Here is a 225503-nt window from a genome sequence, read left to right on the forward strand (position 1 = left end):
CGCCGGCCTCGGCGAGCGCGCGGGCCATGGCCCGGCCGATGCCGCGTCGGGCGCCGGTGACGACAGCGAGTCTGCCGGTCAGGTCGAACAGGTCGAAGGCGCTCATACGGCGGCTCCCTGTGCTTCGTCGGTGGCACCCCGTGCGTCGGAGCAGTCCACGAGGATCTTCATCACGTCACCGCCGCCCTCCAGGGCCTCGAAGGCGGCGGGCGCCTGTGTGAGCGGCACGACCTTGCTGATCAGTCGCTCAGCCGGAACGGTGCCGTCGGCGACCAGAGCCACCGCCTTCTCGAAGTCGGAGCGGTCGTACAACCGGGCGCCCACCAGGGTGAGTTCCCGCCAGAAGAACCGGTGCAGGTTCACCTCACGCGGCCGTGGGTGGATGGCGACGAGGCACAGGCGACCGCGCACGCCCAGCACCTCCACTGCCGTGTCCACCCCACCCGCCGCGCCGGACACCTCGAAGGCGACGTCCGCGCCGGCGTCGCCGGTCCACTGCCGGACCAACTCGGGCACGTCGTCGGCGGACGGGTCCCAGGCCGTCAGCCCCAATTCCTCGGCGAGCAGCCGCCGGTGAGCGCTCAACTCGACCACCCGGACGTCGGCTCCGGCTGCCTGAGTGACCAGTGCGATGAGGATGCCGACGGGCCCGCCGCCCACGACGACGACCTTCTCGCCGTCGCGCACCTTGGCCCGGCCCACGTCGTGGACCGCGACCGCGGTGGGCTCCACGAGGGCAGCCCGGTCCAGGGGAAGGGAGCCGGGCAGCCGGATCAGAGTGGAGGCGGGAACCGTCCAGCGCTGCTGCATCGCGCCGGGAGAGTCGATGCCGATGAAGTCCAGGTGCTGGCAAATGTGCTGGTGGCCGGCCCGGCAGGCAGGGCAGGTGCCGTCCCAGCGCAGCGGCATCACGGTGACCGCGTCACCGGGCGACCAGCCCTCCAGTCCGGGACCGACGCGCAGGATCCGGCCGGACATCTCGTGCCCGAGAACGGCGGGCGCGGCCACCCGGGCGTCCATGTCGCCGTGGAAGATGTGCAGGTCGGTGCCGCAGATACCGACGTAGGCCGGGGCCAGCTCCACCTCCCCAGGTCCGGGGGGTGAAGTCTCGGCAGGCGCGGTGTCCAGGGTGCGGGCGGCCAGGTAGCGGACTGCGAGTGTCATGGTGTTCTCAGGGTCCCTTCAGCGCGGACGCCTATGGTGAGCAGCAGGTTGGCGTAGGTGCGGATGTCGGCGGTGACGATGGCGAGGGCCAGGTCGGGCGAGCGGGCGGCGTCGTAGAACTCGTGGCGGCCGAGCGTCCCGACCGGCACGGGCGCCAGCATCGAGCGGTACTCGGCGATGGCAAGCGGCTCCGGCTCGCCCTCGGGCGGCACCATCACCTGCGCCGACTCGATGGGCAGAGCGCGCAGCAGGACGTCCAGCACGGTGGTGACATCCAGCTGACCCGGCGCCAGATTGAGATGGACGGTCTTGGCCCGCGTGCCGGTGGCCGTACTCGCCGGGTAGTGGCCATCGGCCAGCAGGACGCGGGATCCGTGACCGGCTTCGGCCAGGGCTGCGAGGATGCCGGGGTGCAGCAGTTCGGTCAGGAGCATGGAGTCATCTCCTCCTTTCAGCGGTATCGAGGCGGTAGAACTCGGTGGCCGTACCTGCGAGGACCGCCTCGGTCTCGGCGTCGGAACAGCCGTCCAGAAGTTGTTCGACGGTGGCGGCCCAGCGGTTCCAGCCGCCGGCGAGGACGCAGACCGGCCAGTCGGAGCCGAACATCAGCCGGCCAGGGCCGAAGGCGGCCAGCAGGACGTCCCACACCGGCCGGAGGTCGTCGATGGTCCACATCGCGTGGTCGGCCTCAGTGACCAGACCCGAGACCTTGCATCGCACCTGGGGATGAGCAGCCAGCCGCCGCACGTCCCGCCTCCAGTCGTCCAGGCTGCGATCGGCGAGGGGCGGCTTGCCGGCGTGGTCCAGGACCAGCGGCAGGTCCGGCAGGCGCTCGGCCAGCCGAATCGCCTGGGGGAACTGGTGGCTGCGGATGAGTATGTCGTAGCCGAGTCCGCGTTCCTGCACGGCTCTCAACCCCTTCTCCACAACCGGGCGTTGCAGCCACTCCGGGTCCGATTCGCCCTGGACGAGGTGACGTACGGCCCGAAGGCCGGGCCCACCGGGCCCCGACCGCAGTGCGTCGAGTACGTCGCCGATCGCTGGGGAGGTCAGATCCACCCAGCCGACGACCGCGCCGATGAGCGGGTCGGTGGCGGCGAGGGCGAGGAACTCGCGTGTCTCGGCTACCGACGGCACACATTGGACGAGCACCGTCCGGGTCAGCCTGCGTCCCGCGATCGCCTGGGTGGCTGAGGCACGCAGCTCCTCGGCGCCGAAGGTGCGGCGGATCGGCGTGTGGGTGGGCTCGTCCAGCCAGGGCTGGGGGCGATGGTCCAGGTTCCACAGGTGGTGGTGGGCGTCCACGAGACCCGGAGCGACGTCAGACACGGGCGGACCACACCGGACCGTCGGGATAGGCGTACTCCTTGAGGGAGTCCGGCTGCATCTGCGCGCTCAGCCCGGGCAGGGTGGGCGCGAGGTAGTGGCCGTCGACGATCCGCACCGGGTCGATGAAGTGCTCGTGCAGGTGGTCGACGTACTCGATGACCCGGTTCTCGACCGTGCCGGAGACGGCGACATAGTCGAACATGGACAGGTGCTGGACCATCTCGCACAGGCCCACCCCGCCGGCGTGCGGGCAGACGGGCACGCCGAACTTGGCGGCGAGCAGCAGGATCGCGATGTTCTCGTTGACGCCGCCGACCCGCGCGGAGTCGATCTGCACGATGTCCACCGCGCCGGCCTGGAGGAGCTGCTTGAAGACGACCCGGTTGGCGATGTGTTCACCGGTGGCGACCTTGATGGGGCTGACGGCCCTGCGCACGGCTGCGTGGCCGAGGATGTCGTCGGGTGAGGTGGGCTCCTCGATCCAGTACGGCTGATAGGGCGCCAGGGCGCTCATCCAGTCGATCGCGGCCTGAACATCCCATCTCTGATTGGCGTCGACTGCGATGCGGATGCCGTCGCCGACTGTCTCGCGGGCGGTGCGCATGCGCCGTACGTCGTCCTCCAGGTCCGCGCCGACCTTCAGTTTGATCTGGGTGAAGCCCTCGGCGACGGCCTCGCGGGCCAGGCGGGCCAGCTTCTCGTCGGAGTAGCCGAGCCAGCCCGGCGTAGTGGTGTAGGCGGGATAGCCCTGGTCGAGCAGGCGGCCGATGCGCTGCTCGCGGCCCGGCTCCGCGCGACGCAGAATCTCCAGCGCCTCCTCGGGGGTGAGCGCGTCGCTCAGCCAGCGGAAGTCGACCTGGGCGACCAGCTCCTCCGGCGACATCTCGCCGAGGAACCGCCAGACCGGCTTTCCGGCCCGCTTGGCGGCCAGGTCCCAGGCGGCGTTGACGACGGCTCCGGTGGCCATGTGCATGGCGCCCTTCTCCGGCCCCAGCCAGCGCAGTTGGGGATCGTGGACGAGGTTGCGGGAGAACCCTCCAAGGTCGGCGCAGACCTCGTCCACGGGCAGGCCGACCACATGCGGGGCGAGGGCCGCGATGGCGGCAGCCTGCACGTCGTTGCCGCGGCCGGTGGTGAAGGCCAGCGCGTGGCCCTCCAGTCCGTCCCCGGCGTCGGTGCGCAGGACGACGTAGGCGGCCGAGTAGTCAGGTTCGGGGTTCATCGCGTCCGAGCCGTCCAGATGCTCGGACGTCGGGAACCGTACGTCGAGGACGTCCAGGGCGGTGATGCGGGCGGATGCGGACACAGCGGAGGACATGGCAACTCCTGTGGGAGCAGGGGACACGCCCCTGCGACGAGAGAGGTAATCGGCGGAGGAGATCCCGGCGGCCGCTCGGTTGACGGTCGAACCTGCGGCGGCCGTCCGGTTCACTCCTGGACCTTGCCGCCCGTGATACGCGAAATGGTCAGGGCGACCAGGATGATCAGGCCGTTGAGGGCGCCGATCCACTGGGCGGGCACACCGGCCAGCGTGAGCACGTTCTGGATCATGAACAGCAGCAGGATGCCGCTGAAGGCCCCGAACATGGTGCCCTTGCCGCCGTTGAGGCTGATCCCTCCAATGACGGCGGCGGCGAAGACGGTGAAGATGTAGCCGTTGCCCTGGGCCGAGGCAACCGAGGCGAGGCGTCCGGACAGCAGCAGTCCGGCGACTGCGGCGAGCAGGCTGCCAGTGACGATGACGATCCACAGCACCCGGTCGGTACGGATGCCGGCGGCCTTCGCCGCGTCCACATTGCCGCCGATGGCGTACAGCGAGCGGCCGAAACTGGTCCAGCCGAGCACCACGATGGCTACCGCGAACAGCACCAGGCAGATCCAGATGGAAGCCGGCATCCCCAGCCACTCGGCGGTGCCCGGGTAGAGCATCGACTGCGGCAGCTGGAAGAAGGTCTGGCCGCCCGAGATGCCGGTGAGGATGCCGCGCAGCACGATCAGCATGCCAAGGGTGACGATGAAGCCGTTGAGGCCGAACCGGATGATCAGCAGAGCGTTGACCACGCCGACCAGCAGACCGACGGCGAGGGTCACGGGCACGGCCCAGGCGCCGGGCAGCAGTCCGAGTCCGTGTCCGGCGCCGGCCGGGACCACGAGCCAGGCCGCGACGCCGGGGGCGAGGCCCATGGTGGACTCCAGGGACAGGTCCATCTTCTTGACGATCAGGACCATCGCCTGGGCGAGGACCAGCAGGGCCATCTCGGACATGGTCTGCAGCACGTTGATGAGGTTGTCCGCCTGCAGGAAGACCGGGTTGACGATCTGGCCGACGATCGCGATGACCACGATCGCCGGGACGAGCGCGAGATCGCGCAGCCGGGCCACGGGCACCCGGCCGCCGAACAGCCCGGGCCGTCTGGCGGCGGGCTCTACGGCCTCGGATGCGGGCGCGTCGGCGAGGACGGTTTCAGGCATGGAGGTCCACTCCTTCCATCGCGGCCACGAGTTCGTGGTCGTGCCAGCCGCGGGCGATCTCTGAGGTCACACGGCCCTGGAACATCACCAGGACCCGGTCACACATGCGCAGGTCGTCGAGTTCGTCGGAGGCGATGAGCACCCCGGTGCCGGTCTGCGCGGTCTCCTCGACCTTGCCGAGGAGAAATTCCTTGGAGCGCACGTCCACGCCCGCGGTCGGGTTGATCAGCACCAGCAGGCGCGGATCGTCCGCCAGGGCGCGGGCCATGACGACCTTCTGCTGGTTGCCTCCGGACAGGGCGGAGACGGGCAGCTCGGGACCAGGCGTCTTGATCGCCAGGTTCTCGATCATGGTCTCGGCGAGACGGTCTCGGCGGCCACGGCTGAGGAATCCGTTGCTGCCGAGCCTGCGGGGAACGGACAGTGTGGCGTTGTCCGCGATCGACATGTCGGGGACGAAACCCTGATGGTGCCGGTCCTGCGGGACGAATCCAGCGCCCGCGGCGAGCGCTGCGGGCACGCTGCCCGACCGTGGCCGCTTCCCGGCGATCGTCACCTCGCCGGTGTCGGCCGCCCACAGGCCCACGACGGTCTCGGCGACCTCGGTACGACCGCTGCCGGCAGCCCCCGCGAGCCCGACGATCTCCCCGGCGCCCACCTGGAAGGTGACCTCGCCGTAGGTGTCGCCGCTGCCCAGCGCGTCCACGGACAGCGCGGGCATGGCGGTGCGATTCAGGGAGCTCGACCGCTCCTGTAGCCGGTCGGCCGCCGCCTCGCCGGTCATCGCCGCGACCAGCTCGGTGCGGGGCAGCTCCGCTACAGGAGCGGTCACGATGTGCTGGGCGTCCCGGAACACCGTCACCATGTCGCAGATCTCGTAGACCTCCTGAAGATGGTGGCTGATGAACAGGAAGGTCACGCCCTGACGCTGCAGGTCGCGGATCCGGCCGAAGAGCCGGTTGATGGCCGCACCGTCGAGCTGGGCGGTCGGCTCGTCGAGGATGATGAACCGCGCCCCGAAGGACAGCGCACGGGCGATCTCCACGAACTGCCGCTGCTCCACGCTCAGTTCACCGGCCGGGGTCTGCGGATCCACATCCACCGACCACGTCGACAGCAGCTCCTGTGCCCGGCGCCGCACTCCCTGCCAGCTGATCAGCCGACTGCGGCCGTGGTCGTGGCGGTTCAGGAAGAGGTTCTCGGCGACGGTCAGAGTGGGAATGATCGTCGACTTCTGGTAGACGCAGGCCACGCGCTGCCGCCAGGCGTCGCGGTCTGCAAGCCGCGGTGCGGGGCTGCCGCCGAAGGTGACCGTTCCTTCGTCCGGGGCCTGAAGCCCCGTCAGGACCGACACCAGCGTCGACTTGCCGGCTCCGTTGCGGCCGACGAGCGCGTGGGTCTCGCCGGGCCTGATGGTGATCCGGGCGCCGTTCAGGGCAACCGTCGAACCGAATAGTTTGACTATGCCCGTCGCCTCGACGACGGGCGGGCCCGCCGGGGCCCGTCCGTCGTCCGCCGGGGCGGGCGCGGGGGTGACTGTTCGCTCCCCGTCGCTCATCTCAACCGCCTTGCTCTCGTTCACTACCGGGTTCTCGGACGGCGGTGTCAGCCCAGGTTGTTGCCCCACAGCGACGTGTCGTCGCTCTTGACGCTGGGCACGCCGCCGTAGGTGCCGCCGTCGGCGGTGACGAGCGGGGCGGAGAGCTGGTCCTCGAGCAGACCGGGACGGACCTGGATGATCGTGCTGTCGTGGTCGGTCTTGCCGGGCTTGAACGTCTTCCCGTCGATCGCGGCCTTCAGGTAGTAGAGCGCGTACTTCGCGTAGAGGTCGGCCGGCTGGGAGACCGTGGCGTCGATCTTGCCCGCGGCGATGTTCTTGAGCTCCTCGGGGATGCCGTCGTTGGACACCACGAAGACGTGCTTCTTGTTCTTCGGGTCCACCAACAGGCCCTTCTGCTTGAGGACTTGGAGCGTGCCCGACAAGGCGAAGCTGGACTCCATGTAGACGCCCTTGATGTCCGGGTGCGCGGTCAGGTCCGTCTGCAGCTTCTGCGCGGCGACGGCGCCGTCCCAGTTGGTGGCCTCACCGAACACCTTGATGTCCGGGTAGTCCTTCTTCATGCACTCGTTGAACGCCTCGGTGCGGTCACGGCCGTTGATGGAGTCCAGACCGCCCTGCAGCATGACGACCTTGCCCTTGCCGCCCAGCTTGGTACCGAGGAACTGGCAGGCCTTCTCGCCGTAGGCGCGGTTGTCGGCCCGTACGACCATGTAGACCTTGCCCGTGTCGGGGCGGGTGTCCACGGTGACGACCGGGATCTTCTTCGCCTCCAGTTGTGCCAGCGTCGGCGCGATGGCGGCGGTGTCCTGCGGGGCCATCGCGAGGCCCTTGACGCCCTGGCTGATGAACGTCTGCGCGTTGGCCGTGAGCTTGGCGACGTCGTTCTGCGAGTTGGTGGTCTTCAGGTCCAAGCCCAGCTCCTTGGCGTACTGGGGCGTGTACTTGATGTAGGAGTTCCAGAAGTCGGTGTCGGAGCGCGGGTAGTCGACGCCGACCAGCGGCGTGTCGGTCGACGACGCGGCCGTGCTGGAGCCGCCGCCGCAGGCGCTGAGCAGCGCCAGTGCGGACAGGGCGGAGGCGGTGGAGCAGAGGACGGTTCTGAGTCTCATCGGTACTTCCTCGCGCTGGTCCCGTAGCGGGAGATGTTTCGCCTCGACGACATCTGTGTGTCGTCGCATCGGAGAGATGGGATGTATATATAGGCGCGCTTCGGGAGCGCTGTCTAGCCCCTACGGTGCCCACTTTGAAAATCGCAGTTCGCGGCCACCTTGGAGTTCAGGCGCTGGCGGGTTGGTGATCAAATCCATCCCATCAATCGTGTCCGTTCCGTGATGCGAATGAGCCACGTGACACTCAGCGGACATACCATGTCTGGGGGGTCACGATCTCCAACAAATTGGGATAAACAGTGCAGTCAAGTGGCACATTCATCCCTGCTCGCCCGTTGACATTCCGGGGACACATGGTTGACCTTCTTGCGTAACAGTCGGCGCCTCAGGCACCCGAGAGCTGCGCCGACCCCTCCCTTCCCCCTCGCCTTCCCCCCTCCCCTCCGCACCAGGGATGCCCCATGTCAAATTCGATCAACAGACGCCAGTTCCTGGCCGGTGCCACCGTCGTGGCCGCCGCAGCCGTCGCCGGAGGCGTGTTCGGCGCGGGCACCGCATACGCGGCGCCCAGCACCTACACGCCCGACTGGAGCTCGGTCAACCAGCACCCGCCGGCTCCCGAGTGGTTCAGGGACGCCAAGTTCGGCATCTACTTCCACTGGGGTGTCTTCAGCGTTCCGGCCTACGACAGCGAGTGGTACCCGCGCAACATGTACCAAAGTGGAAGCAACGCCAACAAACACCACGTCGCGACCTACGGCCAGCCGTCGGCGTGGCCGTACCACAACTTCATCAACGGGGCTCAGGACCTGGCGGGCAACACGGTGAAGTTCGCGCCGAAGCTGAAGTCGGCTGGCGGCAACTTCGACCCCGACGAGTGGGTACAGCTGTTCGTCGACGCCGGCGCGAAGTTCGCCGGCCCCGTCGCCGAACACCACGACGGCTTCTCCATGTGGGACAGCCAGGTCAACGAGTGGAACTCGGTCGACAAGGGCCCGGGGCTGGACCTGCTGCAGCTCTTCACCACGGCCATCCGCGCCAAGAACCTCAAGCTGCTGGTGGCCATGCACCACGCCTACAACTACAACGGTTTCTACGAGTACGCCCCCGCGCAGACCGACCCCAGCCTCAAGAAGCTCTACGGCCAGCTGGGTGCGACGGCGGAGAACCAGCTCTGGTACGACAAGCTCAAGGAGGTCATTGACCACTCCCAGCCCGACATCCTGTGGCAGGACTTCATGATGGACCAGGTCGACGAGACGCAGCGCCTGAACTTCCTGTCGTACTACTACAACCAGGCCAACACCTGGGGCCGCGAGGTCGTCGCCACCTACAAGGACGGCATGAACAACAAGGGGGAGGTCTTCGACTACGAGCGCGGCGGCCCGGCCGACCTCACCTCCCCGTACTGGCTGACGGACGACAGCATCTCCAGCAGCAGTTGGTGCTACACCCAGGGCATCGGCTACTACACCATCCAGCAGATGCTGCACTCGTTCCTCGACCGGGTCAGCAAGAACGGCAACATGCTGCTCAACATCGCGCCCATGGCCGACGGCACCATTCCGCAGGCACAGAAGGACATCCTGCTCGGCATCGGCGACTACCTGAAGCGCTTCGGGGAGTCGGTGTACTCGACCCGCGCCTGGACCGCGTACGGCGAGGGCCCGACGAAGATGGGCGGCGGCGCGTTCACCACCCCGCACGCCGGCACCGCGCAGGACATCCGCTTCACCCGCAACAAGACGAACAACGTCCTGTACGCCACCGTCCTGGGCTGGCCCGGAAGCTCACTGACGATCAAGACCTTGAACTCGGACCGGATCGACCTGTCGTCGCTGACCTCCGTCAAGCTCCTCGACAACACCGCCGGCACCTACATCGACCTGGCGAACCCGACCCAGACCGCCTCGGGCCTGACGGTCACCCTGCCGTCCTCGGCTCCCTACAGCGCCAACGCCTACGTCTTGAAGCTCGCCTTCTCCGGCACCATCCCGGGCCTGAGGCCATTGTCCGGTGCCGTCGCCTACTCCGACATCGGCTACGCCGGCGACGCCGCCGTGCTCGCCCTGGGCGACTACACCGCGGAGAAGCTGGAAGCGGCCGGACTGGGGTCGGACACCATCTCGTCCCTCCGACTGGCCCCCGGCCAGCAGGTCATCGGCTACTCGGGGGACAACTTCACCGGCACTGTCTGGACCTTCACCGCCGACAACTCCAACCTCTGGAACACCGGCAACAACGACGCGATCACCTCGCTGAAGGTCCAGTTCAACCCCTCGAAGTACTTCCGCCTCACGAACGTCACTGACGGACTGGCCCTGGACAGTGGCGGCAACGTCGCTTCCGGCTCCAATCTCAAGCAGTACACCTGGGACGGCAGCCAGAACCTGCAGTGGCAGGTCGTAGAGGTCGGAGGCGGCTACTACAAGCTGGTCAACCGCACCAACGGCATGGTCGCCGACGGTTGGGGGGCCACGGCCAACGGCTCCGCCGCCCGGCAGGCCGCCTGGAACGGCGGAAGCAACCAGCAGTGGACCATCACTCACCGGGGCGACGGCCGCTGCTCGATCGCCAACCGCACCACCGGCCTCGTCCTCGACGGCGGCGGCAACGTCGCATCGGGCTCCATCACCAAGCAGTGGGCCTACGGCAGCAGCACCAACCTTCTGTGGACCTTCACAGCCCTCTGATCCCAGCATCGGCATGACCGGCGGTCGCGGTGGTGCGATCCTCCCGCACCCCACGACCGCCCTTCGCCGAGGTGCCGTGCACGGCGAAGCGCAATCCCGAGAAGCGGTGGGCGTCCTCGGCGAGGTCCCAGGAATTCTGGCGGTCGACGTCGCAGAGCCGGCGGTGTAACGAGCGCCCGCGCCGGTCAGCTGACCAGCGCAGAACATTTCCCGGATGAATGGTGCAAACGGCGGACCATCACCCCGGCCAGTAGAGGGCCAATGACAGACGTCCTGATGAGTTCGGCCTCGGCGACTGGTTCTGGCGTCCTCGCCCGTCCCCGAGACATCCAATGGCAGGTACCTCCATGAGAAGAGCGCGGACATGAAGCCCAACCACCTACGGGTCGCTGCCGTGGCGGCCGGAACCGTACTGGTTGCGGGAGTCACCACGGGGTGCAACCGCGACAGCAGCACCGGGGGGCAGCCGACGATCGGCATCGACCTGCCGCATGACGACTCCGACTTCTGGAACTCCTACGCTCAGTACACCAGGCGGTACCTCTCCACCCTGGATGTCGATGCCCTGCCGATCACCCACTCCCAGGGCGACGCCGCCAAGTTGGCGGGCAACGTCCACGTCTTCGAGATCGTGGGCGCCGATGCCGTCGTCATGGCACCGCAGAACACCGCCGCCATCGCCTCCACACTCCGCCGACTTGCGAGCAAGCACATCCCGGTGGTGACCGTGGACACTCGGCCCGACAGCGGCAAGGTCTATATGGTGGTCCGGGCCGACAACAGGGCGTACGGCACCAAGGCCTGTGAGTTCCTCGGCAAGCAACTCGGCGGCAAGGGCAAGGTCGCCGAGCTCGCGGGTGCGCTGGACTCCATCAACGGGCGTGAACGCACTGAGGGGTTCGCCGCGTGCATGAAGAAGAACTTCCCCGACATCACCGTCTATCCGCTGGCCACCGACTGGGAGGGACCGGTCGCCTACAGCAAGCTGCAGGCCCTGCTCCGACAGCACCCGGACATCAGCGGCATCTACCTGCAGGCCGGCGGCGCCTTCCTGCAGCCGACCCTGACCCTGCTTGAGCAGAAGGGCTTGCTCAAGCCTGCTGGCTCCGCGGGGCATATCGTGATCGTCTCGAACGACGGCACACCACAGGAGTTCGCGGCGATCCGTAGAGGGCACATCGACGCCACCGTCTCACAGCCCGCCGACATCTACGCCAAGTACGCCCTGTACTACGCCGTGGCGGCAGCCTCGGGCAAGACGTTCAAGCCCGGTCCCACGGACCACGGTTCCACCATCGTCCAACTGCCCAACGGGTTGGAGGACCAACTGCCCGCGCCGCTGGTGACCAAGACCAACGTGGACGACAAGAACCTGTGGGGCAACAACATCTCCCACTGATCCGCGGTCCGCGGTCCGCCTCACCTGTGCGAGAGGAAGGTTCTCGGCGCCGTGGACGTAGGCGGCGGAAGCCAGGAAGACGGTGGCGACGGCCAGGTCGTCGGCGTGGCCCCAGCGTTCGGCCGGGATGCGGTCCAAGATTGCCCGGCTGCGAGGGTATCGGCAAAGCTCCCTGGCTCAGCCGGGTGCCATCCGCAGCGCCCCGTCCATGCGGATGACCTCGCCGTTGAGGTAGTCGTGCGCAATGACCGCAAGGGCGAGCTGGGCGAATTCTTCAGCACGGGCCGGCCGGCGCGGAAAGGGCACGGTGTCGGCGAGGGAGGCTCGTACCTGGTCCGAGAATGCCGCCATCATCGGGGTGTCCACGATGCCCGGCGCGATGGTGCAGACACGTATACCGTGCGAGGCCAGGTCACGCGCCGCCGGAAGGGTGAGTGCGGCGACGCCCCCTTTGGACGATGCGTAGGCCGCCTGGCCGATCTGGCCGTCGAATGCGGCGATGGACGCGGTGTTGATGACGACTCCGCGCTGTCCGCCGTCGTCGGCGTCGGTCTCGGCGATCGCCCGTGCGGCGAGTGACATGACATTGAAGGTGCCGACGAGGTTCACGTTGACGACGCGGGCATACAGAGCGAGATCGTGTACGCCGGCGCGGCCGAGGATCCGAGCCGAGGGAGCGACTCCTGCGCAGTTGACCACCGTCCGCAGTGGGCCGGTGCCGGCCGCGAGCGCGACGGCTCGCTCGACATCACCGACGTCGGTGATGTCAGCCGCCACGTAGGTGATTCCGTGTGCCGGCTGAGCCGTCTCCACGGCAGCGGAGAGGTCAAGGCCGAAGACCCGAACGCCCTCTGTGGCCAATGCCCGCGCGACGGCGTTCCCAAGTCCCGATGCCGCACCTGTGACGATCGCCGACGTGCTGTCAACCCGCATGACCAGGTCCTTTCTGCCCTCTGAACGCTGGGGCCTGCTCTCGTCCGGCTCACCGCTGCGACAGGCCGGCTATGTCGTCGTCGTTCATGCCTCTGAGGACGAAGCGCTGGATCTTGCCGCTCGGCGTCTTCGGAAGACGCTCGACGAAGTGCACTCTGCGCGGGTACGCGTGGACCCCGTACTGGCTGCGCACCAGCGCCTGGAGCCGCTCCACCAGGGGCATGCCGCCTTCTTCGCCCGAAGGGAGCACGATGAACGCCTCGACGACTTCGCCGCGGATCTCGTCGGGCCGCCCGACGACGGCCGCCTCGGCCACAGCAGGATCCGCGGTGAGGATGCTCTCGATGTCGAAGGGGCCTATCCGGTAGCCCGCGGCAAGGATGACGTCGTCGTCACGGGAGGCGAAGAAGAAGTCGCAGTCCTCCGCACGTCCCACGTCCCCGGTGAGGTACCAGCTGCCGTCGGCCACGAAGCGTTCCCGGGTGCGCTCGGGCGCGTTCACATATCCGGTGAACCACATCAGTGGGCTCCTGCGGGCCGAGATCGTGATCGCCTCGCCCACCGTGCCGGCCACGAATCCCGGCAGGGCCTGTCCCATCGAGCCCGGCCGTACCTCGCGCAGCAGCCTCGGATCCCAGGCGTTGACGATCACCATGCCCTGCTCGGTCTGGCCGAAGTGGTCCCGGACCTGTGTCCCGAGAGCATCCGGAGCCCAGGCGGTGACATCGGGAGTCAGCGGCTCGCCGACCGATGACGCGACACGCAGACGGTGACCGTCCGCCAGGACCACTCCCTGCTGCTTCAGCGCCCGGTAGACGGTCGGCGCCGCCGCGAAGTTGGTGACGCCGACCACGCTCAACACCCGTGCCGTGAGTTCCGCCGAGAACCCGCTGGAGAGCAGCACGTTGGGCCGCCCCAGGGCGAGAGGGCCGACCACACCGAAGTACAGCCCGTACGCCCATCCCGGGTCGGCGGCGTTCCACAGGACATCACTGTCGAGAAGATGAAAGCCGTAGCGCATGTAGGCGATGAATGCGGCAATGGCCCGTGCCGGTACTCCCACGCCCTTCGGGGAGCCTGTGGTTCCCGAGGTGTACAGCTCGATGAACAGACCGTCCGGCCCGACGGCCGTGCTGTCTTCGACCGGACGGTGCGAGGCGACGAGCCCGTCCAGCTCATCTCCCGCCTCGATCAGGTCCACCCCGAGCCCGTCGACCTTCTCACGCTGACTCGGCTCGGTGACGACCAGCTTCGCCCCCGCACCCCTTACACGCACAGCGATGGCCGGTGCGGCGAAAGCCGTGAAAAGAGGCACATGGACGGCACCGAGCCGCCACAGGGCGAGCAGGACGACGGGAAGCTCGCGCCGCTTGCCCATCAGCACCCCGACTCTGTCCCCCGGGCCGACCCCCCGCGCGCGCAGTGCGGCGGCGAGCCTGCGCGACTCGTCCGAGAGCTCGCCGAAGGTCAGGCGGCAGACATCGAGCTCGCCGTCGACGAGGATGAACGCCGTGTCCTCCCGGGGATGCTCGTCGCACAGGACTGAGGCCACGCAGAGATCGGGCTGATCGAATCGCCGGCGCAGGTTCTCGACCTCATCCACGACATCCGGCAGGTCGAGCCACGGTGCCGGGGCGGCCACGGGAGTTTCATGAGCACCTTCGGTGGCCGGGAGACCAGCCGTGGGGTCGGACACTTTGCCTCCATGGGTCTCGCCATGAACGTGGGCACAGCACCCACGCCCAGGGGAGGCCGGGTGACTGCAGGACCCACTGTCGCTGTGCCCGTCGGGAAAGCCACACCCTCCAAAGAGGGGGGACGGTCCGTTGCAACCATCTCAGGTCTACCTGGAGGATGGTTCTTCCTTCCCATCATCATGGAGTTCAGTCCGTGTCGTGGACACGCTGCTGGAGCCGCCGCCACTGCGGGCATGTACGACGAAGGGGATCAATGGTGATCGCCAACGACCTCGCTGAGCGACTTGACCGGACAGCCGAACGAGTCCGCAAGCAGACAGGTGTTTCCCTGGCCTTCGCGGGCTCCGTCACACCCGCCAAGGACCTGGCGCTCGGCCACTTCGCGGGACCGACCCTGGGGGTCCTGCCCGGAGTGGTTCTGCGCTACGACGAAGGACTGGGCGGCCGGGCGGTCGCGTCCCGCCGGCCGATCGCGGTGAACGACTACTTCTCCTGCGACCAGATCACCCACCGCTACGACCTCATCATCCGAGCCGAAGGCATCCGCTCCATCGCCGCCGTTCCCGTGGTCGTCGACCGCAGGCCCGTAGCACTCATCTACGCGGCATATCGCACCGACGAGATCGTGGGCGACCGGCTCCAGGACGGCCTCAAGGACGAAGCCCGCGCTCTGGAGCAGGAACTCGTCACTGTGCATGCCCTCCGCGGAAGCCACGACGAACTCCACGCGGATCTCGGGAGCATGCGAGGACGTGTTCGGGAGGCATACAACGAACTACGGACCCTCGGCCGACGCGTTTCGGACCCCGAAGTGGAACGCGCGATCCACCACATCGCGCAACGGCTCATCGAGCCCGGCGCAGATGCCCAGCCCCTGCGCAACCTGACTGGACGAGAGCTGGACGTGCTTGCTCTCGCGTCCTCCGGACTGCCCAACAAAACGATCGCCGACCGGCTTGGACTGACTCTGCACACCGTCAAGGGATACATGAAGTCCGCGATGTCCAAGTTTCACGCGACCACCCGCCTCGAAGCCGTCGTGATCGCCCGCCGCGCGGGGCTGCTGCCCTGACCCTTTCGATCGGCGCATCCAGTTCCGGCCGGAGAACACACCGGTCGATGCGTGGCCCAGGGCTTGTCCCGGCCCTGCAGAGCGAGGCCCCGCGCGTCCATGAGGACGGGCAGCTCACGTGGCGCCGGGACGGCTCACGAAAATACGGCCATTCACAGCGCGCCGCCGGTGACGATGCCCACGCGCTTGTAGGTCCGCAGCAGCACGGCTGTCTCCGCCCCTCTGAGACCTTCGAGTTCCGAGAAGACGCGGGCGGTGAAGGCGTAGAGGTCCTGAGTCGAGCGATGGCTGGAGTAGCCGAGGATGTCCGCCCGGCCGGTGGTGAGGACCAGGTGCCTGATGGCCGGTTCCTGAGCGAGGCGGCGAACGGCCGTGTCGAGTGAGCGGTGTTCGACGGTGAGCTGGAAGCGGGCCTCAACGGGAAAGCCGAGTGCCGCGGGCTCGATGTGCAGGCGCAGGTGGAGAATGTGCGACCGCATGAGGCGGGCAAGGCGGCGGCGTGCCGTGCTTTCGCCGACGCACAGTTCGCCGGCGAGTCCGGCCATCGGCATACGGGCATCGCGCTTGAGCAAAGCGACCAGCCGCCGATCCAGGTCGTCCACGACAAGCGGCGCGGGCAGGTCACCGCCTTCGACGAGCCGTCGGCGGACCGGGGTCGGTTCGTCATCGTAGGGTGCCCAGTCGTTGGCGGTGAGGAGCAGCCTCAGGACGACCGAGGAATGGATGTCGACGACCCCGGGGATGCGACCGATCGAGCCGTCGATGGTGGTCAGCAGGGCGTCGTGATCGGGCAGCAGGAACTCTGCGAAGACTTCGGGGGCGCCCGTGGAGATCTCTACCGAGCGAGTGTCGCCCCGGGCGGCGAGGGCGACCGCGGTGTCGTGCAGAGTGCCCGGTGCGCATCGCACGGCCAGTTCCACGGCGAGGCCCTCACTGAGGTACTCGGGCAGGAGCGTCGCGGTGAAGCGGACCTTGCCCGTCGCGACAAGTCGCTCCAGCCGCCGGGCGACCGTGCGTTCATGTACACCTACCTGGGCCGCAACGTCGGCGAAGGCTGCGCGGGGGTCGCGGGCCAGCACACGTACGAGGGCATGGTCGAGCGTGTCGAGGGAGCCGGGCGGCTCCTGCCGTGCGGCTGTGTCGGGTTTGGTCACCGTGGCCCTGCCTCCTGTCCGCGATCGGTGTTCTGGCGGTGCCCGCGGGATGCGGCCTGCCCAGGGGTCGCCGGCGTGCCCGTAAGCGCGACTCGGATCCGGCCAGATGCCTGATTCAGCCGCCCAGTCGTCGCTCTATGCGTCTTTCGCTTGACCTGGGCTCTCCGTATTGCCCGCGCCCCGTCATGAAGCGGAGATTCAGGTGTGTTTTCCGCCAAGGTTATCCATCCGTTCGCGGAGACTTCACCCACACAGAAGGCGCTGCCATGACCGAAACCAGTACGGCCGCCGCGACCGGCCCCAGAGCTCCGATCACCTCTCTCACCGTCGTGTTCGCCTCGGTGATCATGGTGGAGATGTCCAGCGGCATCATCCAGGGCTTCCTTTCTCCTCTGCTCAAAGGCCTCACCGACACCCTTCACGTCACCGCGGCCGATCTGAACTGGGTCAGCATCGCCGCCCTGCTCGCCAGTGTCGCCTTCACACCCGTGCTGTCCCGTATGGGAGACCTCTACGGCCACCGGCGGGTCCTGCGCTGGAACCTCGCCATCGTGTTGACCGGATCGGTCCTCGTCGGGCTGAGCCGCTCCTTCGAGATGCTGCTCGTCGGGCAGGTGCTGCAGGGCGCCCTCGCCGGGTTCTTCCCGCTGCTCGTGGGTATCCTGCGCCATCGCACGAGCGAGTCCCAGGCCCGGCGCGGTATCGGTGTCATGGTCGCCGGGCTCACCGGCGGCATCACCCTCGGTCTCATCGCCAGCGGTCTGGTGGCGGAGTACGTCGACAGTCCCACGGCCGCCCTGTGGGTGCCGGCCGTCGCCGTGAGTCTCGCGCTGATCATCACCTGGCGGCTCCTGCCGGAGAGCGACCACCGCCCCGGCGGTTCCGTGGACTGGCTCGGCGGTGCCCTGCTGTGCGTGGGCCTCGTCTCGGTTCTCCTGGGCCTGGGCCAGGGCGGTACACCTGGCTGGGAGTGGTCCTCGGCCCGGACGCTGGGCGCCATTGCCGGCGGCCTGCTCGTCACCGCTGTATGGGTGTTCGTTGAGCTGCGCACCGACGAGCCCATGATCGACGTGCGGATGTTCCGCCGCCGCAACGTCGTCGTGGTCTCGCTCGTCACGCTGACCTTCACCTTCTGCATGATCGGGTTGATCGTCGCCAACCCCGTCTTCCTCGGCACATCAGCGGCCCAGGACGGCTACGGCATGGGGCTGAACCCGCTGGAGACAGGGTTCGCTCTGTTGCCGTACTACCTCAGCCTCGCCCTCGGCGCGCTCGTGGCTCCCGGCGTCGCCGCCGCCATCTCGGACCGGCTCACCCTGGTGTCCGGCTCGCTGCTGATGGCGGCCGGTTACGGCGCTGCGGTGGCCTGGCACTCCACGCTCTGGCCGTTCCTCGCCGGGACCGTCCTGGCGGGCCTCGGCACCGGCTTCCTGCAGCACTCCACCAGGACCCTCGCCGTCGAATCCGTGCCCCACGACCGGACCTCGGTCGGCTCCGGAATCAACGAACTGCTGATCAACGTCGGCGGATCCCTGGGTGCGGCGGCCGTCCTCGCCGTCTTCGCCGCGCGCACTCAGGCGGGCCACGTGCTGCCCGAGGTGGGGGCCTACACCACTTCGTGGGCCGTGTGCGCCGTCGTGTCGGTGGCCGGGGCGCTGATCGCGCTCATGTACCGCACCAAGAGCGCCGACCGAACCAGCCTCTGACGCTCGCCGCCTACCCGCCACCGTCTCCTCCGCACGACAAGGAGCAGCCCGGCCATGAGCCGATCCACCCCGCCGACCGCCCCGGCCACGCACGCCTGGCGTGAACGCAGCCGGCGGCGCCTCACCGCCGCCCAGGAGCAGGTTCTCGCGCTGAGTCACAGCCTGCACGCGGAACCCGAGCTGGCGTACGAGGAGCACCGGTCGGCGAAGAAGATCGCCGATCTCATGGAGAGTGCCGGCTTCGACGTGGAGCGCGGTGTGTGCGGCCTTCCGACCGCGTTCACCGCGGCGACCGGTTCCGGGGACCTCGTCATCGGCATCTGCGCCGAGTACGACGCCCTTCCCGGTATCGGCCACGCCTGCGGGCACAACGTCAACGGCGCCGCCTCGGTCGCTGCGGCGCTGGCGCTCGCCGAGGTCGCCGACGACCTCGGCATCGGTGTCAGACTCCTCGGCACGCCCGCCGAGGAGTCCGGCGGCGGCAAGGCCGACATGCTCCGCGGCGGTGCCTTCGACGAGATCGCCGCCGCCATGATGGTGCATGCCGCGCCCAGCGATGCGATCGGCATGACCAGCCTGGCCATCAGCAGCTGGAAGATCACGTACACCGGGCGCACCGCCCACGCCGCGGCCATGCCGCATCATGGCGTCAACGCGGCCGACGCGATGATGGTCGCCCAGGTGGCCATCAGTGCCTACCGGCAGCAGATGCTGCCCGGTGGCATCGTGTCCGGAGTCGTCACCTCCGGAGGCGAGGCAGCCAACGTCATTCCCGGCCGGGTCACCGCGGAGTACGACTGCCGGGCCGAAAGCATGGAGGAACTGCAAGACCTCCAGACACGGGTGCGAGCCTGCTTCGAGGCCGGCGCGCTGGCCACCGGGGCCGAACTCGTCCTGGAGACCCTCGGCAACGACTACGCCGACCTGCGGCAGGACCTCGAGATGAGCGACCTCTACCGCGATGCGGCCGAAGCGCTCGGCCGACAGGTGCCCGCACGGGATCCGGCTCTGCGCGGCGGCTCGACCGACATGGGCAACGTCTCTCGGATACTGCCCTCCATTCACCCCATGATCGGCTACGACTGCGGCGAAGCCGTCATGCACAACCCTGAGTTCACCCGCTACGGCATCACCGCGGCAGCCGACCGCGCGGTCCTGGACGGCGGCCTGGCCATGGCCTGGACGGCGATCGGGCTCGCCGCGGACGACAAACACCGTGCCCGTCTGCTGGAACGCCTCTCGGCCCGGCACGGCATCTCCGACTCCGGTCCGACGCCGGCAGACGGCACTCCCGTCCCGCATCCCCCACAGACCCACGAGCCGCTCTCCACATTCGAGAACGCCCACCCCCGAAAGGACGACAGGTGACGGCACACCCACTCCCTGTTGCGTCACCCTGGTTCGAAGACCAGCAGGTCGACGACGGACTGTCCGTGCTCACGGAGCCGCACGTGCACTCGTTCCTGCGTGCGAACATCTGGCATCTGCGCGGCGCGAACCGTGATCTCGTGATCGACGCCGGCCTGGGGGTGGCGTCCCTCAAACTGGGTGTACCGCACCTCTTCGAACGCGACCCGATTCTTGTGGTCACCCACGCGCACCTGGACCACATGGGCGGGGCCCACGAATTCGACACCTGCTACATGCACACGGCCGAAGCAGCTTGGACACCGGCTGCCGGCACTCTGCGGGGCGAAGCACTGACGAGCGTGCTCGGCCTGCGCTCAGGCGCGTACGCCCGTCCGCTGCCCAACCTGCTGGTGGATGCCGCTCCCACTCCCGGCTTCGATCCCGACGCCTACGAACTGCGGGCCCCCGCAGCGCTTCTGCCGATCGACGACGGACACGTCATCGACCTCGGCGGCCGCACGCTGACCGCCCTCCACCTGCCAGGTCACAGCCCGGGCAGCATCGCCCTCTACGAGCCGGACACGGGCGCCCTGTTCTCCGGAGACACCGTCTACGACCTCCGGGACGGTGAGCAGCTCCTCGACGGGATCACCGGTGCGAACGTGGACGACTATGTCCACTCCCTCACCCGCCTGGCCGACCTGCCCGTCTCTGTCGTCTATCCCGGACACGGCCACCCCTTCGGCCGGAAACGCCTTCTGCAACTGATCCACGCCTACGTCAACGCACGCACCCGGAACGGTCGGCCCTGACCTCTTTGCCCACGGCTGCCGCCCGGGCGAGATGCGGGCTCATGACAGTGGGCGCCCGGCCCCCTACCATGGCGTCGGCCCCGGCCCGGCTCTCCACCGGCTTTCGGGCGACGAGGACCAGACAGCTGGCCGTACGCCCACCGCACTAGTACCGCGGTACTGGCCCCCGCCCGGATTCGGTCCCGTGGTGCCGGGGGAAGGCCGGGATCCGCTCATAGCTTGGGCGCAGGGCCGGGCCGAGAGCCGGGCCCATCTCTCGTACACAACCCTCTTCTCCTGGTGGGAGTACTTCCGTGGCCACCTTCCTGTACCGCCTGGGCCGGCTGGCCTTCCGGCGACGACGACTCTTCCTGATGGCGTGGATCATCGTCCTGGCCGCCGTTGGCATAGGCGCCGGCAGTGTCTCCGGCACCACGACCGACGACTTCACCCTGCCCGGCACCCAGTCCCAGAAGGCAATCGACCTGCTGGGGAAGGAGTTCCCGCAGGCGTCCGCAGGCGGAGCGACCGCGCGGGTCGTCTTCGAGGCACCCAAGGGCCAGAAACTGACCGACGCGGCCAACAAGAGCGAGGTCGGCACGCTCATCGGCGAGCTGAAGACCGCTCCCCAGGTGGCGAGCGTGTCCGAGCCCTTCTCCAGCGGACTGGTCAGCAAGGACGGCACCATCGCCTACACGCAGGTCACCTACAAGGTGCCCAAGGCCGACCTCACCGACGCCGCCTCCGGCGCCCTGGACAAGGTCGCCGACAAGGGCGAGAAGGCCGGGCTGAGCGTCAGCCTGGGCGGCAACGCCGTACAGGAGAAGAGCAGCAACAAGGCCGCGGAGCTGGTCGGGCTCGTCGTCGCCGCAGTGGTCCTCGTGATCACCTTCGGGTCGATGCTGGCGGCCGGGCTGCCACTGCTCACCGCGATCGCCGGGGTCGTGGGAGCAGTCTGCGGCATCACCATCGCGACCGAGTTCGTCTCCATGTCCTCCGCCTCCACGACGCTGGCGCTGATGCTGGGCCTCGCTGTGGCGATCGACTACGCGCTGTTCATCGTCTCCCGGTACCGCGGTGAGATCCGGGAGGGGCACGATCCGGAGGAGGCCGCGGGGCGGGCGCTGGGGACCGCCGGGTCCGCCGTCGTGTTCGCCGGCCTGACCGTGATCATCGCGCTGGCCGGGCTGAGCGTCATCGGCATCAAGATGCTCACCACGATGGGCCTGGCCGCCGCCTTCGCGGTCGCCGTCGCCGTCGTGATCGCCCTGACGCTGCTGCCCGCCATCCTCGGCTTCGCCGGGATGCGGATCATGAAGGGGAAACTCACCACCAAGCGGCACCGCGCCGAGGAGCGCGGCGAGCGCGAGACGATGGGCACGCGCTGGGGACGCTTCGTCACCCGCAACCCCGCCAAGATGCTCGTTGTCTCCGTCCTCGGCCTCGGCGTCCTCGCCCTTCCGGCCACCGACCTGCAGCTGACCATGCCCGACGACAGCATGAACGCCCCGGGCTCGACCCAGCGAATCGCCTACGACACCCTCAGCAAGGGCTTCGGACCCGGCTTCAACGGCCCGCTGACCGTCGTCGTCGACGCCCGCAGCAGCCACGACCCGAAGGCCGCCGCCGAGGACGCGCGCACCCTCATCGGCAAGCTCGACGATGTCGCCACCGTCAGCCCCGCCAACTTCAACCAAGCCGGCGACGTCGCCCTGATCGCCGCGATTCCCAAGAGCTCCCCCAGCAGCGAGGCCACCAAGGACCTCGTCACCACCATCCGTGACCACAGTGCCGAGTTGAAGAAGGACACCGGCGCCGACCTCATGGTCACCGGCACGACCGCAGTCAACATCGACGTGTCGCAGAAGCTGGGCGACGCCATGATCCCCTACCTGGCCATCGTCGTCGGGCTCGCCCTGCTGCTGCTGCTTCTGGTCTTCCGCTCCATCCTGGTCCCCCTCAAGGCTGCCCTCGGCTTCCTGCTCAGCGTGGTTGCTACCCTCGGTGTGGTGGTGGCGGTCTTCCAGTGGGGCTGGCTCAAGGACATCTTCGGCGTCGACCAGACCGCGCCGATCATCAGCATGCTGCCCATCCTGCTGATCGGCGTCGTCTTCGGCCTCGCCATGGACTACGAGGTCTTCCTCGTCACCCGCATGCGGGAGGAGTACGTCCACGGGGCAGAGCCCACCCCGGCGATCGTCTCCGGGTTCACGCACAACGCCCGGGTCGTCAGCGCCGCCGCCGTCATCATGATCTCCGTGTTCGCCGGGTTCCTCCTCGACGACGTGGCACTGATCAAGTCGATCGGACTGGGCCTGGCCACCGCGGTCCTCCTGGACGCGTTCGTGGTGCGGATGACCATCGTGCCGGCGGTGATGGCGCTGGTCGGCCGGAAGACCTGGGCGCTGCCGAAGTGGCTCGACCGGGTCATGCCTTCGGTGGACGTCGAGGGCGAGAAGCTCCGGCACGTCCTGGAGGCGCGGGAAGTGTCGAAGGAGCCGGCGCCCGCCACTGCGACACGGCAGGGCTGACCATCACCGGCCGCCGCGACAACCGCACGATCCACACCGCGGCGGCCCCCCAGCCACCGTCCGCCTCCCCCCGAGCCCCGTCCGCCGGTCCACTCCCCCGGGACCGGCGGACGGCCCCGCCTGCACCATGAAGGGCGCACACCGTGACCGCACCGTCCGCGCCGGCCGCCGGTCCCGACCGGCAGTCCCGGATCCTCGTGCCGCTGATCAGCGACCCCGAGCAACAGGTGATCGTCTCGATCATCGCCCGGCTGGCCCGCTGGCGGCTGGCCGACCAGGCCCACCCCTGGGTGCGCCGGTGGGGTGTTCCCGTCCTGTGCGCCACACTGGGCATCCCCTCCCTGTTCAACCCGGCCAACACCGCCCAATGGCCGATCCAGATGGCGCTGACCTTCGCCTTCACCGTGCCGATGCTGTGGCGCGAGCGCCGGCCCATGCTCGTCTTCATCGCCACCACCGCGGTGTCCGTGGCGGCCATCACCCTCAACGCCTTCAACGGTGCCGACGCGGCCCGCGCCGTGGCCCTGTACAACGTCGGCCGTCGCGGCAGCCCCCGCCAACTGGCCGTCGCCTACGGCATCACCTGCGCGCAACTCGTCGCCTGTGCCTCGGCCTACTGGACCGGTGGCCAGCGCCACTACGCCACCCGCCCCGAGGTGATCACCCTTCTGGCCATCGCCGCCATGGGCGCCTTCGCCGGACTCGGCCTGGCCGGACGACTGGTCAACACCGTCATCGCCGCCCTTGACAAGGACCGTAACCAGCAGGCCCACCTGGCCGCCGCCCAGGAACGCGCCCGCGTCTCCCGGGAGATGCACGACATCCTCGGCCACACCCTCGCCGTCATCGTCGGCCTCGCCGACGGCGCCGCCGCCCTGTCCGAGTCCAAACCGCAGCACGGCACCCACACCCTGCGCATCATCGCCGACAGCGGCCGCGACGCCCTCGGCGAGCTGCGCCGGCTGCTCACGGTGATCGGCACCGATGACGTCCCGCACGGGGAGGCACCGCTCGCCCCGCAGCCAGGGCTCGGCGACCTCGACGCTCTGCTGGAACGCTTCCGAGCCGCCGGCCCCAGCGTCGCCCTGCACACGCAGGGCGACCTGACCGGCCTCTCCCACGGCCTCCAGCTCGCCGTCTACCGCATCGTCCAGGAGTCCCTCACCAACACCCTGAAGCACGCGGCCCTCGACACCAGCGTCACCATCACCCTCACCGCAGACGCCGGCGCCATCCGTGTCACCGTCGACGACACCGGTCCGCCGCGCACCACTCGGACGAGCGGCGGGGGCAAGGGTCTGGTCGGCATGCGAGAACGCGCCGCCCTCTACCAGGGCCAAATCACCGCCGGCCACAACCAGCACGGAGGCTGGAGCGTCCGCGTCCGCCTAATCCCCACCACCCCCGCCCCGTCCCACGAGCAGCGGGAGAAGCCGGAGAATCCGCTCGCATGACCAGCGTCCTCATCGTCGACGACCAGACCCTGCAACGCCTCGGCTTCCGCATGCTGCTGGAGGCCCAGCCCGACATGTCGGTGGCCGGCGAGGCCACCAACGGCAGCGAAGCGGTCCGTATGGCCGCCGAACTGCGCCCCGACGTCGTCCTCATGGACGTCCGGATGCCCGGCATGGACGGCATCGAGGCCACCCGCCGCATCGCCGAGTCCGGCGGCCGCTCCCGCGTGCTGGTCCTGACCACCTTCGACCTCGACGAGTACGCCTACGAGGCGCTGCGCGCCGGAGCCAGCGGCTTCTTCCTCAAGGACGCCCGCCCCGACGAACTCGTCGTCGGCATCCGCGCCGTCGCCGCCGGCGACTCCGTCATCTCCCCCGGCATCACCCGCAAGCTCATCGACACCTACACTCAGCGCCTCACCGACAAACGGGGGACCGCGCACCAACACCGGCTCGCCCAGCTGACCGAACGCGAACGCGAGGTCCTCACCGCCCTCGCCGCCGGCGCCACCAACGCCGAGATCGCCGACCACCTCTACATCGCCGAATCCACGGTCAAATCCCACGTCAGCCGCATTCTCACCAAGATCGACGCACGCGACCGAGTCCAGGCCGTGATCTTCGCGTACGACGCCGGACTGGTCCGGCCTGCCTGACCAGGCGCACCCTCGCTCCCCAGCAGTCCCCACCGCTCATGTCCCGCAGCCGACCACTTCCCCCCACACAAGGACAGGACACAGCAATGGGACTCTTGGATCCCGCCGGCATGGCCGGAGCACTGCTCTTTGGCGTACTGCTCGTCGTCATCGCTGTCACAGAGCCCGGCGACGACAACGGTGATGGCGATAGCGATGGCACCTCGACGTTCCAGGACCCTCACGCGGCTCTGGGCGACTCTTGCGCTTCCGGCGCAGGCCTACCCGATCAGACCGGCAGGCCGACGGGCTACGACAACACCCCGGACTTCCGCGACGTGAGCCGCGGTGACGCGCACCCCGACAACGGCACCAGCCCCGCCCGGCTCTCGGCAGCCCCAGCCCTTGCCGAGGCAGCGGCCAACCTCGAGGGCATCTCCGCAACAGTGCCCCCGCACGAAGGGGTACGGGGACGAGGAGACAGCCCGGAGGATCAGCACCTCCGGCAACCGGATCTCCCGCACTGGGCGAACCCAAGCGCCAGGCGCCCCGGGCCAGGAAGCACGTCATCGATAACCAGGCAGTCCTCTGAAGGTCCCGGACATGACCGTGGTAGGTGAGAAAGCCACGGGCCCGGAGGCGGTCCACCTGTCGGCCCGACCGCGGTGTGACGCACTCGTCCGGCCGACTTTCCGGCCACTCTCGCCAATCCTGAGGTGAAACCCGTGCACATACTGCTGATCGAGGACGACCAGTCCACCGCCGATGTCGTGCGACGTGGCCTGGCCCGCTACGGCTACGACGTCACGTGGATGCCGACCGGGCAGGCCGCGCTCGCCGCGCCCGAGCCGGACATGGTCCTGCTGGATCTCGGCCTGCCGGACATCGACGGGCTGGACGTCTGCCGCGAGCTACGGGTGCGCAGCGATGTGCCGCTCATCATGATCAGTGGACGCGGCAGCGAGACCGAAAAAGTCGTCGGCCTCGAACTCGGCGCCGACGACTACCTGGTCAAACCGTTCCTGATGCGCGAGCTCATAGCCCGTATGAGGGCGGTCCAGCGCAGACGGCCACGCGTGCCTACCACCGCCGTGGCCGCGGGACTCCACGTTCGCGGGCGGATGACTGTCGACCGACGCGCGCAGCGTGTCTTCGTGGACGGGGCCGAAGTCGCATTGCGTCCCAAGGAATTCGCCCTACTGGTGTTCCTCACCGACCAGCTGGAGGTGTTGGTCCCCCCGGGAAGCAATCATGGCGGCCGTCTGGGACACCAACTGGTTCGGCTCGACCAGGACACTCGATGTGCATGTGGCCGCCTTACGCAGCAAACTCGGCGAGGCCTTGCGCATCGAGTGTGTACGCGGCGTCGGCTTCCGGACCACGGTCCGAACCCGGGCCGGCTGTCCTGACGAGGCGCCGGCGGACGACGGCGGATTCGTCGTTCCTAGGCGCGAGCCGCCAGCAGAGCCGCACGCAGGGCCTTCTTGTCGACCTTACCGATCGTGGTCAACGGAAGGGAGTCGCTGATCGAGTAGGAGACGGGTGTGTAGAGCTCCCCCAGCTCGTCGGTGATCTGGCGGGTCAGCTGCCCGAAGTCCGGTACGTCGGTGGGGTCCTGCGGCACCAGGACGACGTGCACGGTCTCCCTGTCATCGTCGCCGGGCAGGCCGATGGTGGCCGCGTCCTTGATGGTGGGGAGTGATGCGAGGAAGTCGTCCAGAAGGCGAGGGTAGGCGTTAACGGCTGCGCGGCCGGTCACAATGATGTCGCGCACACGGTCGACCAGGTACAGGTATCCGTTCTCGTCCTGGCGAGCGAGATCGCCGGTGCGGAACCAGCCGTCCTCGTCCAGCACCTCCGCTGTACGCTCCGGGTCCTTCCAGTAGCTCTCCATGACGCTCGCACTGCGTACGTACAGCTCGCCTACCTGTCCCGCCTTCACCGGCTTGCCGTCGTCGTCCCGCAGATCCAGCTCGACTCCCGGGCCTGGACGCCCGCAGCCGGTCAGGGACTCAGGCATCGCCAAGTCGTGTTCCTGTGCGGTGAGTTGGGTGACAATGCCGTTCTCGGTCGCCGCGTAGATCTGGTACAGGACGGGACCGAAACGCTCGATCGCCTGTCGGATTCGGGCCGGCGCGGTTGCCGAACCGCCGTAGTTCAGGGCCCTCAACGCCGGGAAACGATGAGCGCGGCAGTCCGGATGGTCGAGCAACTCGTACAGCATGGGCGTCACCAGGAGCACCCAGGTGATGCGCTCGCTGTCCATGACGGACAGGGCGGTGCCGGCACTGAACGTCCTCAGCAGCACGACGGTGTGACCACTCAGAAGGCCCACCAGAAGACCCATGTGACCGCTGATGTAGGTGATCTGCGTGCAGATCAGCATCTTGGGATCAGGCGAAACCCCGTCGGCGAAACGTGGCGCAACACGGAGGACGGCGCTGTAGTAGCCGCCACGGTGGGTGACCAGCTTGGGCACGCCGGTCGTACCGCCGGTGTAGAAGAGCGTCGCCACATGGCGTCCGGCCGCGGCATCGCGCAGGGAGAGACCGGTGCCGTCCGCGGCCGACTCCAGGAAGTCGGCCGCGATCGAGGAGGCACCGATGCTGAGGAGGCGGGGAGCGACGGTTCGGTCGGCGATCCGGCGGGTCCGTTCCTCGAAGACAGGATCGAACAAGAGCACCGTGACATCGGCACGCCGAATCAGTGCTTCGACCTCGCTGTCGCCGGGCCCGATCGGTACGAAGACCAACCGGCAGCCCACGAAGTGAACGGCCAGCTCCAGCAGCAGCGCCTCGGGCGAGTTCTCGACGAAGAGCGCCACACCGTCGCCCTCCCTCAGACCTGTGTTCCTCAGTGCCTCGGCAAACCGCAGGACCGTGTCGGCGGCCTCGGTACCGCTGATCCGCCGCTCCCCGGCGGCGATCGCATCACGGCTGCCTGCCTCCTGCAGGCGTTCCAGCACTTTGACGGTGTAGTTCTCGTCGGCACTTGTGTTGTCCATGGTCCTTCTTCGTTCGTGGGGGGCTGAAGCTGATGCTGCGCGTCAGGTGCGCACGCGATTGGCCGGCTGTCGCACCGGATCACCAGGTGACAGGGAGTTCGTGGACGCCGTAGACGGCGGCGTCGTGTTTGAAGGGGATGCGGTGCAGATCCGTGGCGAGTCGCAGAGTGGGGATTCGTTTGGCGAGGGCGCTGTAGGCAACCTGGAGTTCCATGCGTGCCAGGGGCTGACCGAGGCACTGGTGCACTCCAAAGCCGAAGGCCACATGGCGGCGGGCGTCGCGTCGGATGTCCAGCCGGTCGGGCTCGGTGAAGATGTCCGGATCACGGTTGCCGATGTTGTTGGCCATGATCAGGCCCTCACCTGCCCGGATGGTCAGGCCGTCGAACTCGATGTCCTCGGCGGCCACGCGGCGCCGTCCGTCCTGGATGATGCTCAGGTAGCGCAGCATCTCCTCCACCGCCGAGGCCACAAGCTTCGGGTCGTCGGTGTCGCGCAGCAGGGCGAGTTGGCCGGGGTGTTCCAGCAAGGCCAACGTGCCCAGGGCGATCATGTTGGCGGTCGTCTCGTGGCCGGCGATCAGCAGCAGCACACCGGTCATGGCCGCTTCCTTGCGGGACATCTCGCCGGTCTTGATCCGCTCGGTCAGCCCGGACAGCAGGTCGTCGCCCCGGGTGTCGAGCTTCTCCCCGACCAGGCGGTCCAGGTAATCGAGCAGCCGCCCGGTGGCCTCCTTCCGCTCATCGCCCGAGGTTTCGCGCATGATGAGGCTTTTGCTGTTCCGCTGGAAGAAATCGTGGTCGGTGTACGGCACCCCGAGCAGGCCGCAGATCACCAGCGAGGGCACGGGCAGGGCGAACGCCTCCACCAGGTCGACCGGTTTCGGTCCTGCCAGCATGTCGTCGATCAGCTTGTCGACGATCTCCTGCACGGCGGACCGCATTGCCTCGATCCGCTTGATCGCGAACGGCGCGGTCACCATGCGCCGTAACCGCGCGTGCTCGGGATCGTCCATCATCACGAACCCTGCCGCACTCGCCACGTTCGAGGTGATCGGAAAGGCGCTCGGGAAGCCGGGGCGGCGGGGATCGGCGCTGACCCGCGGATCGGCCAGCAACGCCCGCTGGTCGGCATGGCGGGTCACGATCCATGGAGTGCTGCCGTCCCACAGCCGGACCCGCGTCGGCGAACCCTCCTCCTGCAGGCCGTACAGACCCGGAGGCGGATCGAAGGGGCAGCCTTCCGCCCGCGGCATCGGAAACTCCGGAACTGCGGCTGCATCAATGGTGCTGGTCACTGTTTCCTCCTGGGCGGTCGGCCACCACGGAGGCCCGTGGCAACGGGATGTTCCGGCTGAGGGATGTTCGGCGCCGGCGTCGGAGGCCAGGAAGACGATCGCGGGACGTGCTGCTCCGGCGGCCGAGCATGTGTTCTTTCGGTGTCACCAGGCGACCGGAAACTCCCGGAGCCCGTAGATGGCGGTGTCGTGACGGAAGGTCAGCTCCTCCTGGGGCACCGCAGGCCGGAGGCCCGGCAGCCTGCGGAACAGGGTGGGCAGCGCGATTTGCAGTTCCACGCGCGCCAGGGACTGTCCCAGGCACTGGTGGACGCCGTAGCCGAAGGTGACGTGGCCGCGGGTGTTGCGGTCGAGGTCCAGGGTGTCGGGCCGGTCGAGGAAGGCGGTGTCACGGTTACCGGAAGGCAGGTCGAGGAACACGCCCTCTCCGGCGCGGATGAGCTGCCCGCCGACGGTCACGTCCTCGGTGGCCTGACGTACGACATTGTCGTTGACGACCGACAGATAGCGCAGCAGTTCCTCCACCGCCCGCGCGAGCACGGCCGGGTCGTCGGTGTCCCTGATCCGGGCCAGCTGGTCGGGGTTCTGCATCAGTGCCAGGCTGCCCAAGGCGATCGTGTTGGCGGTGGTCTCGTGGCCGGCGATCAGGAGGATGAGGCCGTTCATCGCCACCGCCTCACGGGTCAGCTCGCCCGTGGTGACCCGTTCGTTTATCAGGCGGCTGAGGAGGTCGTCCCCCGGCTCGTGCTCCTTGCGCGCCACCAAATCGAGCAGGTAGCCGAAGAGCGTGGCATGGGCCGCCCGCCTCTCCTCGTCCGAGGCGGTCCTCTCGTGCATCAGGAGGCTGTTGGTCTGGAAGAACTTGTGGTCGTCGTAGGGCACCCCGAGCAGCAGGGACATCACCAGCGACGGGATCGGCAGCGCGTAGTCGTGGACGAGGTCGGCCGGCTGCCCTTTGGTGATCATCTGCTCCAGAAAGTCGTCCGTGATCTTCTGGATGTCCGGGCGCATCCGCTCCACGCGTTTGATCGTGAAGTCCCCGGTGAGCATCATGCGCATCCGCGCGTGCTCGGGGTCGTCCATACGAGGGAAGGTCGGGGGCTCGTTCCCACCGAGCCTCATGCCGGGGAACCCGGGGCGCAGGTAGTCCGCACTGAAGCGATCGTCACCCAGGATCGCGCGGATGTCTTCGTGCCGGGACACCACCCACACCGGCCCGCCGTGCCACGTCGCCCGCTGCAAACCCTCCGCCCGGCGCCAGTCGGCGTACACGGGTGACGGGTCGAGGGGGCAGCGTGCTTCACGTGGGGCGGGGCAGTCGGGAAGGTCGGTGTGATCGCGGGTGAGGGGCGGGTTGGTCATGGATGCTCCTTAGGGGATCAAGGGAGACGCTGGGGGCGCCGTGAGCGTGCTCTGGAGAGCGGGTCCGGTCGCCCCCGCGTGTCCGGGAGTTCGAACCGCTATTCCGCGAGGTGGATGGCGGCGGCGGGGCAGACCATGGCCGACTCACGCACGGCCTCGTGAAGATCCGTCTGCGGTGTCTCGTCCAGGAGCACGACCATGCCGTCCTCGTCGCGCTGGTCGAAGACCTCGGGCGCGATCAGCACGCACTGCCCGGAGGCCACGCACTTGGGGACGTCGACTTCTACTTTCACGGAACTCTCCTTGCTCGGGTTGTTTCTGCGATGGGGCACGGGTGCCGACGCGGAGGCCGGCCGGGGGATGTCACCAGGTGACGGGCAGTTCGTGGAGGCCGTAGGTGACCATGTCGTGCCGGAACCTCAGCTCCTGAAGCGGCTTCGCCAGGCGGAGTGTTGGCAGCCTGCGCAGCAGCGTGGGCAGCGCGATCTGTAGTTCGACGCGGGCGAGATTCTGGCCCAGGCACTGGTGGACCCCGTGGCCGAAGGCCACGTGACCGCGGGCGTTGCGGTCCACGTCCAGAGTGTCGGGCCGGTCGATGAACGCCGTGTCACGGTTGCCGGAGGACAGGTTCAGCGACAGCCCCTCCCCCGCCCGGACGAGCTGCCCGCCGACGGTGACGTCCTCGACCGCGATGCGCCAGATGTGGTCCTGAGGGATCGTCAGGTAGCGCAGCAGCTCCTCGACCGCCGAGGCGATCACGGCGGGGTCGTCGCTGTCCCTGACCCGGGCCAGCTGATCGGGGTGCTCCAGCAGGGCCAGCGCGCTCAGGGCGATCATGTTGGATGTGGTCTCGTGCCCGGCGAACAGGATGATCATCCCGTTCATCGCCACCTCCTCACGCGAGAGCTCACCGGTGGTGATCCTCTCGGCGATCAGGCGGCTGATGAGGTCGTCACCGGGTTCACGCTCCTTACGCGCCACCAGTTGCATCAGATAGCCGAGGAGCGCGCCCTTGGCCGCCTGCTTCTCCTCCTCTCGGGCGTTGATGTCGTTCAGGGTGCCGCTGTGCTTCTGGAAGAACTCGTGGTCGTCGTAGGGCACGCCGAGCAGCAGCGAGATCACCAGCGAGGGGATGGGCAGTGCGTAGTCACGAACGAGGTCGGCCGACCGGCCCTTGGCGGTCATCTGGTCGATGAAGCCGTCCGCCATCTTCTGGATGTCCGGGCGCATCCGCTCCACACGCCTGACGGTGAAGTCCCCGGTGAGCATCCTGCGCAACCGCGCGTGCTCCGGGTCGTCCATACGCGGGAATCCCTGGGGGCCCGACCCGGCGGTTGGTCCGCCGGGAAAACCGGGACGTGTGTCGTCCGCGCTCATGCGCGAGTCGTTCAGAACGGCCCGTATGTCCTCGTGCCGGCTGACCACCCACAAGGGGGCTCCGTGCGACGTCGCCCGCTGCAGGCCCTCCGCCGCGCGCCAGTCGGCGTACTCCTTGGGCGGGTCGAGGGGGCAGCGTCCTTCACGCGTGCCGGGGAAGCGGGGAAGGTCGGTGTGGTCATCGGTGGGGGAAGAAGTAGTCATCGACGTTCCTGTGGGGGTGTGGGGGATGTGTTCGCACCGCCTTGGGAGAAGCGGTGTCCGTGCAGGTCGGGGTCAGGGGACGGCCAGGTCACCGACGGCCGGCTCCCAGGCGGTGCCGGCGGCGATGAGGGCACGCCAGGTGCGCAACAGCTTCGGCGGCATGCCGACGGCCAGTGCACCGACCAGCCGGTCGCCGGTGCGGTAGGCGACGAGAAGGCGGCGCCGTGCCGGGTCCCGCCCCACTACGAGCGCCTCGTCGTGCCCACGCAGGTGTCCGTATGCCTGGATCTTCATCCCGTACTGGTCGGACCAGAAGTACGGCACCGGTGCGAACGGCCGTCGCGCTTCCGGGTTGAGCAGGTTGCGGGCGACGGCCATGCCCTGCTCGGCGGCGTTGGTGCGGTGTTCGATGCGCATCGCCGTGCCGAAGAGCGGGTTGTACCAGCGCGCCACGTCACCGACCCCGTACACATCGCGTGCGGCGGCGCTGAATTCGTCGCAGACGAGACCGTTCTGCACGGTCAGCCCACTGCCGGTCAGCCACTCGGAGTTGGGCAGGGAGCCGATGGCGACCAGCACATCGTCCGCCGGCAGGACGGTTCCGTCGGCCAGGCCGACACCGGTGACTCTGCTGCCGTCGCCGTCGACGCCCGCGACGTTGGCCGAGGTGCGCAGCCGGACCCCCTCGTCGCGATGGATCCGGGCCAGGAACCGGCCGACGTGCTCCCCGACCGCCGGCGCCAGCGGGAGCGGGGCCGACTCCAGCACCGTCACCTCCATCCCGAGCCCTCGGGCGACCGCGGCCGCCTCGGCACCGATGAACCCACAGCCGACGATCACCAGTCGCCGCCCCGCAACCAGCCGTTCCTTCAGCGCCAGCGCGTCCTCGAGCGTGCGCAGCGTATGCACCCCGGCCAGGCCCTCGGTGCCCGGCAGGCGGCGGGGACGGACCCCGGTCGAGACGACCAGCCCGTCGTACGGCACCTCGGTGCCGTCTGCCAGGTTCACGGTCCTGGCGCCTGTGTCGAGTCCCGTCGCGGCCACGCCCAGACGCATGTCGAGCGCCAGGGCATCGATGTCCTCTTTGCGACGCAGCGGAAGCCTCTCCGGCTCCCACTCCGCGGTGAGGATCTGCTTCGACAGTGGCGGTCGGTCGTAGGGCGGGTGCCGCTCACTGCCGATGAGTGTGATGGTCGCTTGGTACCCCATCCGGCGCAGCGCCTCCGCGGTGGCCAGTCCGCCCGCCGAGGCACCGATGATCACGATCCTGTTCACGATGTGACCAGATCGAGGGCGACAGCCGTGCAGACCGTGGCCGACTCAGGGACGCCGTCCCGTAGACGCTCGCGCTGCCCGCAGGCCACACGTGTGGGAGCGTCGACTTCCACTTTCACCCAACTCTCCTTGCTGGAATCGCATCGAATGGCTCCGGAACCCCGCCCCGACGGGTGGCCCACCGAGTTCGCGTCTCTGTCACGAGGTTGATACGTCTCGGCTCCCACACGGCCGGGCCCCTCTCCGCACCACGTGCTGAGGGTCAGGCGAGGCCGAGGTGCTCGAGCCGCCCGGAGCGCAACGCGGCGGTGACCCCGCCGTCGACCGGCAGGTCGGTACCGGAGATGAAACCGGCGCCGGGACTGAGCAGGAAGTCGGTGGCCACGGCGATGTCGGCGGGGGTCGCGATGATGCCGGAGCTGACCGTGTTGACTCTGGCTCCCCGGGCTCCCCGGGGCGTACTGGCGGCCTGTACCCGCAGCAGGTTGGCCTGCTTGGCGAAGCCGTGGGCGTGGGTGGAGGCTGGGAAATTCTCGGGGGCGGTGATCGGCAGAGACAGCAGTTCGCCAGCCGGCGCGGTGGAAAGTTGCGGAGCCTCCGAGCCCTGGATGGGCGGGTAGCCGTGGGCAGCCAAGCTGGCGATCACCACCGCGGCCCCTCCTGGAGCGACGAGGGCCCCGAACTCTTCGAGCAGCCGACGGACCGGGCCGAGAGAGTCTGCCCGCCCGGCGAGGGCGTGCACCGATTCACGCGAGGCGACGTCGACCACCGCGGAGGTCACCTCATAGCCCTCATCACACAGCTGCCTGGTCACCGCATCCAGGGTCTCTTCATTGAAGTCCCCAAGGAGCAGATGGGTGCCGGGACCGATACGGCGGGCGATGGCCTGCCCCATCCCGCCCACGCCGATGACCACTGCGACGTCCTGCGACATGCCTGTTCCTTTCGCCGGGCACGCAGTGGAACGCGCACCCGATGCCGTCAGAGACCGGCCGCCCGTCAGACGTGCCGTCCCAGGACCGAAGCGGTGGTCCAGAGCAAACGGAGTGGGGGCGGGGGTGCCGCTGCCTCTCCGGCACGGGGGTTGAGGAGAGACAGCGGGGACTGACACGGGTTCGATTAATTGAACGCGTTTAATTAAACTAGCAGGGAGAAGCTGTCGATTCAAGCAAGATCGGCTCCACCACGAGGCGGAGAAGCGTGATGACCCGCCGCGCCGGGACAATCGCAGGTCATAGCCCGGCCGGCGTTGCGTAGGCTTCCCCCCGTTCACCCTCGCCGACCGGGCGGGGACCTGTGGCGGCCGTCGGGACCGGGCGCCACAGGCGGTGCGACGTCCCGCTGGGGGTGATGGCCGTGAGGCCCAGGATGAGCCGGGAGGAACAGGTCAGCGCGACGCGGGACGCACTCCTGACCGCGGCAGAGCGGCTGTTCGCCGAGCGCGGTGTGCACGCCGTCGCCAACAGCCAGATCAGCGAAGCCGCCGGGCAGCGCAACAACGCCGCGGTCGCGTACCACTTCGGCACGAAGGGCGACGTGATCCGCGCGATCGCCCGCATACACGCCGAGCAGATGGAGCGTAATCGGTCACGCATGATCGCCGCACTCGACGACTCGGCCGGGCTGCGGGACTGGGTCGCCTGCATGGTGCTGCCGGTCACCGATCACCTGGAATCCCTGAGCAGCCCCACCTGGTACGCACGGTTCATGGCCCAGGTCACGGCGGACCCAGCGCTCCACGCGATCTTGTTCGAGGAGTCCCTCGTCCGCTCCCCTTCACTGGACGAGCTGGCCGAGGGACTGAACCGCTGCACGCCCGGCATGCCGACGAGGGTGCAACTCGAACGCGCTCTGATGGCCCGTCACCTCATCGTGCAGATGAGCGTCGAACTGGAGCGGGCACTCGCCGACGGCACTCCCGCGTACCGGACCGACTGGAGCGACGCGGCCGCTGGCCTCATCGACGCGATCGTCGCGCTGTGGCAGGCACCGTTCGCGCGGGAGGCGTGACCCTCGGCGGACCGAACACGGTCTGCGGGATCGAGGACGGCCACCGGTTCGACGGGGTGTCGGCGACCGCACGGGAACAACGAACGACGGCCGGAAGCAGAGCGCCACGTCCGGGTCCGCTCCGCCGGTGAGCGGACCCCTTACGGCCGAGATCCATGCCGGCCCGCTCGGACCGACGCCATCGAGGGCAGGCCCGAACCATCCAGAGCGGACTGCCGGGTCATACCGGCTCAGCGGGAAGGCCTCCCGCATAGCCTGCCTGCTTTTCCGCGCCGGGCGCTTTCTCCTCTTCCGCATACCGCGCCCGAATCTCCGAGAGCACCCCGAACGCCGCGGCGGTCAGGGGTACGGCAAGGAGCATGCCGAGGATTCCGGCGACCGAGGCGCCGGCCGTGAGCGTGACCAGCACCACGGCCGGGTGCATGTGCACCGTGCGGCTCTGGATCATCGGCTGGAGCACGTTCCCCTCGATGAGTTGCACGACGAGTACGATGCCGAGGACCCACAGCGCGGTGCCGAGGCCTCCGTCCGCGAACGCGACGAGAACCGCGACCGCTCCCGACAGGAGAGCACCGAGGTAGGGGATGTACGCACCGATGAACACCAGCGCCGCGAGTCCGATGGCGTTGGGCACCTGAAGGATCACCAGGCCGACGGCCGTGCACGCGGCGTCGATGAAGGCCACGATCGTGGTGCCCCGCATGAAGCCCTCGATCGCCTGAAAGGCGCGACGGGCCATCGCCTCCAACGTCTGTCCCGAGCCGCGGGGAGCGAGCGCGTGCAACGAGGCGACGGCCTTGTCGGAGTCCCGCAGGAAGAAGAACAGCAGGAGGATCGCGAGGACCCCCGCCGTGATCATCTCGGTGACCAGGCTTACGCCGCTCATGACGCCGGACAGTGCGGTGCCGCCGAAGTCACCCAGCAGGTCCTTCGCGTACGTCACCAGGTCGTCCAGGGAGGTCCCGGCCACCTCGAATCTCTCACCGAGCGACTGCGCCGCGTCCTGCAACGACGAGAGGATCTGGTCCCCGGTGTCGATCAGGGCGGTGACCACGATGTACACGGCCCCGCCCATGACCAGGAACACCGCGGCGCAGGTCAGCCCGGCGGCGAGGGACTTGTTCAGCCGCATCGCCACCAGCCGCCGGTAGAGCGGCCCGAGCAGGGCTGCGCCGAGCAGCGCCAGCAGAATCGGCGTGACGACGGCCTGGAACGTGATGCAGATCCACACGATCAGGGAGACGACCCCGCTCAGCAGGAGCACCAGCGCGCTCCACGCGGCCATGCGGCGAGCCGGCTCGGGCAGAAGAGTGTGCGCGTAGCCCGCTCGGCCCGAGCCGGTGCTGCGAGGATCTCCCGTACGACTGCTCATCTGTTCCCGCTCCGCTCACACACGGCCGCTCAGCGGCCGTTACTCAACTGTGGATTCGTGACGTTGAGCCGGACCGGCGAGACGAGGCGCGGGCTGCGGAAGCCTGGTCAAGTGCCGGGTGGACTCCGAAGAATCGAACTGAGGCCGCCGTCATGTCATGGATCGCCGGCAGGCCGGATTCCGGTGCGACGACGCAGTGCCTTGAATGTCGTCCTTGCAGGAACAAGCCCGCGCCGACGATCGGCGTGGCTCAGCGTAGAGCTCCGTCGCAATCTTGCCAACTGGGAAATCTTGCAGACTTGGCAAAGAGCCTTGATAGTAGCCACCATGACGGTCGAGGTGAGCCTGCGGGAACGAAAGAAGCTGGCCACACGTGCGGCCTTGAGCCACGCGGCGTGGACATTGATGGTCGAGCAGGGGCTGGACGCAGCAACCCCGGAGGCCATCGCCGAGGCGGCAAACGTCTCGCCGCGGACCTTCCGCAACTACTTCGCCAGCCGTGAAGAAGCCATCCTCGCCGGACTGGTGCGGCAGGGCACCTCCCTCGTCGACACCATGCGGGCCAGGCCCTCGGACGAGCCGCTGTGGGACTCCCTGACCCAAGTACTCCCGTCCTTCGTCTCCGCGTTCATCGGCGAGCGCGACGACATCGCGGTACTGATGCGCGCCGTTGGCGACAACCCGGGGATGCGGGCCCAGCACCTCGTCACGTACGAGCGGGTCAACCAGCAGATCGCAGAGATCATCGCCGAGCGCACCGGCATGGACGCCGAAGGCGACATGACCCCCCGCCTGCTGGCCTCCGTCCTGGCGGCCGTGCTCCGAACATCCATCGAGATCTGGGCCAGCGACCAGACCGACCGCGCGCTGCCCGACCTGGTCCGTGACGGCCTGGCACAGGTTCGCGACGGCCTCCCGATCCCTGCGCCCCGCCCACCGCTCGACAGTTCCCGCCCTTGAGCTGAGCAGTCGACGTCTCGTACAGCCCTCCTTCCACGCGCCTCATGCAGCAGTTGAAGGCCCGCCTACGGTGCGGGCCTTCAAGCCACGGTTCGGAGGATGACCCGTTACCGCCCGAGCCACCTCATCGGCGGCACGGGGGAGGTCACTCGGAGCCGCCGCCGTCCTTGACGGTCACGACGCCGTCCGTGACGCCTTGGTAGAAGGTGCCACTGGGGCTCAGGCTGCCAGCCTGGTACATGTCGTTGTAACCGCCGCCGGCGCCGACACGCTTCTTCCACACCACTTCGCCGGTGCGGAAGTCGAGTGCCTCCACGTACCAGACGTAGGTTCCGTCCGCGGCCGCTTCGGCGTCCTGGCCATAGCCGTAGATCAGGCCGGTCTGGGTGGAGAGGACCGGGACGCTCTTGATCCTCTCAGGGGTGTTCCACTTGGTCTCGCACTTGCCGTCGGACGTGACGTCGATGCGCTGGACTCCCGGTGACATCCCGTTCATGTCGTTGTCAGGACCGTCGTCGGCGGGATAGTTGATCGGCGGCTCGTTGTAGGCGTTCTGAGCAACGAGGCTGGCCGTACCGTCGCCGACGTAACCGACCATGGAGATTTCGGTGGCGCTGGCGCCGGAGGAGAACAGAGGGGCGGTGCAGACGAGTTGGGGCTTGTCGCCGCTGGCCTGCTGGCGGTATACACGCACGTTGACCTGGTCGTTGGCACTGTCCGTGATCGCGACGTACTGGTCTCCGAGCAGGGTGGGCGTGGTGCCGGAGCCCCTGGCGAAGCCTCCGGGCTTCGAGGCGTCCCCTGCGTCATAGGTCTCGTCCCAGAGGATCTCGGGCGTCTCGTCGTTGCCAGGACCCAGTGCGTACATCTGTCCAGTGGCGTTCGCGTGGTCGTTCTCGCCGGCCGGACCGGTGACGACGTAGGCCGTGGTGCCGCTCACCGCTAGGCCGTTCTCCACCACCTGGTCGTCGAGGTGGAGTGCGCGGGCCTTGTCACTTTCGTCGACATAGCCGATGGTGGCGGAGGTCGCGCTGTCGCTGATGACGTCGCCGACGCGTCCCGTGGAGAACCAGATGTTCCCTTCCGAGTCGAAGGCACTGGTGAGCAACTGTTCTCCCTCGCCCAGGACTCCCTTGGCAGCGAGGTCGATGTCTCGCTTCACCGTGAACTTGGTCGTGCCGGAGTCGTCGTCCTCGCGCTGCAGGACGTCGATATGCCCCTCCCTGGAGCTGACGAGGATCTCCCCGTCGGTCTTCTGGTACATGTACGCGGCATTAAGGGTCTGCCCCTCGGGAGCCACCCAACTGGCGGTCGATGCCAGCGTCTTGGGATCCAGGGCGGTGATCGCGTACCGACCGGACTCGGAGTCCGCGGACACCCCGGTCAGCCGACCGTCAGGAAGCCACAGCAGCGGCGTAGGACCCATGGCCGCGCTCGTCACCTCCAGGTCCGATCCGAGCGGTCCGGGCCGGTCCAAGGCTTTGGTGTTGCCGCTGTCGCCGTGCAGATTCGAAACCTGCGGATCGAACACCGGCGGGGAAGCCAGCGGCTGGGCCTCGGCCGCGCTACCGACGAAGTCCGGTCCGGCAGACGGATCCTGGGTGCTCTCGATCGGAGACGGCGAGGCGGCGGGCGCCGCGACAGCCACTCCGGTGATTCCCATCAACGTCACAATGGCCGCGGGAACCAAGAGGGAAGCTCGACGCGAGGCCTTATGGGTGATTCCCGCCGTAGTCATTACAGACATGACACGATCTTTCTCTGCAGAAGATGATTCGTTGTCGAAGCTGGCAGCAAGGTCGGCACGTCCGCTGCCGACGGCACGGTGGGCTCGGCGAGGATCCGGCCCTTTACACGCTGGAGTTTCAGCTGGCGGAGTCGCCGTCCCGGAAGGTCACGACGCCGTCTTCGACCGTCTGGTAGAAGGTGCCGTCCGGGCCGAGGCTGCCGATCTGCCAGTTGTCGTTGTAGTGGCCACCCGCGCCGACGCGTTTCTTCCACACGGTCTCGCCGGTGCGGAAGTCGATGGCTTCGGCGTACCAGACGTACGTGCCGTCTGCCGCCAGGTCAGGCTCCTGCCCATAGCCGTAGACGAGCCCGGTCTCGGTGGACAGCACGGGGATGGCCTTCAGCTTGTCGGCGTTGTTCCACTTGATGCTGCACGTGCCGTCGTCGCTGATGTCGATGCGCTGCATTCCGCCCGGCATCGCGCTCATGTCGTTCCAGGAGCCGTCGATGTCGTCGTCGCCCTGATAGAAGGACGGGCCGCCGTAGGTGTTCTGGACCAGGAGACTGGAAGTGCCGCCGTCGACGTAGCCGACCATGGCGTTGTCGACGCCGCTGGGGTTCTCACCGCCCACGGGGACACTGCACACCCGCTGGGACTCGCCCTCCCCGGCGGGCTCCTGCCGGTACACCTCGACGTTGACCTGGTCGTCGGCGTTGTCCGTGATGGCGACGTACCTGTCGCCGAGCAGGGTGGGCGAGGTTCCTGAACCCCGGGAGAAGTGGGGAGGCTTGCTGTCGTCACCGGCGTCGTAGGTCTGCCGCCACAGGACCTCGGGCGACTCGCCGGTGCCGGCGGTCAGGGCGTAGAAGTAGCCCTCGGCGTCCGCGTGGTCGCTCGTTCCGGCGGGGCTGGTGTTCACGTAGACGGTGTTGCCCTGCACGGCCATGCCGTTCTCCACCCTCTGGCCTTCGACGTCGAGCGCATGAGCCTTGCCCTCGCCGTCGAGGTACCCGAGCTTGGTGGAGGTCACCGTGGACTGGTCGAGGTTGCCGACTCCTCCCAGGGTGAACCAGATGTTGCCCGTCTCGTCGAACGCCGTGGCGAGTAGCCCTTGGCCGTCTTCCAGAAGCCCCACGGCGGCCAGGTCGTAGGTCTTCTGCTCGGTAAAGGTGGTCTCGTCGGCGGTGTCCTCGCGCTTCAGGACGGTGATCTGCCCCTCCCGCGAGCTGGCCAGCACGGTCCCGTCGGCCCGCTGAGAGACGTACACGTTGAGCGTCTGCCCCTCCGGAGCCTCCCACCGCGCCTTTTCGGCCATGGTCTTGGGATCAAGGGCCGTCACAGCGGAGCCGGGCTTGCTGGACAGCAGAGGGGATTCGGTCCCGGTCAGGCGGCCGTCGGGGGACCACAGGAACACGGTGGGCTCCATCGACGCACTGGACACCTGGAGGTCCGAGCCGAGTGGTCCGGGTCCGTTGAACGCCTTGGTGTTTCCGCCGTCACCATGCAGCGTCCCCACCTCCGGCTGGATCGTCGGTGCTGGGTCCAGTGGCTGCGCCTCGGCCGGCGTTCCGACGAAATCCGGGCCGACGGACGGGTCCTGGGTGCTCTCGATGGGCGACGGTGTGGAGGCGGAAGGCGCCGCGAAAGCCGTTCCGGCCGTCGCCATCACCGTCGCGATGGCTATTGAGACAACGACAGGGGGAACTCGACGGCAAGTGCTCTGCCTGTCTCCCGCAGTGGTCGTGAACATACTTCACCCTTCATTCGACTAGAGGCTCACTTTCGAATCCAACGACCGAGACGGCGGTCGCCGGGTGGAAGAAGAGGCCGCCGAGAGTCGGTTCATCGCGGCCTTGCAATGTCGATGCAAGCGGCCCAAGTGGCCTACAGGCAAGCCCAGTTGGACATCAGCGCGGAATACACATCCCCCGCATGAACGCCGTCGGCACCGGAGTACCGTCGAATCCGAAATCCTTCACATCTTCATCACGAAAGGCACTCGGAGTGCCATACCGCAGTGGTTGTGGTCAGGCAGGAATTGTCACAGGTGCCTGATTGAAGGGCGGCCACGCCTGGGCACGTGGCGTATGAAAGGATCGGCCGGGTGAGCGCCACCACCGATATTCGCGTTCTTGTCGCCGATGACCAGGACCTGGTGCGTACGGGGTTCCGGCTGATCCTCGAGGCGCAGCCCGGTGTGCATGTGGTGGGGGAAGCCGCCGACGGTGCCGAATGCGTTGGTGCCGCCCGGCGGTTACGCCCGGACGTATGTCTGGTCGACATCCGAATGCCGAGGCTCGACGGAATCGAGGTGACCAGACTGCTGGCCGGCCCGGGGGTGGTCGATCCGCTCAAGGTGGTGTTGGTCACGACCTTCGACCAGGACGACTACGTCGCTTCCGCGCTGCGCAGCGGCGCCTGCGGTTTCCTCCTCAAGGACGCCTCTCCGGCCCTGCTGGTCGAGGCGGTACGGGCCGCCGCCCGTGGCGACGCACTCGTCTCGCCCGCGGTGACAGCGCGGCTGCTGAGAAGGCTGGAAGAACACGAGCGAACCGCCACGCCGCCGGGGCCGGTTCGGGGTGTGCTCAGCGGTCGGGAGCTGGACATCGTACGGCTGGTGGCAGTCGGACGTACCAACCAGGAGATCTGCGCCGAGTTGTTCCTGTCCCTGTCGTCGGTCAAGACGTATCTGGGCAGGATCCAGGGCAAGCTCGACGCCCGCAACCGCGTGGAGATTGCGGCCTGGGCCTGGGAGAACTGTGTCGTCCGCTCGGCAGCTGAGCCGACCTGACGGACCGCGCCTCAGAAGCGCTTCGCAGGCAGGTACTCGTTCGGCGATGGCGTTGCCGTGTCCTGAACGGCGGATACCAGTCGGAAGGTCGCCGTCGTCTGCCAGCCACCACCGGGCGTAGAGCCGACGGTCAGGGTCCCGTCGACGGCTTCGATCCGTTCACGCAGACCGACCAGACCGAGTCCGCCCCGGCCTCCGGCGGGAGGTGAGCAACGACGAGCAGGGGCCGTGTTCAGGGTGGAAACCCGCAGCCGAGTGTGGTCGGCGTCGAGGCGCACCGTCACGTCTGTTCCCGGAGCGTGACGACGTACGTTGGTGAGGGCCTCCTGCACCATGCGATGGACGGAGGTCTCCACCTCCGGGGGCAGTCGTAGCGCCCGGGCGGCAGCCGAGATGTCGAGCCGGACCTGCCCTGTTCTCGGCCCGGCGCCGGTCGAAGCCGCCGTCGCTGAGAAGTCCGAGACCAGTCGCCCCAGTTCGGTCACGAGCTCGCCCGGGCGTGGGCCTCCGCGTTCCTCTTCGCGCAGGACATGGATCAGCCGCCGCATGGACGTCAGTGTCTCCGAACCGGACCGGGCGATGTTGTTCAGGATCGGCTCGACCTTGTCCGGCGAGGTCTGGTACACCGCCAAAGCCGCGTTGGCTTGCACGATCATGCCGGTGACGTGGTGGGCGATGAAGTCGTGCAGATCCCGGGCCAGTTCCAGGCGCTCGCCCTGCCGTACCTCGACGATCGCGCGGGCCCGACGCGCCTGCAGCAGCCGCAGGTAGGCACCGAGGCTGGTGAAGGCCATGACACAGATGAGCAGTGCGAAGCAGGTACCCAGGGTCCGCGGGTCGCCGGAGACACGCAGCGGATGCAGAACCACCGAGATCCCGAGCGCCGCCCCCAGACCGAAGGCTCCACCCGGCCGTGCCACCCGCTGCACCGTGAACGTGATCAGCACGAGCAGGCCGAGGGTTTCCAGCGCCCCCCAGACAACGGGCCCTTGCCGGTACGGGACCGCGGGTGCCCAAACCGTCAGGGCCGTCGACAGCACGGCCGCAACGCCCGCGCGCCAGCCGATCGAAGGATGTCGGTCCATTCGCACAAGAGCGAGCGCGGCAAGCGGCCCGGAGACAAGCGTCGTCAGCCAGACAGTGACCGAGTCGATCGCGATCGGTCTGTACACCAGCCGCGACCAGTCCAGCAGCCAGACAGGGACGAATATGGCGCAGACGCCCGCGATGAGGAGGCGCTGGACCTTCGCGGAGAGGGGCGCATCGGGTTCCACATGGGGCAGCCTACGAAAGACGCACGACGGCTGATGTCGGCCGAACGGCCGACGCCCGGTGCCCATCTGGGACGAACGGCCGACGTGCACCGGTGGCCGGCCCGCCCAGGATGGCGGCAGCATCCCGCCTTCGAGCGGTCGGCAAGCCCCAGCCCGAAGGGCCGGATCAGGCCTTCGGACACCTCACACATTCCGGAGGACGCGCCCCGGCCCCCAGCCTCCCACTCACCCTCAGCCCACCCTCCATGGGAGACACACGGCATGACCAGCGTCCTCATCGCCGACAACCAGGCCCTGCAACGTCTCGTCCTCACCACACTCGTGGAGAGCGAGCCCGACATGACGGTCGCCGGCGAGGCCACCGACGGCGCCGATGCCGTCCACAAGACAGCCCGACTCAAACCTGACGTCGTCCTCATGGACATGCACATCCGCCCCGGGGACGGCGTGGACGCCATCGAGGCCATCCGCCGCATCGTCCACTCCGGCAACGGCTCCCGTGTCCTTGCTCTGACCACCTTCGACCTGGTCGAACACGCCCACGCCGCCTTACGCGCCGGAGTGGACGGCCTGCTCCTCAAGCACGTTCTGCCCGGCCGCCTCATCGCGAGTGTGCGCGCGGCGGCCGCCGGACACTCCGTTCTCACACCTGGCCTCGCTCACGAACTCGCCGACTCGTTCCTCGACGGCCGGATCCGCTTGTCCACGCAAGCCGCCCGGCTCGCGGCACTCAACCACCGCGAACGTGAGATCCTCACCGCCGTCGCCACCGGGCACACCAACATCGAGATCGCCGGCGACCTCAACTTGGCCGAATCCACCGTCAAGTCCCACGTGAGTCGACTCCTCGGCAAGGTAGGCGCCCGCGACCGTGTCCAGGCCGTCATCTTCGCCTACGACAGCGGGCTGGTCCGCCCGGGCCAGAGCGTGCTCGAAGGACAGAACCACCGGGTCCTGGATCCAGTCGGCGACGCAGTGGACCACGGTGGGGTAAGCGGGTCGGTGTCTCCGACCGTCCTAGGGGATTCAGCGGCACAACGGCCGCCTGCTGCTCCTGAGGAAATTGCCGTCAGTCCTGGAGAACCGGCGGTTGCGGTGGGCTTGTCCGCGTCGGCTGGTCGGTGAGCAGCCGGAGGACGACCCGGAAGGTGGCGCCCCGGCCGAGGACCGAGTCCACCTCGACGTGTCCCGCATGGGCGCTCACCAGGGAGTGCACGATGGACAGACCGAGGCCGGCGCCGCCGGTGGCGCGGTTGCGGGAGGCGTCCGCGCGGTAGAAGCGTTCGAAGATGCGGTTGCTCTGGCCGGGAGTGAGGCCCGGTCCCTCATCGGCGACCTCCAGGACGGCGTGCCCGTCGGCGATGCCCACGCCGATGCGGACGGGGGTCCCGGCCGGTGTGTGCGTGACGGCGTTGCCGACAAGGTTGGTGACGACCTGGCGCAGTCGGGCTTCGTCGGCGAGGGACGGGGCGGAGGCGGGTGGGCCGTGGCCGGCCGGGCCGGTGAGGGTGACGGTCCGGGCCGGGTCCAGAGCACGTACGTCGTGCAGGGCGTCCGCCGCGAGCGTGCGCAGGTCGGTGGGGGCGAGGTCGAGGTCCGGCGGGGAAGCCGGAGCGGGACGGACCGCGGGCTTTCCCGTGGCCTTGAGCGCCTGTTCGTCGAGGCGGGCCAGCAGGAGCATGTCCTCGACGAGACGGGTGAGACGTTCGGATTCGCGGGCGATGCGGGCCATCGTGGCGTCGACGTCCTCCCGTTCGGGCAGGGCGCCCATGCGGTACAGGTCGGTCAACCCCTTGATGCCGGCGAGCGGGGTGCGCAACTCGTGGCTGGCGTCGGCCACGAACCGGCTCATCCGGGCCTCGGACTCGGCACGGGCGGCGAACGCGGTCTCCAACTGCACCAGCATGCCGTTCAGTGCCCTGGCCAGTCGGCCCAACTCCGTGTTCGGACCAGCAAGTTCGGGCACCCGCCGGGAGAGGTCGCCGCCCGCGATCTCGGCGGCCGTCCGCTCGACACGGGAGAGCGGACCCAGCCCGGAGCGCACGGCGAACCAGCCCGCCACGGCCAGGACCGCGAGCAGAGCGAGCCCGGTGTTGCGATAGTTCTGCCACATGCGCCCCACCGTGCCGTCCACCTGCTCCATCGAAGTGGCCACGACCACGCTGCCGGGGTCGGCCACCGCGGTCGCCGTGGTTCCGGGCAGGAGGGCACGCGCCGCCCGGGGCACGGCGATCACCCGCCAGCGTGCGTCGCCCGTCGTGCCGTCGACGGTGAACGGGCGACCGCCGTGGGCGGCGACGGCGGCCGCGTCCAGTCGGGACAGGGCCGGCCCCTGCGCGTCCCGTGCCCGCTTCCCCCCGGCGAGCGAGTCGATGCTGCTCTCGACGGTGCCGTCCGCGGCGACATAGGTGATGACGGGATTGCCGAGAACGTCCGTGCTGAAATCGGCGAGCGCCGTCGGCGGCCTCCGCTCGGCGCCGGTTTCCGCCACAGTCGGCGGCAGCACGGCGAACACCTGGGCGGCAGCACGGAGTTGGGAGTCGACCCGGTCCTGCATGTAGCCACGCAGGGCGTTTCCCGTGACAAGTGCGAACGCCGTGAACCCGGCCGCCAGCAGAGCGACGGCCAACACCAGCACCCGGCTGCGCAGGGACGCGCGTGCCCACAGCGTACGGACACGACGGGGCCGGGTCATGACTTCGGCCCGCGCAGCACATATCCGACGCCGTGCACGGTGTGAATGAGCTTGGGGCCGCCGTTGTCGATCTTTCGGCGCAGATAGCTGATGTAGGTGTCGACGATGCCGGTGTCGCCGTTGAAGTCGTAGTCCCATACACGCTGGAGGATCTGCGGCTTCGAGACTGTGCGCCCGGCGTTGGTCATCAGGTAGCGCAGCAGCCTGAACTCCGTGGGCGACAGGCGGATCGGCTCGCCCGCACGGGCCACCTGGACGGCGTCAGGGTCGAGTTCCAGGTCGGCCACACGCAGCAGGGCGGTGGGATCCCCACTGGTGCGGCGCAGCACCGCCCGGATGCGGGCGATCAGCTCCTGGAGATCGAACGGCTTGGTCACATAGTCGTCGCCGCCCAGCACCAGGCCCTCGATCTTGTCCCGAGTGGCGTCACGGGCAGTGAGGAACACGACCGGGACGTGCCCGGTGTGGGGCGTGGCGGCCGGACGGTACTGCTCACGCAACCGCCGGATCACCTCGAAGCCGTCCAGGTCGGGAAGCAGCACGTCCAGCAGTACCAGATCCGGTGTGACCTCGCGCGCGCGGTCCAGGGCCTCCTGGCCCGTCCCTGCTGCCGTGACAGTGAAGCCGGCGTGCCGCAAGGCCGCGCACAGCAGTTCCCTCACGGTGGGCTCGTCCTCGACGATCAGCAGGTTCGCGCCGGTGGCTGCCCCCGCTCCGGGCTCGCTTGAGGCGCTCGTGCCAGGCAGGGCGGAGCGCTCGACAGGTATCAAGGGGGGCCTCCAGGCGACTGGTGACACGCTCCTGGCGCCACCGGAAACGGGGACTCGGCAGAAGACGAGCAGCCCGCGGCGGCCAGGGGTCTGCCGGGCAGCTTACGAAAGTAGGGTGTTCTCACTGCGTAAACCCACGGCCACCAGGGCTCGCGGTCACCGGGCCACCGCGGCCACCACGCGCCTCGGACATCACGCTTCCGGTGAATCCGGCGAGTCCGCCGATGAGCAGCCCAAGGGCGACCGTCCACAGCACACTGCCGCTCAACTCGGCCTGCATGCCCCCCATTTGGCTGCCGAACATGCTGACGCCGAAGTGCCCCGACGCCCCCACCAGCCAGGCACCCGCACCCAGGACGACGGCCGTGACGACGCCGAACCGCTCGGCCATGCCGAGGTGCCCGGCCAGTGGGCCTCGATAGGGAAGCAGCGGCAGTTTGTGGCCGGAGTGCGTGGTCCGGGCCGCACGGTAGGCACAGGCGAGCAGGATCAGGCCGGTCACGGTGAGGGCAGCGAGCCATAGCGGCCAGCCACCCGCCGACAGGGACCTCAGCTGTTCGGTACGGTCGGGTTGCTGGCTGCCGCCCATGCCACCCGAACCACCGCGCATGGCACCCATGAGCCCGGCCAGCGGGTTGCTGCCGCCGTCACTCTGCACCGGGTGGACAGCGGCTGTCCACGAGGACCCGACGCCGAGGGTCAGGAACACCGCCAGGGCGTTCGGGGCAAGCAGCAGAACACCACCCGCCACCGAGCCGGCCCGGTCACCGGCCGCCGCAGCGACGAACCCGATGGCCAGCAACGGTATGGCCGCCAGCGCGAGCACCGTGCGGACGACGACCGAGAGGCTCGGCCCCCAGACGCCGCGCAGCCGATCCAGGGCACCGCCCAGCGGCAGCCGCACCCGGCGGCTGATCAGGCATCCCGCGCCGATCACCACGCCAGCCCACACGAGCGCGCCGAGGCCCGCCGATCCCACGCCCACGTGGTACGCAATCGTCGGCTGGGCTCCCGTACCGCCACCTCCCATAAGGCCGCCAAGGCCACCGCCGCCCAGCAGACCGCCCAGACCACCGCCACCGCCACCGCCACCGCCACCGCCACCCAGCAGACCGCCAAGACCACCGCCGCCACCGAGCTCCCCCAGGCCGCCTCCGCCGCCGAAAAGATCAGCCAACCCACCCAGCCCGCCACCGGGACCTCCGGCGGACTGGTCGCCGCCACTTCCCCGCATCCCGGACATCGCCGACGCGGGCATGGTCGCCGACCCGTGTGCGAGGCCGGCCACGATCATGAGACTGACCAGGGCCGCGACGCCCGCTCCGGCCATCCGCACGGCCAGTTCACCGTTGGTGAAGCGCCGCTGCTGTCCCTGACGCAGCCGCCAGGAGAACGCGATCCACAGGACCACGGCGCCGATCAGCGTGATTCCCAGCGGCATCACATCGGCCGCACCGCTCATCGACGGTTTCATGCCACCACCGCCGCCGAACAGGGAAGCCAGGCCGCCCATCCCTCCGGTGTCCGAGGACGCAGCCGGGTCCGCGCTGACCGAGCCGCCGACGGCCATGGCCGTCACGGCCATCGTCAACGACCACAGTGATCCGTAGGACCCCGCGCCGAGCAGGGCCAGCGCCAGCGCGGACACGGCGGCCATGGCGACCACCGCGCACAGTACGGACGCCGCCCCTTCCACAGCGTTCTGCCAGGGACCGATCAGCTGTACGGGGGCCCTGCGAGGTTGGGACCGTGGACCGGAGCCGGGCCCGGGCTTGAGGTGGGTCGTGGTGACTGTCATTCGGGAAACACTCCGCTTCGCTCGCGTGAAAACGCGGCGCCGTATGGGGAGGGAGACCACGGCGCCACGTGCCAGTGGCCACGCACACACTCGCGGTCGCGGGTCCGACGTTCCCGAGAGGTTCTGGGAGGTCTCTGAGAGTCGGTGGCGGAGCGACGCAGGTCAGGGAGCGCGCACGACCGACGTGCCGACCCCTCTCTCAGAAAGTTCCCAGAACCGCAACGGGTACCCGGCGAGACGCGCCAGCCGTGTGCTACCTACGACACCAGCGAGGCGCGGACGGCGTCCCCGGTCCTGACTTGTGACGGTGTGCGGCGATCCGCCAGCCGCAGGGTTCGGGGGTGGGGAGCGCGTCCTGCCCCTCCCGAGACCTCCGACCCCGCAGCGGCGCCTGCCGGCGATCCGGCCCATCTACCGGGGATGGTATGGGCGGCTACCTCAAAGCGATGCCCCCACCGCCTGGTCGGGGTCGAGAACACGGCAACGCACTACGGACTCGGCCTCTCCGAGCACCATCTGGGTGCCGCACTGCGCCTGGCGCGGGCCTTGCAGAGGCTCAGCTCAGCGTCTTCATCGCCGCCGGATCGTACGCCGAAAGCTCCCCAAAGCGCCCGTCGAGCACCTTCGCCGCCCAGTCCGGGTCCTGGAGCAGTGCGCGGCCGACGGCGACGAGGTCGAACTCCTCAGCCTCCAGGCGGTCGAGGAGGTTGTCGAGGCTCTTCACCGGAGCGCCCTCCCCCAGGAAGCCGCGGATGAAGTCGCCGTCGAGGCCGACCGAGCCGACGGTGATGGCGGGCTTGCCGGTCAGCTTCTTGCTCCAGCCGGCCAGGTTCAGGCCGGAGCCGTCGAACTCCGGGACCCAGTAGCGGCGCGTGGAGGCGTGGAAGGCGTCCACACCGGCTGCGGCGAGCGGGGCGAGGACAGCCTCCAACTCCTCGGGAGTGTTGGCGAGACGGGCGTCGTAGTTGTGCCCCGACTTCCACTGCGAGTAGCGGAAGATGACGGGAAAGGAGGGGGACACCCTTTCGCGCACGGCGGCCACGATCTCGGCCGCGAACCTCGTACGGGCGCCCCGATCGCCGCCGTAGGCGTCCGTGCGGCGGTTGGTGCCGGCCCACAGGAACTGGTCGATGAGGTACCCGTGGGCGCCGTGCAGTTCGACTCCGTCGAAGCCGATCCGCTCGGCGGCGGCCGCGGCCTCCGCGAAGGCGCCGATGACATCGTCGAGGTCCTTCCGCGTCATCGCCTTGCCGGTGCCCTCGGTGCCGTCGAGGCGGAGGCCGGAAGGGCCGACGGCGGGGGCATCGGGATACGGCGGCGTGCCCTGCTGGCGCACCATCCCGACGTGGTGCAGCTGCGGCACGATCGTCCCGCCGGCCGCGTGGACGGCGTCAGCGACCTGCGCCCACCCCGCAAGTTGTTCCACGCCGTGGAACCGCGGGGCGCGGTCGCTCTCCCCCGCCGAGTGGTGGCCGACGTACGTGCCCTCGGCGACGATCAGTCCGACGCCCGCGGCCGCGCGACGGGCGTAGTACGACGCCACATCCGTACCGGGTATGCCGTCCGGGGAGAACAATCGGGTCATGGGCGCCATCACGATCCGGTTCGGGACGGTCAGGCCGTTGATCGTGATCGGGCGGGAAAGGACCTTGCCCGCGCGGGAGGCAGACGTGGTGACGGTCATGTGGGGGGCTCCTTGATGCGTGTGACGGACCGAGCCGGGGGCAGTTGACAAAGCAGGCGTCCCTGCTGGGAGCCAGCAAGGCGGCGGCCTGTGCGGCTGGCGACGAGTCCGGCCCGGCCCGGTGGGAGCTGTGCTGCACACCGGTGGCAGTCACCTGTCCCGTCACGGCTGCGGACTCGACTCCGCCAGGGGATCAGTCCCGGGTGCGGGTGGGGAGGATGATCGCGGACGGGTGAGCCGGGTCGTGGTGAACGGTCTGGTCGGCCGCCAGGAGCACGGTGGCGGTGGCGCGGGGCACTCCCGTGCCGGGGTTGCGGGCGTATCGGGGGAAGGCGCCGCTGGAGATCTGGACGCGGATGCGGTGGCCTCGCTTGAAGCGGTAGGCAGTGGGCCAGAGGTTGATGGTCGCGCACTGCGGGGCCCCGTCGGCGTCGGTCAGGCTGACCAGGCCGTCGCAGACGTTCCACGAGCGTCCGGCGGCGTCGACGTCGCAGAGCCGGACGAACACATCCGCGTAGGGCAGGCTGGAAGTGAACCAGATCTCGGCGCTGACCTCACCGATGACCTCGACGTCCTCGTCAAGGGCGGGTGTGGTGTAGGTGAGCACATCCGGGCGCGCTTCCAGCTTGGTGTTGTCGACGCGGCCCCTGTCCTTGGGCAGGCGTGCGCCGCCCGCTGCCGGCGTCGGGTCGGCCGGGTCGTAGCGGTAGCGGTCGGGCGCGGACTCGGCCGGGTCCTCACCGGCCAGGGCGCCGCCGGGCTGGAGATGGAAGCGCTGGGGCTCGTAGCCCTTGGGCGGCCAGGACTCGAAGTCGCGCCAGGTCTCCTCGCCCATGACGTACAACCGGACCGGCGGGCGCTGCGGCGGCTGCTCGCCGCGGGCGTACGCCAGCCCGAACTCCAGGGCCTCGGTGAAGGGGACCTCGGTCACCGTCATGTGGGTCCAGGGGCCGACGGTCAGCCGCGCGGGGCGCCCCGCGTCCTGCAGGATGCGGAAGTCGCGCAGCTGACCGGGCAGGAAGATGTCGTACCAGCCACCGATCGAGCTGACCGGCACGCTCACGTCGGCCACCCGGTGGCGATGGTCGAACCCCGTCCAGCGCGGGTTGTCCGCGTCATGGGCGAGGATGTCCTGGATGTACTGCGAGCGCTGCCCGAAGGCGGCCATATCGGCCTGATCGAGCGGGAGTGTCCGCAACGCCCGGTCGTTCTTCCTCTCCTGCATCGGCTTGCGCAGCAGCGCCAGCGGGCGTTCCTGGGTTCCGACCTGCACACCCCAGCCGAAGGGTGTCTCCAGCGACATGCCGTCCGCGCGGAGGAACTCCAGCGTGAGCGCCGACTCGGTCACCTGCGGAATCATCGCCTTGACCTGCGGCGGGAGCTGGTCGGCGACCGCCCACTGCACATGTCCCATGTAGCTCAGTCCCCACAGCACGATCGCGTCCCCGAACCAGGGCTGCTTGATCAGCCAGTCGAGGGTCGCCAGGCCGTCGGCGCGTTCCTGCCGCATCGGGTCGAAGGTACCGCCCGAGCCGAAACCGCCGCGCGCGCTCTGGATCAGCACCTGATACCCGCGCTCCGCCAGCGCCCTGCCCATGACCTCGCCGAAGAGCCCGCCACGGCCGTACGGGGTACGGATCAGCAGGGTCGGCAGGCCCTCGCCTCCGGTCCGCGGTGCCCATCGGTCCGCGAGCAGTTCGACCCCGTCGGGCATCGGCACCCGCAGGTCTCTGTCGGTCGTCACACCACGGCCGAGGGGCGGGGGCAGCTTGAGCAGACGCTGGACGACATGGCTCTTCACGTTCATGGTGCATCCTTCGGTTCGGGCTTACGGGGCAACCGGTCCACGGCGCCCATCAGGACGGACATCAAGTCCATCAGCCGGTCGGTGAACGCCTCGGGGTCGAGCGGATCGTCGCCCTCGACGACCCAGGTCGTGATGAAGGCGCTCCCGCCGCCTGCCACGAATGCCGCGAGATCGTCGGCGGCCTGCGGGGAGAGCCGGTCGCCGTAGAACTGCTGGATGCCCTGCAGGTTGACGGGCAGGAGCAGTCTGATCAGGCCACGGTCCAGCGCGAAGGCGCAGGAACCGGTCAGCAGCGCGCGATAGAACGGCCGGTGCTCCGCGAAGTGACGCACGACGGTGAGTGCCTTCTCCCGTGGCGCCGCCGGCGACCTGTCCCCGAGGTGGGGGAGCAACTCACGTCGGGCGAGGTCGAGGCCGGCTTCCAGCAGCAGTGTGTCGCGGTCGCCGAAGTGCTGGTACACGACCTTCCGGCTGACGTCCGCGGCCTCGGCGATGTCCGACAGCGCCACGGCAGACGTGCCGCGCTCCTCGACCAGGGCGATCGCGGCGGCCATGAGCGCCGCACGTGATCTGCGCACGCGGCGGTCCAGGCCGGGTTCGGGCGAGCTCAGCTCCATGCTCCGATGATGGACACTCGCCACTTAAGAAACAAGTGTTTCCTAACGTCGATCGAGTGAGTACCGTGAATCCACGATTCCGAACCGGGCGAGGAGGCGTACAGATGCGACCGTTTGCGGTGGCTGGACCCGCGCAGGCGAGCTTTGCGGAGCTGGCGGACCGGATCCGCCTGCAGGCGAAGGACGCGGCCGTGGACAACGACCGCGATCGACGGCTGGTGCCGGAGCTGGTCAAGACGCTGCGCGCGTCGGAGCTGATGCGGTGCGGGGTACCGCAGACTCTGAGCGGGTCGCAGACTCCGCCCGCCGTGTCCCTTGCATGCACCGAGACCATCGCCCGGGGCGACGCGGCCACCGGCTGGTGCGTCTCCATCGCCCTCACCAGCAGTCTGCTCGCCGCCTATCTGCCGCCCGAAGGCGCCTCCGAACTGCTGGGCGACCCGGAGTCGGTGGCGGCGGGTGTGTGGGCACCAAAGGCGACGGCCCGCCGTGTCGACGGCGGAGTCATGGTCTCCGGCCGCTGGTCGTACGCCAGCGGTATCAACCACGCCGACTCCTTCTTCGGCGGCTGCCTCCTCGAAGACACTCCCGGCGGCGACGGCAAGCCGGGCTTGCGGATCGTAGGCATTCCGGTCGAGCAGCTCCAGGTACTCGACACCTGGCACACCTCCGGCCTACGCGGGACGGGCAGCCACGACGTGGTGGCGAAGGACGTGTTCGTCCCCGCCCGGCACATCCTGTCCCTGACCGACCGCCCCGTCACTGACGCCCCGCTCTACCGGTTCCCGATCTTCGGGTACTTCGCCCTGGCCGTCGCCGCCGTCGCACTGGGCAACGCCCGAGGGGCCATCGAGGATCTCCTCGACCTCGCTGTCCACAAGGTCCCCACGGGCTCGCGACGCAGGCTGGCCGAACGGCCGGCGACACAGACCGCCGTCGCCCGGGCGGAAGCCGAACTGCGTGCCGCACGCGCGCTGTTCTACTCCGCGATCGACGACGCGTGGCGCGCCGCGGACACCGGCGACGAGGTCTCGGTGGACCTTCGCGCCGGCCTGCGTCTGGCCGCGAACCACGCCGCTCACACGTCCGCTTCGGTGGTCCGAGCCATGCACGACCTCGGCGGAGGATCAGCGATCTACGAGGACTCGCCCCTGCAGCGCCGGCTCCGCGACGCGAGCGCCATCACCGCCCACATCCAGGTCGCCCCGACCAAGTGGGAGATCACCGGCCGCCTCCTGCTCGACGTCCCGACCGACGTCGACGGCCTGTGACGGAGACGGTGCCGCGCCGACCGCATTGACACGATCGGAGCGGCACGGCGCCGTACGCCGCTCCGCCCACCCGCAGAACCCTCGACCGTGACCGAACAGCGGTCCACTGGACCGCGCGCCGCGCATACCCCGCCACCCGAACGCCATTCGAAATACCGAACACGCCGTGTAACGAGCCGCTCGGAGGCCCAAGTTGGAGCTCACCAGACGCACCTTCACCACCCTCGGCGCCATGACCGCAGCACATCTCTCGCTGCCCCCGGCCACCGCGGCCGCCGCCCCGGACACGCCCATACCGTCAGCCGACGGTGCCGAGCACGCTGTCTCCTTCGACAAGTACTCGATGCTGATCGACGGCCGCCGGGTCGTCCTGTGGTCCGGCGAGATCCACCCCTACCGGCTGCCGAGCCCGTCGCTGTGGCGGGACGTACTGCAGAAGCTGCGCGCCCACGGACACAACGCCGTCAGCATCTACGTCGCCTGGAACTACCACTCGCCCGCACCCGGCGTCTACGACTTCACCGGGGTACGTGACCTCGACCTGTTCCTGCGCATGGCAGCCGAGACCGGCCTGTACGTACTGGTGCGGCCCGGGCCCTACATCAACTCCGAGGTGGACGGGGGCGGCTTCCCGGGCTGGCTGACGGCCACGAAGGGGCGGGCCCGTACCGACGACCCCACATACCTAGCCCACGCGGACGAGTACCTGACGGCAGTCAACGAGATCGTGGCACGGCACCAGTACACGCGCGGTGCGGGCACCGTCGTGCTGTACCAGCTGGAGAACGAGTACGCCCCGCTCTTCGGCACCGCCACCGGAAGGGCCTACATGGCCCACCTGTATGCGAAGGTCCGCGCCGACGGCATAGACGTACCGCTGTTCCACAACGACTTCGACCGCAACGGGCGCTGGGTACCGGGCTCCTTCGACACCGGCGGCGAGTCCGGTCGCTACCTGTACGCCTTCGACGGCTACCCGGTCCCGACCGACCCTCCCCCGGACTGGGGCTACTTCGGTGTCGGCGGCCCGCAGGGCGGATCGACCGCGAGCCCCGACACCCCCGGTTTCATCGCCGAGTTCGGAGGCGGCTGGTTCGACGCGTGGGGCGGCGCCGGGTTCTCCGGCAAGGGCTACGAGGAGGTGCGCCGCTCCCGGGACGGGGCGTACCTGAGGCGCTTCGGCCTGACCAACCTCGCCAACGGCATCAAGATCTTCAACGTCTACATGGCCTTCGGCGGCACCTCGTGGGGCTGGCTCCCCGCGCCGATCGTCTACACGTCGTACGACTACGGGGCCGCGCTCGACGAGGCCCGCAACGTCACCTCGAAGATGGTTCCCATGCACCAGATCGGGCAGCTGCTGCAGAGCGTCCCCGACCTGGCGAAACTGGACCGGGCCACCGGCACGACGGCCGCGAATCCGGCGCTGAAGGTGTACCACCTGACCAACCCGGACACCGGCGCCCATGTGTACGTACTGCGCAACGACTCGGCGGAGCCGGTGAGTTCGGACGTACCCCTCGCTCTACCCGACGGCACGACCATGCCGGCCGAGGTCACCGTGGGCGCCGAGGACGCCAAGCTCATCGCCACGGGCATCCGGCTGGGGCGCGCGCGACTGGCGTACTCGACCGTCCAGCCGATGCTGGGGGTCAACGCCGGGCGCCTGGACGTCGCCGTCTTCGCCGGACGTACCGGCGAGGCGGCCGAGGCCGCCTTCGCCCTCGAGAGTAAACCGCGAACCAGAGTGCTCGACGGAAGGGCGAGCACCGCTTACGCGGATGGGCGGCTGACAGTACGGCCGGACAAACTCGGCGGCCTGACACGCGTGTTGATCGGCAGCTCGCTCCTCGTGCTGTTCGCCGACGACGACGCTTCGGCACGGCTGTGGCGCCACGACACCCCCTCCGGCCCGGTCCTGGTACGCGGCCCGGCGCTGCTGCGTACCGCGCGCCTGAACGGGGCGACCGTCCATCTGGCCGGCGACACCGTCGAGGACGCGGACCTGGAGGTGTGGGCGCCGCGGGGCGTGCAGCGCGTCACCTGGAACGGCGAGCCGGTGCGTGTGCGCGCCACCGACTCGGGCAGCCTCGCCGCCGTACGCACCCTGCCCGGCGTCGCCGAGGTCGCCCTTCCCACACTCACCGGCTGGCGTCACCGCCCCGAAAACCCGGAAGCAGAACCGGAGTTCGACGACTCCGAGTGGACCGTCGCCGACAGGACAACCTCCCACTCGACCACACCCGTGCCCGCCGGGCAGCCGGTATTGTTCGCCGACGACTACGGCTTCCACTACGGCGACGTCTGGTACCGCGGCTCCTTCGACGACGCCGGCGGCATCGCATCCGTGGCCCTCGACTACAGCACCGGCACCCAGGGCCTGCTCATGGCCTGGCTCGACGGCCACCCGCTCGGCACACACCGGATGCCCGTGCCCACCGCGTCCCAGTCTGGATGGGGCACCTGGACCGCCACGGCGACCTTCACCGTGCCGGACGAACTGCGCACGGAGGGCGGCCACGTGCTGTCCGTACTCGTGCGCCGCATGCAGCACGACCAGGACGGCTGGGCCGCCGACACCCACAAGGCCGCCCGCGGCCTGACCGCGGCGATGTTCACCGGCGCCGCCCCTGCTCTGACCTGGCGTATCCAGGGCGCGGCCACCAGCGACCCGGTCCGCGGACCGCTCAACACCGGAGGCCTGTACGGCGAACGGCACGGATGGCACCTGCCGGGCTTGAAGATCGCACAGGGCTGGCAGGAGACGAGCTTCCCGCGCTCGGTGCGACGGCAGGGCGTCGACTGGTACCGGACGACGTTCCGGCTGAACGTCGACCACGGCACCGACGCGTCGATCGGCATCACCTTCACCGACGACGCGAGCCGCGCCTACCGCCTCCAGCTCTGGGTCAACGGCTGGAACATGGGCCAGTACATCAACGACGTGGGCCCGCAACACACCTTCGTCGTACCCAACGGGGTGCTCCGCACCAGAGGCCGCAACACCCTGGCCCTGGCCGTACTGTCCGACGGCACGACCCCGGCAGGACCGGGCGACGTGACCCTCACGCTCCTGGGCAGTTCGGCAGGCGGTGTGACAGTGGTGCCGGTCGACTCCCCCAGCCTCTGAACACCGGCCACCCTGCTCATGGGCGTGCCAGAGACGGAGGGGTGATGTCGGCGATCCGGTCGGCACCGTGACAGTCGATTCCGACGCCGGCCTCTGTGACGGCTGAAGTGACCTTGCGCGCCGTCCAGTACGGGGGAGGTGACGGCACGCAAGCCAGACTGAACTGGCTTTTGCGCGGTGCTTCCTACGCACGAGCCGAAAGTAGGGCCGTACGCAGAGCCTTCTTGTCGGTCTTACCGATGGCGGTCCGGGGAAGGGAGTCGGTGACCGAGTAAGAGCCAGGAGCGTAAAGCTCACCGAGCACTTCGATGATCTGGGAGGTCAACTCGCCGAAGTCCGGGACCACAGCAGGCTCCTGTGGCACCAGGACCACATGCACCGTCTCCTTGTCGTCGTCACCTGGCAGGCCGATGGTGGCTGCCTCCTTGATGGCGGGGAGGGACGTGAGGAAGTCGTCGAGAAGGCGGGAGTAGACGTTGTCTGCCGTGCGTCCCGTCACGATGATGTCCCGTACGCGATCGACCACGTACAGATATCCGTTCTCGTCTTGACGGACCAGGTCGCCTGAGCGGAACCAACCGTGGTCGTCCAAGACCTCGGCGGTTCGCTCCGGGTCCTTCCAATAGCCCTGCATGACGGTTGGACTGCGCACGTACAACTCGCCCACCTGCCCCACCGGCACAGGCTTGCCGTTCTCGTCCCGTACCTCCACCTCGACCCCGGGGCTCGGACGCCCGCAACCGGCGAGCGATTCGGGCCGCGCCAGGTCGTGTTCCTGCGGGGTGAGCTGGGTGACGACGCCGTTCTCAGACGCCCCGTAGACCTGGTGCAGAACTGGTCCGAAACGCTCGATCGCCTGTCGCAGCCGGGCAGGTGCGGCAGACGCACCAGCGTAGTGGAGGGTCTTCAACGCCGGGAATCGCTGTGGGAGACAGTCCGGATGGTCGAGCAGCTCGTACAGCATGGGCGTCACCACGATCATCCTGGTGATGCGCTCGGTCTCCATCACGGAGAGGGCGGTCCCGGCGTCGAACGTCCTCAGCAGTACCACGGTGTGCCCCGTCAGGATGCCCACCAGGCTGCTCATATGGCCGCTGGAATGCGTCATCAGCGTACCTATCATCATCTTGGGATCGGCCGAGCCTGTGTCAGCGAAAGCCACCGTGGAACGAACGACAGTGCCGTAGTAGTCACTTCCGTGAGTGACCAGCTTGGGCAGTCCGGTGGTACCACCGGTGTAGAGCAAAGTCGCGAGACGGCGGCCCTCGGCAGCATCGCGCGGTGAGATGTCGGTGTCGTCCGGGACCGTATCCAGGAAGTCGGCCGCGATCGATGAGGTGCCGAGGCTGAAGAGATGGGGAACGAGGGCTCGGTCGGCGATCCGCCGGGTCCGCTCCTCGAAGACAGGGTCGAACAGGAGTACCTTGACCTCCGCGCGTCGGACCAGTGCTTCGAGTTCGTTGTCGCCGGGCTCGGGCGGTACGAAGACCAGCCGGCAGCCTGCGAAGTGAACAGCCAGCTTGAGCAGCAGGGCTTCGGGGCTGTTCTCGACGAAGAGCGCCACCCCGTCGCCCTCCTCGAGCCCAGTGTTCCTCAGGGCCGCGGCGAACCGCAGGACGCTGCTGACTGCCTCGGTACCGCTGATCCGCCGCTCCCCTGCGACTATCGCATCGCGGCTCCCGGTGGCCTCCAGTCGGTCCAGCACCTTAACGGTGTAGTTGTTGCTGCCACTTGCGTTGTCCACTGTGTCCTTTTCCTTCGTTGTGAGAACCCTGAAATTGGCGCTTGCTTCTGAAGCGTCAGAAACGTGCGGTACGGTCCGATTTCCACAGACGTGCCGCTCAGCGGCGCGTCGATGTGGCTTTCGTCTGACGGGGTCGGTCCTTCTCCGCGCCGACCATCCCCGGCGTAGGGCCGGTCGATTTCACAGGAGCCAACAGGCACGCGGTCCTTGGCGGCATGCCGTACGGTCTGGCAGTGGATGTCTTACAGGGCGACGCGGGGCTCGAACGGACATCACGGTGGCGGGCGTCTGCTGGGACAGCGCTCAGAAACGACGAAGGTGAGCGTGCTTTCGCGCAGGCTAGGGCGCTTGAGCAGCGCTGGCGGGTGTCATGGACACCGTTCCAGAGCAGCGGCACCGTTGGCTGGGCAAAGATGCGGCGTTTGGCAGGTGGGGTTTCAGCTGCTGTGGTCGCCGTCCCGGACGGTCACTGCATGAACATGGCCATCACCGTCGAGGTGTCTGAGGTTGGTAGAGGTCACCTTGGTCTCGTCGAGGTTGCCGCCTCTTCCCATCAGTCCCATGCCAGTCACGTCGAAGGTCTTCTGGACCGTGACTCTGCATCTCCGCAGAGGTGTCCTCGCACTTCAGGACGGTCATCTCACCCTTCCTCGAACTGGCCAGCACAGCCCCGTCGGCCCGCTGGGACATGTACGGGTTGAGCGTCTGCCCCTCCGGAGCCTCCCACTGCGCCTTCACCGTCATGGTCTTGGGATCCAGGGCCGTCACAACGAAGCCGGGCTTGCCGGACAGGTTCGGTGACTCGATCTCAGGCGGCCGTCGGGGTCCACAGAAACACCCTGGGCTTCATGGACGCGCTGGACACCTGAAGGTCCGCACCGAGCGGCCCCGGCCCGGGCCCGTTGAACGCCTTGATGTTTCCAACGTCGCCGAGCCATCACCGGCACGATGGCCATCGGAACAAGAATGAAGGAAACGCGACGCGAAGAGCTTCGCCTGGTTCCCACAGCGATCGTGAACATGCCGAACCCTTTCACCGGACGAGAGGTTCGCCGTCGAGAACCGAACGACCGAAACATGTGTCGTCGGCTGGTGGAAGAGGCCACCCGGGATCGCGCTCGCGTCCTTGCGAATCCGATGCAAGCAGCACAAGTCGCGTGCATGCAAGCAAAGTTGACTGCGAGTAGGGAAAATGCATCCCTGGTATGAAAGTCGACGGTACCGCGGTACCGTCGGCCCCTTTGTTCTTCACGTCTTCATCAAGAAATGTTCTCCCCTGGGAACGGTCCTTGTCGGCGCCTGCGACATGCTCGGTGCCGTTGAAGCCAAGGACCGTCATGAGGGCCGTCCCTCCAGGGGCCGGTGCGGTCATGGCGCCGCGGCTCCTCGTCGGGCAGGGCCCGGATCCGCGATCGCGCGCTGAGCAGGGACCGGCGTGTCACGTGTGCCGCGGTTCCTGGATTGGTCCGGCGAGCGGCTTCGACCAGACGGGGCTGGTAGGACCAGAGGTCCGAGTTTGGTGCGCGGTCGGCCGCGGTGGCTCCCAGGGCCTTGTAGGCGCGACACTGGTGCCGCAGGCTTCGGGTGAACCCCTTGACCACCGCGCCTTTGTGGGGCTCCCGTACAGCCAGCCGTTCCCTTCCAGACGGCGGATGGCCTGACGCACGGGCATGACGCTGGTTCCCATCTCGGCCGCGACGTCCCCCAACGGGACGGCTGTACGCGCGGTGTCGGACCACTCATCGGACGGTCCCGGGCAGGGCACGTCGGAGTGAGAATCGTGGATGCGCCTCAGCTCTGCCGAGCGCGAGATCCATGATCATCTCGCCCAGCAGGGGTGCGAATTTCGCTCCGTGACCGGAGCAAGGGGACGCGACGACGACGGGGCCATGGCGGTCGAGGATGAAGTCGTCGTCCTCGGTCATCGTGTACAGGCAGGTGCCCTCGGCCACCGGGTCGGGATCGAGCCCGGGCAGCCATGCACCGACGTAGTCCACGATGAGCTGACGACCAGCCGACTCGATGAGACCGCTGCGGGTACCAGCAGTGGTGGGCGTGCCGCCATCGTGCCGGGCGATCTTCATTGCCGGCTCGGAGCCTCCGTCGGCTCCGGAGGGAAGACCGAAGATCTGGTAGCGGTCCTTGTGCACCAGGACGGGGAACACCGCCTGCGGATCGCGCTGGCGGAAATGGAAGACCTGCTGCTGTGTCACCTGGACGGGCGGCAGCGGGATGCTGAGGTCGCAGGCACCGAGCAGTTCCGGCAGCCAGCCGCCGACAGCCAGGACCACGCGGCGCGCTCGTACCGCCTCCCCGGCGTGCACCAGGACGTGATCGTAGTGGACCTCGATCCTCTCCACGGGTGCGTGGGACACCAGGCGTGCCCCGCCCCGCCGTGCCATGGCGAGGAACGCCGCGATGCTCGCGTCCGCGTTGACGACGCCCGCGTCCGGCTGGAACAGAACCGGCCCGTCGAAGACCATCCCCGGCCATCGCTCCTGGGCCTCGGCGGGCGACAGCAGATCATGGGTGAGGTGCTGCTCGGCCGCGACGGCAGCGAGGGCCTGGGGGTCTCGGCGGCTTCCGTGGTCGATGCCGCCGCGCACCTCCAGCAGGCTCGCACCGCTGTCCGCCTCCAGCTTCCGCCAGCCTTCCAGCGCTCGGCCGGTCATCCGGACGTACAGGCCGTCAGGGTAGACGCGGCGGAAGATGCGGGAGGTGCCGTGAGAGCTGCCCTTGTCGTGCCCGAAGCCGTAAGCGTCGAACAGCACGACCGACTGGCCCGCGCGGCTCAGGGCCCAGGCGGTGGCGGCGCCGGTCAGACCGGCACCAATGATGACGACGTCGACCTCCGGCGCCATGTCAGCGGCCCACCACAGAACGCAGGAAGAACAGCAGGTTGGCCGGGCGCTCGGCCATCCGCCGCATGAGGTACGGGTACCACTGGGTGCCGAAGGGCACGTAGACCCGTACGCGGTAGCCCTCACGCACCAGCTGCCGCTGCACATCGCGCCTGACCCCGTACAGCATCTGGAACTCGAAGTCGCGCTTGCCGACCCCGGCGGCCACCGCGGCCTTCTTGACGTTCTCGATGCACACATCGTCGTGTGTGCCGAACGCTGGATACGGACAGTGGGCCAGGATCCAGTCGGTCAGGAACAGGTACTGAGCGGTGATCTCCTTGCGGTCGCGCAGCGCCCTGCTCAACGGCTCGGCGAAGGCACCCTTGACCAGCCGCAGGCGCGGCTTGATGTCGGTGAAGGACTCAAGGTCCTCGGGGGTGTGGCGCATGGCGGCCTGGATGGCCAAGCGGGTCTGCGGATGACGCGGCAGGGCATCCCGGAACGCCTCCAGGGTGGGCCGACCCACGGAGCTGTGCTCCATGTCGACCTCCACCAAGACACCGACGGCCGCGGAAGCCTCCAGCAGCCGGTCGAGGTTCTTGGCGCATGCCTGCGGATCCACGCCTATGCCCAGCTGGGACAGCTTCACCGACACCGTCGCCCCAGGCGCCCGCTCGGCGATCGTCTGCACGGTCTCGATGTACTGGTCGGTCGCTGCGGCGGACTCAGCGAGGTCCTCGACCGACTCGCCCAGCAGGTCGAGGCTTACATCAATGCCCTCGCTGTTCATCCGCTGCGCCACGCGAATGGCTTCCTGGAGGCTGACACCGGCGACAAAGCGGCGCACCGTGCCCCTGGTCAGCGCGTTGCCGCTGACCAGACTCTCCAGCTTCTTGTTCTGTGCTGCGCGCAGCAGCAGGTCACTGATCACATCGATCCCCTGATCACGTAGGGCCGGCACGAAGAGCCGGGGCGGGAAGGCACGGGGCGGGAGGAAGACACCAGCAACACATGAATGTGCGAATTTCCATAAGCAATCCAAGGCGCCCGTGGAACACTCAGGAGCAGACCGGCCGCCCCTCGATCTGCCATGGACGGCAGGTTGCAGCAGTCGACGCTTCGGGCCAGAGTACAACCGCTGAAATTTCAGTTCAATACTGAATCGGCGTCGGCGTGACCGCGCCTGCTGCTGATCTCGCGTGCGCTACAGCAGCGCACGCACCTCTGCGGAGAATCCCAGCAGGTGACCCTGGGCGGCCTTGCGCGCCGCCTCGGGCTTGCGTGCGCAGATCGCGGCGACGACCTCGTCCTGGGAGCAGGAGCGCGGCGTGCGTGCCCGCATCCGCTGAATGCCGTAGTGCCAGATGCGCAGCGCCAGGTTGGCGTACTGGTTCAGGCTGACTTCCAGGTAAGGATTGTGGGCCGCCGCGTAGATGGCCCGATGGATCTCGGTGTCGACGGAGATGTAGTCCATGGAGAGGTCCGAAGAGTCCTCCAGGGTGCTCGCGAGCGCGGTCAGTGCGGCGCACTCCTCGTCTGTCGCCCGCTCCGCGGCGAGTGCGGCGGCCAGCCCCTCCATTTCGATGCGCACCTCGGTCAGCCACCGCTCGTCGCTGATGTTGATGTCCGTGACGAACGTGCCCCGCCGGGGGTAGATGATCGCGAGCCGCTCCAAGGTCAGCCGCTTGAGCGCATCCCGCACGGGCGTCAGCCCCAGCCCGAGTTGCCGGCTCAGAGTCTTCTCGTCCAGCGGATCACCCGGCCGCAGCCGCACGGTGATGATGTCGTCCCGCAGCCGCAGATATGCCTGGTCGGCAAGCCGCAGCCCGCCCGCCGCCCGCTGCTTGCCCACGGCGGCTCCACCGGCAGCCTCGCCCAGTTCTGTCCCTTGACGCATGCCTTCAGTGTAAGTACGGTCACTCAGAAATTTCAGTTCAACTTCTAGCCATTTCAATCTGTGGCTCGGATCGATGATCCTCCGAACGACGACCGAGGAATGCAATGGCAAATCAAACTGCCGCCATCACAGGCAGCGTCCGTGTTCCCGCGCCCGCCAATGAGCCTGCGCGTGACTACGCGCCCGGTTCCCCGGAGGCGGTTCGACTCCGCACTGAGATCGACCGGATCCGGGGACAGGCGCGTGAGCTCCCCCACGTGATCAACGGCGAGCGTTTCTTCGCGGGGCAGCAGGCAGCGGTGGTCTCACCACACGAGCACGCACGCGTCCTGGGCTACATCACGCCCGCGGAGGACAAGCAGGTGCAGGCCGCGATCGACGCCTCGCTCACCGCGCGCGAAGACTGGTCGAGGACCCCCTGGTGGGAGCGGACGGCGATCTTCCTGCGCGCGGCCGACCTGGTGACCGGCAAGTATCGCGACGAGTTGCTGGCCACCACCATGCTGGGCCAGTCCAAGACGTTCCACCAGGCGGAGATCGACGCGGCGTGCGAACTCGCGGACTTCTTCCGCTACAACGCCCACTGCGCCGCCGCGATCTACGACCAGCAACCCACCTCGGACCCGGGTCAGTGGAACATCATGGACCACCGGGGCCTGGAGGGATTCGTCCTGGCGATCACCCCGTTCAACTTCACGGCCATCGCCGGCAATCTCCCCTCCACACCCGCCCTGATGGGCAACACGGTGTTCTGGAAGCCCTCCGAGAAGTCGGCGCTGAGCAGCGATGTCGTCGTGCGGGTCTTCGAGGAGGCCGGCCTGCCGCCGGGCGTCATCAACCTCGTCCATGGCGACGGACGGTCCATCGCCTCCCAGGCCCTGGCCAGCGAGCACCTCGCGGGAGTCAGCTTCACCGGTTCCACCGCCGTCTTCCGCGACCTGTGGAAGACCACGGCCCAGCACATGGACACGTATCGCAGCTACCCCCGCCTGGTCGGCGAAACTGGCGGCAAGAATGCGGTCATCGCCCACAGTTCGGCGGATCCCGAGGCTCTCCTGGTAGCCCTCGTCCGCAGCGCGTTCGAGTACCAGGGCCAGAAGTGCTCCGCGGCCTCCCGCGCCTATGTCCCCCGAAGCCTGTGGCAGCAGCTCGAGGGACCGCTGACGGACACCGTCGCGAACCTGCGGGTCGGAGACGTCACCGAACACGAGACGTTCGTCGGCGCGGTGATCGACGCAACGTCCGCCAAGCGCCTGGAACAGGCCATCGACCGGGCCAAGAACCTCGACAGCCACCGCCTGCTGGTCGGCGGGAGCGTCCGCCGCGAGACCGGCTGGTTCGTCGATCCGACGGTGTTCGTCACCGACGACCCCACGGCCTTCACCATGTCACAGGAGTTCTTCGGCCCGCTTCTGACCATCCACGTCTACGACGACGGGGACTGGACGTCGATCCTCACCCTCGCCGACACCACCAGCCCCTACGCCCTGACCTGCTCCGTCTTCGCCACCGAGCGGACCGCCATCTCCGAAGCCCTCAGCGTTCTGCGCGATGCCGCGGGGATGACGTACGTCAACGACAAGCCGACCGGTGCGCTCATGGGCCGGCAGTCCTTCGGCGGTGGCCGGGCGTCGGGCACCAACGACAAGACCGGCTCCCCGCTCGCCCTCCAGCGCTGGGTCAGCGGGCGCTACATCAAGGAGAACATGAACCCCGACCTGGACTGGACCTACCCGTACATGAGCCAGGCAGGGCACTGAGGCAACGGGCCCCCGGCGCCACCAACAGCACATCTCGCAGGCTCCGACCCGGTTCACGCGCCGTTGCCCGGGCCGGATCGGTCTGCGGGGCGCGTCCCACCCTGAGCAGCGCTCCCCGCAGGCCGGAGCAGACCAAGCGCCGGGCATTTGGAAAAGGCCCGTGGCCCAGCACGATCGGCGTCCTCATGGTGCAGACCGTCCCCACCTCGTCCTCACCCCGACACAGGCATCCCCAGAGAAGCGACTACGTTCCCCACCTGCCGGAGAAGCCCCATGACGACGTCCCTGCACACGAATCCCCCTCCTCTCAGCGAAGGGGAGCCACCGCGCACCGATCCCGTGATCCGAGCAGCGGGGCTCACCAAGGTGTTCGACATCTCCGGCGACTCCGGATCCGGTGGCCTGCCCTGGCGCCGACGCTCACGGGACAAGAAGTTCCTCGCCGTCAACGACGTGTCCTTCGACGTCGCACCCGGCGAACTCTTCGTGATCATGGGGCTGTCGGGATCCGGTAAGTCCACTCTGCTGCGGCTGTTGAACCGGCTGATCCCGCCTACGTCGGGTGAGCTGCTCGTCGGCGGTCGCAGCGTGTCGACGATGGGCGATGCCGAACTGCGCGAACTGCGTAACAAGAAGATCAACATGGTGTTCCAGCACTTCGCCCTCTTCCCCCACCGCACGCTTCGGGAGAACGCTGCCTACGGCTTGCAGGTCCGCGGCGTCCCCGAGTCCGAGCGCAGGGAACGCGCGGAATGGGCGCTGACAACGGTCGGCCTGGGCGACCGGGCGGACGCCTATCCGTCGGAGCTGTCCGGCGGCCAGCGGCAGCGCGTCGGACTGGCCCGCGCGCTGGCCACCGACGCCGAGATCCTGCTCATGGACGAGCCGTTCAGCGCCCTCGACCCGCTGATCCGCCGGGAGATGCAGGATCTGCTGATGACCCTCCAGCAGGACCTGCGGCGCACGATCGTCTTCGTCACCCACGACCTCAACGAGGCGATGAGGCTGGGCGACCGGATCATGGTCATGCGTGGCGGGCGCGTCGTCCAGCTCGGCACCGGGGAGGAGATCCTCGCCCGTCCGGCGAACGACTACGTCTCGGAGTTCGTCTCCGATGTCGACCGGTCCCGGGTGATCACCGCCGGTTCGGTGATGCGCAGGCCGGTCATCACCGCCCAGTTGAACGAGAGCCCCGCCGAGGTGCTCCATCGCCTGGCCGACGTCGAGGCCGCCGGGGTGTACGGCCTGGACAGCGACGGGGTGATCCTCGGCGCCGCCGGCAACGACGCGCTCAGTGCGGCCGTCCGCAGCGGCAAGACCGCCGTCCGGGACTGTCTGACCGACGACTTCCATTTCGTCTCGGCGGACACCCCGCTCATGGACTGCTGCGAGCTGGTCAGCAGGCACTCCGTCCCCCTCGCTGTCACCGACGACGACGGCAGGCTCCTGGGCGTCGTACCCAAGGCGGCGCTTCTCTCGGCACTCTCCAACCCCCGGAAGGCCAGCCATGATTGACATCGACCTGGGCACTCCGGTCTTGGAAGCGATCGACTGGCTCACGGAAAACCTTGGACCAGTCTTCGACGGAATCTCGAGCGTGATGCTCGACCTCACCAACGCGGTGCTGACGGTCCTCACGGCTCCGCACGCGTACGTGGTGACAGGCGTGTTCACGCTGCTCGCGCTCTCCACTCGGAAATGGGGCTTCGCGGCGTTCACGCTGCTCGCCTTCCTGCTCATCCAGGGCATGGGCCTGTGGACACCTGCCATGGAATCCCTCGCCGTCGTCATCGTCGCGTCCGCCATCGCGGTCGGCATCGGCGTCCCCGTCGGAATCTGGGCGGCCCGCAGCGGCCGTGCCAGCGGCGTGGTGCGGCCGATGCTCGACTTCATGCAGACGCTGCCGGTATTCGTCTACCTCATTCCCGCGGTCTTCTTCTTCGGTGTCGGTGCCGTACCCGGAGTGGTGGCTACCACGGTCTTCGCCATCCCTCCGGCGGTCCGGCTCACCGAGCTTGGCATCCGGCAGGTCGACAAGGAGGTCGTCGAAGCGGCCCTCGCCTTCGGCGCCAAGCCCCGCCAGCTGCTCAGGGACGTCCAGTTGCCGATGGCCATGCCGTCCATCATGGCCGGCCTCAACCAGGTGATCATGCTGGCGCTGTCCATGGTGGTGATCGCGGGCATGGTCGGAGCAGGCGGACTCGGTTCCATCGTCGTCCGCGGCATCAGCACCCTCGACATCGGCGCCGGGTTCGAGGGCGGCCTCGCCGTGGTCATCCTCGCCATCTTCCTCGACCGCTTCACCTCCGCGTTCGCCGCACCCCGCCGCCGCGGGCGACTGCGCGCCTCACTCGCGGCACGTCGCAGCCAGACCGCCCGTCCCTCCGCACTGTCCAGCGCGTCCTAGCCCTAGGAGTCACCGACATGATCAGTTACCTCCACCCCAAGAACAGAGTGGCCGTCGCCGCCGGCAGCGCCGGACTCCTGCTGCTGCTCGCCGCGTGCAGCGGGGAGACCGCCAGTGTGGGGTCGGGCGACGACTCCGGATCCGATTCCAAGAGCGTGAGCTTCGCGGTCGTGGACGGATGGGACGAGAACGTCGCCACCACCTACCTGTGGAAGGAGATGCTGGAGACGGAGGGCTACCAGGTCAAGGTCCAGTCGCTCGACGTGGCCAGCACCTTCACGGCCGTCGCCAACGGGCAGGTCGATGTCTACACCGACGCCTGGCTGCCCACCACGCACCAGGCGTACTGGGAACGCTACGGCGACAAGCTCGAAAGGATCTCCACCTGGTACGGCACCGCCGAGAACAACCTCGCCGTCCCGGAGTACATGAAGGACGTCAACACCATCGAGGACCTCAAGAACAAGCAGGGGGAGTTCGACAACCGGATCGTCGGAATCGAGGCGGGGGCCGGGCTCATGAAGCTGACCCGCACCTCCGTCATGCCCGACTACGGCCTGAGCGACTACAAGCTCGTCGAGGGCAGCACCGCGGCCATGCTGTCGGAACTGGACTCCTCCATCAAGAAAGAGAAGCCCGTCGTGGTCACCTTGTGGAAGCCGCACTGGGCATTCACCAAGTACCCGATCAAGGCCCTCAAGGATCCGAAGGGCGCCTTCGGCCCGCCGGACAAGGCAGAGACGATCACCAGCAAGGAGTACGCCAAGAACCACCCGGAACTGGTCAAGTGGATGGGCAGATTCAAGCTCAGCACCGACCAACTGGGCAGCCTGGAGCTGATGATCCAGGAAAAGGGCAAGGGCAAGGAACAGGAAGCCGCCAAGGAGTGGATCGCGAAGAACAAGTCCCTCGTCGACTCTTGGACGAAGTAGGCGGGACCAGGACCGGTTCAGTGGCTCTCTCGCATCGCACCAGGGCGAGAGAGCCACTCCGGCTTGTCCGCCGCAGAACGGCATCCGCCCGCCGTTGTACTGGAGCGGATGGGGTCCACTGGTCCTGCCGGGACTTGTTGAACGTGCCGTAGTACCGGGCGGTGACCAAGTGCCGGGCGTTGTTCGGGTGAGCACGGGTCGCCCACTTGTAGGTGAGCTTCCACATGTAGTCGTCCAGCGCGGTGAAGACCTCGCCGGCGACCACGCTCCGGTAGTAGGCCAAACCTCTCGGGAACCTCGTACCCGCGACCGCCAAGAGGCGGTTGCCGCGCTGTGCGCGGTGCTCGCCATGGCGGCGGTGTCCGCGCCGGCACTGGCTCTGCTCGACGTGGGGCCCTTCGGATCGCTGTGGTCGTTGACGATGGCTGTGACGGCCATGGCCGTCGGCGGCTCGATCAGCGCGCCAATGCCCTCATCATGGCCGGCCGCGGTGAGGTCCGAGGATCAGGCCTTGTCTGGTTGGCTGCATGCCGCGATGGTTTCTCGCAGCCAGCGGTGGGCCGGATCGTTCACCCGCCGAACGTGCCACGCCTGCTGGTACGAAAACCGGGGAAGGTCCAAAGGCGGCTTGAACTTCCGCAGCGCCCTGTGCCTCTGCATCGGCCCCACTGCTCGGCCCGCAACCGTCAGGATCAGGTCGGTACCCTCGAGCAAATCGACCGCCGCACTCCAGTGAGGCAAGGTCACGGCGAGATGCCGCCGTAGCCCCCGCGCGGCCAGAGCCGTCTCGATCTCGTCGTTCGCGTCAGGGCGCAGGGCCAGCATGATGTGCGGCCGTTCCAGCCATTCCTCCAGCGACAGACCTCCCTTTTCAGGCAGTACGGCCTTGTCCGCCAGGCTGACGAACCCTTCCTGAAAGAGGTTCTGGACTTCGATGTCCTCGGGTACGTGGGGAAAGATGCCCAGCGCCAGGTCGAGTTCGCCGTCCGTGAGCTGCGCCATCATCGCCTCCCGGCTGGCCTGGCTGATCGCCAGATCAAGACCGGGGGCCTTGCTGCGAACCTGCCGCACGAGCGAGGGCAGCACGATGCGCGACGCGTAGTCCGACAGCGAGAGCCGGAACCGCCGGCGCGTGAGCGACGGGTCGAAGTCGGACGCCCGCAGCAATTCGGCCAGGCTGGTCAACGCGTCCTCCAGCGGCTCCACCAGTGCCTGGGCACGCGCCGTCAGGACCATGCGGCCGCCCTGCCGCACCAGCAGAGGATCACCGAACTGCGTCCGCAGCTGCGCCAGCGCGTGGCTGACAGCCGGCTGGCTCTTGTTCAGCCGCCCAGCGGCTCGCGTGACGTGCTTCTCGGCCAGCAAGGCATGCAGCGTCAGGAGCTGATTGAGGTCGATCCGGCCAAGTTCATCCACCCTGCGAATAATACGGATGCATGCAAAGCATTTCCATAAACGACGGTGATGAAGGAGGCTCGAAGAGCGGCGGCGCCGGCCCCACCGGGACGGCAGTGCCGGAGCGGCAGTGCCGCGCTCGATCACGTGCACCTCGCATCAAGGAAGGTCAGAAATGACGAAGGATGACCAGGGCCTGGAGCTCTCCTACTCCGACGGCCGGCCGGCCACGATCGGCGTGGGGGCCGTCAACCAGGTCCTGAGCACCGTGGGCGTCCACGCGAGCCAGGTCCCCGTTCCCTCCGAAGCTCAGCCGATCCTGGAGGCCTCCAGGATCCGGGCGTTGTCGGAAGCGGAGCAGGCGGAGCTGATCTCGCTGTTCAGCCTTGAGCGGGAGAAGCTCCTGGAGCACGTCGAACTGGCCGGCCGCACGCCCGAAGTCCATCGCGGCGGGTTCCTGAACCCCTCGGAGCACGAGGTTCCGCCGTATCCGAAGGTGTACGACATGAAGGCGATGGACACCGCCGCCCGGCACGCCGTCCAGGCGCGCTTCGGCCGGCTCCACGTCAACACCACCGATGACGGTGTCGGCATCGACGAGGTCATGACGGTGGTCTCCGGTGGCCCCATGACGTGGTTCTACCGGCTTCCCGACGGCGTGGTCGCCAAGCTGTCGGTGGGCGCCGTGGAAATCGGCGATCCCGCCTGGCGGATCAGCTATCCCGGCATCCGCCCGCACGGCGCCTTCCTGGACGCCGAGCACGGCCTGATCGTGGCGTTCGCCCACGGCCCCGAGAAGTTCGTCATGCGGTACGACGCCCCGAGCGCCGAGGGCGCGGAGGTGCTGGGGACGAACCCGTGGATCGACTTCGGCAGGGACGCGCCCCGGATGCTGGACCCGGTGTCCGCGAGCTGACCCGCGCAGGTGGGGGGGTGAGCATGCCGGCATGAGCCGCTCAGGCCCGCCCTCATCCCCCTCCCGCGTCCCACAGACCACCGGCACAGGAAGAGCCATGTCCACCATCCCCGAGGTGGCCGCCACGCGCGCGCCCTCCGCCGCGAGCGGATCCTCCCGTCGCGTCCCCATCCTCTGGCTGGCGTTGCTCACCACGCCGGTGGCAGCCGCCAACAACGCACCCGTCCTGATCCTCGGTGACATGAGCCGGTCGCTGGGGATCAGCACGGCCACCGCGTCGTGGCTGGTCACCGTGTTCGCGCTGGTTCTGGCTGTCGCGACGCCATTGATGGCGACGCTGTTGCGACGGCGCGGCACGCCCACCGCGCTGTGGGTCAGTGCCGCACTCGTGGCCGTCGGCACCGCCCTGGTGGTCGCATCCCCGTGGCTGCCGCTCACCCTCCTGGGGCGGGCCGGTCAGGCAGCGGGCGGCGCGTGCATGATGACCATCGCCATGAGCCTGGCCGCAACCGCCCGCCGCATGGGCGTGATCAGCGCCGGGTCCGGAATGCTCGGCGCGGTGGGGCCGTTGATCGGCGATCGCCTCTCCAGCGCGGTCTCCTGGCGGGCGGCGCTGTCCATCCTGGTGGTCACTCTCCTGGCCGTGCCCGCTGTCAGCCGCCACGCCACGCAGGCACCGCCGGCCGAGGGCCGTTTCGACGCCCGCGGTGCGGTGCTGCTGGCGGTGCTGTCCAGCGGCCTGGTCCTCCTCCCGTCGAACCCGCGGCCTGCCCTGGCCGTGGCGGCCGTCGCCGCCGCCCTCCTGGTCCTGCACGTTCGGAGCCGTCCGGAGGGCTATGTCCCCGCAGTGGCGCTGCGCTCCCGGTTGTTCCGCAGCTCCGTCGTGATCGCCTTCGTACTGTCGGTGGTGTACTTCACCCTGCTCTTCGCGATCCCACGGCTGATCACGGACCGGGCCGGCTGGACGACCGGCTCGGTGGCCGCGGGGCAGATGATCGCCATGATCACCGGGGCGGTCTTCACCCTCGCCTTCGCCGCCGCCTCCGCGCGCCTGGGCCGGACCACAGTGCGGGCGATCCTGCTCACGATCGGGGCATTCGCCGCGGCGGCGGCCGTCTTCGCCCACAGTGCGATCGTGCTGTTCGCGGCGATCGGACTGGCTGTCTTCAGCGCCACGGGCGCCAACGCCACCCAGTCCATGGCCGCCGCTTCTGCCGTCCCGGACCGTCAACGCCCCACCGGCATCGGCCTGTTCCAGCTCATCTACCTCACGGGCGGAGCCCTCGGCCCGGCCCTGGCGACGATTCTGGTCCTGAGCTGACCGCACGGCCACCGGTCAGCGTTCTTCGGGTGTCCGTCAGCGCCCAGTTGCCCACGATGAAATCACCAGGCGGTGCCGCACCGCCGTCTCGAAAGGAAGTCGCGCAATGTCGTACCCCGAGCCCAGCTACCTCGACGAAAAGGGTCAGGTCACCGCGCTGTTCCGGCCCGCCGCCCCGCAACCCGACACCAGCTTCGTCGGCGCCACGAGCATCGGCTACGTGGCGAACCAGGAGACCACCGGCGGTGAATTCGGGCTCTACAAGGTCGACATGGGCCCGAAGACCATCGGCGCCAAGGAACACTTCCACCGCACGATCTCCGAGTCCTTCTACGTCCTGTCCGGCGAGGTCCGGTTCTACAACGGCGAACGCTGGATCACAGGAGGCGAGGGAGACTTCCTCTACGTCCCCGCGGGCGGGCTGCACGCCTTCCAGAACGACAGCGACGACCCCGTATCCATGCTCATGATCTTCTCACCGGGAGCCCCCAGGGAGGAGTACTTCGAGAAGGCTGCGGAGTACGTGGGGCGCAGCCGCGAAGAGCTGAAAGCCTTCCGGGAGAAGCACGACAACTACTTCACCGACATGCTGGACTGATGTCCCCGTCCCACTCCCCTGTTGGCGGAGTGGGACTCCCGGACGTCATGCCACCGATTGAGTCGCTTGACGGGCAGCCCGGGTGCAGTCGGCCGGTGTGTACGGGGCCATCTCACGTCCGACGGCTACGAGCCCTCCGCCAGCCTCTCCCAGTGGTCGGCGAGCGCCTGCAGCGCGGCCATGAGAGGGGCGCGCTCCGTCTCGTCGAAGGACTCGAGGAGGATCTTGCCGAGCATCCGGGCACGATCGTTGGCCTCACGGAGGGCCTGGCTGCCCGCGTCGGTGAGGTGGAGCAGCTTGCGGCGGCCGTCGGCGGCATCGGGACGACGGGCGAGCAGGCCACGGATCTCCAGCCTGCGGGCCACGTCGGCCATGGTGGAGGTGTCCAGGGAGACGGCGGCGGCCATGGAGCGCTGGTCGCGCCCCGGGTTGGCTTCGACCGTCTGCAGGACCGCGAACTGGGGGCCGGTCAGCACCGGGTCCACCTCACGCGCCCACACCGCCAGATACGCCTGGTAGAGACGACGGACCTGATAGCCGGGGGCGGCGGTCAGGGCGGCGGGAATCTCCGGCATGGTGTCGGCGGGTGGGGTCTGGTCGGTCATGGGGCTACTTAGACCGTCCTTCAGCTCAACGAGGCCTACGGCGACGGCACCGCCAGTGCCTTCGTCGCCGACCTCGTCGTACCGGGGGCGTGCGACGAACTCGTCGAGCACGCCCATGACGTCCACGGCGGTCTCGACATCGTCGTCAACAACGCGGGGTATGCCTGGGACGGCGGCATCCACAACATGACCGACGACCAGTTCCAGGCCATGCTCGACATCCACCTGGTCGTCCCGTTCCGGCTGGCCAGAGCCACCGCACCGGTCTTCCGGGCAGCTGCCGAGGCCGACCACGCCGCGGGCCGGCTGCGTCACCGCAAGACGGTCATGGTCTCGTCGATGGCAGCCGCCTGGGGTCTGGCCGGCGCGGGCAACTACGCCGCGGCCAAAGCCGGCATGCTCGGTCTGATGCGGACCCTCGCCCAGGAGTGGGGCCGCTTCCACGTGAACGTCAACGCCGTCGCGTTCGGGATCATCCAGACGCGTTTCGCCCTGCCGAAGTCCGAGCACGAGGTCATCAGGACCGGTGGCCGCACCATTCACGTCGGTATGCCGGCCAAGCAGGCCCAACGTATGGGTGTGACGCTCGAACCCGGCCGGATCCCGACCGATGACGAGATCTACGCTGCCAAACCGATGTCGCAGATTTCGCTCGGCCGAACCGGAACGATCCGTGAGGCCGCCGACGCCATCTTCTGGCTCTGCTCCCCCATGTCGGACTACGTCACCGGGCAGACTATTGCCGTGAATGGCGGGGCGATCGGAGGGATGAGCTGAGGACGGACAGCACGCGAGACCTCATCGCGATTCCGGCGAACCGGCAATGTGCAAGATGATCACCTGCCAGCCATCAGGCCCACGACCGGAACCAGCACCTCACCCGCACCCACTCCATCCCTCTGACCGGCGAGTTCCGGTTGAACGACACTGACCGCTGCTTCGCAGCTGCGCTCTCGGCAATCTCGCACAGTGGCGACTCCCTGCTCCCGGGCCGCACCCCGCCCCGAAACCCCAGATGATCAGGCAAGATGTTCAGTGATCTTCTAGGGTCGGGCCTCACGCCCTGAACCTGATCGGCGGGTCGCGTCGGTGGATCGGGGTCAGCGCAGAACGCGGTCGGCGGTGAGGACGCGGGGCGTCTCGGCGAGCAGGGTGCGCAGCCGATGGCCGGGCAGTGGGGCGCCCGGGTCCTTGGGCGGAGTCTGCCCGTGTTCGCCGGAGTGGACCGCCTCGCTCACTGCTGCCCAGAAGGCTTTCGGTGTCGCGGGTGCGGCGAAGTAGGGCAGGACGTAGGGGGTGGTCTCCGGTTCGAAGCGCCAGCTCTCGTTCAAAGGCCCCGCGTCGACGGTGTCGAAGCCCAGCTGGTCGATCAGGGCGGCGGCGCTCGCCTTCGCCTCGGGGTCGTCGCCGGCGATCGGCAGGGCGGTACGGTCGGCGGCTCCCGCGGGCCGGGCGAGCGCTGGGATGTGCAGGTCGCCGATGTTGTTGAACGCTTTGACGAGCTTCGCGCCGGTCAGGTGCTGCTGGACGAGTTCGCTCGTGGTGGTCCGGCCCGAGTCCAGCACTTCGACGTTTCCGTCGCGGAAGGGGTAGTAGTTGATCGTGTCGAGCACGACCTTGCCTGCCAGTGCTGTGGCCGGTAGCTGTCGGTAGGCGCTGAGCGGGATGCTCACCACCACCCAGTCGCCCGCTCGGGCCGCCTCCCCGGGCGTCGCGGCCCGGGCGCGCTCACCGAGTTCCGCGACGGTTTGGGCCAGGCTCTGGGGCCCGCGGGAATTGGACAGGACGACGTCCATGCCCGCCGCGATCGCGAGCCGGGCGAGCGCTGTGCCGATGCTGCCGCTGCCGATGAAGCCAAGGGTTGCCATGAAAGGAGGTCTCCTCATCTGACGGACCTGGGGTCCGCCGGGGCGGTGCTGTCCGAGAGCCGGGCTCGCTCAGAAGCAGGCATGTGGAGGTCGGGGCCTCTCATGCCGCCGAACCGGAGCGGTAGCTCCTCTTCAAAGTAGCACGACCGGAGCAAGCGCTCCGGAAAGGCTGGGGGGCTGTACTCTGAGTGCTGTGACCCCCGCCGATCAGCCCGTGTTCAGACAGTCCCCTGCCAAGCGGGCCCGTCGCGCGGACGCCGAGCGCAACCGGGCCGCGATCATCGAGGCGGCCGGTGCGGTCTTCGCCGAACAGGGCGGAACCGTCGATGTTCGTGAGATCGCGCGGCGCAGCGGCGTCGGTATGGGCACGCTCTACCGGCACTTCCCGGCCAAGGAGGACCTGCTCGCCACCGTCCTGGAGCAGGAAGTCGCCTCCTGGCTCACCGCCGCCCACCAGGCGGCGGCCGCGACCGAGGAGCCGTGGCAGGCGCTGACCGTCTTCTTCGAACAAGCCCTCGACATCCTGGCTCGCAACCGCGCCCTTGTGGAGAGCTACGCCGCCGCGGGTCCGCCCGCGTGCGCCCCGCGCCGCGACGCCGTCATGGATGAACTGCGCATCCGCTGCGTGAATGCCGGTCTCCTACGCGGCGGCGTCACCACCGCTGACCTGGTTCTGCTCCTCACTTCCCTGAGTCAGGTCGTCCAGGCGGCCGACGACGGCCACCCCGGCCAGTGGCATCGTCTCCTGCGCATCTCCCTGGACGGCCTCAGCAGCCGCCACACCGAACCGCTGCCCGAGCCGACGCTCCATGCGGACGCACCCGGGAACGACTGACCGGCCAACCTTTACGGCGAGCGCCGGAAGCAGGCGGTGACCATTGCTGCTCCCCGATTGGCCGGCATGGGAACTCCTTCGTCAGGTGCTGGGTAGCCACGCGGTTCACAGTCCGGTTCTGTTGTGGGGGCGTCGGTTCCTGTGGTGACACCGCTCGGAGAAATGCCGCCGACAGGTCGCCCGCTGACCGGATGATCGAGCAGCACGGGCTCCCTCTCCCCCACGGGCATGCGCGTTCTGGCGGAACACCGCGATAGGCGCGAACTCCCCCGTCCGATCTCCATCGGCGCTGGTACAGCCGCCGATGCCACACATGAGCATCCCGCGGCCACGATCCAGCCAACCTTCGAACCCGCGGCGATGTGACCACAAATTCTGCGGTGCCGAATGTCCGGATCGCGGCGCAGGCGCGGCCTTCGGCTCGAATGCACTCATAGCTCTCGTCGTCGGTGAAGCCACCTTGACGGATTGGTGAGGGTCTTCTGGCCATGGTCACAGATAACTGCAATGAGCCTCGCAGTTATCTGTAGCGTCGGGAACGTCTCACACGATCACGGGATGGGTGGACAGACGATGGCGGAAGCACTGGAGTTGCCGCTGCAGATGCGGCGGGACGGGTTTGACCCGGCTGAGGAGTTGGCGCGGGCGCGTGATGACGACGGCGTGGTGCGGGTGATGACGCCGTTCGGCTGGGAGGCGTACCTGGTGTGCCGTTTCGAGGACGTTCGTGAGGTGCTGTCGGATCATGTCCGGTTCAGCAGTGCCCGCACGCCGTTCCCCGGAACAGAGGAGATGAGCGAGGACGAGCGGGCGAAGGTGCGGGCGGGAGGGCTGGTCGGGTTCGATCCGCCGGAGCACACGCGGTTGCGGCGGATGCTGACCCCGGAGTTCACGGTGCGGCGAATGCGTCGACTGGAGCCGCGGATCGTGGAGATCGTCGAAGCGGCACTGGATGATCTTCAGGCAGCGGGGAAGCCGGCCGATCTGGTGTCGCACTTCGCGCTGCCGGTGCCGTCGCTGGTGATCTGCGAGTTGCTGGGGGTCCCCTACGCCGACCGCGCGACGTTCCAGGATTTTTCCGCGCGCCAGTTGGATGTCTCGTTGCCGGCGCAGGAGCGGGCCGCGGCGCAGCGGGAGAACCGGGCCTACATGGCGGACCTGGTGGCTCGCGCGCAGGCCGCTCCCGGGGAGGACATGCTGGGGATGCTCGTGCGCGAGCACGGCGACGATCTCAGCACCGACGAACTGATCGGCATCGCGGGCCTGCTGCTGCTGGCCGGGCACGAGACGACCGCGAACATGCTGGCTCTGGGCACTCTGGCCCTGCTACGGCATCCGGACCAGTTGGCCCTGATCCGCGACGATCCAGCGCGGGTCGATCCGGCCGTGGAGGAGTTGCTGCGGTGGCTGTCGATCGTGGTCTCGCTGCCGCCGCGCACCACCACGACCGAGGTGGAGATCGCCGGGCACACCATCCCGGAGGGCTCGCTGGTGGTCCCCTCGCTGCCCGCCGCCAACCGTGACGCCGCCTTTATCGACCATCCCGACGCCCTGGACGTCACCCGGGGAGCGCTTGGTCATGTCGCCTTCGGCCATGGCATCCACCACTGTCTCGGGGCACCACTGGCCCGGCTGGAAATGCGCATCGCCTTCCCTGCCCTGCTCAAGCGCTTCCCGAAGATCGCGTTGGCCGATCCCGACGAGCCGGGCGACTTCCGCGTCTTCAGCTCCGTCTACGGCGTGCACTCGCTACGCGTGACCTGGTGACGGGCACCATGGCGCCGCGTGAACGGGCACTGCGTGCCGATGCCGCCCGTAACTACGAGCGGATCGTCGATGTCGCGGTCGGCGCGTTCGAGGAGATCGGTCCTGAGGTGACGCTGGAGGAGATCGCCGCTCGAGCGGGGGTCAACGTGGCAACCGTCTACCGGCACTTCCGCTCGCGCGGCCAACTCGTCCAGGCCGTGTTCGACCATGTCGTCGGCACCGAGATCGAACCCATGACCAAGGTGCACACCGGTGATCCGTGGCGCGATCTGGTGAGTGTGCTGGAGGCCGTCACCGAGGTGCTCGCCGGCCGGCGAGTCATTGTCTCCCTCGGCAGCGAGTTCGAGGCGTTCGCAGCCGAAGGCGCTCACCGCTTCCTGCGCGCCATCGAGCCGGTGCTCCGCCGGGCCATCGACGCGGGCGTGGTGCGGCCGGAGCTTCAGGCCCCGGATCTGGCCGCGGTCATCGCCATGAACCTGGCCACGGTGTATCCCGGGGATCCCGAAGGTGCGAACCGCAGAAGGTACCTCGCCTTGCTCGTCGACGGGCTCCGCCCCGCACCAGAGGCCCTGCCCCCTCTGTCACCACACGAGTCTTCCCCCTCTTCCGCTGCCCACCGGCAGTGACTACAAATCGAAGGATTGGACCCATGGAGTACACCCAATTGGGCCGTAGCGGCCTGTCGGTCTCCCGGCTCGTGCTGGGCACAGGGAACTTCGGGCCGGAAACGTCCGAAGAGGACAGTCACGCGATCATGGACCGGGCGCACGAGCACGGCATCAACTTCTTCGACACCGCCAACCTCTACGGCGTGAAGGTGGACCTCTCGGGCGAGAGGGGCCTCACCGAACAGATCATCGGCCGGTGGTTCGCCACCGGCGGCGGACGCCGCGAGAAGACGGTGCTGGGCACCAAGCTCTACTACCCGATGGGTACCTGGCCCAACGAGGGCTACCTGTCCGCGCTGAACATCCGCCGCGCCTGCGATGCCTCACTCAAGCGGCTGCGGACCGACTACATCGACCTGTACCAGATGCACAGCATCGACCGGAACACACCGTGGGAGGAGATCTGGGAGGCGTTCACAGTTCTGCGCCAGCAAGGGAAAGTGCTCTACTTCGGCTCGTCGAACTTCGCCGGCTGGCACATCGCCCAGGCTCAGGAAGCGGCCCGGTCGCGGCATTTCCTGGGTTTGGTGAGTGAGCAGTCGCTCTACAACCTGCTGTCCCGCTGGATCGAACTGGAGGTACTGCCCGCCGCGCGCCACTACGGGCTGGGTGTGATCCCGTTCTCGCCGCTGTACGGCGGACTGCTCGGCGGAGTCCTCCGCAAACAACGGGAGGGCACCGCTGCCCGCAGCACCTCGGGATTCACGGCCGCCGTGCTCGCCCGGCACCGGGACAGCATCGAGGCATACGAGAAGCTGTGCGCCGACCTCGGCGAGGACCCGGCTCACATCGGGCTGGCGTGGCTGCTCAGTCGGGAAGGCGTGACCGCCCCGATCATCGGACCCCGCACCGTCGAGCACCTCGACAGTTCACTGCGCGCGCTGGACGTCACGCTCGACGACGACACACTCGCCAAGCTCGACAACCTGTTCCCGCCACCCTGGCCGAACGGGGGCCAGTCCGCCCCAGAGGCTTACATAGGGTAAGAACACCCCGGTGAGCAGCACATTCCGCCCCTGGCCTGCCGCACGGGATCGAGACTCCCTCCTCGGCAGCGAACGGGCGCTCCGCCCTGTCCCACAGTCCGACACCTTCTCCGACAGGTGGCGCGGAGGCGCTTCAGCGCGAGCCGGCGGGCAAAAAGGCACAGCAGCCCGGCCCAGGTGGACTGGTGGGTGTGAACCGCTTCGGCGACAGCTCTGCCGTGGGGCATCAGCGTCATCGCGTCCACACCTCCATGTGCTGGCACGCCGGCCGTCGCGCGGCGGTGCGTCGAGCGACGCCTGGGCGGAGCTGCTCCAACCCGGAAGTGGAGCCGTCTACAGCACCGGACGTGCCCCACCGGCGGGCGGCGACACGATCCGGGCGCCACCAGCAGCGAACTCCTCGTCCCCGATGAGGACGTCCAGATCCTCCGCGGCTTCCGGACGGCGGCCGACGCCGGGGCGCTCCTCACGAGTGACCAGTCCGTCAGTCCGCCGTCTGCACCGGCCCCGCCGTCACCTTCCGCAGGAGCGGCCTGCTGCCGGTGATCGCGGCGAGCATGGCCAGCGCGCCGACGGCAACGCAGAGCACCAGTTGGACGGTGCCGGAAGTGTTGATGGTGGTGCCGGCTGCCTCGTTGAGCTGCATGGCGCCGAAGACACCCATCGCGGTGGTGCCGCCGGCCAGGACGGCCAGCGGGATGACGGTCTCGCGGATCCGGGCCCGGTTGAGGACGTCCAACGGGGTGCCGGCCAGCCGCAGCAGGGCATACGTCCGGCACCGGTCGAGGACGTTGGCGGCGGCGGTGAGTCCGGCGGAAGCGGCGGCGACGAGGAAGCTCAGCACCAGGGTGGCGGTGCTGACGGTGGCGACGCGGGCCGTGGCCGTGTCGTCCGGCGCGGACACGTATTCCTGTGTGATCGGGTACCTGCCCGACCCGAGGGGCGTCAGGGCCGTGATGGCCGTGTCGACGTGTTCCTCCCCGCCGGAGACCTGGATGGTCACCCCGGGCACACCGCCGAGCAGGCTGTCTTAATCGTCCTCGCTCGTGACGGCGACGGTCGCCGTGACGCCCGCCTTGTGCAGGAGCACGCGGGCCTCGGCTGCGGTGTGCCGGGCGTCGGAGGCGTTCGCGGTGATCACCGCCACCTGACCCTCGTAGCGCGGGCCTTCGGAGCCCAGCGTGCTGACCGAGAAGAACCCGGCCACGAACCCGGCGAGCACGAGGCCGCTGACGGTGCGCCAGGCTGCGCCCGCCTCGGCCGAACGGCCGGCTTCAGAGGCCGGTCCCCTCGGCCGTTCGGTCGATCCCGCCGCCGGAACTTCGGCCTACGGTGACCGGCATGAAGTCCGTTTCCGCCCGGGGCTGCGCCCGTGGCCTCGCCGTCGGCGTCCTGCTCGCCGCTTCCGTAGCCGACGTTGTTCTCTACGCCGGCTCCGACGGGTCGAGTGTCCTGCCGATGGCAAGCCCCCTCTGGCAGACCCTGGCCGTGGTGCTGGTCGGGCTGGCCGCCGTGCTGTGGCCGGCCAAGCGGCGGCCCCAGTGGCTCACACCGCAGGTGCGCACCGCCGTGCCCGCTCTCGCCTCGGCCCTGCTCACCGCTGCTTCGCTGCTGGTCCGAGGGCCGGTCGTGTTCGGCCCGGGCGAGGTCATGATCCTGCTGAGCCTGCTCTTCATCGCGGTACGGCACTGCCCGTCGCGCTGGGCCGTGGTGTGCGGCGGCCTCGACGCGGGCGCGCTGCTCATCCTGCCGGTACGCGGCGACGTGACGCTGAGCAGTGACGTCATGGGCCTTGAGATGATCGGCCTGGTGCTGGTCGGCCTCGTCGCCGGGCTTGCAGGCTATCTGCGCACCATGGACTACCGGCGTACGCTCGCCGTCAGCGAGACCCGCCGCAGCGAACGCCTCGCCATCGCAGCCGACCTGCACGACTTCGTCGCCCACCACGTGACCGGCATCCTCGTGCAGACCCAGGTGGCCCGCATGATGGCGCAGACCCAGCCGCAGGAACTGGACCCGGTCCTGGCCGGCATCGAACGCGCCGCGACCGAGGCCCTTGCCTCGATGCGCCGCACGGTCGGTGTGCTGCGCGACACCGGCCCCGAAGCGGCCGGCCACCGCCCGGTCGGCGACCTCGCGGGCATCACCGGACTGATCGAGGGCTTCGCGATCCCCGGCCAACAGGTCGTCCTGCGCCGCGACCCCGCCGTGTCCGCCGGCATTCCCCACGAGGTGCAGGCCGCGGCCTTCCGGGTCGTCCAGGAGGCCCTGACCAACATCCGTCGACACGCGGCCGACGCCGCCCACATCGAGGTCCGTCTGCGCGACGCCGCCGGCCGACTGGAGGTATCGGTGGCGGACGACGGCCGCGGCGGCACACAGCTTCCGGCAGCCGCCCACGGCGGCGGCTTCGGCCTCGTCGGCCTGAAGGAGCGGGTGACCGCGACGGGCGGCGAACTGCACGCCGGGCCGCGGGGCGACGTGGGGTGGGAGGTGCGGGCGGTCTTTCCGGCACGGAAATCCTGAGAGCGACAGCGCGATCCATCAGGTGGTGAGGCCGTGAACGAAGATGCGGGTCCACCGGAGAACCCTGGACGCCTTCATCCTGCGCGCCTTCCTGGTCCCGCGGCCGTGCACCTCTTCGGAAAGGCTACGAAGACGCAGACCATCATGGCGGCGGCAGCGGCGATGACCCGCGCGGTCTGTACACCGCTGATCAACATCTGAGGTCCTGGACGAGACTCCATTCCCTGTCCCCACCTGTACGACCTCGCCGCCGAGCCGGTCGGTTCCTGGCGTCGCTGGACGGCCTGCGGGGGCAGGCCCGATCGAACCCCGCCAGATCTTCCAGTCCGGCGCCAACTACCCGCAGTACTGATCCGCATGGAGGCCGTCCACCGCTTCCCCGCCGACGGTCCCCGCACGGCCCACTCGGGCGTCGGCCTTTCGGCCGAGGGCAGTGCCGGGTCTCTGGCCGTTCGGCCGAGGCGTCGTCGGCCCGGGCCATCGGAGAGTGGGGGACGACGCCGTCGCCCTCCTGTCCGTGGCGGTCCGTATCCGAGAAGGACGCTCCATGCCCCGTGCCACCCGTGTAGCCGCCATGGCCGCCGCCGGCCTCCTTGCCGCCCTCGCTCTGCCCGCCGCGCAGGGCGCAACCGTGTCCACCGCTCGGCCCCCGGCCGCGGACCACCCCTCCCGCCTCGACCGGTACTACAGCCAGCGCCCGGCATGGCACCGGTGCGACATCCCCGACGCACCCGCCGCCTTCCAGTGCGCCACCATCACCGTCCCCGTCAACTACGCACACCCCGACGGCCGGACTCTGCGCCTGCAGATCTCGCGGCTGCGCACCAGCACGCCCGGCAGACGCCACGGGGTCCTGCTGTCCAACCCCGGCGGCCCGGGCAACCCCGGCCTGGGGAACCCTCTCTCGCTCCAGGACACTCTGACCAAGAGCGTCCTCCGACGCTACGACCTGATCGGTTTCGACCCCCGCGGCCTGGCCGCCAGCAGCCCGGTGCACTGCGGTCTGACGGAGGACGAGGCGGACTCCACAGAGCCCTACCGCCCCTACCGTGCCGCCACCTTCACCAAGGACACCGCACGCGCCCGGGACATCGCCGCCAAGTGCACCGCCCGCAACGGAAGCCGACTGCTGCCGTACATCAACACCCGCAACACCGCCAGGGACATGGACGTCATCCGCGGCATCCTGAGCGAGCAGAAGCTCTCCTACGTCGGGTGGTCCTACGGTACGTATCTCGGCGCCGTCTACACCCAGCTCTTCCCCCGGCACAGCGACCGCATCGTCCTCGACAGCGCGGTGGACCCGAACCGGTTCGGCCGGGGCACGGTCCTGGCCATGGCCGCCGGGGCCGAGCCCGCGTTCAAGGACTGGAGCCGGCTGATCGCCCGCCGCGACCGCACCTACCACCTCGGCGACACACCCGCCGAGGTTCGCGCCGCCTTCTGGCAGCTGATCACCCGTGCCGACCGCACACCCCTGCTGTACCAGGGCGACGACCCGTTCCACCAGGGCGACGCCCTCACCGGCGCCGACATCCGCTCCTGGCTGCGGGGGTCCTTCGCCGCCGAGCCCTACCAGGCCGCCCGCGAGATCGTCACACTCCGCGAGTCCCGATCCACCACCCGCACCACCCGCCCGGACACCGGACCCGCAGGCCCGGCGGACGACAACAGCGTCGGCCTCAACTGGGCCATCACCTGCGCCGACAACTCCGCGTCGTGGCCCCGCGATCCGGCCCGCTACCAGCGTGACGCCCGCCGCGAGAGCGTCCGCCACCCTCTCTACGGAGACTTCGCCGCCAACATCACCCCGTGCGCCTTCTGGCCCAGAGGCGCGGAACCGGCCACCCGTATCGGCAACACCGTCGGCGCCCTCGTCGTACACAACCAGTGGGACCCCCAGACCCCGCTGCCCGGCGGCCGCGCCATGCACCGCGCCATGCACGGCTCACGCCTGGTCTACGTCCGCGGCGGCCGCGGCCACGCCATCTACGCCCTCCCCGGCGCCCCCGCCTGCGTCACCCGCACCGTCGACGCCTACCTCACGGACGGACGCCTGCCGACGACCGACATCACCTGCGGCTCCTGAGTGGAAGGCGGGGCGGGCAGGAAACGTGGTTCCTGCCCGCCCCGCCTTCCACTTCAACGGCTCATGGCTTCGGGATCACGGGCGCGTCGGTGCGGGCGGCGATGTCCTCGATGGTTACTCCCGGTCCGCATTCCACGAGAGCGAGACCGTCGGGTGTGACGTCGAGGACGGCGAGGTCGGTGATGATGCGGTGGACACACCGTTCGCCGGTGAGCGGAAGGGTGCACTCCTGGAGGATCTTCGGCGAGCCGTCCTTGGCGGTGTGTTCCATCAGGACGATGACGCGGCGGGCGCCGTGGACGAGGTCCATCGCACCGCCCATGCCCTTGACCATCTTCCCGGGGATCATCCAGTTGGCCAGGTCGCCGGCGGCGGAGACCTGCATCGCGCCGAGCACGGCGGTGTCGATGTGGCCTCCGCGGATCATGCCGAAGGAAAGGGCCGAGTCGAAGAAGCTCGCGCCGGGGAGGACGGTGACGGTCTCCTTGCCCGCGTTGATCAGGTCGGGGTCGACCTCGCCCTCAGTGGGGTAGGGGCCGGTGCCGAGGATGCCGTTCTCGGAATGCAGGACCACCTGGACGCCCGAAGGAAGGTGGCCGGGGATGAGGGTGGGCAGGCCGATGCCGAGGTTGACGTAGGAGCCGTCGGTGAGTTCGGCGGCGGCGCGCGCGGCCATCTGCTCGCGGGTCCAGCCCGGCGAGGTACGGACATCGTGGCTCATGCGCGTACGGTCCCTCGTGTCGAAGACGCGGAAATTGAAAGGCGTTCGATGTGCTTGTCGGCCGCCTCGGCCGGCGTCAGTTCCACGATCCGCTGGACGAAGACCCCCGGCAGGTGAACGGCGTCGGGACTCAACCCGCCCGGCTCGACGAGTTCTTCGACCTCCGCGAGGGTGATGCGGCCGGCCATGGCGGCGAGAGGGTTGAAGTTGGCGGCGGCCCTGCGGAAGACCAGGTTGCCGTGGCGGTCGCCGCGCCAGGCCCGTACGAGCGCGAAGTCGGTGGTGATGCCGTGCTCCAGGACGTGCGGGCGACCGTGGAAGGTACGGGCCTCCTTGCGCGGAGAGGCGACGGCGACCGCGCCGTCGGGGGCGTAGCGCCAGGGCAGGCCACCGTTGGCCACCTGGGTGCCCACGCCCGCGGGGGTGTAGAAGGCGGGAATGCCCGCTCCCCCGGCGCGCAGCCGTTCGGCCAGGGTGCCCTGCGGCACCAGCTCCACCTCCAGTTCGCCCGACAGGTACTGACGGGCGAACTCCTTGTTCTCCCCCACGTAGCTGCCCGTGACGCGGGCGATCCGGCCGTCGCCCAGCAGGACGCCAAGGCCGCGCCCGTCCACGCCGCAGTTGTTCGACACGACCTGCAGGCCGGTGGCGCCCTGCGCGTGGAGGGCTTGGATGAGCACCTCGGGGATGCCGCTGAGGCCGAACCCGCCGACGGCGAGTGACGCGCCGTCGGGGACGTCGGCCACCGCCTCCGCGGCGCTCGAACAGACCTTGTCCATGGGTGAGAGAGCCTTTCTGCTCCTGCTAGTTGCGTACGGCATCCGAGATCGGCTTGGCGCCGCCGTGCGCGGTGAGGCCGCCGTCCACGGGGATCTCGGCTCCGGTGATGAAGGACGACTCGTCGCAGAGGAGGAAGGTGACGAGCGGGGTGATGTCGTCGACGGTTCCGGTGCGTCCGAGGGGTGTCCCTGCGAGGTTGACCTCGCGGAAGGCGGGCGCGGCGGAGGCGGTCATCTCGGTCTCGATGAAGCCGGGGTGGATGGTGTTCACGCGGATGCCGCGTGGCCCCATTTCCATGGCGGCGGTGGCCGACAGGCCGCGCAGGGCCCACTTGCTGGCGGTGTAGGCGACCGGGTAGTGGGCGGTCAGTGCCGCCGAGGAGCCCACGTTCACGATCGATGCCCCGGGGCGCATCAGCGGTGCCAGGTGCTGGATGCCCAGGAGCGGCCCGGTGACGTTGACCGCGTGGACGCGGGCCATGTCCTCGGGGCGTACGGCGTCGAGGCGGGCGCGCCAGGTGATGCCGGCGTTGTTGACCAGGCCGTGCACCTGTCCGTACGCCTGCCCCAGTTCGGCGGCGAGTTCGGCCCAGTCCTGCTCGCTGGTGACGTCGAGCCGACGGCAGCCAGGTGTATCGGTCACGTCGGTGGCGATGACCCGGGCGCCCTCGCGGGTCAGCGCCTCGGCCTCGGCCGCGCCCTGGCCGCGGGCGGCACCTGTGACCACGACGACCTTGCCGAGAAGCCTCTTGGGGTGGAGATCGGTCACGGCCGCTCCCGGGAGCGGCGCCGCCCGGCCGGCAGCGGGACCGGGGCGGCTCCGGCGACGACCGTGTTGGAGACGCTGCCTATGCCCTCGACGGTGAGGGTGACCGTGTCGCCGGGCCGCAGCGGGGGCGGGTCCTGACGGCCGCGTACGCCCCACAGTTCGGCGAGGCAGCCGCCGTTGCCGCAGGTGCCGGAGCCGAGGACATCGCCGGGGCGGACGAGGGTCCCACGCGAGGCGTAGGCGACCATCTCCTCGAAGGTCCAGCTCATGTTGGACAGAAGGTCCGTGCCGACGGTCTCGCCGTTGACCGAGGCGGTGAGCCCGAGCCGCAGGAAGCCGTCCTCGTCCCGGTACTTCTCCAGTTCGTCGGCGGTGACCAGGTACGGGCCCAGCGTGGTGGCGGTGTCCTTGCCCTTGCACGGGCCGAGGCCCACCTTCATCTCCGCGGACTGCAGGTCGCGTGCCGACCAGTCGTTGAAGACCGTGTAGCCGATGATGTGGTCGCCAGCCTGCTCGGGCGTGAGGTCGCGGCCCTCCTTGCCGATCACGGCGGCCACTTCGAGTTCGAAGTCGAGCACGCCCGACCCAGGTGGCACGGGGATGTCGTCGTGCGGACCGTACACCGCGTAGGGGTTGGTGAAGTAGAAGGTCGGGGCGGTGTACCACTGCTCCGGCACTCCGGCGGTGCCGTCCACCGACCGCCGTACACCCTCGACGTGTTCCTCGAAGGTGACGAAGTCCCGCACGGTGGGCGGCTGGAGTGGGGGCAGCAGTAGTACCTCGGAGACATGGGGGCCGGCCGGGATGTCCAGCGTGGCGGAGCCCGCCTCCAGCAGCGCGGGCAGGCCGCCGCCCTGGGCGAGCAGGCTGGTCAGGGAGCCGACACCGGGCAGCGGGTAGAGCGTGCCGTCCTCTTCGACGACGGCCACGTGGCGTCGGTTTCGGTACTCGTACGCGGCGAAACGCATGGAGGTTTCCTGTCGGCTGTCGGCTGTCGGCGTGAGGGGTGGGCGCGAAGGCCGGGGGCGCGGCGTGGGAGTCAGGGCGGTGACAGGGCCACCGCGCCCCCGGGGACTTAAGGGCTTCGCCGATCAGACCGGCGGAGCGACGAACACGCCGCGGTCGACGTCGTTGAAGGACTCCTTGGTGACAAGCTCGTTCATGGAGTTGGCGGTGCCCCACTGGTCGGTCACTTCGGGCTGGGAGAAGTCGTAGACGTGCGGGTGCCAGGTGTCCTCGTCCAGCAGCTCCAACTCCGTCGTGTATTCAACGGTGTTGCCGTGCGGGTCGAGGAAGTACGTGAAGGTGTTGTCGCCCGCCATGTGCCGGCCCGGCCCCCAGATCTTCTTGAAGCCGGCGCGCATCACGCGCCCGGAGCCGCGCATGTACTCGTCGATGCCGCGCATCTCGAAGGAGATGTGGTGCAGCGAGGTGTGCGGGCCCTTGGCGATGGCCATGGAGTGGTGCTGGTTACTGATCCGCATGAAGTGCATGACGTCGCCGATGTGCGGATGGCCGAGCGTGTCGGACAGTCGGAAGCCGAGGTGCTCCTCGTACCACGCCTTGGTCTTGTCCAGGTCCGGGGAGTTGAGCACGACGTGCGACAGCTTGACCGGGATCGACTCCTTCTCCTCGATCCTGCGGTGCTGCCGTACCTCGACGTCGGCGGAGACCTCGATGGTACGCCCGTCGACGTCGAAGAAACGGAAGCCGTAACCACCGCCGGGCGTCTCTACCTTGCCCGGCTGAGAGATCAACTGCACTTCACCCGCCAGGAGTTGCTCGGCAAGAGTGTCCACGTCGGCGGCGCTCGCGGCACCGTAGGAGACGAGGTCGAGGCGCTTCTCGTGGGCCTTGCGGAGCCGGACGATGTACTGCTCGGGGCTGCCCTCGGCGGCGAGGAAGGAGATGTCGGAGTCCTCGGCGACCTTGGTCAGGCCCCAGACGCCGGAGTAGAAGTCGAGCTGCTTGTCGTAGTCGGGCACGGCGAGGTCGACGTGCCGCAGGTGGGTGAGCAAGCGGTTGGACATGTGGGGGCCTCCTCAGGAGAGGTTGAGAAGCGCGGCGGCGTTTCCGCCGCGTATGGCGTGGAAGTCCGGGTCGGGCAGCCGGGCGGCGCGCAGGGCGGCGACCGGGTCCTCGGTGCCCATGTCGAAGGCGTAGTCGGAACCGAGCACCACCCGGTCCGCGCCCGCCACCCGGACGAGTTCCCGCAGCACGTGCGGGTCGTGGACGAGGGAGTCGAAGTACAGGCGCTTGAGGTAGCTGCTGGGCCGATGGGCACAGCCGGCGCCCGCGTCCGACCGGGCCGACCAGGCGTGGTCGGAGCGGCCGATGTGGGTGGGCAGGTAGCCGCCACCATGGGCGGCGATCAACTTCAGCCCGGGGTGCCGGTCCAGGACGCCGGAGAAGATCAGGTGCGACAGCGCGACCGCGTTCTCCACCGGCTGGCCCACGACGTTGGACAGGTACCAGCGATCCAGACGCTCGTCGAGCGTGCAGCCGAAGGGATGCAGGAAGAGGACGGCGCCCGTTTCCTCGGCGCGCGACCAGAAGGGTGCGTACGCGGCGTCCGAGAACTCGCGGCCGGGGGCGTGACTGGAGATTTCGACGCCCAACAGGCCTTGCTCCAGGGCGTGTTCGAGGGCGTGTACGGCCTGCTCGGGGTGCTGCAGGGGGACGAGGCCGAGTCCGTGCAGCCGTCCGGGAGCCTGGGAGCAGTGGGCGGCCGTCGCCTCGTTGGCGCGCCGGAAGACCTTCTCGGCCGTCTCCTCGTCCGCCCAGTAGTGGTAGTGCGAGGGAGACGGGCTGACCAGCTGTACGTCCACACCCTGGGCGTCCATCGCGGCCAGTCGTGCGGTGACGTCGGTCATCCTCGGGGCACGCTCACGGACCATGGGGCCGCTGACGGCGAGGGCCGCCGGGCCGTTGCGGCGGGCGTCGAGGGCCCGGGCCGCGGCCAGTCCCGGCAGGTCCGCCACCAGGGCGTCGACCTCGGGCAGCAGGACGTGCGCGTGCACGTCCACGGTGGGCACGGTCACGGCAGTTCCTTCAGCAGGGTCATCGTGCGCCCGATCAGCCCGGGGATGTCGGCGTCACGCACGCCGTCCAGCTGCCACTGGCCGATCTGCATGGACGCCTCGACGACGGTCCGCACCCGGGAAACACGGCGCTCGTAGTAGTTCTGGAGCAGCTCGCTGTCCCAGTCCCGTCCGCTGGTGAGCAGTTCGGCGAGTACCAGGGCGTCCTCCAGGGACATGGCCGCGCCCTGGGCGATGGTGGGCGGGCAGCAGTGAGCGGCGTCGCCGATCAGCACGACCCGGCCGCGGTGCCAGGAGCCCTCCACCAGCAGCCGGTCGAACCAGGTGTAGTTGACCTTCGTCGGGTCGGTGATGTGCTTGGTGATCTCCGGCCAGGCTCCGCCGTAGGCCTGCGCCAGGCGGCGCATCTCGTCGGCGTAGGCAGCCGGGTCGATGGAGGTGCGTTCGCGGCATCCCTCGACGACGAAGGCATAGATGGTGTTCTCGCTGGTGGGGGTGTAGCCGGCGATGTAGGCCGGGCCACCGTAGGCGAGGTCGGTGCGCTCAACGCCCTCGGGGCGCGGGGCGGCGATGCGCCAGATGGCCATGCCCGTCGGCTCGGCTCGCTCGGTGATGCCGATCGCGGCGCGGGTGGCGGAGTTGAGGCCGTCAGCGCCGATCACCAGGCCGTAGCGGCCCTCCGTACCGTCGCTGAAGCGCACCGACACACCGTCGGCGTCCTGCTTCAGGGCCTCGGCGGTGGTGCCCAGGCGGACGGTTGCGCCGGAGGCTCGGACCGCGTCGATGAGGATCTGCTGAAGCCGGGGGCGCTGCATGCCGAGGGTGGCGGGCAGGTCGTCGCCGCCGGTCTTGATGTCCTCGGCGACGTGCAGCACGGTGCCGTCGGGGGTGGTGATGCCCAGCGTGCCGAAGGGGAAGCCGGAGGCGCTCACCTGCTCCCAGACTCCCAGTTCGCGCAGCACGCGCAGGGCGTTGCCCTGGAGAGTGATGCCGGAGCCGGTGGTGGCGTTCCAGTCGGGCTTGGCCTCGATGAGGTCGACGGTGATGCCGGCGCGGCGCAGCAGAATGGTCACGGCGTTGCCGGAGGCGCCACCGCCGATGACGAGGACTCTGTGCGTGGGGCTGTCTGCCATGTCGGGATCCTCCCGAGGTTGGGCCGCGCGGCTTCGGGCGGCGGGGGTGCGGCTCGCCCGCCGGGAGGGCGGGCCAGGCGCTCTGGTGAATCACCCGTCGGCGGCTGGATGAGCGGGTGGGGGCCGGATGCGCCGGTGCTGTCCGGGGAGAACGCATCCGGCCCGGTTCTACGGGCTACTTGACGGCGATCGGGTTGACGGGTGAGCCGACGGCGCCGGTGATGGGCAGGGGCGCGGCGGTGAGCCAGAACTCGTACACGCCGTCGTCCGCGCAGTCGGCGGCGAGGGAGTCGAGGTCCCACATCTCGCCGATCAGCAGGCCCATGTTGGGGATGACGACCTGGTGCAGCGGCTGGAAGGCGTGGTCGAACTCGTTGGGGCGTACTTCGAAGCCCCATGTGTCGGTGGCGATCGCGGCGATCTCGGTGCCGTGCAGCCAGCCGGCCGTGGTGAACGACAGCCCCGGCGCGGGCCCGCCCGCGTAGTCGCCCCAGCCGTCGCGCCGGACGCGAGCCAGCTGTCCGGTCCGAACGAGGACGATGTCGCCGCGGCCCACGCGCACACCGTGTGCCTCGGCGGTCGCGGTCAGATGCTCCTCGGTGATCGCGAACGCGTCCGGCAGCTCGCCGTCCGCGCCGAGGACTTGACCCACATCCAGCAGCACCCCGCGCCCGGCGACGTACGGCGCCATGTGCTCGATGCCGGTGACGAGGTCACCGTCGGAGGTGACGACCTTCTCGGCCTTCCGCCCGTTCCACGCGTTGCCGTGGTCGAAGATGTGCCCGAGCCCGTCCCACTGGGTCGAGCACTGCAACGGCATCGCGATCACGTCATCGGCGCCCCCGATGCCATGGGGGAAGCCCTGGTTGCCGAGGGCCGCGTCGGTGCCGGTGTCGAGCATGGTGTGCACGGGGTTGGTCCGGCGCCGCCAGCCCTTCTGCGGGCCGTTCATGTCGAAGCGCTGGGACAGCGAGAAGCTCACGCCCCTGCGTACGAGCGCCGCGCCCTCGCGCCGCTTGGCCTCACTGAGGAAGTTCAGGGTGCCGAGGACATCGTCCTCACCCCAACGGCCCCAGTTGGAGTACCTCTTGGCGGCCTCGGCGATCGCGCCCTCGGGATCCGTACGGTCGATCATGCGTCTGCCTCCTCGGCGACACAGCGGGTGCGCTGGACGCCCAGCCCCGTGACGGAGCCCTCCATGACGTCGCCGTCGCGCAGCAGCCGCCCCCAGTGGATTCCGTTGCCGGCCGGGGAACCCGTGAGCACCAGGTCACCGGGCAGCAGCCGGGAGGTCTGCGAGATGTACGACACCAGTCGGGCGATGCCGAAGAGCATGTCCTTGGTCGACTCGTCCTGCATGGTCTCGCCATTGAGCTTCAGGGTCACCCGAAGATCACCCGGGTCCGCGATCGAGTCGGCGGGGACGATCCATGGGCCGAGCGGCGTGAAGCCAGGGGCGTTCTTGCCGCGCAGCCAGTCCGTACCGATGGCCTTCATGTCCCGGCGGAAGACGGTGGCGCGATCGGTGAGGTCGTTGGCGATGGTGTACCCGGCGACGTGCTCCAGCGCCTCTTCGACGGAGACGCGGTGGGCGGGCTTGGCGATGACGGCTGCCAACTCCAGCTCCCAGTCCGGCTGTTCGGCCCAGGCGGGCAGGACGACGTCGTCGTACGGGCCCGCGATGGCACTGGGCAGGCCGATGAACACGTACGGCAGGTCCTCCGCGGCCCGCCGGTCCATCACCGCGGCGATCTCCTCTCGCGCTTCCTCGACCGTGCGCGGGTCGTCCGGGGAGCGGTGGGCGACCTCCAGGTCGATGACGTGCTGCCGGTAGTTGGCGCCGGACTGGAAGATCTGGCGGGGCTCCACCGGGGCATGCACGCTCAGGCTGTCGAGCCGCTGCCACTCCAGGGCGTCTTCGCCCGCGAGGGTGTGCAGAACGGGAAGGATCTCCTCCCACCGTTCCAGCAGGGAACGCACATCGGTCGGCTCCCAGGCCAGAGCCTGGCTCAGGTCAAGCACCCGGTCCCGGACCACCAGGCCGGGAAACCGTCTCCCGTCAGGCGCGGAGAGCGTGCCGAGCGCGAACGGGCCGACGGGTTGCGCGAGCGTTGCCATGAGATTTCCTCCCGCTGAGTTGCGGTCTACTCTGACCGGCATCCGCAGATCGTGGAAATGAATCCTGTGGATGATGTACATCCACGCTACGAATACCCCTCTCTATCCAGGTGGTGCCCGGTGAACCTGTCCCGTCTCGACCTCAATCTGGTCGTCGCCCTCCGCGCCCTTCTGGAGGAACGCAACGTCACCCGGGCCGGCGAGCGCATCGGACTCAGCCAGCCCGCGATGAGCGCGGCGCTGTCCCGGCTGCGCCGCCATTTCGACGACGAACTGCTGGCCCGGACCGGCAACTCCTACGAACTGACCCCGCTCGGCATCGCCCTGCGCGACCGCAGCGCCACCGCGTGCGACCTGCTGGAGCGGGTCTTCGCCAGTCAGGCCGACTTCGATCCGACGGCCGAGACCCGCGAGTTCACACTGCTCGCATCGGACTACGGTGCGGCCGTGTTCGGGGCTGCCCTGGCCCGCGCCCTGCACCGGGAGGCACCCGGGATCCGGCTCGCCTTCCAGCACCCCGCGCCCTCCGTCGTGGAGAACACCGCGACCGTACTGAGCACCGTCGACGGACTGCTGATGCCCCACGGGGTCATTGACGGACTGCCCGCCGTCGACCTGTTCAGCGACCGCTGGCTGTGCCTGATCGCCGACGACCACCCCGAGGTCCGCGACGAGCTCACCCTCGACCATCTGGCCCAGTTGCCCTGGGCCGTCTACCAACGCCCCTACGACGCCCCGGCAGCGCGCCAGCTCAGCATGATCGGCATCAGCCCTCGGGTCGAGGTGTCCGTGCAGACCTTCCAGCTGCTGCCGCACATGGTCGAGGGCACCCGCCGGGTCGCGATGATCCAGGAACGCCTCGCCCGCAGAGCGGTCCGTGCCGCGGCGGTGCGCGTCCTGCCCTGCCCGTTCGAGGCCGTACCGGTGCAGGAGGCGATGTGGTGGCACCCCGTGCACGCACAGGACGCGGCCCACATCTGGCTGCGGCAAAAGGCGGCGGAGGTGGGGACGACGTTGACGGCCAACGGCGACGTCCTCAAGGGGCGCGGGGAGGCGTCGCATGCCGCTCCGCCGCGCTGACACGACTGGCCACGATGTGCCGCACCCTCGCTGCGGCACATCGTGGCAGTTCCGAGGGAGCGTGCGTCCGTCAGGCCGTCTGCTCCGGCAGCGGCCGGGGGTCGACGGCACCGGCGCGACGGCGAGCCGTGAAGAGACCTGCCGCGAGAAGGGCGGCGGCCAGCCCCAGCACGCCCACCGCACCGGCCAGACTGCCGACCGCCGACTCCAGGGCCAGCAGTACGAGCGGGCAGACGAACTCACCGCCGAAAAAGGCCGCCATCCACAACCCCGTGCCCCGGCCGCGGTCCTCGAACGCCAGACCTGCCATGGCGCTGGTAAGGAGGGCGGGCAGCAGTATGCCCGTGCCCACGCAGTTGATCACGGCTCCGACGACCACGAGAGGGGCGTTGCCCGCCAGGAACATCACCGCGAAGCCCGCCGCACAGAGCGCGAAGACGGCGGGCAACATCGGGGCCGGGGAGCGCTTCAGCCGGGCGAAGGTGACGGCGCCGCCCACGGTGGCGGCGCTCGAGACCGCGGTGGCCAGGCCGATGACACCGGAGTTCTCCACCCCGAGATCGTCGAGCAGGTACGACATCTCCACCGGGACGGTGTAGAAGACCATCGCCCCGAAGAAGGTGAGGGCGCAGATGCCCGCCATTCGACGCCACAGGACCGGGCGGCGGGTCTCCGCCCCAACCGGGGCCTCGTCGGCGGTCACGCGGGCCGCGGGGTTGGGCAGAGCGGTCGCCATCAACGGGGCGAGCACCAGGCTCACGGCGTACACCCAGAAGGGCACCCGCCAGCCCGCCGACCCGGCGGCCCCACCGATCACGAAGAAGACGGTGGCCGACGCCGAGGCGCACATGGTCTGCAGGGCGAGGTACTTCACCCGCCGGTGACCGGAGTAGTAGTCCCCGATCAGGGTGGTGCAGCACGTCATGATGGCGGCCTCGGTGACACCGACCAGGGCGCGGCCGGCGATGATGGCGCCGAGGGAGTCCAGATAGAGCGGGGCCGTTCCGAACACGGCGTACAGCAGAGTCGCCACGATCAGCAGACGCTTGCGGCCCAGCCGGTCCACGATCACCCCGGCGAACGGGGCCAGCAGCGCCAGCGACAGCGCAGGAACGGTCAGCGCAAGGGGAACCAGCGCCTTGGCTCCGGGGGTCGACTCGAAGTGGTCCTGCATCTTCGGCAGCACCGGGGCGATCAGCACCGCCCCGAGAATCGGCAGGCAGCTGCCCGCCATCAGTAGGGTCACCCGCAGAAGATGGGCCGGGCCGGAGACAGCGACGGGCGGCGACGCGACATCGTCGACCGCGGTGACAGACGGCGGGACGGAACCAGACATGGCGACTCCAGGGGGCGGCGTACGGAAGCGGACATGCCTGTGTGGCGCACAGCGCACGGCATGCTGGCAGTGGCCGCACGTCGGCCGCTGGTTTGGACAGCGGCGTGCGGGTCGGGACGACTATGGGCCGCCCGCAGCCCCGCTGCCATCCCTCGAACGATCCGAATCTCGTATCCGGCTTATCCACATCGTGGATGACCGTGATGACAGCAGGGTTCCGGACATGCGCAGACAGCGATGTCCCGGGAGGCCGGTCCGACCAGACCGCGGGTCACCGGTCGACGTCCACCCATGGGCGTCCAGGGGCCCCTCCAAGCTTCAGGGAACCGGCAGCGGCAGGACGCGCCGGTAGGCGATGACAGCTACGCCACCGACCACGACGTGCATCACCATCAGCGCGACTACGGCCAGCGGACCCTTGCCGGGCGTGTCACCACCGAGCAGGGCCAGGTCAGGCACGAACGAGACGACCACGACTACGGGCACCAGCCATCGCAGCACTCCCGGGGGGGGCCTGGCCGCGCGGCGGACGACCGCCCAGCCGATGGCTCCGAGCACGACGCCGACCACGGTCAGCGGCACGTAGGCACGTGGGGTCAGCGGTTCGAAGTCGTGCGACGCGCCGGCCGCACGGGCAAGCAGGGCGAGCAGGGCGACAATCGCGTTCCCCAAAGAAGCAGTGACAGCTGCGGCGAGCAGACCTCCGACCGCAGTCAGGAAGCCGGAACGGCGGCCGGGCGGGGCGGACGAGGTGGCAGCGGAGCCGGAACCGGGCATGGGGATCTCCTCAGGCAGGGCTCAGGACGACATGATCGACCGCGGTGTCCGCGACAAGGTGCTGGGCGACGACCTGCGCGGTGACGCGATGTTCTCCGCGGTCGTGGAACGCGCGCTCTGGCTGACGATCGACGACGCGATGCCCCCCGAGGACACCACCGAGGCCGCCGTGGCGATCTTCCTCAACGGCGCACGGAGGCCCGAGCGGCCCTGAGGCTCCGGACGGGTTGGAGCGGAACGGCGTTGTGGGCTCACTGATCACAACGCCGTTCCGTATGTGGGCGGGTAACAACGAGCCAGGGCTTGGCCCGCGCTACCCGTAGGCCCATGAAGAAGTCATGTGCGGGTCGCGGCAGCAGCGGGCGCTCCGGCGCCGAGCCGCTTGAGTTTGATGACAGGGAGACGGTGATTGACGGCTACGGCAGTGGCCGTACCCCCGTCGTGACGCCATCGCAGCAGTGCGCTGCGGTCGGCAACCGATCCGGCGAGGATTTCCGGGGATCCGGTGAGCGGCAGTTCGCCGCTGATCTTGATGTCGAGTCCCGACTGCTCGGTCCAGAAATAGGGATCCGGTCGGTACGGCCTTGCCGACGCGCCGTGCAGCAGACTGGCGGCGGCCGCTCGGCCCTGCTCGACCGCGTTGGTCCAGTGAGGAGTTCGCCGTCCTTCTCGTGTTACGACGTCCCCGGCGGCGACCACGCCGGGAGCGACGCGACAGCACGCGTCGGTGACGAGCCCGCCGCCGGCGTCCAGGGGCAGTCCGGAGTCCCGCAACCAGTCGGTGTTCGGCAGGTCGCCCACAGCGCACACGATCACGTCGGCCTCCAGGACCGACTCGCCGCAGCGGACACGGTGTTCGCCCAGGACGGTGACGCCGTCCGGCGCGACCCGGACACGTATGCCGTGGTCACGCGCTGACGCGACGGCGAGATCGGCCAGCCACGACCCGAGCAGCCTGTGCAGCGGCGGGACGAGGTCGACCACGGTGACCTCCAGGCCCAGGGCGCGACAGGTCGAGCCGACCTCCATGCCGAGGAAGCCGCCGCCCAGCACGATCGCGCTGCGCGCGCGGGCCAGTCGGGAGGCGAGAGCCGAGGCGTCGTCCAGGGTGCGCACCACGAGGTCGTCGCGGCCGACCAGGCGGCGTGCCCTGGCCCCGGTGGCGACGACCAGCCCGTCGTACGGCACCTGCGTGCCGTCGGCCAGCGTCACCGCACGACTGGGGACGTCCAGCCCTACGGCCCGCGCCCCGGTGCGGAACTCGAGCCCCTCGCCCGGCGCGGGCAGCAGGGCCGATTCCGCGGGTTCCCGGCCGGAGAGGACGCCCTTGGACAGAGGGACCCGCGAGTACGGCAGGTGAGGTTCTTCGGACAGGACGGTCACCTGCCCGTCGAACCCCTCCGCCCGCAGGCTCTCCGCTGCCGTCAGCGCGGCGATGGACCCACCGACCACGACGACCCGCCTCACGGCTGGACCTTCAGCGCCGCGACGGGACACACCCGTACGGCTGCCGCGACGGCGCTCTCGTGCTCCGGAGCCACCTCCTCGTAAGTCAGGTGCAGCTCGCCTTCGTCGTCGAGCCGGAACACCTCGGGCGCGGTCTGCTCGCACAGGCCGTGGCCCTCGCAGCGATCGAAGTCCACCACGATCCTGGACATCTCACTGCCCTTCCGCGCGCACCGTGACCGGGAGCGCGGCAAGGCCCCGGATCACGTTGTTGAGCTTGCGCACCGGCTCGCCCGCAAGCTCGATCGACGACACACGCCGCACCAGCGCGCCGAGCACCGCCTGCGCCTCCAGTCGGGCCAGGCCCTGGCCGGCGCAGCCGTGTACGCCGTAGCCGAACCCGATGTGGTCGACCGGGTTGCGCCGGACGAGGAACTCCTCGGGGCGCTCCCACTTGCGCTCGTCCCGGTTCGCCGAGGCGAAGGACAGCAGGACCTTGGTGTCGGCCGGGATGGTGACGCCCTCAATGTCCACCGGCTCGGTGGTGCGCCGGAAGAAGCCCTGCGCAGGGGATTCCAGCCGCAGCGACTCCTCGAACGCCGGGCCGACGAGCGCCGGTTCCGAGCGGACCTCTGCCAACGCCTTCGGATCCCGGGCGAAGAGCAGGATCGTGTTGCCGATGGCGTTGATGGTGGTGTCCATGCTGGCGACGACATAGGCGCTCAGCAGCGGAACCACAGATGCTGCTTCGATCTCGCCCCGGTCCGCCGCCTGGTAGACGGCGGCGGCCCAGCCGTCCGGGCGCAGGTTCTCCGGCACCATCGCGGTGTTCAGATACCCGAACATCTGGCCGACGAAGGGGATGGCCGCCTCGGAACGGGCGTTGAACGGACCGAAGGTGTTGAAGGCCGCGTCCGCGAACGACAGCAGCGGGCCCCGAGCCTCCTCGGCGAGCCCGATCAGGTCCGCGACCACCGTCACCGGGAACACTGCGGCGAGATCCGCCACGGCGTCGAACTCGCCCTTGGTCACGGCCGCGGCGACCAGGTCGTCCGCAAGGGCGGTGATCCGGGTGCGGAGCTTGGCCAGGGCCTTGGGAGCGAGCTTGTCGGACAGCAGCCCGCGCAGCCGGGTGTGGTCCGGCGGATCGCTGGCCAGGACGGTTCCCTTCATCTGGGCGTTGAACTGGTCCTCGTACCCCACACCCTGCGCCGACGAAAACCGTTCGTGGTCGGCCAGAGCCGCGCGGACATGCTCGTAACGGGGCAGGACCCAGGCGTCGTACTTGGTCAGCCGTACCGCAGGACCGGCTTCCCGAAGCTCGCGCAGAGCCGGGTAAGGGTCGTGCAGTACGTCATCGGCAAACAGGTCCACGCCGGACGTGGGCGAGGGCAAGGTCGCATGCATCAGAACCGACTCCCTTCGAAGAGAGGAAACCGTAGCGTCCACTACGATTTAGAGGAGCATCGGCTCGCGACGGAGCGCTGTCAACAGATGCAGCGATGTTTCCGCTGCGTATATACAGGCCGAATACCGCACATCAGCAGGGAGAATGGCGTGGTGGCACCAACCGACAGGGACAACGAATTCGCCATTCGTCCGCCGCGCCAGGAACGGACCCGGCAGGCATGGACGCGGATCCTCGACGCGGGAGTCGCGATCATCGAGGAGGGCGGATACGAAGCCTTCACCATCGCGGCCGTCTGTGAACGCGCCCAGGTCGCCCCGCGCGCCATCTATGACCGTACGACCAGCAAGGACGCTCTCTTCCTCGCCGTCTACGAGCACGGTCTCAGCATCATCCGCGCCGACGAGGAGGTCTTCGACCGCCCGGAGCGCTGGGCCGGCCTGGACGCGCGCACGCTGGCGGAAAAGGCCGTCGCCGAAGTCGCCGGGATCTTCGAGCGCCACGGGGCGTTCCTCAAGCCGATCGTGCTGCTGTCCGGAGCCCATCCCGAGGTCTACCGCAGGGGTCGCGTCTACACCGCCCGGACGGCGGACCGGTTCACTGCCCTGCTCCTCGGCGTCAGGGACCAGATCACCCACTCCGATCCCGAGTCGGCCGTACGCCTCTGCTTCAGCACGGTCTTCGCCTCTCTCGTGCTGCGGATCGCCTACGGCCCGGGCTTCGCCGCTCCGGCCGTCGACACGGACGCGTTTACGCGGCACCTGGCCCAGACCGCGGTGCGGTACTTGTTCGGCCGCGAGTGAACCGCCCGGCGAAGACAGGCTGTGGTCAAGCCGGCGAACACAAGCGGGGCACCGTCTCGCTCGGGACCCTCTCCTCCGGAAACACTTCCCCGGCCGAAGGCCGGATACAGAATGAGTGGGGACGACGGTGCGAATCGGCCCATGAGCGAGGGACGACACGAGGTGGCAGCCGCGCGGCACCGATGCGTCCGCCGCATGCACGTCCACTGCCGCTACAGCTGCCTACCGTACATCGCACTGAACATGTCGAACCTGGGCGGCTGCTACGACAACGAGGTCGACCGGCACGTCACCCAAACCGTCCGCGCTCTGCTCAGCCGCGGCCGCGAGAGCGGCATCTTCCGCGGCGAGCTGTCACCACACGTGCTACTCGCCATACTCATGGGCCTGACGAACCAGGCGGTGCAGCTGGTGCTGCGCGAGGACGTCGGCGTCGAACAGGCCAGCGACGCCGTGATCACGATCTTCCTGCACGGGACGGCGAGCCCGGATCCCCCTCGGCCACAGGGGTGACCAGGCGACAGCGTGACGCGTCGGCACCCTGACCGCCGACCTCCAGCTCGACTTCGCCGCCCACCTGGAAAACACCCTTGCCCGGTACATCACCGGGACACCAACCCGGGCCGGCACCTGATCACCGTTCAACGTGCCTACGGCCCAGTGGTAGCGGGCGGTTCAGAGCCTGCAACCCCGGTCGCGCGCAACGTCGTGGTCGCGACGCCGCACGCCCTGCAGGCCTGCGAAGGACCAGACTGGCGAGGGCGGCGGAGCGGGGGCCCTGCCCGTCGGGTTCATGGTGATCAGGGAGCGCACCGCTACGTACACGCCACTCCGGGATCCCTGGGCGGCGTCGTCCTCCCGCTCGTGGCGCTCCTGGTCGGCGCTGCCGTACCGCGCCGCGCTCGCCGCCTCGCCAAGCGCCGCGTTCGCCGAATCGCGCGCCGGTGCCTTCGCCCAGGGGCAGTGGCCCCAGCGGAACCGGTCGCCCGCTCCGGTCAGACGTTTCCTCAGACACACATGGCCACCTGCCGACCGCCATATGCTCCGCTTATATCTTGATTCAACGAAGTCCTCTACCGGGCGCCACAAGTATTGCCTAACTTGGCTGGCACATCGCGGAACCTACCGCGCAGCTCCATCCCTGCCGATCGAGCGAGGCATAACCATGGCGTATCTTCAGATCACACTGCAGGTGGACCCGGCCAGCCGCGTCGCGGCCGCGGGCGTGTACGAGAAGTACAAGCAGCCGTTCCTGGACACGGTCCCGGGCGCCACCAGCAAGGAACTCCTCGTCCGGGACGAGGACGTCCAGGTCCTCCACGGCTTCCAGAGCGTGGCCGACGCGAAGGCGTACCTGGAGAGCGACCTGTTCACCCGCGACGTGGTGGGCGGTCTGTCGCCACTGCTGAAGGCGGCACCCGACGTGCGCGTCTACGACACGGTCTGAGTGATGGGCGACCTCATCGCGCTGCTGCGCGAGTACGACCGGGCCCGCACTTATACCGACGATCTGTGGCGGGACCTCACGCGGGACGAGGTGACCTGGCGTCCGCACGAGGATTCCAGTGCCATCGGATGGCACCTGGGGCACCAGGCGCATGTCGCTCACTTCATGATCCGCAACCTGACCGCGGCCGAGCCCAGCCCGGACCCGGAGCTGGACGGGCTCATGGACTCGGCGAACCCGGAGAAGTTCCGCGGCGCTCTGCCCACCGTCGAACGGCTGACCGCGTTTCGCGACACCGTCGCCGAACGCGTCCACGCCCGTATCGGTGACATCGCCGCGGGCAAGGTCGGCGCTCCAACCCAACTGACCATCGTCGGGACCCACTTGCTGACGGCACTGATCAATCACGAGTACCAGCACGACCAGTGGATCAGCGAAGTCCGGGCCAAGAACCTCGGTCACGTGTTGCCGCCCGATCCCGCCTCGGACCGGCTCAGCCTCAGCCGTGTCGACGGCTACCTCGTCCTCAACCCCTACGCCTGACCAACACGCACAGGAGCACTACATGTCCAGCACCACCTCCCTCGACTTCACCGGCCAGAAGGTCGTCGTCATCGGCGGCACCAGCGGCATGGGCCACGCCGTCGCCCGCCACGTCCTCGACGCCGGCGGCACCGCCGTGGTGACCGGCCGCTCGCAGGCCAACGCCGACGAGGCCGCCGCCGCACTGTCCACCCACGGCAAGGCCGTCGGTCTCGCGGCCGACCTGACCGACCCCGCGGCCCTCGACCGCCTGCGCGAGACGCTCACCCAGGACCACGCCGACGCCACCCTCCTCGTCAACGCGGCCGGTGTCTTCGCCCCGAAGCCCTTCCTGGAGCACACGGCTGCGGACTACGACCGCTACCAGGCCATCAACCGCGCCTTCTTCTTCATCACCCAGACCGTCGTCAGCAACATGATCGACCGCGGCGCCAGGGGTTCCGTCGTCAACATCGGCTCCATGTGGGCGCATCAGGCCATCGCCGCCACGCCCTCGTCGGCGTACTCGATGGCCAAGGCCGGACTGCACTCCCTCACCCAGCACCTCGCGATGGAGCTCGCCTCGCACGGCATCCGCGTCAACGCGGTCGCCCCCGCCGTCGTACGCACGCCGATCTACGAGGAGTTCATCCCCAAGTCGGACGTCGACTCCGCCCTCGACGGCTTCAACGACTTCCACCCGCTCGGCCGCACCGGCACCCCCGACGACATCGCCGCCACCGTCGCCTTCCTCCTGTCGAACCAGACCGACTGGGTCACCGGCGCCGTCTGGGACATCGACGGCGGCGTCATGGCCGGCCGCAACTGACCTTCGACCAGGCCGCACGGGCTGTCGCGGCCCCCTAGCCGCTCCTGCCCCCTGGTTCTTCGGCGAGAGGACCGGTGGTCGCGCCGCCGGCCACACGTCAGCCGGACGACTCGTCGCCGACGCGCCGTTCCCGTGTCACGGAGGCGTGGGACGGCGCCATCGGACCGGCCCCGAGACCGCCGGCCTCTTGCCGACACCAGGGTGCGGGAGCGCCCCGCCCGCAGCGCTTCAGAGGTCGTCGCTGTGGTCGATATCCACGTGTCATTTCAACGAAGGAATCAGCAAGCATGTCCCTGATGAACGACATCGACGTCCAGGCCCTGCGGGACACCAAAGACGCTGTCCGGGCCAACCCCGAGCTCGGCCAGGCCAAGTTCTCGGTCAACGGATCCTGGCAGGGCGGCTGCCGGCTGACCGCGCGGACGGGCACGCTGACCGCAGGCGGCGAGCGCGACGACAAGCGCGTCGCAAAGTACACGATGAGCAGCGACGAACCCGTCGCTCTGCTGGGCTCCGACACCGCCGTGTCCCCCGCGGAGTACCTGCTGCAGGCCCTCGCCGGCTGCTACACCGTCACGCTCGCCGCGCACGCCGCCGCCCGGGGCATCGAGCTCAAGGACTTCCGCCTGGAGCTCGAAGGCGACGTCGACCTTCGCGGGTTCCTCGGCATCGACCCCTCGGTCCGTCCGGGCCTGCAGCAGGTGCGTGTCCGTCTGCACATCGACGCCCCGGACGCCCCCCGCGAGCAACTGGAGGAACTCGTCGCCCTCGTCGAGAACCGCTCGCCCATCCGCGACACCCTGGTCAGCCCCATCGACGTCGTCACCACGCTCGCCTGATCGCGCCAGCCGGCCAGGCATGAGCCACGGCCCCGCCCGAACGCCGACCGAATAGATCGCGCGCGGGCGGGGCCGCTTGTCGATTACTGATCGGACACCACAGAGTTGGAAGAGGAACGACCCATGGTCGAGCAGGACGAGCGATTCGATGTTGTCGTACTCGGCGCCGGGCCCGGTGGCTACGTCGCCGCCGTCCGTGCAGCCCAGCTGGGCAAGCGCGTCGCGGTCGTCGAGGAGAAGTACTGGGGCGGCGTCTGCCTGAACGTCGGCTGCATCCCCACCAAGGCCCTGCTCCGCAACGCCGAACTCGCCCACATTTTTACCCACGGGGCGAAGACCTTCGGTATCAAGGTGGATGGGCAGGTCTCCTTCGACTACGGCGAGGCCTTCCGCCGCAGCCGCAAGGTCGCCGACGGCCGCGTCAGGGGCGTCCACTACCTGATGAAGAAGAACAAGATCACCGAGATCGACGGCCGCGGCACCTTCCTCGACCCGCACACCCTCCAGGTCACCGGCTACGACGGCGACACCCGCACCATCGGCTTCGACCACTGCATCATCGCCACCGGCGCCACCCCCAAACTGCTGCCCGGCACCAAGCGCAGCGCCCGCGTGGTCACCTTCGAGGAACAGATACTCGCCGACGACCTCCCGCAGTCGATCGTCATCGCGGGCGCCGGCGCCATCGGCATCGAGTTCGCCTACGTTCTGCACAACTACGGCGTGAAGGTCACCATCGTCGAGTTCCTCGACCGCATGGCGCCCCTGGAGGACGCCGAGGTGTCCGCTGAACTCGCCCGCCAGTACCGCAAGCTGGGCATCGACGTCCTCACCTCCACCCGCGTCGACACCATCGACGAGTCCGGCCCCCAGGTCCGCGTCACTGTCACCGGCAAGGACGGTCAGCAGCAGATCCTCGAGGCCGACAAGGTCCTCCAGGCCATCGGCTTCGCACCGAACGTCACCGGCTACGGCCTGGAGAACACCGGCGTGAGGGTCACCGACCGCGGCGCCATCGACGTCGACGGCCGCTGCCGCACCTCCGTCCCGCACCTGTACGCCATCGGCGACGTCACTGCCAAGCTGATGCTCGCCCACGCCGCCGAGGCCATGGGCATCATCGCCGCCGAGACCATCGCCGACGCTGAGACCATGGAACTCGACTACGCCATGATCCCGCGGGCCACCTTCTGCCAGCCCCAGATCGCCAGCTTCGGCTACACCGAGGCCCAGGCCCGCGAACTCGGCCACGACGTCAAGGTCGCCAAGTTCCCCTTCGCCGCCAACGGCAAGTCCCACGGCCTCGGCGATACCACCGGCTTCGTCAAGCTCATCAGCGACGCCAAGTACGGCGAACTCATCGGCGGCCACCTCATCGGCCCCGACGTCACCGAACTCCTCCCCGAACTCACCCTGGCCCAGCAGTGGGACCTCACCGTCCACGAGGTCGCCCGCAACGTCCACGCCCACCCGACCCTGAGCGAGGCCGTCAAGGAAGCCGTACACGGCCTGGCCGGCCACATGATCAACATGTGAGCCGCCGACAGTCGTTCGCGGCTGCCCTTGTCCTCGCCGAGCTGGCCCAGCGGCCCCTTACCTTGCCGATGGGCCAGTGGCATTGCCGCCAAGTGATCGTGCTCGGAGACAGCTTGGAGCCCTCAGCAGTGTGTCTCTTCCGGCCGGCTGCCGTCAGGTCGGGACAGCCGCGCGTTCCCGGGCGGCACGGACGGCGGCCGACAGGCTCGTGATGTCGTAGGCACCGTGGTGTCTGCGGCCGTTGACGAAGAACGTCGGTGTGCCGGCCACGGTGCTGAGGTCCGCGGACTCGACGTCCTCGGCGACATGGGCGGCGCCGGCGTGGGCGTGCATGTCCCGTTCGAAACGATCCGTGTCGAGGCCGATCTCCTCGGCGTAGGCCAGCAGGTCCTCGAAGCGCAGGGCGCCCTGATGGCTGATCAGCACCTCGTGCATCTCCCAGTAGCGGTCTTGCAGCGCGGCGGCCTCCGTGGCCTCGGCGGCGAGCTGGGCATGGACGTGGACGTGGACGTGGACGTCGGTCAGCCGAGCATGAGCCGCGTGCAGGAGTCGTCCCGGTGCGCGTCATGGCTGTCGACCCGCCATGCCGCTCCCCACTCGGGCCCGAATCCCTCCTGGGCTACGGCTTGAGCCAGGTGCCTCCCGTTCCCGACGGCGTCCTGCACCGGCATGGCCGATACGGGAGCGGTGGGGTCGATCCGGTACGGCCGCCACACCAACTCGACGCCGAGTCCGGCGATCACCGGGTCGGCCAGAGCCTTCTCCAGGCACCGTTTGCCGAGGTACGCCCATGGACAGACCCGCCCGCCCAGACTTCGATACGCATGACGTCCCTCATGGCGTTATTGCTGGTAGCCCTCGACAGTGCGAGCGTCGCGGACGGCGGCCTGGTCCGGGTCCTCTCCGAACTCACGGCGGGCGGCCCGCTGGCGCAGCAGGTCCCAGCAGTGGTCGAGGGTCTGCTCGACGGTCGTGAGCCGGGAGCGGCGGCCGGCCGAGTCGGTGCGCCCGTCACGCAGGGCGTGCTCCTCGCCCGAGTTCGGCGATGCGGCGGTGGATGTCCTGCTCCTGCACGCGGGACCTTTCTCTCCCGGTCTACTTCTGTCGAAGTTGTCCTTGGTGAGTTCCAGGGCGCTCATGGGTTACTGCCTTTCAGGGGCGATGCGTTGTCGTGGCGGGACTGCCGCATCGCGGTCAGTCGAGCGGGAGGTCGAGCAGGGCGTTCTCCACCACTTCGGGCATGGCCGGGTGGATCCAGTACTGGCCCGTGGCCATGGAGCGGGCGTCCAGGCCGAAGGACATGGCCTGGATCAACGGCTGGATCAGCGTCGGTGCTTCGGGGCCGATGATGTGCGCGCCGAGCAGCTCACCGGTGGCGGGGTCGGCGATGACCTTCGCGAAGCTGGTGGTGTCCTCCATGGCCCACCCGTGCGCGATGCCGCTGTAGTCCCGTGTAGCTGTCACATAGGTGCGCCCGGTGGCCTGCGCCTGCTGTTCGGTGAGCCCGACGGAAGCGATCCTCGGGGAGGAGAACACCGCGTGCGGGACGTAGCGGTGGTCGGAGGCGCGGAGGTCGTCCGGGCGCAGCAGGTTGTGCTGGACGGTGCGGGCCTCGTGGTTGGCGACGTGCTTGAGCTGCCAGGGGGAGGAGATGTCGCCGAGTGCCCACACTCCGGGCACCGAGGTCGCCTGCTGTGCGTTGACGACGATCCGGCCGTCCGGATGCAGTGCGAGCCCTCCCGCGGCGGCGTCCACGAGGTCGGAGTTGAGCCGACGGCCGGTGGCCACCAGCAACTCGTCGGTCTCCAGCGCCTCCGCGCCCTCGGGGCCTTCGAGGTCGAGGAGCAGCTTGTCCCCGGCTCTCGCGGCGCGCAGCAGCTTGCGGTTGAGGCGGACGTCCAGGCGGCCGCATGCCAGTTCGGTGAAGCGCCGTGCCACGTCCGTGTCCTCGTGCCGCAGCAGTACGTCACTACGGGCGATCAGCGTGACCTCGACGCCCAGGGACGAGAACACGTGAGCCATCTCGGTGGCGACAAAGCCTGAGCCGAGGACGGTCATGCGGCGCGGAAGCCGGTCCATGCGCATCACCGTGTCACTGGTGTGGTAGCCGAGCGCGTCGTCCAGGCCGGGCACCGAGGGGATGTCCGGGCGGCTGCCGGCGGCCACCACGACCTGGTCGGCGGTGATCGTGACCGGCCCGTCGGCGGTTTCCACGGTCAGTCGACGCTCGCCGGTGAAACGGGCGGCGCCTCGGTAGAGGGTGACGTTGTCACGACCGTTCGCACGGTACCGCTCGCCGCCTGCGGCGAGGGGATCGATGCGGCCGAAGATCCTGTCGCGCACGGCGGGCCAGTCGACACCACGCAGGTCCAGGTCGACGCCCAGTGCGGCGCCGTGTTCCGGAGCGCGGGCCGTGTCGGCGGTGTGCACGAACATCTTGGTCGGGATGCAGCCGACGTTGAGGCAGGTGCCCCCGAAGCTGTCGAGGGGACCGACACCCTTCTCGACGATGGCGACCTTCCAGTCGGCGAACCGCTTGTCGACAATCGTGTTTCCGGACCCGGAGCCGAGGACGACGAGATCGAAGTGATGGTCCATGGGGATCCCTAGCGGCTGGTGGTGGCAGTGATGACGCCGCGGCTGCCCGGGACGCCGGGCACGGCCAGTACGGCCCGCGCCGCTCGCTCTCCGGCCGCGAGGGCGCCTTCGATGTGTCCGGCGTTCTCGGTCGCCGTCTCGGTCGACGCCCAGTGCAGGCGTCCGTCCAACGCGGGTTTCCGGTAACGGGGGTGGCCGAAGAGCGAGTAGTCGGCCAGGCGCTCCACGGTGGACGGAGAGGTCCACCGCTCGGCGCTCCAGTTCTGCACGTGCAGGGCCTCGGGGGTGCCCGCGGCCGGGCCGAAGAGTTGCGCGAGCTGGGCGGTGACGGCCTGGTCGAACCCCGGACGGACGGTGCTCGCGTGCGCGAAGCCGAAGAGGGCGGCGGGCCGGCCGTCGGGCCCGGACATGTCGTGGATCTCCTGGAGCGGCCCGGTCCTGCTGATCACCGCGCCGGCCAGTCCCTCCTCCCGCCAGAACGCTGTCGGGTAGTGGGCGACCACCTTCGCCACGGCTCCCATCCACACCGGCGTGGACCGGCCCAGGCGTACGAGGTCGGCGGGCAGCGCGTCGCCGAAGTCGATGCGCTCCAGCGCCAGCGCCGGCGGGAGCGCCAGGACGACGTGCTCGGCACGCAGGCTTCCTGCCGGAGTATGTACGGCGAGGCCGCCCTGGCCGTCCGGGTGGACGGCAGTGACGGGCGTGTTCAGCCGCAGGGACTCGGCGGGCAGCGCGGCGGCGAGGGTGGTCGCGATGCTCTGGGCTCCGGCGGCGAAGCGGCGGGAGGGCGCGTCGACCAGGTTGCCGCGCAGGCGGCGTACGTCGGTGGTCTCCTGGAGCAGGGTGTCGCCGGCGAGGTACTGCTCGAAGGTCTCGATGCCGCTGTGTGCGGCCAGGGCTCGTACGCGCTCCTCGCCGTCCCAGAACCAGGTGGCTCCCAGATCGAGGGCCCGCTCGGGATGCGAGGTGGCAGCGGAGAGCAGACGTCCGCCGATACGGTCGCGGGCCTCCAGGCAGACCGCGTCGCGGCCGGCGGCGTCCAGGGCGGTGGCCGCGGCCAGCCCGGAGGCGCCGCCACCGACCACGATCACGTCGTGGCTGTCCTGGTGGGACATGGATGTCTTCCTTTTCAACGCTGGGAGGGGGTGGTCAGGCGGTGTCGAGAACGATGCGGAAGCGGGGGGCTCCGGAGCGCAGTCGGGTCACGGCTTCGCCGGCCTGCTCCAGAGGGATGCGCTCGACGAGGGGCCGTACGCCGTTGGTGACGGCGAACCGCATCGCCTCTTCCGTCTCCGACGGGCTGCCGGTCAGGTGTCCGGTGAGGGTGTGGCCGTTCATGACCAGCCGGGCCGCCGGAACGGTCACGGACCCCGCGTCGACGCCGACGAGGGTGAGCTGTCCGTGCACGTTCAGCCCCGTGAGCAGTTCGGCCACGGGAGCGGTGGAGGAGGCGGTGTGCACGATGAGATCCGCGCCGCCCAGTTCCTTCAGCGCGGCACCCGGCGCCTGGGCGGTGCTGTCGATGTAGTGGTGGGCGCCGAGGTCGCGGGCGGGTTTCTCGCGGTCGCCGCCCCGGGCGATGGCGATCGTCTCGTAGCCGAGATTCGCCGCGAACTGGACGGCGAGGTGCCCGAGTCCGCCGAGTCCGAAGACGGCGACGCGACCGCCGGCACGCGTGCCGGCCTTGCGTACGGCGTTGAAGGTCGTCACGCCCGCGCAGCCGAACGGGGCGGCGTCGAACGGGTCGAGCCCGTCGGGGATACGTACGAGGGCGTCGGCGGGCACGGTGATGCTCTGGGCCCAGCCGCCCGGGTAGGACAGGCCGGGAATCTTGCGTTCCGGGCAGTGGACGACGTCACCTGCCCGGCAGAAGGAGCAGTGACCGCAGCTCCCACCGAACCAGCCGACAGCCACGCGGTCCCCGACCGCCCAGCCGTCGACCTGGTCGCCGAGCTCGGCGACGACGCCGGCCACCTCGTGCCCCGGCGTGACCGGGAAGGACGTACCCGCCCCGGCCGCGGCCGTCCCGAGGTCGGCGTTGCACACACCGCTCGCCATGACGGACACACGCACCCACCGGCCCGTCGGCGACGCCGTCTCGGTGAGGGAGGGATGCAGTGGGCCTCGGGGCTCGGTCACGACCATGGTCACGGCGGTGTCCGACATGGTTCCTCTTCCCTCTTCAACCCGACGGGGCATATAGATGATGGTTATGCTGAATCAGCAGGACCCCAACCGTAGGCAGGAGAAGAGCAGCCTGGTAGGGGACATCAGTGAATGGAGCGATAAGGCATGGCTATGACCGATCGCCTCAATCCCGAAGGGCTCCGGTACGCGCAGGCGGTCGCCGAGACCAAGTCGTTCAGCGCCGCCGCACGCGCGTACGGGGTCACCCAGCCGGCCCTGTCCAACGGGATCGCCAAGCTGGAGGAGCGCCTCGGCGACAGGCTCTTCGACCGGTCGCCGCGCGGGGTGACCCAGACCGCGTTCGGCACGCGGATCCTGCCCCTGATCGAGCGCGCCCTGGTCGCCCTCGACGCGGTCGCGGCGGAGGCCAGACGGCTGACCGAACCCGGCGAACAGAAGATCCGCATGGGCGTCTCACCCCTGATCGGCGCCCATCTGATCGCCCGGGCGTTCGGCAAGGTGCAGGACCTACCCCAGCCCCGCGACCTCGTGCTGCGCGAGGCGAACATGCAGGATCTGCGCGAATGCCTGCTGGCCGGGCAACTCGACATCATCCTGATCCCGGCGGTCACCGCGATGCCGCGCTTCGAGCACCGGGTCATCGACGTCGAACCGATCGTCGTCGTCAGCCCCGATTCGGCGGACGCGGCTCCGCTCGAACTCCAAGAGGCCGGCAAGGAGCAGTTCATCCTCGTGCCGGACACCTGCGGCCTGACCACCTTCACCACGCAGCTCTTCCAGGCACACGAGATGCCGCTGTGCACCTATCCGGGAGAGGCCGCCAGCTACCAGGTCCTGGAGGACTGGACCAAGCTGGGCCTGGGCTCGGCCATGGTCCCCCGCTCCAAACTCACCGCGCCCGACGTCCCGCACAGACCGCTGATGAACGAGGGCCGTGAAGTCCAGATCTCCTTCGAAGCGGTCTGGAGCCCCGACTCCCCCCTCGGCCCGGACCTGCTCCGCCTCGCCGACAGCCTCGCGGCCGCCCGCCGCTAGGGAGCACCTCGCGGGCTACCCTCACCCACGTGGTGGTCAGCAGCCCCCACTGCCGAAAGCGGCACCCCCCAAGCGCACCTCAATCTGCGTCGACACGCACGCCGCACTCACACAGGGTGCGGCCGACGACGGAGCGAGCCCGTCGTACAGCGTCTTGGCGACGGTTGCCGAACAGCAGGCATGACTGACGCGCGGCCAGAGGCCCACCGACATCACCGACTGCTCGCTCGCCGTCACCCAACTCGCCGCCGTCCAGGAACTCGGCTACGGCGTCACGACCGGCCGCGCGGCTACGGACCACTTCGAACGCGTGGTCACCGGCAATAGGGGAACCCGCGGCCACCGCGGAACTACTCGCCGTACAGAGAATTCGAACGCCTGGCGGAGCGCGGAGCAGTCAGTTGGCCAGAGTCGCTGGACGAATGGCCTCGGCCCAAAGCGTCGGCGAGCTCGGTCGGCGGCGGCTTCGGCCGCGCGGGCGCGATCATCACCGGGATCCAGGGAGAGCTGGCGGTAGGCGCTACCAACCGGCAGCAGCGCGTCGGCGCGGATCACGAAGGCGCGGACTCTCGCCCGCTGCAGCCCGAGGGCGTTGAGCAGACCCAAGGCGGCTTTCACGAGCGCGGATGAGTGGTCGGTGGGCTCCGACAAGGAGCTCTCTGTGGACCCTACGTACTGGGGCGTTCGTGTTACATACCCCACACGTCGAACCGTCTCTCTTGTGCAAACCCTCCTTGGCCCGGAGCACCCTCGTAGGCCAGGATCGGCTCTCATGGACCTGCTGACGACGCTGGTGGACAAGGGGCTTCGGCGCGAGATGCCGACCCGCGAGGAAGCGCTGGCCGTACTGGCCACCTCCGACGACGACCTGCTCGACGTGGTGGCCGCGGCCGGCAAGGTGCGCCGGCAGTGGTTCGGCCGCCGGGTCAAGCTGAACTACCTGGTCAACCTCAAATCGGGCCTGTGTCCTGAGGACTGTTCCTACTGCTCCCAGCGCCTCGGTTCCACCGCCGGCATCCTCAAGTACAGCTGGCTGAAGCCGGACGAGGCGTCACAGGCGGCGGCCGCCGGTTTGGCGGGTGGCGCCAAGCGGGTCTGCCTGGTCGCCAGTGGCCGGGGCCCGACGGACCGGGACGTGGACCGGGTCTCCGACACCATCAGGGCGATCAAGGACCAGAACGAGGGCGTCGAGGTGTGCGCCTGTCTCGGCCTCCTCTCCGACGGCCAGGCCGAACGGCTGCGCGAGGCGGGCGCGGACGCCTACAACCACAACCTCAACACCTCCGAGGCCACCTACGGCGACATCACGACCACGCACACCTACGCCGACCGCGTCGACACGGTGCAGAAGGCGCACGCGGCCGGTCTGTCCGCCTGCTCCGGCCTCATCGCGGGCATGGGCGAGAGCGACGAGGACCTGGTGGACGTGGTGTTCTCGCTCCGCCGGCTGGACCCGGACTCGGTGCCGGTCAACTTCCTGATCCCGGTCGAGGGCACGCCGCTGGCCAAGGAGTGGAACCTCACCCCCCAGCGGTGTCTCAGGATCCTGGCGATGGTGCGGTTCGTCTGCCCGGACATCGAGGTGCGGATCGCGGGCGGCCGCGAGGTCCATCTGCGCACGATGCAGCCGTTGGCCCTCAACCTGGCCAACTCCATCTTCCTCGGCGACTACCTCACCACCGAGGGCCAGGCGGGCAAGGCCGACCTGGAGATGATCGCGGACGCCGGATTCGAGGTCGAGAGCACGGACCAGGTGACGCTGCCGGAACACCGGGTGCCGGCCGGAGGCGGCTGCGGCTCGCACGAGAGCGACGCCGGTTGCGGTTCCCAGGGGCTGTGCGGCTCCACTCCTGAGACACCGGCCACGACCACGGTCCAGGAGGCCCGTACGGATCTGGTCGCCGTACGCCGCCGGGGTGCCGGAACTGATCTGGCGCCCAATGCCTGACCTGCCCGTACCGGAACTGCTGGCGCTCGACCGGCGGCACGTCTGGCATCCGTACGGCCCGATGCCCGGTCGGCAGGAGCCGCTCGTCGTGGAGTCGGCGAGCGGCGTGCGGCTGCGACTGGCCGACCGGTCGGACGAGTTGGTCGACGGCATGTCGTCCTGGTGGTCGGCCATCCACGGCTACAACCACCCGGTGCTCAACGAGGCGGCGCACGAGCAACTGGCCCGGATGAGTCATGTGATGTTCGGCGGGCTCACGCACGAGCCCGCCGTACGGCTGGCCAAACGCCTCGTCGACATCTCGCCGGAGGGCCTCGAACACGTCTTCCTCGCCGACTCCGGCTCGGTCTCGGTCGAGGTCGCGGTCAAGATGTGTCTGCAGTACTGGCGTTCGCTCGGCCGCCCCGGCAAGCAGCGGCTGCTGACCTGGCGCGGCGGCTACCACGGCGACACCTGGCAGCCGATGTCGGTGTGCGACCCCGAGGGCGGGATGCACGAGCTGTGGCAGGGCGTGCTGCCGCGTCAGGTGTTCGTGGACGCGCCCCCGGCCGAGTACGACGAGGCGTACGCGGAGCGGCTGCGCTCGGCGATCGGACGGCATGCCGACGAGTTGGCCGCGGTGATCGTCGAGCCGGTGGTGCAGGGCGCGGGCGGGATGCGGTTCCACTCCCCCGCGTATCTGCGGGTGCTGCGCGAGGCATGCGACGCGCACGACGTGCTGCTGGTGTTCGACGAGATCGCGACCGGTTTCGGGCGTACGGGTGCGTTGTTCGCGGCGGAGCACGCGGCCGTGACGCCGGATGTGATGTGCGTGGGCAAGGCGCTGACCGGCGGCTACATGACGATGGCGGCGACGCTGTGCACCGCGCGGGTGGCCGAGGGGATCTCGCGGGGCGAGGTCCCGGTGCTCGCGCACGGCCCCACTTTCATGGGCAACCCCCTTGCCGCGGCCGTGGCGTGCGCCTCCATCGACCTGCTCCTCGGGCAGGACTGGCAGACCGAGGTCAAGCGGATCGAGACGGGCCTGCGGGACGGACTCGCCCCGGCGGCGGAGACCGAGGGTGTCCGGGACGTCCGTGTCCTCGGGGCCATCGGCGTCGTGCAGCTCGACCACGAGGTGGACATGAAGGCGGCGACACGGGCCGCGGTGCGAGAGGGCGTGTGGCTGCGGCCGTTCCGCGACCTCGTCTACACGATGCCGCCGTACGTGACCGGCGATACGGACGTGGCACGCATCGCGCGCGCGGTGTGCGCGGCGGCACGGGAGGGATGAGCATGCCGATCCTGCTGATCACGGGCACGGGCACGGAGGTCGGCAAGACGATCACCACGGCCGCCGTCGCCGCGGTGGCCGTCGCGGCCGGGCGTTCCGTGGCCGTGCTCAAGCCCGCGCAGACGGGTGTACGGCCGGACGAGCGCGGCGACGCCGACGAGGTGGCCCGCCTCGCGGGCGCCGTGACGACACGCGAACTGGCCCGCTACCCCGAGCCGTTGGCGCCCGGGACGGCCGCGCGACGCTCCGGCCTGCCCCCGGTCCGGCCCGAGCAGGTCGCGGAGGCCGCGGCCAAGCTCGCCGTGGACCACGACCTCGTACTCGTCGAGGGCGCGGGCGGCCTGCTCGTTCGCTTCGACGAGGCGGGCGGCACCCTCGCGGACGCGGCCCGGCTGCTGGACGCGCCCGTACTGCTCGTCGCCGCGGCGGGGCTGGGCACGCTCAACACGACCGAGCTGACGGCACGTGAACTCCAGCGCCGTGGCCTCGCCCTGACGGGCGTGGTGATCGGCAGCTGGCCCACCGAACCGGACCTGGCGTCACGGTGCAACCTCGCGGACCTGCCGGTGGTGGCGGGTGCGCCGCTGCTCGGAGCGGTGCCTGCCGGGGCCGGGGCGCGCGAGCCCGCCGACTTCCGCGCCGGGGCGGCGGGTTGGCTGGCGCCTGCCCTGGGCGGGGAATGGGACGGCGAGGGCTTCACGGCACGGGAGGCGCACCGTTCAGGCCGATAGTCGCCCCCGCCGCCCCTACCCGTCCCATCCTGTCCCTGGGAGCTGCGCCCCCAGACCCCCGGGTGGGGAGTGTCTGGGGTGGGTGGGTTTGGGTGCGGGTGGGTGGGAGCTGGTCGCGCAGTTCCCCGCGCCCCTCATAAACCGTGCAGATCCCCGCGGCCCTGAAACTGCACCCCCCTCACCGCCTCAGCCGTCGTCCTCCCCCAGCAGTCGCACCAGCTCGATCCGCGACCGGATCCCCAGCCTGGAGAAGACCCCCCGCAGATGGTGGTCGATGGTCCGCGGACTGAGCAGCAGCCGAGCGGCGATCTCACGGTTGGTGGCCCCATCAGCGGCCATCCGCGCCACCATCAACTGCTGAGCGGTGAGACGGGCCGCCAGGTCCTCGGGTCCGGGCGCGGACGGGGCCCGTTCCCCGAGGGCGCGCAGCTCCGCGCGGGCCTGCGTGGCGCAGTGCGGCGAGCCGAAGTGCTCGAAGGCCTCCAGGGCACTGTGGAGCCGGTCGCGGGCCTGGGTCCGGTGGCGCAGCCGCCGCAGCGCACCCCCGAACAGCAACTCGGTGCGGGCGCGTTCGAAGTCACGGGTGCCGGAGGCATGCAGATCCAGGGCCGCGCGGTAGTGCTCGACGGCCTCCTCGCCCGTGGCCAGCAGGGCACGGCAGCGGGCACTCAGGGCGAGGTCGTCCGGACTGCGCACGGTGCGCGCCCAGTGGTCGTAGTCGGCGTGCGCGGCACGGGCCACCCGGGTGTCCCCGGTGCGGACGGCGGCCTCGACGTAGTGCGGGGTCGCGATGTGGCGGATCGCGCGATGGCCGTGGCCGGGGCCGAACCCGGCGAGGGCACGCAGCCGTGCGGCCGAGGCCTCGTAGCGGCCGGTGCTGAGGTCCAGGAAGGCGAGCGCGAACATGGCCAGGGCCGCGGGGAGCCCGAGCCCACGGCCCAGGGCGTAGGAGCGGGCGGCCTCGGCGCGCTCGCGGCAGACCTCCTCGTCCCCGGTGACCGCGGCGAACATCGCCAGGGCGGCCTGGAGATGACAGGCGCCGTTGTCCTGCCCGGTGGCGTAGGCCTGTCGCAGCGACTCGACCGCGCCCGCCTCGGCGGCCCGTGGGCGCCCGGTCCAGAAGTCGGCGTACGCCCGGAACTCCATGGCCTGCGGGACGATGACCTCCTCGCCCCTGGCCCGGGCGGAGGCGGCGGCCCGCACGGTGGCGGTCGCGGCCTGCGTGTGGTCGCCGAGGAGCAGCGCGGCGATCCCGGCGTGGATGAGAAGGGTGGGGTCGCCGCCGGGTCCGCAGCGGCCGGCGGCGGCCTTGAGTTCGTCGCGCGCGTCGTCGTACCGCCCCTCGAACGCGGCGGCCAGCCCTTCCAGCGTGCCGGGCGGCACGATCCCGAGATGGTCGGCGACGGCGGCGGCCTCCCGGCAGCGGCGCAGGTCGCCCGTGTAGATGGCGGCTTCCGTGGCACGTGCCAGCAGGTGCGCGGCGGCACCTGACGGGTTCTCCCTGCCGTGCGCGACGGTCGCCGTCAGCAGCGCGTCGAAGGACTCGGCCGCGTTCCCCGCGCGGAGGGCGAGCAGCCCGCCGAGGGCGCCGTCGTCGGTGGCGGCCACGAGGCGGCGGGCCCGGTCGCCGTCCCCCGAGCGCCAGGCGTCGGCGGCGGCGCGGGCGAGGAGCCGGGTGCGGTCCGCCGGTTCGGGCGCGAGGGTGGCGGCGCGTTCAGCGAGGGCGCAGGCCAGGGCCGGTTCGCCGGACGCGCGCGCGTCGACGGCCGCCTGGCCGAGTTCGGCGGCCAGCCTGCGGCTGGGTCCCAGGGCCGCGGCGCCCCGGTGCCAGGAGCGGCGGGGGCTCTCGCTCTCCTCGCCCAGCACGCGGGCGAGGAGTTGGTGGGCCTCCCGGCGCTCGGTCGCGGACGCGGTCTCGTACGCGGCGATACGGGTCCAGGGGTCCCGGAAGACGATCCCGCCGGCCGTCGTGTGGGCGAGCCCGGCCGCCTCGGCCTCGTCGAGGGACCGGGTGTCGAGCCGGGCGGCGGTGACGGCCCGCAGGAAGGCGTGGGTGGCGACGGGGTACTGGTCGGCCGCGGCGAGCAGCAGCAGGAACCGGGTGCCGTCGGGCAGGGCCCGGATCTCCTGCCGGTGGGCCCGCAGCAGCGCGGGCGCGAGGGCGGCGGGTTCGGCGGGGAGCGGATCGAGGCCCGTCAACTGGCGGTCGGTCAGCACCGAGGCGAGTTCGAGGGCCGCGCGGGGGTCGCCGTGGGCGGCGCGCAGTACACGGACCCGGACGCCCTCGGACAGCGGGGCGTCCGGGCTCGGCCACGCGGTCACGCTGGGCGGTGGCGAGAGATGCGGAAGTTGTGGGGGGTTCACCGGGGTCACCACGCTCATCACGTTACTTGCGAGTTAACCGACAGGTAAAGACCGGCGATTTCACCGATGCGGCGCGCGTAGACCCGCCTGACACTCCAGGCAACCCACCCGTTTCAGGAGGCTCCATGCAACGCCGCATGCGTCGCATCGCCACGGCCCTCGCGACCGTGACCTCAACGCTCCTTCTGTCACTCACCTTCTCCGCGTCCCCCGCTCGGGCCGCGGCACACAACCCCGTCGTCTTCGTCCACGGTCTCAGCAGTTCGTCGAGCAGCTGGGACGAGTGGCGCGACTACTTCCTGGCGGACGGCTACACGTCCTCGGAACTGGACGCCTGGTCGTACGACTGGAGCCAGTCCAACGCCACCACGGCACAGCAGTTGTCCACCGAGATCAAGAACGTGCTCGCCCGGACCGGCGCCTCGAAGGTCGACCTGGTCGTCCACTCGATGGGCGCGCTCAGCGCCCGGTACTACCTCAAGAACCTCGGCGGGACGGCGTACGTCGACGACTTCGTCTCCACCGCCGGGGTGAACCACGGCACGACCGTCGCCGGATGGTGCCGGTGGCTCTACACCTCCTGCAACGAGATGTACACCGGCAGCTCCTTCCTGACCGCGCTCAACTCCGGTGACGAGACACCGGGCAGCGTGTCGTACGCCAGTTACTGGTCGAACTGCGACGACGCGCTCACCCCGGACACCACGGCCATCCTCAGCGGAGCGACGAACGTCGAGGTCGGCTGCGTCTCGCACACGGACATGAACAACGACCACGGGGTGTACGAGCAGGTGCGGAACTTCATCGCCTGATCGTTCCCGAAACACACGCACGACGGGTGAGCCGGGTCGTGGCGGGGGACAATCGCGGTAACTGCCGCCCTCCTCAGGAGGTCCGCCATGGCCCGCGCCACCAAGGACGCCGTGCACCACCCCCTCTTCGCCCGGTTCTACGCCCGTTTCAGCGAGGCGGCCGAAAAACAGGTGGGTCCCTACCGCGGCGAGTTGCTCGCCGGTCTCTCGGGACGGGTCATCGAGATCGGCGCGGGCAACGGGCTGAACTTCGTGCACTACCCGACCACCGTCTCCGAGGTCGTGGCGATCGAACCGGAGCGCGTGCTGCGCCGGCTGGCCGTGGACGCGGCCCGGCGCGCCGAGGTGCCGGTCGACGTCGTGCCGGGCGCGGCGGAGGCTCTGCCGGTCAAGAGCGAGGCCTTCGACGCGGCCGTGGTGTCACTGGTGCTGTGCAGTGTGCGGGATGTCCGCCGGGCGCTCGCGGAGGTGCGGCGCGTGCTGCGGCCCGGCGGGGAGCTGCGGTTCTTCGAGCATGGCCAGGGCGGTGGGCGTGGGATGCGTGTGGCTCAGCGCGTGCTCGACCGTACGGTGTGGCCGTTGCTGTTCGGGGGGTGTCATACGGCGCGGGATCCCCTCGGCGCGGTGCGCTCCGCGGGGTTCGAGGTGGGGGTGTACCGGAGTCTCGTTGTGCCGGAGAAGGGGCCTCGTATGCCTTCCTCGTACTGCGTGCTCGGTTCGGCTCGGCGGGACGGACTCGACGAAGGGGGCGGCTGAGATTCTGCCGAGGCTGCGGGTCGTGTGTGGCTGGTCGCGCAGTTCCCCGCGCCCCTTACGGGGCGCTCCACCTCCGGAGCTCGGTCGCGATGTCGCCCAGCGTGGCCTCGCCGTTCTTCACCAGTCTGGCCAGGTCCCGTACCTGTACGGGTGACGTGGTGACCTTCACTCCGCTGGCGATGAGGTAGGCGTACGCGACGGCGGAGGCGAAGAGCGCGTTCGAGCGCTCCAGCGCGGGGACGTGCAGGAGGAGCTGGAGCAGTGCGGCGGCGCGGGCGTGCGGGGTGTCGTAGACAGGGACGTCGAAGATCTCGGCCTGGTGCCGGGCGACGGCCGCGACGAGGGCGCCCCAGTCGGTGACCTGGGGGTCTCCGGGCGTCTTCTGTTCGGCGATCATCAGGAGCCAGGCGAGGTCGATGCTGAGATTGCTCAAGGGTTCAGTGCTGTCCTCGGCTGCCTTCGCGCTCCGGTCCGAACTCGTCGGCGAAGACGGTCTCGTACTGCTTCATGAAGTCGGCGGCGGCCTCCACGAAGGTGTGCCCCACCTCGCCGGTGTCCTGTCGCACCAGTTCCTCGATGTAGCGGTTCACGCTCATCCCACGCTCCAGGGCTCGCTCCCGGGCGGCGCGGGCCGTGTCCTCGTCCACCCGTACGTTCAGCTGGGTCTTGGCCATACCTTGAAGCTAGCGCCGGAGTGCTAGCGGGGCAAGTGGGCCTGGCGCCGACCCGGAGGCCGTATTGGGTGCCCCTTACATGCGTATCGGGGAACCGACCTGCGACGGAGGGCGTCTGGGCCTTCGGGAGGATTCCGAGTGTGCAGTGGATCACACTAGGCTCGGCCGGGACACCGGGGTCCGTCCCGGTTTACAGCGGATTCGACCCTGCACGACCGAGGAGGCCGCCTTGCCCACAGCTGCTCCGGAGCACGCCCCCGGCCGCGCGGAGGCCGACGGGATCGCCGCCCGCGCGCGAGGACTGACGAAGGCGTACGGCTCGGGCGAGACGACCGTGCTCGCCCTCGACGCGGTGGACGTGGACATCGCACGCGGCCGTTTCACCGCCGTCATGGGCCCGTCCGGCTCTGGCAAGTCCACGTTGATGCACTGCCTGGCGGGGCTCGACACCGTCTCGGCCGGTCAGGTGTGGCTCGGGGACACCGAGATCACCGGGCTGAAGGAGCGTGACCTGACCCGGCTCCGGCGGGACCGGATCGGGTTCATGTTCCAGTCGTTCAACCTGATACCGACACTCAACGCGGCCGAGAACATCACGCTCCCCATGGACATCGCGGGCCAGAAGCCCGACCAGAAGTGGCTGGACGAGGTCATCGACACCCTCGGGCTGCGTGCCCGTCTCAAGCACCGGCCCTCACAGCTGTCCGGCGGGCAGCAGCAGCGCGTGGCCTGCGCCCGGGCACTCGCCTCCCGCCCCGAGCTGATCTTCGCCGACGAGCCGACCGGCAACCTCGACTCACGGGCCGGCCTCGAAGTGCTCGGCTTCCTGCGTCAGGCGGTCGACAGCCTCGGCCAGACCGTCGTGATGGTCACCCACGATCCCGGCGCCGCCGCCCACTCCGACCTGGTGCTCTTCCTCGCGGACGGGCGCATCGTGGACGAGATGGAGCGCCCGACGGCCGAGGCGGTACTGGAACGCATGAAGCGGTTCGACACGATCCGGGCGGCCTACGACGGCGAGGGCGCCACCGGCGGTACGGCTCCAGGCAATCCGGCCCCGGGCGCCGACCCTCATGGCGTACGACCCCAGGGCATACGCCAGGAAGAGTCCCCCGAAGGCTCCCCCGACAAGGACTGAGGCCGTGCTCAAGGCGACGCTCCGGAGCTTTCTCGCGCACAAGGGCCGACTGCTGCTGTCCGCGCTGGCCGTTCTGCTGTCCGTGGCCTTCGTCGCGGGCAGCCTGATCTTCTCGGACACGGTCACCCGCACCTTCGACCGGCTGTTCGCCTCCACGTCGGCCGACGTGGTCGTGACCCCCAAGGAGGACCTCGACTCGCAGATCCCGTCCGGGGCGACACCGACCGTGCCCGCGTCGCTCGCCCAGCGGATCGCCCGGGTCGACGGCGTCGCGGACACCCATGTCGACGCCTCCGTGGAGAACATCACGGTCGTCGACCGCGACAACAAGTCGGTGGGCCCGACGACGGGTGCCCCCACCATCGCCACCAACTGGTACCTCACCGACCGCAGCCCGGTGAAGCTGACCTCGGGGCACGCCCCGGAGGGTCCCGGTCAGGCGCTCCTCGACGCGGACACCGCGAAGAAGAAGGACGTGAGGATCGGCGACACCCTGACGGTGCTCGCCCAGCCGGGCTCCTTCAAGGTGAAGGTCGTCGGGATCGCCACCTTCACCACCACCAACCCGGGTGCCGCGCTCGTCTTCCTCGACACGCGGGTGGCGCAGACCGAACTGCTCGGTTCGCCCGATTCCGCCACCGGGATCTCGGTGACCGCCGCGTCCGGGGTCAGCGACTCCGTGCTCAAGCAGCGCATCGCCGTCGAGCTCGGTCGCACCACGTACGACTACCAGACCGCCGCCGAGCAGGCGAAGTCGTCCGCGGCGTCCCTCGGCGGATTCCTCGACGTCATCAAGTACGTCATGCTCGGCTTCGCCGGGATCGCCGTCCTCGTGGGCATCTTCCTGATCGTCAACACCTTCTCGATGCTGATCGCCCAGCGCACCCGTGAGCTGGGACTGTTGCGGGCTCTCGGAGCCGACCGCCGGCAGGTGCGCCGGTCCGTGCTCACCGAGGCGACCCTGCTCGGCCTGGTCGGTTCGACACTGGGTCTCGCGGCGGGCATCGGGCTCGCCTTCGGGCTGATCGGGCTCATGGGCGCCTTCGGGATGAACCTGAAGTCCACGGAGATAGTGATCGGCTGGGCCACCCCTGTCTCCGCGTACGTCGTCGGCGTCGGCGTCACCTTCGTCGCCGCGTACCTCCCGGCGCGGCGCGCGGCGGGCGTGTCGCCGATGGCGGCCCTCGCGGACGCCGAGATCGCCGGGGTGGGACGGCCGCTCAAGGTGCGCGCGGTCGTCGGTGCGGTCGTCGGCGCGGCCGGTGCCGCCGCGCTCGTGGGGTGCGCCGTCTCCACGGACACCGGGTCGGCCGCCTCGCTGCTGGGCCTCGGGGTGGTCCTGACGCTGGTCGCGACCGTGATCGCGGGCCCGCTCCTGGTGCGGCCGGTGATCCGGGTGCTGGGCGGGGCCTTCCCCGCGCTGTTCGGCTCCGTCGGGCGGATGAGCCAGCGCAACGCCCTGCGCAACCCGCGCCGTACGGGCGCCACCGCGGCCGCGCTGATGGTGGGGCTCGCGCTGGTCGGCGGGATGTCGGTGGCCAGCGCCTCCATGACCAAGTCGTTCGACCAGCAGATCGACAAGACGCTGGGCGCCGACTTCGTGGTCCAGAACCAGAACTTCCAGCCGTTCCCGCGGGAGGTCACCGACAAGGTGCGGGACACGGACGGCGCCGGGCTGGTCGTGCGGCAGCGGTTCTCGCCGGTCGCTGTACGGCTGCCGGACGGCAAGCGGGTGAAGACGACGGCCGCCGGGTACGACCCGCAGCTCGACAAGGTCGCCCACGTCACCTACGCCCGGGGCGACACGGCCGCGGCCCTCGCGGACGGCGACATGGCCATGGACGCGGAGTTCGCGAAGGACCACGGCGTACGGATCGGCAGCACGGTCCCGGTGGAGTTCCCGGCCGGGCGGAAGGCCGAGCTGAGGGTGGCCGCGCTCACCGATCAGGACACCGGTGACGGCTTCGGCACGCAGGGCGGGCTGTACTTCGGCCTCCCGACCCTGGAGAAGTACGTGCCGAGCGGCCAGGACGCGGCGCTGTACGTGAACGCCGCCTCCGGAACGAGCGTCGACCAGCTCCGCTCCCGGCTGGAGAAGACTCTCGACCCGTATCCGCAGGTGCAGGTCCGCGACCAGGCCGACTACAAGGAGCTCATCCGCAACCAGATCGCCGTGCTGCTCTACCTGGTGTACGCGCTGCTCGGCCTGGCGATCGTCATCGCGGTGCTCGGTGTGGTCAACACCCTCGCCCTGTCGGTGGTCGAGCGCACCCGCGAGATCGGGCTGCTGCGGGCGATCGGGCTCGCCCGGCGGCAGTTGCGGCGGATGATCCGGCTGGAGTCGGTGGTGATCGCCGTGTTCGGCGCGGTCCTCGGGCTGGCGCTGGGGCTGGTGTGGGGCGTGTGCATCCAGCAGGTACTGGCGCTGCAGGGTATGAAGGCGCTGGCCATCCCCTGGGGCACGGTGATCGCGGTCGTGATCGGGTCGGCCGTGGTGGGCATCGTGGCGGCGCTGCTGCCGGCGCTGCGGGCCTCGCGGATGAACGTACTGGCGGCGATCGCGCACGAGTGATGTACTCGCCTGGCTTACTCAAGTCCCTTGAGGGTGAGGAGAGTTCATGCCACGGCCGTTCCGCTTCGGGGTCAACCTGCTGCAGTCCACGACCACCGAGGAGTGGCGTGCGAAGTGTCGCCGGGCCGAGGACCTCGGGTACGACGTGATCCTGGTTCCCGACCACCTCGGCATGCCGGCCCCGTTCCCGGCCCTGGTCGCGGCGGCCGGGGCGACCGAGCGGCCGCGCCTCGGCACCTTCGTGCTCAACGCCGGCTTCTGGAACCCCACGCTGCTGGCCCGTGAGGTGGCCACCACGGACGCGCTCACGGGCGGCCGCCTCGAACTGGGGCTCGGCACCGGGTACGTGGAGACGGAGCACGAGAGTGCCGGCCTTCCGTGGGGTTCGCCGGGCGAGCGCGTGGACCATCTGCGGCGCACGATCGAGGAGCTGGACAGGCTCCTCGGCTCCGACGAGTTCCAGCCCCGGCCCGTGCAGCAGCCCCGTGTGCCACTGCTGGTCGGCGCCAACGGAGACCGGATGCTGCGGCTGACCGCCGAGCACGCGGACATCGCGGCGTTCACGGGCGCCCGGACGCGGCCCGGTGGGGTGCTGGAGCCGATCACCGCCGAGGAGCTCGACGAACGGGTCGCGCTGTACCAGCGACTGGCCGCGGGGCGGAAGGAACCCGCCGAGCTCAATCTGCTCCTCCAGGTGGTCGTCATCACGGACGACCGCAGCGCCGCCATCCAGGAGTGGCTGCCCCGTGTCCCGCGCTTCACCGAGGAGCAGGTCCTCGAGCTGCCGATCGTTCTGGTGGGCACGCTGAAGGAGATCGTCGACCAGGTACGCGCCCAGCGCGAGCGGTACGGGATCTCGTACCTGACGGTGCTGGAGCCGAACATGGAGGTGTTCGCTCCGGTGATCGACGCGCTGCGCGGCGAGTGAGATCCGCCCTGCGGCGGACGGTGTCCGGATCGTGGAATTCCGGGTGCGGTGCGCCGCGAGGTGATGGGATCACCGTATGACCGACCTGCGCATACGGGCCGCCGGGCCCGACGACCTCGACACCGTGCTGGCCTTCTGGAAGGTGGCCGCGGAGGGCACGAGCATCAGCGACGACCGGGAGGGCGTGGAGCGGCTCGTCGCCCGCGATCCCGAGGCGCTCGTCCTCGCCGAGAAGGACGGGGAGCTGGTGGGCACGGTGATCGCGGGCTTCGACGGCTGGCGCTGCCATCTGTACCGGCTCGCGGTACACCCCGACCGCCGCCGCCTCGGCATCGGCTCGGCACTGCTCGCCGCCGCGGAAAAGCGGTTCGTACGGCTCGGCGGGCGGCGTGGGGACGCGATGGTTCTGCAGCGGAACGAGATCGGACATCATGCGTGGCGCGCCGCGGGGTACGCGCCCGAGGAGAAGTGGCGACGGTGGGTGAAGCCACTCGGGGAGTGACACGCCGCGACCGGCAAGCGACTTTGCCGGTCCTTACCCTGGGTGGACGCCCCCGACCCGTACGGAAAGGTTGTGAGAGTCCGCCCATGGGCGAGCCTCCCAGTAGTCGGCACCCCGGGCCGCGTGACCCGCGACGTCGCGCGAGCCGTCCGCCCCTGCCGGATCATGGGATGGGGGTGAACCGATGACCGAAGTACTCCTCCTTCTGGTGGCGGTGCTGCTGTGTCTCCTCTGCGGTGCCTTCGTCGCCGCGGAGTTCTCGCTGACCACGGTCGAGCGCAGTGAGCTGGAGCGGGCCGTCGAGCGCGGCGTGCGGGGCGCCCCGGGCGCCCTCAAGGCCGTCCGTAGCCTGACGTTCCAGCTCTCCGGGGCCCAGCTCGGCATCACCGTCACCAACCTGGTGGTCGGCATGCTCGCCGAGCCGTCCATCGCCCGGCTGATCGAGGGCCCTCTGGAGGCCATGGGCGTGCCGAGCTCGGCGTCGGGCTCCATCGCGCTGATCATCGGCACCGGCCTGTCGACCGTGTTCCTGATGGTGGTCGGCGAGCTGGTGCCCAAGAACTGGGCGATATCCTCTCCGCTGGGCGTGGCCCGGCACGTGGCGAACCCGCAGCGCTGGTTCAGTGCCGCGTTCCGCCCCTTCATCACGCACCTCAACAACACGGCGAACCGTCTGGTGCGCCGCTTCGGCATCGAGCCCGCCGAGGAACTGGCCTCCGCGCGCGGCCGGCAGGAGCTGGCCGCCCTCGCCCGGCACTCCGCCCGTGAGGGCGCCCTGGAGGCGGACACCGCCGAGCTGTTCGTGCGCACGCTGAACCTCGCCGAACTGACCGCGGAGAACGTGATGACCCCACGCGTCCAGGTCATCGCGCTGGAGGGCCAGGCGACCTGCGAGGACGTGGCGAACGCGACCCGGGCCACCGGCCTGTCCCGCTTCCCGGTCTATCGCGACACCCTCGACTCGGTCGTCGGCACGGTCCACATCAAGGACTGCCTGGCCGTCCCCGCGGAACGCCGACTGCACGTCTTCGTGGCCGAGCTGCTGCGCGAGCCGCTCTTCGTCCCGGAGTCACTGACCGTGGACCGGCTCCTGGACCGGCTGGGCGGCAAGCGCACGATGGCGGTCGTCATCGACGAGTACGGAGGCACCGCGGGCGTCGTCACCCTGGAGGACATCGTCGAGGAGGTCGTCGGCCAGGTCCGTGACGAGCACGATCCCCACGAGACGCCCGACCTGGCACCGGCGGGCACCGACGAGGACGGCCGCGCCCTGTACTCGGCCGACGGCTCGGCCCGCATCGACCAGCTGGCGAGCGTGGGACTGCGGGTGCCGGACGGGCCGTACGAGACGCTCGCGGGTCTCGTGGCGACCGAACTGGGCCGCATACCGGCCGTGGGCGACTCCGTGGAGGTGGCCGGATGGTGCCTCGAGGTGGTGGACGACTCGGGACGCCGCGCCGCTCGGGTGCTCATGCGCGCGCCGGTCCTGTCCGACGACGCCGCGCACTCCGACCACTCGGTCCACCCCGCCGGCTCGGCCGGCCCCTCCGACTCCGCCAACTCCGCCAACTCCGCCAACTCCGTCGACGAGAAGGGGCAGCGATGACCGTCGTCCAGTTGCTGATCGGTTTCGCGACGCTGGTCGTCAACGCCTTCTTCGTGGGGGCCGAGTTCGCACTGATCTCCGTGCGCCGCAGCCAGATCGAGCCGTACGCCGATGAGGGCGACCGGCGGGCCCGCAGTGTGCTGTGGGGCCTGCGGCACGTGTCCGCGCTGATGGCGGCCGCGCAGCTCGGCATCACCCTGTGCACCCTGGTCCTCGGTGTGGTCGCGGAGCCCGCCATCGCGCACCTGCTGGAGCCGGTGTTCCACGCGGTCGGCGTCTCGGAGGGCGCCGGGCACGTGGTGTCGTTCGTGATCGCGCTGACCCTGGCCACGTATCTGCACATGCTGCTCGGCGAGATGGTGCCGAAGAACGTCGCGCTCGCGGAGCCGGTGCGCAGCGCGCTGCTGCTGGGGCCGCCGTTGGTGACGCTGGCCCGGGCGCTGCGCCCGGTGATCTTCGCGATCAACGCCTTCGCGAACGCGCTGCTGAAGCTGATGCGGATCGAGACGAAGGACGAGGTCACCGCGACCTTCTCGGACGCCGAGCTCGCCCGTCTGGTGCAGGACTCCGGCGAGGCGGGACTGATCGACGACCGCGCGCAGGAGCGGCTGCACGACGCGCTGGAGCTCGCCCGTACAGCGGTTCTGGACGTCGCCCTGCCACTGGAACGCGTCGTCTACGCGCGCGTGGGGGTCACCCCGGAGGAGCTGGAGCGGTTGTCCGCCGAGTCCGGGTTCTCCCGCTTCCCCGTGGTCGACGAGGGGCGCCGCATCGTCGGCTACCTGCACGTGAAGGACGCGCTGGACGCGGCACCGCGGGACGTGCCCTTCCCGGTGCGGGACATGCGGCCGATCGCCCGGGTCCGGGAGACGACACCGCTCGACGACGTGCTCACGGCCATGCGGCGCAGTCGTACGCACCTGGCGGCCGTGCTGGGCTCGGACGGACGGCTCGCGGGGCTGGTGACCATGGAGGACGTGCTGCGGGAGCTGTTCGGGCAGCCGGCGGTCTGAGTCCGGCCGTGTCCGTCCGAGCCCACCGGAGTCCGCGGACGCTGTCCGGTTTCGCGGCTCTTTCATCGGATACGGGGGCCGACCGACCACCGGGTATGTGCCACGGGATACCATCTCTGTCGCCATGCAGACGAATCCCACCTTCACCAGCCTTGTCGCGGTCGGCGACTCCTTCACCGAGGGCATGTCGGACCTGTTGCCCGACGGTTCGTACCGCGGCTGGGCGGATCTCCTCGCGGCCCGCATGGCCGCGCGGACGCCCGGCTTCCGGTACGCCAACCTGGCCGTGCGCGGCAAGCTCATCCAGCAGATCGTCGACGAGCAGGTGGACACGGCCGCCGCGATGCGGCCCGACGTGATCACGCTGGTCGGCGGCCTCAACGACACGCTGCGGCCCAAGTGCGACATGGGACGGGTGCGCGGGCTCCTGGAGGAGGCCGTCGAGAAGCTCGCCCCGTCCTGCGAGCAGCTCGTCCTGATGCGCAGTCCCGGCCGTCAGGGCCCGGTTCTGGAACGGTTCCGTCCGCGCATGGAGGAGCTCTTCGCCTGCGTCGACGAGCTGGCGGCCCGGCACGGCGCACTGGTCGTCGACCTGTACGGGGCACCGTCGCTGAGTGATCCCCGACTGTGGGACGTGGACCGGCTGCACCTCACGCCCGATGGGCACCGGCGGGTCGCCGAGGCGGTCTGGCAGGCCCTCGGTCACGAGCCGGAGGACACCGACTGGCGCACACCGCCACCGGTGACGGCGCCGCCCGTGTGGGCCGCGCGGCGGGTGGCCGACGTCCGCTTCGCCCGGCAGTATCTGCTGCCGTGGATAGGCCGCCGGCTGACGGGACGGTCGTCCGGCGACGGGCGCCCGGCGAAGCGTCCCGACTTGCTGCCGTACGAGGGTCCGGCAGCCTAGAAGAGGCCGGCAGCCCGGGAAGGTCCGGCACCCTGGAGAGGGGCCCGTGCCGGCCCGCGTCGGAGGGAACAGCCGTGGCCACCACCGTGATCAACCTCAAGGGCCGTATCCAGGAGTTCGGCCGGCGGCTGGAGAACGCCCCCGACGACCTGGTCTACGTCGGCCGCCGCTGGACCATGGGCCACTGGGACCTGCCCCAGCACCCGCTCTACAACCCGTTCCAGTACGACACCGCCAAGAAGAAACGGGACGGGACGCGGGCCGAGATCATGGTGAAGTACCGCGAGTACCTCATGGCCCGCCCCGACCTCCTCGCCCTGGTGCCGGAGCTGCGCGGCAGGACGCTGGCGTGCTGGTGCACGCCGGAGCTGTGCCACGCGGACATCCTGGCGGAACTGGCGGACGCCTCCGGGAAAGGGAAGTAGGGCGCGGGCTCGTGGTGGGTTCGTAGCTTCCTCCGAACAGCCCCGCGGCACTGGCCTGCACGAATCGCCAGTAGAATCCGTACACGTGACTTCTGCGCCAGCCAAGCCCCGCATCCCGAACGTCCTCGCCGGACGGTACGCCTCCGCCGAGCTCGCCACGCTCTGGTCGCCCGAGCAGAAGGTGAGGCTGGAGCGGCAGCTCTGGCTGGCCGTGCTGCGGGCCCAGAAGGACCTCGGTATCGAGGTGCCGGACGCGGCGCTCGCCGACTACGAGCGGGTGCTCGACCAGGTCGACCTGGCCTCGATCGCCGAGCGCGAGAAGGTGACCCGCCACGACGTGAAGGCGCGGATCGAGGAGTTCAACGACCTCGCCGGGCACGAGCACGTCCACAAGGGCATGACGTCCCGCGACCTCACCGAGAACGTGGAGCAGCTCCAGATCCGGCTCTCTCTGGAGCTGGTGCGCGACCGTACGGTGGCCGTGCTGGCGCGGCTCGGCAAGCTGGCCGGCGAGTACGGCGAGCTGGTCATGGCAGGCCGCTCGCACAACGTGGCCGCGCAGGCCACCACCCTGGGCAAGCGTTTCGCGACCGCCGCCGACGAGCTCCTCGTGGCGTACGGGCGGGTCGAGGAGCTGCTCGGTCGCTACCCGCTGCGCGGTATCAAGGGCCCGGTGGGCACGGCGCAGGACATGCTGGACCTGCTGGGCGGGGACGCGGGCAGGCTCGCGGAGCTGGAGCAGCGGATCGCGTCGCACCTCGGCTTCACCCAGGCCTTCACGTCGGTCGGCCAGGTGTACCCGCGCTCGCTGGACTACGAGGTCGTGACCGCGCTGGTGCAGCTGGCGGGCGCGCCGTCCTCGCTGGCCAAGACGATCCGGTTGATGGCCGGGCACGAGCTGGTGACCGAGGGCTTCAAGCCGGGCCAGGTCGGCTCGTCGGCCATGCCGCACAAGATGAACACCCGCTCCTGCGAGCGCGTGAACGGCCTGATGGTGATCCTGCGCGGCTACGCCTCGATGACCGGTGAGCTGGCCGGCGACCAGTGGAACGAGGGCGACGTGTCCTGCTCGGTGGTGCGCCGGGTGGCGCTGCCGGACGCGTTCTTCGCGCTGGACGGGCTGCTGGAGACGTTCCTGACGGTGCTCGACGAGTTCGGCGCGTTCCCGGCGGTCGTGGCGCGGGAGCTGGACCGCTACCTGCCGTTCCTCGCCACCACGAAGGTGCTGATGGGCGCGGTGCGCGCGGGCGTGGGCCGTGAGCTCGCGCACGAGGCCATCAAGGAGAACGCCGTCGCCTCGGCCCTCGCGATGCGCGAGCAGGGCGCCGAGCGCAACGAACTGCTCGACAAGCTGGCGGCCGACGAGCGCATCCCGCTGGACCGGGCTCAGCTCGACGCGCTGATGGCCGACAAGCTGTCCTTCACGGGCGCCGCCGCCGACCAGGTCGGCGTGGTCGTGGGCCGGATCGAGGAGATCGTGAAGCAGCGCCCCGAGGCCGCGGGCTACACGCCGGGGGCGATCCTCTGACGCGGTTCACCGCGGCCGAGCTGGAGGCCGCCCGCGACCGTCTCGTACCGGACGTGGTCGCGGACGGTCTCCGTGTGCTGTTCTGCGGCATCAACCCGGGGCTGATGACCGCCGCGACGGGCCACCACTTCGCCCGTCCCGGCAACCGCTTCTGGCCGGTGCTGCACCTGTCCGGCTTCACGCCACGACTCATGAAGCCGTCGGAGCAGGGCGAGTTGCCGTCGTACGGGCTCGGGATCACCAACGTGGTGGCGCGGGCGACCGCCCGTGCCGACGAGCTGACCGCCGGGGAGTACGCGGAGGGCGGGCGCCTGCTGACCGCGAAGGTCGAGCGGCTGCGGCCGCGCTGGCTGGCCGTGGTGGGTGTGACCGCGTACAGGGCGGCCTTCGACGATCGCAAGGCCGCCATAGGTCCGCAGGAACGGCGGATCGGCGACACGCGGGTGTGGGTGCTGCCCAATCCCAGTGGGCTGAACGCGCACTGGACGGCGGCGACGATGGCGGAGGAGTTCGGGAGGTTGCGGGAGGCGGCGAAGCCGGCTTAGCGCATCAGGAGCTCGTCCGGCAGGTCAGGAGCTGGAGCTCACCCGGCGGGTCAGGGCTGCGGTGTCTCCGTGACGGTGCCCAAGAGCCTTATCTCCTCGTCCTGCTGACGGTCGGCGACACCGATGGCGAACCAGCGGCCGGTTCCGTCCACCTCCCATACGTTCAGCTCGTCCACGTCGTGGCTCACCGTGAGATACGGCTCCGGTATCTCCTCGCCACGGTCGACGCGCACTCTGAGGGTGAGCAGGGACCAGGGCACCTGCTGCCGTCCCCAACGGCCGTTCAGCCGCTCGGAGATGATCTCCTTGACGTCGTGGAAGTCCTCGGCCGTCTGGATCCGCTCCACCGCGTCCGCCGTGGTCAGCCTGTGACTCGTCGCTAACTCCGCTATGAAGTACCCCGGTCCCGCCATGCCGACATCCGACATGCCGTGCTCCGCCGGAAAGGGGCGGGAGCACAGCTTGTCGATCGCGGCCAGGTACCGCTCGATGTCCATGAGGTCCAGTAAACCCGCTGGGACTGACAGTTGGAGCCGGGGTCGCGGGCCACCTGGTACGAGGTCACGCGTCCCGGCGCCGCAGGCTCCAGGCTCCCGCCAGCAGCGCCGCCGCCGTCCAGCACGCGGTCACCGCCGGCCCGCTCCAGGGTCCGAGCGTTCCGTCGGACGTCTCGTGGAGAACCGCCTGTCCCGCCTTGTCGGGCAGGAAGTCGGCGATGGTGCCCGACACGTCTCCGACCACGAAGGACACGAGGATCAGGAACGGGATCAGGATGCCGAGCGTGGCGACACCGCTGCGCAGCACGGCCGCGATTCCGGCCGCGAACAGGGCCATCAGCGCGAGGTAGACACCACAGCCGACGGCTCCGCGCAGCTGCTCGGTCCAGGTGAGCGTGTCCGCCTTCTCGCCGAGGACCGCGCTGCCCACGGCCAGGCTCACGAAGCCCGTGAGCAGGCCGACGGCCAGGGCCGGTACGCCGACCGCCACCGCCTTGGCCGTGAACCACCGCCCGCGCTGTGGCACGGCGGACAGCGAGACGCGCAGGCCGCCGCCCTGGAACTCGGACGAGACGGCCGTCGCGCCGAAGGCGACAGCCGCGACCTGCCCGAAGCTGACTCCGAAGAAGGCGGAGAACAGTGGGTCGGAGTCCGCGCCCTCGGCGTCCAGTGCGGCGAGCGCGGAGAAGGCGGCGGTGGCGAGGACCATGGCACCGAGGGCCCAGAGCATCGACCGCAGGGTACGGATCTTGATCCACTCGGAGTGGAGGACGGGTGCGAACGCCATGGTCAGGCCTCCTGCGGCTGAGCGGGGGATGCGGTGAACTCGGCTTCCGAGGCCGTCAGATCGAGGTAGGCCTGCTCCAAGGTGCCCTCCTCCGCGGAGAGTTCGAGGAGCGGCAGGCCCGCGCCGGAGGCGAGGCGGCCGATGTCCTCCACGCGCGCGTGGCGCACGGTCCACCGCCCGCCGTCGTCCTCGCTCGCCTCGTAACCGTGCCGCGCGAGGAGTTCCCGCAGCGCCGGGCCGTCCGTGGTGCGCATCCGCACGCGGGGCTCCACGCGAGCGTCGATGAAGTCCCGCATGGGGGTCTCGGCGAGCAGCCGGCCACGGCCGAGGACCACCAGGTGGTCGGCGAAGGACGCGGTCTCGTTCATCAGGTGGCTGGAGACGAGGACGGTGCGGCCCTCGCGGGCGAGGCGGCGCAGCAACTCGCGGATCCAGATGATGCCTTCGGGGTCCAGTCCGTTGGCCGGCTCGTCGAGCAGCACCACGGGCGGGTCTCCGAGCAGGGCGGCCGCGATGCCCAGGCGCTGACGCATCCCCAGGGAGTACGTCTTCACGCGGCGTCGCGCGACCGACGCCAGCCCGGTCTCCTCCAGGACCTCGTCGACACGGCGGGGCCCGATGCGGTTGCTGACGGCGAGCGCCCGCAGATGGTCGCGGGCGGTCCGTGACCCGTGCGGGGCCTGGGCGTCGAGCAGGGCACCCACATGGCGCAGGGGTTCGTCGAGGGTGGCGTACGCCCGGCCGCCGACCGCGGCGGCGCCGGAGGTGGGTCGGTCGAGCCCGAGGACGAGGCGCAGGGTGGTGGACTTTCCGGCGCCGTTCGGGCCGAGGAAGCCGGTGACCCGGCCAGGGTGCACGCTGAAGGTGAGGTGGTCCACGGCGCGCCTGCTGCCGTACTCCTTGGTGAGGTCCTTTACGTCGATGCTGGTCATGGCACACAGCCTGGCCGTGGGGAGGCGGGCGTTTCCTCCCCCGTGAGCGGAGATCCTCTCCCTCGCTCGGGGGAGGTCCGTTGTCAGTGGCGGCTGGCACGATGTCGCAATGGCCCGCTTTCTGCGCCCGCTGCTTCGGGGGACGACGTACACACGCTGGTTGCACCTGTGGGTGCCGATGCTGTTCGAGAGCGTGTGGCTGTTCATCGACATGTCGAAGCCGTGGGTGCCCGCGCTGGTGCTGATTCCGGTCGGACTCATCCCGGCCGTGAGGCACGGCGAGGGAGTGCAGGCGCACTTGCTGCTGGTGCCGGGTGAGCGGGACTCGGGGATCTCCACGGCGCCGTCGGCGACGTGGCGGGACCGGCTGCGCACGGTGCTGTGGCTGGAGATCCGTATGCTCCTGGGCGCGGTGGCCATGGGCAGCACGGTCTGGGGGCCGGTTCTCTCCCTCGACCTCGTCTGGGCGGCGACCGGGCACGTGCCGTACGACAACCCGTTACTCGACATCGCCCAGCCCCACTGGGCATACGCCCTCCTCGCGCCAATCCCCCTGATCGCCCTGTACGGCCTGGTCGTCGGCCTCGGCGAGCTGATCACCGTCCTCGCCCGGCGTCTTCTCGGGCCCTCCCCGGCCGAGCGGATGGCCGCACTGGAGGAGCGCACCGAGCAGCTCCTGGAGCGCAACCGCATCGCCCGGGAGCTGCACGACTCCATCGGGCACGCGCTGACCGTGGCGGTGGTCCAGGCGGGTGCGGCGCGCGCAGCGGGCGATCCGGAGTTCACCGACCGGGCCCTCGGTGCCATCGAGGACACCGGCCGGGCCGCGCTGGAGGACCTGGAGCGGGTGCTCGGCATCCTGCGCGAGGCGGACCGCCCGGTGAGCAGCCGCCCGACCCTGGCGGAGGCCGACCGGCTGCTGGAGTCGGCGCGGGCCTCCGGCGCCAAGGTCGACGCCGAGCTCTCCGGGCCCCTGGAGACCGTGCCCGGCCCGGTCTCGCGCGAGGGCTACCGCATCCTCCAGGAGTCGCTCACCAACGTGCTGCGGCACGCGGGCGGGGTGCCCGTCCAGGTCCGCGTCGCCGTCGCGGACGGCTCCCTCGGTCTGGAGGTCCGCAATCCGCTGACGGCGGAGATACCCGGGCCGGGGCGGGGCAGCGGACTTCGCGGGATACGCGAGCGTGCCGCGCTGCTCGGCGGCCGGGCGCACACGGGCCCGGACCGGGGGGACTGGCGGGTGCGGGTCGAGCTGCCACTGCGCTGACCGGTCGCGGGCCCCGCGGGCCGGAGGCAGCCCGCTCAGTCTGTAAGCGTCCCGCGCAGGCTGGAAGCCGACCTCCGCCTCGCACTGTTGATCTAGTCTGGCCGGATGCCGGTGACCGTCCTGCTCGTCGACGACGAGCCCCTCGTCCGCGCGGGGCTGCGCGCCGTCCTGGAGGCGCAGCCCGACATCGAGGTCGTCGGGGAGGCTGCCGACGGTGCCGCGGTGATCCCGCTGGTGCGGCAGCTGCGGCCGGACGTCGTGGCGATGGACGTCCGTATGCCGCTGCTGGACGGCATCGAGGCCACGCGCGCGGTGCTGCGCACCGTGCCGGAGCCGCCGAAGATCCTCGTGGTGACGACGTTCGAGAACGACGAGTACGTGTACGAGGCGCTGCGGGCGGGCGCCGACGGCTTCCTGCTGAAGCGGGCGCGGCCGGCCGAGATCGTGCACGCGGTGCGGCTGGTGGCCGAGGGCGAGTCACTGCTGTTCCCGGCGTCGGTGCGGCAGTTGGCCGCCGAGTACGGGGACGGGGGCGGGAACCCGGAGGCACGGGCGGCCCTGGAGCGGGCCGCGCTGACGGGGCGGGAGGCGGAGGTGCTGCGGCTGATGGCCCGGGGGCTGTCCAACGCGGAGATCGCCCGGCGGCTGGTCGTCGGCACGGAGACGGTGAAGTCGCACGTGAGCTCCGTCCTGGCGAAGCTGGGCGCGCGCGATCGTACGCAGGCCGTGATCGCGGCGTACGAGTCGGGGTTCGTGGCTCCGGGCTGACGGCTCGCGGATGCCCGCCCGGCTTGGCCGCGGCCGAGGGACCCCGCAGCGAGGCTCTCGCCGCGTTCGGCCAGGACGAGTACCATCCGCCCCACACGCGCACGACCTGGGAGGACGGACCGTGGGGCGGCTGACCGGCGGGGATCCTTCACTGCTGCGGAGAATCAATTCAGCGGTGGTGCTGCACGCGCTGCGTGCCACCGACCACGCGACACTGACCGAGATCACCCGTGTGACGGGGCTGTCCCGGCCGACGGTGGAGGGCGTGGTCGAAGGACTGGTCGAGACGGGGCTCGTCGTGGAACAGGCGGCCGATGAGAGCGCCGCACGGCGCCAGGGGCGGCCGGCACGGCGGTTCCGGTTCCGGGCGGAGGCCGGTCATCTGCTGGGGCTCGACATCGGCGCCCACCGTGTGACGGCACTCCTCGCGGACCTCGACGGCCGGGTGCTGGGCACGCTGTCCAAGGACGTCGCCGAGAAGGCGCCGGCGGACGAACGGGTGGAGCGGCTGCGCACGACGGTCGCTGAACTGTTGCGTCGCGTCGGCGTCTCCCGCGGCTCCCTGCGCGCGGTCGGCGTGGGCAGCCCCGGGATCGTGGAGAGCGGCGGCACGGTGCGGCTGTGCACGGCCCTTCCGGGATGGACGGGTCTGAATCTGGGCGAACGGTTGAGCCGTTCGTTCAAATGCCCGGTGCTGGTGGAGAACGACGCCAACGCGGCGGCGGTCGCCGAGCACTGGAAGGGCGCGGCCGTCGACTCCGACGACGTGGTGTTCGTGCTGGCGGGCCTGAGCCCCGGCGCCGGTTCGCTGATCGGCGGGCGGCTGCACCGGGGGTACGGAGGTGCGGCCGGGGAGATCGGCGCCCTCCACCTGATGGGGCGCGGCGCCACTCCCGAGGCACTGCTGTCGACCACGGACGAGCCCTTGCACCCGCTGGACGAGAAGGCGGTCGCCGAGGTCATCGCGCACGCGCGTGAGGGCGACGAGCGGGCCCGCGCCGCTTTCGAGCGCTTCACCGAGCGGCTCGTCCACGACGTGGCGGCGCTCGTCCTGGCCCTCGACCCCGAGCTGGTGGTCATCGGCGGCTGGGCGCCCGGTCTGGACGAGGTGCTCGATCCCCTGCGCGACGAGCTCGCGCGCTGCTGTCTGCGCCCGCCCAGGGTGACGCTGTCGAAGCTGGGTGAGGCGGCCGTGGCCACGGGGGCGCTGCGGCTGGCGCTGGACCACGTGGAGGAGGAGCTGTTCGCGGTGGAGAGCACGGTGACGGCGCGGCGCTGAGCGCTCCGCTGAGAGCAGGGTGACGGCTCGGCGCCGTCGCGTGCGTCTCGGCTGCCGCCGGAGGCCCCTCGGAGCGCCGTCTGTGTGACCGGGGCATGGAGACTGCGGGCTGTGTGTGGCTGAGCGCGCAGTTCCCCGCGCCCCTTCGGGCGCGAGCCCGAGTGGCCCGCACAAAAACATCGCGCCCCGGGAATTCCCGGGGCGCGACTGGTGCGGCTTCTCGGGACGGTCAGGAGGCGCGGCGCTCCGGACCGTGGTGGATCTCGACTCCGCCGGACGCGCCGAAGGTCAGTCGGCAGGTGTCGGCGCGGTAGGTGGCCACGGAAACCGCCGCGGTGCGCCCCTCGGCGAAGAAGCGGGTCGTGACGACGAGGACGGGGGCGCCGGGCAGCCGGTCGAGCTCCTTGGCGTCCTCCGCGCTGGCGGAGCCGAGCTCCACGGCGCGGTCCTGGCCCTCCAGCTCCAGGTGCTGGAGCTCGCGCAGCACGGCACGGGCGCGGGCCGCGGCGGAGGGGGTGTTGATGGCGGAGAGGGCGGGCACGGAGGACGCCGGGACGTAGAGCAGCTCGGCGGCGACGGGCTGGCCGCGGCTCACCCGGGAGCGGCGCACTGTGTGCACCTGCTCGCCGTGGACGGACTCGAGGATGTGGGCGACCGCCGGGGGCGGGGTCGTCGTGGTGCAGTCGGCGGGCTGCCAGGCGTCGCCGGACGTGCCGGGCCAGGCGTGCTCCTCGGTTCCGACGGCCACACCCATGCGCGGCGGGGCGACCGTGGTACCGACGCCGCGGCGGCGCTGCAGCCGGCCTTCCAGTTCGAGCTGCTCCAGCGCCTGGCGGAGCGTGGCGCGGGCCACGCCGAAGCGGGCGGCGAGGTCACGCTCGTTGGGCAGGATCTCGCCCACCGAGAACTCGGAGTCCAGTGCCTCACTGAGAACGGTCTTGAGGTGCCAGTACTTCGGCTCCGGTGCCGTTTCGAGCTGCGTGGTCCCCACCCTAGTCCTCCGCGTTTCGCCGTGGCCCGGCGGCGTTTTAGCGCCCTTGTTTATTAAAGGTTGTTGCACTTTCTCTGCGACCATAAGCCGGGCCCCACCCTTGGTCAAGACCAATCCTCGAACGGACAGGCCTCCGACAGGTCCCGCGCAGCGGAGCGTTCACAAGGTGTTCGCGGTGGTCGACATGCCGGTCATGAGGACGAAGCCCCCGTTCACCGGAGGTCACTGCGGCGGCTACCGGCCGACCGGCAGGGACAGCAGCTTCTCCGGGTTGCGCATGATGTAGACGCGCTGGATGCGGCCGTCCACGATGTCGAGCTGGAACACGCTGTCGACCTTGTCGCCGGACAGGACGACCGCCGCGACACCGCCGTTGATCTCCATGAAGCGGAACGACGCGTCCGGCACACCCTTCCGGGCGGCGCCGTGCACGAACCGGCCCACCTTGTCGGCCGACTCCAGGACCCGCACGGGCGCCTTGGCGAGGCCGCCGCTGTCGCCCACGAGGCTGACGTCGGGGGCCAGCAGCGACATGAGGCCCTCCAGGTCGTCCCCGGCCGCGGCGGCGAGGAACCGCTCGGTCATCTCGCGGCGCTCGGCCGGGTCCACCTCGTAGCGCGGCCGCCGTTCGTCCACGTGCTTGCGGGCCCGCCCGGCGAGCTGGCGCACGGCGGCCTCGCTGCGGTCGAGGGTGGCCGCGATGTCGGCGAACGGGTAGCCGAAGGCCTCGCGGAGGACGAAGACCGCGCGCTCCAGGGGAGACAGGGACTCCAGGACCACGAGGACGGCCAGTGACACGGAGTCGGCGAGCACGGCCCGTTCCGCGGCGTCCGGGACGGTGTCCGCGAAGTCGGTGACGTACGGCTCGGGCAGCCAGGGGCCGACGTACGACTCGTTGCGGGACTTCACGTGGCGCAGCCGGTCGATGGCGAGCCGGGTGGTGATCCGGACCAGGTATCCGCGTGGTTCGCGCACCTCGGCGCGGTCGGCGCCGGACCAGCGCAGCCAGGCCTCCTGGACCACGTCCTCCGCGTCGGCCACCCGTCCGAGCATGCGGTAGGCGACGCCCATCAGCACGGGACGGTGTTCTTCGAAGACGTCGGTCGCGGTGTCGGTGGTCACGCTCTCCATCCCAACCGACGGGTGCCGCCCTGTCCAGGCGAATTCACCTCGCGGGGCACTTACCGGCCGTCGGTGGGGCGGACGGCGTTCGGTGGCCGCTCCGGTGTGGCGGACCGCGGTCCGGGCGTGGAACGCGCGGGGGCCCGGGACCCCAGGGTGACCCCCGCGCCGACCAGGGCGCTGCCGAGCGCCTGCGCGATGCCGTACGAGCCCGTGCCGACGACTGGGGCGGTGCAGGCCGCGGCGACGGGGATGAGGCCGGAGAAGAGCGTGGCGCGCTCCGCGCCGATGCGCTGCATGCCCATGTACCAGCAGACGAAGCCGACGACGGTGACGACCGCCGCCTGCCACAGCAGCGCCGCCGTCTCGGTCGGGTCCGGGGTGCGCAGCCACGCGGTGCCGTCCGTGAGGATCCCGGCCGCCGCCGACCCGACCGCGGCGATACCGCAGACGGTGGCGGACAGCAGCCGTGGTCCGAGCGGTCGCAGCACCGGCACCGCGAGCACGGCGAAGCCGACCTCCCCTGCCAGCGCGCACACGGAGAAGGCGATTCCGGCGCCGTCGGTACGGCCCCATCCCTGGACGGTGAACGCGCCCGCCGCGACCAGTGACGCGCCGTGGAGGACGAGCCGCTGCGGGCGACGCCCCTCCATGAGGGGGACGACCACGGCGACGACCACCGGCGCGCAGCCCACGAAGACACCCGGTACGGCGGGTTCCGCGGTGCGCTCGGCGGCGATCACCGCGAGGTTGAACCCGACCATGCCGACGGCGGCGAGGAGCGCCAGCCGCGCCCACAGTCGGAGGGGCAGCCGCCGCAGGGGCGCCGTGCCGCCGCGCCCGACGAGCGGGAGGAGCAGCAGGCAGGCGAGGCCGTAGCGCAGGAACTGGCCGCCCGCGTACGGGTAGTCGCCGAGGACGCTGTTGGCGGTGAAGGAGGCGCCGACGAGGACGCAGGCGAGGGCGGCGAGGAGGGTTCCGCGGGTGGTCGTGGCGTTCATGGCCGTGGCGTTCATGGCGGTGACGTTAGGAAGGCGAGCGGCCCGGTTTAAGGTCCACTTTCATGACGTCATCGGGGACCAATTCCGGGGAGGAGCCCAGTCCGCGGGAGGGTCCGGATCCGTGGGCCGCGGCGTGGGAGCTGCTCCTGCCGGCCGCTTCGGCGCCGGCACGCGCGCGGGGGCGCACGTTGCAGGCGGCGCTGCGCGAGGCGGTCCGTACGGGGCGGCTCGTGCCGGGCACGCGGCTGCCGTCCAGCCGTGAACTGGCCGCCGACCTCGGCGTGTCGCGGGGTCTGGTGACGGAGGCGTACGAGCAGCTGACGGCCGAGGGATATCTGCGCAGTGACCGGGGTGCGGGCACCTGGGTGGGCGACGCCGTACGGTCCGCACGCCCCCGCGCGCGTGACCTCGCGCCGCGCTCCCCCGGCGCCCGCGCCGACTTCCTCCCCGGGACACCGGACCTGTCGCTGTTCCCGCGCACCGCGTGGGCGGCGGCTCAGCGGGGCGTGCTCGCCGAACTCCCCCACCACGCGCTGGGCTACCCGGATCCGCGCGGGCTTCCCCGGCTGCGTACGGCGCTCGCGGAACTGCTCGCCCGGCGGCGGGGTGTGGTCGCGGACCCGGAACGGGTCGTGGTGGTCTCGGGTGTGGCGCAGGCGACGGCGCTGCTCGGTTCGGTGCTCCATGCGCGCGGGGTGCGCGCCGTCGGCGTCGAGGACCCGGGAAGCCCCCAGCACGACGCCCTGTACGCCTCGGCGGGCGTCGGTGCCGTCCCGCTGCCGCTGGACGCGGAGGGGCTGGCCACCGGACCGTTGCGTGAGGCGGGCGTGCGGGTCGTCGTGACCACGCCCGCCCACCAGTTCCCGTCCGGGATCGCGTACTCGGCGCGGCGGCGGGCCGAACTGCTCGACTGGGCACGGTCGGTGGACGGGCTGGTGGTCGAGGACGACTACGACGGGGACTTCCGCTACGACCGTGCGCCGGTGGGGGCGCTCCAGGGCCTCGACCCCGAGCGCGTCGCGTACACGGGCTCCGTCAGCAAGTCCCTCGCCCCGGGGTTGCGGCTCGGCTGGCTGCTCGTCCCCCGGGCGCTGACCGAGGAGGTCGTGGAGCGCAAGCGGACCATGGACCTCGGCCATCCGACCATCGACCAGGCGGTGTTCGCCCGCTTCGTCGAACGGGGCGACTACGACCGGCAGTTGCGTCGCTGCCAGCGCGCCTACCGGGAGCGGCGCGACGTTCTCGTGTCCGCCCTGCGGGAGCACCTTCCCGGCACCGAGGTGTCCGGGATCGCGGCAGGGCTCCATGCCATCGCCGTGCTGCCCGACGCGTACGGGCCGCTGGACCGGTTCGTGGGGCGGGTGGCGGCGGTCGGGGTGTCGGTGCGTCCCCTCGCGGACCACGGGCGGGTTCCGGACGCCGGGGTGCGGCTGGTGCTCGGGTACGCGCATCTTTCGCCGGCGCGGATTCGTGAGGGGGTGCGGCTGATGGCGCGCGCCGCTGGTCCCGGCGCTGCGTGAGGGCGCGACGCTTGAGGACGCGACGCGCCCTGAGTCGCACGCCGGTTCCTCTGCCCCGGAGGTCAGTTGTTCACTTGTGGTTTCCGTGTGCGCCTCGGCGCACCAGTAGTTGTGGCGTTGCACATTGGCCGGATCCGTCCCTGGAGGCGCATTCATGTCACACCGTTCGCCGAGCCCCCTGCCCGGCCGCCGCAGCGTGCTGCGCGGCTCTCTCGCCGCGTCGGCGGCCCTCGCCGTGCCCGCCACGCTCGGCGCCGCGGCGCCCGCGTTCGCCCTCTCGGGACGGCCGAAGGCGGGATGGGGCGTGCAGACCGGGGACGTGACGGCGCACTCCGGTCTGGTCTGGGTACGTTCCGACCGGCCGGCGCGGATGATCGTCGAGACGTCCGCCACCGAGTCCTTCCGCAACCCGGTCAGATGGCACGGCCCGCTGCTGGGCGCCGACACCGACTTCACCGGCACCACGCGGCTGCGCGGCCTGCCGTCGGGCCAGCAGATCCACTACCGCGTCCTGCTGGCCGACCCGGACGACCCGCGCCGCACCGGCGAGCCGGTCACCGGCACGTTCCGTACGACGTCGGAGAAGCGCCGTGACGGAGTGCGCTTCGTGTGGTCGGGCGACCTGGCGGGCCAGGGCTGGGGCATCAACCCGGACCTCGGCGGCTACCGCATCTTCGACGCGATGGGCGCCCTGAACCCGGACTTCTTCCTCTGCAGCGGCGACAACATCTACGCCGACGGCCCGATCGCGGCGACGGCGGCGCTTCCGGACGGCAGCGTGTGGCGCAACGTCACCACCGAGGAGAAGTCCAAGGTCGCCGAGTCCCTGGCGGAGTTCCGCGGCAACTTCCGCTACAACCTGCTGGACGAGAACCTCAGGAACTTCAACGCCCGCGTACCGTCGGTCATCCAGTGGGACGACCACGAGGTGCGCAACAACTGGTACCCGGGCCAGGTGATCCTGGACTCGGACACCCGGTACACCGAGAAGCGCGTCGACGTGCTGGCGGCGCGTGCGCGGCGGGCGTTCAGCGAGTACTTCCCGATCTCCACGCTGCAGCCGGGCGCACGGGACGGCCGCGTCTACCGGGTGCTGCGCCACGGCCCGCTGCTGGACGTGTTCGTGCTGGACATGCGCACGTACCGCAACGCCAACTCGCCGGACAACCAGACCACCGACCCGCAGGGCATCCTCGGCGCCGAGCAGTTGGAGTGGCTCAAGGGCGAGCTGGCGCGGTCGCGTGCGGTGTGGAAGGTGATCGCCTCCGACATGCCGCTCGGCCTGGTCGTCCCCGACGCGACCGAGGGCAAGCAGAACATCGAGGCCGTGGCGCAGGGCGACCCGGGCGCGCCGCTGGGCCGCGAGCTGCAGATCGCGGAGTTGCTGCGGTTCATCAAGCACCGCAAGGTCACGGGCACGGTGTGGCTGACCGCGGACGTGCACCACACCTCGGCCCAGCACTACCAGCCGTCGCGGGCCGCGTTCACCGACTTCGAGCCGTTCTGGGAGTTCGTGTCCGGCCCGCTCAACGCGGGCGCGTTCCCGGCGAGCGCCCTCGACAACACCTTCGGCCCCGAGCGGGTGTACGTGAAGGCGCCGACCGCCTCGAACGTCTCGCCGGCCGGCGGCTACCAGTTCTTCGGCGAGGTCGACATCGACGGTGACAGCGGTGAGCTGACGGTACGGCTGCGCGAGCAGGACGGGACGGTGCTGTTCACTCAAGTCCTGCAGCCGGGACGAGTCGGGCAGTAGGCCGGGCGATAAACCGGGCAACTATACAAACAGCAACAAAGGTGAGGAAAGACACTTTACCGATCAGTCACAAAGCGTTCGCGATCACGCAACACCTTACCTTCACAGTGGTTGCATGACTTCGAACATGTACGACGCAAGGGGGGCGACGAACGGTCGCCCCGCCCACCAGCGGCGACGGAAGGCGGCCGAACTCGCCTCGCTGTTCACGGCCGGCTTCCACACGTGGTGGTCACGCCGCCACGGTCACGCCCCACCGGCGGGCGATACCGGCGCCCGGCCGCTCCCCGAGGGGCAGCAGGCCGGGCCGTCCGGGGCCGAGGCGTCCGACGCGGTAGACGGCGCGTCGGTGCTGTGGCGTATGAGGACGACGGTGAAGGACGAACCCGGCTCGCTGGCCGCGCTGTGCACGGCACTGGCCGGCCACCGGGTGGACATCCTGAGCCTGCAGACGCATCCGCTGGCCGAGGGCACGGTGGACGAGTTCCTGCTGCGCGCGCCCGAGGAGCTGCCCGCGGCCGAGATCACCCGTGCCGTCGCGCAGGCGGGCGGTGCCGGTACGTGGATCGAGCGGGCCGACGCCCACGACCTCGTCGACGCGCCCACCCGAGTGCTGGGCCTCGCCACCCGTACGGCACTCGACGCGGCGGAACTCCCGCTCGCCCTGCGCCAGTTGCTCGGCCGGTGCACCATCCGCTCGCTTCCCGCCACCGCCCCCGGCTCCGGCCGGGCCCAGGAGGGCGTCCCGGTGGAGGGCGTCCTCGAGGACACGGTGATGCGGCTGCGGGCGCCGGAGGGCGGGGTGATCACGGTGGAGCGGCCGTATCTGCCGTTCACACCGACGGAGTTCGCGAGGGCGCGGGCGCTGGTGGAGCTGGACACGCGGCTGGGTCCGCGCATCCCGCGCAGCCATGACGTGCTGACGCTGCGGGAAGGCAGCGACATCACCGTGCGGCGCGCCGACACGGACGACCTCGACGCGGCGAAGGCGATGCACGCGCGGTGCTCGGCGCGCACGCTGGGCATGCGCTACCACGGCCCACTGGGCGACGCCGACCGCTACCTCAACCACCTCCTGAGCCCCCGCTTCGGCCGCACCCTCGCGGTGCAGACGGCCTCGGGGAAGGTCGTCGGCCTCGGCCACCTGCTGTGGGACGGCGACGAGACGGAGGTCGCGCTGCTGGTCGAGGACGCGTGGCAGCGGCGTGGTGTCGGCGCTGAACTGCTGAGGCGGCTGGTGGCGATGGCGGTCGAGGCGGGATGCTCGAGCGTGTACGCCGTCACGACCTCGTCCAACACGGGTATGGTCGCCGCGATGCGCGGCCTGGAGCTTCCCCTCGACTACCAGATCGAGGAGGGCACCCTGGTCATCACCGCCCGCCTGGACGCGACGGTGGCGTCGCCGGGGCGGGAGCGGCGGGACGAGCGGGCGGTGCGGGAGTAGCGCGTCGCGGGTGGCTGTGAGCCGGGGATCTTCGCCCCCGCCGCCCCTACCCGTCCCATCCCTGGGGGCTGCGCCCCCAGACCCCCGCGATCGGCCTGAACGGCCTCGTCCTCAAACGCCGGACAGGCTGGATCTGCGGGGCACCGTGGGTGGAATCCGGCCGCCGACGGCCACGTGGCCTGCTTTAACCGGCTGACCGCGCCCCCGCCGCCGTACCAAGATTGCCCGTATGTCTGACACCAACAGCCCCCTGCCCCGCGAGGTCGCCGACGCCTACGTCGACGAGCTCATCGCCCTCGACCCGGTGACCGGTACAGACCTCGGCGTGAAGGAGAGTTCGAGCAGGCTGCCCGACACCTCGCCCGCCGGCCAGGAGGCCAGGGCGGAGCTGATGCGGGCGACGCTCGCCCGGCTCGACGAGGCGGAGCGGCAGCCGGGCGCGGACAGTGACATCGAGCGCCGTTGCGCACGCCTGCTGCGCGAGCGGCTCACCGCGCAACTGGCCGTGCACGACGCCGACGAGGGCCTGCGCGCGGTCGGCAACATGGCGACACCGGCGCACCACGTGCGCGAGATCTTCACCGTGACACCTGCCGACACGCAGGAGGACTGGGCGGCGATCGCCGAGCGGCTGCGCGCCGTGCCGACGGCGCTGGCGGGCTACCGCGAGTCCCTCTCCCTGGGCCTGGAGCGCAAGCTGTACGCGGCTCCCCGCCCCACCGCGACGTTCGTCGGGCAGCTCACCGAGTGGGCGGACACGGACGGTTCGGGCCGCGGCTGGTTCGAGGACTTCGCGTCGGCGGGCCCCGAGTCCCTGCGCGCCGAGCTCGACGAGGCGGCCCGCACGGCGACGGGGGCCGTCGTCGAGCTGCGGGACTGGATGCGCGACGTGTACGCGCCCACCATCGAGGGCGCGCCGAACGTGGTGGGCCGCGAGCGGTACGCCCGCTGGTCGCGCTACTACAACGGCACGGACCTGGACCTGGAGGAGGCGTACGCGTACGGCTGGTCGGAGTTCCACCGCCTGCTCGCCGAGATGAAGCAGGAGGCCGAGAAGATCCTCCCGGGGGCGAAGACGCCGTGGGTGGCGCTCGCGCACCTCGACGAGCACGGCAGGCACATCGAGGGCGTCGACGAGGTCCGCGACTGGCTGCAGGACCTGATGGACCGGGCGATCGAGGAGCTGGGCGGCACGCACTTCGACCTCGCCGAGCGGGTACGCAAGGTGGAGTCCCGCATCGCCCCGCCCGGTGGCGCCGCGGCCCCGTACTACACGCAGCCGTCCGAGGACTTCTCGCGCCCGGGCCGCACCTGGCTGCCCACGATGGGGCTGACCCGCTTCCCGGTGTACGACCTGGTGTCGACCTGGTACCACGAGGGCGTCCCCGGCCACCACCTCCAGCTCGCCCAGTGGGTGCACGTCAAGGACGACCTGTCCCGCTACCAGGCCACCGTCGGCGGCGTCAGCGCCAACCTGGAGGGCTGGGCCCTGTACGCGGAGCGGCTCATGGACGAGCTGGGCTTCCTGACGGACGCGGAGGAGCGGCTGGGTTACCTCGACGCGCAGATGATGCGCGCGCTCCGTGTCATCGTCGACATCGGCATGCACGCTGAGCTGGAGATCCCGGCCGACTCGCCCTTCCACCCCGGCGAGCGCTGGACGCCCGAACTGGCCGAGGAGTTCTACGGCGCGCACTGCAGCCGACCCGCGGACTACGTGGCGAGCGAAATGACCCGCTACCTGACCATCCCCGGCCAGGCCATCGGCTACAAGCTCGGCGAGCGCGCCTGGCTGCTGGGCCGCGAGAACGCGAGCAGGCGCCACGGCGACGCCTTCGACCTCAAGGCATGGCACATGGCCGCCCTGTCCCAGGGTGCCCTGGGACTGGACGACCTGGTGGACGAGCTGTCGCGGCTCTGACCCCTCTCAGACCCCTCTCACCAACGGAACCCGCCCTCCGAGTCGATGACTTGCCCGGTGACCCACGCGGCCTCGTCCGTGGCGAGCCAGGAGATGAGGCGGGCGGGGTCGTCGGGCATGCCCCAGCGGCCCGCCGGGAACATCGCGGCGATGGCCGCGTAGTCGTCGCCGGTCATGTAGTCCGTGTCGACGGGACCGGGATTGACGGTGTTCACGGTGACGGCGAGTTCGGCGAGGGTGGTCGACAGGGAGCGGGTGATCGAGGCGAGGGCGCCCTTCTGGAGGGCGTACGCGATCTCGCCCGGCATGCCGCCCGCGATGTCCTGGCCTGACGTCATCATCATCAGCCGCCCGCCCGGCGTGCGGGGCGGGAGGGCCGCCCGGTGGCGGGCGTATGCCTGGACGAGCAGGAGCACCGAGCGGGTGTCGGTCGCCCAGTGGGCGTCGAGCATCTCGGTGTCGATCGTGTCGAGGGTGCCGTCGTCGCCGGAGAGGGCGTGGTTGGCGACGAGGATGTCGAGGCGTCCGCCGAGCGCGTCCGCGGCCCGGGAGACCAGTTCGGCGGGCACGGCCGGGTCGGACAGGTCGCCCGGACCGTCGACCACCCGCGCCTGAGGATCACCGAGCACTTCGCGCACGCCCACGGCCACCTCCTCGGGGCGGTCGGCGCCCCAGGGCATGGCGGCGTCGTGCGGTACGTGGTGGTGCAGGTACACGCTCGCCCCGTACGCGGCGAGACGGCGGGCCACGGCGTAGCCGATGCCGCCGCGTCTGCTCGCTCCGGTGACGAGAGCCGTGCGACCGCGCAGGGGCAGGGGGTCGCGTCGTAGTTCTTGCGGTGTGGGGTGGGGAAGTTGAGGCATCGGGACCATGATGCAGGGCGGGCGCCTGCGACGCATGTGTATTCCGTACGGCCCGCCCCGAGGGTCGTTGCTCTGCCGCGGCCCTGCCTCAGGCCGTGATCCGTCGCAGCCGGACGAGCCCCAGCCAGGTCTCCGGGCCGGCCGACACGTACGCGGCGCGGACGCCGTAGCGTCCGGGCTCCAGTTCGACGCGCAGGTGGTCCGTGCGCTGTGAACCGTCTCCCGGCCAGGCGGCGTCGAACACGACCACCGGGCCGGGCACCCACCACTCCACCTCCGGCTCCCACAGGGCGGTCTCGAGCGCCGTGGGAACCTGCGCGAGGAGTTCGTCCTCGGAGTTCGCCGCGTACCACCGGACGAAAGTGGCGTGGTGGGAGAGGAAAGCCGTCGAGGCGGGTTCGTCGCCCAGGACGAGCGCCCGGGTGTCACCGACGGGCAGCAACCCGATGGAGCCGTTGATGTCGCAGGCCCGGTCGTAGTCGGACGACACGTCGTCGCCGTCCGCTCCCGTCCAGAACGGCAACACCGCTTCCGGTACCGCGATGAGCGGTCCCCCGCCCGACTCCACCCACTCCGTCACACCTGGATCCGCGTATCGAGCCATGCGAAGAGAAGCTACACGGGGCGTGCCGGACGAAGATCAGTGTCCCCTGCATCTTCACGATCTTCAGCGGCCGCGTTCTCAGTAGCCGTGTTCTTCAGCAGCCGCAGTCCTCCGCGCCCACCGGTGCCGTCAGTGGATCGGCGGCGCGGCGCTCACGCCCCTCCCACGTCTCGTACTCGAATCCCTCCCGCACCCAGTACTCGAAGCCGCCGAGCATCTCCTTGACCTGGAAGCCGAGTTCGGCGAGGGCGAGGGCCGCGCGGGTGGCGCCGTTGCAGCCCGGACCCCAGCAGTACGTGACGACGGGGACCGCCCTGTCGAGGAGCTGCTCCGCCTGCTCGGCGATGAGGGCGGTGGGCAGGTGGACGGCGCCCGGGACGTGCCCCTGGTCCCAGGCATCCGTGGAGCGGGAGTCCAGGACGACGAAACCGGGGTCGCCGTCGGCGGCGAGGGCGGCGGCCACGTCGGACACGTCGGCGTGGAAGGCGAGGCTCGCCCGGAAGTACACGGCAGCGGCGGCGGGTCCCGCCGGGGCGACGCGCAGGACGGGGTTCAGGGCAGTCGTCGAGGTCATGCCCGGAAATCTACGGCCGGTGATCCCCTCCCCTGAAGGGCCGATCCACGGCGTGGGGCTTGATCGGCCGGGGATTCCCCTGTTGTGTGGGCCCATGACCACGCATTCCCCGTACTCGCCGGACGCCACCGACTGGCGCATACTCGATGTCCTCCAGCGGAAGGGCCGGGCCGGCTACGCCGAGCTGGCGCGCGCCGTCTCGATGTCGGCGAGCGCGGTCACCGAACGGGTGCGGCGGCTGGAGGAGGCCGGCGTCATTCAGGGGTACGCGGCGGTCGTGGACCCGGAGCGGCTGGGTCTGCCGATCCTGGCGTTCGTGCGGCTGAGGTACCCGACGGGCAACTACAAGCCGTTCCACGACCTCGTCGCCGCGACGCCGGAGATCCTGGAGGCGCACCACGTCACGGGTGACGACTGCTTCGTCATCAAGGTCGCGGCCCGTTCGATGCGCCATCTGGAGGAGGTGTCGGGGAAGATCGGTGCGCTGGGGTCGGTGACGACGAGCGTCGTCTACTCGTCGCCACTGCCGCGCCGCCCGCTGGGCAGGTGACCCGGCGCGCCCGCCGTCAGCCGGAATCCCGCTGCCGTACGACCGACCCCGACCTCCCCTTGACGATCTCCAACTGCGCGTGGACGCGCCGCCGGAGGTCCGCGACGTGGCTGACGATGCCCACGCTGCGGTCGCGCTCCCGGAGCGAGTCGAGGACGTCGAGGACCTCGTCGAGGGTCTGGTCGTCGAGGCTGCCGAACCCCTCGTCGATGAAGAGCGTGTCGAGGCGAACTCCGCCGGCCTCGTCGGTGACGACGTCCGCGAGGCCGAGGGCGAGGGCGAGCGACGCGAAGAACGTCTCGCCGCCGGAGAGCGTCGCGGTGTCCCGTTCCCGGCCGGTCCAGGCGTCGACGACGTGCAGTCCGAGTCCGCTGCGGCCGCGTCCGGCGCGGTCGTCGGAGTGGACGAGGGTGTAGCGCCCGGCCGACATGCGGCTCAGCCGTACGGTCGCCGCCGCGGCCACCTGCTCCAGGCGGGCGGCGAGCACGTACGCCTCCAGGCGCATCCTGCGCTCGTTGTCCGCCGAGGTGCCCGCCGTGAGGCCGGCCATGCGGGCCACGCGGTCGTACTCCTCGCGCAGGGGCGCGAGTCGCCGCACGGAGGCCGCGACGCGCGCGGACAGCCGGTCGAGTTCGGCGCAGCGACGGGTGGCCGCGTCCCACGCGGAGACGGCGTCCTGGAGTCGCCGCCCGGCGGATTCGGCGTTCCGCTCGGCCGTGTGCGGGTCGGCGGGCGGCTGCTGGGCGGCCGCGGCGGTGTCGGCCTCGGCGAGGACGGCGCGTACGGCGGCCTCCTCCGACTGCCGGGCGTCGAGCCGCCGTTGGAGGTCGCGGTGTTGAGCGTCGTCGAGGAGGGCGGCCGCCGCGGCCTGGGGGGTGTCGAATCCGGCGCGGAAGGCCGCGTCGGCGAGCCTGGCGTCGGCGTCCTTGAGCCGCTGGGCCGACTCGTCGGCCGTGCGGGCCGCCTCGGCCGCGTCGGTGAGCAGGGCGGCCCGCCGCTGAAGTTGCGCGGCGCGCGCGGCCACGGAGTCGGCGGCGCCGCGCGCCTGGGCCAACTCCTCTTCCAGAGAGGCCTTCTCGCGGTCCAGTGTGTCCCGGCGGGCGGTCCTGGACGCGGCCCTGACCGCCGCCTCCTGCCCGGCGGCCAGCCGCAGCTCCCGCTCGTGCTCGGCCCCGCGCAGTTCCTCCTGCGCGGAGTGGAGCCCGGAGGCGCCCCTCCGGGCCTCGGCGTATTCCTCTTCCAACTCCCGTACTTCCCGGGCGAGTTGCTCGGTAGGGGTGTCCCCCGCCTCGGCGGTGGCGGCGGCGAGCGCCTCGCGTACGACGCCGAGGCGCCGTTCGTCCTCGGCGCGCTCGTCGTCGGCTCGCTGGTAGGCAGCGAGCGCCCGCTCCTCGGCCTCGCGGTCCACATGCCCGGCCACCTTGCGGGCGGGCTCGGGGTGTTCGGTGGCGCCGCAGACGGCGCACGGCTCGCCGTCGGCCAGACGGGCGGCGAGCTCGGCGGCGATGCCCCGCAGACGCTGTTCCTTGACATCGAGCCAGTGGGTGCGGGCGTCCGCGGCCCGTTCGCGGGAGGTGAGTGCGCGCCGTTGGGCCTCGTCCGTGTCGCCCGCCAGCTGGTCTCGCATCCGGGCGGCGTCCAGCCGTTTGCGCGCGGGGGCGCGCTGCACGTCGAGCTGTTCGGCCCGGGTGGCGGCCTCCTGTGCGGACTCGATACGGCTCTGGAGGCCGGCGCGGGCCGTGTCCCAGCCGGAGAGCCAGCTCTCGGCCTCGTGCAGCGCGTCCTCGTCGGCCCGCTCCTGGCGGTCCAGACCGGCGCGCTCGGCGACGAGTGAGGCCAGCCGCTGCTCGGCGCGCCGGGCCGACTCCAGGCCGCCCAGTTCCTCGGCGGCCTTGCGCGCGGCCGCGGCGAGCCCGGCCGCTCCGGCGTCGGCGTACGTCTGCGGAAGCAGGGCACGCGCGCGTGTCTCGTCCGCCGCCGCGCGGCGGTGCTCGGTCTCGGCCGCGTCCCGGAGGTCCAGGGCGGGCGCGACGGTCTCGGCCTTGCGGCCGCGTTCCATCCGCGCCCGCGCCTCCCGGTGGGCGTCGGCCCGGTCCTCCAGGAGAGCGGCCCGCTCCGTGGCCTCGGCGAACCGCCGTTGCAGCCGCGCCCGTTCGCGTACGTCGTCGAGGGTGTGCTCGGCGGCGGCCCGTGCCGAGTCGGCGGCGGCCCGGGCGCAGTGCGCGATGGTGAGCCGCTCGCGCGCGGTGCCGCGGGCCACGGCCGCCCAGCCCAGGACCTCCTCGGCGAGCCCCGGGTCGCCCGGGGTCAGCTCGGTCAGCGGCGTCGCGTCTCCGGCGGCCTGCTGCATCCGGTGCGCGTCGGCGAGCAGGTCGGCGTCGCCCGCGCGCACGTCGGCCTCCGTGGCGCGCCTGCGCTCGGCGAGGCGCTTCTCGACCTCGGCGAAGCGGTGCGTGTCGAACAGCCGCCCGAGGAGCCGTCCGCGTGCCTCGGCGTCGGCCCGCAGGAAGCGCGCGAAGTCCCCCTGGGGCAACAGCACGACCTGGCAGAACTGCTCGCGGCTCATGCCCAGGAGCTGCGTGACCTCCTCGCCGATCTCCTGGTGGGAGCGGCTGAGGTCCTTCCAGGAGCCCGCCCCCGCGTCGTACTCGCGCAGCCAGCTCTGCGCCTTGTCCAGCGTCGTGCCCGTGCCGCGCTTCTTGGGGCGCTCCCAGGGCGGCTGCCGGGTGACCTCCAGCCGGCGTCCGGCGACGGTGAGTTCGAGCCGGACCTCGGTGCGGGTGGCGGGCGCCGCGTGGTCGCTGCGCAGGGTCGTCCCCTGGCCGCTCTGCCGGGCGCCCGGGACCGCGCCGTACAGGGCGTAGCAGACGGCGTCGAGGACGGACGTCTTGCCCGCGCCGGTCGGGCCGTGCAGCAGGAAGAGCCCGGCGGCGGACAGGTCGTCGAAGTCGACCCGCTGGGTGCCGCCGAAGGGGCCGAAGGCCGTGATGTCGAGTTGGTGCAGCCTCACCGGGCGACCTCCCGCACGGCCTCGTCGGCCCGCACCTCGTCGAACGCGTCCTGGAGAACCACCTGTTCGCGCTCGTCGGGTCCGGCGCCGCGCACATGGGCCACGAAGTCCTCCGCGATCTGCCGGTCGCTGCGCCCGGCGAGACGGCTCGCGTAGGAGACGTCGGGGTCCTCGGGGGAGCGCTCGGGGGCGAAGACGAGGCTGAGCGTGTGGGGGAAGCGCTCGCTGAGCCGTGCCATGGGGTCGGAGGGGCGGACGGGGTCGGTGAGGGTGGCCTCGAGCCACGCGCCCTCGTACCGCGTGAGCTCCGGGTCGGCGAGCAGGTCCTCCAGCTCTCCCCGGATCCGGCCGAGCGGGCGCGGTACCGGGCAGTCGATCCGCTCGGCGCCGACGGAGCCGTCGGCGCCCAGGTCGACGAGCCACATGCTCTTGCGGTGGTCGGTCTCCGAGAACGAGTACGCCAGCGGGGAGCCCGAGTACCGCACGCGCTCGGTGATGACCTGGCTGCCGTGCAGGTGACCCAGTGCCGCGTAGTCCACGCCGTCGAAGACCCCGGCGGGCACCGAGGCGACCCCTCCCACCGAGATGTCCCGCTCGCTGTCGCTGGCCTCGCCGCCGGTGACGAAGGCGTGGGCGAGGACCACCGAGCGCGTGCCCGGCGCCCGCGCGGCGAGATCGGCGCGGACCCGGTCCATGGCGGCGGCGAGGACGGCCTCGTGGCCCGCCTTGTCGACCCCGAACTCGTCCTTCACCAGCGCCGGTTCCAGATACGGCAGCCCGTAGAACGCCACGTCGCCGTGGGGGTCGGCGAGCACCACGGGCGTGCCGCACGCCGAGGCGTCGGTCCGCAGATGGATGCCGGCGCGCCCGATGAGCCCGGCGCCGACGCCCAGCCGGCGCGCCGAGTCGTGGTTCCCGGAGATCATCACCGTGGGCACGCCCAGTTCGCCCAGCCGGTGCAGCGCGTCGTCGAACAGTTCGACCGCGGCCAGCGGCGGCACCGCCCGGTCGTACACGTCCCCCGACACGACCACCGCGTCCACTTCGCGCTCGCGCACGCATCGGACGAGGTGGTCGATGAACTCGGCCTGGGCACCGAGCATGTTCACCCGGTGGAAGGCCCGGCCCAGATGCCAGTCGGACGTGTGCAGCAACCTCATGATCCCCGAGCCTAACGACCGGGTCGGACACCGTGGGCGGCTACTGGTGTTATCGCCCCCTTTTGAGGCCTCAAGGGTGGGGCGATCGTGGATGGTCCCGGTCCCGGCCGCCCCACTGACGGCGGGTCAGCCGTCCCCGTACGCCTCTCCCCCGAGCTCGAACCCCGCCGTGCCCGCCGTGGCGTCGGCGAGCCACGCGCGGAAGGCCTCGACGTCGGCGTCCGGCAGGCCGATCTCGATCGTGACGGCCTCCGCGTACCGCACGTCCCGCACCTCGCGTCCGGTCGCCCGCAGGTCGTTCTGCACCTTGCCGGCGCGCTGGTGGTCCACGGTCACGGTCGCCAGGCGGAAACGTCGGCGGGTGAGGGTCCCGAGGGTGTCCAGGGCTTCGCCCACCGCTCCGCCGTAGGCCCGGATGAGCCCGCCCGCGCCCAGCTTGACACCGCCGTAGTAGCGGGTGACGACGGCGACGACGTACCGCATGTCCCGCCGGAGCAGCATCTGGAGCATGGGGACGCCGGCGGTGCCGCCGGGTTCGCCGTCGTCGCTCGCCTTCTGGACGGCCGCGTCGGCGCCGATGACGTACGCGTAGCAGTTGTGTGTGGCGTCGGCGTGCTCCTTGCGTACGCGCGCGACGAAGGCCTGGGCCTCCTGCTCGGTGGCGGCCGGGGCGAGCGCGCACAGGAAGCGGGAGCGGTTGACCTCGGTCTCGTGCACGCCCGCGCGGGCGACGGTGCGGTACTCGTCCTGCATCGGGCCAGCCTATGCGCACGCGTCAGGGCGCCTTGCTTCCCCTCGGCACCGTCATCGCCGTCAGCAGGGCCGCGCCGGGAGCGAGGTTCTTCCAGGAGTGGCCGTGCCAGTCGAGGACCGCGATCGCGGAGGTCGGGAACTTCGCGCGGACGACGTCCAGCGCGTCGTCGAGGTCGTCGCCGGCCAGTTCCAGGACCAGTTCCTCCAGGCCCGGGTTGTGCCCGACGAGCAGCAGCGTCGCGACCTCGTCGGGTGCCTCGCGCACGACGTCCAGCAGCTCCGGCACGTCGGCCCCGTACAGCCGGGGGTCGTGTCGTACGGGCGGCGGGGTGTCCCACTGGGCGGCGGCGAGCTCCCAGGTGGCGCGGGCGCGTTCGGCGGTGGAGCAGAGGGCCAGGTCGGGCAGGCAGTCGGCCGCGGCGAGCGCGCGTCCGGCGGCGGGGGCGTCGCGCAGGCCGCGGGGGCCGAGGGGGCGGTCGTGGTCGGGGACGCCCTCGGGCCAGGCGGACTTGGCGTGCCGCAGGACGACGAGTCTGCGCGGGGTGCCCGCTTCGGTGTGCGGGCCGGTCGTGTGCGTCATGGCGCGGCTCCGATGTCGCGGGTGAGGTCGAGGCCGAGGAGACGGTCGGCGTAGGCGTACGTCTCGAAGCGGGCGCCGTCGGACAGGTCCTCGGCCTGTTCGACGCGCCGCAGGACGTCGAGGACGGAGGGTACGTCGAGGTCGTTCTCCCAGGCGGTGCGCAGGTCCTGGCGGACGGCTTCGGGGACGGGGCGCGACGGGCGGGTGGCCCAGGCGGCGACGGCCTTGCGCCAGCGCGTGAGGGTCGTACGGGCCTCGTCGGCGGCCGCGCCGGGATCGACGGGCGCGGCTCGGGGAACCGACAGCAGCGTCAGGCGCAGGACGGAGTCGTCGGCCGTGCCCGCCACCGGGGCGACCTGGACGTGGACGCCGTCCTCCGGCACGGGGGTGTCCGGCCCGGCCACGTGCAGGGTGCGGCCGGTGACGGGGGCGGTGGTCTCGGCCGGGCGGATGCCGAGGGCCTGGGTCCGCTCCCGCAGGTCCGGGGGCGGGTCGGCGATCGTGAGGGCGGGGACGCGGTCCAGTTCCAGGGCACGGGCGAGCACGTCGGCGACCAGCAGCACGCGCAGGGCCGAGGTGTCGGCCCCGGTCACGTGGGCCTGGACGCGGGTGAGGGTCCGGCGGACCTCGGTGAGTGCGCCGGTGCGGGCGTCGGTGATGCGCAGCACGGAGTGAGCGTAGGCCGGAAGGGCCCTTCGGGGCACCCGGAGGCCCGGAGCGGAGGAGCGCCCCAAGGCAGCCGGATGCCCGAACCGGAGCAGCGCCCCAAGGCACCCGGAGGCCCGCCCCGCAGGCGCCCGGTCAGCCGAGCGTCCCCAGGTACCGCACGTGCGGCCGGTCCTCCGGGCACGTGACGGCGGCCCGTACCCCGTACACCTCGGCGATCAGTTCCTCGGTGAGGACGTCGCGCGGTGTGCCGCCGGCCACGACACGGCCTTCGCGGAGCACGAGCAGTGTGTCGCAGTACCGGGCCGCGAGGTTGAGGTCGTGCAGGGCGATCACCGTGGTGACCGGAAGGCCGGTGACGAGGTTCAGCAGCTCCAGCTGGTGCTGGATGTCGAGGTGGTTGGTCGGCTCGTCCAGCAGGAGTTCCCGTGGCTGCTGGGCGAGGGCGCGGGCGATCTGCACGCGCTGGCGCTCTCCGCCCGACAGGGTGTGCCAGGACTGGCCCGCCCGGTCGGAGAGGCCGGTACGGTCGAGGGCCTCCCGGACGGCTCGTTCGTCCTCGGCGGAGGCGGGCGTCCACGCCCGCCGGTGCGGGACGCGGCCGAGCCGTACGACGTCGAGGACGCTCAACTCGACCTGCGTGTCGGCCTGTTGCTCTACCACGGCGACCCGGCGGGCGATGTCCCGCCGGTGCAGCGCGGGGAGGGGGTCGCCGTCGAGCGTCACGACCCCGGAGGCCGGGGCGAGCACTCCGGCGAGCAGGCGCAGGAGTGTGGACTTGCCGGAGCCGTTCGGGCCGAGGACGCCGACGGTGGAGGCGGGCACGACGGCGAGGCTGACGCCGTCGAGGATGAGGCGGCCGTCGGCGCCACGGCTGACGCGGTCGGCGCGCAGACCCGCCCCGTACCGCGCGTCCTCGGGCACCGGTACGTCCCCGCGCCCCCGCCTCATCGTGCCCTCCTCGTCCGGTACAGCACGAGCACGAACGCCGGCACCCCGATGAGCGAGGTCACCACCCCCACCGGGACCTCCTGCGGATCCAGCGCGGTCCGGGCCAGGGTGTCCACCCATACGAGGAACACCGCCCCGGCCAGCGCGGCGACGGGCAGCAGCCTGGCGTGCCCCGGCCCGACCAGGGCTCGGGCGGCATGCGGCAGGACGAGCCCGACGAAGCCGATGGCACCGGCCGAGGCGACCAGCGCGGCCGTGAGCAGGGCCGTGACGCACAGCAGGACGAGACGGGTACGGGCCACGGACACGCCGAGGGAGGCCGCCGCGTCCTGCCCGAAGGCGAAGGCGTCGAGCGTCCGCGCGTGCCCGAGGCAGATCAGCAGGGCGGCCACGAGCACGCCCAGGCACACCCACACGTCCGTCCAGCCTGCGCCCCCGAGTGAGCCGAGCAGCCAGAACAGCACCCCGCGGGTGGTCTCCGCGTCGGCCGCGGTCAGTACGACGAACGAGGTCAGCGCGGAGAAGAGCTGCATCGAGGCCACCCCCGAGAGCACCACCCGGTCGGTCGTGCCGCCGAGAGTGTGGCTGAGCAGCAGCACCAGCGCGAACGACAGCAGCGCGCCGAGGAAGGCGCCCGCCGACAGCGACACGGCCCCGCCGCCGATCCCCAGCACGACCACGGCGACGGCTCCGGTGGACGCCCCGGACGACACCCCGAGCACGAACGGGTCGGCGAGCGGGTTGCGCAGCAGGGACTGCATCACCGTCCCGCAGACCGCGAGGCCGGCCCCGCACACGGCGGCCAGCAGGGTGCGCGGCAGCCGCAGCTGCCAGACGATCCCGTCTTGGACGGGGCTCAGGCCGGTGCTCCCCCAGCCCAGGTGGGCGGCGACCGCCGACCACACGTCGGCGACGCGGATGTCGGCCGGCCCGATGGTGATCGTCACGGCGAGGGACGCGCACAGCAGAGCGGCCCCTGTGACACCGAGGAGGAGTGCGCGGGTCGTCACCCGGCGAGCCCGAACTCACGCAGTCCGGCGGCCACTCGCTCCACGCCCTCCACCGTCCGGATGGTCGGGTTCATGGCCTGTCCGCTGAGCAGGACGTACCGCTTCTTCTTCACGGCCGTCATGTTCCTGGTGACCGGGTTGGACTCCAGGAAGGCGATCTTCTTCTCGGCCGACTCGGCGGTCTGCGACGCGCGCGTCAGGTCGCCGACGACCAGGACGTCGGGGTCGCGGTCGGCGACGGTCTCCCAGTTGATCTGGGGCCACTCCTCGCGCGTGTCGTCGAAGACGTTCCTGGCGCCCAGGGAGCGTGTGATGACGCCGGGCGCGCCGCAACAGCCCGCCATGTAGGGCGACTCGGAGTTCGCGAACCAGTAGAGGAGGGTCACGTCGGAGGCGTCGACCCCCGAAGTGGCCTTGGCCATGCGCTTCTTGAGGGAGGCGACGAGTTCCTCGCCCCGCTTCTCCACCCCGAACACCTCGGCCAGGTCGCGGACTTCGCCGTACACGGTGTCGATGGTCAGCGCCTTCGCCCGTGCCCCGTCGCCGTCCCCCGAGTTGTCCTTGCCCGCGCAGTCCGACGGGGAGACGTACGTGGGCACGCCGAGCTTCTCGAACTGGTCGCGGGTCGCGACGCCGCCCTTGCCGAGGGTGGAGACGAAGGAGGCGGCCACGAAGTCGGGGTCGGCGTCCAGCGCCCGCTCGAAGGAGGGGCTGTTGTCGGCGATGCGCTCCACACGGCGGTTCGCCCCCTCCAAGCCCTTCATCACGGGGTCCGTCCAGGTCGCCGTGCCCGCCATGCGGTCGGCGAGGCCGAGGGAGAGCATGATCTCGGTGGTGCCCTGGTTGAGGGAGACGGCCCGCTCCGGCGGCGACCCGACGCGTACGGCGTGCCCACAGTTGGTGAGCGACACCGCGGCCTTGGTGTCCGGTACGGCGGACGAGCCGGACCCGCACGCGGTCAGGGCGAGAGCCGCGGCGGCGAGCAGGGCGGCGGAACGGGCGGAGCGTGCGAACGGCACGAGTGCGATCCTTGGTCGTCGAGGGCTCGAACGCGGAGCCCGGTCGTACGGTGCTCCCCCGCCATCGATCGACCACGGGGCCGCCAGCAGGTCTTCGGACTCGGGATCACCCGGACGAGGCGCCTTCCCGGATCGTCGCGGGATCCAGTGGCCGATGCCCCGCCCGTCCCCCTCACCGCTGCGCGTCAGCTCCGGATTCCCACCGGATTCCCTGACCCACGCACGTGGGTTCGACTGGCGTCGGCAAGCTATCACGCCGACGCCCGGAGCCGGGCACCGTGCCTCCACGGTCCGCGAGAAGATCACGGACTGGGCGCGGTGCGACAGGGCGACTCACAGGCACGGCCCCGATCCCGCTTGTCTCAGCAGGTCGAGTGACCTGCGACGTCGAACGCGGGCTCAGGCCCCGGAGGCCGAGCCCGTGGACCGAAGCCTGCACGCCGGCACCGGGCGGCCCTCGTCGACCACGTGCTCGGGGAGGTCGTGTCCGTGCTCGTCGGACTCGCTGTCGGCGAAGTGGTCGGCGATCTCCGCAGCGGCTGCCGGACGCCGTGCTTGCGCCCTTGCCAGCCGAGGCAGTTGGTGAGGCCGAGTGGACCGGCCTTGGCCGCGCCGTAGTTGGTCTGCTCCGGGCTACCGAAGGCGCCGGAGGCCGATGACGTGAACACGATGCGGCCGAAGGAGTCCATGGCGCACTCGGTGTCAGCGGGGATCGACGTCCCAGGCGAGGTGGAGCTCGTGGGTGGTGTTGACGGGACCGGATGCCATGCGGGGTGTCGTGCCGGGCTTGATGGCGAAGTCCGGGATCCGGGCGAGCCACTCCTGGAGGAAGACCGTGAGCTCGAGCTTGGCGAGGAAGGAGCCGGGGCAGCGGTGGGGGCCGTTGCCGAAGGCCGCGTAGTGCTGTTCGGGGTGGGGCCGGGTGAAGTCGACGGCGAGCGGGTTGTCGACCTGCCGCTCGTCGAGGCCGTAGAGGTGGTTGGGGACGAGGACCTGCTCCCCCTCCTTGAGCCGCACGCCCTGGAACTCGGTGTCCTGCGTGATCAGCCGCGCGGTGTTGATGAGCCCGTGGCGGCGGATGAGCTCCTCGACGGCTTTGGGCACGAGGGAGGGGTCGTCGATCAGCTGCCGTCGGTGTCCCGGGTTCAGCGCGAGGAACCGTACGACGAAGCCGAGGATCGAGGCGACGGTGTCCAGACCGCCGGCCAGGACGACCCCGGACAGGGCCACGGCCGCCTCGAAGTCGATGGGCTCGCCACCGATCTTCGCCGTCACGATCTTGCTCAGGAGATCGGTTCCGGGCTGCTGGGCCCTGGCGGCCAGCGCGCGGGCGATGTACTCGGCCATGGCCAGGTAGCTATCGAGGTACTCCTCCTGATTTCGCGGCCGGATGACCTTCTCGGCGTGCGGCAGAAGGAAGTCGCGGTCTCCCAGCGGAAGGTCGACGATGCCGAGGAAGACGACGACGGGCAGGATCTTGGCGAAATCACCGACGAACTCGCACTCCCCCTTGGGGAGGAGCTCCTCGACGATCGAAACGGTGGTCTCCCGCACGATCGGCTCCAGACCCGCTACGGCCTTGGGAGAGAACGCGGGGGACACGAGCATCCGGTACGAGCCGTGCCGCGGCGGGTCCATCTCGACGATGGCTCCCTCGGCCCCGTCCGCGCCTCCGATGATCATGCGGGCGTGCGAGAAGCGTTTGTGGTCGAGTTGGATCGCCTTGATGGCGCCGGCGCGGGTGACGACCCAGTGGCCGCCGTTGCGGGGGGTCCAGAAGATGTCGGGCAGTGTGTCCTGCGCGTTCTTCCAGGCCAGGTGCAGGTCCTCATCGACGCCGGTGGGCCGCAGGTAGTCGAAGTCGACGACGCGGTCTGCCGGTACGTGCCCGGGGATGTCCGTCGTGGAGCTCGTGGTCATCGTGTCACCTCTTGCGTCAGGGTGGGTGGTTGAGGGGAAGGAATGGGTCAGGCGCCGGTCTGGGAGGCGGGGAGCCGGACGACCAGGCCGTCGGTGTCCTCGGTCACCTGGACCTGGCAGGAGAGCCGGCTCGTGGGCCGGACGTCGAAGGCGGCCTCGATCATGGCTTCCTCCATCTCCTCGGGAGCGGGCAGCTTGTCGGCCCAGGCCGGGGCGATGTAGACGTGGCAGGTGGCGCAGTTGGCGTAGCCGCCGCACTCGGCGACGATGCCGGGGACGAGGTTGTCCATCGCGGCCTGCATGACCGATTCGCCGGTGTTGGCCTCGACGACGTGTTCGGTGCCGCCGTCCTCGATGAAGGTGATCTTGGGCATGGCTGAACTGCCTCTCCTTGCTCGGGTGTGCTTGATGGACAGGCGGCCCTTCGCGGGCCGCGTCGACCGGCCCGGGAGCGGTCACCGCTCCGCGGGCGTGGCCGGGATCAGAGTGCGGCCCGGGCCAGCGGGATCTCGCTGTCGGCCAACCGCTCGGGGTCGACCGGTCGGCCGCTGGTGACGAGCTGCCGGGCGGTGGCGAAGTCGGCCGGCCGGCCGATGACGTCGGCTGCGACGACTCTGTCGCCCGTGAGGTAGAAGGCCGACAAGGTCGTGTCCGTGCCGCTGCGGGTGACGCACCGGTCATGACCGGCCGAAAGGCCCACCATCTGGAGCTTGAGGTCGTACTGCTGCGACCAGAACCACGGCGCCGCCGTGGACGCCTGCGGCCGGCCGAGGATCGTCGCCGCGGCGACCTTGGCGTGCTCGATGGCGCCTGGCGCCGACTCCAGCCGGACGCGCCTGCCGGCGTAGGCGCTGGGCTGGTTGGCGCAGTCACCGATGGCGAGGATGTCCGGGTCGCTCGTGCGGGCGAACTCGTCCACGACGATGCCGTTGTCGACGTCCAGGCCTGCCGCGTCGGCCAGGTGGGTGTTCGGCTCCATGCCGATCCCGACGAGTACGAGGTCGGCGTCGAGTCGCTCCAGGCCCCCGGAGGTCGACACCTCGACGCCGGTCACCCGACGTCCCGAGGTGTCCACGGCCACGTCGGACACCGTGGCGGCGAGGCGGAAGCGGACGCCGTGGGAGCGGTGAACGTCCTTCAGGAAGCCGCTCACCTCCGGCCCGGTCACGCGCGCCAGCAGCCGCTCAGCCGCCTCGACGACCGTGACATCGAGGCCGAGTTGGGCGGCCACCGCGGCAATCTCCAGGCCTACGTAGCCACCCCCGACGAGGACGAGCCTGCGGCCGGGGAGGAACTGCGGGCGCAGTGCTTCGACGTCGTCGATCCGGCGCAGGGTGAAGAGGTTGCCGAGCCGGTCCTCGTCGATGCCCGGCAGCGTCAGGCGCCGCGCGCGGCCACCTGTCGCCAGGACGAGTTTGTCGTACGGCAGCCGGCTGCCGTCGCGGACCACGAGTTCCTTCGGGGCCCGGTCGATCGTCTCGGCCCGTGTGCCCAGCCGCAGCGCGATGTCGAAGCGTTCGTACGTCGCGGCGGGCTTGAGGTAGAGCCGTTCGCGGGAGACCTTTCCGAGGAGGAAGCCCTTCGACAGCGGCGGGCGCTGGTACGGCGGGCTCGACTCGTCCCCGACGAGGGTGAGGTCGCCGCTCCAGCCGCGCTGACGCAACGTCGTCGCCAGCTCGCTTCCGGCCTGTCCGGCTCCGACGACGACTATGTGTTCGGGCATGGTTCGACGTTCCTTGCCTCGTGAATTGCCTGAGGGGTCTCGTGGACGCGGGCATCGGGCGGGCGTCCTTCCCTGCCGACCTGCTCGATCTCCCTGAGCCTGGCGTAGCGGTCCATGGCGCCCTCCTGGGTCGCGGCCCTGACGTCTTCGACGCCTATTGGCTGTACCGTCTGGACGGTACAGTACATCAACCGGAAGATCCTCAGGAAGGGACCCGCCCATGACCACCCGACCGCCACTCCACTCCCCCACCAGGCGATGGACGATCCTGGGGGTGTTGTGCCTGCCCCTGCTGGTGATCGTGATCGCGACCACCGTGCTCAATGTCGCCCTGCCGCAGCTCACCGAAGCACTGCGCCCCTCAGCCGTGCAGTCCCTGTGGATCGTCGACGGCTACGCCCTGGTCCTGGCCGGTCTCCTCGTCGCGGGCGGCACGCTTGCGGACCGGATGGGGCGCAAGCGCACACTGCTCATCGGCTGCGCGCTCTTCGGGCTCATCTCGACGGCCGCGGCGTTCGCCGGCTCGCCCGGCGAACTCATCGCGGCCCGCGCCCTGTTGGGCGTCAGCGCTGCCGTGATCATGCCGTCCACGCTGTCGATCCTGCGCAACGTCTTCACCGACCGGCGCGAGCTCGCCATGGCCGTCGCGATCTGGTCCGCCGTGGGCGCGGCGGGCGCGGCGGCGGGCCCGATCGCCGGCGGGCTGCTGGTCGAGCACTTCGGCTGGCAGGCGGCGTTCTGGTCGGCCGCGCCCGTGATCGCGCTGTGCCTGCCGCTCGTCGTGGCGCTGGTGCCCGAGTCCCACGGCTACCGCGAAGGCCGGTGGGACGTGCTGAGCGCACTGCTGTCGCTGGGCGGCATCTTCTGCGTGGTGTACGCGATCAAGGACACCGAGCACGGGGTGTCCCTGACCACGCTCGCCGCTCTCGCCGTCGGCGTCACCCTGCTGAGCGTCTTCGTCCACCGCCAGCGGCTTCTGGCGCACCCGCTGCTCGACCTGACACTTTTCGCCGACCGTCGCTTCACCATCGGTGCGATGTGCGTCCTGCTGGGGATGTTCGCGCAGTTCGGGCCGATGTTCTTCCTCAGCCAGAGGTTCCAGCTCATCCAGGGTTACGGCCCCATGGCCACGGGCCTGGCCCTCGTCCCGATGATGCTCGCCGCGCTGCTCGCCACCACGGTGACGACCAGGCTGATGCCACGCGTCGGCCTGCGTTCCACGCTGGTCACCGGGTTCGGGACGGCGATCGTCGGGCTGCTCGTCCTGGCCGCGGCACCCGCGTCGGCGGGCTACTGGCCGCTCGGTGTGGGCCTCGCGGTCCTGGGGCTCGGCGCCGCGGTGGCCGTGATCGCCGCGACCACCACCCTCATGCAGGTGGCCCCGCCCGAGCGGGCCGGAGGAGCCGCCGCGATCCAGGAGACCGGCTACGAACTGGGCGCCGCCCTCGGCGTCGCGGTCCTCGGCAGCCTGATGAACCTCGTCTACCAGGCCGGCATGACAGGGGTCTCCGGCGTACCGGAGGCCGCGCAGCACGCCGCCCGTGACTCGCTTGCCGCCGCCGACCAGGTGGCCGGCTCCCTGAGCGGCGGATCCGGCGCGGCCCTGCTGCGTCACGCTCACGACGCGTTCCTCGACGGGCTCACCGTCGTCCATCTCGCCTGCGCCGGCGTCCTCGCCCTCGCGGCGACCGCCGCCTACGCGGCACTGCGCACCGCGCCGGAGGTCAAGCCGGACGCGCTCGCGTCATCTCACTGAGTATCTCGCGGACCTCGTCACCCACCTCCTGCGACGGCAGCGGGAACCCGAGCAGCCGGGAGTAGAACCAGCCGTCGGCGGCCAGCCGTACCAGCGTGGCCTGCGCCGGATCGATCCCGTCGGCCTCGACCCGGCGCTGGAGCCGCGCGTAGTACTCCCGGACGGGCGCCAGCAGCTCCGGGTCCAGGGTGGCCGCCGCGAGCACCGCCGCGGCCAGCCGCTCGTGCCGACGACCGGTGTCCGAAGCCGGCGGCTGCGTACTGCCCGCGAGAAAAGCCCGCGTCACCGCCCCGGGTTCCTCGTCCTCCAGCGCGTCGTAGTCCTCGGTGAAGTGCTGCATGAGCCGCTCCACCATCCCGGCGACCAGGGCCTGCTTGCTGCGGAAGTGGTACAGCAACCCGCCCTTGCTGACCCCGGCCACCGCGGCGACCCGCTCCAGCGTCAGGTTCACCGCCCCCTCGCCCAGCAGAACGTCCTCGGCCGCGTCGAGGACCTTGTCACGTGCACCGGCCATGGTGGAGACCTCCGCTCTCGTGTACCGGTTGGACGGTACAGCACGCCGGGTGCGGCGGATCCACTTCGGCGGCGCTGGGGATGTAGTTGCGGAGCGGGCACATAGGATCGCGGCATGGCACTGCGACCCGTCCAGGTGAACATCAAGGCTCTTGATCACTCGGCGGTCGGCCGGTTCTGGGCGGAGGCGCTCGGCTGGAGTGCCTACAGCCCCGGTGTGACCACCTACGTCGGACCCGTCGGCGGCCTCGTCTGGCCGGACCCGGTCGGCGTCGGCATCGATGTCGTTCCCGTCCCGGAAGCCAAGACGACAACCAAGAACCGTGTGCACCTCGATCTCGCCACCACCTCCACGGCCCACCAGGCGGAGCTGGTCGCGCGCCTTGAGGCTCTCGGCGCGACGCCCGCCCACGTCGGCCAGGGCGACGTGCCGTGGACGGTCCTCGCCGACCCCGAGGGCAACGAGTTCTGCGTGCTGGAGCCTCGGGAGATCTACCGGGACACCGGGCCGATCGCCGCGGTGGTGGTCGACTGCGTGGATCCGCGGGCCATGGCCCGGTTCTGGGGTGAGGCGATGGACTGGGCCCTGCACGAGGTGTCCGACGATCATGCGGCGTTGCGCTCCGCCAGAGGCGTCGGCCCGTATCTCGAGTTCCTCCGCACGCCCGACGTGAAGACCGTGCCGGACCGCGTCCATCTTGACCTGCTGCCGTACCCCGGTGACGACAAGGCGGCGGAGGTGGCCCGGCTGCGGGCCCTCGGCGCCACCGACCTCGACCTCGGCCAGGGCGACGTCCCGTGGACGTGCCTGGCCGACCCGGAGGGCCACGAGTTCTGCGTCCTCGCCCCGTCCTGACACGGAGCCCCGACGACACCCCGACGGGCCTTGCCGGCCGTGAGGGAATCACCACTCACCGCCGGCTGTTGCCTGCCAGAGCAGGCACTGCAGGAAGCCAAAGGAGACAACCCGTGTACGGCGACTCAGCAACGATCCGCAAGATCCTGACCGAGCTCGGCGACACCTGGGCGATCGTCGGCCTGTCGTCGAACCAGCGCCGCGCGGCATACGGTGTCGCCGGCGTCCTGCAGCGCTTCGGCAAGCGCGTCGTCCCCGTCCACCCGAAAGCCGAGACCGTCCACGGAGAGAAGGGGTATCCGTCCCTCGACGCGATCCCCTTCGAAGTCGACGTGGTCGATGTCTTCGTCAACAGCGACCTCGCCGGCCCCGTCGCCGACGAAGCCGCCGCCATCGGCGCCAAGGCCGTCTGGTTCCAGCTCGGCGTCATCGACGAGCGCGCGTACGAGCGCACCCGCGCGGCCGGCTTGGACATGGTCATGGACCGCTGCCCCGCCATCGAGATCCCGCGGCTGGGCTGAGCGGAAAGCGGCACCCTCGATCGCCGGTTCGCCCGGTTTGACTGCCGTGTACGGGAGTTGAGCCGTTCCGCGCCCGACACCCCGGGCGTGCGCCCCGGTTTCGTCGGCGTAGCCTGTGACGGTCAACGCGGACATCATCGAGGTGCCCATGGAGATCGTGCGCGAGCCTGCCGACGCCGGCTTCAGACACGACGGGCCGATCCCCGGGTTCGGCTTCGCCCCGCCGGAGGCGCCCGTCACCGGCTTCGAGATAGTGGAACTGGTCGCGCTGCGCCGCCGGGTGGACGAAGGCATGCTGGAGCGCTTCCACCGGGTCGACTTCCACACGCTGACCCTGGTCACCGAGGGCAGCGGCGAGCACGTCGTCGACTTCGTGGCCCACCCCTGCCGGCCCGGAACGCTGCTGTGGGTGCGGCCGGGCCAGGTGCAGCGCTTCGGTCCCGTCGACGCCGTGAACGGTGTGCACCTGCTGTTCACCCCCGCCTTCCCGCCCCGCTTCACGGGTGCCGACCGCCTGCTCACCAGCTGGCACGGGCCCACGTGCAGGCAGCTGGGGGCCGACCGCGAGTACGCCGTGATCTCCTCGCTGCTGGCCCAGCTGACCGCCGAGTACTCCCACCCGTCCGGCACGGTCTCCGCCGATATCCTGCGGTTCCTTCTGGCGGCCGTGCTGTTGCAGATCGACCGGCTGCCTGACCCGGGCGCGGAGTCCGGCGTGGGCGGCAGCGACGTGTACGCCCGTCTCATCGCCGAGTTGGAGCGCGGCTACGCCACCACGCGCCGGGCCGAGGACTACGCGCGCCGCCTCGGCTACACCGTCAAGACGCTGACCAGGGCCTGCCTCGCGGCCACCGGGCAGTCCGCGAAGCATGTCATCGACACCCGGGTGGCCCTGGAGGCGCAGCGGTTGCTCGCCCACACCGACGAGCCCGTCGCCGTCATCGGGCGCAGGCTGGGTTTCAAGGAGCCCACCAACTTCGGGAAGTTCTTCACTCGGCTCGCGGGCACGACACCGGGGGACTTCCGGGCGGCGCACCGCGACGACGGGTGACGCCTCGCCCCTGCCGGGCGGGCGGGCGGGAGTCATCGCCCCCGCCGCCCCTACCCGTCCCATCCCTGAGGGCTCCGCCCCCAGACCCCGCTTTCGGCCTTGCGGCCTCGTCCTCAAACGCCGGACGGGCTGGATGTGCCTGGCCTCACCAGCTTCCTCAGCAGCGGCCAGGCCAGCAGCACCACGATCACCGCGTACACGGTCACCGCGAAGGGCGTGTTGACCAGTCCGGTGACGCTGCCGTCGCTGATCTGCAGGGCGCGACGCAGCTGCTGTTCGGCGTTGGGGCCGAGGATCACGCCGATGACGGCGGGCAGGACCGGCAGCCCGTAGCGCCGCATGCCGAAGCCGATCAGGCCGATGATCAGCAGGATCACGAGGTCGATCACCTCGCCGCCGACCGCGTACGCGCCGACCGCCGCGAAGAACAGGATCCCGGCGTACAGGTACGGCCGCGGGATGCGCAGCAGCTTCGCCCACAGCGGCGCCAGCGGCAGGTTGAGCGCGAGCAGCAGCACCATGCCGACGAAGAGCGAGGCGATCAGGCCCCACACCAGCTCGGGTTCGCGCTCGAAGAGGAGCGGGCCCGGCTGGATGCCGTACTGCTGGAACGCGGCCAGCATGACGGCCGCGACCGCCGTGGTGGGCAGGCCGAGGGTGAGCATGGACACCAGGGTGCCCGCCGCCGAGGCCGACGCCGCCGACTCCGGTCCCGCCACGCCCTCGATGGCGCCCTTGCCCCACTCGTCCTTGTGCTTGGACAGGCGCTTCTCCGTGACGTAGGAGAGGAACGTGGGGATCTCCGCGCCACCGGCCGGGATCGCGCCGAACGGGAAGCCGATGAACGGGCCCCGCACCCACGACTTCCAGGTCCGCTTCACGTCTGCCCGGCCGAGCCAGGGGCGGCCCACCGGGATCGGCTCGCCCGATGTGCGCCGCAGGTGGGCGGCCACCCACAGGGCCTCGCCGATCGCGAAGAGACCGACCGCGACGATCACCACGTCGATGCCGTCGGCGAGTTGGAGCGAGCCGAAGGTCAGGCGCTGCTGGCCTGTCATCTGGTCCAGGCCCACCAGGCCCAGGGTGAGCCCGATGAGCAGGGACGCGAGGCCGCGGATGCGGGACGAGCCGAGCACGGACGTCACGGCGATGAACGCCAGCACCATGATGGCGAAGTAGTCGGGCGCGCCGATGTCCACCGCCAGGTCGGCGACCGTGGGCGCGAGCGCGACCAGCAGGAGCGTGCCGACCATGCCGCCGGCGAAGTGACCGATGGCGGCGGCCGCGAGCGCCTGTGCGCCGCGCCCCGCCTTGGCCATCGGGTTGCCCTCCATGGCCGCGACCACGGCCGCGCTCTCGCCGGGGGTGTTGAGGAGGATGGAGGTGGTCGAGCCGCCGAACATCGCGCCGTAGTAGATGCCCGCGAACATGATGAACGCGGCGACCGGGTTCAGCCCGTAGGTCACCGGCAGCAGCAGCGCGACCGCCATGGCGGGGCCGATGCCGGGCAGGACGCCGATCGCGGTGCCGAGCAGCACACCGAGGGCCGCCCACAGGATGTTGATCGGGGTGAGGGCCGTGCCGAAGCCGTCCAGGAGGGAGTTGAGGGCGTCCATGTCACAGCACTCCCATCAGGGGACCGCCGGGCAGCGGCACTCCGAGCAGGTTGTTGAAGACGGCGTAGGTGGCCAGGGAGAGGACGGCCGCGATGAGCGGGTCCCGGTCGAGGCGACGGCTGCCGAGGGCGAACGCCGCGCCCCAGAACAGCAGCGCTCCCGCTATGGGGAAGCCGACGGGCTCGATGAGGACGGCCGCGCCGAGGAAGACCCCGGCGAGCAGTACCACGGTGCGCCAGTCGGCGGGTTCGGACAGGTCGATGTCCTCGCCGGTCTCGGCCTGGCCGCGGCCGCCGCGCAGCACGTCGACGGCGAGCAGGGCGGCGATGATCAGCAGCCCGGCGCCGACCACGAGGGGCACGGTCCGGGGTCCGACCGGTCCGCGCTGGGTGATCTCGACGTCCATGGTCAGCGCGTCGGTGAGGACGAGCACGCCGAGGACCGCCAGCAGGACGCAGACGCCGAGTTCGGAGTGGTCGCGCAGCCAGGAGCGGCGCGGGGTCGCGGGCGCCGGGGAGGTGTCGGTCGTCTGCGTCGTCACAGTCCCAGCTCCTTCAGCACCGACACCACGCGCTTGTCCTGGGCGTCCAGGAAGTCGCCGAACTTGTCGCCGGTGAGGAACGCGTCGTCCCAGCCGTTCTGCTTCATGGACTTCTTCCACTCGGGCGAGTCGTGGAGTTCCTCGATCAGGCGGGTGAGCTTGTCGCGCTCGCCGTCGGAGAGGCCGGGCGGGGCGACGATGCCGCGCCAGTTGGTGAAGTTCACGTCGTACCCCGCCTCTTCGAGGGTGGGCGCGTCGAGGCCGTCGACGCGTTCGGGGCCGGTGACGGCGAGGAGGCGCAGCTCGCCCGCCTTGATCTGGTCGAGGTACTCGCCGACGCCCGAGACACCGAAGGCGACCTTGTTGCCGAGGATGGAGGCGAGGAGTTCGCCACCGCCGTCGAAGGGGATGTAGTTGACCTTCTTCGGCGCGATGCCGGCGGCCCGCGCCATCAGCATCGGGGCGAGGTGGTCGGGTCCGCCGGGCGACGAGCCGCCGCCCACCGGAAGTTTGCCGGGGTTCTCCTTCCAGGCGCCGACGAGGTCGTCGATCGTCTTGTACGGCGAGTCCTTGGCGACCACGACGACGTCCTGCTCCTCGGTGAGCCGGGCGATCGGGGTGGTGTCGGCGAGGGTCTTCGGAGCGTCGTTGGAGCGGACGGCACCGACCACGCCGAGGCCCATGGACATGGCGAGCTTGCCGTTGCCGTGCTCGCTGACCAGTCGGCTCAGACCGACGGTGCCGCCGGCGCCGGGGAGGTTGAACACCTCGATGTTGTGGGTGAGACCGGCGTCCTCGGCGTTCTTCGCGGCCGTTCGGGCGGTGATGTCGTAACCGCCGCCGGGAGTGTTGGGGACCATGAAGCGCAGGCCGGGGATCTGCGTGCCGGTCTCGGCGCCGCTGCCGGGGGTCAGCAGCGGCGGCCCCACCAGTACGAGTACGGCCGCCCCGGCCAGGGCGAGAGGGGCGCGCAGGCGCACGAATGCCACCACCTGTCTGAAAAGTTGTCGTGGGCGTGGGGAACCCCGTGGGGGGAGGGTGATGTGCGTCACATGCTGCCTGCCGGTCGGCCACCTGTCTCTCTTGCGGAACCAACGGAGGTTGTGGTCTTTGTGGTCGGCCCGTGCGGGGGCGGGGCGGGCAGGCTAACCGGGACGGTACGTGCCGGAACAGTCCCTCCGGGTCTCTTTCCTCCGCCGCAGGCGGGCGCCATGATGGGGCGACTCGGCAGACGAGCCGCCCGGGTCGTGTCAGTGGTGGAGATTGAGTCAACCGTGGTCGCCACATTCCGTCGCCATACCCTCGCGGGCCAGATGCTGGTGCTCCAGCTCGCCATCGTCGTGATGGTGCTGCTGGCCGTCGCGGCGGTCTCGCTCGCGCAGTCGGAGGCCACCTTCAACCGGGTCGAGGGCCGCCGGGTGGGCGCGCTGGCCGAGCAGCTGGCCGCCAATCCGCTCGTCCGGAGCCAGCTGACGCAGTCGGGGCCGCGGGAGGCGCTGGCCGCGCTGGTGCAGTCCACGCTGGTGCAGTCCGGGGTCACGTCCGTCACCGTGGCAGTCGCCGACGGCCGTATCGTCAGCTCGACGAACCCCACCGTGATCGGCGACCGGCTTCCGCTGGGCGCCGGAGTCTCCGGCGGCCGTGGCTGGTCCGGATCGCTCACGTGGGACGACAGCCACGAGCTGGTGGCGCAGGTGCCGGTGCTCGGGGCGACGAAGGAGGACCTCGGGCGGAACCTGGGCACCGTCATGATCGGCGAGGCGTCCCCGACGGTGTGGAAGCGGCTCAGCGGGGCGTCCTCGTACCTGCTGGCCTACCTGGGCATCGCCAGCGGTCTGGGCCTGGCGGGCTCCTGGCTGCTGTCGCGGCGCGTCAAGCGGCAGACGCTGGGGCTGGAGCCGCGCGAGATCGCGGGTCTCGCCGAGCACCGCGAGGCGATGCTGTACGGCATCGCGGAGGGCGTGATCGCCCTGGACCCGGGGGCCCGGCTCACCCTCGTCAACGACATGGGCCGGCGTCTGCTGGAGCTGCCCGAGGACTGTGTGGGCAAGAGCCTGGCCGACCTCGGTATCGAGGGGCGGCTGCGGGACGTCCTGGTCGGCGCCCATGCGAAGGCGCACGAGACGACGGCGGATCCGCGGGACGCGGTCGTCATCCGGCACGGGCGGGTGCTGGTGATGAACCGGATGACCGTCACCAAGGACGGGCGCCCGCTCGGCTCGGTCACCACCCTGCGGGACCGCACGGAACTGGCCCGGCTGGAACGCGAGATCGGCTCGTTCCGCAGCTCCTCCGAGCTGCTGCGGGCCCAGGCCCACGAGTTCGCCAACCAGCTGCACACCATCTCCGGGCTGATCCAGATCGGCGAGCAGGACGAGGTGGTGCGCTACATCCGCGCGCTGAACCAGCGCCGCCAGTCGCTCGACATGACGCTGACCCGCCGGGTGCGGGACACCACCGTCGCCGCCCTGCTGATGGCCAAGACCTCCCTCGCGGCCGAGCGGAAGGTCACCCTGGGCATCTCCGACGACACCGCCCTCGACCGCCTTCCGCCGGAGGATGCCGCCGACGTGGCGACCGTGGTCGGCAACCTCGTCGACAACGCCGTCGACGCGGCCACCGCGGGCGAGAGGGCCGCGGGGGAGGTGGCGTGGGTGGAGGTCGAACTGCGGCAGGACGCCGCCAGCGTGGAGATCGTCGTCCGCGACTCCGGCCCGGGCATCGCCCCGGAACTCGCCCACGAGGTCTTCGCCCACGGCTTCACCACCAAGGCCGCCGAGGAGGGCGAGCGCGGTATCGGCCTCGCCCTCACCCGGCTCGTCTGCGAACGCCGGGGCGGGGAGATCGCCGTGGCCAACACACCCGACGGCGCCATGTTCACCGCCCGCATGTCCGTGAGCCATCCCGCCGACACGGTGGCGGAAGGAGCGCCCCGATGAGCCCGCTGCCCGCGACGACTCCGACGACGAACGGCACGAACCGCATGAACGCCATGAACATCGCGAACACCACGAACGACGCCATCGACGTGCTCGTCGTCGACGACGACTTCATGGTGACCCGGGTCCACCGCACCTTCGTCGAGCGCGTCGAGCCGTTCCGCGTGGTCGGCACGGCCGGCACCGGTGAGCAGGCGATCGCCGCGGTCAACGACCTCCGCCCCGACCTGGTCCTGCTCGACCTCTACCTGCCGGACATCTTCGGTCTGGACGTCATTCCCCGGCTGCGCACCGCCGGGCACGACTGCGACGTCATGGTCATCAGCGCGGCCCGCGAGGCCGACGCGGTGCGCGGCGCCGTCCGGCACGGCGTGGTGGACTACCTCCTCAAGCCCTTCGAGTACGACGACCTGCGCGTCCGCCTCGAACGGTACGCCGCACAGCGCGGCCGGCTGCTCACCACGGTCGTCCGGGGCCAGGCGGACGTGGACCGCGTCCTGGCCGGATCCTTCGCCCCCGGCCCCGGCAACACCCTGCCCAAGGGCCTCAGCGTCGAGACGGCCGAGCTGATCGAACGCGCCCTCCGCACCACCGACGGCACCCTCTCGGCCACCGAGTGCGCCACCGCCACGGGCATCTCCCGCGTCAGCGCCCGCCGCTACCTGGAGTACTTCCACTCCGCCGGCAGCGCCGACGTGTCCCTGCGCTACGGCGCGGCCGGCCGGCCGGAGCGGCGGTACAGCTGGCGGGGGTGAGGTTCAGCCGGCCCACGTCCAGTCCGCCACCTCCGGCAGGTCGGTGCCGTGTTCGCGGATCCAGGCGTGGTGGCGGGTGCGGGTGTCGGCCATGCGCTGGCGTACGCCGGCGGCGCGGACGCCCAGCCCGGGGACGCGGTCTATGACGTCCATGACGAGGCGGTAGCGGTCCAGGTCGTTGCGCACGACCATGTCGAACGGTGTGGTCGTGGTGCCCATCTCCCGGTATCCGCGGACGTGCAGGTGCCGGTGGCCGGTGCGTCGGTAGGCGAGGCGGTGGATCAGCCAGGGGTAGCCGTGGTAGGCGAAGATCACCGGCTTGTCGGTGGTGAACAGGGCGTCGTACTCGGAGTCGGGCATCCCGTGCGGGTGGTCGTCCTTGGGCATGAGGCGGGTCATGTCGACGACGTTCACCACGCGCACGGCCAGTTCCGGGAGATGGCGCCGCAACAGGCCGGACGCGGCCAGCACCTCCTGGGTGGGGACGTCACCGGCGCAGGCGAGGACCACGTCGGGGTCGCGGTCGCCGTCCTCGGTGCCGGCCCAGTCCCAGATCCCGGCGCCGCGGGCGCAGTGGGCGCGGGCCTCGTCCGTGGACAGCCAGTCGAAGCAGGGCTGTTTGCCCGCCACGACCACGTTGACGTAGTCGCGGGTGCGCAGCACGTGATCGGCCACGGACAGCAGGGTGTTGGCGTCCGGCGGCAGATAGACCCGTACGACGTCGGGGCTCTTGTTGAGGACGTGGTCGACGAAGCCGGGGTCCTGGTGGGAGAAGCCGTTGTGGTCCTGGCGCCAGACGTGGGAGGTGAGCAGGTAGTTGAGCGAGGGGATCGGGGCCCGCCAGGGCAGCTCCCGCGAGGTCTTCAGCCACTTGATGTGCTGGTTGACCATGGAGTCGACGATGTGCACGAACGCCTCGTAGCAGGAGAACAGGCCGTGCCGCCCGGTCAGCAGATATCCCTCCAGCCAGCCCTGGCAGAGGTGTTCGGAGAGGATCTCCATCACCCGGCCGTGCCGGTCCAGGTGTTCGTCGACCTGGATCGTCTGGGCCTGCCACGCCTTGCCGCTGGCACCGTAGACCGCATCCAGCCGGTTGGACGCCGTCTCGTCGGGGCCGACCAGACGGAAGTCGCGGCGGGTCGCGGTGTCCCGCATGACCTGGGCGAGGAAGCCCCCGAGGACCCGGGTCGGTTCGTGCAGCGTCACGCCCGGCTTGTCGACGGGGACGGCGAAACCGTCGAGGGGCGGCAGCGGCAGTTGCCGGGCCCTGAGGCCACCGTTGGCGTACGGGGTGGAGCCGAGCCGTCGGTCGCCCCCGGGGACACAGGCGAGGACGTCGGCGGTGGGGCGGCCCTCGGCGTCGAAGAGCTCCTCGGGGCGGTACGAGCGCAGCCATGCCTCCAACTGCCGCCGGTGCTCCGGGTTCTCGCGGACGCCGGACAGCGGCACCTGGTGGGAGCGCCAGGTGCCCGCCACCGGTTCCCCGTCCACCCAGGCGGGCCCGGTCCAGCCCTTCGGTGTGCGCAGCACGATGACGGGCCAGCGCGGCCGCTCACTCGGGCGTTCCTCACGCGCCGTGCGCTGCAGCCGCGCGATGCGGTCCAGCGCCCGGTCGAAGGCCTCGGCCAGGGCGTGGTGGATCTGGACGGGGTCGTCGCCGGAGACGTGGATGGGCTCGTGGCCGTACCCCTTGAGCAGATCGTCGAGTTCCGACTCCGGGAGCCGGGCCAGCACCGCCGGGTTGGCGATCTTGTAGCCGTTGAGGTGCAGGATCGGCAGCACGGCGCCGTCGTGGACCGGGTCGAGGAACTTGTTCGCGTGCCAGGAGGCGGCGAGCGGCCCCGTCTCGGCCTCCCCGTCGCCGATCACGCAGGCGACCAGCAAGTCCGGGTTGTCGAATGCGGCGCCGTACGCGTGCGCCAGCGAATAGCCCAGTTCACCGCCCTCGTGGATCGAGCCGGGCGTCTCGGGAGCGACATGGCTGGGCACCCCGCCGGGGAACGAGAACTGCCGGAAGAGCCGTGCCATGCCCTCGGCGTCCCGGGGCACGTCCGGGTACGTCTCGCTGTAACTGCCCTCCAGCCAGGAGTTCGCGAGGACCGCGGGTCCGCCGTGGCCGGGCCCCCAGACGCAGAGCGCGTCGACACCTCGGTTCTTGATCACCCGGTTGAGGTGCGTGTACACGAGGTTGAGCCCCGGTGACGTGCCCCAGTGGCCCAGCAGCCGAGGCTTGATGTGGACGTCCGCGAGGGGCTCGGTCAGCAGGGGGTTGGCGAGCAGGTAGATCTGTCCGGCGGCGAGGTAGTTGGCGGCCCGCCAGTGGGCGTCCAGGGCACGCAGTTCCTCGTCGCTCAGGGCGGTGCGGCGGTCCTGGTGGGCGCCGTCGGGCATGTCCTGGCGGGTGGTCTTCGGCATGGGTGCCTCCCTGGGGTCGGCGGGTCCTCGGACGGGTCAGCCGTGTGCGACGACGGCGACGGGTGCGGTGGCGTGGTGCAGGACGGCGTGGGTGACGGGCCCGATGTGGGTGCCGAACGGGGTACGGCGGATGCGGCGGCCCACGACCACGAGGGACGCCCCCCGTGACGCCTCCACGAGGTGGTGGGCCGGTTTGCCGGGCCGGGCGTCCTCGACGACCTCGACGTCGGGGGCCTTGAACTTCCAGGGGCCCAGCACCTCGGCCAGCACGGCGCCGTCCCACCGGCCCAGCTCGGCCTCGAGCTCCCGGTGCTCGGGGATGCCGTGCGCGAAGTGGGGCGGCGACTTCCAGCCGTGGACGACCTTCAGCGCCGTGTCGCGCCGGGCCGCCGCGTCGAAGGCGAACCCGATCAGGACGTCGTCCGGCCTGTCGGTGTCGAGGCCCAGGACGACCGGCCGGTAGGGGGTCGCGACGGACGGCTCGCCCGCCGGGTCCCGCAGGTGCTCGTCGGCGGCCTGCTCCCCGGCCCGTACGAGCACGACGGGCACCGTCGCGTGCGCGACGACGGACTGGCCGACGGAACCGACCAGGTAGCCGCCGAGGCCGCTCAGTCCGCGGGACCCGAGGACGAGCAGCTCGGCGTCCTTCGTCTCCTCGGTCAACACCTTCGCGGCGGTGCCGGAGAGCTGCCCGACGATCACCTCGAGACCCGGGTTGCGCAGCCGGATGCCGTCCGCCGCCCTCCGGGGAGCCGGTTCCCTCCACTCGTGCTCGACGTCCGCGCCCAGCAGCGGCGCCTGCCCCATCGGCTCCGGAACCGGCTCCCAGACGTTGACCAGCCGCAGCGGCAGCCCTCTGAGCCCGGCCTCACGCGCCGCCCACTCGGCGGCGGCCAGACTCTCGGGCGACCCGTCGAGCCCGACGGTGACAGTGCGGGGCATGGTGGGCACCTCCCTGACCGGAGGGTTCGGTTCGTCACCGGCGCTGGGCGAGTACCCGCGGTACGGGATACGAAGGGGGCGAGGGAACGCGCCCCGATAAGGGGCGCGGGGCTGTATCCATGTGCGGCTCCGCCGCGTGGGCGCGACAAGCCACGAAGCACCCGCAGCCGACAAACAACCCGCATTGCCCCCTCAAAGGGCCGGATCGCCCATGGCGAGCACAGACGCACGGAGCGACGCTGGAGATGGCAGCTCCGTACGCCCCCGTGGAGGCACCGCCATGAACGCTCCCCCCACCACCCCCCTGTTCCGCGCGCTCCCCGCCGAGCACCGCCGACGCCTGATCACCATGGCGCACCAGGTGTCGTTCCCCCAGGGCACCCGGCTGTTCGAGGAGGAGGCCCGCGCGGACCGGTTCTGGGTCATCCGCACCGGCACGGTCGACCTCGACATGCGGGTGCCGGGCCGCCGCGCGGTGGTGATCGAGACCCTGGGCATCAACGACCTCGTCGGCTGGTCCTGGCTGTTCGCCCCGCACACCTGGCACCTGGGCGCCGAGGCGACGAGCCCGGTCCGGGCGTACGAGTTCGACGCCGTGACCGTGCGCGCCCTGTGCCAGGAGGATCCCGCGTTCGGACTGGCCGTCGCCGAGTGGATCGGCGGCATCCTGGCCCACCGGCTGCGGTCGGCGCGGACCCGGCTGCTGGACCTGTACGCCCCGTACGGCAGCGGCGGCCGCTGACCCCGACAGCTCCCACCACGAACGCGGACTTGGAGTCACCGTGCACAGCACACCCCGCATCGTGAGCGACGTGATGACCACCACGGTCGCGGCCGTCGGCCGTGGGGCGGGCTTCAAGGAGATCGTCCGGCTGCTCGAGCAGTGGGGAGTCAGCGCGCTGCCCGTCCTGGAGGGCGAGGGCCGCGTCGTCGGAGTCGTCTCCGAGGCTGACCTGCTGCCGAAGGAGGAGTTCCGCGCCAGTGAGCCGGACCGGCCCGTCCGGTTCGGCCGGCTGACGGATCTGGCCAAGGCCCGGGCGGTCACGGCCGGAGAGCTGATGACCAGCCCGGCCGTCACCGTCCACGCGGACGCCACGCTCGCGGCGGCGGCCCGCACCATGGCGCACGCCAGGATCAAACGGCTGCCCGTCGTCGACGACCACGGCATGCTGCAGGGCGTCGTCAGCCGCGCGGACCTGCTCAAGGTGTTTCTCCGGGAGGACGAGGACATCGCCGAGGAGGTGCGGCACGAGGTGGTGTCGTATCTCTTCCCCGCCCCGTTGTCGCCGGTCCACGTGGCCGTCCACGACGGCGTCGTCAAGGTCACGGGCCGCGTGAGGGATGTCGCGCTGATCCCGATCGCCGCCCGTATGGTCCGCGCCGTCGAGGGCGTGGTGGACGTCGAGTGCGATCTCACGGGCCCGTACCGCGCCCCCGAGGCGTATTGACCGCGTGGACCGCGAAGCTCCCGTCGCCCTCCGTCAGACCGGCAGCAACCGGGTCACCAGTTCCCCGAGACGCCGGGCGTTGCGGCACGCGTGCATGTCGACCACCTCGGCGTACGCGTGGGCCGCGGAGTCGCCCGTCGACCAGTGGGCGGGCGCCTCGGGGTTGAACCAGTGGACGCGGCGGGCCCGGGCGGCGATACGCCGGAGCGCGGGCACGTTCGGGTCGAAGCCGTTGGTGCGGGCGTCGCCCAGGACGATCACGGAGGTGCGCGGACCGACCGCGTCGAGGTGGCGCTCGGCGAACTCGCCCAGCGCGGAGCCGTAGTCGCTGCTGCCGTGCCAGCCGGACACGGCCGCCTCGGTGGCGATCCTCCGGCCCAGTCCGGCCGGGTCGGCGGCGCCCGTGGTGATGAGGTGCGTGACCTCGTCGACGCGGTTGACGAAGGCGTACACACGGATCCGGCTGAACTGGTCGCGCATGGCCTGGACCAGCAGCATCGTGAAGTTCGCGAACCCGGCGACCGAGCCGGACACGTCGCACAGGAGCACGATCTCCGGGCGGGCGGGCCGGTGCCTGCGGTAGGCGGGGCGCAGGGGCACGCCCCCGGTGGACAGGGAGCGGCGCAGCGTACGGCGTATGTCGATCTGCCCGCGGGCCGCCCTGCGCCGGCGGGCGGCGAGCCGCGTGGCGAGCTTGCGGGCCAGCGGCTGGAGGGTGCGGCGCAGCTCGGTGAGCTGCTCACGGTTGGCGATGAGGAAGTCGACCTGGTCGGCGCTCGGGGCGACGGCGCGCCGGGCGATCTCGTCGGTGCCCCGGTGCTCGGCGCCCCGTCGGCGTGCCTCGGCGCCCACCCGGCGGCGGAAGTCCTCGATACGGCGCCGGATCTCGTCCGCTTCGAGCCGCTCGGTGAAGCCGCCGGGCGCCCCGGACGCCCCCGACGGTCCGGATCCGCCTGCGCGGCCGGCCGCGAGGATGCGGGCCAGCAGTGTCTGAGGGCGGAGCCGGTCGAGGGTCTGGTGGGCCGACCAGCCGCCCATGCCCGGTGAGCCCGACGAGCCCGTCCGGCCGATCGAGCCGTACGCGCCGAGCATGTCCACGGCCTCGCCGGCGAGCTGGGTCAGGGCGGAGGCGTCGTTCGCGGCGAGGGCCTCGGCGAGGCGGTCGCGCAGCTCGGTGACGTCCGCGGCGGGCGCGGCGCGCGTGGCCGCCAGCTCGCCCGTGCCGAGCGGGAAGTACAGGTCGAAGGTGGCGTCGAACACGGCACGCTGCCGGTCGGCCCGCAGCAGCGCGGCCGCCAGGCCCTCGCGGATCCGCTCCCGGTCGGTCAGGCCCAGCACCTTCAGAACGTCCGCCGCGTCCACGGTCTCGGCCGGACCGACCCGTATCCCGTGGCCGCGCAGCGCCCGTACGAAGGCGGTGAGCCGCTCGGGCAGCACGGTGCTCGCCGGGGCGCCCTGTGTGCTCATCGTGCTCATACCAGGGTCAGCCCCTGGGTGGCCTTGGCGATGTCGTCCTGGTGCTTGAGGACGACGCCCAGGCTGTCGCGGACGACCGACTCGTCGAGGGTGTCCGCGCCGAGCGCCAGCAGGGTGCGCGCCCAGTCGATCGCCTCGGCCACCGAGGGTGCCTTGCGCAGCTCCATCGCGCGCAGGGCGCCGATCACCCGGACGAGCGAGTCGGCGAGCACGGCGTCCAGGCCGGGCACCTTCAGCCGTACGATCCGCTGCTCCAGCTCGGCGTCGGGGAAGTCGAGATGGAGGAACAGGCAGCGGCGGCGCAGGGCCTCGGACAGCTCGCGGGTCGCGTTCGAGGTGAGGACGGTGAAGGGGCGCCGGGTCGCGCTGATCGTGCCCAGCTCGGGGACGGTGACCTGGAAGTCGCTGAGCACCTCCAGGAGGAGGCCCTCCACCTCGACGTCGGCCTTGTCGGTCTCGTCGATGAGCAGGACGGTCGGCTCGTCGCCGCGGATGGCGGTGAGCAGGGGGCGGGTGAGCAGGAACTCGTCGCTGAAGATGTCGGTGCGGGTCTCGTCCCAGGTCTCGTCGCGTCCGGCGGTGATGCGCAGGAGCTGCTTGGCGTGGTTCCACTCGTAGAGGGCGCGGGACTCGTCGATGCCCTCGTAGCACTGGAGCCGGACCAGGCGGGCGCCGCCGACGCGGGCCACCGCCTTGGCCAGCTCCGTCTTGCCGACGCCCGCCGGGCCCTCCACCAGCAGGGGCTTGCCGAGCCGGTCGGCAAGGAACACCGTGGTGGCGACTGCCGTCGAGGCGAGGTACCCCGCCTCCGCCAGGCGCGCGACGACGTCGTCCACGGAGGAGAAGAACCCGGTCCCGTCGCTGCTCGTACGGTCTCCCTGCTCGTCGGCCATGTCCCCAGCTCCCCCTCACCCGGCGTGCGGCGCGTTGTTCAGCCCCACGTGCGATACGTACGCAAGTTACCAAGCGGTCGCTTCGCGCGCGCCCCGCTCGTCCGAACGTTCACGCTCACTCCACCGCCACGAGACGCCCGACGAGGTCGCGCCACCCGGCATCCAGCCGTTCCAGCGTCATCCTGCGACGCGATATCAGGTGATCGACGAGGGTGATGTCCAGGTACCCCAGCAGCGTCTGCGCCAGGAGCTCGGTGTCGCCCTTCGCCCCGGCCTGGCGCAGGAGCATGCAGATGTGGCTCAGCCGGAGGAGGGCCGCCCCGCTGGTGTGACGGCGGGAGGCGTCCGCCCGCGCCGCCAGGTACAGGTCGCGGTGGGCGTACTCGTGCCGGATCACCGCCGCGCCGAAGGCCGTCAGCCGCTCGGCGGGGGGCGCGTCCGGGCCGAGAGGCGGCGGCCCGGTCAGGAACGCGCTCTGCATCTCCCGCTCGTGATGGTCGAGGAGCGCCATCAGCAGACCGGTGCGGTCGCCGAACCGCCGGAAGACGGTGCCCTTGCCGACCTCGGCGGCGGTGGCGACGGCCTCCATGGTCAGATTGGCGGCGCCGCACTCCCCCGCCAGCCGGGCGGCGACCTCCAGCAGCCTGGTGCGGTTGCGCGCCGCGTCGGCCCGCAGTCGCGGCTGGTCAGCGGGGGTCGGCACAAGGTCCATCAGCCCGTCTAGGGGGTCGCGCTCCTGGGACACGGGAAAGAGAGGCAGCGGCTCGGTCATGAAACGAGAGTAACGCTCACCACAGACAAGTGGACCGCGGTCCGGATAAGTGGTACACCTTTCAACGGACCCCGGTCCGTTTAACCACCCCCGGTTCGCTCAGCTTCTCATCGCTTTTGCTAGGAGTCAGCTCATGTCCGTTCGCATCCTCGCGCTCGTCGGCAGCCTCCGTGCGGGTTCGCACAACCGTCAGCTCGCCGAGGCCGCCGTCAAGCACGCCCCCGAGGGCGTCGAGATCGAGCTGTTCGAGGGCCTCGCCGACGTGCCGTTCTACAACGAGGACATCGACGTCGAGGGCAGCGTCCCCGCCGCCGCGGCCCGCCTGCGCGAAGCCGCGGGCCGGACCGACGGCTTCCTGCTCTTCTCCCCCGAGTACAACGGCACGATCCCGGCCGTCCTGAAGAACGCCATCGACTGGCTGTCCCGCCCGTACGGCGCCGGTGCGCTCTCCGGCAAGCCGGCCGCCGTCGTGGGCACCGCCTTCGGCCAGTTCGGCGGCGTGTGGGCGCAGGACGAGACCCGCAAGTCCGTCGGTATCGCCGGCGCCACGGTCCTGGAGGACGCCAAGCTCTCCATCCCCGGCTCCGTGGTCCGCTTCGCCGAGACCCACCCGGCCGACGACGCCGAGGTCGTCACCGGTCTGACCCAGGTCCTGGAGCAGCTCACCACGTCCGCGGGCGCGGCTGCCGCCTGATTCCGGGCGAACGCACGGCACACCGGACGGCTCCGGTCGGAGGCACACCGCCTCCGCCCGGAGCCGTTCCGCGTACCGGCCGGCACTCAGTCGTGCGCGGGCCGGTCCGTGAGCCGGTGGTCGGCCAGACTCAGGGCCTCGTCCACCACGCGCCGCAGATGGCCGTCACGGAGGGAGTAGATCACCCGTCGCCCCTCCTTCCGGGTGCCCACCAGTCCCGCGAGCCGGAGCCGCGCCAGGTGCTGGCTCACCGCCGGACGTGCCGCGCCACACGCCTCCGTGAGCGTCGTGACGTCGGCCTCACCCCCGGACAGCGCGTGCAGCAGGGCCAGCCGCGTACGGTCGCCGAGCAGCCCCAGGAGCTCCGCGGCCAGCGCGAACTGCTCCTCGCCGGGCGCGCTCGGGTGGCCGTCCGACGCGCTGCCGGTGCGCGGCTGCGCATCATGCGCAGGTGACAGGTGCATGCGTGCGCTCATACGCACATAATGGGCCTGTGGGCGCGAGGACGTCCACTCCCGCGCACCGGAAGGGGACCGACGTGAGCGACCACGAGCACGCCCGCCACCACGAGCACGGGAACGGCACCCACCACACCCACCGGCACGGGCCCGGACACGATCACGACCACTCCCCTCACCGACCGCTGTCCCGCCTGCGCCACCTCCTCACCCCCCACTCCCACGAGACCGCCGACAAGCTCGACACCGCGCTGGAGTCCTCCGCCCGCGGCATGAGAGCGCTGTGGGTCTCGCTGACCGTGCTCGGCGCGACGGCGGTGGCACAGGCCGTCGTGGTCGTGCTGTCGGGCTCGGTCGCGCTTCTCGGCGACACCGTGCACAACGCGGCCGACGCCCTCACCGCCGTTCCGCTGGGCATCGCCTTCGTGCTGGGCCGCCGCGCGGCGACGCGCCGCTTCACGTACGGCTACGGGCGCGCCGAGGACCTGGCGGGCATCGCGATCGTGCTGACCATCACCGCCTCCGCGGCCTTCGCGGCCTGGACGGCGGTCGACCGGCTGATCGACCCGCGGCCCGTGCACCACGTCCCGGTCGTCGCGGCGGCCGCCGTCATCGGCTTCCTGGGCAACGAGTGGGTGGCCCGCTACCGCATCCGCGTCGGCCGCGCGATCGGCTCGGCGGCTCTGGTCGCGGACGGACTGCACGCGCGCACGGACGGCTACACCTCACTGGCGGTCCTGGTGGGCGCGGGCGGCGCCGCGCTCGGGTGGCAGCTCGCCGACCCGCTGGTCGGGCTGGCGATCACGGCCGCCATCCTGCTCGTGCTGCGCGACGCCGCGCGGGAGGTGTTCGGACGCGTTCTGGACGCCGTCGACCCGGCGCTGGTGGACCGCGCCGAGCGGGCACTGCGGGACGTGCCGGGCGTGCGGGAGGTGGGCGAGCTGCGGCTGCGCTGGATCGGCCACCGGCTGCGGGCCGAGGTCGCGGTCGTCGTCGACGGGGACCTGACCGTACGGCAGGCGCACCGCACGGCCGTCGAGGCCGAGCACGCCCTGCTGCACGCGGTCCCGAAACTCACCGCGGCCCTGGTCCACGCGGATCCGGCACCGGCGCCGGGAGAGGCGGACCCGCACCTCGCGCTGGCCCACCACACGGCGGCCTGAGGACCGCGGCAGTCCCCGTCAGGCGACCCCGAGCCCCTCCAGCACCACCGCGTTCGGCAGCTCCGCGAACGCCTTGCCGGGCACCAGCAGCTTCCCGCGCCGCCGTCCGCTGCCCACGAGCACGTACGGCAGGTCGACGACCGCGGAGTCCACCAACACCGGCCACTGAGCGGGCAGCCCGATCGGCGTGATGCCGCCGTACTCCATGCCGGTCTCCCCGGTCGCCATGTCCATCGAGGCGAACGAGGCCTTGCGGGCGCCGAGTTGGCGCCGGACCGTGCCGTTCACGTCGACGCGGGTCGTGGACAGCACGACACACGCGGCCAGCGTCGTGTCACCGCCACGCTTGCCGGCGACGACCACGCAGTTCGCGGACTGTTCGAGCAGCTCCTGCCCGTAGTGCCGCACGAACACCGCGGTGTCGGCCCACTCGGGATCCGTGTCGACGTACACGATCTGCTCGGCGGGGACGCTGCCGCTCCAGTTCCGTACGGCGTCGGCGACGGGGGCGGTGAGGTCGTCGAGGCCGGCGGGAGCGGGGCGGGCGTGGTCGAAGTGTCCGATGGGCGCGCGCATGGCCGCACGCTAACAGGCCGGAAGGACGGTCGAGTCGGCGTCTCAGCGGACCGGCGGCACCGACACCGTCAGCACCATCTCCGTCGGGACGTCGCCCTGATTGGCGTACGCGTGCGTGGCGTTGGCCTCGAAGGTGGCGCTGTCGCCCGCCGGGACCCGGTACTCCATGCCCTCAACGGTGAGCGTCAGTTCACCCGCCGTGACATGGACGATCTCGACCGTGCCGACCGGGTGCGGATCGGACCGGCTGCTCTCGCCCGGCATCAGCCGCCAGTCCCACATCTCCAGCGGGCCCGGCGCCTCCGTTCCGGCGAGGAGCCTGCTGTAGCTGCCCGCCTCCGTGTGCCACAGCCGTACCACCTGGTCGGCCGTGACGACGCGGACCTTGGGCCCCTGCTCGTAGTCGAGCAGCGTGGTGATGCTGACCCCCAGGGCATCACCGATCTTGACGACGGTGCCGAGGCTGGGGTTGGTGCGGGCCTGCTCGATCTGGATGAGCATGCCGCGGCTGACGCCGGCCCGGGCGGCGAGCGCGTCCAGTGTGAAGCCGCGCTCGGTGCGCCAGCGCTTGACGTTCCGCGCCAGGGACTGGGTCAGCAGGTCGAGGTCCGACACATTCCGTCCAATATTCTGAATGACAGCGTTCAATACAATGAACTACGGTGTGGTGCACCCTTCGTTCACCGCACTGTACTGCGAGGTCCCCGATGACAACGGCGCCGGCTCTGTTCGCCCTGGCCACCAGCCTCCTGTGGGGGCTGGCCGACTTCGGCGGCGGAATGCTGACGCGACGGATCCCCGCCCTCACGGTGGTGGTCGTCTCGCAGTCCATCGCCGTCGTCGTGCTCGGTGCGATCGTGGTCGCGACCGGCGGCTGGAGCGAGGCCGGACCGCAGTTGTGGTTCGCGGTGGCCGCGGGTCTCGTCGGACCGGTCGCGATGCTCGCCTTCTACAAGGCGCTCGCCCTGGGCCCCATGGGTGTCGTCTCCCCGCTGGGCTCCCTGGGGGTGGCGGTGCCCGTCGGCGTGGGGCTGGTCCTCGGCGAACGTCCCGGGCTGCTGCACCTCGCGGGGATCGTCGTCGCCGTCGCCGGTGTGGTGCTCGCCGGCGGACCCCAGCTCCGGGGCGCCCCGGTCCAGCGGCAGGCCGTCCTGCTGACCCTGCTGGCGGCGTTCGGCTTCGGCGCGGTCATGGCCCTGATCGCCGAGGCCTCGACGACGCTCACCGGCCTGTTCCTCGCGCTGTTCGTGCAGCGCGTCACGAACGTCGTCGCCGGCGGCACCGCCCTGTACGTCTCGGTGCGGCGTGGCACCCCCGCTCTCCCCGCGGAGGGCTTCCCCTGGCGCTCGCTCCCGGCGCTCGCCTTCGTGGGCCTCGCGGACGTCGGCGCCAACGGCACCTACTCGGTGGCCGCGCAGCAGGGCCCGGTCACGGTCGCCGCGGTCCTCGCCTCGCTCTACCCCGTGGTGACGGCCCTGGCGGCACGCGCCGTCCTCGGGGAACGGCTGCGCGGAGTCCAGGCCGCGGGCGCGGGCCTCGCCCTCGTCGGCACGGTCCTGCTGGCCACGGGCTGAACCAGCGGCTGAGGGTCCGCGCCCCGCCGGGCCGCTACTCGCCCTTCGGGGCCCGCTCCGCGAGCCCCGCCACCCCCTCGGCGTCCACCTGCGCGAGCGCGTTCACGGTGCCCTCGCCCAACTCCGCCAGCGCCAGCAACTGCTCGGGAGTCACCCCGTCCGGGATCGGCACCGGCGCCGGAGTCCGCAGCGGCGGCTCCCAGCCCGCCACCGGGTCCCAGCTCCGTACGACCCTGGCGGGCGCCCCGGCCACCACCGAGTGATCGGGCACGACCCCCCGTACGACCGCTCCCGCGGCCACGACCACGTTCCGCCCGATCCGCGCCCCCGGCAGGATCACCGCCCCCGTCCCGATCCAGCAGCCGGGCCCGATCGACACCGGCTCCATACGCGGCCACTGCTTGCCTATGGGCTCGTGCGGATCGTCGTACGAGTGGTTCGTGGAGGTCACGTACACGTACGGCCCGAAGTAGCAGTCGCTGCCGATGGTGACCGTGGTGTCGGCGATGACGTGGCTGCCGCGTCCGAGGACGACGCCGTCGCCGAGGCGCAGGATGGGGTCGGGGCCGAGGTCGAGGTCGGGCATCAGCCCGGCGGTCAGCGTGACCTGCTCGCCGACGATGCAGTGCGATCCGAGGTGGATCCAGGGCTCGCCGAACACCGTGCCGAGCGGGAAGGCGAGTCTGGTACCGGTTCCTATCGCACCGAAGCGCAAAGCTCCGGGGTGGTCGGCGGTCACGGAACCCGTGCGCTGCACCCAGGCCCAGCCCGCGTGGACGGCGCGCTGGGCCAGGCGGCGACGCCAGGATGAGAACGTGTTCTTGCGCTCGGGCACCCGCTCACCGTACTCAGCGGGAGCCGTGCCCATGGTCTCGTACGGCTGTGATCTTCGCCCCACGGCCCGGGGCACCGATGGCTTACGGTGCCCCTACCGACGAGCCGACGGGCCGTCGAGACAAGGAGTGAGTGAGCGATGACGCACGAGGCCCTGATCGCGGGCGTGGGCGGCAAGGACCCGAAGGTGGATCCGGAGGCGTTCGCGGCGCCGACGTCCGTGCTGCTCGGCGGTGTGACGCTGCAGCCGGGCGCGAGCGTCTGGTACGGCGCGGTCCTGCGCGCCGAGTTCGAGCCGATCGTGGTGGGGGCCGGGAGCAATGTGCAGGACAACTGCACGCTCCACGTCGACCTCGGGTTCCCGATCTCCATCGGCGAGCGCGTCTCGATCGGGCACAACGCGGTGGTGCACGGGGCGACCGTGGAGGACGACTGCCTGATCGGGATGGGGGCGACCGTGCTGAACGGGGCGGTGATCGGTGCGGGCTCACTCGTGGCCGCGCAGGCCTTGGTGCCGCAGGGAATGCGGGTGCCGCCGGGGTCGCTTGTCGCGGGGGTCCCGGCGAAGGTCAAGCGGGAGCTGACGAAGGAGGAGCGGGAGGGGATCGCGCTCAACGCGGCGGTGTACGTGGAGCTGGCTCAGACGCACCGGGAGGCACACGGGGGATGAAGAACGGCGCCGGTCCGGCGGGTTCGTCGTGGCCGGGCGGACCCCGCGGCGGAGCCGCAGCATGTGAAAGCCCCGCGCCCCTTTCGGGGTGCGGGGCTCGTCGGTTCACTCAGCCGCGGGGACCGGCTCCGGCTCGGCCGCCGAGGTCTCGGCCTGCGCCTTCTTCGCCCGGCGCTTCAGGATCAGCATCGAACCCACCCCGAAGAGCACCGCCGCCACCAGCCCCAGCCACGAGAACCGCTTGAGCCAGGCCTCGGCGACGACACCCACGTAGTAGATGACCGCGGTCGTGCCGCCGGCCCACAGGATGCCGCCGAGGACGTTGGCGGTCAGGAACTTCCAGTACGGCATCCGGAGCACGCCCGCGAGCGGGCCGGCGAAGATGCGCAGCAGGGCCACGAAGCGGCCGAAGAAGACGGCCCACATGCCCCACTTCTCGAAGGACCGCTCGGCGGTGGCGATGTGGCCCTCGCTGAAGTGCTTGGGGAACTTGGCACCGAGCCAGGCCAGCAGCGGGCGCCCGCCCTTGCGGCCGATGGCGTAGCCGATGGAGTCACCGATGATCGCGCCCGCGCTGGCGCAGGCGCCGAGGACGACGGGATCGATCTCGCCGTGCTGCGAGGCGAGCAGCGCCGAGGAGACCAGAATGATCTCGCCGGGCAGCGGGATGCCCAGGCTCTCCAGCCCGATGACCAGACCCACGAGCAGATAGATACTGACCGCGGGCACCGTCTCGAGCCATTCCTGGACGTGCAACGCCGCTCCTCCCCTGTCACCGGACCCTGCGTTCCGGCGCGCGCCCGGCCATGGGCGCACGCCGGAGCAGCCTACCTGTTGACTGTGACGGCGGAGGCGTCCCAGAGGTTGCACTGGTGCTCGTCGCGCACGGTGGCGCTCACCACATTGCCACCCGCCGTGGCCGCCCGCAGGGAGAGCACGGAATCGCGCCCGTCCGGCAGCGCGGGCTGCCCCGCGGCACGCGGCACGCCGTCGCGGACGAACGAGCCCCAGTACTGGACCATCTGCCGCGCCAGCACGCGCTGCTCGGCGTTCAGCGGGCTGTCGAGGCCGAAGTGCTTGAAGAGGTACTGCACCTCGTTGACGTGGGTCGCCCCGAAGTCGAAGTCCGTGCCGAGGTTCCGCAGCGAGGCGAAGGGCGGCGAGGTGCGGTCGGCGAACTCGTAGGCGTAGACCGGACCGCGGGTGGCGAGCACCTCGTCGAGCCGGAGCGCGGGGCAGGCGAAGCGCACATCGCCCATGGCGGCGGCGTACGCGAGGGTCGGCGAGGGGTACGACGACAGCGGGTAACGCTCCAGGGCGCGCTCACCGAAGGCCGACCGCATGACGGCCGGGTACCGCTCGGCGGTGAGCGGCGTGCCGTTGTTGTCGAACTGCGCGAAGGCGAAGAGCCGTCCCTCGTCGGAGTTGGCGCCGTTGAGGACGGGGACACGGGCGGCGGCGCCCTTCCCGAACGCCTCGGCGGGCTGGAGGGGCAGGAAGTCGCCGCCGGTCACGGGACCCCAGTCGAAGCCCGCCTGGGCGGCCAGGACCTCCTCGGCGGACTTGCCGCGCAGGCACGCCGCGCTCGCGCACCCCAGCTTCTCCATGAAGGCCGCGCCCTGGCCGACCGCGGTGTCGTGGGTGCGGGCCGCGCAGTCGCCGTACGCGCCGCTCTGGACGATGCCCGCACGGAACAGGCCCTTGCCGGTGGGTGAGGCCAGCTGGGTGCAGACCGAGCGGCCGCCCGCGGACTCGCCCGCGATGGTGACGCGCCCCGGGTCGCCGCCGAAGCGGCCGATGTTGGCGCGCACCCAGCGCAGCGCGGCCTGCTGGTCGAGCATCCCGAAGTTGCCCGAGACGCCGTCACGGGCCTCGTCGTCGAGTCCGGCCGTGGCGAGGAACCCCATGGCGCCCAGGCGGTAGTTGACGGTCACGACGACCGTGCCGGTCTGCCGGGCGAAGATGTCCGGCACGACGTCCTCGCCCGCGCCCGCGGTGAGCCCGCCGCCGTGCAGCCAGACCATGACCGGCCGGCGCTCGGAGCCCTGGGGGACGTACACGTTGAGGTCGAGGCAGTCCTCGGTGTGGCTGGGCCGCTCATAGCCCGGGTCCCAACTCGCGCCCTGCACACACCTGTTGCCGAAGTCCTCGGCGGTGCGCACTCCCTGCCACGGGCGGACGGGGCGCGGATCCTTCCAGCGGAGCTTCCCCACGGGCGGCTGTGCGTAGGGGATCCCGAGGAACTGCCGTCCCTCGGCGGTGGTCTCGCCCCGGACCCAGCCGGCGCCGGTACGCACGACCACGGGATCCTGGGCGGCCTGGGCCGGCAGCGGGGCCACGAGAGCGGCCGCGAGGGCCGTGAGCCCGGTGATCAGCCGACGTAACACTCGGTCACCTCCACAGTGGTGCCGCCCTTGGCGTTCGCCCTTTGAACGCGCCCTGCGGCACAGGTCAGTTGACATGCCGTCGGACACCACGGGTCCGGCGCGAAAACTAGGACGGGAGATGACTCGTGTCAATGAAGTGAACACGAATTGGCGTCGCTTCAACAGATGCTGAAGGGGCGGACGAGCCGAACACGGGACGCACGGGAGCAGGCGAAAGCCGCCGGGGCGGTTCGCCCCGGCAGCGTTTCGCGGCACTGTTCAGCAGACCGTTCAGCCGTTGGGCCGGAGCGTCCAGACAACCGTCATCTCGCCCGTCACGGCGCCGTCGCCGCGCCGGATGGCGATGGACACGGGGAACTCGGGGCGCTCTCCGGCGTCGAGTTCCGCGACGACCTCGGCGGCGGGGCGGCCGAGCGTCGCGGTGGCCGTGATGGGGCCCATGGCGAGCTTCTTGTAGGCGATCTCGGCGCTGACCGCGAGCGGTACGGCGCGCGAGAGCTGGTCCCCGAAGGCGGCGAGCACGACCGCGCCGCTGGCCGTCTCCCCCAGCGTGAACATCACGCCGGCGTGCGGCCCCCCGACGTGGTTGTGGTACTCGCTCTGGTCCGGCAGGGCCACCACGGCCTGCTCCGGCGTGGTCTCGAGGAACTCCAGGTTCAGCGTCCTGGCCATCGGCACCGTGGCGGCGAGCATCTCGCCGATCGACATCTGGTCTGCGCTCATACCGCGGATGTTACCCACGAGTAGCCACCCTTGGCCAGGGTATCCGGACGGTCCCCTGGTACAGGGCTGACGAGGGGACGTCACCGAAACGTGTCGCGGGCGCTCTAGGGTTGCTGCCCATGTGGCCAGGACAACAGCAGCCGCCCGGGGGCGAGCACCACCCGCAGGACCAGAACCCGTACCAGCAGCCGGGTTACCAGCAGCCCAACCCGTACCAGCAGCCCGGGTACCAGCAGCCCAACCCGTACGCGCAGGCGCAGTGGGGCGCGCAGGCTTCCGCCGGCGCCCCGCAGCCGCCGAGCGGTGGCAGTGGCGGTGACGGTGGCGGTGACGGGAACAAGACGAAGATCACCGCCATCGTGGCGGCCACGGCCGTGGTGATCGCGGCCGGGGTGACCGGTTTCCTCGTCTTCGGCGGCGACAAGGACGAGGAGGCAGCGGGCGGCAACGGCAAGGGGACGGCCTCGGCCAGTGCGAGCGCGTCCGCCGGCCCCGACGCTTCGGCGTCCGACGACCGCGCTGACGACGGCGAGGACGACTCGCGCAGCACCGAGGAGGAGAAGCCGACCGTCGCGGGCTGGAAGGTCGTCATCAACCCGAAGTACGGCACGGTGTTCGACGTCCCCGCCGGCTGGGAGGTCGGAACGCCGGGCAGGATCACCGGTTTCGAGTGGAAGCAGGACGGCAAAACCGGCCAGGTCAGCGTCAGTTCCCCCGCCTATCTCAAGCCCAAGTGGTGCACGAACGACGACGGCAGGGACGGCACCAAGGACGAGACCCCCCTGGCCATCACGGGAACGAGCGGCGACAACGGCGCCAGCAACACCAACCAGGCGGCCGAGAACCGGGTGTCCCTGTATGTCTACGGCGGCTACACCCAGCCGGACACGAAGAGCATCACGTACACGAGGGCGAAGTCGTACACCACGAAGTCCGGCCTCACCGGAAGCCTCGCCACGGCCTATTCCGCCGACTCTCCCCAGAAGGGCAAGTGCGACAGCGACGGCAAGGCCGTCACCTTCGCGTTCAAGAACGCCTCCGGCGACTTCGTGGCCTGGAGCCTGTTCGGCGCCAAGGGAGTCGACGGGGAGGTCCCGGAGGCCACGGTGCGGAAGATCCTGAGCACGGTGCGCCTCATGAAGGGCTGATCCACCGAACGGGCCCCTGCGTTCAGAGGCCGAAAACCTGTTTGGCAAGGCGGCCTCACGGCGCCATAGTCGCCCAGTGACCTCACCCCCCACCTCCCGCCTTCGCCCCGCCTGGGCGGGCCGCAACTACACCTTGCTGACCGCCGCCGCGGTCGTCACCAACCTGGGCAGCCACGGCGCCCTGATCGCCGCGGCGTTCGCGGTCCTGGAGACGGGCGGCGACGGTGGTGACGTCGGCCTGGTCGCGGCGGCGCGGACGCTGCCCCTGGTGCTGTTCCTGCTGATCGGCGGCGCGCTCGCGGACCGGGTCCCCAGGCACCACGTGATGGTGGCGGCCAACACCCTCAACTGCCTCTCGCAGGGCGCCTTCGCGGTGCTCGTCCTGTCCGGCGAGCCGCGGCTGTGGCAGATGATGCTGTTGTCCGCCCTCGGCGGCACCGGGCAGGCGTTCTTCAACCCGGCGGCCGAGGGCATGCTGCTGGCCTCGGTGACCAGCGACCAGGCGGGCCGCGCCTTCGCCCTGTTCCGCTTCGCGTCGCAGGGCGCGACGCTGAGCGGCGCGGCCCTCGGCGGCGTGATGGTGGCCGTCGTCGGGCCCGGCTGGGTGCTCGCGGTGGACGCGGCGGCGTTCGCGATCGCCGGGGCGATGCGCTCGTTCCTCGATGTGAGCCACATCCCGCCGCGCGAACCGGGAGGCGGTCTGCTCGCCGATCTCCGGGACGGCTGGCGGGAGTTCACCGGCCGCACCTGGCTGTGGGCGATCGTCGTCCAGTTCTCCCTGGTCAACGCGGTCATCTCCGCGGCCGACTCGGTCTACGGCCCCCAGGTCGCGCGGGACCATCTGGGCGGGGCGGGCCCGTGGGGCATGGCGCTCGCACTGTACGGGGCGGGCATGGCGGCCGGTGCGCTGCTGATGACCCGCTGGAAACCCCGGCGGCTGCTCCTCGTGGGCATCCTGTGCGTCTTCCCGTTCGCCCTGCCGTCCGCCGCGCTCGCGGTACCCGTCCCGGTCACCCTGCTGTGCGTGGCGATGTTCGTGAGCGGTCTGTCGATCGAGGTCTTCGGCGTCTCCTGGATGACCGCGCTGCACCAGGAGATCCCCGAGGAGAAACTGTCCCGTGTCGCCGCCTACGACTGGTTCGGCTCCGTGTCGGTCGTGCCTCTCGCCACGGCGCTCGCGGGTCCGGCGGAGAGTGCCTTCGGGCGGTCGGCCGCCCTGTGGGGCTGCTCGGCGCTGGTCGTGGTGGCGACGGCGGCGGTGCTGGGCGTGCGGGACGTACGGAGTCTGACGCTGCGCAGCAGGCCGGTGGCCCAGGGCGCCCCCGACGGCGAGGCAGGGCCGAAGCCCGGCCCGGACGGCGGATCAGCCGATACCGAAGGCCCCGTCGGGCGGCTCGGGTGACGGTACGGCGTCCTCCTCGCGCACGGGAGTGGCGGTGCCGATGAGGTCGCGCAGTGCCCTGCCGTGCTCGACCCGCGCGGGGAAGGCGTCGGCGGCCGTGCGGCGAGCGAGGGCGGCGGTGTCGAGCGGGTGGTGGGCGGCCAGGAGCACCGCGTTGCCGAAGCGGCGGCCGCGCAGCACGGCGGGCTCGGCGATCAGCGCGAGCTCCTTGAACACCGCGGCGAACGTGGCGAGCTGGGACGCGAGGAAGGCGAACGGCGCCGCGTCGGCGAGATTGGCCAGGTAGACGCCGTCGGCACGCAGCACCCGCTCGGCGGCCCGCGCGTACGCCACGGTCGTCAGATGCGCAGGGACGCGCGAGCCGCCGAAGACGTCCGCGATCACGATGTCCGCCGAGTCGGCCGGGGCGCTTTCGAGCCATTCCCGGGCGTCCGCGCCGTGCAGGGCGATGCCGTGGCCGTCGGGCAGGGGCAGGTGCTCGACGACCAGGTCCAGCAGTCCCCGGTCGGCCTCCACCACGTGCTGCCGCGAGCCGGGCCGGGTCGCGGACACGTACCTCGGCAGGGTGAGCGCTCCCCCGCCGAGGTGCAGCACGTCGAGCGCCCTCCCCGGCTCGGCGACCGTGTCCAGCGCGTGCCCCAGCCGCCGCGCGTACTCGAACTCCAGATGCGCGGGCGCGTCCAGGTCGACGTACGACTGCGGCGCCCCGTCCACCGTCAGCAGCCAGGCCCGCTCCCGGTCGACGTCCGGCATGAGCTTGGCGGTCCCCTGGTCGGTGACGCGGGTGACGGGTATGGGTTCGGTCACGGGGTCCATTGTGCCGGTACAGCGCCGCGGAGGGCCGCGCCCCGAAGAGGCGCGGGGAACTGCGCGACCAGCCACAACGGCCCCGCAGTCCCCCACGCACGCAAGCACCCTCACACAACGGCTGTCACGGTCCCCGCCCCCACAGTCCTGCCACCCTCACGGATGGCGAACCCGAGACCCGACTCCAACGGCACCTCCCGCCCCAGCTCCACCGTCATCGTGACCGTGTCACCGGGCCGAGCGACGGCCACCTCACCGAGGTCGACGTCCCCCACCACATCCGCGGTACGGATGTAGAACTGCGGCCGATACCCCGTGGCAACGGGCGTCGTCCGACCGCCCTCCCGCGCCGACAGCACGTACACCCGCGCGGTGAAGCTCCGCCGCGGTACGACACTGCCGGGCGCCGCCACGACGTGCCCGCGCCGGACGGAGTCCCTCGGCACACCGCGCAGCAGCAGCGCCACGTTGTCCCCGGCCTGTGCCTCCTCCATGGGCTTGCCGAAGGTCTCCAGACCGGTGACGACGGTCTCCAGTCCGGCGCCGAGCACGTCGACCCGGTCGCCGACGCGGATCGTGCCCCGCTCGACGGCACCGGTCACGACCGTGCCGCGACCCGTGATCGTGAGCACGTTCTCGACCGGCAACAGGAACGGCGCGTCCAGGTACCGCTCGGGCATGGGCACGTACGTGTCCACCGCGTCGAGCAGCGCCTCGATCGACGCCGTCCACCGCGGGTCGCCCTCCAGTGCCTTGAGGCCGGAGACCCGTACGACGGGCACGGAGTCGCCCCCGTAGCCGTGCGCGGTGAGCAGTTCGCGGACCTCCAGCTCCACGAGGTCGCTGAGCTCCTCGTCTCCCGCGTCGGCCTTGTTCAGCGCCACCACGATGTGGTTGACGCCCACCTGCCGGGCGAGCAGCACGTGTTCGGCGGTCTGCGGCATGATCCCGTCGAGCGCGGAGACGACGAGGATCGCCCCGTCGAGCTGTGCGGCACCGGTGACCATGTTCTTGACGTAGTCGGCGTGGCCGGGCATGTCGACGTGCGCGTAGTGGCGGGTGTCGGTCTCGTACTCGACGTGCGCGATGTTGATGGTGATGCCGCGCGCCGCCTCCTCCGGGGCGCGGTCGATGCGGTCGAACGGCACGAACGTGCCGGAGCCGCGCTCGGCGAGGACCTTGGTGATGGCGGCGGTCAGGGTGGTCTTGCCGTGGTCGACGTGACCCATGGTGCCGATGTTCAGATGCGGTTTCGTGCGGACGTAAGCCGTCTTGGGCATGGCGGTACCTCGAAGCCTCTCAGTGATGGTGCTGAGTGATGGCCCCGGCGCGGGAACGCGGCCGGGACGGGGACCCCAAGGACTTGCCGACCCTCCCCCTGCGGGGTCCGCCGGACGATCCGGGAAGGGTCAGCTTCGGGCGCCGTCTGCGGCGGCCGCGACAATCAGAAGGGCAGCCCTCGGCGCATCCGCGACTGCCGCGGATGCTGCGAGAACGAAGGCCTGCCAGAACATGCCGTCGATCATCGCCGACCCGGCCGTACCCGTCGAATGGTTTTCGGGACGAAGGGTGCCGGACGGGAGATGTGGAGCCGGCGGGACGAGAGATGCTTCACATGAACGTCCGGGTGCCGGTTACGTGGGGTGGCACCCGCGCGCCGGAGGTCGCGGCGGCGCGCGCCACGGGCCGCGGTGTCCTCTTGCCGGGCGGAGGGGGAGAGTTCGGCGCACCACCCCCGGCGGGCCCGGGCCGTCGGCCCTGGTCAGACCGGGTGCGGGCGCGCCGTGCCCGGTGACACGCACGCCCGGCGACGGTCCCCTGACGGTCGCCCGCTTGCTGTACGCGGCGGTGATTCGTGTCAACGCCATGCCCCGGAGGGGGCCATACCGCACCCGGAGGGGGGTATCCGGCTGTTCCACTTCCTGTGACGCCGATGAGACGAACCGTACGGCGATCACTCACATTGGTCGGTTACTGTCGCCGAATGCTCGATGCCACCACCCGCTCTGGAGGCACCGCCACGGCCGTTCCCCAGGCCACCGCAGCGGAGCTCGCCGTCGTCCCGGCCACCGTCACCCCGGTGGCGCCGACCGGTCTCGCCGCGCGCTGCACCAGACTCATGCTCTCGCCGTGGTCGCGGTTCGCCCTGCTCGTCGCGCTGCTCGCGGCGGCCGCGTCGAGCGTGCTGCTGTTCGAGCCGCAGCGGCTGCTGGCCGACGGCTGGCCGCCACAGCTCGGCGGTGCCGCGGCGGCGGCGGTGTTCGCGATGGCGTACGGGCTGTGCACGGTCGCGTTCGTGCCCCGGCCGCTGCTCAACCTCGCGGCGGGCGCCCTCTTCGGCTCGCAGCTCGGGCTGGGCGCCGCCCTGTCGGGCACGGTCCTCGGGGCGGGGATCGCGTTCGGGCTCGGCCGGATCCTCGGGCAGGACGCGCTGCGTCCGCTGCTGCGCGCCCGCTTCCTGAAGGCGGCCGACGGGCAGCTCAGCCGGCACGGATTCCGCTCGATGATGGCGTGCCGGCTGTTCCCCGGGGTGCCGTTCTGGGCGGCGAACTACTGCGCGGCCGTCTCCCGCATGGGCTGGCTGCCGTTCCTGCTCGCGACGGCGCTCGGCTCGGTCCCCAACACGGCGGCGTACGTCGTCGCCGGCGCCCGCGCGTCGAGCCCGACCTCACCCGCGTTCCTGATCGCCATGGCGGTCATCGCGATTCCGGCCCTGATCGGCGCGGTCGTCGCCTGGCGCAAGCGGCACCACCTGCGCGGGCACTGAACCCGGCGCCTCGCTCAGACCTCCCGGCGCCCTCGCGTTTCAGACGCTCTCCATCACCCCGGCTGGACCGTGGCGGGCCGGCCGTGGTGTGACGAGGCGCCGACCGCCGCCGGGAGGGCCGGCGCGTACGCCCGCGATCCCGCGAGGCGCGCGCCGAGTCCGCCCGGTGGGGAGTTCGAGCTGCCGCGAGGCGGGCTCAGGAACCGCCCACGACACCCTTCAGGACGTCCCCTTGTAGACGTCGAGCCGCCCGCACATCCCGAACTTGCCGTACGCGGCGGGCTGTTCGGCCTTCACGAGGGCGTCGGAGAGGTGCGACAGATCGCCACGCTCCAGCCGGTCGAGCTGGTTTCCCGTGGCCGCGGCGGCCGCCTGGGCGCCACGCTCCCAGCGGGCCCGCCAGTCGGCGAGCCGGGGCCGTACCAGCGCGGCCGCGGCCCGGTGGAAGGCGGCCAGCGGCTCCGGCCCGTCGGCGTCACGCAGCGCACGGTACCCCCGCAGGGCGAGGTCGCGCCGGGCGCGGGCGATCCGCTCCTGCTCCTCCTCCGGCACGTCGGCCGGGATGGCCGTGGCGGCGGCGTACGTCTCCGGGTCCGTCAGGTACTCGGGCGGCAGGGTCAGCACGGCGTCACCCGCCTCGGGGAGCCCGTTGTTCTGCATCAGCACCGTGATGCGCAGGTCGTCCTCGTTCACCAGCCGGTGGATGGTGCCGGGCGTGAACCAGGCGACCGTGCCGGGTACGAGGGGCGTGACCTCGTACCCGGACGTCGTGAGGGTCTGCACCGCGCCCTGCCCGCCCGTGACGACGTACGCCTCCGAACAGGTCAGGTGCATATGGGGAGTTCCGCCGCACACCCCGTCCGCCGCGGGCCAGTCGTAGACGGACAGGTGCGAGACGGCGACGGCTCCCGGCAGTCCCGAGAACTCCACGGGGCTCACCTCCCGTCCTCCTTGTGCTCGTCGCTGAGGCTCACCACGGGTGCTCCTCCAGGTACTTGGCGATCTCCTCCCGCTCCCAGGCCCCGTCGGCCACCACGACCCGGTAGCGGCGGGTGAGCGTGTCGCCGGGAGCGAGCTCCAGCTCCTCGAAGAAGGCCCAGGAGGGGGCGACGGCGGCGAAGGGTTCGTTGCGGACGAACCAGTGGGCGGGGTGGGTGCCCCCGTCGCCCGCGTGGTCGTTCTCGGGGGCGTGGGCGAAGACGAGCGTGGCGTGCCCGTCGGTGACGTCGTGCTCCCCCGAGTAGGCGAGCCAGGGCGCCTGCCCGCCCATCAGCTCGGGTCCCTCGGAGTCCGGCCCGATGATCCGTCCGTCCCGGAAGGCCCGCGGACCGCGCCAGAACAGGCCCGTGTAGCCGGCCATCTCGCGTCCGGCGGTGGTCGGGCTGCCGAAGCGCAGCGGCTCGTCCCGTCGGTTGGTGACGGCGCTCGTCCAGGTCAGCGCCCAGGAGCCCGACCCCGGATCGACGTCGTGCACCTCGATCCGGCGCTCCTCGTCGGCCCACAGCTCCCCGGTGTACGGGTGCCAGGTGAGCCGCTCGGCGATCACGACGCGGGTGCCGTCCGAGGTCACCTCGTCGAAGCCGGCGTGGGCCATCGATCCCACCCGCTCCGGGAGTTCGAGGTACCCCTCGCCGTGGACGTAGCTGTTGCCGCCCCACAGGTTCTGGCCGGACAGGTGCGAGGCCGTCATCTGCAGACCCTTGTGCCAGCGGTGGTCGTTGGGCCGGTAGTCGGTGACGACGTCGCCCGCCAGGGTCCTGATCGGGTGCAGGTACGGCTTCGGCGCCTCCCAGGCCGCCTCCGGCTTGTAGACGTAAGCGAAGAGCTCGACGCCGGTGGTGGGTTCGGTGACCGTGATGCGGTCGCCGTGGGCGTGGACGATGCGCAGTCCCTCGTGGAACGTCATGCCGGGATCTCCTCGCTCGGGGCGGCCTGCGACGCCGGTGTCACCACGGGTGCCCAGCCGGCGGCGCCTCCGTGCATGGCGGTGTAGTACGGGTCGCCGGGCCCGATCTCGCCGGCCCGCACGGTGGTGTCCGTGAACGCCGACTTGTAGATCGCGGTGATCAGTTCCAGGCTGGTCCGGCCGTCGGCGCCGCTGCTGCGCGGCCGCTCCCCCGCGCGCATCGAGGCGACCAGGTCCCGCAGCTGCTCCAGGTGCGAGCTCGGCACGTCCGCGCCGAAGTCCTGCCAGGCCGCCGCCTCGGCCTTCGGGACGCCCGGGGCGGCGGTGACGCGCCAGTTGTCGTTGCTGTGGCCGTACAGGTGGGTCAGTTCGACGGTGGCCCGCTCGCAGTCGATGCGGATACGGCTGACCTCGTCGGGGCTGAGCACGCTGTTCACGATGGTGGCCATCGCACCGTTCTCGAAGCGCACGAGGGCGGTGGAGACGTCCTCGGTCTCCACGTCGTGGACCAGCCGTCCGGCCATGGCCCGCACCTCGCTCCACGGCCCGAGCAGGTCGAGCAGGAGGTCCATCTGGTGGATGCCGTGTCCCATCGCGGGCCCGCCGCCCTCGCTCTGCCAGCGGCCGCGCCAGGGCACGGCGTAGTAGGCGGCGTCGCGGTACCAGGTCGTCTGGCAGTGCGCCACCAGCGGGCGCCCCATGGCCTGCTCGGCGATCAGCCGCCGTACGTGCCGCGATCCCGAGCCGAAACGGTGCTGGAAGACGATCGAGGCGTACGGTCCGCCGTCGGTGCCCTCCTCCGCCTCCACCGCGTCGAAGTCCGCGAGCGTGGGCACGGGCGGCTTCTCGCACCACACCCAGGCGCCGGCCCGCAGCGCGGCCACGGTCTGATCGCGGTGCAGCGTCGGCGGGGTGCAGATGCTCACCAGGTCGGGCCGCTGTTCCGCCAGCATCCGGTCCAGGTCGGTGTACGCGTGCGGAACGCCACCCGCTTCGCAGAACGCCTTCACCGCGTCGGCGTCGATGTCGACCGCGGCGACCACCTCCGTCTCGCCCTCCTCGGCGAGCCGGGCGAGCGCGGGCAGGTGGGACCCGCGGGCGATGGCACCGGTGCCGATGATCGCGGCCCGGACACGGCGGCCGTTCAGCGGCTTCGAGGGGCGGCCCGGGCTGTCCGGGGCCGCACTCGGGTCCGGGTTCTGGACGTGGTCGGGGCTCTGGGCGTTGCTGGGTGTGGGCATGGACCTGATCAGCACTCCATCGGACGGGACGTCAGACGCGGGCCAGCGCCTGGCTCCGGACGGGCCGGGGGCAGCAAGCGCTTTCCCCTCCGGCTGCAACGTATGTGTCGACATAGTGACCGGTCAACACCGCCGACGCCCCGGGCCGGTCGACACCACGGACGGCCTCGCCCCCACCCTCCCACCACCACTGCCTCACCCGACCCGTTTCCGGGCCACGGTCCCGGCCCGGCCCGCCCCGCTCTGCCGGGCACGCGAGGGCGAGTTGCCACGCACGCGGGGGCGAGCCGGGGCGGGTGCGCCTGCTTGGGGACCCTGTGGCAAGCCTGTCATCGGGGGACGCTACGCTGCCCCTCAACACCCGTGAGAAGCCCGCCCCGCGGCCACGGCGTGTCCATCGGCCCTCCCACGAGCAGCGCTTGGACCACCTACCTCCATGTCTTGGTTTGAATCCCTCATCCTCGGACTCGTCCAGGGGCTGACGGAGTTCCTCCCCATCTCCTCGAGCGCGCACCTGCGCCTCACCGCTGCGTTCTCCGGCTGGGAGGACCCCGGTGCCGCCTTCACGGCGATCACGCAGATCGGCACGGAAGCCGCCGTGCTGATCTACTTCCGCAAGGACATCGTGAACATCATCTCGGCGTGGTCCCGCTCGCTGGTGAACAAGGAGATGCGCGGCGACCACGACGCACAGATGGGCTGGCTGGTGATCATCGGCTCGATCCCGATCGGCGTGCTCGGCGTGACGCTCAAGGACCAGATCGAGGGGCCGTTCCGCGATCTGCGCATCACCGCCACGATGCTGATCGTGATGGGCATCGTCCTGGGCGTAGCCGACCGGCTGGCGGCACGCGACGAGGCGGGTGGGAAGCACCGGGCGCCCAAGCAGCGCAAGACACTGGACCAGCTGACCGTGCGGGACGGCCTGATCTACGGCATCTGCCAGGCCATGGCCCTCATCCCGGGCGTCTCCCGCTCCGGCGCCACGATCAGCGGCGGCCTGCTCATGGGTTACAAGCGCGAGGCCGCGGCCCGCTACTCCTTCCTGCTCGCCATCCCCGCGGTGCTCGCTTCCGGCGGGTACGAGCTCAAGGACGCGATGGAGGGCGGCCACGTCTCCTGGGGCCCGACGATCTTCGCCACGATCATCGCGTTCGTGGTCGGCTACGCGGTGATCGCGTGGTTCATGAAGTTCATCTCCACGAAGTCGTTCATGCCGTTCGTCTGGTACCGCATCGCCCTCGGGGTAGTCATCATTGTGCTGGTCAGCATGGGTGCGCTGAGCCCGCACGCGGCCGAGTCGTCGGGCTGACCCGGGGCCGCACAGGTAGCGCTGTCTAGCATTCCCTAGCGCCTGATTGCAGCACCACGCCATGATCATCTCCCACTTGTCTCCCACTCATCTCCCACCGGGGAGGCGGGACGCACTCCCCCTAGGGCGTGTGCGTCCGCAAAGCAAGGGATGACAGGGAAGGGCCCGCACGGCAAGCCTTGCGGGCCCTTCCGTACAGAGGGTGGAGCGGATCAGCTGAGGTTCATTCCCGGCCTAGAGGTTGTCCCGTATGAGGCGTGAGTTATCCGCTGAGGGCCAGGTTTGTGGAGCCGGGCGATGCCCAGCATGGCCTGGTGAACGCCGTGGCCCTTGAGCCGGCAGTCCCGAAGGATCTTCCAGTTCTTCAACCGCGACAGGGCGTGTTCCACCCGGGCTCGCGCCCGGCGGTGAACGGCATTCTCCGCTTCCTGCTGTGGGCTGAGGTGGCTCTGACCTCGTCGTTTGCGGTGCGGGATGAGCAGGCCGGTGCCCTGGTATCCGCCGTCGGCGATGGTCGGTGCGCCGCGGCAGGCCCGGTCGACGCCGGACTCGGTGAACGCCCGGCAGTCGTTGCGGCTGCCGGGCAGCGGCAGGCCGATCGCCACCACCGGGCGGCTGTTGGCGTCGATCACGACCTGCAAATTCGTCGAGTACCGATAGTTCTTGCTGGACGCGGACACACTGCGATCACGGGTGGGCACCAGGGTGCCGTCGACGCTGTAGACGGTGTCTTTGCGCGGCCGACGCGCCGGCGAGATGGCCAGCAAGGGCGCCAGGTGATCGAGGATGCGGTCGGCCGCAGACTTCGAGACCCCCCGGGGGTTCTCAGGACGGTACGGAGCGCCGACGCGGTCGTAACCCTCGCCGTCTCGCTTAGCGCTCCCGCTGGGGCGGCTCCGCCCCCGCGTGTCCAGGCCAACAGGAGGCGATCAATGTCATAGAAGAGTCGCCAGTTTCCGGATGCGCGGGTGGTTCTCGAGCGCCCACCGCACGGTCTTCGGCGGGCGTCCGAGCAGGGTTTGAAGCTGGTCGGTGGTGCCGCGATACCCGCCGCCGCCCATCAGCCGGGTCAGGGTCTTCAGGTGCTCCGCGGTGTGCGGGAGCGCGGCCAGGGCGGGGTCGACGTAGGTCGCGTTCCAGGTTTCCACGTCTTCGGGGACGTAGGTGACCGGGCGTCCCAGCACGGCCGCGTAGTCCTCCGCGAAGCCGCGCATGTCCTTCAGCTCCGGGCCGTTGAGGTCGTAGGACTTGGAGATGTGCGGCTCGGGGTCGGTGAGGATCTTCACGCACAGTTCCGCCACGTCGTAACCCGCGATGGGCGCGAGCCGGTGGTCGCCGAAGGGCAGACGCAGTTCACCCCGGCTCAGCGGCTCCAGTGCCAGCCAAGTCATCAGCGGGTTCTCGACGAACATGGCGCCACGGATGTTGACGGTCGGAAGGCCGGACCACTCCAGCACCCGCTCGGCGACCCAGTGGGCGCGCTGCTGCGGCGACCAGTCGGCGATGAGCCCGCCGAGCCACGCGCGTCGCTCTTCCTCCGGCGCGGTCATCTTCTCGAACGTCATGAACGACTGCTCGTACTCGGAGATGTTGACGAACACCTCGATGTCGCCCTTAGCCCGAGCCGCCGCGGCCATCAGGCTGACGGCGTCGGTGTAGTACGGCGAGAGGCTCATGCTGAAGTAGATGCGCCGCACGCCCTTCAGTGCGGCGGTCACGTCGGCGATGGTGAGGAGGTCACCGACGAAGACCTCGGCGCCGGCCTGGCGGAGTGCGTGCGCGCGTTCGTCGTCGGTGCGCACGAACGCCCGTACCGGGTGCCCTTCTTCGAGCAGCATGTCGACCATCGTGCGGCTCACACCGCCGATCTCGCCGGCGGCACCGGTGATCAGGATGGGATGGCGCTCTGGCATCAAGGTGTCCTCTGTCTGGTGGGGGTGGGTCAGCTGTTCGGAATCCACGGGGGTGTGGCTGTCGTGTGTCAGCCGGCCAGCTTGTTCATCTTGCGGATCTGCTGGTCGAAGACCCCGGCGGGGGCGAGTCGGCGCAGGAGGCGTGCGCGTCCGGCCAGGGGGCCGGCGGTGTAGCGCGGCTTCGGCCTGGTGTCGGTCGCCGCTGCGACGATCGCCTTGGCGACGACGGCGGGGGCGTCGCCGTTCCTGACCGCCTCCGCCATCACGCGGTCGACCGTCTGCCGCTGCTTCGCGTACACGTGCAGGGGGGTGTGGGGCTTCGCGCTGTTAGCCTCGAACCCGGTCCTGGTGTAGGCGGGTTCGACGATGAGGGCCCGGACGCCGTGGTCACGGACCTCGTGGTCCAGGGACTCGGTGTAGCCCTCGATCGCGTGCTTGGAGGCGGCGTAGGCGGCCATATAGGGCTGGGGCAGGAACCCGAGCACGGACGAGATGTTGATGATGCGCCCACGTCGCTGAGCGCGCATGTGCGGCAGGACCGCGTTCACCATGCGCATGACCCCGAAGACGTTGGTGTCGAACACGCCCTGGGTCTGCGCGAGGGAGGTTTCCTCGGCGGCGCCCATCGAGCCGACGCCGGCGTTGTTGACCAGGACGTCAATCCGCCCGAACCGCTCGATCACCTCCTGCACCGCGGCGGTGACCGAGGCCTCGCTGACCACGTCGAGGTCGAGGAACGTCACTCCGCCGAGCGGGGTGACGCGTGAGGTGTCGCGGCCGGTGCCGACCACGTCGAAACCCGCTGCGACCAGGGCGAGCGCGGTCTCCTTCCCGATGCCGGACGAGGCGCCCGTCACGAGGGCCACCGGCCGATCTGTCGTCATCATGGACTCCCGCACTCATTCGAAACCGATCGGTTTCCGCTACAGTAAACCGATCGGTTTTAGCGTGCAACCTCAAGCGGAAGGATGACGCCATGGGCAGGATCAGTGCGCTGGAGCGGCGTGAGGACGTCATTCACGCGGCGATCGCCGAATTCGCGATCGCCGGCTACCGCGGCACCTCCACCGCGGCGATCGCCAAGCGGGTCGGTGTCACGCAGCCGTATCTCTTCCGGCCTTTTCCGGACAAGAGGGCGACCTTCGTCGCCGCTCTGGTGCGGAGCGCGGAGGACACCCGCCTGGCTTTCGAGCGGGCGACCGATTGAGTGGAGGGCGGTGAGCGGGCGTGAGCGGGCCTGGCAGGTGATGGCGGACGCCTATGCGCAGCTGATCTCGACGCACCCCGAAGTTCTCCTGATGCAGATGCAGGGATACGCCGCCGCGGCGCAAGGCAACGACCTGATCGGCGAGGCCGTCCGGGCCGGGTGGATGAGAATCTGGGAAACCGTGCACCTGGCGCTGGGCGTCGATGCCGACAAGACCAAGACCACGAGCTTCTTCGCCTGCGGCATGCCGGGAAACACCCTGACGGCCAACGGGATTCCCGGGGTGCCGGGCGGTGAGGGTGCGCTCCGAAAGGCGCTGTGTCAGTGCACGCCTGCCGCGTCGAGCAAGGTGGCCACGGTTGGTGGGACGAGCCCGGTAAGTTTGTCGGCTCCGATGCCCGCGCGGGCGCTGGCGCCGTCGAAGACGAGGCTGAGCTGCCGCGCCAGCAGGTCGGGATCGCCCGCCCCGCCCTGTTCGGCCTCGATACGGAAGAAGGCGGTCAGGTTGGCTTTGACCTGATGGGCCACCCGGCTCGCGGGGTGGCTCTGGTCCTTGAGTTCGATCTGCACGGCCAGGTATCGGCAGCCCCGGAACTCAGGCGTCCCTGCCTGCGATTCCACCTGCTCGAAGACGTGCAGAATCCGCTCGCGGGGCGACCGGTTGTCGTCAGCCGCAGGCAGGAGAGTCGCCACGTAGGCGGAGGCGCGCTCCTTCAGGCTCACTGCCAGGAGTTCGTCCTTGCTCTCGAACAACTGGTACATGGAGCGCTTCGACACTCCCGCCGCCTTGCACAGCGCCTCGACGCCGATGTTGACGCCTTGTTGGTAGGTGAGCGTGGCCGCCGCCTCCAGCAGGCGCTCCCTGGGGCTCAGTTTCACTTCGGTGGTCATACCGCGAGGTTAACCCGAAGCAGACGAAATGAAAACCGATCGGTTTCCCGGAGGTCCCGGGGAGAGGCTTGGCGACGGCCTGGGGGGGGGATGGGCCGTCGCCGAGCCATGATGGGGTGCGCGCCTGTCGTCCCCAACAGGGCGACACACCGGGGCCACTCCGAGTAATGGCCCGCCTCTGGGTGACCTGCCGTTACGCCGCTGCGGCGGTCTTCTCGGGCTCTGGCTCCGCCGGGATGCGGTGCAGCCCCTTGCGGTCGTACCACCCCAGCACGCCGAAGCCGAACAGCGCGGCCGCGAGCAGGCCGGCGGCCATCATGACCCACCCCCGGGTCAGGCCGGCATCGCCCTGGGCGTCGTAGTAGAGGATCGAGCGGACACCGCCGGTGATCTGCCGCAGGGGCTCGAACTCCGCGAGGAAGCGGTAGAAGCCGGGCAGCGCCTCGATGGGGGTGGTGGCCCCGGCCGTCGGCACCGCCATCCCGATGAAGACCAGCGTGACCACCAGCATGCCGGGTGTGCCGAAGACCGCCAGGAGAGTGAGCGCGCCAATCCCGGCGACCGCGACGGCGCACACCGAATACAGCCACAGCAGTGGCAGGTGGGAGGCGTCCATGCCCATGACGCCGACCGCGCCGACCATGACCAGGGTCCCCATCAGCAGGGACAGTCCGGCCATGAGCGTGGTACTGATGACGAGGGTCTGGACCCGGGTCGCCCGGATCAGCGGGCGGTGCAGGCGCAGGGGGCCCATGTCGTTGTGGGTGTAGCCGAGGGCGTGGTCGACCTGGCCGCTGAGGACGTTGGCGGAGAGCATGCCGACGACCACGAGGGTGAGCGCGTAGTAGAACGCCGTCATGCCCAGGCCGCTGTGTGAGTCGAGGGGGTGGCCGTCCTCGACCGTGACGGCAGCCGGGTCGGCGAGCAGGAGGCGTGCCGCGGCAGGCAGCTTTGCCTGCTGGGCGCCGGTCCGCGCGGTGAGGTCCTTGCCCACCTGGAGGGAGGCGTTCTCGGCCGCCTGGGTCGTCGCGGTCCTGGCGAGGCCGGAGCCTATGCTGCCGGCGGACTGGTTGGTCAGCACCGTCAGCGTCGGGCGGGCCGGGGTCGTGGTGTCCGCGGTGTCGGCAAGACCGAGGACGGAGGAGGTGAAGTCGGCCGGGACGACGAGCGCGCCGAACAGCTTGCCCTTGCCGAGCTCCTCCCTCATCTCCTTCTCGTCCAGCATCTTCCAGTCGATCTTGTCCCCGCTCGCAGTCGACTTCTCGATCGACTCGGCGATCCGGGCCCCGAGGTCGACCCGCTCGCCGCCGACGGCGGCTCCCTTGTCGGCGTCGACCAGGCCGACGGGCAGCTTGGTCAGGTGGTCGGCCGGGTCGATGTTGGCGCCTACGTAGAACACGGCGAACAGCAGCGCGAGTACGCCCGTGATGACGCCGTTCGCGATCCACAGAGGCTTGGCGCGCAGGACGCGGAAGGGATGAATGCCACTCATGACGTACGTTTCTCTCGGTCGGTGGACGCGGAGCGTTTCGCCGGGGGATGCCAGCCGCCGGTGACTTCCTTGACGGGCTTGTGGGGGAAACGGCGCTGGGCGTACTCCTGGGCGTGTGAGCCCGGCAGGACGTACAGGGTTTCCTTCTTGTCCTGGAGCGGTCGCAGCACGGTGTCCATGAAGCTCTTGCGGTCGTCCAGGTACGGGCCGAGGACGTCCTCGCCGGCGGGGCAGACGGCCACGCAGTAGCCGGACTTGTAGCCGGGGGGCGAGCTCAGGCTCTGCCACATGGAGGCGTTCTCGGAATCGGTGACCCGCAAGCGGTAGTCGGCGGCGTCCTCGCTGTCGGCCAGGGTCTGCGCCCAGTCGGTGAACCCGCTCATGAACTCGCGGTAGTTGTGCGTGGTGCAGGCCGGCGCGTCGAAGGCGCCGTCCTTGGCGATGGCGCCGACCGGGCAGGCGGCGACGCACAACTTGCAGTCGATGCAGGGGTTGTAGTCCAGCGCCTGCCCGTACGCGCTCACCTCCGCGTCCACCAGGACGGTGACCAGCAGGACGAAGCTGCCGAACCTCGGATGGATGACGTTGCGGTGCAGGCCCATCACGCCGAGTCCGGCGGCCACCGCGACCGTCTTGTGCGCCACCACCCAGATCCGCTCACTGGGGAAGCGGTCCATCTCCTGAGGGAAGCCGACGGACGGATTGAGCGCACGGTAGCCGGCGTCCTGCAGTGCCTGGGTGACGCTGCGGGCGGCGTGGTTGGCCTGTTCGTCGGCCTGGTGGAACTCCTGGTTGGCCACGCTGCGGGCCGGGGAGCGGCAGTTGTCGCGGTTCATCCGGACCGCCATCGCGATCAGGGTGCGGGTGCCGGGCAGCGCGGACCGGGCGTGCTCGCGTTCTCCGGCCAGGTCGGGGTGGTCCAGGCTGACCGCGGCGGCGTCGTCCGCGCCGGCCGTCAGACACAGCTCGCGCAGCCAGGCGGCGTCGATCACCGCCGGCGGCTTCCCCGCGTCACCGGCCCCGCGCCGGGCGAGTACGGCCTGTACCGACGGGTGGGCGGCCAGCTTCGCCGGAAGCCTGGGAACCGGGGCCGCCGGTTGCCCCTCGGCGTCGCGCGCGGCAGTCATCCGGACTCCTGGGGATGCGGGTTCGTGACTCGCCTCCACGGCGAGAAACCGATCAGTGTCACACCGTAAACTGATCGGTTTTTTCACGCAAGCCCGAACTGCGGGCCGACTTCCGCCTGCCCATCACCTCTCCGAGGTGCGCCCCACAGCTGGTACTTCCCGTCGTCCGGGCCGACCAGCGACAGGGCGTCCAACCCCGGTGTCCACCAGAGGGGCCGCTTCTGCGGGGCGCCGATCCCCTGTGCCGCGCCTTGCCGCGCCGGGGCATCGCGCCGCGCACTTTCCGGTCCGGGATCACGTCACCCCGCGAGCCCCACAACCAGCGCCCGCTCGCAGCAGGCGGCGATCACCAGCCGCGGTGGCTCGTTCTCGGCACCACGAGGGACACCAAGCGGTGAGCCGTTCCCCACACCGACAGCGCGATGCCCTCGGGGTCTGACGCGGGACCGAACCGCCCGACAAGCTGCCCACAGCGTACGGCGCCGAGGATGGGCCGGCTGCGGGCAGCGTGCCGGTGACCGGTCGGCACCTCACCGGGAACTCACTTCGCCGGCCGCTCCCACCGCCCGTACGCATGGCGATCGTGGCGACGATGGTTCGCGTCCTCCTGGGCCAGGCGCCGCAGCAGCCTGACGACCGGCTCGAACAGCACGCTGAGGACCACCGCCCGTTCGGCGAGGGCGATCTGGTCCTCGATCCCTTCGAGCTGCGCGAAGTCCAGGTCCGCAGTCGAGGTGGCGAGCCGCGCGTAGGGGACGAGGTCGTCGGCGGTGTACTCGGTGCCGAGGCGGCTGAGCGCCGCGAGACTCTCGGCGAGTGCCGGGCGGTGCGGTGACGCGTCGGAGATCCGCCAGCCCATGCTCTCGATGAGCGCCTCGACCCTGGCCCTGGCTCCGCTGGATGCCACCTCGTCGGCTGCACCCTCGTGGCCCTCGCCGTCCTTCCTGCTCGCCTCCGCGGAAGGGACGGGCAGGGCGTGATGGACGACCGCCAGGGTCTCGAACGCGCCCAGCGGCTGCTCGACGGCTTCAAGAACTTCCCGGGTGCGGGCTACGGACAGCCCACCGAGCTGGATGAGGGAACGGATCAGACGCAGCCGCTGGACGTGCTCCTCGTCGTACTCAACCGTGGTCGGGTTCAGTACGCGCCCCTCGGGGAGCAGCCCCTCCCGCCGGTAGTACTTGATGGTCGCCACCGGCACCCCGGACCGCCGACTGAGCTCTGAAATCCTCATGCGCTCCCTCACGCTCAACTGCCCCTCCAGTATCGCGTTACCGAGGGTTGCCCCACCCAGTCCGATAGTGCCACTATCAGGCACTCGGTAGCGGAGCTATCGAGTGCCTCTTCGGTGTGCCCTCTTTTCGCACCCGGCCTCGACTCGCCTCGTACGGCTCGACACACGCCTCGACAACGGAGAACCCCACCATGTCCCAGCGCATCGGCAAGACCCATTGGAAGCGATTCGCCGTCGGCGCGGTGCCGACGGTGGCCGCCACTGCGGCGGTCGCCGTCTCCATGGCCCAGGGCGCGCTGGCCGCTTCGTTCAGCATCTCCGGTTCCGACTTCAAGGTCTCGGCCGGGAGGTTGAGCGGCACCGGATTCGGCAACTACGCCACGGTGGACGTCGCCAAGAACGGCAAGCATGTGCCCGTCTCCGTCTCGTCCATCAAGGACGCGAGGATCACCGACATGTGCCAGTCCGTGCCGGTGGACATTCCCGTCCTCGGGACCTACACGATGACGCTGAAGGCCGGCGGGTCGGGCACGCCGGTCAAGGCCAAGGCCCTGTACATCGACATGACCGACCTCAAGGCCAAGAAGGGCACCTTCACCAACGTCGACATCGGTGTCGCCACCGGTTCCATGACCAAGGGTCAGGTCAATCCGAAGGACAAGGTCGATCCCAACGGCTACGCCCAGCAGGCGGACAAGGTCGAGATCATCGACGCCCATCAGAGGGTCTGGGCCACGACCGCGGGCACGTTCGAACTGTCAGGCCTGCACATGAACATCGCGGCCGGCCGCCACGACTGCTTCTGACCTCACTCCCCCTCCCCCACAGACACCTTCCCCCCTCACAATCTGGGAGCTGCCACATGACGAGTGCCGACGCGCCCGCGCACCCCTACAGTGACGGCGGCCTCGCCCGCGCTCGCCGTGACTTCCGGTCCTGGCGGCGCACCCGCCCCTTCTGGGCGGGCCTGCTGGTGCTCCTCGCCGCCGCGCCGATCATCTACTTCCCGTACTTCAACCTCTCCCTGGGCGCCCTGTCCGTGGCGATGTCCACCACCGGGGGAGCCGGATCCCTGGTCATCGGCCTGACGCTGATCGTCCTCGGTGGACTCCTGTGGTTCCAGCCGGTCATCAGGTTCTTCGCCGGATGCGTCGCCATCTTCCTCGGCGTGCTGTCACTGCCCATCTCCAATTTCGGCGGATTCCTCTTCGGCACACTGTTCGCGGCCACGGGCGGACTGCTCGCCCTGGCCTGGGGTCCGGCGGACGAGGGCACACCCGGCGGCACCGGCGGCTCGGAGGGAGAGGCGGGCCATGGCTGACCAGTCACCCGACATCCGCGGCGAGGCCGCAGAACCCCGCTTCGTCCGGCCTCCGAGAGGCCGCCACGCCGTTCCCCGTACGTCGGCGCTGACCCGCCTGCGCCTGCCACTCGGGAAGGCTCTCGCGCTGACCGCGCTGCCGACCGCCCTTGTCCTGGGATGCCAACGCCTGGCCGCCGCTGACACAAGTGCCACCGTGGCTCACTCCGTTCCCGACGAGGGGTCCGGCGGCGGTGTCGACTGCGCTCGTCCCGACGACACGGCGTCCCCTACCGCGACGCCCACTCCGTCCACTGCTTCCAGCGCGCCCGGCGCCCCCACCGGAGACACTTCCGTCAAGCCGCCGGATCACGTGGCCGACAAGGGAGCAGCACCCGTGCCGACTCCGACGTCCGCTCCGGCCCCCTCGCCGAGCGCGAGTGCCGCCTCCAGCGGCCTCGGCGGCATCCTGGGCTCCCTCTTGGGCGGCACCGGACAGCAGAATCCGGCACCCGACACGAGCCCCTCGCCAAGCCCGACGGCTCCGACACCCAAGGCCACGGAACCGTCCGACACGCCACCGGCGACGCCTCACGCATCACCCACCCCCAGCCACCGGACCACCGCCCCGTCGCCCCCACCGGGGTCCGCGGAGTCAACCCGCTCAGGCGCCCGCACCTGCGACATCAGCGGCCTCAAGGCCCCCGAGGACCAGAGTGCCGGCCGTTTCGCCGCCGAGTCCTGGAACATGAAGGGGAGCCGCCTCGAACTGCGTGACCTTGTCTTCGGCGGCGTGGTGACCGTGGACACGGCCGCCGGGCCCAAACGGGTGCTCAAGTTCTCCGCGGAGGCCGTCACGATCCGCGACCTGAAGATGGGCGTACCCGTCGGTCCGCAGATCCAGCACATCGACGGAGCGCCCGGCTCGACGTCCACGCTGCGAGGCGACCGCATCACCATGTACGTCGAGAGCCTGAGGGGCACCCTCTCCGGCGTCGAAGGCCTCCCCCTGCCGCCGGCCCTCCGCCTCCACCTCACTCCCGACACCGTCCCGGAGTGGCTCTACGACACCATCGGGAAACTCGACCTCAAGCTCCAACTCGGTTTGGACGACGCCGACATCGACCAGGCCGGACAGACAGGTGGACAGCTCGTCATCCCAGGGATCCACGGGTACGGAACGCCCCGGTGAATCCGGGGCCCTGAGGGCTTGCGCCTGGAAACCGATCGTTTTACCTTGGTGGAAACCGATCGGTTTCTCATTCTGTGGAGACAGTCATGACCACTTTGAAGGGCGCACACGTCTTCGTCACCGGCGGCAGCCGCGGCATAGGAAAAGCCCTGGTGGAGGAGCTGTACGCGCGCGGTGCCGGCAAGGTCTACGCCACGGCCCGCGACCCGCGCACGGTGACGCACCCGGACGCGGTCCCGGTGGCGCTGGAGGTCACCGACCCGGCTTCCGTGGCGGCGGCCGCGGCGCAGGCGCAGGATGTCACGGTGCTGATCAACAACGCCGGCGCGTCGGTCGGCGCGTCCTTCCTCACCTCCCCGGTCGAGGACGTGCGCCGGGAGTTCGAGACCAACTTCTACGGCCCGCTGCTGCTCGCCCGGGCCTTCGTGCCGGTCATCGAGGCCAACGGCGGCGGGCACCTCCTGAACGTGCACTCCGTGCTGTCCTGGATCGCGCTCGGCGGCTCCTACAGCGCCTCGAAGGCCGCCCTGTGGTCGCAGACCAACTCCCTGCGCCTGGAGCTTGAGCCGCGTGGCATCGGTGTCACCGGGCTCCACGTGGGTTACGTGGACACGGACCTGGCGGCCGGCGTTGACGCACTCAAGGCCGACCCCCGCACCGTCGCCGCCCTCGCCCTCGACGGCATCGAGACCGGCGCCCACGAGGTCCTCGCCGACGATATCTCCCACCAGGTCAAGGCCGGCCTCGCCGGCCACCTCACCGGCCTGTACCCCCAGCTGACCAAGTAGGCCGCGGACCACAGCGAGGGACGTGGCCGCGTGTCACCCCCGCCTGCCCGACCGTATCCGAATCCCTCATCCGTAAGGTCACACAGAAGGAAACGGCGACATGCCCGACCACGAGTCACGTCCCACGATCCATATTCCGGAGACCACCAGCCACACCATCGCCCCGCGCGCGGGACACCACGGCCACGAGGGAACGCTGCGCTACCTCAAGGCGGGCACCGGCGCTCCTCTGGTCCTGCTGCACACTCTGCGCACGTAGGCCGAGCACTTCCGCTTCCTCATGCCGATGATCTCGCACCAGCACACCGTTTACGCCCTCGACCTGCCGGGGATGGGCCACTCCGAGATCGTGCCCGGCGCGTCGTACGACGAGCCGGCGCTGCGCGCGGGCGTCGAACGGCTGCTGACCGAACTCGACCTCCACGACGTGACATTGGTCGGGGAGTCGTTGGGCGGGGTGCTCGCCCTGACCACCGCCGCCGAGCTGCCGGAACGGGTGCGGCGCGTCGTCGCGGACGACTACCGAGACGGAATCGCCCGGTCCAGTGTCCTCGCTCGTGTGGTGATCGGCGGGATTATCGCTCCGGGGGTGGGCCCGGTGATCGCCCAGCAGGAGCCCAAGCCCGTCCTGCGCAGAATCCTGCAGGGCGGCGTGGGCGACAAGGGCGCCTTTCGGGAGGACTACCTGAACGAGCTCCTCCAGTCAGGCAGGCGTCCCGGCTTCCCGACCGTGGCCCGTGCTCTGTACCGGAACATGCCCAGCCTCATCGCGGCCCGCTCGCGCTACCCCGAGGTCAAGGCCCCCGTCCATCTCGTCTACGGGGAGAACGACTGGTCCCGGCCCTCGGACCGGGAAGCCAACAAGAAGCTACTGCCGGCCGCCGATTTCACACAGGTGCCGGGAGCGAACCACTTCATCGCGCTGGAGAGGCCGGAGGTGGTGGCCGACCTGTTGAACGCGGTGGCGTGACGTTGCACAGTGCCGTGGCCGCCCCCGTTCCGTTCGGGGTGGAGCGGGATGAAGTTCGACTCCACGACGTCGCGCGGCGGCGTCGTGGTGGGCGACGGACCGGCACTTGGCGGTGATGTCGATCGAATGGGAGATGTTCCGGCTCAGCTGCGTGACGCACCGGATCCGAGGGAAACCGGCACTGGTGACCCGGCTCGGGTGCTGACCTTCCGCGGAATCGTCGGTCACAGGCCGAGCCGCTGCGCTCGCCGCCCACCGCGGGGCAAGCGACCCCACCCCTCCTGTCAGTTGCTTGACGCAACGTGCTAAATTCACAGCATGTTGGGCCGAACATACGACAGTCAACTGTGCTCCATCGCCCGGACTCTGGAGATTGTGGGCGAGCGCTGGACCTTGCTGATCATTCGCGACGCGCTGCTTGGCCTGCGCCGCTTCGAGGAATTTCAGGACAGTCTCGGTATCGCCCGCAATGTGCTCACCAACCGCCTCTCCAAGCTGGTCGACGACGGGCTGCTCGATCGGGTCTGTTACCAGGAGCGGCCCGCCCGCTATGAGTACCAGCCGACGAGCAAGGCCAAGGACTTGCTCACCGCGTTGCTTTCTTTGATGCACTGGGGCGATGAGCACGCCGAGGGCCCGGGCGGCCCGCCGCGGATCACGAGTCATGCGGGATGCGGAGGCAACGTTCGGGAACAGCTCGTGTGCGCCCAATGCGGACAAGTGGTGGGCCCGGACGCCGTTCACCTGCTTCCCGGCCCAGCACTCACCGACTTGCCGGCCTGACATCCGAAGCGTCTCAACGGATTCACGGCTACCAGCTGGGCACGTACCGAGTCGCGATCGGTAGGTGGCCCGAGCGAGGCCTCGTCTGAATCGTCATGGCACGCGGGTAGTGACGTACGGGGAGAACAAAGGCCGTTGACGGCCATCCCTGTGGGCGTCGCGTCCCGTCAGCAGCGAGGTTGACCTTGCTGGCCAGTTCGCCCCTGGAGCACGCGCGAAGAGTGGCCCGCAGTCGGAGTTCACGCCGACGCCGCACAAGCCGGCCTTCTTCCGGCCCCCCGCGCCGGAAGCGGTAGTGGACGGCCTGCCGGATGGTGCCCTCCTGCGGCATCTCCCGCCTCTGCCCGGCCGGGCGTGAACTACCAGGAACACCCGCTTACCGCTGTCGTAGCCGTCAGGAGCACGGGCCGTTCCCGCGGTTCGGCGAATGCAGCCCGCCTAACTCCCCTTCTGTGCCGGTCAGTTGTGCTCGTATCCAGCAGAAGACTCAACAGAATGATCACGACTCGGCGACGAGTTGCTTCACGAAACTGACCCCGCTAGGGTTCGAGTTGCTTCATAAAACTTGTACGCACCCCGCCCCACTGAGGTGACGCTCGATGGCCAGGAACAGGCTCGAAGACCATCCCACCGTCGTCCAAGCCCGCCGACGCGACCGCACCGCCGACCGGCCCGCCCAGCCGCTGGCTGCGTCATGGCTGCGCCAGCTGTGTCTCGACGCGGGTGCGGACGACGTCGGCTTCGTCGAGATCGACCGGCCGGACATCGCCGACCAGCGAGAGGACCTGAGCGCCGCTCTGCCGGGTGTCCGAACGTTGATCAGCATCGTGTCCCGGATGAACCGGGAGAACGTCCGCACTCCCGCCCGCTCGGTCGCCAACCTGGAGTTCCACCACACCGGCGACCACACCAACGAGGTCGGCCGTCACGTGGTGGGCGAGCTGGAAGCGATGGGCGTGCGTGCCATCAACCCCGCGATGGGTTTTCCGATGGAGATGGACAAGTTCCCGCGGAAGGCGTGGGTCGTCTCGCACAAGCCGGTCGCCGTGGCGGCCGGGCTCGGCAAGATGGGTATCCACCGCAACGTCATCCACCCGAAATTCGGCAATTTCATCCTGCTGGGCACGATCCTCATCGACGCCGAGGTGAGCGAATACACCCGGCCCATCGAGTACAACCCCTGCCTGGAATGCAAGCTGTGCGTGACGGCCTGCCCGACCGGGGCGATCGCCTCCGACGGTCACTTCAACTTCTCGGCCTGCTACACGCACAACTACCGCGAGTTCATGGGCGGCTTCGGCGACTGGGCCGAACAGGTCGCCGAAAGCCGCAACGCCCACGACTACCGCGCACGAGTGAGCGACAGCGAGAGCGCCTCGATGTGGCAGAGCCTGTCCTTCGGCGCCAACTACAAAGCGGCCTACTGCATGTCGGTCTGCCCGGCCGGCGAGGACGTCATCGGCCCCTGGCTGGACGATCGCAAGGCACATCTGACCCAGGTCGTGCGCCCACTGATGGACAAGGAAGAGACCGTCTACGTCGTCCCGGGCTCCGACGCCGAGCAGCACGTGGGCGACCGATTCCCCAACAAGCGCACGAAGCACGTGGCGATGAGCCTGCGCGCGAACAGCATCGACGGTCTGGTGGAAGGCCTGCCGCTGATCTTCCAGCGCGAACAGGCCAAGGACATGTCCGCCACCTACCACTTCACCTTCACCGGCGACGAGTCCCGGCAGATCACCGTGACCATCCGCGACCGCGAACTCGAGGTCACCGACGGACATCGCGGTGAACCGGACCTCAGGATCACCGCCGACACACGCACCTGGCTGCGCTTCCTCAGCAAGCCTTCGCTGCTGGCCTGGGCACTGGTGCGCCGCCAGATCAAGCTGCAGGGGTCCCCCCGACTGCTGCGCGACTTCGGCCGCTGCTTCCCGTCCTGATCGGTCAGGAACGAACGCATCACCGAATCATCACTGTGAGAAATGAGAGGCGGATCATGAGCACCATCGGCACCGAAGTCGAGCTCGACCTCGTGCTGGAACGCAAGGAGACGATGGCCGAAGGCGTCGTGCTGCTGACGCTGCGCGACCCGAACGGCCGCCCGCTGCCGGAATGGCAACCGGGCGCCCACATCGATCTGATCCTGCGAGCCGACCTGGTCCGGCAGTATTCACTGTGCGGGGACCCGGGAGACCGGTCCTGCCTTCAGGTCGCGGTGCTGCGTGAACCGGAAAGCCGCGGCGGGTCGAGTTACGTGCACGACGTGCTCACCGAAGGCGAGTCGGTGCGCATCCGCGGGCCACGCAACCACTTTCCGCTCGTGAAGGCCAAGAACTACCTGTTCATCGCAGGCGGAATCGGCATCACCCCCATCCTGCCCATGGTGGCAGCCGTCAGCGCGACCCGCGCCGACTGGCGCCTCGTCTACGGGGGCCGCACCCGAGCGTCGATGGCGTTCGGCGAGACCTTGCAGCGGGCCTACGGAGACCGGGTGAGCCTGCGGCCGCAGGACGAGTACGGGCTGCTGGACCTGCCCTCGCTGCTCGGCAAGCCGCAACGGAAGACAGCCGTCTACGCCTGCGGCCCCGAACCCCTGCTCGCGGCGGTCGAGGCCGGCTGCGAGAAGTGGCCGAGCGGGTCTCTGCACCTGGAGCGCTTCGCCCCGAAGGAGGACGTCACCGCGGGGCCGCTCACGACCTTCGAGGTCGAACTCGCTCGGTCCGGCAGGACACTGACGATCTCTGAGGACATGTCCATTCTCGAGGCCGTCGAAGACGCTGGTGTATCGGTGATGACATCGTGTGAGGAGGGGATCTGCGGAACCTGCGAGACGAAGGTGTTGTCCGGGCAGATCGACCACCGCGACTCGGTCCTGGACGACGAGGAACGAGCCGCGGGCGACACCATGATGATCTGCGTCTCCCGAGCCAAGGGCGACCGCCTGGTCCTCGACCTCTGATCCACTTCGGCGCCAGAGCAACCAGCCGGGACCGGTGGTAGTTGAGCGCCCTGCTCGATGCCCCTCATGCCCCGGCTGAACAGCAGCGTCCCGTTCCTATGAGCAGCGCCCCCGGATTGCCTAAACACTTCGATGGTTCCGATATGAGTGACCCCGCCAACGTTTCGCTCGACAATGTATTGGCGGTGCTCAAGCCTTAGAACCCGCATCGCCACGGAGCCGGAGCCGGATGAGTCAGTCGACGAGTTGTCGGCTGGTGAAGGACATCTCCGAATCTTGCGTCGGGCCCGGCTGGGAAGGGGTACGGCCACCCCGTGATCATCGGGGGTTGTGTGGACTCCTGAAGATCGTGCGGTGGCCGCAGATCATGGCCCGGATCGCGGGACGGTTCAAGCGAGTTGATCGGTGGTGCTGGGCGGAAACGGCCCGATCGGGGTGACGCGGTGCGTACGGGTGGCGGCTTGCCTGCCGACGATGGAGGTGTAGCTGCCGTCGACCTGGTGGTACCAGGGCAGCAGACGCAGTCGGCTGAGGCGGGCATGGATGCCGGGCAGGATCGGACTGTCCGCGCTGGAGATGACGGTGGCCACGCCGGTGATGATGTTGACGCGCTTGTCGTCGCAGGTCTCGGTCTCATACCGCGACTCGATCCGTATCCGGGAGGGCGGCTGGCCGTCGCGCTCGGTGCGTGGCCGGAACTGTTCGCGCCCGTCCACCAGGAAGTGCTGCACCAGGATCGTTCGGAGCACCTGGGCCTGCGCCGGAACGGTGCCGCCGGGGAAGCCGGCGTGTAGCCGCTTGAGTCCTGCCAGGGCGGGCATGTCGAGTACTTCAAGTACCTGGTCGAGTCGCTGCGCCGGCACGGCGCGGAGCACATCCGTGCGGCCGGGAACGATCCGCCGGGGCTGGCGGTCGCCGACTGCTACGAAAGGGCGATGCGGGCGCTGGTGGCGGGGTGACGGGGCACCGAGGAGTCGGCAGCGGGGCTCGCGGGGTGTCGTGATTCCGGCCCGGAATGCGTGCGGCGCAACGCCCCGGCGCGGCAGGGCACCGCGCAGGGGATCGGCACGGGAACAGGCGGCCTTCCTCGTGGAGAACCCCATCATGACCTGGCTGGCCCTGGGCTCACTGGTCGACGGTGAACCGCGCCTGCCCTTCGGCGACCACCGGCTCGCACCCATCGCCGGTTACGACGTCGCGGAACTGTGCGCGAAGATCCTGGCCGACCCGGCGCCGCACATCTCCAAGTCCTACGCGCTCACCGGCCCGGAGCTGAAGGACATGCACGGGATCGCGGAAGACTTCGCGGCCGTGCTGGGACGCCCGGTCACGTATGTTCCCGAAGACATCGAAACCTGGAACGCCACCTACGTGGAAACCAACATGTCCGCGTACCCGCACATCGCGGAGCACCTGAAGACCCTGCCCCGGATCATCGGCCGCGGAGGATACGGCGGCATCACCGACGAGCTGGAAACCCTGCTCGGGCGTCCGCCGAAATCCGTGCGTTGGGCGTTGGAGAACCATCCGCGGATCCGGAAGCCGGCGGCGGCCTGAGCCGCGGAACGGTCCAGAGCAGATCTCCGAACAGGCCGACAAGCCGACACGGGGGTGATGCGGCGGCGGGGGTGGTGGGGGAGTCGTCCGCATTCTCGTCGTGGTCGTTTCGCGCACCCCGTGCGGTGCGCGAAACGCCGCGGGCGGCACCGGCACCGGCACCGGTACCGCGGCCGACGGTCGCGGGTTCGGCGTTGCCAGCAGGCACATCTTCGCCGACGGCGCGTCAGGTCTTCGGCGCTGTGGCGTGCTGCCGGGGAGCGGCAGGATGGGGAAGCGGGATCTTTTGTGCGAGTTTGTCGCCTTCAATGTCCAGGTCGGGCAGGAGGCGGTCCAGCCACCCAGGAAGCCACCAGGCATTCTGCCGCGCGAGTGCCATGGTGGCCGGGATGAACGTCATGCGGATGACGAACGCGTCGATGAGGATGCCCGCCGCCAGCGCGAATCCCGCCTGTTTGATCATGGGCTGGGCGTTGAAGATGAATCCGGCGAAGACCGAGACCATGATCGTGGCCGCGGCGATCACGACGGCGCTCGCCCGGGCGAAGCCGGAGACCGTCGCATCGAGCGGGTCGGCGCCGTGCATGCGGGCCTCGCGCATCGAGGTCACCAGGAACACCTGGTAGTCCATGGCCAGTCCATAGAGCACGCCGGTGACGATGATGGGCAGCAGGCTCACCACAGGTGCGCTCGCGTCGAGTCCGAACAGCGCCTGCAACCAGCCCCATTGGAAGACGGCCGTGGTGATACCGAAGGTGGCGGCGATGCTGAGCAGAAAGCCGAGTGTGGCCATCACCGGAACGACGACGGAGCGGAAGACGAGGAGCAGGACGATCAGCGAGAGTCCGAGAACGGTGGCTACGTAGAGGGGCAGGACGGCCGCGAGGCGGTCGGACACGTCGATCGCGAGGGCGGTGAAGCCGGTGATGCCGATGGTGACGCCATGGGTCTCGCGGATCTCCCGGCTCTTGTCCCGTACGGAGGTGACGAGATCCTTGGTGCCGTCGTCGTTCGGTCCGTCGCCGGGGATGAGGCTGAGGACGGCCACGGTACCGTCGGTGTTCGTACCTGCCAGAGAGATTGATGTGGTGCCTTCGGTGTCCTTCAGGTCGGAGACGACTGTGGCGAGGGCCGTGGGAGTGAGCGGTTGTCCGCTGTCGGAGGAGCGGGCGACGAGCATGAGGGGGCCGTTGTAGCCGGGGCCGAAGGTGTCGCTGACTTCCTCGTAGCTCTGGCGCTGTGCGGTGTCGGGGTTGTAGCTGGCGCCGGACGGCAGGCCCATCCTCATGTCGAGGGCGGGCAGCGCCAGAACCAGGGGGATCAGGAACGCCGCTGTGAGAGCGGGGTACTTGTGGCGGACCAGGTGTGATCCCCAGCGGGTGGCTCGTGTCTGGGCGGCGGCGGAGGCCTGCTGCTGCGCCGTGCGTCGGGTCCTGGCCGAGCAGATGCGCTCCTTGACCAGGCCCAGGAGCGCCGGTAGCAGGGTCAGGGCGAGCAGGACGGTGAGGGCGATCGTGATCGCGGCGGCGAGGGCCATGGTGCTGAGCAGGGTGATACCGACCACCAACAGTCCTGCCAGGGCGATGATGACGGTGCTGCCGGCGAAGAAGACCGCGCTGCCGGCGGTGCCGATGGCGCGGCCGGTCGCCTCGTGCGCGTCCAGGCCGGTGTCCAGGATGAGCCGCCGTTGCCGGTTGACGATGAACAGGGCGTAGTCGATGCCGACGGCGAGCCCCAGCATCAGGGCGAGTACGGCGGTGAGCGAGTGGATCTCGAAGACGGTGGAGAGAGTGAAGGCGCCGCCGACGCCCACCGTGACACCGACCAGCGCGATGACCAGGGGCAGGCCCGCCGCGACGACCGACCCCAGGGTGACCAGCAGGACGATGGCCGCCACCACCACGCCGACGATCTCACCGATGCCCACGATCTCAGGCATCTCCATCATCGCAGCCGACGGCAGGACGTCGAGGTGGCCGCGTTCGGCCTGTCGCTCGGCGGCCTCGACGGTGCTGTCGATCGTGCCGGAGGGCAGCTCATAGGTCTGCTCGTCGAACTGGAACTGCATCAGGGCGGTGGAGCCGTCGGCCGAGACGACGACCCCGGGCACCGGGCGGCCGTCCTGCATCAGCGGGGCCGGCACCTTGCCTCCCGTCGGCTGCCCGGCGGCTTCGGCCACCGCCGTCTGGGCCCGCATCAGCGGACTCTTCTCGCCCTTGGACAGCTCGTCGGCGAGGACCTTGCGCGCGTCGATGACGTGGTCGTGGCGGTAGACCGCGTCCACCGCGGCGATGAGGGCGGCGCGGCTGTCCTCGCCGTCGACCCGGGCCCCGTCCTGCGCGCGGAAGACCAGCATGCCCTGCCCGCCGGACGCCTCGGGCAGGGACGTCGCCAGCTCGTCGATGACCTCCTGGGCGGGGGTGCCGTCGATGCGTACCTCGTTGCTCAGCTTGACGGGGTTGACCGCAAGCAGCGCCACCACGGCGGACACCACGGCCAGCCAGCCGGTGATCACGTACCAGGGCCTGGCGTAGGCGAAATGCCCCAGCCGGTACAGCAGCACAGACACACCCTTCTCCCTTCTCCGGCGCACCCTGATGGGCACGCGCATCCGAACGAGGTGAGAGGGTACTACCAAAACGATAGGTGACTATCAAAGCGGTAGTGGGCTATCGTCGTGCGGGCGATTGAGTAGTCTGCGGTGCAGAAACAGGAGGGTCACAGATGCCGAACGCCGCACCGCGCACACACCGGATCCGCAGGGTTGACGCCCGCTCCAGTGCGGAGCGCATCATCGCGGCCGGACGCAGCGTCCTCGGCGCGGGTGAGGGCTCTTTGGAGCAGATCGCGACCGAGGCGGGCGTGGGTATCGCCACGCTCTACCGGCACTTCCCCAACCGGGAGGCCATCGTCCGGGCCGTTCTCGACGACATCCTCGAGACCGACCTCCTCCCGCTGATCAACGACGCCGCGGCCTCCCGCCACCCGCGCCAGGCCCTCTTGGGCATCGCCACCCGGCTACTCGACCTGATCACCGAGGAGCGGGGACTGGTCACCTTCGCCGGCAACTTCGCCGACGTCGCCGTGGACGCCCTCCGGCGCTTGAGTGACTCCCTTCGTCCCCTCTTGGAACACGCCCAGGAGCAGGAGGAGATCCGTAGCGACCTCACGGCGGACGACATTCCGCGCTTCCTCGTCATGGGCATCGCCGGCCTCGCGCTCCCCGGCACCGCACCGGACATGCGCGCACGCTTCATGGCCCTGCTCTTCGACGCACTCAACCCCGCCGGCGCGTCCCCCCTCCCGCCGGCACACGCGGATACGGAAGGTGACGACCTCCGCACCGCGATCAGCAGCGTCGTCCGAGACTGACTCGGGACCTGAACGCCGGCGGTGCCCGTCAGGCCTCGGTGGCGGGCACCGAGGCCGCGACTGACATCGATAGCGCTTTCTTGCCGTGAGGCCGAGAAGTTGCTTTACGACGTAGTCAGCGCGACGAGCCGTCGATCGGCAGGATGCCGTAGCACTTCGCGGCCACATTGCCTTTTCTGTCCCGGACGGTGGCGGTCAGGAAGCACCATCGTCCTGCCGCACCGGTCCACGACGGCATCGAAGGTGAGGGGTGGGAACGCCGTTCGCAGGAAGCCCGCACCGCGGGTTGCGGTGGTCCCGGGCCGGCAGGAGCCGACGGAAGGGTCAAGCGGCCTTCAGGACACCTACCACGTCAGCTCCAGCAGCCTCAGGAACTCGCTGCCGCACTGGCACGGCACCGGGGAAGCGCCCCGGCTCAGCCTGTGCTCAGGTGGATCTCGGTGATCTTGCCGTCGACGACGCATGATGAGCCCTGGCCGTTGATGCCGACCGTGTGGCCGCCGGCGGGGAAGCCGAAGGCATCTCCGGTGTGGACCGCCGTCATCCACCGATGGAGGGCCACCCAGCCGCCGGAAGCTCCTGCTGGAACGGGATGCCGTGCGGTGTGTCGGTGAATCAGTCGAGGACCGCGGCGATCGAGGCCCGCAGGCCGTCGATCCCCGAGGCCCCGTCAGTGGCGGGGTTGTGGTCGATCACCTCCGCGGCGAACACCTCTTCCGCTCCACCCACGATGCGGGCTGAGGACCGCCACGGTTCCCGATGGGGACCAGTTTCCTTCACATGCGCTCACGGGAAACCCGCCAGCGCTTCCGAGCACACCGCTGGACCGGTCCGTCTACAGCTTTCCCGTCCTGAAGTCCGCGCTGCTCTTGAGAACCGCGGATTCCACGGTCCAGTTCTCCGCCTGGACCCTCTCCCAAAGGCTCCCCTTGCCGGATTCCCTGCCCAACTGGTCCTCCCGGCGGAACCACTCCTCAGCGGTCCTGATCCTGTTGGGATGGATCTCGTCGAGCAGGGCGTAGTCCCGGGTGATGATCCCGTGCTTCCACACGTTCCAGAATCCGGTGAAATTGTCGCGGAAACTCATGGTGCTCTTGTCGTCGGGGTCGGCGTTGTATCCCGCAGGGTGGTCGGCGATTCCGGTCAGGTCCGGACTGTTCCAGTACGCGTCCAGGTCGGTGTCGATGTACTGCGCCGGGTGTCCGGTGACCTTCTCGAATGCCGCGGCCATGTCGGCGTAGGTCATGTGCTCGATGGCGACTTCGAGGTCCATGCCGTTGGCCCGTTCCGGGTTGTCGAAGAGCCAGCGGACATAGAAGCCGCAGTCTTCCAGGGCGACGTGCGGGACGGCACCCTCACCGAGCGGGACGCGCCACGTGACGACACCGTCCTCGACCGAGGGTGTCATGGGCGTGAGCGGTGAGATCACCATCTCGATGTAGGGACCCGACGTGAAGACCGCCGCTCCCATCCGGTCCCTGTTCTTCTCGTTCTGGAACAGCACCCATTCGGCCATGCGGCCCTTGCCGTCATAGTGGCCGGTGCGGAACCTGGAGTCGTAGCCCGACTTCTTCAGGGCGTAGTCGAGGTTGCCGTAGACGAAGAACTTGATTCCTTCTTCGATCGCGATCTCGTACGTGCGGATGGCCCAGTACGTCTCCGCCTTCTCGCCGGTGTTGAACCCGTCGATGTTGATGAACGCCCCGTCGCAGCCCCGGAATCCCTCACGCAGTACCTCCTCGTCGGCGAACGTCCCTTCCAGGATGGAGACATTCCCCAGCGCGACGAGCTCCTGAGCTCGGGGGGAGCCGGCGTCGCGGGTCAGGACCTTGACGGAGTACTTCTTGTCGGCGACCAGAGCGCGGACGATGGGCATCCCTTGAGCCCCGGTGCCGCCGACGACGAAGATGTTGGAGGTGGCGTGAGAAGACATGGTTCTTGACTCCTTGGTTGTCTGTGCGGTGAGGGCTTTCAGCGTTTTCGTGTCAGGCCACCGCGTTCAGCAGGTCGGCCACCACTTCGGGCCTCTCCAGGGCGATGAAGTGGTCCGCTCCCGGCACCTGCGTGAAGTCGGCTGCGGGAAGCAACCTCTTGTTGGCCTCCCGGTCGGAGGGGCGGGACCAGTCGTTCTCGCCGTAGACGAGGTGGACCGGCGCCTTGACCTCGGGGTAGCGCGAGCGGGCCGCGATGAGGCTGGGCATGTTCCGGTACAGAGCACGGGCGACGGTCGGGAAGCCGGGACGCCTGCCCGACTGGAGGAGCTCGTCCAGGTAGTCCTCCCGGAAAGCGGCCTTGTCGCCGACACCGCCCTGCAGAATCCTGCGCAGAACGGGCTTGGGCTCCTGCTCGGCGATCAGCTTGCCCACCCCCGGAGCGATGATCCCGCTGATCACCACGCGGGCAATGAGGCTGGACCGGGCGATCCCGTCGCGGTAGTCGTACGGGTTCACCGACACGACCCGCCGTACCCGCTCCGGCAGATCGGCCGCCGTGGTCAGGGCGAGCACCCCGCCCAGGGATTCCCCGACCAATGTCACGTCGTGGAGGTCGAGTTCGGTGAGGAGCCGCTCGACGCCCACACGCAGCGCCGGCTCTTCGTACGATGCCCCGGGCACGATCTCGGAGTAGCCCATCCCCGGCAGATCCAGGGCGTACACGGTGTACCGCTCCGCGATCAGTGGGATGAGGAGACGGAAGTGCTCGGCCTGGGTGCGCAGGGTGTGCATAAGGACCAGGGGGGCGCCGGTACCCGCCTTGAGGTAGCGCAGCGTTCCCTCGCGGCCGCCGGATCCCGGGCGCGGAGCGATGGTGTGGCTGGTGGTCCCCGGAATGTACATCGTGGAACGTACTTCCTGGTCGGGCATGCCTCTGTCTCCTTGCGTGAACTGCGGATGGGTGATGCGGACACATCGAACAGCGCCGGCACGCGCGTCGGACCTGCGCTCGTCGACGCCCGCGGTCAGGCGGGTGTCCACATGGCCGACCTGCGGTCCGGTCACCGCGATGCCGCGCGGCTCAAGACGTAGGTCTCACCGGCGACGAAGGGGCTCGCGTCTCCGAAGCAGCCACAAGCACCCCCACAGACGGGAAACCGATCGGTTTCCATCACTGTAAACCGATCGGTTTCCAAGCACAAGCCCACGCTCCGGAGAAGCCGACCGCCTGAACGGGGGACCGAGGCGGCGTCCCGGAACTCACCGGCGATACAGTTGCGCAGAGCGCGTATCCATGCCTCCTTGAAGCAAGGGGAATCGACACTGGACGCATCGGGCCACGACCGCCCGCAGGGCGTGCCCTGAAGGCCGTTGGCGGGGTGGATCGGGTGATGCGTCCTCGGCGTAGCCGCCGACGCAGGCCAACGGATGGAGCGTTGTCGGCCAGGATCCGGCACAGGGTGGTCAAGCCCCCGTCGACGTCGGACCGCGATGCTCGATCAGGCCATTGGTGTACAGGGCCACCAAGCTGCCCTCTGGCACGTCCACCTCGACGGTCTCCATGGGCGGGCCGCCCGGACCCAGTGGCGGGATGGCCCGGAGATCCAGGGGTTGCGCGGTGCCGGCCCACTATCACTGGTGGCGGGTGGCTGGCCCGGGCCATGGTGCAGCCGGTCGTGGAATCGGCCAGTTGCCGGTCGGGGAGATCTTCGTCCCCCAGGGCACCCGCCTGACGATAGGTCATCGACCCGGATCCGCGTGGCGGTCGGGCCGATAGCCGGAGCGGCCCGCCGACCGCGCGACCATGCATGCCTTCGCCGTCAGGCCGCCGTGTTGAGCAGGTCGGCCAGGATGTCGGGTCGTTCGAGGGCGATGAAGTGGCCGGCTCCCGGTACCTGGGTGTAGTCGGCTGCGGGAAGCAGCTTCTTGTTGGCTTGCCGGTCGGAGGGGCGGGACCAGTCGTTCTCGCCGTAGACGAGGTGGATGGGGGCCTTGACCTCGGGGTAGCGGGTGCGGGCCGCGATGAGGCTGGGCAGGGCCTGGTACACGGCCCGGGCTACGGTCGGGTAGCCGGGGCGCTTGCCCACCTGGAGGAGCTCGTCGACGTAGTCCTCGCGCAGGGCGCTCTTGTCGCCGAGGCCGCCCTGGAGGATCTTGATGAGGGCGGGCTTGGGCTCCACCCCGGCGATCACCGGGCCCACCCCGGGGGCGAGGACGCCGCTGACCACGACCCGGGCGAGGAGGCTGGAGCGGGCGATGCCGCCGGCGAAGTCGTAGGCGTTGACCGCGACGACGCGGCGGACGCGCTCGGGGAGGTCGGCGGCGGTGGTCAGGGCGAGGACCGCGCCCATGGACTCGCCGAGCAGGGTCACGTCGTGCAGGTCGAGTTCGGTCAGCAGCCGCTCGACGCCCGCCCGCATGGCGGGCTCGTCGTACGACGCACCGGGCACGATCTCGGAGTAGCCCATCCCCGGCAGGTCGAGGGCGTACACGGTGTAGCGGTCCGCGACCAGCGGGATGAGGTGGCGGTAGTGCTCGGCCTGGGTGCGCACGGTGTGCAGCAGCACCAGCGGGGCACCGGTACCCGCCTTGAGGTAGCGCAGCTCACCCTCACGGCCTGCGCGGGGAGCGATCGTGTGGCTGGTGGCCCCCGGGACGTGAATCGTGGGACGTGAATCCTGGCTAGGCATTTCGAGACCCCTTCACTCTCCGCTTCGGGGGCATGACCTGCGCCCGCAGCGGGAAAAATATTGTTTTCGACAGCGGTGACCTGTTAGCCGTCAACGAGGAAACGGTCGATGATCGTGCCGCCGAGCTTGCGGGCGCCGAGAACGAGGATGCGCTTCATGGGACTTCGGCTTTCGAGTTGCTGATGCGGTACGTGTTCGAACCGGGGGACGCGGTGCCCCGCTTGACGCGTCAGGGCCCGACGCGGGTGAAGCGGGTGGTGATGGTGAGGGTCGTGAGGGCCTTCATCAGACCGAGCGGGTTCGCCGTCATCCCGAAGTCGCCGCGGGCGATGTCGACCTCGGCGGTGAGCGTGACGGCGTTCTCGGAGGCCTCGGCGGCCTGGGCGGTGAAGCTGAGGGGCCGGGTCTGGCCGCGTACGGTGAGCTCACCGGTGACCTCCGCGGACGCGGGGCCGCTCGGGGTGACCCGGATCGCCCTGAAGACGAACGAGGCGTGGTTGGCCACGTCGAAGAAGTCCGCTGTCCGCAGGTGCGCGTCCCGCTTGGTGATCC

The 225503-nt window shown here is 70.2% G+C and carries 201 protein-coding genes, 9 pseudogenes and 1 riboswitch (1 of these 211 running past the window's edge); of the genes and pseudogenes, 90 read left to right on the forward strand and 120 right to left on the reverse strand.

From position 1 onward, the window contains the following. Nucleotides 1-102: 102 nt before the first annotated feature. From AB0959_RS05165 to AB0959_RS05195, 7 genes are all read right to left on the reverse strand, one after another. Nucleotides 103-1164, reverse strand: coding sequence for an alcohol dehydrogenase catalytic domain-containing protein (locus AB0959_RS05165; RefSeq protein ID WP_366824908.1), 1062 nt, complete (start codon nt 1162-1164; stop codon nt 103-105). Then, nucleotides 1161-1598, reverse strand: a complete 438-nt coding sequence (locus tag AB0959_RS05170; protein WP_366824909.1) for an RbsD/FucU domain-containing protein — start codon at nt 1596-1598, stop codon at nt 1161-1163. Before AB0959_RS05170 ends, AB0959_RS05165 begins: the two co-directional genes overlap by 4 nt. Nucleotides 1599-1602: 4 nt before the next feature. Beyond that, the gene (locus AB0959_RS05175; protein ID WP_366824911.1) at nt 1603-2493 is read right to left on the reverse strand and encodes an amidohydrolase family protein; all 891 of its coding nucleotides are present in this window, start codon (nt 2491-2493) and stop codon (nt 1603-1605) included. Then, on the reverse strand, nt 2486-3811 hold the full coding sequence (locus tag AB0959_RS05180) for an L-fuconate dehydratase (RefSeq protein ID WP_366824913.1): 1326 nt from the start codon (nt 3809-3811) through the stop codon (nt 2486-2488). The genes AB0959_RS05175 and AB0959_RS05180 overlap by 8 nt, the downstream gene beginning before the upstream one ends. Before the next feature lie 110 nt (nt 3812-3921). Continuing rightward, nucleotides 3922-4965: an ABC transporter permease gene (locus AB0959_RS05185; protein WP_366824914.1), complete on the reverse strand. Its 1044-nt coding sequence runs from the start codon at nt 4963-4965 to the stop codon at nt 3922-3924. Then, entirely contained in the window at nt 4958-6523 is a 1566-nt protein-coding gene (locus tag AB0959_RS05190) for a sugar ABC transporter ATP-binding protein (protein WP_366824915.1), read from the reverse strand. The genes AB0959_RS05185 and AB0959_RS05190 overlap by 8 nt, the downstream gene beginning before the upstream one ends. 47 nt (nt 6524-6570) lie before the next feature. Further along, entirely contained in the window at nt 6571-7635 is a 1065-nt protein-coding gene (locus AB0959_RS05195) for a sugar ABC transporter substrate-binding protein (protein ID WP_366824916.1), read from the reverse strand. Between the two features lie 461 nt (nt 7636-8096). Between AB0959_RS05195 and AB0959_RS05200 the strand changes: the two genes are divergently transcribed. After that, nucleotides 8097-10328 carry an alpha-L-fucosidase gene (locus tag AB0959_RS05200; RefSeq protein ID WP_366824917.1) on the forward strand — a complete coding sequence of 744 codons (2232 nt, stop codon included), beginning with the start codon at nt 8097-8099 and terminating at the stop codon, nt 10326-10328. 364 nt (nt 10329-10692) lie between these two features. Continuing rightward, nucleotides 10693-11727, forward strand: coding sequence for a sugar ABC transporter substrate-binding protein (locus tag AB0959_RS05205; protein ID WP_366824918.1), 1035 nt, complete (start codon nt 10693-10695; stop codon nt 11725-11727). A 48-nt stretch (nt 11728-11775) separates the two neighbouring features. Here AB0959_RS05205 and AB0959_RS05210 read toward each other — a convergent pair. The 3 genes and pseudogenes from AB0959_RS05210 to AB0959_RS05220 form a co-directional block, all read right to left on the reverse strand. Beyond that, nucleotides 11776-11883, reverse strand: a pseudogene (locus tag AB0959_RS05210) (2-deoxy-D-gluconate 3-dehydrogenase); the annotation flags it as partial. 21 nt (nt 11884-11904) lie between these two features. Further along, a complete protein-coding gene (locus AB0959_RS05215) occupies nt 11905-12660 on the reverse strand; it encodes an SDR family NAD(P)-dependent oxidoreductase (RefSeq protein ID WP_366824919.1) in 756 nt (251 codons plus the stop codon). Between the two features lie 49 nt (nt 12661-12709). Further along, on the reverse strand, nt 12710-14302 hold the full coding sequence (locus tag AB0959_RS05220) for an AMP-binding protein (RefSeq protein WP_366824920.1): 1593 nt from the start codon (nt 14300-14302) through the stop codon (nt 12710-12712). 308 nt (nt 14303-14610) lie between these two features. Between AB0959_RS05220 and AB0959_RS05225 the strand changes: the two genes are divergently transcribed. After that, nucleotides 14611-15429 (forward strand): LuxR C-terminal-related transcriptional regulator, encoded by an 819-nt coding sequence (locus tag AB0959_RS05225; RefSeq protein ID WP_366824921.1) that lies wholly within the window; start codon nt 14611-14613, stop codon nt 15427-15429. A 152-nt stretch (nt 15430-15581) separates the two neighbouring features. Here the strand turns inward: AB0959_RS05225 and AB0959_RS05230 are convergent, their stop codons facing one another. Then, nucleotides 15582-16583, reverse strand: a complete 1002-nt coding sequence (locus AB0959_RS05230; protein ID WP_366824922.1) for an Lrp/AsnC family transcriptional regulator — start codon at nt 16581-16583, stop codon at nt 15582-15584. 266 nt (nt 16584-16849) lie between these two features. On the opposite strand from AB0959_RS05230, the gene AB0959_RS05235 reads away from it, so the two are divergent. The 7 genes and pseudogenes from AB0959_RS05235 to AB0959_RS05265 all read left to right on the forward strand — a co-directional run bounded on the left by AB0959_RS05235 (nt 16850) and on the right by AB0959_RS05265 (nt 26577). Continuing rightward, the gene (locus AB0959_RS05235) at nt 16850-18289 is read left to right on the forward strand and encodes an MFS transporter (RefSeq protein ID WP_366824923.1); all 1440 of its coding nucleotides are present in this window, start codon (nt 16850-16852) and stop codon (nt 18287-18289) included. A 54-nt stretch (nt 18290-18343) separates the two neighbouring features. After that, nucleotides 18344-19657: a M20 family metallopeptidase gene (locus AB0959_RS05240; RefSeq protein ID WP_366824924.1), complete on the forward strand. Its 1314-nt coding sequence runs from the start codon at nt 18344-18346 to the stop codon at nt 19655-19657. Continuing rightward, nucleotides 19654-20451, forward strand: coding sequence for an MBL fold metallo-hydrolase (locus AB0959_RS05245; RefSeq protein WP_366824925.1), 798 nt, complete (start codon nt 19654-19656; stop codon nt 20449-20451). Before AB0959_RS05240 ends, AB0959_RS05245 begins: the two co-directional genes overlap by 4 nt. Nucleotides 20452-20744: 293 nt before the next feature. After that, nucleotides 20745-22961, forward strand: a complete 2217-nt coding sequence (locus AB0959_RS05250) for an MMPL family transporter (protein ID WP_366824926.1) — start codon at nt 20745-20747, stop codon at nt 22959-22961. A 143-nt stretch (nt 22962-23104) separates the two neighbouring features. Further along, nucleotides 23105-24415: a histidine kinase gene (locus AB0959_RS05255; protein ID WP_366824927.1), complete on the forward strand. Its 1311-nt coding sequence runs from the start codon at nt 23105-23107 to the stop codon at nt 24413-24415. Continuing rightward, complete coding sequence (locus AB0959_RS05260; protein WP_366824928.1) at nt 24412-25071, forward strand: response regulator transcription factor; 660 nt, start codon at nt 24412-24414, stop codon at nt 25069-25071. Before AB0959_RS05255 ends, AB0959_RS05260 begins: the two co-directional genes overlap by 4 nt. A 704-nt stretch (nt 25072-25775) precedes the next feature. Further along, nucleotides 25776-26577, forward strand: a pseudogene (locus tag AB0959_RS05265) (response regulator transcription factor). Here the strand turns inward: AB0959_RS05265 and AB0959_RS05270 are convergent. The 8 genes from AB0959_RS05270 to AB0959_RS05305 form a co-directional block, all read right to left on the reverse strand. Further along, nucleotides 26495-28054: an AMP-binding protein gene (locus tag AB0959_RS05270; protein ID WP_366824929.1), complete on the reverse strand. Its 1560-nt coding sequence runs from the start codon at nt 28052-28054 to the stop codon at nt 26495-26497. The pseudogene AB0959_RS05265 and the gene AB0959_RS05270 overlap by 83 nt on opposite strands. A gap of 79 nt (nt 28055-28133) precedes the next feature. Beyond that, entirely contained in the window at nt 28134-29309 is a 1176-nt protein-coding gene (locus tag AB0959_RS05275; RefSeq protein ID WP_366824930.1) for a cytochrome P450, read from the reverse strand. Nucleotides 29310-29495: 186 nt separating this feature from the next. Next, nucleotides 29496-30713 (reverse strand): cytochrome P450, encoded by a 1218-nt coding sequence (locus tag AB0959_RS05280; RefSeq protein ID WP_366824931.1) that lies wholly within the window; start codon nt 30711-30713, stop codon nt 29496-29498. A 98-nt stretch (nt 30714-30811) separates the two neighbouring features. Then, on the reverse strand, nt 30812-31006 hold the full coding sequence (locus AB0959_RS05285) for a ferredoxin (protein ID WP_366824932.1): 195 nt from the start codon (nt 31004-31006) through the stop codon (nt 30812-30814). A 70-nt stretch (nt 31007-31076) separates the two neighbouring features. Then, on the reverse strand, nt 31077-32294 hold the full coding sequence (locus tag AB0959_RS05290) for a cytochrome P450 (RefSeq protein ID WP_366824933.1): 1218 nt from the start codon (nt 32292-32294) through the stop codon (nt 31077-31079). Between the two features lie 72 nt (nt 32295-32366). Beyond that, nucleotides 32367-33569, reverse strand: a complete 1203-nt coding sequence (locus AB0959_RS05295) for an FAD-dependent oxidoreductase (RefSeq protein ID WP_366824934.1) — start codon at nt 33567-33569, stop codon at nt 32367-32369. Beyond that, a complete protein-coding gene (locus tag AB0959_RS05300) occupies nt 33566-33688 on the reverse strand; it encodes a hypothetical protein (RefSeq protein WP_366824935.1) in 123 nt (40 codons plus the stop codon). The genes AB0959_RS05295 and AB0959_RS05300 overlap by 4 nt, the downstream gene beginning before the upstream one ends. A 143-nt stretch (nt 33689-33831) precedes the next feature. Then, nucleotides 33832-34503, reverse strand: a complete 672-nt coding sequence (locus AB0959_RS05305; RefSeq protein WP_366824936.1) for a short-chain dehydrogenase — start codon at nt 34501-34503, stop codon at nt 33832-33834. A 434-nt stretch (nt 34504-34937) separates the two neighbouring features. On the opposite strand from AB0959_RS05305, the gene AB0959_RS05310 reads away from it, so the two are divergent. After that, nucleotides 34938-35579: a TetR family transcriptional regulator gene (locus AB0959_RS05310; protein ID WP_366824937.1), complete on the forward strand. Its 642-nt coding sequence runs from the start codon at nt 34938-34940 to the stop codon at nt 35577-35579. A gap of 220 nt (nt 35580-35799) precedes the next feature. On the opposite strand, the gene AB0959_RS05315 is transcribed toward AB0959_RS05310, so the two are convergent. Next, nucleotides 35800-36864, reverse strand: coding sequence for an AI-2E family transporter (locus AB0959_RS05315; RefSeq protein WP_366825217.1), 1065 nt, complete (start codon nt 36862-36864; stop codon nt 35800-35802). A gap of 414 nt (nt 36865-37278) precedes the next feature. On the opposite strand from AB0959_RS05315, the gene AB0959_RS05320 reads away from it, so the two are divergent. Continuing rightward, entirely contained in the window at nt 37279-37911 is a 633-nt protein-coding gene (locus tag AB0959_RS05320) for a TetR/AcrR family transcriptional regulator (protein ID WP_366824938.1), read from the forward strand. Between the two features lie 145 nt (nt 37912-38056). On the opposite strand, the gene AB0959_RS05325 is transcribed toward AB0959_RS05320, so the two are convergent. Together AB0959_RS05325 and AB0959_RS05330 are read right to left on the reverse strand one after the other, a co-directional pair. Beyond that, nucleotides 38057-39574: a hypothetical protein gene (locus AB0959_RS05325; protein WP_366824939.1), complete on the reverse strand. Its 1518-nt coding sequence runs from the start codon at nt 39572-39574 to the stop codon at nt 38057-38059. Nucleotides 39575-39776: 202 nt separating this feature from the next. Then, complete coding sequence (locus tag AB0959_RS05330) at nt 39777-41306, reverse strand: hypothetical protein (protein WP_366824940.1); 1530 nt, start codon at nt 41304-41306, stop codon at nt 39777-39779. 438 nt (nt 41307-41744) lie between these two features. On the opposite strand from AB0959_RS05330, the gene AB0959_RS05335 reads away from it, so the two are divergent. Then, entirely contained in the window at nt 41745-42431 is a 687-nt protein-coding gene (locus AB0959_RS05335) for a response regulator transcription factor (RefSeq protein ID WP_366824941.1), read from the forward strand. 11 nt (nt 42432-42442) lie between these two features. Here the strand turns inward: AB0959_RS05335 and AB0959_RS05340 are convergent, their stop codons facing one another. Continuing rightward, on the reverse strand, nt 42443-43705 hold the full coding sequence (locus tag AB0959_RS05340; RefSeq protein WP_366824942.1) for a histidine kinase: 1263 nt from the start codon (nt 43703-43705) through the stop codon (nt 42443-42445). Nucleotides 43706-43966: 261 nt separating this feature from the next. Between AB0959_RS05340 and AB0959_RS05345 the strand changes: the two are divergent. Next, nucleotides 43967-44623: pseudogene (locus AB0959_RS05345) on the forward strand (response regulator transcription factor); the annotation flags it as partial. Between the two features lie 151 nt (nt 44624-44774). Here AB0959_RS05345 and AB0959_RS05350 read toward each other — a convergent pair. The 6 genes from AB0959_RS05350 to AB0959_RS05375 form a co-directional block, all read right to left on the reverse strand. Then, complete coding sequence (locus tag AB0959_RS05350) at nt 44775-46400, reverse strand: HAMP domain-containing sensor histidine kinase (RefSeq protein ID WP_366824943.1); 1626 nt, start codon at nt 46398-46400, stop codon at nt 44775-44777. Beyond that, nucleotides 46397-47146 carry a response regulator transcription factor gene (locus tag AB0959_RS05355; RefSeq protein WP_366825218.1) on the reverse strand — a complete coding sequence of 250 codons (750 nt, stop codon included), beginning with the start codon at nt 47144-47146 and terminating at the stop codon, nt 46397-46399. Before AB0959_RS05355 ends, AB0959_RS05350 begins: the two co-directional genes overlap by 4 nt. 145 nt (nt 47147-47291) lie before the next feature. After that, a complete protein-coding gene (locus AB0959_RS05360; RefSeq protein WP_366824944.1) occupies nt 47292-48968 on the reverse strand; it encodes a streptophobe family protein in 1677 nt (558 codons plus the stop codon). A gap of 556 nt (nt 48969-49524) precedes the next feature. After that, a complete protein-coding gene (locus AB0959_RS05365; RefSeq protein WP_366824945.1) occupies nt 49525-50652 on the reverse strand; it encodes an NADH:flavin oxidoreductase in 1128 nt (375 codons plus the stop codon). Between the two features lie 193 nt (nt 50653-50845). Further along, complete coding sequence (locus AB0959_RS05370; RefSeq protein ID WP_366824946.1) at nt 50846-52459, reverse strand: CocE/NonD family hydrolase; 1614 nt, start codon at nt 52457-52459, stop codon at nt 50846-50848. Further along, nucleotides 52456-53076 (reverse strand): TetR family transcriptional regulator, encoded by a 621-nt coding sequence (locus AB0959_RS05375; protein WP_366824947.1) that lies wholly within the window; start codon nt 53074-53076, stop codon nt 52456-52458. The genes AB0959_RS05370 and AB0959_RS05375 overlap by 4 nt, the downstream gene beginning before the upstream one ends. Nucleotides 53077-53180: 104 nt before the next feature. Here AB0959_RS05375 and AB0959_RS05380 point away from each other — a divergent pair, with 104 nt between their 5' ends. Then, nucleotides 53181-54347, forward strand: a complete 1167-nt coding sequence (locus tag AB0959_RS05380) for an acyl-CoA dehydrogenase family protein (RefSeq protein ID WP_366824948.1) — start codon at nt 53181-53183, stop codon at nt 54345-54347. A gap of 232 nt (nt 54348-54579) precedes the next feature. Next, complete coding sequence (locus AB0959_RS05385) at nt 54580-57477, forward strand: beta-galactosidase (protein ID WP_366824949.1); 2898 nt, start codon at nt 54580-54582, stop codon at nt 57475-57477. Between the two features lie 184 nt (nt 57478-57661). Here AB0959_RS05385 and AB0959_RS05390 read toward each other — a convergent pair whose 3' ends face one another. From AB0959_RS05390 to AB0959_RS05405, 4 genes are all read right to left on the reverse strand, one after another. Further along, nucleotides 57662-59221: an AMP-binding protein gene (locus AB0959_RS05390; protein WP_366824950.1), complete on the reverse strand. Its 1560-nt coding sequence runs from the start codon at nt 59219-59221 to the stop codon at nt 57662-57664. A 1739-nt stretch (nt 59222-60960) separates the two neighbouring features. Continuing rightward, nucleotides 60961-62082, reverse strand: a complete 1122-nt coding sequence (locus AB0959_RS05395; protein WP_366824951.1) for an FAD-dependent oxidoreductase — start codon at nt 62080-62082, stop codon at nt 60961-60963. A 1-nt stretch (nt 62083) separates the two neighbouring features. Then, on the reverse strand, nt 62084-62995 hold the full coding sequence (locus tag AB0959_RS05400; RefSeq protein ID WP_366824952.1) for a proline dehydrogenase family protein: 912 nt from the start codon (nt 62993-62995) through the stop codon (nt 62084-62086). A 273-nt stretch (nt 62996-63268) separates the two neighbouring features. After that, the gene (locus AB0959_RS05405; RefSeq protein WP_366824953.1) at nt 63269-63961 is read right to left on the reverse strand and encodes a GntR family transcriptional regulator; all 693 of its coding nucleotides are present in this window, start codon (nt 63959-63961) and stop codon (nt 63269-63271) included. A 104-nt stretch (nt 63962-64065) separates the two neighbouring features. Here AB0959_RS05405 and pruA point away from each other — a divergent pair, with 104 nt between their 5' ends. The 4 genes from pruA (at nt 64066) to AB0959_RS05425 (ending at nt 69060) form a co-directional block, all read left to right on the forward strand. Beyond that, nucleotides 64066-65721 carry an L-glutamate gamma-semialdehyde dehydrogenase gene (gene pruA, locus AB0959_RS05410; RefSeq protein ID WP_366824954.1) on the forward strand — a complete coding sequence of 552 codons (1656 nt, stop codon included), beginning with the start codon at nt 64066-64068 and terminating at the stop codon, nt 65719-65721. A 273-nt stretch (nt 65722-65994) separates the two neighbouring features. Further along, on the forward strand, nt 65995-67236 hold the full coding sequence (locus AB0959_RS05415) for a glycine betaine/L-proline ABC transporter ATP-binding protein (RefSeq protein WP_366824955.1): 1242 nt from the start codon (nt 65995-65997) through the stop codon (nt 67234-67236). Next, nucleotides 67229-68128: a proline/glycine betaine ABC transporter permease gene (locus AB0959_RS05420; protein WP_366824956.1), complete on the forward strand. Its 900-nt coding sequence runs from the start codon at nt 67229-67231 to the stop codon at nt 68126-68128. The genes AB0959_RS05415 and AB0959_RS05420 overlap by 8 nt, the downstream gene beginning before the upstream one ends. A gap of 17 nt (nt 68129-68145) precedes the next feature. Next, nucleotides 68146-69060, forward strand: coding sequence for a glycine betaine ABC transporter substrate-binding protein (locus AB0959_RS05425; protein ID WP_366824957.1), 915 nt, complete (start codon nt 68146-68148; stop codon nt 69058-69060). Between the two features lie 160 nt (nt 69061-69220). Here AB0959_RS05425 and AB0959_RS05430 read toward each other — a convergent pair. Further along, nucleotides 69221-69376 (reverse strand): annotated as a pseudogene (locus AB0959_RS05430) (group II intron maturase-specific domain-containing protein); the annotation flags it as partial. 188 nt (nt 69377-69564) lie between these two features. Further along, complete coding sequence (locus AB0959_RS05435; RefSeq protein WP_366824958.1) at nt 69565-70476, reverse strand: LysR family transcriptional regulator; 912 nt, start codon at nt 70474-70476, stop codon at nt 69565-69567. A gap of 154 nt (nt 70477-70630) precedes the next feature. Here AB0959_RS05435 and AB0959_RS05440 point away from each other — a divergent pair, with 154 nt between their 5' ends. The 3 genes from AB0959_RS05440 (at nt 70631) to AB0959_RS05450 (ending at nt 73290) form a co-directional block, all read left to right on the forward strand. Beyond that, a complete protein-coding gene (locus tag AB0959_RS05440) occupies nt 70631-71371 on the forward strand; it encodes a hypothetical protein (RefSeq protein ID WP_366824959.1) in 741 nt (246 codons plus the stop codon). Between the two features lie 97 nt (nt 71372-71468). Beyond that, nucleotides 71469-72692, forward strand: coding sequence for an MFS transporter (locus AB0959_RS05445; protein WP_366824960.1), 1224 nt, complete (start codon nt 71469-71471; stop codon nt 72690-72692). A 106-nt stretch (nt 72693-72798) separates the two neighbouring features. Beyond that, complete coding sequence (locus tag AB0959_RS05450; RefSeq protein ID WP_366824961.1) at nt 72799-73290, forward strand: cupin domain-containing protein; 492 nt, start codon at nt 72799-72801, stop codon at nt 73288-73290. Between the two features lie 125 nt (nt 73291-73415). On the opposite strand, the gene AB0959_RS05455 is transcribed toward AB0959_RS05450, so the two are convergent. Next, the gene (locus tag AB0959_RS05455) at nt 73416-73895 is read right to left on the reverse strand and encodes a MarR family winged helix-turn-helix transcriptional regulator (RefSeq protein ID WP_366825219.1); all 480 of its coding nucleotides are present in this window, start codon (nt 73893-73895) and stop codon (nt 73416-73418) included. Between the two features lie 84 nt (nt 73896-73979). On the opposite strand from AB0959_RS05455, the pseudogene AB0959_RS05460 reads away from it, so the two are divergent. Then, nucleotides 73980-74672 (forward strand): annotated as a pseudogene (locus AB0959_RS05460) (SDR family oxidoreductase); the annotation flags it as partial. 323 nt (nt 74673-74995) lie between these two features. Here AB0959_RS05460 and AB0959_RS05465 read toward each other — a convergent pair. Then, nucleotides 74996-75763, reverse strand: coding sequence for an NADPH-dependent F420 reductase (locus tag AB0959_RS05465; protein ID WP_366824962.1), 768 nt, complete (start codon nt 75761-75763; stop codon nt 74996-74998). Between the two features lie 193 nt (nt 75764-75956). Between AB0959_RS05465 and AB0959_RS05470 the strand changes: the two genes are divergently transcribed. From AB0959_RS05470 to AB0959_RS05485, 4 genes are all read left to right on the forward strand, one after another. Next, on the forward strand, nt 75957-76598 hold the full coding sequence (locus AB0959_RS05470) for a TetR/AcrR family transcriptional regulator (RefSeq protein WP_366824963.1): 642 nt from the start codon (nt 75957-75959) through the stop codon (nt 76596-76598). A 558-nt stretch (nt 76599-77156) separates the two neighbouring features. After that, the gene (locus tag AB0959_RS05475; protein WP_366824964.1) at nt 77157-78365 is read left to right on the forward strand and encodes a cytochrome P450; all 1209 of its coding nucleotides are present in this window, start codon (nt 77157-77159) and stop codon (nt 78363-78365) included. After that, nucleotides 78362-78991, forward strand: a complete 630-nt coding sequence (locus AB0959_RS05480; protein WP_366824965.1) for a TetR/AcrR family transcriptional regulator — start codon at nt 78362-78364, stop codon at nt 78989-78991. Before AB0959_RS05475 ends, AB0959_RS05480 begins: the two co-directional genes overlap by 4 nt. 23 nt (nt 78992-79014) lie before the next feature. Beyond that, complete coding sequence (locus AB0959_RS05485; RefSeq protein WP_366824966.1) at nt 79015-80019, forward strand: aldo/keto reductase; 1005 nt, start codon at nt 79015-79017, stop codon at nt 80017-80019. 484 nt (nt 80020-80503) lie between these two features. On the opposite strand, the gene AB0959_RS05490 is transcribed toward AB0959_RS05485, so the two are convergent. Both AB0959_RS05490 and AB0959_RS05495 read right to left on the reverse strand, forming a co-directional pair. Further along, nucleotides 80504-81022, reverse strand: coding sequence for a hypothetical protein (locus AB0959_RS05490; protein WP_366824967.1), 519 nt, complete (start codon nt 81020-81022; stop codon nt 80504-80506). Between the two features lie 27 nt (nt 81023-81049). Beyond that, entirely contained in the window at nt 81050-81241 is a 192-nt protein-coding gene (locus AB0959_RS05495; protein WP_366824968.1) for a hypothetical protein, read from the reverse strand. Between the two features lie 119 nt (nt 81242-81360). Between AB0959_RS05495 and AB0959_RS05500 the strand changes: the two genes are divergently transcribed. Together AB0959_RS05500 and AB0959_RS05505 are read left to right on the forward strand one after the other, a co-directional pair. Next, the gene (locus AB0959_RS05500; RefSeq protein ID WP_366824969.1) at nt 81361-82545 is read left to right on the forward strand and encodes a histidine kinase; all 1185 of its coding nucleotides are present in this window, start codon (nt 81361-81363) and stop codon (nt 82543-82545) included. A 547-nt stretch (nt 82546-83092) separates the two neighbouring features. Continuing rightward, on the forward strand, nt 83093-84634 hold the full coding sequence (locus tag AB0959_RS05505) for an alpha/beta hydrolase (RefSeq protein ID WP_366824970.1): 1542 nt from the start codon (nt 83093-83095) through the stop codon (nt 84632-84634). Nucleotides 84635-84695: 61 nt separating this feature from the next. On the opposite strand, the gene AB0959_RS05510 is transcribed toward AB0959_RS05505, so the two are convergent. The 9 genes from AB0959_RS05510 to AB0959_RS05550 all read right to left on the reverse strand — a co-directional run bounded on the left by AB0959_RS05510 (nt 84696) and on the right by AB0959_RS05550 (nt 93195). Continuing rightward, nucleotides 84696-85355: a CoA transferase subunit B gene (locus AB0959_RS05510; RefSeq protein WP_366824971.1), complete on the reverse strand. Its 660-nt coding sequence runs from the start codon at nt 85353-85355 to the stop codon at nt 84696-84698. After that, entirely contained in the window at nt 85352-86134 is a 783-nt protein-coding gene (locus AB0959_RS05515) for a CoA transferase subunit A (protein ID WP_366824972.1), read from the reverse strand. Before AB0959_RS05515 ends, AB0959_RS05510 begins: the two co-directional genes overlap by 4 nt. Before the next feature lie 25 nt (nt 86135-86159). Further along, on the reverse strand, nt 86160-86903 hold the full coding sequence (locus AB0959_RS05520; RefSeq protein WP_366824973.1) for an SDR family oxidoreductase: 744 nt from the start codon (nt 86901-86903) through the stop codon (nt 86160-86162). Continuing rightward, nucleotides 86900-87871, reverse strand: coding sequence for a fumarylacetoacetate hydrolase family protein (locus AB0959_RS05525; RefSeq protein ID WP_366824974.1), 972 nt, complete (start codon nt 87869-87871; stop codon nt 86900-86902). Before AB0959_RS05525 ends, AB0959_RS05520 begins: the two co-directional genes overlap by 4 nt. A 123-nt stretch (nt 87872-87994) precedes the next feature. Further along, on the reverse strand, nt 87995-88933 hold the full coding sequence (locus AB0959_RS05530; RefSeq protein ID WP_366824975.1) for a VOC family protein: 939 nt from the start codon (nt 88931-88933) through the stop codon (nt 87995-87997). A gap of 12 nt (nt 88934-88945) precedes the next feature. After that, on the reverse strand, nt 88946-89944 hold the full coding sequence (locus tag AB0959_RS05535; protein WP_366824976.1) for an amidohydrolase family protein: 999 nt from the start codon (nt 89942-89944) through the stop codon (nt 88946-88948). Then, complete coding sequence (locus AB0959_RS05540; RefSeq protein ID WP_366824977.1) at nt 89941-91077, reverse strand: FAD-dependent oxidoreductase; 1137 nt, start codon at nt 91075-91077, stop codon at nt 89941-89943. Before AB0959_RS05540 ends, AB0959_RS05535 begins: the two co-directional genes overlap by 4 nt. 175 nt (nt 91078-91252) lie before the next feature. After that, the gene (locus AB0959_RS05545) at nt 91253-92212 is read right to left on the reverse strand and encodes a cyclase family protein (protein WP_366824978.1); all 960 of its coding nucleotides are present in this window, start codon (nt 92210-92212) and stop codon (nt 91253-91255) included. Then, a complete protein-coding gene (locus AB0959_RS05550) occupies nt 92209-93195 on the reverse strand; it encodes a fumarylacetoacetate hydrolase family protein (protein WP_366824979.1) in 987 nt (328 codons plus the stop codon). Before AB0959_RS05550 ends, AB0959_RS05545 begins: the two co-directional genes overlap by 4 nt. A gap of 120 nt (nt 93196-93315) precedes the next feature. Between AB0959_RS05550 and AB0959_RS05555 the strand changes: the two genes are divergently transcribed. Beyond that, nucleotides 93316-94275, forward strand: coding sequence for a LysR family transcriptional regulator (locus AB0959_RS05555; RefSeq protein WP_366824980.1), 960 nt, complete (start codon nt 93316-93318; stop codon nt 94273-94275). A 70-nt stretch (nt 94276-94345) separates the two neighbouring features. On the opposite strand, the gene AB0959_RS05560 is transcribed toward AB0959_RS05555, so the two are convergent. After that, nucleotides 94346-95611, reverse strand: a complete 1266-nt coding sequence (locus tag AB0959_RS05560) for an MFS transporter (protein WP_366824981.1) — start codon at nt 95609-95611, stop codon at nt 94346-94348. Between the two features lie 318 nt (nt 95612-95929). Then, nucleotides 95930-96388, reverse strand: a complete 459-nt coding sequence (locus AB0959_RS05565; RefSeq protein ID WP_366824982.1) for a DUF6069 family protein — start codon at nt 96386-96388, stop codon at nt 95930-95932. Between AB0959_RS05565 and AB0959_RS05570 the strand changes: the two genes are divergently transcribed. After that, on the forward strand, nt 96387-96602 hold the full coding sequence (locus AB0959_RS05570) for a hypothetical protein (RefSeq protein ID WP_366824983.1): 216 nt from the start codon (nt 96387-96389) through the stop codon (nt 96600-96602). The genes AB0959_RS05565 and AB0959_RS05570 overlap by 2 nt on opposite strands. Nucleotides 96603-96724: 122 nt before the next feature. On the opposite strand, the gene AB0959_RS05575 is transcribed toward AB0959_RS05570, so the two are convergent. From AB0959_RS05575 to AB0959_RS05585, 3 genes are read right to left on the reverse strand one after another with little or no spacing between them, the layout of a single operon-like run. Beyond that, nucleotides 96725-97855, reverse strand: a complete 1131-nt coding sequence (locus AB0959_RS05575) for an NAD(P)/FAD-dependent oxidoreductase (protein ID WP_366824984.1) — start codon at nt 97853-97855, stop codon at nt 96725-96727. After that, complete coding sequence (locus AB0959_RS05580; RefSeq protein ID WP_366824985.1) at nt 97852-98046, reverse strand: ferredoxin; 195 nt, start codon at nt 98044-98046, stop codon at nt 97852-97854. The genes AB0959_RS05575 and AB0959_RS05580 overlap by 4 nt, the downstream gene beginning before the upstream one ends. Nucleotide 98047: 1 nt before the next feature. Next, the gene (locus AB0959_RS05585; RefSeq protein ID WP_366824986.1) at nt 98048-99241 is read right to left on the reverse strand and encodes a cytochrome P450; all 1194 of its coding nucleotides are present in this window, start codon (nt 99239-99241) and stop codon (nt 98048-98050) included. 150 nt (nt 99242-99391) lie between these two features. On the opposite strand from AB0959_RS05585, the gene AB0959_RS05590 reads away from it, so the two are divergent. The 7 genes from AB0959_RS05590 (at nt 99392) to lpdA (ending at nt 105218) form a co-directional block, all read left to right on the forward strand. Then, entirely contained in the window at nt 99392-100045 is a 654-nt protein-coding gene (locus AB0959_RS05590; RefSeq protein WP_366824987.1) for a helix-turn-helix domain-containing protein, read from the forward strand. Between the two features lie 141 nt (nt 100046-100186). Then, complete coding sequence (locus AB0959_RS05595) at nt 100187-100558, forward strand: hypothetical protein (protein WP_366824988.1); 372 nt, start codon at nt 100187-100189, stop codon at nt 100556-100558. A 652-nt stretch (nt 100559-101210) separates the two neighbouring features. Next, on the forward strand, nt 101211-101492 hold the full coding sequence (locus AB0959_RS05600) for a hypothetical protein (RefSeq protein ID WP_366824989.1): 282 nt from the start codon (nt 101211-101213) through the stop codon (nt 101490-101492). A gap of 3 nt (nt 101493-101495) precedes the next feature. Next, the gene (locus AB0959_RS05605) at nt 101496-102035 is read left to right on the forward strand and encodes a DinB family protein (RefSeq protein ID WP_366824990.1); all 540 of its coding nucleotides are present in this window, start codon (nt 101496-101498) and stop codon (nt 102033-102035) included. Between the two features lie 22 nt (nt 102036-102057). Next, the gene (locus AB0959_RS05610) at nt 102058-102843 is read left to right on the forward strand and encodes an SDR family oxidoreductase (protein WP_366824991.1); all 786 of its coding nucleotides are present in this window, start codon (nt 102058-102060) and stop codon (nt 102841-102843) included. Nucleotides 102844-103130: 287 nt separating this feature from the next. Continuing rightward, a complete protein-coding gene (locus AB0959_RS05615) occupies nt 103131-103682 on the forward strand; it encodes an OsmC family protein (RefSeq protein WP_366824992.1) in 552 nt (183 codons plus the stop codon). A 123-nt stretch (nt 103683-103805) separates the two neighbouring features. Further along, nucleotides 103806-105218 (forward strand): dihydrolipoyl dehydrogenase, encoded by a 1413-nt coding sequence (gene lpdA, locus AB0959_RS05620; protein ID WP_366824993.1) that lies wholly within the window; start codon nt 103806-103808, stop codon nt 105216-105218. Between the two features lie 153 nt (nt 105219-105371). Here the strand turns inward: lpdA and AB0959_RS05625 are convergent. From AB0959_RS05625 to AB0959_RS05650, 6 genes and pseudogenes are all read right to left on the reverse strand, one after another. Next, nucleotides 105372-105722: pseudogene (locus AB0959_RS05625) on the reverse strand (DsbA family protein); the annotation flags it as partial. 17 nt (nt 105723-105739) lie between these two features. Beyond that, nucleotides 105740-106030 carry a DsbA family protein gene (locus tag AB0959_RS05630; protein ID WP_366825220.1) on the reverse strand — a complete coding sequence of 97 codons (291 nt, stop codon included), beginning with the start codon at nt 106028-106030 and terminating at the stop codon, nt 105740-105742. A gap of 30 nt (nt 106031-106060) precedes the next feature. Continuing rightward, on the reverse strand, nt 106061-106357 hold the full coding sequence (locus AB0959_RS05635) for a DUF2630 family protein (RefSeq protein ID WP_366824994.1): 297 nt from the start codon (nt 106355-106357) through the stop codon (nt 106061-106063). 55 nt (nt 106358-106412) lie between these two features. Beyond that, complete coding sequence (locus AB0959_RS05640; protein ID WP_366824995.1) at nt 106413-107816, reverse strand: mycothione reductase; 1404 nt, start codon at nt 107814-107816, stop codon at nt 106413-106415. 8 nt (nt 107817-107824) lie between these two features. Then, complete coding sequence (locus tag AB0959_RS05645) at nt 107825-108931, reverse strand: FAD-dependent oxidoreductase (RefSeq protein ID WP_366824996.1); 1107 nt, start codon at nt 108929-108931, stop codon at nt 107825-107827. 34 nt (nt 108932-108965) lie between these two features. Beyond that, a complete protein-coding gene (locus AB0959_RS05650; protein ID WP_366824997.1) occupies nt 108966-109982 on the reverse strand; it encodes an alcohol dehydrogenase catalytic domain-containing protein in 1017 nt (338 codons plus the stop codon). A 126-nt stretch (nt 109983-110108) separates the two neighbouring features. Here AB0959_RS05650 and AB0959_RS05655 point away from each other — a divergent pair, with 126 nt between their 5' ends. Then, nucleotides 110109-110999, forward strand: a complete 891-nt coding sequence (locus tag AB0959_RS05655) for a LysR family transcriptional regulator (RefSeq protein ID WP_366824998.1) — start codon at nt 110109-110111, stop codon at nt 110997-110999. 397 nt (nt 111000-111396) lie between these two features. Here the strand turns inward: AB0959_RS05655 and AB0959_RS05660 are convergent. Further along, nucleotides 111397-111665, reverse strand: a pseudogene (locus AB0959_RS05660) (ImpB/MucB/SamB family protein); the annotation flags it as partial. 106 nt (nt 111666-111771) lie between these two features. Between AB0959_RS05660 and bioB the strand changes: the two are divergent. From bioB to bioD, 3 genes are read left to right on the forward strand one after another with little or no spacing between them, the layout of a single operon-like run. Next, the gene (gene bioB / locus AB0959_RS05665; RefSeq protein ID WP_366824999.1) at nt 111772-112947 is read left to right on the forward strand and encodes a biotin synthase BioB; all 1176 of its coding nucleotides are present in this window, start codon (nt 111772-111774) and stop codon (nt 112945-112947) included. Beyond that, nucleotides 112940-114220: an adenosylmethionine--8-amino-7-oxononanoate transaminase gene (locus AB0959_RS05670; RefSeq protein WP_366825000.1), complete on the forward strand. Its 1281-nt coding sequence runs from the start codon at nt 112940-112942 to the stop codon at nt 114218-114220. Before bioB ends, AB0959_RS05670 begins: the two co-directional genes overlap by 8 nt. 2 nt (nt 114221-114222) lie before the next feature. Beyond that, a complete protein-coding gene (gene bioD / locus AB0959_RS05675; RefSeq protein ID WP_366825221.1) occupies nt 114223-114951 on the forward strand; it encodes a dethiobiotin synthase in 729 nt (242 codons plus the stop codon). A 186-nt stretch (nt 114952-115137) separates the two neighbouring features. On the opposite strand, the gene AB0959_RS05680 is transcribed toward bioD, so the two are convergent. Beyond that, entirely contained in the window at nt 115138-117333 is a 2196-nt protein-coding gene (locus AB0959_RS05680) for a LuxR C-terminal-related transcriptional regulator (protein WP_366825001.1), read from the reverse strand. A gap of 107 nt (nt 117334-117440) precedes the next feature. Between AB0959_RS05680 and AB0959_RS05685 the strand changes: the two genes are divergently transcribed. Then, the gene (locus tag AB0959_RS05685) at nt 117441-118127 is read left to right on the forward strand and encodes a triacylglycerol lipase (protein WP_366825002.1); all 687 of its coding nucleotides are present in this window, start codon (nt 117441-117443) and stop codon (nt 118125-118127) included. 87 nt (nt 118128-118214) lie between these two features. Then, a complete protein-coding gene (locus tag AB0959_RS05690) occupies nt 118215-118883 on the forward strand; it encodes a class I SAM-dependent methyltransferase (protein WP_366825003.1) in 669 nt (222 codons plus the stop codon). Nucleotides 118884-118938: 55 nt separating this feature from the next. Here the strand turns inward: AB0959_RS05690 and AB0959_RS05695 are convergent, their stop codons facing one another. Beyond that, nucleotides 118939-119316: a fic family toxin-antitoxin system, toxin component gene (locus AB0959_RS05695; RefSeq protein ID WP_366825004.1), complete on the reverse strand. Its 378-nt coding sequence runs from the start codon at nt 119314-119316 to the stop codon at nt 118939-118941. Nucleotides 119317-119320: 4 nt separating this feature from the next. Further along, nucleotides 119321-119557: a toxin-antitoxin system HicB family antitoxin gene (locus AB0959_RS05700; protein WP_366825005.1), complete on the reverse strand. Its 237-nt coding sequence runs from the start codon at nt 119555-119557 to the stop codon at nt 119321-119323. A gap of 229 nt (nt 119558-119786) precedes the next feature. Between AB0959_RS05700 and AB0959_RS05705 the strand changes: the two genes are divergently transcribed. The 10 genes from AB0959_RS05705 to mug all read left to right on the forward strand — a co-directional run bounded on the left by AB0959_RS05705 (nt 119787) and on the right by mug (nt 130721). Then, nucleotides 119787-120695, forward strand: coding sequence for an ABC transporter ATP-binding protein (locus tag AB0959_RS05705; RefSeq protein ID WP_366825006.1), 909 nt, complete (start codon nt 119787-119789; stop codon nt 120693-120695). A 4-nt stretch (nt 120696-120699) separates the two neighbouring features. Next, a complete protein-coding gene (locus AB0959_RS05710) occupies nt 120700-123267 on the forward strand; it encodes an FtsX-like permease family protein (protein WP_366825007.1) in 2568 nt (855 codons plus the stop codon). 46 nt (nt 123268-123313) lie between these two features. After that, nucleotides 123314-124195, forward strand: a complete 882-nt coding sequence (locus AB0959_RS05715; RefSeq protein WP_366825008.1) for an LLM class F420-dependent oxidoreductase — start codon at nt 123314-123316, stop codon at nt 124193-124195. 76 nt (nt 124196-124271) lie between these two features. Then, on the forward strand, nt 124272-124697 hold the full coding sequence (locus tag AB0959_RS05720; protein ID WP_366825009.1) for a GNAT family N-acetyltransferase: 426 nt from the start codon (nt 124272-124274) through the stop codon (nt 124695-124697). 184 nt (nt 124698-124881) lie between these two features. Beyond that, nucleotides 124882-126303 carry a hemolysin family protein gene (locus AB0959_RS05725; RefSeq protein ID WP_366825010.1) on the forward strand — a complete coding sequence of 474 codons (1422 nt, stop codon included), beginning with the start codon at nt 124882-124884 and terminating at the stop codon, nt 126301-126303. After that, on the forward strand, nt 126300-127316 hold the full coding sequence (locus tag AB0959_RS05730) for a hemolysin family protein (protein WP_366825011.1): 1017 nt from the start codon (nt 126300-126302) through the stop codon (nt 127314-127316). Before AB0959_RS05725 ends, AB0959_RS05730 begins: the two co-directional genes overlap by 4 nt. Before the next feature lie 124 nt (nt 127317-127440). After that, nucleotides 127441-128223: an SGNH/GDSL hydrolase family protein gene (locus tag AB0959_RS05735; protein ID WP_366825013.1), complete on the forward strand. Its 783-nt coding sequence runs from the start codon at nt 127441-127443 to the stop codon at nt 128221-128223. 74 nt (nt 128224-128297) lie between these two features. Next, nucleotides 128298-128648, forward strand: a complete 351-nt coding sequence (locus AB0959_RS05740) for a DUF4326 domain-containing protein (protein WP_366825014.1) — start codon at nt 128298-128300, stop codon at nt 128646-128648. Between the two features lie 85 nt (nt 128649-128733). Further along, a complete protein-coding gene (purB, locus tag AB0959_RS05745) occupies nt 128734-130176 on the forward strand; it encodes an adenylosuccinate lyase (RefSeq protein ID WP_366825015.1) in 1443 nt (480 codons plus the stop codon). Next, nucleotides 130173-130721: a G/U mismatch-specific DNA glycosylase gene (gene mug / locus AB0959_RS05750; protein WP_366825222.1), complete on the forward strand. Its 549-nt coding sequence runs from the start codon at nt 130173-130175 to the stop codon at nt 130719-130721. Before purB ends, mug begins: the two co-directional genes overlap by 4 nt. Before the next feature lie 50 nt (nt 130722-130771). On the opposite strand, the gene AB0959_RS05755 is transcribed toward mug, so the two are convergent. The 3 genes from AB0959_RS05755 to AB0959_RS05765 all read right to left on the reverse strand — a co-directional run bounded on the left by AB0959_RS05755 (nt 130772) and on the right by AB0959_RS05765 (nt 132937). Continuing rightward, nucleotides 130772-131218 carry a hypothetical protein gene (locus AB0959_RS05755; protein ID WP_366825016.1) on the reverse strand — a complete coding sequence of 149 codons (447 nt, stop codon included), beginning with the start codon at nt 131216-131218 and terminating at the stop codon, nt 130772-130774. A 64-nt stretch (nt 131219-131282) separates the two neighbouring features. Then, nucleotides 131283-132005, reverse strand: coding sequence for an ABC transporter permease subunit (locus AB0959_RS05760; protein ID WP_366825017.1), 723 nt, complete (start codon nt 132003-132005; stop codon nt 131283-131285). 2 nt (nt 132006-132007) lie between these two features. After that, nucleotides 132008-132937 (reverse strand): ATP-binding cassette domain-containing protein, encoded by a 930-nt coding sequence (locus tag AB0959_RS05765; RefSeq protein ID WP_366825018.1) that lies wholly within the window; start codon nt 132935-132937, stop codon nt 132008-132010. Nucleotides 132938-133046: 109 nt separating this feature from the next. Here AB0959_RS05765 and AB0959_RS05770 point away from each other — a divergent pair, with 109 nt between their 5' ends. The 3 genes from AB0959_RS05770 to AB0959_RS05780 all read left to right on the forward strand — a co-directional run bounded on the left by AB0959_RS05770 (nt 133047) and on the right by AB0959_RS05780 (nt 136248). Further along, a complete protein-coding gene (locus AB0959_RS05770) occupies nt 133047-134201 on the forward strand; it encodes a histidine kinase (protein ID WP_366825019.1) in 1155 nt (384 codons plus the stop codon). Between the two features lie 105 nt (nt 134202-134306). Further along, the gene (locus AB0959_RS05775) at nt 134307-134969 is read left to right on the forward strand and encodes a response regulator transcription factor (RefSeq protein WP_366825020.1); all 663 of its coding nucleotides are present in this window, start codon (nt 134307-134309) and stop codon (nt 134967-134969) included. Nucleotides 134970-135090: 121 nt separating this feature from the next. After that, complete coding sequence (locus AB0959_RS05780; protein WP_366825021.1) at nt 135091-136248, forward strand: ROK family transcriptional regulator; 1158 nt, start codon at nt 135091-135093, stop codon at nt 136246-136248. A 229-nt stretch (nt 136249-136477) separates the two neighbouring features. Here the strand turns inward: AB0959_RS05780 and AB0959_RS05785 are convergent, their stop codons facing one another. The 3 genes from AB0959_RS05785 to AB0959_RS05795 form a co-directional block, all read right to left on the reverse strand. Beyond that, on the reverse strand, nt 136478-137239 hold the full coding sequence (locus tag AB0959_RS05785) for a GntR family transcriptional regulator (protein ID WP_366825022.1): 762 nt from the start codon (nt 137237-137239) through the stop codon (nt 136478-136480). Between the two features lie 234 nt (nt 137240-137473). Then, entirely contained in the window at nt 137474-138361 is an 888-nt protein-coding gene (sigJ, locus tag AB0959_RS05790) for an RNA polymerase sigma factor SigJ (protein WP_366825023.1), read from the reverse strand. A gap of 59 nt (nt 138362-138420) precedes the next feature. Then, complete coding sequence (locus tag AB0959_RS05795) at nt 138421-139362, reverse strand: DMT family transporter (RefSeq protein WP_366825223.1); 942 nt, start codon at nt 139360-139362, stop codon at nt 138421-138423. Nucleotides 139363-139424: 62 nt separating this feature from the next. Between AB0959_RS05795 and AB0959_RS05800 the strand changes: the two genes are divergently transcribed. From AB0959_RS05800 to AB0959_RS05815, 4 genes are all read left to right on the forward strand, one after another. After that, on the forward strand, nt 139425-140882 hold the full coding sequence (locus tag AB0959_RS05800) for a PLP-dependent aminotransferase family protein (RefSeq protein ID WP_366825024.1): 1458 nt from the start codon (nt 139425-139427) through the stop codon (nt 140880-140882). A gap of 154 nt (nt 140883-141036) precedes the next feature. After that, nucleotides 141037-142635: an alkaline phosphatase D family protein gene (locus AB0959_RS05805; protein WP_366825025.1), complete on the forward strand. Its 1599-nt coding sequence runs from the start codon at nt 141037-141039 to the stop codon at nt 142633-142635. Nucleotides 142636-142750: 115 nt separating this feature from the next. After that, nucleotides 142751-144079, forward strand: a complete 1329-nt coding sequence (locus AB0959_RS05810) for a GNAT family N-acetyltransferase (protein ID WP_366825026.1) — start codon at nt 142751-142753, stop codon at nt 144077-144079. 229 nt (nt 144080-144308) lie between these two features. Then, entirely contained in the window at nt 144309-146000 is a 1692-nt protein-coding gene (locus tag AB0959_RS05815) for a DUF885 domain-containing protein (protein ID WP_366825027.1), read from the forward strand. Nucleotides 146001-146017: 17 nt separating this feature from the next. Here AB0959_RS05815 and AB0959_RS05820 read toward each other — a convergent pair whose 3' ends face one another. From AB0959_RS05820 to AB0959_RS05830, 3 genes are all read right to left on the reverse strand, one after another. Next, entirely contained in the window at nt 146018-146863 is an 846-nt protein-coding gene (locus AB0959_RS05820) for an SDR family oxidoreductase (protein ID WP_366825028.1), read from the reverse strand. 88 nt (nt 146864-146951) lie between these two features. Continuing rightward, nucleotides 146952-147467 carry an immunity 21 family protein gene (locus AB0959_RS05825; RefSeq protein ID WP_366825029.1) on the reverse strand — a complete coding sequence of 172 codons (516 nt, stop codon included), beginning with the start codon at nt 147465-147467 and terminating at the stop codon, nt 146952-146954. 94 nt (nt 147468-147561) lie between these two features. Beyond that, entirely contained in the window at nt 147562-148041 is a 480-nt protein-coding gene (locus tag AB0959_RS05830) for a rhodanese-like domain-containing protein (protein ID WP_366825031.1), read from the reverse strand. Nucleotides 148042-148135: 94 nt separating this feature from the next. On the opposite strand from AB0959_RS05830, the gene AB0959_RS05835 reads away from it, so the two are divergent. Then, nucleotides 148136-148591, forward strand: coding sequence for an Lrp/AsnC family transcriptional regulator (locus AB0959_RS05835; RefSeq protein ID WP_366825032.1), 456 nt, complete (start codon nt 148136-148138; stop codon nt 148589-148591). Nucleotides 148592-148607: 16 nt separating this feature from the next. Here the strand turns inward: AB0959_RS05835 and AB0959_RS05840 are convergent, their stop codons facing one another. The 12 genes from AB0959_RS05840 to AB0959_RS05895 form a co-directional block, all read right to left on the reverse strand. Beyond that, nucleotides 148608-151601: an SMC family ATPase gene (locus AB0959_RS05840; protein WP_366825033.1), complete on the reverse strand. Its 2994-nt coding sequence runs from the start codon at nt 151599-151601 to the stop codon at nt 148608-148610. Continuing rightward, nucleotides 151598-152761, reverse strand: coding sequence for an exonuclease SbcCD subunit D (locus AB0959_RS05845; RefSeq protein WP_366825034.1), 1164 nt, complete (start codon nt 152759-152761; stop codon nt 151598-151600). Before AB0959_RS05845 ends, AB0959_RS05840 begins: the two co-directional genes overlap by 4 nt. Before the next feature lie 126 nt (nt 152762-152887). After that, a complete protein-coding gene (locus tag AB0959_RS05850) occupies nt 152888-153514 on the reverse strand; it encodes a YigZ family protein (protein ID WP_366825035.1) in 627 nt (208 codons plus the stop codon). A 22-nt stretch (nt 153515-153536) separates the two neighbouring features. Next, nucleotides 153537-154094: a histidine phosphatase family protein gene (locus tag AB0959_RS05855; RefSeq protein WP_366825036.1), complete on the reverse strand. Its 558-nt coding sequence runs from the start codon at nt 154092-154094 to the stop codon at nt 153537-153539. Continuing rightward, nucleotides 154091-154762, reverse strand: a complete 672-nt coding sequence (locus AB0959_RS05860; RefSeq protein ID WP_366825037.1) for a hypothetical protein — start codon at nt 154760-154762, stop codon at nt 154091-154093. Before AB0959_RS05860 ends, AB0959_RS05855 begins: the two co-directional genes overlap by 4 nt. 133 nt (nt 154763-154895) lie before the next feature. After that, nucleotides 154896-155711 carry an ABC transporter ATP-binding protein gene (locus AB0959_RS05865; RefSeq protein WP_366825038.1) on the reverse strand — a complete coding sequence of 272 codons (816 nt, stop codon included), beginning with the start codon at nt 155709-155711 and terminating at the stop codon, nt 154896-154898. Beyond that, a complete protein-coding gene (locus tag AB0959_RS05870; RefSeq protein WP_366825040.1) occupies nt 155708-156721 on the reverse strand; it encodes an iron chelate uptake ABC transporter family permease subunit in 1014 nt (337 codons plus the stop codon). Before AB0959_RS05870 ends, AB0959_RS05865 begins: the two co-directional genes overlap by 4 nt. After that, a complete protein-coding gene (locus AB0959_RS05875) occupies nt 156718-157740 on the reverse strand; it encodes an ABC transporter substrate-binding protein (protein WP_366825041.1) in 1023 nt (340 codons plus the stop codon). The genes AB0959_RS05870 and AB0959_RS05875 overlap by 4 nt, the downstream gene beginning before the upstream one ends. Nucleotides 157741-157807: 67 nt before the next feature. Next, nucleotides 157808-157994: riboswitch (cobalamin riboswitch) on the reverse strand. Between the two features lie 108 nt (nt 157995-158102). Beyond that, nucleotides 158103-158429 carry an SDR family NAD(P)-dependent oxidoreductase gene (locus AB0959_RS05880; RefSeq protein WP_366825042.1) on the reverse strand — a complete coding sequence of 109 codons (327 nt, stop codon included), beginning with the start codon at nt 158427-158429 and terminating at the stop codon, nt 158103-158105. Between the two features lie 13 nt (nt 158430-158442). Further along, the gene (locus AB0959_RS05885; RefSeq protein ID WP_366825043.1) at nt 158443-159660 is read right to left on the reverse strand and encodes a cytochrome P450; all 1218 of its coding nucleotides are present in this window, start codon (nt 159658-159660) and stop codon (nt 158443-158445) included. Nucleotides 159661-159707: 47 nt separating this feature from the next. Further along, nucleotides 159708-160034 carry a 2Fe-2S iron-sulfur cluster-binding protein gene (locus tag AB0959_RS05890; RefSeq protein WP_366825044.1) on the reverse strand — a complete coding sequence of 109 codons (327 nt, stop codon included), beginning with the start codon at nt 160032-160034 and terminating at the stop codon, nt 159708-159710. A gap of 107 nt (nt 160035-160141) precedes the next feature. Next, nucleotides 160142-161383: an FAD-dependent oxidoreductase gene (locus tag AB0959_RS05895; RefSeq protein ID WP_366825046.1), complete on the reverse strand. Its 1242-nt coding sequence runs from the start codon at nt 161381-161383 to the stop codon at nt 160142-160144. A gap of 220 nt (nt 161384-161603) precedes the next feature. Between AB0959_RS05895 and AB0959_RS05900 the strand changes: the two genes are divergently transcribed. Beyond that, the gene (locus tag AB0959_RS05900; protein ID WP_366825047.1) at nt 161604-163139 is read left to right on the forward strand and encodes an MFS transporter; all 1536 of its coding nucleotides are present in this window, start codon (nt 161604-161606) and stop codon (nt 163137-163139) included. On the opposite strand, the gene AB0959_RS05905 is transcribed toward AB0959_RS05900, so the two are convergent. Next, on the reverse strand, nt 163108-163653 hold the full coding sequence (locus AB0959_RS05905; protein WP_366825048.1) for a TetR/AcrR family transcriptional regulator: 546 nt from the start codon (nt 163651-163653) through the stop codon (nt 163108-163110). The genes AB0959_RS05900 and AB0959_RS05905 overlap by 32 nt on opposite strands. A gap of 114 nt (nt 163654-163767) precedes the next feature. Here AB0959_RS05905 and AB0959_RS05910 point away from each other — a divergent pair, with 114 nt between their 5' ends. From AB0959_RS05910 to AB0959_RS05920, 3 genes are all read left to right on the forward strand, one after another. Next, nucleotides 163768-164508, forward strand: a complete 741-nt coding sequence (locus AB0959_RS05910; RefSeq protein ID WP_366825049.1) for a VOC family protein — start codon at nt 163768-163770, stop codon at nt 164506-164508. A 113-nt stretch (nt 164509-164621) separates the two neighbouring features. Continuing rightward, complete coding sequence (locus tag AB0959_RS05915; protein ID WP_366825050.1) at nt 164622-165029, forward strand: CoA-binding protein; 408 nt, start codon at nt 164622-164624, stop codon at nt 165027-165029. Nucleotides 165030-165177: 148 nt separating this feature from the next. Further along, nucleotides 165178-166080: an AraC family transcriptional regulator gene (locus AB0959_RS05920; protein ID WP_366825224.1), complete on the forward strand. Its 903-nt coding sequence runs from the start codon at nt 165178-165180 to the stop codon at nt 166078-166080. A gap of 113 nt (nt 166081-166193) precedes the next feature. On the opposite strand, the gene AB0959_RS05925 is transcribed toward AB0959_RS05920, so the two are convergent. Genes AB0959_RS05925 through AB0959_RS05935 form a run of 3 tightly spaced genes read right to left on the reverse strand, consistent with a single transcriptional unit; the run spans nt 166194 to nt 169217 of the window. Then, nucleotides 166194-167696, reverse strand: coding sequence for a tripartite tricarboxylate transporter permease (locus AB0959_RS05925; RefSeq protein WP_366825051.1), 1503 nt, complete (start codon nt 167694-167696; stop codon nt 166194-166196). A gap of 1 nt (nt 167697) precedes the next feature. Beyond that, nucleotides 167698-168237 (reverse strand): tripartite tricarboxylate transporter TctB family protein, encoded by a 540-nt coding sequence (locus tag AB0959_RS05930; RefSeq protein ID WP_366825053.1) that lies wholly within the window; start codon nt 168235-168237, stop codon nt 167698-167700. Beyond that, nucleotides 168234-169217 carry a tripartite tricarboxylate transporter substrate binding protein gene (locus tag AB0959_RS05935; RefSeq protein ID WP_366825225.1) on the reverse strand — a complete coding sequence of 328 codons (984 nt, stop codon included), beginning with the start codon at nt 169215-169217 and terminating at the stop codon, nt 168234-168236. The genes AB0959_RS05930 and AB0959_RS05935 overlap by 4 nt, the downstream gene beginning before the upstream one ends. A gap of 294 nt (nt 169218-169511) precedes the next feature. Here AB0959_RS05935 and AB0959_RS05940 point away from each other — a divergent pair, with 294 nt between their 5' ends. After that, the gene (locus AB0959_RS05940; protein ID WP_366825054.1) at nt 169512-171176 is read left to right on the forward strand and encodes an ATP-binding protein; all 1665 of its coding nucleotides are present in this window, start codon (nt 169512-169514) and stop codon (nt 171174-171176) included. A gap of 44 nt (nt 171177-171220) precedes the next feature. Continuing rightward, nucleotides 171221-171931 carry a response regulator gene (locus AB0959_RS05945; protein WP_366825226.1) on the forward strand — a complete coding sequence of 237 codons (711 nt, stop codon included), beginning with the start codon at nt 171221-171223 and terminating at the stop codon, nt 171929-171931. Between the two features lie 3 nt (nt 171932-171934). On the opposite strand, the gene AB0959_RS05950 is transcribed toward AB0959_RS05945, so the two are convergent. Continuing rightward, nucleotides 171935-174322 (reverse strand): phosphoketolase family protein, encoded by a 2388-nt coding sequence (locus AB0959_RS05950; RefSeq protein ID WP_366825227.1) that lies wholly within the window; start codon nt 174320-174322, stop codon nt 171935-171937. A 60-nt stretch (nt 174323-174382) separates the two neighbouring features. Continuing rightward, a complete protein-coding gene (locus AB0959_RS05955; RefSeq protein WP_366825055.1) occupies nt 174383-175288 on the reverse strand; it encodes a universal stress protein in 906 nt (301 codons plus the stop codon). Between the two features lie 280 nt (nt 175289-175568). Between AB0959_RS05955 and AB0959_RS05960 the strand changes: the two genes are divergently transcribed. Beyond that, the gene (locus tag AB0959_RS05960) at nt 175569-176030 is read left to right on the forward strand and encodes a cyclic nucleotide-binding domain-containing protein (protein ID WP_366825056.1); all 462 of its coding nucleotides are present in this window, start codon (nt 175569-175571) and stop codon (nt 176028-176030) included. A 40-nt stretch (nt 176031-176070) separates the two neighbouring features. Next, nucleotides 176071-176736: a CBS domain-containing protein gene (locus AB0959_RS05965; protein WP_366825057.1), complete on the forward strand. Its 666-nt coding sequence runs from the start codon at nt 176071-176073 to the stop codon at nt 176734-176736. Nucleotides 176737-176769: 33 nt separating this feature from the next. On the opposite strand, the gene AB0959_RS05970 is transcribed toward AB0959_RS05965, so the two are convergent. From AB0959_RS05970 to AB0959_RS05980, 3 genes are all read right to left on the reverse strand, one after another. Then, nucleotides 176770-178203, reverse strand: coding sequence for a VWA domain-containing protein (locus AB0959_RS05970; protein ID WP_366825228.1), 1434 nt, complete (start codon nt 178201-178203; stop codon nt 176770-176772). 5 nt (nt 178204-178208) lie between these two features. Further along, entirely contained in the window at nt 178209-179105 is an 897-nt protein-coding gene (locus AB0959_RS05975; protein WP_366825058.1) for a MoxR family ATPase, read from the reverse strand. Nucleotides 179106-179220: 115 nt separating this feature from the next. Next, nucleotides 179221-179877, reverse strand: coding sequence for a helix-turn-helix domain-containing protein (locus AB0959_RS05980; protein ID WP_366825059.1), 657 nt, complete (start codon nt 179875-179877; stop codon nt 179221-179223). A 133-nt stretch (nt 179878-180010) separates the two neighbouring features. Between AB0959_RS05980 and AB0959_RS05985 the strand changes: the two genes are divergently transcribed. After that, nucleotides 180011-180571, forward strand: coding sequence for an NAD(P)H-dependent oxidoreductase (locus tag AB0959_RS05985; protein WP_366825060.1), 561 nt, complete (start codon nt 180011-180013; stop codon nt 180569-180571). A gap of 86 nt (nt 180572-180657) precedes the next feature. Here AB0959_RS05985 and AB0959_RS05990 read toward each other — a convergent pair whose 3' ends face one another. Then, on the reverse strand, nt 180658-181047 hold the full coding sequence (locus tag AB0959_RS05990; protein ID WP_366825062.1) for a metalloregulator ArsR/SmtB family transcription factor: 390 nt from the start codon (nt 181045-181047) through the stop codon (nt 180658-180660). 62 nt (nt 181048-181109) lie between these two features. Here AB0959_RS05990 and AB0959_RS05995 point away from each other — a divergent pair, with 62 nt between their 5' ends. Next, entirely contained in the window at nt 181110-182192 is a 1083-nt protein-coding gene (locus AB0959_RS05995; protein WP_366825063.1) for a cation diffusion facilitator family transporter, read from the forward strand. A gap of 18 nt (nt 182193-182210) precedes the next feature. Here AB0959_RS05995 and AB0959_RS06000 read toward each other — a convergent pair whose 3' ends face one another. Next, a complete protein-coding gene (locus tag AB0959_RS06000; protein ID WP_366825064.1) occupies nt 182211-182768 on the reverse strand; it encodes a YbaK/EbsC family protein in 558 nt (185 codons plus the stop codon). Between the two features lie 42 nt (nt 182769-182810). After that, nucleotides 182811-183383 carry an XRE family transcriptional regulator gene (locus tag AB0959_RS06005; protein WP_366825065.1) on the reverse strand — a complete coding sequence of 191 codons (573 nt, stop codon included), beginning with the start codon at nt 183381-183383 and terminating at the stop codon, nt 182811-182813. Nucleotides 183384-183475: 92 nt separating this feature from the next. Between AB0959_RS06005 and AB0959_RS06010 the strand changes: the two genes are divergently transcribed. Continuing rightward, nucleotides 183476-184342, forward strand: coding sequence for a DMT family transporter (locus AB0959_RS06010; protein ID WP_366825066.1), 867 nt, complete (start codon nt 183476-183478; stop codon nt 184340-184342). A gap of 34 nt (nt 184343-184376) precedes the next feature. On the opposite strand, the gene AB0959_RS06015 is transcribed toward AB0959_RS06010, so the two are convergent. Further along, nucleotides 184377-185210, reverse strand: coding sequence for an acyltransferase (locus tag AB0959_RS06015; protein WP_366825229.1), 834 nt, complete (start codon nt 185208-185210; stop codon nt 184377-184379). Nucleotides 185211-185315: 105 nt separating this feature from the next. Between AB0959_RS06015 and AB0959_RS06020 the strand changes: the two genes are divergently transcribed. Then, nucleotides 185316-185846, forward strand: coding sequence for a gamma carbonic anhydrase family protein (locus AB0959_RS06020; protein WP_366825068.1), 531 nt, complete (start codon nt 185316-185318; stop codon nt 185844-185846). A 105-nt stretch (nt 185847-185951) separates the two neighbouring features. On the opposite strand, the gene AB0959_RS06025 is transcribed toward AB0959_RS06020, so the two are convergent. The 3 genes from AB0959_RS06025 to AB0959_RS06035 form a co-directional block, all read right to left on the reverse strand. Next, nucleotides 185952-186602 carry a DedA family protein gene (locus AB0959_RS06025; protein WP_366825069.1) on the reverse strand — a complete coding sequence of 217 codons (651 nt, stop codon included), beginning with the start codon at nt 186600-186602 and terminating at the stop codon, nt 185952-185954. 71 nt (nt 186603-186673) lie between these two features. After that, nucleotides 186674-188233, reverse strand: a complete 1560-nt coding sequence (locus AB0959_RS06030; protein WP_366825070.1) for a carboxylesterase family protein — start codon at nt 188231-188233, stop codon at nt 186674-186676. A 270-nt stretch (nt 188234-188503) separates the two neighbouring features. Then, nucleotides 188504-188941: a DUF4442 domain-containing protein gene (locus AB0959_RS06035; protein WP_366825230.1), complete on the reverse strand. Its 438-nt coding sequence runs from the start codon at nt 188939-188941 to the stop codon at nt 188504-188506. 134 nt (nt 188942-189075) lie between these two features. On the opposite strand from AB0959_RS06035, the gene AB0959_RS06040 reads away from it, so the two are divergent. Further along, nucleotides 189076-190104 (forward strand): hypothetical protein, encoded by a 1029-nt coding sequence (locus AB0959_RS06040; protein WP_366825071.1) that lies wholly within the window; start codon nt 189076-189078, stop codon nt 190102-190104. A 76-nt stretch (nt 190105-190180) separates the two neighbouring features. After that, nucleotides 190181-191506: an MFS transporter gene (locus AB0959_RS06045; RefSeq protein WP_366825072.1), complete on the forward strand. Its 1326-nt coding sequence runs from the start codon at nt 190181-190183 to the stop codon at nt 191504-191506. Here AB0959_RS06045 and AB0959_RS06050 read toward each other — a convergent pair. After that, the gene (locus AB0959_RS06050) at nt 191468-192313 is read right to left on the reverse strand and encodes a fused MFS/spermidine synthase (RefSeq protein ID WP_366825073.1); all 846 of its coding nucleotides are present in this window, start codon (nt 192311-192313) and stop codon (nt 191468-191470) included. The two genes, AB0959_RS06045 and AB0959_RS06050, sit on opposite strands and share 39 nt — an antisense overlap. Before the next feature lie 110 nt (nt 192314-192423). Next, a complete protein-coding gene (gene tuf / locus AB0959_RS06055; RefSeq protein WP_366825074.1) occupies nt 192424-193593 on the reverse strand; it encodes an elongation factor Tu in 1170 nt (389 codons plus the stop codon). A gap of 704 nt (nt 193594-194297) precedes the next feature. Here tuf and AB0959_RS06060 point away from each other — a divergent pair. Next, nucleotides 194298-195080 (forward strand): TVP38/TMEM64 family protein, encoded by a 783-nt coding sequence (locus tag AB0959_RS06060; protein ID WP_366825075.1) that lies wholly within the window; start codon nt 194298-194300, stop codon nt 195078-195080. 219 nt (nt 195081-195299) lie between these two features. Here AB0959_RS06060 and AB0959_RS06065 read toward each other — a convergent pair whose 3' ends face one another. The 3 genes from AB0959_RS06065 to AB0959_RS06075 form a co-directional block, all read right to left on the reverse strand. Further along, a complete protein-coding gene (locus AB0959_RS06065) occupies nt 195300-195914 on the reverse strand; it encodes a cupin (RefSeq protein ID WP_366825231.1) in 615 nt (204 codons plus the stop codon). A gap of 136 nt (nt 195915-196050) precedes the next feature. Continuing rightward, nucleotides 196051-196986, reverse strand: coding sequence for a PmoA family protein (locus tag AB0959_RS06070; RefSeq protein ID WP_366825076.1), 936 nt, complete (start codon nt 196984-196986; stop codon nt 196051-196053). Then, on the reverse strand, nt 196983-198227 hold the full coding sequence (locus AB0959_RS06075; protein ID WP_366825077.1) for a Gfo/Idh/MocA family oxidoreductase: 1245 nt from the start codon (nt 198225-198227) through the stop codon (nt 196983-196985). The genes AB0959_RS06070 and AB0959_RS06075 overlap by 4 nt, the downstream gene beginning before the upstream one ends. 436 nt (nt 198228-198663) lie before the next feature. On the opposite strand from AB0959_RS06075, the gene AB0959_RS06080 reads away from it, so the two are divergent. Further along, nucleotides 198664-199539, forward strand: coding sequence for an undecaprenyl-diphosphate phosphatase (locus AB0959_RS06080; RefSeq protein ID WP_366825078.1), 876 nt, complete (start codon nt 198664-198666; stop codon nt 199537-199539). 262 nt (nt 199540-199801) lie between these two features. Here the strand turns inward: AB0959_RS06080 and AB0959_RS06085 are convergent. From AB0959_RS06085 to AB0959_RS06095, 3 genes and pseudogenes are all read right to left on the reverse strand, one after another. Then, a pseudogene (locus AB0959_RS06085) lies at nt 199802-200354 on the reverse strand (transposase); the annotation flags it as partial. Nucleotides 200355-200474: 120 nt separating this feature from the next. Further along, nucleotides 200475-201452: an NmrA family NAD(P)-binding protein gene (locus tag AB0959_RS06090; RefSeq protein WP_366825079.1), complete on the reverse strand. Its 978-nt coding sequence runs from the start codon at nt 201450-201452 to the stop codon at nt 200475-200477. A gap of 68 nt (nt 201453-201520) precedes the next feature. After that, nucleotides 201521-202336, reverse strand: coding sequence for an oxidoreductase (locus tag AB0959_RS06095; RefSeq protein ID WP_366825232.1), 816 nt, complete (start codon nt 202334-202336; stop codon nt 201521-201523). A gap of 92 nt (nt 202337-202428) precedes the next feature. Between AB0959_RS06095 and AB0959_RS06100 the strand changes: the two genes are divergently transcribed. Continuing rightward, nucleotides 202429-202659 carry a helix-turn-helix domain-containing protein gene (locus AB0959_RS06100; RefSeq protein ID WP_366825080.1) on the forward strand — a complete coding sequence of 77 codons (231 nt, stop codon included), beginning with the start codon at nt 202429-202431 and terminating at the stop codon, nt 202657-202659. A 321-nt stretch (nt 202660-202980) separates the two neighbouring features. On the opposite strand, the gene AB0959_RS06105 is transcribed toward AB0959_RS06100, so the two are convergent. From AB0959_RS06105 to AB0959_RS06120, 4 genes are all read right to left on the reverse strand, one after another. Then, complete coding sequence (locus AB0959_RS06105) at nt 202981-203550, reverse strand: TetR/AcrR family transcriptional regulator (RefSeq protein WP_366825081.1); 570 nt, start codon at nt 203548-203550, stop codon at nt 202981-202983. A 193-nt stretch (nt 203551-203743) separates the two neighbouring features. Beyond that, nucleotides 203744-205042 (reverse strand): DUF3533 domain-containing protein, encoded by a 1299-nt coding sequence (locus tag AB0959_RS06110; protein ID WP_366825082.1) that lies wholly within the window; start codon nt 205040-205042, stop codon nt 203744-203746. Further along, complete coding sequence (locus AB0959_RS06115; protein WP_366825083.1) at nt 205039-206169, reverse strand: 4Fe-4S binding protein; 1131 nt, start codon at nt 206167-206169, stop codon at nt 205039-205041. Before AB0959_RS06115 ends, AB0959_RS06110 begins: the two co-directional genes overlap by 4 nt. Nucleotides 206170-206710: 541 nt before the next feature. After that, nucleotides 206711-207403 (reverse strand): MerR family transcriptional regulator, encoded by a 693-nt coding sequence (locus AB0959_RS06120; RefSeq protein WP_366825084.1) that lies wholly within the window; start codon nt 207401-207403, stop codon nt 206711-206713. Nucleotides 207404-207594: 191 nt separating this feature from the next. Between AB0959_RS06120 and AB0959_RS06125 the strand changes: the two genes are divergently transcribed. The 8 genes and pseudogenes from AB0959_RS06125 to AB0959_RS06160 all read left to right on the forward strand — a co-directional run bounded on the left by AB0959_RS06125 (nt 207595) and on the right by AB0959_RS06160 (nt 215398). Further along, nucleotides 207595-208209, forward strand: a complete 615-nt coding sequence (locus AB0959_RS06125) for a DUF6230 family protein (RefSeq protein WP_366825085.1) — start codon at nt 207595-207597, stop codon at nt 208207-208209. A 56-nt stretch (nt 208210-208265) separates the two neighbouring features. Next, nucleotides 208266-208724, forward strand: coding sequence for a DUF6114 domain-containing protein (locus AB0959_RS06130; protein ID WP_366825088.1), 459 nt, complete (start codon nt 208266-208268; stop codon nt 208722-208724). Then, on the forward strand, nt 208717-209895 hold the full coding sequence (locus AB0959_RS06135; RefSeq protein WP_366825089.1) for a hypothetical protein: 1179 nt from the start codon (nt 208717-208719) through the stop codon (nt 209893-209895). Before AB0959_RS06130 ends, AB0959_RS06135 begins: the two co-directional genes overlap by 8 nt. A gap of 86 nt (nt 209896-209981) precedes the next feature. After that, the gene (locus AB0959_RS06140; protein ID WP_366825090.1) at nt 209982-210683 is read left to right on the forward strand and encodes an SDR family oxidoreductase; all 702 of its coding nucleotides are present in this window, start codon (nt 209982-209984) and stop codon (nt 210681-210683) included. A gap of 100 nt (nt 210684-210783) precedes the next feature. Further along, nucleotides 210784-211653 (forward strand): annotated as a pseudogene (locus AB0959_RS06145) (alpha/beta hydrolase). A 318-nt stretch (nt 211654-211971) separates the two neighbouring features. After that, nucleotides 211972-212436 (forward strand): helix-turn-helix domain-containing protein, encoded by a 465-nt coding sequence (locus AB0959_RS06150; protein ID WP_366825091.1) that lies wholly within the window; start codon nt 211972-211974, stop codon nt 212434-212436. 599 nt (nt 212437-213035) lie between these two features. Continuing rightward, nucleotides 213036-214379: an SCP2 sterol-binding domain-containing protein gene (locus AB0959_RS06155; protein WP_366825092.1), complete on the forward strand. Its 1344-nt coding sequence runs from the start codon at nt 213036-213038 to the stop codon at nt 214377-214379. A 56-nt stretch (nt 214380-214435) separates the two neighbouring features. Then, entirely contained in the window at nt 214436-215398 is a 963-nt protein-coding gene (locus tag AB0959_RS06160; protein WP_366825093.1) for a PDR/VanB family oxidoreductase, read from the forward strand. A gap of 389 nt (nt 215399-215787) precedes the next feature. Here AB0959_RS06160 and AB0959_RS06165 read toward each other — a convergent pair whose 3' ends face one another. Then, nucleotides 215788-216261, reverse strand: a complete 474-nt coding sequence (locus AB0959_RS06165) for a hypothetical protein (RefSeq protein WP_366825234.1) — start codon at nt 216259-216261, stop codon at nt 215788-215790. Between the two features lie 241 nt (nt 216262-216502). Here AB0959_RS06165 and AB0959_RS06170 point away from each other — a divergent pair, with 241 nt between their 5' ends. After that, nucleotides 216503-216955 (forward strand): hypothetical protein, encoded by a 453-nt coding sequence (locus tag AB0959_RS06170; protein ID WP_366825094.1) that lies wholly within the window; start codon nt 216503-216505, stop codon nt 216953-216955. 226 nt (nt 216956-217181) lie between these two features. Here the strand turns inward: AB0959_RS06170 and AB0959_RS06175 are convergent, their stop codons facing one another. Beyond that, complete coding sequence (locus tag AB0959_RS06175) at nt 217182-219524, reverse strand: MMPL family transporter (protein ID WP_366825095.1); 2343 nt, start codon at nt 219522-219524, stop codon at nt 217182-217184. Between the two features lie 155 nt (nt 219525-219679). On the opposite strand from AB0959_RS06175, the gene AB0959_RS06180 reads away from it, so the two are divergent. Next, nucleotides 219680-220327 carry a helix-turn-helix domain-containing protein gene (locus AB0959_RS06180; protein ID WP_366825096.1) on the forward strand — a complete coding sequence of 216 codons (648 nt, stop codon included), beginning with the start codon at nt 219680-219682 and terminating at the stop codon, nt 220325-220327. A 415-nt stretch (nt 220328-220742) separates the two neighbouring features. On the opposite strand, the gene AB0959_RS06185 is transcribed toward AB0959_RS06180, so the two are convergent. The 6 genes from AB0959_RS06185 to AB0959_RS06210 all read right to left on the reverse strand — a co-directional run. Then, complete coding sequence (locus AB0959_RS06185; RefSeq protein ID WP_366825098.1) at nt 220743-220871, reverse strand: hypothetical protein; 129 nt, start codon at nt 220869-220871, stop codon at nt 220743-220745. Nucleotides 220872-221162: 291 nt separating this feature from the next. Further along, nucleotides 221163-222260, reverse strand: coding sequence for an NmrA family NAD(P)-binding protein (locus AB0959_RS06190; protein WP_366825099.1), 1098 nt, complete (start codon nt 222258-222260; stop codon nt 221163-221165). Between the two features lie 52 nt (nt 222261-222312). Then, on the reverse strand, nt 222313-223191 hold the full coding sequence (locus AB0959_RS06195) for an alpha/beta hydrolase (protein ID WP_366825100.1): 879 nt from the start codon (nt 223189-223191) through the stop codon (nt 222313-222315). A gap of 534 nt (nt 223192-223725) precedes the next feature. Next, the gene (locus AB0959_RS06200) at nt 223726-223824 is read right to left on the reverse strand and encodes a hypothetical protein (RefSeq protein WP_366825101.1); all 99 of its coding nucleotides are present in this window, start codon (nt 223822-223824) and stop codon (nt 223726-223728) included. A gap of 257 nt (nt 223825-224081) precedes the next feature. Then, nucleotides 224082-224951, reverse strand: a complete 870-nt coding sequence (locus AB0959_RS06205; protein WP_366825102.1) for an alpha/beta hydrolase — start codon at nt 224949-224951, stop codon at nt 224082-224084. A gap of 229 nt (nt 224952-225180) precedes the next feature. Next, nucleotides 225181-225503, reverse strand: partial view of a YceI family protein gene (locus AB0959_RS06210; protein ID WP_366825103.1) — the 3' portion only. It continues 283 nt past the right edge of the window; the window shows 323 of its 606 coding nt (coding positions 284-606); its start codon lies off the right edge, out of view; it ends in the stop codon at nt 225181-225183.

The sequence above is a fragment of the Streptomyces sp. NPDC046862 genome, assembly GCF_040704615.1.
Lineage (GTDB): Bacteria > Actinomycetota > Actinomycetes > Streptomycetales > Streptomycetaceae > Streptomyces.

What these genes read in the sequence shown, in the direction of transcription:
- AB0959_RS05325 (WP_366824939.1), bottom strand. Translation starts at nt 39,574, where the DNA reads ATGGGAATCACCGGAGTGGCTGTCGCGGCGCCCGCCGCCTCGCCGTCT.
- AB0959_RS05445 (WP_366824960.1), top strand. Translation starts at nt 71,469, where the DNA reads ATGTCCACCATCCCCGAGGTGGCCGCCACGCGCGCGCCCTCCGCCGCG.
- AB0959_RS05735 (WP_366825013.1), top strand. Translation starts at nt 127,441, where the DNA reads ATGCAGACGAATCCCACCTTCACCAGCCTTGTCGCGGTCGGCGACTCC.
- AB0959_RS06180 (WP_366825096.1), top strand. Translation starts at nt 219,680, where the DNA reads ATGCCGAACGCCGCACCGCGCACACACCGGATCCGCAGGGTTGACGCC.
- AB0959_RS05605 (WP_366824990.1), top strand. Translation starts at nt 101,496, where the DNA reads ATGGGCGACCTCATCGCGCTGCTGCGCGAGTACGACCGGGCCCGCACT.
- AB0959_RS05330 (WP_366824940.1), bottom strand. Translation starts at nt 41,306, where the DNA reads ATGGCGACGGCCGGAACGGCTTTCGCGGCGCCTTCCGCCTCCACACCG.
- AB0959_RS06170 (WP_366825094.1), top strand. Translation starts at nt 216,503, where the DNA reads ATGACCTGGCTGGCCCTGGGCTCACTGGTCGACGGTGAACCGCGCCTG.
- AB0959_RS05455 (WP_366825219.1), bottom strand. Translation starts at nt 73,895, where the DNA reads ATGACCGACCAGACCCCACCCGCCGACACCATGCCGGAGATTCCCGCC.
- AB0959_RS06100 (WP_366825080.1), top strand. Translation starts at nt 202,429, where the DNA reads ATGGGCAGGATCAGTGCGCTGGAGCGGCGTGAGGACGTCATTCACGCG.
- AB0959_RS05730 (WP_366825011.1), top strand. Translation starts at nt 126,300, where the DNA reads ATGACCGTCGTCCAGTTGCTGATCGGTTTCGCGACGCTGGTCGTCAAC.
- AB0959_RS05315 (WP_366825217.1), bottom strand. Translation starts at nt 36,864, where the DNA reads ATGGCCGCGTGGAGCGCGCTGGTGCTCCTGCTGAGCGGGGTCGTCTCC.
- AB0959_RS06095 (WP_366825232.1), bottom strand. Translation starts at nt 202,336, where the DNA reads ATGACGACAGATCGGCCGGTGGCCCTCGTGACGGGCGCCTCGTCCGGC.
- AB0959_RS05755 (WP_366825016.1), bottom strand. Translation starts at nt 131,218, where the DNA reads ATGGACATCGAGCGGTACCTGGCCGCGATCGACAAGCTGTGCTCCCGC.
- AB0959_RS05235 (WP_366824923.1), top strand. Translation starts at nt 16,850, where the DNA reads ATGACCGAAACCAGTACGGCCGCCGCGACCGGCCCCAGAGCTCCGATC.
- AB0959_RS06125 (WP_366825085.1), top strand. Translation starts at nt 207,595, where the DNA reads ATGTCCCAGCGCATCGGCAAGACCCATTGGAAGCGATTCGCCGTCGGC.
- AB0959_RS05770 (WP_366825019.1), top strand. Translation starts at nt 133,047, where the DNA reads ATGGCCCGCTTTCTGCGCCCGCTGCTTCGGGGGACGACGTACACACGC.
- AB0959_RS05505 (WP_366824970.1), top strand. Translation starts at nt 83,093, where the DNA reads ATGCCCCGTGCCACCCGTGTAGCCGCCATGGCCGCCGCCGGCCTCCTT.
- AB0959_RS05240 (WP_366824924.1), top strand. Translation starts at nt 18,344, where the DNA reads ATGAGCCGATCCACCCCGCCGACCGCCCCGGCCACGCACGCCTGGCGT.
- AB0959_RS05910 (WP_366825049.1), top strand. Translation starts at nt 163,768, where the DNA reads ATGGCACTGCGACCCGTCCAGGTGAACATCAAGGCTCTTGATCACTCG.
- AB0959_RS05975 (WP_366825058.1), bottom strand. Translation starts at nt 179,105, where the DNA reads ATGGCCGACGAGCAGGGAGACCGTACGAGCAGCGACGGGACCGGGTTC.
- AB0959_RS05970 (WP_366825228.1), bottom strand. Translation starts at nt 178,203, where the DNA reads ATGAGCACACAGGGCGCCCCGGCGAGCACCGTGCTGCCCGAGCGGCTC.
- AB0959_RS05205 (WP_366824918.1), top strand. Translation starts at nt 10,693, where the DNA reads ATGAAGCCCAACCACCTACGGGTCGCTGCCGTGGCGGCCGGAACCGTA.
- AB0959_RS05760 (WP_366825017.1), bottom strand. Translation starts at nt 132,005, where the DNA reads ATGGCGTTCGCACCCGTCCTCCACTCCGAGTGGATCAAGATCCGTACC.
- AB0959_RS05715 (WP_366825008.1), top strand. Translation starts at nt 123,314, where the DNA reads ATGCCACGGCCGTTCCGCTTCGGGGTCAACCTGCTGCAGTCCACGACC.
- AB0959_RS06185 (WP_366825098.1), bottom strand. Translation starts at nt 220,871, where the DNA reads ATGACGGCGGTCCACACCGGAGATGCCTTCGGCTTCCCCGCCGGCGGC.
- AB0959_RS05195 (WP_366824916.1), bottom strand. Translation starts at nt 7,635, where the DNA reads ATGAGACTCAGAACCGTCCTCTGCTCCACCGCCTCCGCCCTGTCCGCA.
- AB0959_RS05690 (WP_366825003.1), top strand. Translation starts at nt 118,215, where the DNA reads ATGGCCCGCGCCACCAAGGACGCCGTGCACCACCCCCTCTTCGCCCGG.
- AB0959_RS05645 (WP_366824996.1), bottom strand. Translation starts at nt 108,931, where the DNA reads ATGTCCCACCAGGACAGCCACGACGTGATCGTGGTCGGTGGCGGCGCC.
- AB0959_RS05885 (WP_366825043.1), bottom strand. Translation starts at nt 159,660, where the DNA reads ATGACCACGAGCTCCACGACGGACATCCCCGGGCACGTACCGGCAGAC.
- AB0959_RS05415 (WP_366824955.1), top strand. Translation starts at nt 65,995, where the DNA reads ATGACGACGTCCCTGCACACGAATCCCCCTCCTCTCAGCGAAGGGGAG.
- AB0959_RS05170 (WP_366824909.1), bottom strand. Translation starts at nt 1,598, where the DNA reads ATGCTCCTGACCGAACTGCTGCACCCCGGCATCCTCGCAGCCCTGGCC.
- AB0959_RS05260 (WP_366824928.1), top strand. Translation starts at nt 24,412, where the DNA reads ATGACCAGCGTCCTCATCGTCGACGACCAGACCCTGCAACGCCTCGGC.
- AB0959_RS05485 (WP_366824966.1), top strand. Translation starts at nt 79,015, where the DNA reads ATGGAGTACACCCAATTGGGCCGTAGCGGCCTGTCGGTCTCCCGGCTC.
- AB0959_RS06065 (WP_366825231.1), bottom strand. Translation starts at nt 195,914, where the DNA reads ATGCACCTGACCTGTTCGGAGGCGTACGTCGTCACGGGCGGGCAGGGC.
- AB0959_RS05545 (WP_366824978.1), bottom strand. Translation starts at nt 92,212, where the DNA reads ATGATCGACCGTACGGATCCCGAGGGCGCGATCGCCGAGGCCGCCAAG.
- AB0959_RS06205 (WP_366825102.1), bottom strand. Translation starts at nt 224,951, where the DNA reads ATGCCTAGCCAGGATTCACGTCCCACGATTCACGTCCCGGGGGCCACC.
- AB0959_RS05850 (WP_366825035.1), bottom strand. Translation starts at nt 153,514, where the DNA reads ATGCAGGACGAGTACCGCACCGTCGCCCGCGCGGGCGTGCACGAGACC.
- AB0959_RS05720 (WP_366825009.1), top strand. Translation starts at nt 124,272, where the DNA reads ATGACCGACCTGCGCATACGGGCCGCCGGGCCCGACGACCTCGACACC.
- AB0959_RS05185 (WP_366824914.1), bottom strand. Translation starts at nt 4,965, where the DNA reads ATGCCTGAAACCGTCCTCGCCGACGCGCCCGCATCCGAGGCCGTAGAG.
- AB0959_RS06195 (WP_366825100.1), bottom strand. Translation starts at nt 223,191, where the DNA reads ATGCCCGACCAGGAAGTACGTTCCACGATGTACATTCCGGGGACCACC.
- AB0959_RS06015 (WP_366825229.1), bottom strand. Translation starts at nt 185,210, where the DNA reads ATGGGCACGGCTCCCGCTGAGTACGGTGAGCGGGTGCCCGAGCGCAAG.
- AB0959_RS05950 (WP_366825227.1), bottom strand. Translation starts at nt 174,322, where the DNA reads ATGCCCGACGGCGCCCACCAGGACCGCCGCACCGCCCTGAGCGACGAG.
- AB0959_RS05385 (WP_366824949.1), top strand. Translation starts at nt 54,580, where the DNA reads ATGACCGCAGCACATCTCTCGCTGCCCCCGGCCACCGCGGCCGCCGCC.
- AB0959_RS05600 (WP_366824989.1), top strand. Translation starts at nt 101,211, where the DNA reads ATGGCGTATCTTCAGATCACACTGCAGGTGGACCCGGCCAGCCGCGTC.
- AB0959_RS05190 (WP_366824915.1), bottom strand. Translation starts at nt 6,523, where the DNA reads ATGAGCGACGGGGAGCGAACAGTCACCCCCGCGCCCGCCCCGGCGGAC.
- AB0959_RS05375 (WP_366824947.1), bottom strand. Translation starts at nt 53,076, where the DNA reads ATGGAGCTGAGCTCGCCCGAACCCGGCCTGGACCGCCGCGTGCGCAGA.
- AB0959_RS05425 (WP_366824957.1), top strand. Translation starts at nt 68,146, where the DNA reads ATGATCAGTTACCTCCACCCCAAGAACAGAGTGGCCGTCGCCGCCGGC.
- AB0959_RS05895 (WP_366825046.1), bottom strand. Translation starts at nt 161,383, where the DNA reads ATGCCCGAACACATAGTCGTCGTCGGAGCCGGACAGGCCGGAAGCGAG.
- AB0959_RS05585 (WP_366824986.1), bottom strand. Translation starts at nt 99,241, where the DNA reads ATGCATGCGACCTTGCCCTCGCCCACGTCCGGCGTGGACCTGTTTGCC.
- AB0959_RS05165 (WP_366824908.1), bottom strand. Translation starts at nt 1,164, where the DNA reads ATGACACTCGCAGTCCGCTACCTGGCCGCCCGCACCCTGGACACCGCG.
- AB0959_RS05305 (WP_366824936.1), bottom strand. Translation starts at nt 34,503, where the DNA reads ATGTCGCAGGACGTCGCAGTGGTCATCGGCGTGGGCGGGATGGGGCAG.
- AB0959_RS05595 (WP_366824988.1), top strand. Translation starts at nt 100,187, where the DNA reads ATGAGCGAGGGACGACACGAGGTGGCAGCCGCGCGGCACCGATGCGTC.
- AB0959_RS05200 (WP_366824917.1), top strand. Translation starts at nt 8,097, where the DNA reads ATGTCAAATTCGATCAACAGACGCCAGTTCCTGGCCGGTGCCACCGTC.
- AB0959_RS05920 (WP_366825224.1), top strand. Translation starts at nt 165,178, where the DNA reads ATGGAGATCGTGCGCGAGCCTGCCGACGCCGGCTTCAGACACGACGGG.
- AB0959_RS06060 (WP_366825075.1), top strand. Translation starts at nt 194,298, where the DNA reads ATGCTCGATGCCACCACCCGCTCTGGAGGCACCGCCACGGCCGTTCCC.
- AB0959_RS06190 (WP_366825099.1), bottom strand. Translation starts at nt 222,260, where the DNA reads ATGTCTTCTCACGCCACCTCCAACATCTTCGTCGTCGGCGGCACCGGG.
- bioD (WP_366825221.1), top strand. Translation starts at nt 114,223, where the DNA reads ATGCCGATCCTGCTGATCACGGGCACGGGCACGGAGGTCGGCAAGACG.
- AB0959_RS05275 (WP_366824930.1), bottom strand. Translation starts at nt 29,309, where the DNA reads ATGCCGCGGGCGGAAGGCTGCCCCTTCGATCCGCCTCCGGGTCTGTAC.
- AB0959_RS05685 (WP_366825002.1), top strand. Translation starts at nt 117,441, where the DNA reads ATGCAACGCCGCATGCGTCGCATCGCCACGGCCCTCGCGACCGTGACC.
- AB0959_RS05905 (WP_366825048.1), bottom strand. Translation starts at nt 163,653, where the DNA reads ATGGCCGGTGCACGTGACAAGGTCCTCGACGCGGCCGAGGACGTTCTG.
- AB0959_RS05515 (WP_366824972.1), bottom strand. Translation starts at nt 86,134, where the DNA reads ATGGACAAGGTCTGTTCGAGCGCCGCGGAGGCGGTGGCCGACGTCCCC.
- AB0959_RS05835 (WP_366825032.1), top strand. Translation starts at nt 148,136, where the DNA reads ATGACCACGCATTCCCCGTACTCGCCGGACGCCACCGACTGGCGCATA.
- AB0959_RS05365 (WP_366824945.1), bottom strand. Translation starts at nt 50,652, where the DNA reads ATGACCGTCACCACGTCTGCCTCCCGCGCGGGCAAGGTCCTTTCCCGC.
- AB0959_RS06150 (WP_366825091.1), top strand. Translation starts at nt 211,972, where the DNA reads ATGTTGGGCCGAACATACGACAGTCAACTGTGCTCCATCGCCCGGACT.
- AB0959_RS05615 (WP_366824992.1), top strand. Translation starts at nt 103,131, where the DNA reads ATGTCCCTGATGAACGACATCGACGTCCAGGCCCTGCGGGACACCAAA.
- AB0959_RS05560 (WP_366824981.1), bottom strand. Translation starts at nt 95,611, where the DNA reads ATGTCTGGTTCCGTCCCGCCGTCTGTCACCGCGGTCGACGATGTCGCG.
- AB0959_RS05890 (WP_366825044.1), bottom strand. Translation starts at nt 160,034, where the DNA reads ATGCCCAAGATCACCTTCATCGAGGACGGCGGCACCGAACACGTCGTC.
- AB0959_RS05985 (WP_366825060.1), top strand. Translation starts at nt 180,011, where the DNA reads ATGTCCGTTCGCATCCTCGCGCTCGTCGGCAGCCTCCGTGCGGGTTCG.
- AB0959_RS05825 (WP_366825029.1), bottom strand. Translation starts at nt 147,467, where the DNA reads ATGGCTCGATACGCGGATCCAGGTGTGACGGAGTGGGTGGAGTCGGGC.
- AB0959_RS05725 (WP_366825010.1), top strand. Translation starts at nt 124,882, where the DNA reads ATGACCGAAGTACTCCTCCTTCTGGTGGCGGTGCTGCTGTGTCTCCTC.
- AB0959_RS06080 (WP_366825078.1), top strand. Translation starts at nt 198,664, where the DNA reads ATGTCTTGGTTTGAATCCCTCATCCTCGGACTCGTCCAGGGGCTGACG.
- AB0959_RS05270 (WP_366824929.1), bottom strand. Translation starts at nt 28,054, where the DNA reads ATGGACAACACAAGTGCCGACGAGAACTACACCGTCAAAGTGCTGGAA.
- AB0959_RS05855 (WP_366825036.1), bottom strand. Translation starts at nt 154,094, where the DNA reads ATGACGCACACGACCGGCCCGCACACCGAAGCGGGCACCCCGCGCAGA.
- AB0959_RS05820 (WP_366825028.1), bottom strand. Translation starts at nt 146,863, where the DNA reads ATGCCTCAACTTCCCCACCCCACACCGCAAGAACTACGACGCGACCCC.
- AB0959_RS06020 (WP_366825068.1), top strand. Translation starts at nt 185,316, where the DNA reads ATGACGCACGAGGCCCTGATCGCGGGCGTGGGCGGCAAGGACCCGAAG.
- AB0959_RS06120 (WP_366825084.1), bottom strand. Translation starts at nt 207,403, where the DNA reads ATGAGGATTTCAGAGCTCAGTCGGCGGTCCGGGGTGCCGGTGGCGACC.
- AB0959_RS05830 (WP_366825031.1), bottom strand. Translation starts at nt 148,041, where the DNA reads ATGACCTCGACGACTGCCCTGAACCCCGTCCTGCGCGTCGCCCCGGCG.
- AB0959_RS05635 (WP_366824994.1), bottom strand. Translation starts at nt 106,357, where the DNA reads ATGAGCGCCCTGGAACTCACCAAGGACAACTTCGACAGAAGTAGACCG.
- AB0959_RS05465 (WP_366824962.1), bottom strand. Translation starts at nt 75,763, where the DNA reads ATGGCAACCCTTGGCTTCATCGGCAGCGGCAGCATCGGCACAGCGCTC.
- AB0959_RS05530 (WP_366824975.1), bottom strand. Translation starts at nt 88,933, where the DNA reads ATGTCCAACCGCTTGCTCACCCACCTGCGGCACGTCGACCTCGCCGTG.
- AB0959_RS05360 (WP_366824944.1), bottom strand. Translation starts at nt 48,968, where the DNA reads ATGACAGTCACCACGACCCACCTCAAGCCCGGGCCCGGCTCCGGTCCA.
- bioB (WP_366824999.1), top strand. Translation starts at nt 111,772, where the DNA reads ATGGACCTGCTGACGACGCTGGTGGACAAGGGGCTTCGGCGCGAGATG.
- AB0959_RS05310 (WP_366824937.1), top strand. Translation starts at nt 34,938, where the DNA reads ATGAGCCGGGAGGAACAGGTCAGCGCGACGCGGGACGCACTCCTGACC.
- AB0959_RS05540 (WP_366824977.1), bottom strand. Translation starts at nt 91,077, where the DNA reads ATGGCAGACAGCCCCACGCACAGAGTCCTCGTCATCGGCGGTGGCGCC.
- AB0959_RS05280 (WP_366824931.1), bottom strand. Translation starts at nt 30,713, where the DNA reads ATGACCAACCCGCCCCTCACCCGCGATCACACCGACCTTCCCGACTGC.
- AB0959_RS05810 (WP_366825026.1), top strand. Translation starts at nt 142,751, where the DNA reads ATGACTTCGAACATGTACGACGCAAGGGGGGCGACGAACGGTCGCCCC.
- AB0959_RS05450 (WP_366824961.1), top strand. Translation starts at nt 72,799, where the DNA reads ATGTCGTACCCCGAGCCCAGCTACCTCGACGAAAAGGGTCAGGTCACC.
- AB0959_RS05405 (WP_366824953.1), bottom strand. Translation starts at nt 63,961, where the DNA reads ATGCGTCAAGGGACAGAACTGGGCGAGGCTGCCGGTGGAGCCGCCGTG.
- AB0959_RS06075 (WP_366825077.1), bottom strand. Translation starts at nt 198,227, where the DNA reads ATGCCCACACCCAGCAACGCCCAGAGCCCCGACCACGTCCAGAACCCG.
- AB0959_RS05795 (WP_366825223.1), bottom strand. Translation starts at nt 139,362, where the DNA reads ATGAACGCCACGACCACCCGCGGAACCCTCCTCGCCGCCCTCGCCTGC.
- AB0959_RS05765 (WP_366825018.1), bottom strand. Translation starts at nt 132,937, where the DNA reads ATGACCAGCATCGACGTAAAGGACCTCACCAAGGAGTACGGCAGCAGG.
- AB0959_RS05550 (WP_366824979.1), bottom strand. Translation starts at nt 93,195, where the DNA reads ATGGCAACGCTCGCGCAACCCGTCGGCCCGTTCGCGCTCGGCACGCTC.
- AB0959_RS05815 (WP_366825027.1), top strand. Translation starts at nt 144,309, where the DNA reads ATGTCTGACACCAACAGCCCCCTGCCCCGCGAGGTCGCCGACGCCTAC.
- AB0959_RS05350 (WP_366824943.1), bottom strand. Translation starts at nt 46,400, where the DNA reads ATGACCCGGCCCCGTCGTGTCCGTACGCTGTGGGCACGCGCGTCCCTG.
- AB0959_RS06200 (WP_366825101.1), bottom strand. Translation starts at nt 223,824, where the DNA reads ATGGAGACCGTCGAGGTGGACGTGCCAGAGGGCAGCTTGGTGGCCCTG.
- lpdA (WP_366824993.1), top strand. Translation starts at nt 103,806, where the DNA reads ATGGTCGAGCAGGACGAGCGATTCGATGTTGTCGTACTCGGCGCCGGG.
- AB0959_RS05610 (WP_366824991.1), top strand. Translation starts at nt 102,058, where the DNA reads ATGTCCAGCACCACCTCCCTCGACTTCACCGGCCAGAAGGTCGTCGTC.
- AB0959_RS06115 (WP_366825083.1), bottom strand. Translation starts at nt 206,169, where the DNA reads ATGACTGCCGCGCGCGACGCCGAGGGGCAACCGGCGGCCCCGGTTCCC.
- AB0959_RS06040 (WP_366825071.1), top strand. Translation starts at nt 189,076, where the DNA reads ATGTGGCCAGGACAACAGCAGCCGCCCGGGGGCGAGCACCACCCGCAG.
- AB0959_RS05800 (WP_366825024.1), top strand. Translation starts at nt 139,425, where the DNA reads ATGACGTCATCGGGGACCAATTCCGGGGAGGAGCCCAGTCCGCGGGAG.
- AB0959_RS05700 (WP_366825005.1), bottom strand. Translation starts at nt 119,557, where the DNA reads ATGGCCAAGACCCAGCTGAACGTACGGGTGGACGAGGACACGGCCCGC.
- AB0959_RS05420 (WP_366824956.1), top strand. Translation starts at nt 67,229, where the DNA reads ATGATTGACATCGACCTGGGCACTCCGGTCTTGGAAGCGATCGACTGG.
- AB0959_RS05580 (WP_366824985.1), bottom strand. Translation starts at nt 98,046, where the DNA reads ATGTCCAGGATCGTGGTGGACTTCGATCGCTGCGAGGGCCACGGCCTG.
- AB0959_RS05180 (WP_366824913.1), bottom strand. Translation starts at nt 3,811, where the DNA reads ATGTCCTCCGCTGTGTCCGCATCCGCCCGCATCACCGCCCTGGACGTC.
- AB0959_RS05670 (WP_366825000.1), top strand. Translation starts at nt 112,940, where the DNA reads ATGCCTGACCTGCCCGTACCGGAACTGCTGGCGCTCGACCGGCGGCAC.
- AB0959_RS06010 (WP_366825066.1), top strand. Translation starts at nt 183,476, where the DNA reads ATGACAACGGCGCCGGCTCTGTTCGCCCTGGCCACCAGCCTCCTGTGG.
- AB0959_RS05955 (WP_366825055.1), bottom strand. Translation starts at nt 175,288, where the DNA reads ATGCCCCGCACTGTCACCGTCGGGCTCGACGGGTCGCCCGAGAGTCTG.
- AB0959_RS06070 (WP_366825076.1), bottom strand. Translation starts at nt 196,986, where the DNA reads ATGACGTTCCACGAGGGACTGCGCATCGTCCACGCCCACGGCGACCGC.
- AB0959_RS06110 (WP_366825082.1), bottom strand. Translation starts at nt 205,042, where the DNA reads ATGAGTGGCATTCATCCCTTCCGCGTCCTGCGCGCCAAGCCTCTGTGG.
- AB0959_RS06090 (WP_366825079.1), bottom strand. Translation starts at nt 201,452, where the DNA reads ATGCCAGAGCGCCATCCCATCCTGATCACCGGTGCCGCCGGCGAGATC.
- AB0959_RS05680 (WP_366825001.1), bottom strand. Translation starts at nt 117,333, where the DNA reads ATGAGCGTGGTGACCCCGGTGAACCCCCCACAACTTCCGCATCTCTCG.
- AB0959_RS06035 (WP_366825230.1), bottom strand. Translation starts at nt 188,941, where the DNA reads ATGTCGATCGGCGAGATGCTCGCCGCCACGGTGCCGATGGCCAGGACG.
- AB0959_RS05565 (WP_366824982.1), bottom strand. Translation starts at nt 96,388, where the DNA reads ATGCCCGGTTCCGGCTCCGCTGCCACCTCGTCCGCCCCGCCCGGCCGC.
- AB0959_RS06160 (WP_366825093.1), top strand. Translation starts at nt 214,436, where the DNA reads ATGAGCACCATCGGCACCGAAGTCGAGCTCGACCTCGTGCTGGAACGC.
- AB0959_RS05960 (WP_366825056.1), top strand. Translation starts at nt 175,569, where the DNA reads ATGAACGCTCCCCCCACCACCCCCCTGTTCCGCGCGCTCCCCGCCGAG.
- AB0959_RS05215 (WP_366824919.1), bottom strand. Translation starts at nt 12,660, where the DNA reads ATGCGGGTTGACAGCACGTCGGCGATCGTCACAGGTGCGGCATCGGGA.
- AB0959_RS05990 (WP_366825062.1), bottom strand. Translation starts at nt 181,047, where the DNA reads ATGAGCGCACGCATGCACCTGTCACCTGCGCATGATGCGCAGCCGCGC.
- AB0959_RS06140 (WP_366825090.1), top strand. Translation starts at nt 209,982, where the DNA reads ATGACCACTTTGAAGGGCGCACACGTCTTCGTCACCGGCGGCAGCCGC.
- AB0959_RS05380 (WP_366824948.1), top strand. Translation starts at nt 53,181, where the DNA reads ATGCGACCGTTTGCGGTGGCTGGACCCGCGCAGGCGAGCTTTGCGGAG.
- AB0959_RS05880 (WP_366825042.1), bottom strand. Translation starts at nt 158,429, where the DNA reads ATGGACTCCTTCGGCCGCATCGTGTTCACGTCATCGGCCTCCGGCGCC.
- AB0959_RS05370 (WP_366824946.1), bottom strand. Translation starts at nt 52,459, where the DNA reads ATGAACGTGAAGAGCCATGTCGTCCAGCGTCTGCTCAAGCTGCCCCCG.
- AB0959_RS05525 (WP_366824974.1), bottom strand. Translation starts at nt 87,871, where the DNA reads ATGCGTTTCGCCGCGTACGAGTACCGAAACCGACGCCACGTGGCCGTC.
- AB0959_RS06105 (WP_366825081.1), bottom strand. Translation starts at nt 203,550, where the DNA reads ATGACCACCGAAGTGAAACTGAGCCCCAGGGAGCGCCTGCTGGAGGCG.
- AB0959_RS05655 (WP_366824998.1), top strand. Translation starts at nt 110,109, where the DNA reads ATGGCTATGACCGATCGCCTCAATCCCGAAGGGCTCCGGTACGCGCAG.
- AB0959_RS05570 (WP_366824983.1), top strand. Translation starts at nt 96,387, where the DNA reads ATGGGGATCTCCTCAGGCAGGGCTCAGGACGACATGATCGACCGCGGT.
- AB0959_RS05900 (WP_366825047.1), top strand. Translation starts at nt 161,604, where the DNA reads ATGACCACCCGACCGCCACTCCACTCCCCCACCAGGCGATGGACGATC.
- AB0959_RS05980 (WP_366825059.1), bottom strand. Translation starts at nt 179,877, where the DNA reads ATGACCGAGCCGCTGCCTCTCTTTCCCGTGTCCCAGGAGCGCGACCCC.
- AB0959_RS06130 (WP_366825088.1), top strand. Translation starts at nt 208,266, where the DNA reads ATGACGAGTGCCGACGCGCCCGCGCACCCCTACAGTGACGGCGGCCTC.
- AB0959_RS05775 (WP_366825020.1), top strand. Translation starts at nt 134,307, where the DNA reads ATGCCGGTGACCGTCCTGCTCGTCGACGACGAGCCCCTCGTCCGCGCG.
- AB0959_RS05500 (WP_366824969.1), top strand. Translation starts at nt 81,361, where the DNA reads ATGAAGTCCGTTTCCGCCCGGGGCTGCGCCCGTGGCCTCGCCGTCGGC.
- AB0959_RS05440 (WP_366824959.1), top strand. Translation starts at nt 70,631, where the DNA reads ATGACGAAGGATGACCAGGGCCTGGAGCTCTCCTACTCCGACGGCCGG.
- AB0959_RS05650 (WP_366824997.1), bottom strand. Translation starts at nt 109,982, where the DNA reads ATGTCGGACACCGCCGTGACCATGGTCGTGACCGAGCCCCGAGGCCCA.
- AB0959_RS06135 (WP_366825089.1), top strand. Translation starts at nt 208,717, where the DNA reads ATGGCTGACCAGTCACCCGACATCCGCGGCGAGGCCGCAGAACCCCGC.
- AB0959_RS05475 (WP_366824964.1), top strand. Translation starts at nt 77,157, where the DNA reads ATGGGTGGACAGACGATGGCGGAAGCACTGGAGTTGCCGCTGCAGATG.
- tuf (WP_366825074.1), bottom strand. Translation starts at nt 193,593, where the DNA reads ATGCCCAAGACGGCTTACGTCCGCACGAAACCGCATCTGAACATCGGC.
- AB0959_RS05845 (WP_366825034.1), bottom strand. Translation starts at nt 152,761, where the DNA reads ATGAGGTTGCTGCACACGTCCGACTGGCATCTGGGCCGGGCCTTCCAC.
- AB0959_RS06155 (WP_366825092.1), top strand. Translation starts at nt 213,036, where the DNA reads ATGGCCAGGAACAGGCTCGAAGACCATCCCACCGTCGTCCAAGCCCGC.
- AB0959_RS05395 (WP_366824951.1), bottom strand. Translation starts at nt 62,082, where the DNA reads ATGGCGCCGGAGGTCGACGTCGTCATCATTGGTGCCGGTCTGACCGGC.
- AB0959_RS05865 (WP_366825038.1), bottom strand. Translation starts at nt 155,711, where the DNA reads ATGAGGCGGGGGCGCGGGGACGTACCGGTGCCCGAGGACGCGCGGTAC.
- AB0959_RS05925 (WP_366825051.1), bottom strand. Translation starts at nt 167,696, where the DNA reads ATGGACGCCCTCAACTCCCTCCTGGACGGCTTCGGCACGGCCCTCACC.
- pruA (WP_366824954.1), top strand. Translation starts at nt 64,066, where the DNA reads ATGGCAAATCAAACTGCCGCCATCACAGGCAGCGTCCGTGTTCCCGCG.
- AB0959_RS05290 (WP_366824933.1), bottom strand. Translation starts at nt 32,294, where the DNA reads ATGACTACTTCTTCCCCCACCGATGACCACACCGACCTTCCCCGCTTC.
- AB0959_RS05320 (WP_366824938.1), top strand. Translation starts at nt 37,279, where the DNA reads ATGACGGTCGAGGTGAGCCTGCGGGAACGAAAGAAGCTGGCCACACGT.
- AB0959_RS05510 (WP_366824971.1), bottom strand. Translation starts at nt 85,355, where the DNA reads ATGAGCCACGATGTCCGTACCTCGCCGGGCTGGACCCGCGAGCAGATG.
- AB0959_RS05640 (WP_366824995.1), bottom strand. Translation starts at nt 107,816, where the DNA reads ATGGACCATCACTTCGATCTCGTCGTCCTCGGCTCCGGGTCCGGAAAC.
- AB0959_RS05805 (WP_366825025.1), top strand. Translation starts at nt 141,037, where the DNA reads ATGTCACACCGTTCGCCGAGCCCCCTGCCCGGCCGCCGCAGCGTGCTG.
- AB0959_RS06000 (WP_366825064.1), bottom strand. Translation starts at nt 182,768, where the DNA reads ATGCGCGCGCCCATCGGACACTTCGACCACGCCCGCCCCGCTCCCGCC.
- AB0959_RS05945 (WP_366825226.1), top strand. Translation starts at nt 171,221, where the DNA reads ATGAACGCCATGAACATCGCGAACACCACGAACGACGCCATCGACGTG.
- AB0959_RS05225 (WP_366824921.1), top strand. Translation starts at nt 14,611, where the DNA reads ATGGTGATCGCCAACGACCTCGCTGAGCGACTTGACCGGACAGCCGAA.